The organism is Erythrobacter sp. HL-111 (assembly GCF_900105095.1).
Classification (GTDB): Bacteria; Pseudomonadota; Alphaproteobacteria; order Sphingomonadales; family Sphingomonadaceae; genus Erythrobacter.
The window spans coordinates 1,858,658-2,082,388 of record NZ_LT629743.1 but is presented as its reverse complement, the minus strand read 5'-3'; the positions used below and the strand labels follow the sequence as shown (position 1 = coordinate 2,082,388).

The window sequence follows — 223,731 nt, the reverse complement described above, 5'->3', positions numbered from 1 at the left end:
GGGGTAGATGCGAGGCGTCGCCTCGTAACCATATTTCACGAAGTCTATGCGACTGGTCCCGTATGGAGAGCCAGTTTCTGGACATCGAATTCACAACGGCGGATCGCGCGCGAACTGGCCAACCTGAGCGATGTAGGCTTTGTGACGTCTCAGGCAGGCTATGATCGGCTCAAAGCGCTTTCATCCGATATACCGCTTGAAGTCTTGGCAGTCTTCTCGAACATGGGTGAACCGGACTGGGTTGAGCCGCTGGCCCAGAGGCAGCCGGTCGCCGTCATATTTGGCGGACCATCAAAGCGCAAAAGCGTTTATGCCGCTGAACACGCGGCATTGGCGGCGGGCATGGACCGATTAGAAGTCCAAGAGATTATTGACATCGGACCTGACCAGATCGCCCCAAAGGTTTTTGCGGGTCGTCCCGTTCGGGCGCTCGGGGCGTTACCTGAAAAGGAAGTGTCGAAATGGCTTCTTTCGGCCCGCGTAGGACTGATCGACTATCCAAGGCACGTGGTTACGAAGTCGGGAATAGCCGCCTCCTATTTCGCGCACGGCCTCCTTGTCGTAAACGCTAGTCGGATAGGCAATTTGCCGCGCGACCTTGCGGAAGGGCGGGAGTTCGAAACCCCGGAAGGCCTCGCGAGTGGCGGAAATGATCCCGAGCGTGTCGCAAGAGTAGGATACGCATGGTATCAGCCTCATAACCTCAGCCAAACCTGGCGCAAGATCCACGAGGCGCTGGGGTGAAGATCTTCTTCTTCACCACGGTATTCGCGCCAAGCGTCGGGGGTATCGAGAAACTCGCCGAGGTTCTTTGCGCACAATTCGTTGCCATGGGCCATGAGGTTCGGCTGGCGACCATGACGCCGGGGGAGGGTGTGTTTCCCTTCCCCGTGATCCGCCAACCTAATTTCAGCGAGTTTTGGCAACTTTTGCGATGGTGTGATGTCCACCTGCAGTCCAATGTTGCGCTGAAGTATGCTTGGCCACGGTTCTTTACACCGAGAAAGTTCGTATATCGTTATGCCAATGCCTATCAACGTGATGATGGCACGCGGGGGGCTGCCGATCACCTCAAGGCTGCACTGGCGCGTCGCAGCACGGGGATTGCTAACAGTTACTACACTGCGCGTCGAACCGGTGCGGATCATGTCGTTCTCAATGCCTATGATGACGCTGTATTTCGAGACCAACGTCCATGGCATGAGCGCGAAAGGGATTTGGTTTTTCTTGGGCGCCTTGTTTCACAAAAAGGATGTGACACGCTCCTGAAGGCCATGGGGAGGCTCCGCCAGAAGGGAATTGATCCTGACCTGACCATTGTCGGCGACGGACCCGAGCGTGGAAATCTGGAGGCATTGTCCAACAGCCTGGGCCTCACGCAGCAGGTACGGTTCGCCGGTAAGGCAGTAGGGTTCGAATTGGCCTCGATCCTGAACGATCACAAGTTCATCCTTGTGCCCTCAAGCTATGAGGAACCCTTTGGCATTGTGGCACTTGAAGGCATGGCCTGTGGCTGCGTGCCGATTGTCTCGGAGAGAGGTGGCCTCGTCGACGCTATCGCCGGTCACGGCTTCGTGTTCCCTAACGGCGACGATGCGGCTCTCGCTGAGGTTCTTGCTATCGCGTTAAGTGCGCCAGATGAGGCCCGCGCCCGACTTGAAGGGGTGGATAAACATCTCGCGCGCTGCACGGCTCAGAGTGTGGCCGAGCAATACTTGGAGGTCTTCCGCGAGAAGACGGGTGCCGCGTGAAGCTTGCGATTGACAATTTTGTTCTCAGCACCCGTTATCGGGCCGTCACGTTCGCATCGACGAGGCCGGCGCTCTATTATGGTTTGCGCGACATGACTGGACCGCGTGACGCCTTGTGCATTCAGCCCGACACCGAACTTGTTATTGAAGGCTATCCGCGGTCGGCCAACAGTACCACGGCCTATGGCTTTCTCGACCGCCAGCCCCGAACGGTCAAGCTTGCCCACCATAAGCATCACGCAGCCCAGCTGCTGCGAGCTGTCGAGCTGGGCGTGCCGGCCGTGATGCTGATCCGACGTCCCAAGGAGGCTGCTCTTTCCAACCTGGCGCTTCGCGAGGAGGCAAGACGGAGAGGGGGGCGAGAACAGCGGCAAGCTCAGCTTGGCTACATTAACGTATTGAGCGCCTGGCTAGCCTCTCTTATTCACGGCGATGCGGTTGGGCGCCTCTCGGCGCGAGCTTGACGCCACTGCTGCGTGCGGCGGCGTAGAGCGGGCGTGCGGCACCGCTGGCGTCTGTTTCACCGCGCTGTGATCGATGGGCTTTTCTGGTTGAAGGACTTGGCTCGGGGTTTCTGCGGCACTGCCGCGCCCGCTACGTCGGCGCAGGCTTGAGCGCGAGAACGATGGCACGCATCAGATCGGCATCGGGGCACGCAGAGGCGAACGCTACGCGGATTCGGGTGGCGCTTTCCATGACGCGGGCAGCAACCTTGAGCAGCCGCAGGCGCAGGGTCGTAAACTCGGCTTTTGCCAGAGCGGTGGTCTTTGGGATCGCCTGCTGAACGCGCCACAGCAGCCAGTAGGCAGCGGTGTGCAGGATCAGGCGCATCTGGTTGGCGTTCGCCGACCGGCACGAGGTGCGGTCACTGGCCAGCTGGGTCTTGTGCAGCTTGATCAAGTTCTCGGCCTGCCCGCGCGCACAGTAGAGCGTGTCATAGATGTATTCAGCCGAGCCTTGGGTTAGCGATGTGACGACATAGCGGATATCCATGCCCAGCGTGCTGGCCTCGATCCTGGCGACGACGCGGCGCTGGCGGTTCCAGCTCTTCGCGCCGTAGCGGGTCTCGGCATAGCTGCGCAGGACCGGGAGTTGGCACTCGGCGCGGCGGACCGCGCAGGCATCGGCGGCAGTGACGATAACCGGATCAGCGCGCAGCGCGGCGTTGGTCGGCAGACCGAACACGTAATCGACATGGGCCGCCTCGCAGAAGGCCATGACCTCGGGCCGTCCATAATGCCCGTCACCGCGGATGGTGATGTGGGTATCAGGCCAGTGGCGGCGAAGATGGCGCACCAGACGCCGGATATGCCCTGCCGCCTCCTTGCCAGAAGGCGTCTTGCCCGTGCGCAGCAGCATCGCCACCGGCCGGCCCGTTGCCGTGTCGTAGACATGGATCGGCAGGAAGCAGCGCTCCCCATGATGTCCGTTCCAGAAGGAGAGTTGCTGATAGCCGTGCACGACGTCGCAGGTGTCATCGATATCCAGCGTCACCGCCGCCGGCGGAGTGGGGTAGCTGGCGCAGTAGATGTCGATCATGATCCCCAGCATCTTTGCCAGCTCGCGCGTGCTCGGCGCATTCTCCCAGCGGCTCATCGTCGGTTGGCTGGCCAACCCCGCACCCGATCCCGGCAGCTTGCCCAGCGCAAGGCGGAAGCCCGGATCATCGCGCAGAGCGTCGAGATCATCGGCATCCTCATAGCCGCAGGCGATCGCGAACATCCGCGCGCGCAGGATATCTTCAAGCCGATGAACCACCCGAGCAGGATCGCGCGGATCGGCAATACACGCCGCAAGCCGCTGGCAGAGCCCCATCATGCGCTCGGCCTGAGCCAGCACCAGGACCCCGCCATCCGAGGTCAGCCTGCCGCCGTCAAACGCAGCTGTGACCTTCTTGCCGCGCACTGCTGGAAACGAAAATACGGACGCGCTATCATCGCATCCGGCGGGTGTGGTCTGTGGCATATTTTGCCCCGTTGCAGGTCTGGCTTAAGCAACCACATTCCTACAACAATGCAAATGCTTACGCCACTCCCGCCAACCCGTCAGACCACTGCCGGTGAATAATCCGGGCTAGCATTTTACCGTGCGCTTTTTCCCCATCTGGATAGCGTAGTGATTGCGCCGTTTGATCGCGTGACGCATGACCTTGAGAGCGTGATCCGGCAGGTGAATGACAAGTTCGGCACGAGCTTCGCCGACGGGCCGGTCTTGCACGAACGGAAGAAACCACTGGGATGGCACGCGATGCCGACCGAGCTGCGCGATCAAATCAAGCAGGAGCTTGATGAGGGCTTCTCTGCCACTCATTCCAAGTCTGCCAAGCTACGCTCCTTGCTCAGCAAAGCGAACGACCTGCATGATGAGATAATTGCGGTGCATGACCGTCATTGTTAGCCATCCTACCGGCAACCCCTGTTTGCGGGCAGTTTTGCGCGCCCTCGAGAAAAATGGGCTTTTGGCGCAATATTGGACGACGCTTGCATTGCCGGGAGAGCTAGCTGAGCTGACTTGGCTAAAGAACGGCGTTCAACGGCGTCTTTCGCAGCGGCATTTTGGCGAGGCGCCATGGTCCAAAACCAAATCGCGCCCTTGGCGTGAGGCCATCCGTTTGGCAGCGCTCGGCGCAAGGATCGAGTCGCTCACGGCGCATGAGGCAGGCTGGGCGTCTGTCGATGGCGTCTACCGAGATCTGGACCGTGCGGTGGCGAAGCGCTTGCGCACCGACAGAGAGCCTTGGCGCGCCGTATATGCTTACGAAGACGGTGCTCTCGAAAGCTTCAAGGCCGCACACGAGACGGGACGCCTGGCGATCTACGATTTGCCCATCACCCACTGGCGCACTTTGCGATGCCTGCTCGAGGAGGAGGCCGAGCGGTTGCCCGAATGGGCCTGCACGATGGAAGGCCTGCGTGACAGCGCGGAAAAGCACGCGCGCAAGGATGCTGAAATCGAATTCGCTGATCACATCATTGTCGCTTCAAGTTTTACTCGCGACAGTCTGTCCGGCATCGCCGGGGATCGTCCCGTTCACGTGACGCCCTTCGGCTGTCCGCCGCCCGCGCTCACGCGGCCAGCTGGTCGAGAGGCCAGCGCGCCGCTTCAATTGCTTTACGCTGGCCACTTGGCGCAGCGTAAGGGCATCGCCGATCTCATCAGCGCAGTGGGAATGCTCGAGATCGACTGGCACTTGACACTTGCCGGACCTCGACCAGCAAAGGTGCCTGCGTCCCTCGACCGGTTTCTTTCCGATCCGCGCGTGACTTGGCTGGGGGCGATTCCCCACGCGACCCTGATGGAGGAAATGGCTCGCGCGCATGTCTTCGTGTTTCCCTCGATTGCAGAGGGGTTCGGCATGGTAATCACCGAGGCCATGGCAGCGGGTCTGCCCGTTATCACCACGCCGCACACGGCTGGACCTGATATTCTCGACGAGGGCATCGATGGCTTTATCGTCCCGATCCGCGACCCCGCGGTTCTGGCGGACCGTATCACGCGCCTCGCCGAAGATGAGACGCAGAGGCAGGAAATGGCCCATGCGGCCAAGGCCAAGGCCGCTGAAATGAGCTGGATGCGTTACGAGACCCAGATCGGCGACTTGGTGACCGAATGGCTGGACGCGCGATAACCGCCGCCCGAGCCTATCCCGGCCGGGCGAGAAGTGTGGGTAGCCGCCGCGAGGCGCAGCGGGTCCTTGTGGTGCGCAGCGTCTTCTTCATCTTTGCGCTCTCGTTGCTCGAGGGCGCCTTTCGCAAATGGATCTTTCCCAGCCTCGCCACTCCATTGACGCTGCTGCGCGATCCTTTCGTGCTCGCGCTCTATACCTATTGCGTCGTCAACAGCTTCATCCGCCTTCGGGGCTTGGCCCAGCTTTGGATCGGTTTTGCCATTCTCACGGTCTTGCTGGGCCTCGGGCAATATCTCATTAATGGTTATGGGCTTGTTGGTTGGATGCTGGGCGTCCGAACCTATTGGCTCTACATGCCCCTGGCCTTCGTGGTTGCAGAGACTTTCCGGATGGAGGACGTCCGAAAATTCATCCTGCTCAATCTCCTGATTTCGATCCCCTATGCTCTTCTCGTATCTGTGCAGTATTCGGCACCGCCATCGGCATTCGTCAATCTTGGTGTCGGCGAAGACGAGGGGGGAGCAGTGGGGCTTAAGGATAATATCATCCGCCCCTTTGGTTTGTTCACCTATACAGGACCGAATGTTCAATACACGGCTGCATTGGTGGCGCTGTTCATGGCGTTCTACATCGACAGGACGTCGAGCCGATGGCGCGTGTTGCTGCTCGCCTTGAGCGGCGTTGCTGTTGCCAGCATGGCAGTCCTGACCGGAAGCCGATCCATCTATTTCATGATCGCCGCGATCATGCTGGTCACGATAGCCGGCCTCTCCACCAGTCGCGCAGCGCTCAAGGCGTTTTCCCGAATTCTGGGGGTGCTCGGCTTTGCTGTTCTCGCCGGACTGCTTCTTGTGAACGTGTTCCCCGACATGCTCGATGCGATGGCGAAGCGTCTTGAAGCCGCAGAGCGCAGCGAAGGATCGATCTGGGATCGTGCCATAGGCGGCCTATTTGCCTGGGTCGAGCCGTTGTTCACGGCACCAATTTTTGGCGAGGGAATTGGATTGGGCGCGCCTGGCGTTGCCAGCTTGCTTGGTGTGCCCCCGCTCAGTTTCGGCGAAAGCGACTTGCAGCGGAACGTGAATGAGCTTGGCCTTCTTTTCGGCATCGCTATGCTGGCTTTGCGTTTCGCAACCGCCGCGTCAGTGCTGTTCATTGCGTTTCGGCTGGTCAGGAAGGGGCGGGAGATGGCACTGCCATTGGTCGGTTACTATGTTCTGCCCTTTGCCCTTGGTCAGGTCACACATTCACCGGTCAATGCTTTCCTCCCGTGGCTTTTCCTGGGGCTCGTCTTGGCATTGCACCGCGATACACCTCGAAGGGGATACCATGCGCGCGCTTAGGCCAGAATATATCTATCGTCCCGCGCAGATCGTTCGGCGCATGGCCAAGTCTGTCGGATTGACTGCCAATAAGCGATCAGCAAAGACCCCTTGGGGCTTGCCGATCAACTTTGATCCTTCCGAATTGCACGGCCGGGCAATGCTAACGCTTGGCCTGTCTGACCTGCGTACATGCGAGATGATCAGCCGGATTGTTCGTCCGGGTGATCGGGTCGTCGATATCGGCGCAAACATCGGGATCATGACTTCGCTGATGTCTAGGCGGGCTGGAGAAAATGGTGCCGTTTTCGCTTTTGAGCCCCACCCGCAAACGCGTGAGCGTCTTAAGGAAAACGTTCGCGCATGGAACGCCTGCAGTCTGGCTAGCTCCCATGTCGAGGTTTTGCCCTACGCTGTGTCTAGTAGAGCGGGGACCAGCCAATTGGTTGAGCCCGAAACCTTCGGCAACAATTCCGGAGTGGCGCGGCTTACTGAGGGGGCGACCGACGGGCGGCGAGCCCACCGGGTCGATACGATCATATTCGATGAATGGTGTGCGGAAGGCTCTCCGATAAGGCTCGTGAAAATCGATGTCGAAGGACACGAGGATGACGTTTTTGCAGGCATGAGTAAGTCGCTCGCCAATGCGCGGATCGATTTCCTCATTTTCGAAGAAATGCGGGAATTGCCGAGTGTGGCATGCGAGTCTTTGGCAGGTGTCGGATATATGAGTTTCCTCATTGATCGGAATTTCTATGGCCCACGATTGATTCCCGTGGTCGATCGTCCCAGACAGCTCATTGGGGAGGCCACTAATATCATAGCCGTAGAAAAGGGTAAGTCGATCGAATTTCTGGAGCAAGGCGGATGGAGCTGCCTTCGTGGAGGCCTCAGGCGATGAATAATCCCGTGGGCATACAAACGATGGGCAGCTCATCGTCACCTATTTACAGGGCTGCGCTAGATAGAATCCAAGATTTCCATTTATTTCCAGGCGCGAAGGTTGCAGATGTGGGAGGAGGTCGGGGAAATTTTTCTCGACTATTGGCTGAAAGGGGATATCGAGTAATATTACTTGATTACACTCCAGATTGCTCTGAAGATGCGTTTGATGTTAGGGCGTGCGATCTCAACAAGCATTGGCCAGCAGAGACTGGTGAATTTGATGCAGTAATTTCCTTGGCAGTTATCGAGCATGTGGAGAACCCGCGCCACTTCATGAGAGAAGTCTGCAGGATTGCCAAGCCGAATTCCCAGATCCTTCTATCTACCCCAAACCAACATAGTTTAACTTCACGTGTATGCTTCCTAACCCGGAATCAGCATCAACATTTCCAAGATTCTTGCTATCCTGGTCATATCACCGCATTACTTGAATGCGACCTTCAGCGAATTTCGCGCGAATGTGGTGCAACTGAACAATTCATCACATACACAGACCATGGACGGATTCCCGGAACGAAGAAAAAATGGCGAAGGTTTTTTCCCTTTTTGAGGGGTCAATTATTCTCCGACAACATCCTTTTTTCATGCAGGGCGCCGGGCTGATGCGCGTTGAATGAACTTTCAATGTCTCGCCTTTGTTTCGTTTCGGGCATTCTCTCGCCAGCCGCAGGCGGACTTTCGGCCTCTGTACCCAACTTGGTTGCGGCTTTGGGAAGGTGTGGCCACGGCAGCATCGAAGTGGTCGGGATCGAGGACCCGGCAAATGCTGAGGCGGCATCGGATTGGGGCCCGAGTGTCCACGCTCACCGTGCCAATGGGCCGCGCAAATTCGGCTTTGCGACTGGAATGTCTGCCACACTTGCCCGATTGGATCCCGGCGTCGTGGATGTCCAGGGACTATGGACGTATTCGTCATTGGCGAACCTGACCCATCATCGCAGGCATGGGACTCCCTACCTGGTGACACCTCGCGGCATGCTTGATCCTTGGGCGCGCGTGAACTCCAAATGGAAGAAACAGATCGTGCGCTTCTGGTTCGAGGACAAGCATCTTGCTCGTGCCGCCTGCTTACGGGCAACTGCAGAAATGGAAGCGGATCACTTCCGCGAATTTGGCCTGCGCAATCCCATTGCGATCGTGCCCAATGGTGTCGATGTTCCGCAGCTTAAGCCACGTCCGATACGCGATGATCGTCGGCGTCGGCTCTTGTTCCTGAGCCGCATCCATCCCAAAAAGGGCTTGCATATCCTGTTGCGTGCCTGGGCGTCCCTGTCCGCTTCGCGCCCGGATTGGGAACTGGTTATCGCTGGTCCTGACGAGGCCGGCCATACTGCCGAAATGCAGGCTCTTGCTGAACGCCTCCGGTTGACCGGAATAGTCTGGATGCCTGCGGTAGAGGGTGAAACGAAAGAGGCTCTCTATCGGAGCGCAGACGTTTTTGTCTTGCCCACTCATGCTGAAAATTTCGGGCTTGTAATTGCCGAGGCACTTGCGCAGGAAGTCCCTGTAATCACGACAAAGAATGCGCCATGGTCCGGCCTGCGCGACAATCAATGCGGTTGGTGGATCGATCTTACCGAGGACAGCTTGCGACAGGCATTGATGGAAGCCACCGCTTTGCCGCGAGAAGAGCTTCATGAGATGGGAATGCGCGGAAGGGTCTGGATGGAACGTGACTTCGGATGGGATGCAATCGCGCAGCAGATGCTTCAGGTTTACGAGTGGGTGACGGGACGGCAGGATCGGCCTTCCTGTGTGCATATCGACTGAAGAATTATTTAGGTGTCGCAATCAGGTTTAGACATTCAGCAAAACCGTCGCGCCAGGAAATGGTCTAAGCGTGATCTTGTCTTGCGTGCTCTATGGGATGTTTTTTCCATTCCATTCTTTGCGTGGTCTCCTCGTCCGCTCTGGGGATGGCGCCGAACTTTTCTCCGCTTTTTCGGCGCCAAGATTGGTCGTGACGTCCACATTTATCCTACTACGAAAATCACCATCCCCTGGAACCTGTCGATCGGGGATCAATCCGCGGTCGGCGATGGAGCTGTCCTTTACGCTCTTGGCGCGATTTCAATTGGGCAACGGGTCACGATATCGCAGCACGCGCATCTGTGCGCCGGTAGCCACGACTATACAGACCCCGCTATGCCGCTTCTAAAATTACCGATAACGGTGGGAGACGATGCGTGGATCTGTGCCGAGGCATTCATTGGTCCCGATGTTGTCATCGGGGCCCGCTCAATCGTCGCTGCCCGCGCGGTAGCAGTGAAAAACGTGCCCGATGAGATGGTCGTCGGTGGCAATCCGGCGCGCCCAATCAAGCAGCGCCCTCCGTTCGCTTAATGGGAAGCATCCCCATTTCTGTCGTCATTCCGGTGCGGAATGAGGAAGCGAACCTTGGTCAGTGTCTTCAGCGCCTTGGATGCTTTGATGAAGTGATCGTGGTCGATTCTGGCAGCACCGACGCTACCTGCCAGATCGCTGCCAATCATGGTGCGACAGTCATTCAGTTCGAGTGGAATGGGCGCTATCCCAAGAAGCGTAATTGGGTGTTGCTCAACCAGCGGTTGCAGAATGAATGGGTTCTCTTCCTCGATGCGGACGAACTTGTTACGGAAATGTTCTGCAATGAGGTAGGCGCGGCTCTAGCTGAAGATCGGTTCGATGCGTTCTGGTTGAAGTACACAAACTTTTTCCTTGGCCAGCCTCTCAAACATGGGGATCCGCAGCGCAAACTGGCTCTATTCAAGATTGGAAGAGGTCTTTACGAAAGGATTGACGAGGAGGCTTGGTCTGGCCTCGACATGGAAGTGCATGAACACCCGGTGATCGAAGGCGATGTAGGGGAAATCACTGCCCCAATCGATCATCGTGATGACCGCGGTGTCGCAAAGTTCATACAGCGACACAAGGACTACGCTCTCTGGGAGGCCCAGCGTACTCGCCAACTAAGAAGTTCTGGTCGGGAAGTCTGGGCGCAGCTTACGGATCGCCAGAAAAACAAATACCGCAATATTGATAAATGGTGGTTCGCTTGGGCCTACTTTGCATGGACATACGTGGTAAAGCGGGGCTTCCTCGATGGACTGCCCGGCTTCTCATACGCCTTCTACAAGCTGTGGTATTTCTGGACGATCAGGCTCTTGCTCAAGGAAAGTGAGAACCGCGAGGTGCCAGCGAGTGCCTCGTAGCGCGCTCGGCCTCAATTGTAGATGAGATAAAACTTGATCAAAGGACTTTTCTTGAATGACCGGTAATCTGCGCCGTCAGCGCATCCTCGTGACCGGCGGCGCCGGCTTCCTCGGGTCTCACCTAATCGACCGGCTGTTCGAGCGAGGGGACGAGGTTCTCTGCGTCGACAACCTGTTCACGGGCGACAAGAGCAATATCGATCACCTGCACGACCATCCGCGCTTCGAATTCATGCGCCACGACATCTGCTTCCCGCTCTATGTCGAGGTCGACCAGATCTACAATCTCGCCTGTCCCGCCAGCCCCGTGCATTACCAGTTCGATCCGGTGCAGACGACCAAGACGAGCGTGACGGGCGCGATCAACATGCTTGGTCTCGCCAAGCGGGTGAAGGCGAGGATCTTCCAGGCCTCGACCTCGGAGATCTACGGTGATCCGAGCGTCCACCCACAGCCGGAAAGCTATTGGGGCAACGTCAACACGATCGGACCGCGCGCCTGCTATGACGAAGGAAAACGCTGCGCCGAGACGCTGTTCTTCGACTACCACCGGCAGCACAAGCTCGACATCAAGGTCGTGCGGATCTTCAACACCTACGGCCCCCGGATGCACCCCAATGACGGGCGTGTGGTGTCGAACTTCATCATCCAGGCGCTGCAGGGTGAACCGATCACGATCTACGGCGACGGCCAGCAGAGCCGCTCGTTCTGCTATGTCGATGATCTCGTCGAAGGCTTCCTGCGCATGATGGACACCGGGAGCGATTTCCCAGGCCCGGTCAACCTCGGCAACCCGAACGAGTTCACGATCAAGGAGCTCGCAGAGCAGGTGCTCGACCTGACCGGATCGAAGTCGGAGCTCATCAACAAACCGCTGCCGCAGGACGATCCGCGTCAGCGCCAGCCGGATATCTCGCTCGCGCGCGAGAAGCTGGACTGGGAACCGAAGACGCAGCTGCGCGAGGGTCTCACCAGGACCATTGCATATTTCGACCAGCTCCTCCGCGAGAATGATGCCGAGATGTCAGCGCTCCAGGCCGCCCAGTAAGCGCTGCACGCGAAAGGCTTTCAAAAATGAAGATCGCGATGGTGGGTTCGGGCTATGTGGGCCTGGTGTCGGGCGCATGCTTTGCCGATTTCGGGCATGACGTTGTCTGCATCGACAAGGACCAGGCCAAGATCGACCGGCTGCATCAGGGCGTAATGCCGATCTACGAGCCGGGGCTCGACGCGCTGGTCGAAAGCAACGTCAAGGCCGGACGGCTAAGCTTCACCACCAGCCTGGCAGACGGCATCAAGGGCGCCGACGCGATCTTCATCGCGGTCGGCACGCCCAGCCGCCGGGGCGATGGGCACGCAGACCTCACCTTCGTCCATGCCGTTGCGCGCGAGGTGGGCGAGAAGCTGTCTGGTGATGCGGTGGTCGTGACCAAGTCCACCGTCCCGGTCGGCACCGGTGACGAGGTCGAGCGGATCATCGGCCATACCGGGACCAAGCATAAGGTATCGGTCATCTCCAACCCGGAATTCCTGCGCGAAGGCGCCGCGATCGGCGACTTCAAGCGGCCCGACCGCATCGTGATCGGGGCCGAGGACGAGTTCGGCAAGCAGGTGATGAGCGAGGTCTACCGCCCGCTGTTCCTGAACGAATCGCCGATCCTGTTCACTTCGCGGCGCACCAGCGAGCTGATCAAATACGCCGCCAACGCCTTCCTCGCGACCAAGATCACCTTCATCAACGAGATGGCGGATTTGTGCGAGAAGGTCGGCGCGAACGTGCAGGACGTCAGCCGCGGGATCGGGATGGATGGCCGCATCGGCCCGAAATTCCTCCACGCTGGCCCCGGCTATGGCGGATCGTGCTTCCCCAAGGACACGCTGGCCCTCCTCAAGACCTCCGAGGATTACGACAGCCCCACCCGCATCATCGAGGCGGTGGTCAAGACCAATGAAAGCCGCAAGCGCGCGATGGGCCGCAAGGTCGTCGACGCGCTCGGCGGAGCGGAGGCGGCGCGCGGCAGGAAGGTCGCCCTGCTCGGCCTGACCTTCAAGCCCAACACCGACGACATGAGGGACAGCCCCTCGATCGCGATCGCGCAGACGCTGCACGATGCCGGGGTCGAGGTCGCGGCCTATGATCCCGAAGGCATGGAACTCGCCCGCCCGCTGATGCCCGAGGTCACGATGTGCAAGGACCCCTACGAGGCGATCACCGGCGCCGATGCGACCGTGATCGTGACCGAATGGGACGCCTTCCGTGCGCTTGATTTGGAGCGGGTGAAGGAGCTGGCCGCCGATAATGTGCTCGTTGACCTGCGCAATATCTATGATCCGGAGACCCTGCGCGGCACCGGCTTCAAGTACGTGAGCGTCGGGCGGGTCTGACCATCGGTCTCACCCTTTCACGAAATATCGCATCACGAATGAGGCGCGAAAATGAGAGGCTGATATCGACAAGTCCTTCTCGGCTCGGCCTTGGACCTGCCCTTGGAAAAAGTATCGTACAATGAAAATGCACGAGACGCCCGATTATGGTTATGCGAGTGCCGCGCACGCTCACACGCGCGACTATCTGCGGCCCCATGTCGATGAAATGCTGGCTAGTCTGAAGCCGGAGCGTGTATTTGACCTCGGTTGCGGCAATGGAAGCACGGCCGCTTATCTCTCGGAACGCTACGAAGTGGTCGGCGTCGATGCTTCGAACTCTCAGGTATTGAACAGGCTCGACGCGCCTATCCGGACATTCGGTTCGATGTCGCATCGGCATATGACGATTTGGCGGCTGTATACGGGCAATTCGATGCAGTGGTAAGCTTGGAGGTTGTCGAGCATCTTTACGATCCGCGGCTTTACGCGAAAACGATGTTCGATCTCGTCCGCCCTGGCGGAGGGGTTGTGGTCTCCACCCCGTACCACGGCTATCTGAAGAACCTCGCTCTCGCGGCCTCGGGCAAGATGGACCAGCATTTCACCGCACTTTGGGACGGCGGCCACATCAAGTTCTTTTCGATCGAGACACTTTCGCGGCTCCTAAGCGAGGCCGGTTTCGTTGATTTGCGTTTCGCCAGAGCCGGCAGGATCCCGGCCTTGGCGAAATCAATGATCTGCTGCGCGCGAAAGTGTCAATCGGCATTGAAAACTGACCCCCTATCGGCGCGTAAAATTGACCCCCTTTTGGTGGCTGGAGGCGGTTATCCCGGTAGTCCATAGGAGGGACCCGCCCATGCCGCCGCGCGCGTGCCCTCTGGCGAGAGCTCTAGCTGTTTCTTCTCTTCTTCGTCCTTGTCGGTCTTTTTATTGGCCATCGCGCCTGCCTCATCGGTGCCGTGGGTCTTCCCGGACGCGCCCAATATAGTCCGGGGCGGCGTCTCGGCAAAACTGGGGTTTGTACTGTGTATGGGGTTGAATTGCGAAAGGTCAGTTTTACCCATCCCCTGCCGTGCCAAGCCCGATAACCCCCTTTTGCGCGCGAGGCCGTCCCGGCCCGCGACAATGATCGCCGCATCGCGCGTTCCTGCCAGCGTTTCGGGGCACGCGGCGACGATCTTTCCGAGCAGGTCGAGCGTCAGGCCCTGCGACTGCCTGGGCCGAGCGCGGCTTGTCCGCATTGCCAGGCGCATGGCCAGCCTGACCTCGCTTGAGGCCGCAATGGTCGGGGGCAGGCCACGCAGCCACGAATGGCCGCGTTCTACGCACCACGCCCGGAACACTTCGAACCCGTTCCGGTAGCCCCGCGGGCCGACGCTCCGCTTCACGGCCGCAGCAGGCCTTCCCGCTCCAGCACCGCGTCGATCTTCTTCAACACTTTGGCAAACCGCGGGTCGTCGAGGCTCCCGTACCTGCCGACGAAATCGACATCGGGCCCCTCTTCGAACGAGAGGAGCGCGGGCGGCAGGATCTCCTCCGGTCTCGCCCCCGACAATCGCCGGGCCATCGCCTTCGCGGACGCCGGATCGCTCGCCGCGTCGGCGGTCCGGAAGCCCGATCGGTCGGCCGCGATATCCACCAGCGAGAACCCCGTCGGATCGCCCGGCTGAAATTCGGACCGGCTGGCGAGGCTGTCCGCCAATTCCTTCCATTCCCCCATCGCCTCCGCGACCTGCGTGCCCGAACCCACCGAGAGGGCCGCGGACAGCGCCCAGTGCTTGGCGAGGTCCTCCCGGCCATGGAGCGCGATAGGGGAGGCCGGCATCGGGCACGCTTCGATCGCGGCAGCATCGATCCCGGTCAGGGTTCCGACCTTCGTGTCGACGATCGCCATGGCAAGCGCGACGAAAGCGGCCGCGTTGCTTTCGGGCGTCGCCGATCCGGCCCGGCCGATCGGGAAGGCCCGCCGCACCTGCACTGCCAGGTCATCCTGCGGGTCGGCCCTCTGCCTTTCGGCAAGCTCGCAATGGATCCGGACCGCAAGCGCCGGATCGACGCCGCTGCGCGTCTGCAGCACTTCTCCCAGCAGCCCCGCGTCACCGGGCCAGTCGATCGAGAGGGACACCCGGTCCTCCCCGACCGCGACCTTTCGGACGAGCTCGTCGAGCGGCGGGATGTCCGCGCCCGCGAGGCGCAGTCCGGATCGGAATGTCTCGGCCAGAAGGCGGCTGAAAAAGGGCGACAGTTCGAGCGAGCCGATGGCGATGTGCAGCTCCGGAAAGCCCTCGGCGCTGCCGGATGTCTCGGCCGCAAGGTTGAGCCAGCGGCCGAGGGGCAATTGCCGGCTCGCCTCGACGTGCAGGACCGAACCCGAGATGAACGCCTCGAGCCGGTCGGGGCGAAGACCATGGGTCGCGAGCGCGCTCAACCCGTCGAGATGCTGCGCGTCGAGGTTGACCTGCCTGGTCTCGTCCCGCGCTGTCGCCAGGGGGCGAAGCTGCAGGACGGCGTCGCGCGCTGCCCCGACCTGTTCGGCATCGGGCGCAGGCCGCGGCCCGGCCAGCGGGGCCGGGTCCGTGAGCAGGAGAACGAGGCCGAGGATCGCCGCGAGAACGAGCAGGACGGCTTTGAGCACAAGCTTCATCGGGCGACTTTTCTTCCAATCCGGTTTGCTCTTGCTGCTTGCGGCGATGCCGTCGGCAGGGCGGTGCCTGCGCGCTGGCACCCCTGTTCGCCTGCCACTTTAGACGCGGTTCCGGCAGGGGGACAGGCCCTGAAGGCGGTCCCCGTGTTCACGGTCCTTCCTCGAGCCCGGCAGGGCCCGCTCGGCAAGGCGCGCTGGTCAGATGCAATCGCTGCCGCTGCCCGATCGTCCCGCGTTCCCGAAGCGCGCGCGGGAACGCTCACGAAACTTCCCGAACGCCGCCCGATCTTTACCCGTCCTTAAGCTCGCACGCCTAGCCGGCGGCACCTAACGCTTTGGATGCAGGAGACTTTCGTGAAATCGAAACTGGTGGTCGCAGGCCTCGTCGCCGGCCTTTCGGCAAGCCCCGCCTGGGCGCAGGAGGAAGAGAAGAAACCTCTCTTATTCACGGCGATGCGGTTGGGCGCCTCTCGGTGCGAGCTTGACGCCACTGCTGCGTGCGGCGGCGTAGAGCGGGCGTGCGGCACCGCTGGCGTCTGTTTCACCGCGCTGTGATCGATGGGCTTTTCTGGTTGAAGGACTTGGCTCGGGGTTTCTGCGGCACTGCCGCGCCCGCTACGTCGGCGCAGGCTTGAGCGCGAGAACGATGGCACGCATCAGATCGGCATCGGGGCACGCAGAGGCGAACGCTACGCGGATTCGGGTGGCGCTTTCCATGACGCGGGCAGCAACCTTGAGCAGCCGCAGGCGCAGGGTCGTAAACTCGGCTTTTGCCAGAGCGGTGGTCTTTGGGATCGCCTGCTGAACGCGCCACAGCAGCCAGTAGGCAGCGGTGTGCAGGATCAGGCGCATCTGGTTGGCGTTCGCCGACCGGCACGAGGTGCGGTCACTGGCCAGCTGGGTCTTGTGCAGCTTGATCAGGTTCTCGGCCTGCCCGCGCGCACAGTAGAGCGTGTCATAGATGTATTCAGCCGAGCCTTGGGTTAGCGATGTGACGACATAGCGGATATCCATGCCCAGCGTGCTGGCCTCGATCCTGGCGACGACGCGGCGCTGGCGGTTCCAGCTCTTCGCGCCGTAGCGGGTCTCGGCATAGCTGCGCAGGACCGGGAGTTGGCACTCGGCGCGGCGGACCGCACAGGCATCGGCAGCCGTGACGATGACGGGATCGGCGCGCAGCGCGGCGTTGGTCGGCAGACCGAACACGTAATCGACATGGGCCGCCTCGCAGAAGGCCATGACCTCGGGCCGTCCATAATGCCCGTCACCGCGGATGGTGATGTGGGTATCGGGCCAGTGGCGGCGAAGATGGCGCACCAGACGCCGGATATGCCCTGCCGCCTCCTTGCCCGAAGGCGTCTTGCCCGTGCGCAGCAGCATCGCCACCGGCCGGCCCGTTGCCGTGTCGTAGACATGGATCGGCAGGAAGCAGCGCTCCCCATGATGTCCGTTCCAGAAGGAGAGTTGCTGATAGCCGTGCACGACGTCGCAGGTGTCATCGATATCCAGCGTCACCGCCGCCGGCGGAGTGGGGTAGCTGGCGCAGTAGATGTCGATCATGATCCCCAGCATCTTTGCCAGCTCGCGCGTGCTCGGCGCATTCTCCCAGCGGCTCATCGTCGGTTGGCTGGCCAACCCCGCACCCGATCCCGGCAGCTTGCCCAGCGCGAGGCGGAAGCCCGGATCATCGCGCAGAGCGTCGAGATCATCGGCATCCTCATAGCCGCAGGCGATCGCGAACATCCGCGCGCGCAGGATATCTTCAAGCCGATGAACCACCCGAGCAGGATCGCGCGGATCGGCAATACACGCCGCAAGCCGCTGGCAGAGCCCCATCATGCGCTCGGCCTGAGCCAGCACCAGGACCCCGCCATCCGAGGTCAGCCTGCCGCCGTCAAACGCAGCTGTGACCTTCTTGCCGCGCACTGCTGGAAACGAAAATACGGACGCGCTATCATCGCATCCGGCGGGTGTGGTCTGTGGCATATTTTGCCCCGTTGCAGGTCTGGCTTAAGCAACCACATTCCTACAACAATGCAAATGCTTACGCCACTCCCGCCAACCCGTCAGACCACCGCCGGTGAATAATCCGGGGAAACACTTCGACGGCCCGCGCATCGAGGCCCTGTTCGGATACGACCAGGCGAAGCTCGAAGTCCCTGCCATCGACCCGTTCGAAGAAGTCGAAGGCGATGCCGAGGACATCTTCTACGGCGCCGCCATCGGCTATGACTTCCAGAGCGGGATGTTCACCTTCGGGGCCGAGGCGGAGATCGCCGGCTCGGCCCTGTCCGACGAGCTCGGGAGCTTCAGCGGCATCCTTCCCGACGACACGGTCTTTTCCGGAACGGGCAGCGTCGGCAGCGCGACCGAGTACTATTTCGGCGGGCGGGTCGGTTTCGTGGGCGGTCGCTCGCTGTTCTACGTCAAGGCGGGTTACGCCCTGTCGGGCGTCGACATCGAGCTCGACGGCACGTTCGACGACGTCGCCGGCCGCCGCAACGGGGACGTCGATCTCGACGGCCTGCGGCTCGGCGTCGGCTACGAATACAAGGTGACCGATCTCGTCTATCTCAAGGCCGAATACCGCTACACCGATTTCTCGGGCGGCGAGCTCGATGCGTTCGGGGCAAGCCTCGAATTCGGCGACGTGTTCGAGGTGGTGAACCTCGAACGGCACCAGGCGGTCGTGGGCGCAGGCGTCCGCTTCTGAGCGATCCGGGGCGCCGGGGATGCGCTTGTATTGGCGGGCCGGGATCTCTCCGCGAGCCGGTCCGGCATCCCTTCCGTTTCGCAAGGCGGCATCGATCGGCCTCGTGACGCGCTCCGCGAGGCGGCCGTGACCTCTGCCGCGGGCCATGGCGTGCGGCGGTTGCGGGGGATCTCGGGCGAAATTCCGGCGCCCAGGCGGATGGCGGGCGGCAAGCGTCTGGCAACCGGAAAGATTGCGTCCTTCACCGCCGCATCTACACTGGGCGAAAAGCGGCAGCATCGCCGCGACCATCGGACTTCCTGCGAGTTCGAGAGGGCCTGGGAGAGATGGAATGGATCAACCGACACTGCGCTCGCGCGCGCCGGCCCCCTTGGCCTCGGAAGGGTTCGGCTCGCCGGGCTACAGGGCCTATGTCCTTGGCGCGCTGCTCGTCGTCTACATCTTCAACTTCATCGACCGCACGATCATCAACATCCTGACCGAGCCGATCAAGCTCAGTTTCGCGCTCGAGGACTGGCAGATGGGGCTGCTCGGCGGGCCGGCCTTCGCCGTGCTCTACACCTTACTCGGCATCCCGATCGCCCGGGGCGCGGAAAGGTTCAACCGGGTCCTCATCATCGCGGGCGCCGTTGCCCTGTGGAGCCTGTTCACCGCGCTGTGCGGTCTTGCGACGTCCTTCCTCGTCCTGTTTCTCTTCCGGATCGGCGTGAGCATCGGCGAGGCCGGGTGCACGCCGCCGGCGCAATCGCTCATCGCCGACTATTTCAAGCCTTCGCGCCGCGCCACGGCGGTCTCGATCTATGCCCTCGGCGTGCCGCTCGGCGGGATGCTCGCATCCATCTTCGGCGGACAGCTTGCCGGCATGGACGGCGCGCAGTTCGGGGCGTGGATCGACGGGCTGGGCCTGGGGTTCCTGTTCGGAAGCCCCGACTGGTCGCGGTTCGAAGGATGGCGCGTCGCCTTCATCGCGGTCGGCCTGCCCGGTCTGCTGCTCTCGCTCATCGTGTGGCGCTCGGTCAAGGAGCCGCCGCGCGGCTACACCGATCCGGCCGCGCTGCAGGGGCTCGCCAAGGCCAGTTTCCGCGAGGTCATCGGCGTCCTCGTCGCAAAGCCCGCCTATCGGCACGTGGTCATCGGGGCGACCCTTGCCTCCTTCGTCGGTTACGGGGTCGGCCAGTTCACGACCTCCTTCCTGATCCGCACGCACGGCCTTTCGATCGAGACGGCCTCGCTGCTGTTCGGCATCATCCTCGGGGTGATGGCCGCGATCGGGGTGTTCGGTTCGGGCTGGCTCGCGGACCGGATGTCGGGCCGGTATCCCAAGGCGCTGGCATGGCTGCCGGCCCTCGGCATGGCGGCGAGCGTTCCGCTCTACGCGTTCGGGTTTCTGGTCGACGATCTCTGGCTGGCGATGCCCCCGCTGATGATCGCCGCCACGATCCACTATTTCTATCTGGGTCCGATGTATGCCGTCTCCGGCGGGGTGGTGGACAGCCGGATGCGCGCGACGTCTGTCGCGATCACGCTCTTCGTGGTCAACCTGCTCGGCTACGGGCTCGGTCCGCCGCTGATCGGGATACTCTCGACCTTCCTCAAGACGATGTTCCTGAGCGGCGAGGGCCTGGGGATCACGCTCGACACCTGCCGGGCGCTCCTCGCGCTCGGTCCGGACGCACGAGGCCTGCTCGAAGCGGGCGAGGCGCGCGCTCTCGCCGCCTGCGCCGATGCAGAGGCGCGGGGCCTGCAATGGTCGATCGTCATATTCGTGACCGGCTATGGCTGGGCCGCGCTGCATTACCTTCTCGCGGGCCGGACCCTGCTCAAGGACATGGTCGCCACTTCGACACCATAGGCCCGGCTCCTTCAGCGCAAGCGACTCTCGCCGAAGGCCCACCGGCAATGCCACGGAACTTGGCGCGGCCCCCGCGGCACGCTAGGCGAGCGCGTCACCCCCGCCCAAGCCGCGAGCACCCCTGCGCCCATGCCGACCACCCGTCTCTTCCAGCTGCTCTTCTGGGCGGCGCTCGTGTTCGCCTTCGTCATGGCGACGCTGCCGCAGGCGCCCGCCCTGCCGGGGAATCCGGGCGACAAGGTCCAGCACGTCATCGCCTTCCTCGTGCTCACCAGCCTCGCCGCGCTGGCCTATCCGCGGCTCGGACTGGTCGTCATCTTCGTCGGCCTTGCGCTGTTCGGCGCCGCGATCGAGCTGGTGCAGGCCATTCCGGAGCTCGGGCGCACGCCGAGCTGGCTCGACTGGTTCGCCGATGTCGCGGCGGTGGCCGCCGTCGTGCTGGTCGCGGGCGTGGTCCGGTACTGGCGCGGGAGCCCGGACGCCCGATCCTGACGGCCGGGGCGGGCGGCCCGCCGGTCCGGTGGAATGCCGAGCGGTTCCCGGACGGACCGCGTCCCCGCGATCACCGGGCGAACCGGAATCCGGTGCGCGCGCCGAACGCCCTGCTGCCCGGACCGACCGGAAACCAGCCGCGTCCAGCCACCGGACAAGACAGGCGCCGCGACGCCTTCCCCGCAGCCGTCAATCCCTACCAGTCATAGACCCTGCCAGTCATAGGCCCTACCAGTCATAGGCCTTGGGCAGCGAGCCTTCATTTCCGTCATCATAGCGATCGAGCAGGCGGCTCTGGTGGTTTTCGAGCGGTTGCTCGACCCCGCCGATATAGACGCGGGTCGGGATCGATCCGACTTCGAGCGGGTCGCCGTCCCAGATCACGACATCGCCGAGCGCTCCGGCCTTGAGAACGCCGGCCATCCCGCCCATCCCGCTGATCTCGGCCGGGACCGAGCTGATCGCGGCGAAGGCTTCGCCCCAGCTGAGCCCCGAAGCGCCGGGCACCTTCGTCAGGGCGACGAGGTTGCCGGCCACCTGCGTCAGCCGGCGTGCGTGGTTGAGGCCCGATGCGTTGATCGCCACGGTCACTCCGGCGCGTTTCATGCGTCCGATATTGCTCTGTGTCGCGGCGAGCTGCTCGAAGGTCGAGGGCAGGTCGTCGAGCCCGTCGGCGATCACGGGAACGCCCGCCTGCGCTATTTCGTCGGCCACGAGCCAGCCTTCGCTCGCGCCGACGAGCACGAGGTCGAGATCCGCGAATTCGCTCTTGAGCGCAAGCGCCGCGCGAATGTCAGCGGCGCGTTCGGCGTGGACGTAAAGCGGCTGCGCGCCGGTGACGACATCGCGCAGCGCCTCGACATCGAAAGAGCTCAGGAGAACATCGCCCCCGCGCCCGATATCCTGCGTGCGGGGCGTGTCGCGCCGATCCCTGCTCGCCTCGCGCAGCGCGGCGCGCAAGAGCGTATGGGTCGCCGCCCGGCTGCCGCCCGCAATCGCCCCGCCGCGTTCGCCAAGCTCGACCATCTGGAAGGCGTTGGCCTTCATCACCGGAGACCTGTCGCTGTCGAGATCGATGATCGCGCCCTGCCCCGAAAAGATCGAGGCCGAGGGCAAGGTCGAGGTCGCGGCGCGGGTGATCCCGGCCGCGCGATGGACCAGGACGTGCTGCGCTTCGGGATTGACGATCGGCGCCGTTTCGAGCGCGGCGCTGAACGGGGCCCCGCCCGCGCGCTGGTCGTTGGATTCGCCGACCGCGCCGACATCCCAGATGCCGAGCGTGGTGACGGTGGCGAACAGGCCGGGGGTCACCCAGGCACCGCCCGCGTCCATGCTTTCGATATCGCCGGGCGCGGCCACGTCGGCCCCCGCGGCGACGACCTTGCCCCCGCGCACGACGACCGTGCCGTTCTCGATCGGCTCGCTGCCGTCGCCCAGCACGACCCTGGCATTGGTGATGACGATGTCCTGCGCGCCCGCCGGGCTGGCGGCCAGGGCGAGGACGGAGGCGGCAAGCGCGAGAAGCGGCTTCATTTCACGTCTCCCTCGCCGGGCTGGCCAAGCTCGAAATCGCTCACCGGGCGGCGTTTGCGATCCATCATGTCGAACATCAGGGCACCATCGATCCAGACTTTCTCCGGCCGCGAATAGACGCTGAGCGGATCGCCGTTCCAGAGCACCACATCGGCCATCTTCCCCGGCTCGAGGCTGCCGGTCATCGCGTCGATCCCCATCGCCTTGGCCGCGTTCAGCGTGATCCAGCCGATCGCGGTCGCATCGGGGATGTCGAGGCCCAGCCGGTTGCCCGCGGCCTGCGCCTTGGCGGCTTCCTGGTTGAGGCGCTGGATATCGTTTTCGTCGTCGGAATGGATGACCACGCACGCGCCCGCCTTGTGGAGCAGCGCCGCGTTTTCGAGGATACCGTCATAGGCTTCCATCTTGAAGCCGTACCAGTCCGCCCAGATCGCGCTGCAGACATCGTTTTCGCGCAGCAGATCGCCGATCTTGTAGCTTTCGACCGCGTGGTGGAAGGCGGCGACCCTGTATCCCATCTCCTTCGCCATATCCATGACGAGCGCCATCTCGTCCGCGCGATAGCAATGGTTGTGGACGAGGATTTCGCCCCTGAGCACCCCCGCCAGCGTTTCCATGCCGAGATCGCGCCCGGCGTCCTCGTCGTTGGCGTAGTCGATGGCGTCGAGCCAGGTCTGGCGGGCGACGGCGAGATTGCCCATCCGGGTCGAGGGCTTGCGCCCTCTTGATCCGTACACACGCTTGGGATTCTCGCCGCAGGCCATCTTGAAGCCGTAGGGCGCGCCGGGAAACTTCATTTCCTGCACCGTGCGCGCCGGCACGTTCTTGAGCGTCGCCGATCGTCCGCCCATCAGGTTGGCCGAACCGGGAAGGACCTGAAGGGCGGTGACCCCGCCATTGGCGAGCGCCCGCGAAAAGCCCGGATCCTGCGGCCAGACCGAATGCTCGGCCCAGACATCGGGCGTGGTGGGAGCGGTCGCCTCGTTGCCGTCGCTGTGCGCGTCGACCGAGGGGCTGGGATAATCGCCGAGATGCGAGTGGATGTCGATGATGCCCGGCGTCACGAACTTGTCCGTGCCATCGAGCACCCTGTAGCCTTCGGTGGACAGGGTCGCGTCGCCCACGGCCACGATCTTTCCGTCGCGGAAAAGCACCGTGCCGTCGTCGATCCGGTTCCCCGCGCCGTCATATATGGTCGCCCCGACCAGCGCCGTCGCCACCCCCGGATAGGGCTTGTAGGTGGAAGGATAGGGCCCTTCGGCCTCGCTCATCGCGGCCAGTTCGGGCCGTTCGGCTTCGGCCGCGCCGTCTCCTGCATTAGCCATCCCGGTCGTCGCACAGGCGGTCAGCGCGAGGGCCGATGCCAGCGTGCCTGAAACCAGGCCGAATGCCTTGCGACCAACGCCTGTGCCGGCCTTGCGAGAATTCACGATTATCATTCAGATTGTTCTCCGCGTTTCGAGCGCGGGCAAGGTTTGGCGGCCCCCAAGCCCGATGTCCATCCCGTTTGACGAAAACGGGCGTCCGAAGCAATGGTCGCCCCGGCCTCGCGAGCCGATGCGCGGCGTTCGGGAAGGCTCGGGCGACGCGAGGGTCCGCATCGCCCTGTTCGCATGGCGGCGTGTCACCCGTGATCCGCGCGGAGCTTTCCGGGGATTGTGGAGCGGGTAGCGGGAATCGAACCCGCCTGGCCAGCTTGGAAGGCTGGAGCATTACCACTATGCTATACCCGCAGGCGCTGCTCGGCAGGGGGCCGCAATGCCACCGAAAGCGCGCGCAGGTCAACGCCGATTCTGCGCGCGGATGCCGGGGCGTTCAGCCGGGCCGCGCGTTCACCGCCATGTTGTCGATCAGCCGCGTGCCGCCGATGCGCGCGGCGACGAGCACGCGGGCGGGCGCGTCGCCCAGCGCGTCGAGCGGGGCGAGCGAGGCGGCATCGACGAGCGTGACGTAATCGGGCGCCTCGAACCCGGCCGCGACCAGCCGCCCGCCCAGGGCTGCCAGCGTCTCGCGCACCGGCTCGCCCGCCTCGATCGCGGCCACGCCTTCGCCGAGGGCGGCGGGCAGGGTCGCGGCGGCTGCGCGCTGGCCGGGGGAGAGATAGCGGTTGCGGCTCGACATCGCGAGCCCGTCGGCCTCGCGCACGGTCGGCACGCCGATGATGGCGTCCGCGTGCGGGCGGGCAAGGTCGAGATCGCGCGCCATGGTGCGGATGACGGCGAGCTGCTGGTAGTCCTTCTCGCCGAAGAAGGCCATGTCCGGCCGGACCTGGTGGAAGAGCTTGGCCACCACGGTCGCGACCCCGTCGAAATGGCCGGGCCGGGCGGCGCCGCACAGCCCCTCGCTCACGCCCTTCACCGAAATGACCGTCGCGAAGCCCGCGGGGTACATCACCTCCACCGCGGGCGCCCAGAGCAGGGCGACCCCTTCCGCCTCGAGCATGGCGGTGTCTTCGGCGAGCTGGCGGGGATAGGCGGCAAGGTCCTCGTTGGGGCCGAACTGGGCAGGGTTGACGAAGATCGAGACGACCACGCGGTCGCACGATTCCCGCGCGCGGCGGACCAGCGCGAGATGGCCTTCGTGCAGCGCGCCCATGGTCGGGACGAAGCCGATGGTGGCGCCGCCCTCTTGCAGCGCGGCGAGCGCCTTTCTCAACACATCGAGCGTGCTTGCGATTTGCACCCGTTCCCCTCCGCCGGTAGACTTTGCATGGTTACTGGTTCCTTGATCCCCTAAGCACCCGCCGGCCCGCTTCACAAGCCGGGCCGCGCGGAAAGGGGCGAAGGGCGCACGAAGGGAAGCACCGCCGCCATGTCTGACGAAACCTCCGACCGGAACGCTGCCGCGGCCGACAGGCCCGCGCATCGGATCGTCTTCGCCAACGAAAAGGGCGGCACGGGCAAGTCGACCACGGCGGTCCACGTCGCGGTCGCGCTCGCCTATCTCGGTGCGCGGGTGACGATCCTCGACCTCGATCCGCGTCAGCGCACCTCCTTTCGCTACATGGAGAACCGCGTTCGCACGATGGAGCTGCGCGGTCTCACCCTGCCGACCCCGGCCTGCCGGGTGTTCACCGGGGACAGCGTCGAGAAACTGCTGAGGACCTTCGCCCGGATCGAACGGGACTGCGATTACCTGATCGTCGACAATCCGGGCCGCGACGATCCGTTCGTGCGCGCCGCGGTGGAGAACGCCGACACGCTGGTGACGCCGCTCAACGACAGCTTCGTCGATTTCGACCTCATCGGACAGGTCGACGGGGAAACCTTCAAGGTGAGGAAGCTCTCCTTCTTCGCCGAGCTCGTGTGGGAGGCGCGGATGCGCCGCAGCCGGGCGACGATCGAACAGCAGCGCCCCGAAATGGACTGGATCGTGGTCAGGAACCGCACCGGCCATGTCGAGGCGCGCAACCGCGCCCGGATCGAGAAGGCGCTCGCGGAAATGTCGCGCCGGGTCGGTTTCCGCGTGACGCGGGGCCTGTCGGAACGGGTGATCTACCGCGAGCTGTTTCCCTCGGGGCTCACCCTGCTCGACAAGGGGCAGCTGGGCGAACTCGGCACGAGCCACCTCGTCGCGCGGCAGGAACTGCGCGCGCTGGTGAAGATGCTGAACCTGCCCGAACGCGAATCGCTCGCGCCCCGGCTGGAGCTCGCCTGAGGCGATGATCAAGGCGGCGATCATACTCCTGCTGGCGGTGGTGGTGTGGCGCTGGGCGCTGGGGAGCTGGCCGTGGGAGGCGCTGTTCGCGCGGCCCGGGCGCGAGCGGGAACTGGCGCGGGCGCGGCACCTGCTCGGCGTGAGCAGGCGGGCGCGCAGGGAAGAGATCGTCGCCGCGCACAAGCGGCTGCTCGCCCGGGTCCATCCCGATCGCGGCGGCTCCTCGGCCGAGGTGCACGAGGCGAACGAGGCGCGCGACCTGCTGCTGGCGGATCTTTCGGACGGGCCGGACGAAGGCCGCAGCGGCGCGGTCCGCAAGGGCGGCGACCGCAGCTGATCGCATCGGACCGGCCCGCCCGGACCTGCCCGGCCCGGCCAAGCGAGGCGAGGCGAGGCGAGGGGCTGCCTCGCTCCGGCGGCTTTGCGCGCGCGGCCAATCGCGGTATTGACACAAATCGCGTCCAAGGCCGCACGGAGCGCGCGCGCAGGGGCGCTGCACGGGGGGAAACAAGCGGGCTTTCATCGCTTGAACAAGGGCGATGCGCGCGGATCTCTCCCCCGCGCGAGACGGACGAACGCGGCCCCCCCCGGCGGCCGCCAGCAAGAGGGCGGAAAAGAACCCGATCATGACCCATAGATTCGATGCAAGCGTGCTGCGCGAATACGACATTCGCGGAATCATCGGCGAAACCCTCGGCCCCGACGACGCGCGGGCGATCGGGCGCTCCTTTGCGACCCTGCTGCGCGAGGCGGGAGGCAGGACTGTCGCGGTCGGCTATGACGGGCGGGTGAGTTCGCCCATGTTGGAGCACGCGCTGTGCGAAGGGCTGACCTCGGGCGGGTGCAATGCCGTGCGGATCGGGCTGGGGCCGACGCCGATGCTCTATTACGCCGAAGCCTCAAGCGAGGAGATAGATGGCGGCATTCAGGTAACCGGCAGCCACAATCCCCCCAATTACAACGGCTTCAAGATGGTATTTCAGGGGCGCCCGTTCTTCGGGGCCGACATCCAGAAGCTCGGGAAAATCGCGGAAGAGGGGGTCTGGTCCAGCGGCGCGGGGGAAGTGTCCGAACGCGACGTCATGGGCGAGTATGTCGAGCGCCTTCTCGAAGGCCTCTCCGGGATCGAGATCGACAAACTCGCCGGCCTCAAGGTCGGCTGGGACGCGGGTAATGGCGCGGCCGGCCCAGCTCTCGAAAGGCTGGTCGAGAAACTGCCCGGAGAGCATCATCTTCTCTACACGCAAGTCGATGGACATTTTCCCAACCACCATCCCGATCCGACCGTGGAGGCGAACCTGGCCGATCTGCGCGCGCTCGTCGCGGAGAACACGCTCGATTTCGGAGTGGCATTCGACGGCGACGGCGACCGCATCGGCGCGATCGACGGAACGGGTAGGGTGATCTGGGGCGACCAGCTGCTGATGATCTACGCCGAGGACCTGCTCGCCCGGCGCCCCGACAGCGCGGCGCCCGCGACGATCATCGCCGACGTGAAGGCGAGCCGCGCGCTGTTCGACCATGTCGAACGGCACGGCGGGGTGCCGCTGATGTGGAAGACCGGCCATTCGCTGATCAAGTCCAAAATGAAGGAAACGGGTGCGCCGCTCGCGGGAGAGATGAGCGGGCACGTCTTCTTCGCCGACGACTATTACGGGTTCGACGACGCGCTCTACGCCGGGGTGCGCCTGCTCGCGGCCTCGGCCCGACTCGGCAAATCGGTGACGGAGCTGCGCGCGGCCATGCCCGCCATGCTCAACACGCCGGAAATGCGTTTCCAGGTCGACGAGAGCCGCAAGTTCGCCGCCATTGCCGAGGTATCGGAGCGGCTCAGGACCGATCCCGGGCCGGAGGTCGAGGACGTCAACGCGACCGATGGCGTGCGGGTGACGACGAGGGACGGCTGGTGGTTGCTGCGCGCCTCGAACACGCAGGACGTGCTGGTCGCGCGCGCCGAAAGCGAGACCGAGGAAGGGCTCGCGCGGCTGATGGCGCAGATCGACGAACAGCTCGCGCTCTCGGGCCTCGAACGCGGGGAAGGCGTCGCGCACTGAGCTTGGAGGGAGCGGCCAAGGCGCGGATGATGAAGGCAGCGGTCCGCGCGTCGCAAGCGGACGCCGCCGAAACCCACCGCGCCCAAGCCGGCCGGGCCGCGATACAGGAAGGGCCCCGCCGCGCGGACGGAGCCCTTCCCGGATAGCCGGCCCGCCTTACTTGCGGTCGGTCGCGGTCCTGGTGTTGCGGTTGTCGTTCTGCATGTCCTCGTCGCTCTCGGCGATGCGCAGATTGTTCTGGACGTGCTTCACGCCCGAGATTTCCCCGACGCAGTCCTCCGCCTCGCGCTTTTCCGAACGGCTCCAGACGTGGCCGTCGAGCGTGATCTCGTTGTCCTTGGCGGTGACGCTGATCTGGCGCGCGTCGATCCGCGGGTCGTGGGTGAGACGCTCGCAGGCATCCTCCAGCAGCCGCTCGTTCGAGCGCGAGTAATTGGCCGGGCCTCTCCCGCGATGGTCCTCGCGCTTGTCCCACCGGCGGCGGCGTTCGGCATCGTCATCGCCGAACCAGCTCGACACCTCGTCGCCGGCCTTGTCGACGAAGCCGCGGTCGCGCTCGCGCTCGCGGTAGCGTTCGCCGCCGTAGCCGCGCCCGCCCCCATAGCCGCGCCCGCCGTAGCCGCGATCGTCGTAATCATCATGGTAGGTGCGCCAGGTGTAGCCGCGCGGGTCGTAATCGTCGTGGTAGTCGGAGCCGCCGTAATCGTCGTAGCCGCGCGCGCGCCCGCGGCCCTGCATCGGAGGGACGGGGTCCGGGTTGCGACGGCCCGAGCGGCCGCCGCCGACGCGGTTATGGCGTTCAGCGCCCCATTCGCGGCCCTCCATCGTGCCCCAGCGGGCATCGTCGTCGGTGCGCGCCCGCAGCCGGTCGCGGTCCTGCGGATAGCTGCGAACATCGTCGCGGTCGTAGCGGCTGCGGCCGAGGTCGCCTTCGTAGGGATCCACGAAGCGGCCATAGCCGCGCTCGCGCGAGCCGTAGTGGTCGCTGCCTTCGCCATACTGGCCGTCGTCGCGGGCTTCGAACTGGTCGTGCTGCGTGTCGCGGTGCCGATGGCGCGGCTGGTCGTTGTATTGATCGGCCATGATGAATCTCCTCCAAGGCTGCCCTTGCGGAGCCCCCGGCCGGACGGGCAGCATCCCCGCCGGGTGCGTCTTCGCGGATTCGGAGCCGCGAAGACATTGGAAAAACGCACGGCGGCAGCGGCAAGGTCCACGATCCGGCGCTTTCGCGACGCGGCTGGGCGAAAGTCGAAAGACGGTAACATATGTTGGAAAATGGTGATCGGGACAGGCGGTGCATTGCGTGCGACAGCGGCGGGATTCGCGTGCTTGACGCCGGCGCGCGCGTCGCGGCCCGGCCTTGCGAGGCCTTTCGCGAAGGCGCGCCGCGATGAATGCCGAGCCCGCCGTTCCCGCCGCCGTGCCGGGCGAGATCGCGGACTGGTTCGCGGGCCGCGGCTGGCGCATCCGGCGCCACCAGCTCGAAATGCTGGAAAAGGCCCGCGCGGGGCGCGACGCGCTGCTCGTTGCCGATACGGGGGCGGGCAAGACGCTCGCCGGGTTCCTGCCGACCCTGTGCGATTTCGCCCCCTCCGCGCTCGCGGGCAAGGCGCCACCCGGCGGCCTGCACACGCTCTATGTCTCGCCGCTGAAGGCGCTGGCCCATGACGTGAAGCGCAACCTTCTGATCCCGGTCGAGGAAATGGGCCTGCCCTTGCGGGTCGAGACGCGTTCGGGCGACACCTCCTCCGATGCCAAGAAGCGCCAGCGCCAAGCGCCGCCGCACGTCCTGCTGACGACGCCCGAGAGCCTGTCGCTGCTGCTGTCCTACCCCGAAAGCCTCGACCTGTTCGAAGGCTTGCAGCGGATCGTCATCGACGAGATCCACGCCTTCGCCACCGGCAAGCGCGGCGACCTGCTTGCGCTCGCCCTCGCGCGGCTCCACGGGATCGCCCCCGGGGCGAGGCGCGCCGCGCTGTCGGCGACGCTGGCGAACCCGCTCGCCTTTCGCGAATGGCTCGCGCCCCAGGCCGACGACGGGACGGGCGAGATCCGCGCCGCCGATCTCGTGCTGGGCGAAAAGGGCGCCGAGCCCGATGTCGAGATCCTGCTGCCGATCGAGGAGCGCGTGCCCTGGGGCGGCCATGCCGGGCGCTGGGCGGTGGGCCAGCTCTACGAGGCGATCAAGGCGAACCGCACCACGCTCGTCTTCACCAACACGCGCTTCCTCGCCGAGTTCATCTTTCAATGCCTGTGGGAGGCGAACGAGGATCACCTGCCCATCGGCGTCCACCACGGCAGCCTGTCCAAGGAAGCGCGCCGCCGGGTCGAGGACGCGATGGCGGCGGGGGAATTGCGCGCGCTGGTGTGCACGGCCAGCCTCGATCTCGGCGTCGACTGGGGCGATATCGACCTCGTGGTGCAGATGGGCGCGCCCAAGGGTTCCTCGCGCCTGCTCCAGCGGATCGGGCGGGCGGGCCACCGGCTCGACACGCGGAGCCGGGCGGTGCTGGTGCCGGGCAACCGCTTCGAATTCCTCGAGGCGATGGCGGCGAAGGACGCCGTGGACGAAGGCCAGCGCGACGGCGAGGAGTTCCGCCCGGGCGGGCTCGACGTGCTCGCCCAGCACGTCATGGCCTGCGCCTGCGCGGGGCCGTTCCACGAGGACGCATTGCTCGCCGAAATCCGCACCTCGCTGGCCTATGCCTGGCTCGGCCGGGAGGAATTCGCGCGCGTCCTCTCCTTCGTCGAAAGCGGGGGCTACGCGCTCAAGGCCTATGACAGGTTCAAGCGCATCGTGCGCGGCAGGGACGGCACGTGGCGGCTCGCCCACGCGCAGCAGGCCCAGCGCCACCGGATGAACGCCGGGATCATCGTCGATTCCGAGATGCTCACCGTGCGCTTCCGCAACGGGCGCAGCCTCGGCAAGGTCGAGGAACGCTTTGCCGCGCAACTTGCCGCCGGGGACACCTTCTTCTTCGCCGGGATGAGCCTCGAGGTCGAAAGCGTGAAGGACATGGATGTGATCGTGCGCGCGGCGAAGAAGAGCGCCACCATCCCCTCCTATGGCGGGCTGCGCCTGCCGCTCACCACCCACCTGGCGGAGCGGGTGCAGGCCATGCTGACCGACCGCGCGGGGTGGAGCCGCTTTCCCGACGACGTGCGCGAATGGCTCGAGATGCAGGATTATCGCAGCCGGCTTCCGGCGCCGGGCGAATTGCTGGTCGAAAGCTTCCCCCACGCGGGCAAGCATTACAGCGCCTATTACACCTTCGAAGGCTGGAACGCGAACCAGAGCCTGGGGATGCTGATCACGCGGCGGATGGAGGATCGGGGCCTGTTGCCGGGGGGCTTCGTCGCGAATGATTACTGCCTCGCCGTGTGGGGGCTGAAGCCGGTCAGGGATCCCGCGCCCCTTCTTTCGCCCGATATCCTCACGCACGAATTCACCCAGTGGGTGACCGAAAGCCACCTGCTGCGCCGCGCCTTTCGCGAAGTGGCGGTGATCTCGGGCCTCGTCGAGCGGCAGCATCCCGGGCGTAAGAAGACCGGCAAGCAGGTGACCTTTTCGACCGATCTCATCTACGACGTTCTGCGGAAATACGAGCCGGACCACGTGCTGCTGGAGGCGGCATGGGCCGATGCGCGGGCGCGGATGACCGACGTGGGGCGATTGGCGGACCTGCTGGAGCGGTCGGAGCGTGAACTGGTCCATGTCGAACTCGACCGCGTCAGCCCGCTCGCCGTGCCGGTAATGACGATGATCGGGCGCGAGGCCGTGCCGCAGGGTGCGGTCGACGACGAATTGCTGATCGAGGCCGAGGCGCTGGTCGCCGAAGCGATGCGGATCGCGCCCGGGGAAGGCAGGCGCGAGGGGCCGGAGCGCGAGGAGGTTGAGTGACGCCCCAACGAAAAGGGGCGACACCCTCTCGGATGCCGCCCCCTTGGACTTTCGCTTATGATCGCAACGTTACTGCTGGCCGCCCGCGGCGGGGCCGCCGGTGCCGAAGCTGCGGTACTTCTCGTTGCCGACGAAGCCGAACTTGGTCACGCCCGACTGCTTGATGATCCGCAGCACCTGGGCCGAGATCTCGTAGCTCGCCAGCGCCTCGGGCTCGAACTGGAGTTCGGGCTCGGGGTCTATGCCGGTCGTCTCCTGCAGCGTCGTCACCAGCTCGCCCTGGGTGATCGGCGTGCCGTTCCACAGGATCTGGTCCTGCTGGTTCAGCACCAGCTTGTTCTTCACCGGGTCGATGTCGAGCTCGCTCGGCGGCGGATCGCCCTGCGGCAGGTCGATGTCGACCGAGTGCGTGGCGATCGGGATGGTGATGATGAACATGATCAGCAGAACGAGCAGCACGTCGATCAGCGGCGTCATGTTCATGTCGAGCATCGGTTCGCCGTCGAGCTGGCCTCCGGTCATACCCATGTCAGTTTACTCCTTGATGCGCGTTCGGGCGGCGATCAGCCGGCCGGATCGACCGGGTTCGAGATGAAGCCCACGGTCGGGTAGCCCGCCGCCTGCACGTTGTAGATCGTCCCCGCCACGCAGCGCCACGGGGCGTTGACGTCGCCGCGGATGTGGACCTGCGGGATCGCGTCGGGATCCTGCATGACCGCTTCCGGACCGCCCGCGCGGGTGACGATCCGGTCCAGCCGGTTGAAGGCCCGGTCGTAGAGCTCTTCCGAAGAGACGGGGGTGATGTTGTTGAAATAGACCCGGCAATCGCCCGTGCGCGATGCGCCTGCGAAGCCCGGCTCGCCCGCGCTGCGGCCGGCCTGGTCGGTGGTGCTGACGGTGAGCAGCAGGTTTTCCACCTTGTCCTTCGATTCGGTCGCCTCGAAGATCGGGATCTCCAGCTTCTCGATCGTCTGGATCGCCACCGGGACCGCGATGAGGAAGATGATCAGGAGCACCAGCATCACGTCCACCAGCGGCGTGGTGTTGATGTCGGACATCGGGGTTTCCCCGCCTCCCATCGAAATCGCCATTGTGAATTCCTACCCTTGAGAATGGTCTTGCGACGGGCCGCTTGATGGCTTCCCGGCCCTCTCGCGCCGTTCGGCCTGACCTGTCTGGCCGGGGGTGGGGAAAACCCCCGCTCCGGCCGGTTTACCGGGCGGACGGGGAGCGCCGCTCCCCGCCCGCTTCGGTAAATGGCGCTTACTTCGAGCCGGCCTTCACGCCGCCCGCGGTGGTGGCGGTGGTGCCGGCGTTCTTCGCAGCGGGCTTCGCGCCGCTGGTCTTGGCCGGAGCCGCCGTCACGGCGGGCTTCACCGCGCCGTCCGACGAGATGTAGGCGAGGATGTCGGTCGAGAAGCTGTTGAGCAGCTCGGCGATGCGGCGGTTGCGCGACTGCAGCCAGTTGAACGCGAGCACCGCGGGCACCGCGACCAGCAGGCCGATCGCGGTCATGATCAGCGCTTCGCCGACCGGGCCGGCGACCTTGTCGATCGAGGCGCTCCCGGCGATGCCGATGTTGATGAGCGCGCGGTAGATCCCGATCACGGTGCCGAGCAGGCCGACGAACGGCGCGGTCGCGCCGACCGAGGCGAGGAACGGCAGGCCGCCGGCGAGGCTCGAATTGATCGAGTCTTCCGAACGCTGCAGCGAGCCGTGCATGTAGTCATGCGCCTCGAGGCTGTCGGTCATCTTGGAATGGCGCTCCTGCGCGACGATCGCGTCGTCGGCGATCTGGCGCCAGGCGCTGTTCTTCTCGAGCTTGGCGGCGCCTTCCTTGAGGCTGGAGGCACGCCAGAACTGGCTCTGCACCTGCTTGTACTGCTTCATCACCCGGTTCTGTTCGAACAGCTTGGTGAACAGGATGTAGAACGAGCCGACGCTCATGATGACCATGACCGCGAGGATCGACCAGGCGACGGGGCCGCCCTCTTCCATCGCTTTCATGAAGCCGAATTCGTTTTTCGGCGCTTCGGCGGCTGCGGCCGCGAGAATGTAAAGGTTCATTGCGAAAAGTCCTCTTGAAAAAAGTGTCCCGAATGGTCGCTCGGGCCGGGCGGGCCCTCGCTCCCCTCACGCGTTACTACCTGATCTGATAGGTGATCCGGGTGGCCCAGCTGCCGGTTGTCGGATCGCCCGCATCGTTCAGCGCCGGTTCGAACCGGGCATAGCGCTGGAGCGAACGGCAGGCGGCATCGTCGAGAATGCTCGAGCCGCTCGAGGCGGTCACCGAACAGGCGGAGACCCGCCCGTTGGCGCCGACCGTGACGCGAACGCCGACGGTGCCTTCTTCCTCCTGGCGCAGGGCGCGCGAAGGATAGTCCTCGATGATCCGGCGCACCCAGCGGCTCTGGTTGCGGGGCTGCACGCCGCGAGCCTGCGAAGGCGGCGCCGGCGGCGCCGCGGGTGCGGGCGGCGGCAGAGTCAGTGCCGGCGGCGACGGCGGGGGAATTTCCCGCTGCGTGCGGATCTGCGGCGGCTGCGGCGCGATGTTGATCGGCGGCGGCGGCGCGACCGGCGGAGGCGGCGCGGTTTCCTGCTGCGGCTCCTCGGGCGGCGGTTCGTCCGGCTCCTCCGGCGGGGGCGGCGGCTCTTCCACGTTGAACGTATCGACCCGCTCGATGATCTTCTTGGCCGCCGAAATGGCGAGACCAGAGATCAGCAGGTAACCGACCGCCACATGGATAAGCGCGACGATAACAATGGAAACAGCCTTGTTTCCACTCATCTGTTGGTCAGCGTAAGCCATCCAGTCGCTTTCTCTCCATCACTACTGCCGACAGATTGCCGACACACTCGTTCGCCCCCCCGGTAAAGCAGGCCGAGGCGCGAAATCCCAAATATAGGTCCTCCCATGCCGGGAGCGGCTTGCCCCGCTGACGAAGTCAGACCTGACCCGGCTGGCCATGCAAGAACCGTCAGATACTCCCGCCTGCGGTTTTCGTGCACGACACGTTTGCTGCCCCGGCTTTGGTCCCCAACCCCGGCGCAGGCCTTGCGGGCTTTAACGACTGGTCCCTAGGGGATCAAACGCTTTATCGGTTCAGGGCGGATTCACGGCCACGATCCTGATAAGGATGCCGTGAAGGGGGAGCCCGTTGAGCGGCCCCGTGCGAGCCGCCGAGAGGACACATCATGATGCGCTTTAACCTCGTATTAACAAATGAAAACAGGCTTTTGCGCGGGCTCCGCGGCGGCGCGGCCGCACTGGGCCTGGCGCTGGCGGCGGCGGGCGGGGCGGCGCTGGCCCAGGACCGTGCCGCAGCGGGACAGGCCGCGGCCGCGCCGGCGCAGGAGGGTCCGACCTACGCCGATCTCGTCACCCTGGCCGAGGCGAGCGAGCTTATCATCCGCGCGCGGATTCGGGACCAGGTCACGGTCCCGCCCGAACGCGCGCCCGGCCTCGCGCCCGGATTCGTGCGGCTTTACCTCGAAGGCGAGGCGCAGGCCCTGCTCGGCGGGGGGAGCGGGGTGCGCGAATCGCTCGCCTGGCTGGCGGACGTGGAACCCAATGCGAAGGGCAAGCCGCCGAAACTCGCCAAAACCGAGGTCCTGCTGTTCGCCGAGTCGGTCGCGGGCAGGCCGGGGACGATCGTGCTCGTCGATGAGGCGGGCCAGTTCGCCTGGACCCGGCAGCTGGAGGAGCGCGTGCGCGGCGTGCTGCGCGAACTCGTCGCCGCCGACGCCCCGCCGCGGGTCACGGGGGTGGCCGATGCGCTGTCGGTGCGCGGCAATCTCGCGGGCGAATCCGAAACGCAGATATTCCTCGAGACGACCGGCGATTCGCCCGCCTCGATCAGCGTGCTGCGCCGGCCGGGGCAGCCGCCGGCGTGGGGGGTGTCCTGGGGCGAGATCATCGATTCCGCCGCCCGCCGGCCCGAGCCGGACACGCTGCAATGGTACCGCCTCGCCTGCGCCCTGCCGGCGGAATTGCCGAGCAGCGCCAATCTCGCGCGCGATCCCGCGGCGCGCGCGCTGGCCGAGGAGGACTACGCGCTGGTCCGGGCGGAGCTCGGCGAATGCGGGCGCAGGGTCACCGAGGCGCGCTGACGCCGCCCAGCAACCGCTTGACGGCAGGCGCGGCGCGGCTAGGTGCGCGTCAAGACCCCTCGCAGCCGCAGCAGGAACCTTGCCCGTGCCCGACAGCCAGACCGATCCGCTCCGCATCGCCCCCCTGAGGATCGCGATCGCCGGGCTCGGCACGGTCGGCGCGGGGGTGATCCGGCTGCTCGACACGAACCGCGACCTGATCGCCGCGCGCGCCGGGCGCCCGATCGAAGTGACCGCGGTGAGCGCGCGCGACCGGACGAAGGACCGCGGCGTCGATATCGCCCCCTTCGCGTGGGAAGACGACATGACCGCGCTCGCCGCGCGCGCGGACGTTGACGTGGTGGTCGAACTGGTCGGCGGGGCGGACGGCCCGGCGCTCGCCCTGTCGCGCGCGGCGCTGAAGGGCGGCAAGGGTCTCGTCACCGCGAACAAGGCGATGATCGCGCATCACGGCCTCGCCCTCGCCGAGGCGGCGGAGGCGGCGAAGGTCGCGCTCAAGTTCGAGGCGGCGGTCGCGGGCGGCATCCCGGTGGTGAAGGGCCTGCGCGAAGGGACCAGCGCCAATGCGCTGACCAAGGTCTACGGCATTCTCAACGGGACCTGCAATTACATCCTCTCGGAAATGGAGGAAACCGGCGCCGATTTCGCCGAGACGCTCGCCGAGGCGCAAAGGCTGGGCTATGCCGAGGCCGATCCCAGCTTCGACATCGACGGGGTGGACGCGGCGCACAAGCTCGCGATCCTGTCCGCGATCGGGTTCGGCGCGCGGGTCGATTTCGCTTCGGTCAGGGTCAGCGGCATCCGCCCGATCCGCGCGGCCGACATCGCGCAGGCCGATGCGCTGGGCTTCGTCATCCGGCTGATCGGGGAAGCCGACGTCGAGGAAGGGGAGAACGGCCCCTGCCTGCTCCAGCGCGTGCGGCCCTGCCTCGTCCACAAGGACCACCCGCTCGCTCCCGTCGACGGGCCGACCAACGCGGTGGTGGCCGAGGGCAATTTCTCCGGCCGCCTGCTGTTCCAGGGCGCGGGCGCGGGCGACGGGCCGACCGCTTCGGCCGTGGTCGCCGACCTCATCGACATCGCCCGCAGCGAGGTTTCCGCGCCCTTTTCGATCCCCGTCGCGCGCCTTGCCGCCCTGCCGCCGGCCGAACCCGGCCACCGGACCGAGCGCACCTATATCCGCTTCACCGTCAACGACCGGCCCGGCGTGCTGGCCGAGATCACCGCGGCGATGCGCGATGCCGACGTTTCGATCGAAAGCCTGATCCAGCACGGCCGCTCGCGCGAGGGGGGCGAGGTGCTGGTGGCGATGGTGACGCACGAGGGGCCGGAACGCTGCGTGACGAAGGCCCTCGAACTGCTCGAAGGGTCCGACAGCCTGACCGATGCGCCGCTGGTGCTGCCGATCCTGCGGGATTGAGACCTCCCCGCCCGATTACTTCCTGCGCTCGAACTTCGGCGGCGGCAGGCCCAGCGCCTCGCGGCGCCTGCGGATTTCCTCTTCCGAAAGCTCCTCGTCCCGCCCGACCGGCGGGAGGCCGCGCGCGATGCGGTCGGCATCGGAACCGGCGGGGGCCTGCGGCAGCGCCTCGACGTCGATGAGCAGCGCGGCCGGCGGGACCCCGCCGATCCCGATGCCCCTGCCGTTGTCGGGGATGCCGAACAGGTCGGGCGGCGGCGGCGCGTCGCGGAAGGCGGTTTCCCGCGCGTAGCGCCGCTGCGCCTCCTCCCGGCCGGAAAAGCGCTCCTCGCCCGAGGAACCGCGCGCGCGGCACACCACGATCTCGCCGCTGATCGTGCCCGCCTCGGCCTCGTCCTCGCATTCGCGCAGTTCGGCCTCGTTGACCTCGCCCCCGGGCACGGTGATCATGATGTCGAGCGGGGCCGGGCGGCGGCGCGCTTCCCCGCGCTGCGCGGCGGGTTCGCTCGCTTCCGGCGTCACGGCCCTGTCATCCTGCGCGGCCAGCGGGGCAGCGGCCGCCAGCGCGGCCGCGAAGGCCGGCAGAATCGTCCCGGTCCGCAGGCCTTCGCTCGACAAGGCGACACGGATCGGCCTAAGCCCGCGCAGGCGCCTCATCGAAAGCCCGCGCGGGCGCGCCATGCAATCGACAGGGAAGACATTTCGCATGAACACTCCGACTACCACCGACATGCTGGCGGCAAAAACCGAGAATGTCGATTCCGCGATGGAGCGCGTGCTGGTGCTCGAAATGGTCCGCGTGACCGAAGCCGCCGCGGTCGCCGCCGCGCAGCTGGTCGGGCGCGGGGACGAAAAGGCCGCCGATGCCGCCGCGGTCGAGGCGATGCGCCGCGCCTTCGACGATCTCTACATAGACGGGACCGTGGTGATCGGCGAGGGCGAGCGCGACGAGGCGCCGATGCTCTACATCGGCGAGAAGGTCGGCATGGGGAAGGGGCCCAGGATCGACATTGCCCTCGACCCGCTCGAAGGCACGACCATCACCGCCAAGGCCGGACCCAATGCCCTCGCCGTGCTGGCGGCGGCGGAAGAAGGCTGCCTCCTCAACGCGCCCGACGTCTACATGGACAAGCTCGCGGTCGGCCCGGGCTATCCCGAAGGCATCATCGACCTTGCGAAGACCCCGAGCGAGAACGTGCGCGCGGTCGCCGAAGCCAAGGGCGTCGATCCTTCCGAGATCATCGTCTGCGTGCTTGACCGCCCGCGCCATGCCGATCTGATCGCCGAATTGCGCGGCCTTGGCTGCGGCGTCGTGCTGATCGGGGACGGGGACGTCGCGGGCGTGATCGCGGTAACCGACCAGGACACGACGATCGACCTATACATGGGCCAGGGCGGCGCGCCCGAAGGCGTGCTTGCCGCCGCGGCGCTGCGCTGCGTCGGCGGGCAGTTCAACGGGCGGCTGGTGTTCAGGAACGAGGACGAGAAGGCCCGCGCGCACAAGTGGGGGATCACCGATCTCGACCGGATCTACAAGCTCGGCGATCTCGCCAAGGGCGACTGCATCTTCGCCGCGACGGGCGTCACCGACGGATCGCTGCTGGCCGGGGTCAAGACCCGCAAGAAGGCGACCGGCGCGACCATCATGACCACGCAGAGCGTGGTGATGCGCGCTTCGTCCGGCACGGTGCGCTGGATCCGGGGCGAACACAGGATCAGGGACCACCGCACCGTCCCGCGCGATTGAGGCGGGGCGCCCCGGAAGGCGGGCCGATCTTCGCCGGGACATTCGGCCGGATCGCCCGTTCCGCCTGACGACAACCGGGCGTCCTCTGTTGCGTTTCCGTGACGCGCCGCTAGGCGGGGGGCGTCCAGCGCCACACGGGGATTCGCAGTCATGAAGATCATGTCGGGCAATTCGAACCTGCCCCTTGCCCGGGCGATCGCCGCCTATCTCGAAATGCCGCTGACCGATGCGAGCGTCCGCCGCTTCGCCGACGAGGAGGTCTTCGTCGAAATTCACGAGAACGTGCGCGGCGAGGACGTGTTTCTCGTCCAGCCGACGAGCTTTCCGGCGAACGACAACCTGATGGAACTGCTGATCTGCATCGACGCGCTGCGCCGTGCCTCGGCCAAGCGGATCACCGCGGTCGTGCCCTATTTCGGCTATGCCCGGCAGGACCGCAAGCCCGGGCCGCGCACGCCGATCTCGGCCAAGCTGGTGGCGAACCTCATCACCGAGGCCGGGGCCGACCGGGTGCTCGCGGTCGATCTCCACGCGGGGCAGATCCAGGGCTTCTTCGACATCCCGACAGACAATCTCTATGCCGCCCCGGTCATGGCCGCGGACATCCAGGCGCGCTATGGCGACCAGGATTTGATGGTGGTCTCCCCCGATGTCGGCGGCGTGGTGCGCGCCCGCGCGCTCGCCAAGCGGCTCGACAACGCCCCGCTCGCGATCGTCGACAAGCGCCGCGACCGCCCGGGGGAGAGCGAGGTCATGAACATCATCGGCGACGTGGCGGACCGCCACTGCGTGCTGATCGACGACATCATCGATTCGGGCGGGACCCTGTGCAACGCGGCCGATGCGCTGCTTGCGAACGGGGCGCGTTCGGTCGCGGCCTACATCACCCACGGCGTGCTGTCGGGCGGCGCGGTGGCGCGAATCGACGGGTCGAAGCTGAAGGAGCTGGTGATCACCGATTCGATCCGCCCGACCGAGGCGACCGAGCAATCGGGCAAGATCCGCATCCTCACCATCGCCCCGCTGATCGGCGAGGCGATCCGCCGCATCGCCGACGAAAGCAGCGTGTCGAGCCTGTTCGACTGAAAAAGCGCGATTCCCGGCGAAGGCCGGGACCTCGGGCGTTTCGCGTCAACGCCTGAGGCTGCCGCCTTCGTCAAAGCGCGCTATGGTTGCGGCCGATGGCACTCCAGCGCGACGAGATCCGCGAGCTCCTGATCGGCGCCGCCCGCGCCCGCACGCCGCTCACCTACAGCCAGGCGCTGTTTGCGCTGGGCCATTCCTTCACCCGCCCGCTGATGCGTCAGCTGTGCGCGGCGATGGACCGGATCGACGAGGAGGGGCGCCGCGCGGGCGAGCCGGGGCTTGCCGTGCTGGTCGTGCGGCAGTCGGACGGGCTGCCGGGGCAGGGCTGGTTCGTCTCGCGCTCGCACCTCGCCGGGGAGATGCCGGGCGAATGGCCGCTCGACTGGGAGGGGGCGGAGGCGAAGGCCTATGTCGCGCTGCACCCGCGGCTCGCCTTCGAACACTGGCAGGAGCGCCAGGCGGACTAGGGCGGGCTTGCGGCCGTGCCGCGATCTCTGCGGACCGCGCCGGGGGGCGCTGCGTCAGGACTCGTTCCGCCGCTTCTGCGCCCGGGTCGCCGCCTCTTCCTCCTGCTCCTCCTCTTCCTCCTCCGTGCGCTCGTGCCGGGGGCGCCGCGCGCCGGGGGCGATGCGGACGAGTTCCTCCAGCCGCCGCGCCGCGCGCGCTTCGAGATTGAGGGTCAGCAGGACCCGCGGGCGCGCGCGGAAGGCCTGCGGCGTGACCCCGAAGAAGCACTGGAACTCGCGGATCAGGTGCGACTGGTCGAAGAAGCGCAGCAGGAATTCCTGCTCTTCCTGGCGATCGGCAATGCCGAGCATGTGGCAGGCAAGGTCCATCGCCCGCGCGCGGCGCAGCGCGGTGCGCGGGGTCATCCCGAAATCGCGCCGCACGATCCGTTCGACCTGGCGCAGGCTGATGTCGTGGCGGGCGGCGAATTCGCCGGGGCGGATGGTCGGATCGACGAAGCTCGCCGCCTCGAAGGCGCGGCTGATCGGGTCCGGGTGGCGCGGCCGCTTGCGGCGGATGAAGGCGCGCACGCGGTCCTCGACCATCAGCGCGAGCTCCTCGCTCGAGGCGTCCGCCGGGTAGCCGAGATCGGGCGCGTACCCGTCCGCAAGGCCGAGCGGGTCGTCAAGCTCGACCCGGTCGACCAGCGCGTCCAGCGGGGTGTCGATCAGGCAGGCGAGCGCGCCCGGACGGAAACCGATGTTGACGGTCGCGAAACTGCCGCGGCAGGTCATGTCCATGCGTCGCGACTGCGGGCCCACCAGCACCGGTCCTCGCTCGACGCAGACCTTGCCGTCGGGCGTGGTGGCCCGCCAGTCGCCCTTGAGGACGATCCGGCTGTAGGCGAGGTCGTTGAAGACCGAACAGGAAACCTCGAAATCGGGCGGCACGTCGACGCGCGTGACCACGACCCGGCCCACCCACGGATCGAGATCGGGCGCGGGCGCGCGATTGAGCGACAGCGGCATACCGTCCGCCGTCGCGCCCGAGCGCGGCTCGACACCGTCTATCCTGCGACCACTACCCGGCATCACCCCCCACCAAACCCCAGCACAGTAATATAGTGCCGCGGCAGTGTCTTTCACAAGTGTGAAGGTTCACTATTTGCGCCTCGCCGTAATTGTGCGGGGTGCGGGGAAAGCCGTTGGGCGGGGGATTACCACCCCGCGTGCGATCGCCTAAGGGAACGCGACTTCATCCTGCCCGCGAAAGGAAGGCGGCTTTTCATGACTGCAGACGACCACGCGCTCGCCCTTGCCCTGGCCGATGCGGCGGGGGCCGCGATCCGGCCCTTCTTCCGCGGCGCCTGGTCCGAGGAGCGCAAGGCCGACCGCAGCTTCGTCACCGAGGCCGACCGCGCCGCCGAAGCCGCGATGCGCGCCCTGATCGAGGCGCATCGCCCCGCCGACGGCATCATCGGCGAGGAATACGGGACACGGAACGAGGGCGCCGGGCGCCAATGGGTGCTCGACCCGATCGACGGCACGACCAGCTTCATCGCCGGGCGGGCGATCTTCGGTACGCTGATCGCGCTCGTGCAGGACGGCTGGCCGGTGCTCGGCGTGATCGACCAGCCGATCGCGCAGGAACGCTGGGTCGGGCGGATCGGGGAAGGCACGACCTTCAACGGCAGGCCCGCGGCGACGCGCCCCCTGAAGGACCTGTCCGACGCCGTGCTCGGCACGACCACCCCGCACCAGTTCGCGGGCGACGATGTCGATGCCTTCATGGGCGTCGCCAGGGCCGTGGCGGAGAGCAAGATCATCTATGGCGGGGACTGCTACAATTACGGCCTCGTCGCCTCGGGCCATATCGATTGCGTGATCGAGGCGGGCCTCAAGCTTCACGATTTCGCCGCGCTCGTCCCCGTTGTCGAAGGCGCGGGCGGCATGATGAGCGACTGGATGGGCAACCCGCTCGACGCGGGCTCGGACGGCCGGGTGATCGCGCTCGGCGACCCGGCCCGGCTCGACGACATCCTCGACGCGATGAGCTGATCCGCCGGCCCGAGGGAGGCGGAAACATTTGTTAAGGTTCGCCACCGCGCCTTGGGCTAGCCGCAGGGTTCGCATCGAACCGGAAAGGCCGGCCCGACATGGACCTCGCACTCGAGCCGCAGCGCGCGGAGCTCGAAGCCTTCTTCGACAACTCCCCGGTGGGATTCTCGCTGCTCGATGGCGACCTTCGCTATGTCCGGGTCAACCGCGCGCTGGCCGAGATCAACGGCCATCCGGCCCACGCCCACATCGGACGCCGCCAGGACGAGATCGTGCCCGATGTCGACGGGGTCATCCGCCGCGTCCAGCAGCGCGTGCTCGACCGCGGCGAGCCGAGCCTCGGCCACACGGTCCGCGCCGAAACCCCCGCCCATCCCGGGGTCGTGCGCCAGTTCGAGGTCGATTACTTCCCCCTTGATGACGGCTGCGGCGGGCGCATGGTCGGCTGTGTCGTCCACGAGACCGGGCGGAGCGAGGGCCTCGTCCGCGCGATCGAGAGCGAAAGCAGGCGGACCCGCGATGTCGCCGACAACCTCAACTTCTTCCTCGCGAACCTCGATGGCGAAGGCACGCTGCTCAACGTCAACGCCCCGGCGCTGCGCGTCACCGGGGTGAAGCGCAAGGATGTCGCCGGGCGCAAGTTCTGGGACTGCCCGTGGTGGACCCATGACGAGGGGATGCAGGCGCATGTCAGGCGCATCACCGAGGCCGCGCTCGCAGGGGAATTCCAGCGCAGCGACTGCATCGCGCGAATCCCCGACGACGGACGGATGGAGATCGACGTCCAGCTCGCCCCGCTCAGGGCGCAGGACGGCTCGGTGATCGAGATCGTCGCCTCCGGGGTCGACGTGTCGGCCCAGCGCAAGGCGGAACGCCAGCGCGAGATCCATTTCGCCGAACTGCAGCACCGGGTGAAGAACATCTTCGCCAACGTCCAGTCGCTGAGCCGCCTGATCGCCTCGCAGAGCGCGGACCTTCCGGGGTTTCTCGAAAGCTTCGACCACCGGATGCGCGCGCTTTCGCGGGCGAACGACACCCTGCTGAGAACCGAGTGGTCGGACATCTACCTGCGCGACCTGCTCGTGAACGAGCTCGCCGCCTGCATGGAACTGGGCGCGGAGCGGTTCGAGATCGAGGGGCCGCCGACCCTGGTCAGCGCGCGGCAGGCACCGATGCTGGCGCTGGGGATGCACGAACTCGTCACCAATGCGGCGAAATACGGCGCGCTGGCGCGGGCCGGGGGGCGGATCGCGATCCGGTTCGCCCCGGACGCGGACGGGTTCCTGTCCGAATTCCGCTGGTGCGAGCGTGGCGGCGCGCCGGTGAGCGAGGCGCAGGACCAGCGGACCGGGTTCGGCTCGATGCTGCTCGAACGGATCGTGCCCGGCACGCTCGGCCTCGTCGCAGAGATCGACCTCGAGGCCGAAGGGCTTTGCTACCGGCTGGCGCCGCCCGGCTGATGTCCGGTGTGCGTGGCCGGGCACGCCGCGCCGCCTCGCCCGTTGGGGCCGCATGGACCGCATGATCGCCATCACCGGGGCCGCGCAGGGCATTGGCCGCGCTCTTGCCCTCCATTTCCTCGAACGGGGCTGGCGGGTCGCCGCGCTCGACATCGATGCCGAGGCGCTCGCCGAACTGGCCGGGCGCGCGCCGCCCGAACGGCTGCTGAGCCTTCCCGGCGACGTTTCCTCCGAGCGCGAGGTCGCCATCGCCTTCGAAGCGATCGCCTCGTGGAGCAGCAAGGCCCCGCTCGCGGCGCTGGTCAACAACGCCGCGATCGCCGATCCCTTCTGCGGCCCGCTGGAGGATCTCGCCCTTGCCGACTGGCAGGCGTGGATCGATGCGAGCCTCACCGCCGCCTTCCTCTGTTCGCGCGCGGCCCTGCCGCTGCTGCGCGAGGCGCATCGCGTGACCGGCGAAGCGGCAAACATCGTCAACATCTCCTCCACCCGCAGCGTGATGAGCGAGCCCGAAAGCTTCGCCTATGCCGCGTCCAAGGGCGGGATCGACGCGCTGACCCACGCGATGGCGGTCTCGCTCGGGCCGCAGGTGCGCGTCAACGCGGTCCGCCCGGGCTGGATCGAGACGCGCGACTGGCAGAAGGAAAGCGAGCGGGAGGAGGTCGAACACCGCGAGAAGGACCGCGCGCAGCACCCGGCGGGCCGGGTCGGCAGACCGCAGGACATCGCGGGCGCGGTGGAATACCTGCTTGGCGCGGGCTTCGTGACGGGCCAGCATCTCACCGTCGACGGCGGAATGACCGTAAAAATGATCTACGAGGAGTAGCCTTGCCATGCGTCTGTTCTTCTACGGCGTGCTGCGCGAAGGGGTGGGGGACTGGCCCTTCCTCGCGGGGCTGGGCCTCGGGTCGCAGGCGAGCGTGCAGGGCGCGCTGTTCGCCATTCCCGATCCGGCGGGCTGGTATCCCGCGCTGGTGCTGACGCGCGCAGGCCACGCGACCAACGTGGTCGGCTCGCTGCACGATGCGGGAGAGGTCGACCTCGCCGTGCTCGACGCGTTCGAGGGGCCGCAATACGAACGCATGGCGGTCCGGGTCGATGGCTGGGCAGCGGGCGGGAGCGAGGCGCAGGCCTATGTCTGGACCGGCGACCTGCCCGCGGGCGCGCAGGCCATCGCCCACGGCGATTTCGCGGCCTGGCTGGCCGAGACCCGGCGCTCCGCCTATGCCGGCGCATAGGGGCTTTCCCGAAGGGGCGGGCGCGTCATGTTCCGCCCCGGGCCAAGCCGGCGCGCAGTGCTGCGAAAACGGCGCGCCGGGGCGCGAGACGAATGAACCGGCTCAACCAACCCCGCCGAATCGCTTGCAAAGCGGCGCGAAAACGCTATGTGGCGCTCCTTCCTGACACACGAATTGAAGGTTCGGCCTGGCGACAAGGGCTGCCAGGGCTGATCCGATGTGTCTCTGACATGAGGAGATGAAAATGCCCAAGATGAAGACCAAGAGCGGTGTGAAGAAACGCTTCAAGATCACCGCCACGGGCAAGGTCAAGCACGGGGTCGCGGGCAAGCGCCACCGCCTGATCAGCCACAATGCGAAGTATATCCGCCAGAACCGCGGGACCACCGTCCTTTCCGAGGCCGACACCAAGACGGTCAAGAAATGGGCGCCCTACGGGCTCGATTGATTTTCAGGGGCTGACGGCCACCTGAACGAAGAGAAGGATATACCACCATGCCTCGTATCAAGCGCGGCGTTACCACGCGCGCCAAGCACAAGCGGATTCTCGACCAGGCCAAGGGCTATCGCGGTCGCCGCAAGAACACCATCCGCATCGCCCGCCAGGCGGTCGAGAAGGCCGGCCAGTACGCCTATCGCGACCGCAAGGTGAAGAAGCGCAATTTCCGCGCCCTGTGGATCCAGCGCATCAACGCCGCCGTGCGCGCCGAAGGGCTCACCTATTCGCAGTTCATGCACGGCGTGAAGCTCGCCGGGATCGAGCTCGACCGCAAGGTGATGGCCGACCTCGCCATGAACGAGGAAGCCGCCTTCAAGGCGATCATCGCCCAGGCGAAGGACGCGCTTCCCGCCTGACGCGCCGCCCTGCGGCTGCGCTGCGAAAGGGTCCCGGCCCGCCCCGGCAACCGCCGGGGCGGCGGGGCCCCGCCGTTCTCCTCTTGTCGAGACCCCTCATCTGCGGCAGAGTTCCGCGCATGGGGGATGTCGATCTGTTCCGCGCGAGCGTGCGCGATCCGGCCCGTGTCGGGGGCACCCATATCGGGGGCAGGGCGCCGCTCGTCCGCAGCCGTTTTCTCCCCCCGCCCGCGCGGTTCGAGGGCTGCTTCACCAGCTTCTACCACCTCGATCTCGATGCCGGGGAGGGCGGCACGGTCGAGGACCAGCTCCAGCCCGAATGGGGCAATATCCGCTTCTTCGCGGGCGCCCTGCCCTTCGCCGAAATCGGCGCATCGCGGGTGGAGGCCTGCCGCTTCACCGCCACCGGGCCGAGCTCGCGCCCGTGCCGCTTCCGCCTCGGCACGTCGCGGATGTGGGGCGTCGGGTTCATGCCGCTCGGCTGGGCGCGCTTCATCGAGGCCGAGGCGCAGCACCTCGCCAACGTGGTGTGCGACGGCGAGCGCCATCCCGCCTTCGCCCGCTTCGCCCCGCTCGCCGAGATCCTGTGCGACCCGCAGGCGAGCCTCGAGGACCAGCACGCCGCGATCCTCGAAGCGATGGACCGCCTGATGCGGCCCAATCGCGACGAGCCGCGGATCATGCGCGTCCACGCGGCGCTGGTCGCGGGCGAATGCGCGACGGTCGGCGACCTCGCCGATGCGGGGGGCATGAGCATCCGCACGCTCGAGCGGGTCTGCACCCGCTATTTCGGCTTCTCCCCCAAGCTCCTCATGCGCCGCCAGCGCTTCATGCGGAGCCTTGCCGCCTTCATGCTGCGGGACGGTTCGCGCTGGAGCGAGGCGATCGACGGGCATTACCACGACCAGGCCCAGTTCAGCCGCGAATTCCGCGAGTTCATGGCGATGAGCCCGCGCGAATACGCCGCGCTCGACCACCCGATCCTGTCCGCCTTCGTCCGGGCTCGGGCCAGGGCCTGGGGCAGCGCGGCGCAGACGCTCGACAGACCCGCGCGCTGACCGGGGACCGACCGGAGTGATCGCTTCATCCTCCCCGGCGGGCGCTTAGGCGAGGGAGGCGGCGATGGCTGCAGGGAAGGGGGGACCGAGGTGACGCAATCGAGGATGGGGCCGTCGATCACCCTGCGCTTCGCCATGCCGCGCGCGGAGCTGCGGGCGTTCGTGACCACCTATTACCACGTCGAGGTGCGCTGTTCCGAACGCGAGCCGGTGGTCGAGGACTACCTTCATCCCGAATGGGCGAACCTGCGTTTCATCTCCGCGGGCACCTGCGAAAGCGCCATCGGCGGGGAGGTGCTCACCGCCGTGCCCGCTTTCGCCGTGACCGGGCCGACCAGCCGCCCGGCGCGGTTCCGCTTCGGCACCGGGCGGATGTGGGGGATCGGGCTGATGCCGGCCGGCTGGGCGGCGCTGATCGCCACGCCGGCGGGAGATTACGCCGACCGCTTCGTCGACGGCCTTGCCGACCGGGCCTTCGCCCCCTTCCACCCGCTCGCCCGCGCGCTCGCCGCGAGCGAGGATTACGCCGAGAGCCTCGCGCTCATCGAGGCGCACATGGAGCGCGTATTCGCGGGCAGCGGGGCGTCCCGGGCCCGTTTGGCCGGGCCGATCCGCGCGATCAGCACGGCGCTGGTCGATCCCGATCTCGCCACGGTCGCGGAGCTGGCCGAACGGGTCGGGATGAATGTGCGCTCGCTCGAACGGCTCACCCGGCGTGCCTTCGGCTTTCCGCCCAAGCTGCTGCTGCGCCGCCAGCGGTTCCTGCGGAGCCTCGCGCAGTTCATGCTCGATCCCTCGCTCAAATGGCTCGACGCGCTCGACGGGCAATACCATGACCAGGCCCATTTCGTGCGCGACTTCAAGCGGTTCATGGGGATGAACCCGAGCGAATACGCGAAGCTCGAGAAGCCTTTCCTCGTCGCGGCGGCGCGCGCGCGGATGGAGATCGCGGGCGAAGCGGTGCAGGGTCTCCACGCGCCCGAATCCGGCTCCTGAGCGCGCGCCCGGCGGCGTCCGGGCAAAGCGCTTTGCATGGCGCGCCATTTGCCGCTAGCGGACCGGCTTCCTTACCGACCATCGCCGATCGAAGCCGAATCCATGACCGACCTCACATCCCGCAAAGACGAAGCGCTGCGCCAGATCGATGCCGCGACCGCCCTCGCCGAGCTCGACGCGGCGCGCGTCGCCGCGCTCGGCAAGAAGGGCTGGGTGAGCCTCGCGCTGAAGAGCCTCGGGGCCATGAGCCCGGACGAACGCCAGGCGGCGGCCCCCGCGATCCAGGCGGTGCGGGCCGAAATCGCCGATGCGATCGCGGCCAAGAAGGACGCGCTCGAGGCGGCGGCGCTCGAAGCGCAGCTTGCGGGCGAGACGGTGGATCTCACCCTGCCCGCGCCCGAAACCCCGAGGGGGAGCATCCACCCGGTCAGCCAGGTGATGGACGAACTCGCGGAGATCTTCGCCGACCTCGGCTTCGCGGTCGCGACCGGGCCGGAGATCGAGGACGACTGGCACAATTTCACCGCGCTCAACATGGACGAAAGCCACCCCGCGCGCGCGATGCACGACACGTTCTATTTCCCCGATGCCGCGCCCGCCGGCAAGCATTCGGCCGCAAGCAGCGAAGCGGCAGGCCAGACGGGCCGAATGCTGCTTCGCACCCACACTAGCCCGGTGCAGATCCGCTCGATGCTGGAACAGGGCGCGCCGCTTCGCCTGATCGCGCCGGGGCGGGTCTACCGCTCGGACAGCGACGCGACCCACACGCCGATGTTCCATCAGGTCGAAGGGCTGGTGATCGACCGCGACATTCATCTCGGCCACCTCAAATGGACGCTCGAAACCTTCTTCAAGGCCTTTTTCGAACGCGAGGACATCGTGCTGCGCCTGCGCCCGTCCTATTTCCCCTTCACCGAACCCAGCGTCGAGGTCGATGTCGGCTATTCCAACGAAGGCGGTCGCCGTGTCGTCGGCGGGCATGGCGACGATGAAGGCCATGACTGGATGGAGCTGGGCGGCAGCGGCATGGTGAATCCGCGCGTGCTCGAATTCGCGGGGATCGATCCCGGGCAATGGCAGGGCTTCGCCTTCGGGCTCGGGATCGACCGGATCGCGATGCTCAAGTACGGCATGAACGACCTGCGCGCCTTTTTCGACGGGGACCCGCGCTGGCTGAAGCATTACGGCTTCTCGCCGTTCGATCAGCCGACGCTTTCCGCCGGGGTGGGGGTGCGGCCATGAAGTTCTCGCTCGCCTGGCTCAGGGACCATCTCGAAACCGACGCGACCCTTGCCGAAATCACCGACGCGCTGAACGCGATCGGGCTTGAGGTCGAGGGGGTCGAGGACCCGGCGCACAAGCTCGCCGGGTTTCGCGTCGCGCACGTGCTGACCGCAGAAAAGCACCCCGATGCTGACAAGCTGCAGGTGCTCACCGTCGATGCGGGGCCCGACGTCAATGGCGGCGAGCCGCTGCAGGTGGTGTGCGGCGCGCCCAATGCGCGGGCCGGCATGAAGGGCGTGCTGGGACTGCCGGGCGCGGTGGTACCGTCAAGCGGCATGGAGCTGAAAAAGGCCGCGATCCGCGGGGTCGAATCGACCGGCATGATGTGCTCGGTGCGCGAGCTCGACATGGGCGACTCGCACGAGGGCATCCTCGAACTGCCCGAGGATGCGACCACGGGGCATTCCTTCGCCGATTACCAGGGCTCCTCGCCGGTCATAGAGGTCGCGGTGACCCCGAACCGACCCGATTGCATGGGCGTTTACGGGATCGCGCGCGATCTCGCCGCAGCGGGACTGGGGACGCTGAAGCCGATCGCGGTCCCCGAATTCGAGGCGTCGGGCGCGTGCCCCGTCGAAATCCGCACCGACGATCCCGAAGGCTGCCCGGCCTTTTACGGCCGCGTCGTCACGGGCGTGAGGAACGGCCCCTCGCCCGACTGGCTGCAGCAGCGATTGAAGAGCGCGGGCCAGCGCCCGATCTCGCTGCTGGTCGATCTCACCAATTACCTGATGCTCGCCTATGGCCGGCCCGCCCACGCCTATGACTGCGCGAAGCTGCATGGCGCGGTCCATGCGCGGCGGGCGAAGCCGGGCGAACAGGTGCTCGCGCTGAACGAGAAGACCTACACGCTCGACGACAGCATGGTGGTGATCGCCGACGAACGCGAGGTCCACGACATCGCCGGCATCATGGGCGGCGAGAATTCGGGCGTTGGCGGGGATACGACCGACGTGCTGCTCGAGATCGCCTATTTCGATCCCGCCCGCATCGGCGTGACCGGGCGCAGGCTCGGCCTGGCAAGCGATGCGCGGACCCGTTTCGAGCGCGGCGTGGACCCGGCCTTCCTCGACACCGGGCTCGACCTCTTGACCGGGCTCATCGTCGAACTCGCAGGGGGGACCGCGAGCGAGGTCGTGCGCGCCGGTTCGCCTCCCGCCGAGCCGAAGGTGCTCGCCTTCGATACCGGCCTCACGAAGCGGCTGGGCGGCATCGACGTGTCCGGGGACGAACAGAGGCGCATTCTCGAAAGCCTCGATTTCTCGGTCGACGGCGAGTGGAACGTGACCTGCCCGCTGCGCCGCCACGACATCGAAGGGCCGGCCGACCTCGTCGAGGAGATCGTCCGCATTCACGGCCTCGACAGGGTGGAAAGCGTCGCGCTCCCTCGCGGCGAAGGCGTCGCCCGTCCCACCGCCACGGCGCAGCAGGTGATGGAACGCCGCCTGCGCCGCGCGGCGGCGGCGAGCGGGCTCGACGAGGCGGTGACGTGGTCCTTCCTCCCCGAAGCCGCGGCGACCCGCTTCGCGCCCGAGGGCGAGACGCCCTGGACGCTCGAGAACCCGATCAGCGAAGACCTCAAGGTGATGCGCCCCTCGCTCCTGCCCGGCCTGCTGATGGCGGCGAAGCGCAATGCCGATCGCGGCGCGGCCTCGACGCGGCTGTTCGAACTCGGCCGGCGCTATTTCCGGGCAGGCGACGGGACCAGCGACGAACGGGCGACACTGGGCATCGTGCTGGCGGGCGAAAAGGCGCCGCGCGGCTGGGCGACGGGCAAGCCCGCGCCGTTCGATGCCTTCGACGCCAAGGCCGCCGCGCTGGCGCTGCTCGACGTGGCGGGGGCGCCCACCGGCAACCTCATGGTCATGGGCGAGGCGGGCGCGCAGTTTCATCCCGGGCAATCGGCGACCTACAGGCTCGGGCCGAAGAACGTGCTCGCCCGGTTCGGGATGCTGCATCCCGCGACGCTCAAGGCCTTCGACCTCGATGGTCCGATCGCCGCGGTCGAGCTCTTCCTCGATGCGATCCCGGCGAAGAAGGCCCCGAAAGGCCCCGCCAGTTTCGCGCGCCCAGGCTTCATCCCGCCCGCGCTGCAGGCGGTGACGCGCGATTTCGCCTTCCTCGTTCCCGAGGACGTGCCCGCAGGCGACCTCGTGCGCGCGGTGCAGGGGGCGGACAAGGCGAATATCGTCGCCGCGCGGGTGTTCGACCTCTTCACCGGGGAGGGCGTGCCGGACGGCAGGAAATCGCTCGCGATCGAGGTGACGCTCCAGCCCGCCGACAGGAGCTACAAGGAAGCCGAGCTCAAGGACATTGCCGACAGGGTGGTCGCGGCGGCCGCGAAGCTGGGGGCCGAACTCAGGGGATAGGGCGCGGCGGCTCACCCGCGCGCGTCGCCCCCGTTTCCCGCCGTTTCCCCGGCGGGCGCCGCCATCCCGCTCGGCTGTGGACGCGGCGACCATAGCAGCTTATCGGCGCGCGGATGACCGCCAATTCGCGCCGCACCTTCGCCATCATCTCGCACCCCGACGCGGGCAAGACCACGCTCACCGAAAAACTGCTGCTGCAGGGCGGTGCGATCCACCTTGCGGGCGAGGTCAAGGCGCGCGGGGCGGCGCGGCGGGCGCGGTCGGACTGGATGAAGATCGAACAGCAGCGCGGCATTTCGGTCACCAGTTCGGTCATGACCTTCCAGAAGGCGTATGACGGCGAAACGATCACCTTCAACCTGCTCGACACGCCCGGCCACGAGGATTTCTCGGAAGATACCTATCGCACGCTCACCGCGGTCGATTCCGCCGTCATGGTGATCGATGCGGCCAAGGGGATCGAGCCGCAGACGAGGAAGCTGTTCGAGGTCTGCCGCCTGCGCTCGGTCCCGATCATCACCTTCGTCAACAAGGTCGACCGCGAGGGCCGCGACCCGTTCGAGACGCTCGACGAAGTCGCCGACATGCTCGCGCTCGACGTGAGCCCGCAGAGCTGGCCGATCGGGATGGGCGGGCAGTTCCAGGGCATCCTCGATTTCGCGAGCGGGGCGGTGGCCCGTCCCGAAGGTCCCTCGAAGGAATTCCTCGGCCGGCGCGAGGAGAACCCCGACATTCCCGAAAACTTCTCCGAGGAGGCGGAGCTCGCGCAGGTCGGCTATCCCGAATTCGACGCCGAGGCCTATCGCAGCGGCGATCTCACCCCGGTCTATTTCGGCAGCGCGCTCAAGAATTTCGGGATCGCCGAACTGATCGACGCGATCGCCGCCCATGCGCCGCCGCCGCGCCCGCAGCCCGCGGGCGAGGGCCATGTCGCGCCGGACCGGGACGAGGTGACCGGCTTCATCTTCAAGGTCCAGGCGAACATGGACCCCAACCACCGCGACCGCATCGCCTTCATGCGGCAGGTTTCAGGCACCTTCAGGCGCGGCATGAAGCTCACGCCCTCGGGGCTGGGCAAGCCGATCTCGGTCCATTCGCCGATCCTGTTCTTCGCACAGGACCGCGAACTTGCCGACACCGCCGAGGCGGGCGACATCATCGGCATCCCCAACCACGGCACCCTGCGGGTGGGCGACACCCTGTCGGAAAGGAACGAGGTGCGCTTCACCGGCCTGCCCAATTTCGCGCCCGAAATCCTGCGCCGCGTCCAGTTGAAGGACCCGACCAAGACCAAGCAATTGAGAAAGGCGCTCGACGATCTTTCCGAAGAGGGCGTCATCCAGGTGTTCTATCCCGAGATCGGCGCGAACCACATCATCGGCGTGGTCGGCCAGCTCCAGCTCGAGGTCTTCGTCGATCGGCTCTCGGTCGAATACAAGGTCGAGGCCGCGCTCGAGCCCGCGCCGTTCGCCACCGCGCGCTGGATCAAGGGGGACCGGAAGGCCCTCGACGAATTCGAGAGCTTCAACCGCGCCAACCTCGCGCGGGACCGCGACGGGGACCTCGTCTTCATGGCGAAGAGCCCGTGGGACGTGAACTACCAGGTCGAAAGGAACCCGGAACTGACCTTTTCCGCAACGAAGGAACGGTAACGGCGGCGGTCCCGTGTTGCGGGCCGGGCGCATTCGCGGCATGGCGGGCGCATGAACGGATCGGGACCCACTTCGCAGACCTTCATCTCGCAGCGCCTCCGCCTGAATTACGAGGACTGGGGGTCCGGCGGCAGCGGCGACAGGCCGACGCTGGTGCTCGTCCATGGCGGGCGCGACCATGCGCGCAGCTGGGACTGGACGGCCGAGGCGCTGCGCGAGGAATACCGCGTCGTCGCGATGGACCATCGCGGGCATGGCGACAGCGACTGGGTGTCGGACGGAAACTATTCCGCCGGCGACATGGTCTACGACCTTGCCCAGCTCATCCACCAGCTCGGCACCGGGCCGGTCGCCATCGTCGCGCATTCGATGGGCGGGAACGTCGCGCTGCGCTATGCCGGGACCTTCCCCGACATGGTCACGAAACTGGTCGCGATCGAAGGGCTCGGACCCTCCCCGGAATGGCGCGACAAGCAGCGTTCGACGCCCTATCCCGAACGCCTCGCCGAATGGATCGGCAAGAAGCGCGCCGCCGCCGGCCGCATCCCGCGCCGCTACGAAAGCATCGAGGCAGCCTTTGCCCGGATGATCGAGGAGAATTCCTACCTCACCGAGGAACAGGCGCGGCACCTCACGATCCACGGGGTCAACCGCAACGAGGACGGGACCTACAGCTGGAAGTTCGACCCGCATCTCAATGTCTGGCCGATCGAGGATCTTGCCGACGAATTCCTCGAACAGACCTGGGCGGCGATCCGTTGTCCGACCCTGCTGCTCTATGGCGCCGACAGCTGGGCCTCGAACCCGGAGAAGGACGGCCGGCTGGCCCATTTCAACACGGCGCGGGTGATCGAGTTCGAACGGGCGGGGCACTGGCTCCACCACGACCAGTTCGACCGCTTCATCGCGACCATCCGCGAATTCCTCGCGGAATAGGAGAGACGATCATGGCCGACTTCTTCGACGCGCTCGAGCCGAAACACGTCGCCATGATCGGGAAACAGCCGGTCTTCTTCGTCGCCACGGCGGCGGCGGAGGGGCGGATCAACCTCAGCCCCAAGGGTTATGACGCCTTTCGCGTGCTGTCGCCCGCGCGAGTCGCCTATCTCGATCTCGCCGGGTCGGGGAACGAAACCCACGCGCATCTGGCCGCCGATGGCCGCATCACCGTGATGTTCTGCAATTTCGAACGGCCCGCGCTGATCCTGCGGATCTATGGCCGCGGCGTGCCGGTCCTGCCGCAGGATGACGGCTGGGAGGAACTGGCGGCGCATTTCACGCTCATGCCGGGCACCCGCCAGATCTTCGACATCGCGGTCGAGGGCGTGCAGACGAGCTGCGGCTGGGGGGTGCCCTTCATGACGCTCGAAGGGGAGCGCGACACGCTCAGGAAAGCGCATCGCCAGTCGGACCCGGAGAAATGGACCGCCAAGGCCGCGCGCCGCACGACCAGCATCGACGGGCTCCCGACGCGCCCGACCGATCGTTTCATCGCGGGCGATTGATCGCGCAGGCGCCCATCCGGCCGAGAGCGGCGTGGGCAGGAAATGTGCGCCGCCTGCCCAAAAAGCGAACATCGGGTTAAAATTTGTGCAGCTGCGTTGCTGCACCTGCGAGCAGAACGCGCCGGAATCCCGGGATTCCGGTAACGCGGCGGATCTGGCACGGGTTTTGCTCTATCCTTTGTGACCGGAAAAATCCGGAGAACAACAGGGGTTGGGCATGAAATTCATCATTGCCGTCATCAAACCGTTCAAGCTCGACGAAGTGCGCGAAGCGCTCGGGGCCATCGGTGTCGCAGGGATGACCGTTTCCGAAGTGAAGGGCTTCGGCCGCCAGAAGGGCCAGACCGAAGTCTACCGCGGGGCGGAATATTCCACCAACATGCTGCCCAAGGTGAAGATCGAGATCGCCGCCAGCGACGAAGTCGCCCAGCAGGTCGTCGACACGATTCAGCAGACCGCCAACACCGACGCGATCGGGGACGGGAAGATCTTCGTCCTCGACCTCGCCTCGGCGACCCGGATCCGCACCGGCGAAACCGGAGAGACGGCACTTTGACAAGGGGGCAGACGATGACGCGCATATCCACTCTTTTCGCCGCCGCCGCGCTCGCCTTCGCGGCGGGCCAGCCGGCCTTGGCCGCCGCTCCGGCGGTGCCGAACCCGGGCAACAACGCCTGGATGATGACCGCCACCTTGCTGGTGCTGCTCATGATCATGCCGGGCCTCGCGCTGTTCTATGGCGGGCTGACGCGGCAGAAGAACATGCTTTCGACCATGACCCAGATCGGCGCGACCGCTTCTCTCGCCATGATCATCTGGGTGATGTGGGGTTACAGCCTCGCGTTCGGGGACACGGTCTACGACGCGCCGCTCGGCCTGTTCATCAGCGGGGGGAGCTGGTTCCTCGCCGGGACCGACGCGTCGAGCACGGCGGCGACCTTCACCGACGAGGTCATCAGCAAGTATGTCTTCGTCAGCTTCCAGATGACCTTCGCCGCGATCACCGCCGCCCTGATCCTGGGTGCGACGGCGGAACGGATGAAGTTTTCCGCGGTGATGCTGTTCGTGCCGATCTGGCTGACGATCGTCTATTTCCCGATCGCGCACATGGTCTGGATGACCGGCGGCCTGCTGTTCGAGGACGGCGCGCTCGATTTCGCGGGCGGAACCGTGGTGCACATCAACGCGGGCGTCTCCGGCCTCGTGCTCGCCTATCTCCTCGGCAAGCGCCGCGGCTGGCCGGGCGAGCCGATGCCGCCGCACAGCCTGACGCTGACCATGGTCGGCACGGGCCTCCTGTGGGTGGGCTGGTTCGGCTTCAACGCCGGCTCCGCACTCGAGGCGGACGGGTCGGCTGGACTCGCCATGATCAACACCTTCGTCGCGACCGCCGCGGGCGCGCTCGCCTGGATGGTGATCGAGCGGGCCGCGGGGCACAAGGGATCGGCGCTCGGCTTCTGCTCGGGCGTGATCGCGGGCCTCGTCGCGGTGACGCCGGCGGCGGGCAATTCCGGTCCGTTCGGGGCGATCCTGCTCGGCATCGTGTCCTCGGCCGTGTGCTACGTCTTCGTCGCCAGCGTGAAGGCCAGGCTCGGCTATGACGACGCGCTCGACGCCTTCGGCATCCACGGCGTCGGCGGGATCGTCGGCGCGATCGGCACCGCGATCGTCTACCAGCCCTTCCTCGGCGGGCCGGGCGACGGGTCGACCCCGCTGGCCACGCAGCTCTGGGTGCAGGTCTACAGCGTCATCGTCACCATCGCCTGGGCCGGGATCGGAACCCTCATCGCGGGCTTCGCGGTCAAGGCGACGATCGGCCTCAGGGTTTCCGAAGAAAACGAGGTCGACGGCCTCGACATCACCGAACACGGCGAGCGCGCCTACAACTAGGCGCGCCGCTCCACCAGCTTGGCGGGGGAGGTCTCTCTCCTCTCTCCCTCCCCCGCCTCGCCTCGTTCCTCCTGCGAACGAACGACTGAAAAGGGCCGGAAGCGGAGCACCGCTTCCGGCCCTCTTTTCTTGTGCGTTCCGAGGTATCAGGCGGCTTCGGCGGCCTTGACGAAATCGGCGCAGCGCTCGCCGATCATGATCGAGGGCGCGTTGGTGTTGCCGCTCACGATCCTGGGCATGATGCTGGCATCGGCGATCCACAGCCCCTCGACCCCGCGGACCTTCAGCTGCGGGTCGACGACGGAATCCTCGTCCGAGCCCATGCGGCAGGTGCCGACCGGGTGATAGACCGTGTCCGCCCGCTCGCGGATCAGCGCGTCGAGCGCGTCGTCGTCGTCGAGGTCGATCGGGTGGCGGTCCTTCGGCCCGTAATCGGTGAGCGGCGGGGCTTCGGCGATGCGGTGCGACAGGCGCACTCCGGCGCGCAGGACCGCGATGTCGCGCTCGTCGTCGAGGAAATTGGGGTCGATCACGGGCGCCGCCGCGCAGTCGCGCGAGCCCAGCCGCACCGTCCCGCGGCTTTCCGGGCGCAGCACGCAGGCGTGGAGCGAGAAGCCGTGTTCCTTGACCTTCGCCCGGCCATGATCCTCGAGCACGGCGGGCACGAAATGCCACTGCACGTCCGGCGCGGGGCTGTCGGGCATGACCGTCCAGAACCCGCCCGCCTCGGCATAGCAGGTCGTCATCGCGCCGGTGCGGCTGCGCCGGTGTTCGATCATCGCGCCGATCATCTTGAGCGTGCCCTTGAGGCTGCCGCCGATCGGCACGTCGCTTGTCGTCTCCCAGGCGGAGACATAGTCGATGTGGTCCTGCAGGTTGGAACCGACCGCCGGGCGGTCGACCACCACCCTGATCCCGTGTTCCCTGAGGTGATCGCCCGGGCCGATGCCCGACAGCATCAGGATCTGCGGCGAGTTGAACGCGCCCGCCGACAGGATCACGCCGCGCCGGGCATAGAGCAGCTCGGTCGTGTCGCCGCGCCGCACGCGCACGCCGGTGACGCGCCCGCCCTCGATTTCGAGCCGGTCGACCAGCGTGTTGGTGCGGACGGTGAAATTGCCCTGGTGGCGGATCGGCTCGACATAGCCGCGCGCCGCCGACCAGCGTTCGCCCTTGCGCTGGGTGGTCTGGTAGAGGCCGAAGCCTTCCTGCCGCGCGCCGTTGAAATCGTCGTTGCGGCGCAGTTGCAGGGCGGCGGCGCTTTCGACGAAGGCTTCGGAACAGGGATTGGGCGAACACTGGTCCGACACGAACAGAGGTCCGCCCTCGCCGTGCCAGGCGTCCTCGCCGCGCTGGTTCGCCTCGGAACGCTTGAAATAGGGAAGCACGTCGTCATAGGCCCAGCCGGTGCAGCCCATGTCCTCCCAGTTGTCGTAGTCCCACTTGTTGCCGCGGATATAGACCATGGCATTGATCGCCGAGGATCCGCCCAGCCCCTTCCCGCGGGGCTGGTAGCCGATCCGGCCGTTCAGGCCTTTCTGCGGGACCGTGTCGTACTTGTAGTTCGAGGAATTGCGGATGAAGGGCATGAAGCCCGGCGTCTTGATCAGGATGTTGTCGTTGCGCCCGCCCGCTTCCAGCAGGCAGACCCGGCGGGTGCCGTCGACGGCCAGGCGTCCGGCAACCGCGCTGCCGCCGCTGCCACCGCCGATGACGATGTAATCGAAAGTCTCCATGTTCTCTCCTCTGCGGGGAAAACTAGGCGGCTTCGCGCGGCTCCGCAATCGGGTTTCCGTTCGCCACTGATCCGGCTGCCGGGCCGGCCTGACCGGTCCGCGCGCGCCAGCGTTCGCGGATCATGTCCGAGGTTTCGCGGCTGCCGTCGTGGCTCCAGCCCGGCTCGCGCAGGAGGTAGGACAGCTTGTGCCGCCAGGGCGCGCGGGCGATGTCGCCGATCATGCCGATCCATTCGTGGAACACGGCCCACAGCAGGTTGAAACTGCCCAATTGCCTGACGATGCCATAGCGGATCGGCTCGTCGTCGCGTTCCGGCTCGAACGTGCCGAACAGCTTGTCCCAGACGATGAAGACGCCCGCGTAATTGCGGTCGAGATAGCGCGGATTGGTCGCGTGGTGGACCCGGTGGTGCGAGGGCGTGTTCATCACCGCCTCGAACCAGCGCGGCATCCGGCCTATCGCCTCGGTGTGGATCCAGAACTGGTAGACGAGGTTGAACCCGCCGCATATCGCGATCATCGCGGGGTGGAAGCCGAGCAGGACGAGCGGGATCGCGAAAAGAAATCCGAAGGTGAAGGCCCCGGTCCAGCTTTGCCGCAATGCGGTCGACAGGTTGTAGTGCTGGCTCGAATGGTGGTTGACATGGCTCGCCCACATCCAGCGGATGCGATGCCCGGCGCGGTGGACCCAGTAGTATTTGAGGTCGTCGAGCACGAAGCACACCGGCCACGCCCACCACACGGCCCACCATTCATCGCCGAAGTCGAACACGCGGTATTCGTAGGCCTCGATGAAGACATAGAGCGCGAACCCGCCGAAAAGCGCGCCGGCCACGGTCGAACCCAGTCCGAAGGCGAGGCTGACGAGCGTGTCCTTGGGTTCGTAGGCTTCGGGCCGTTTCAGCCGCGCCCAGATCATTTCGGCGAGGACCGCGATCACGAACAGCGGCACGGCGTACTGGGTGGGGGAGAATTCGGGCATGTCGGGTCAACCCATAGCATCGATCCGCGCCTGCCAGGAAGCGGGATCGTCGAGCACCAGGACCACGGTGCCGTAGAGCCTTTCGCCGCAGTCGATTTCGAGCGCTTCGCCATGCCGGCGTGCGCGCGCCCGGCCGGTGAGGATGCGTCCGGCGAAACGGTTGCCGTGGCGCTTGATCAGCATGATGCGCCCTTCCGCATCGCGCGCGAGCGCCGCCGTGCCGTCGCGCGATGCGGCGCATTCGATCGCCTCGAAGCCGTCCACCGCCTCCGCCGCGGCGCGGCGCACGTCCTCCCCGGACGCGAGGCTCGGCGCGCCTCCCAGCTTCAGCAGCACGGCCAGCCCCGCCAGCACGAGGATGGCGAGGAGCGAACCCAACGTCTGGAGGAGGAGCGGGGGAATATCCATGGCGCAAATCTTGCCAAGGCGATTGGCACGCGCAACGCTTTGCGGCAAGCAGCGCAGCAAGGAGACACGTCATGAAGTTTGCCGCCAAGACCCTCGCCACCACCGCGCTCGCCGCGCTGGTCCTGTCCCACACCCCGCTCGCTGCCGATGCCGCGCCCGGCGCCGACGCGCCCGACCCGGCCCGCCTGGTCGCCGCCGAGCAGGATCGCACCGCCCGCGTGGCGAAGGCCCTGTGGGACTTTGCCGAGGTCGGCTATCTCGAAACCCGCTCCACCGAATTGCTGCAGGGCGAACTCGCCGCCGAAGGTTTCCGGATCGAGGCGGGGGTCGCCGGCATCCCGACCGCCTTCGTCGGCGAATGGGGCGAAGGCGGGCCGGTCATCGCGATCCTTGCCGAAATGGACGCGCTGCCCGGCATCAACCAGTCGGCCAGCCCGGTGCGCGAGCCCGTCGAGGGCAAGCACGCCGGCCACGCCTGCGGGCACAACCTGTTCGGCGCGGGCTCGCTGACGGCGGCGATCGCGGTCAAGAAATGGCTCGAGGAAACCGGCACTCCGGGGCGCATCCGGCTGTACGGCACGCCGGCCGAGGAAGGCGGATCGGGCAAGGTCTACATGACCCGCGCGGGGCTGTTCGACGACGTCGACATCGCGCTCCACTGGCACGGCGACGACGAGAACAGCGCCGCGGCCCGCACCACGCTCGCCAATCGTTCGGCCAAGTTCCGCTTCACCGGGCTTTCGGCCCATGCCGCCGGCGCTCCGGAGCGCGGGCGTTCGGCGCTCGACGGGGTGGAGGCGATGAACATGATGGCGAACATGATGCACGAGCACATCGACCAGGATGCGCGGATGCACTACGTCATCACCAGCGGCGGCAATGCGCCCAATGTCGTGCCCGATTTCGCCGAGGTGTTCTACTATGTCCGCGCGCCCGAGCCGGAAGGGGTCGAGGCGATCTGGGAGCGGCTCGAGGACGCGGCGCGCGGGGGCGCGATGGGCACCGGGACCAGCGTCGAATGGGAAGTGATTCACGGCAACAACCCGCTGCTCGTCAACGAGACGCTGGCGCGGGTGATGGACGCGAAACTGCGGGAGGTCGGCGGCGTCGCCTACACCGCCGAAGAGCGCGAATGGGCCGCGGAGATCCGCAAGTCGCTGGGCGAGGCGGCGCTCCCGCTCGAAAGCGCGGCCGAAGTCCAGCCCTACGACAAGAGCCTGGGCTACGGTTCGACCGATGTCGGGGACGTGTCCTGGGCGACGCCCACGGTCGGCGTCCGCACCGCGACCTGGGTGCCCGGAACGAGCGCGCACAGCTGGCAGGCGGTCGCAGCGAGCGGCCACTCGATCGGGTTCAAGGGGGCCGAGGTCGCGGCCAAGGCGATGGCGCTGATGGCGGTCGAACTCTTCACCGACGAAGAGCTCCGCAAGGCGGCCCGGGCCGAATTCGAAGCGGCGCGGGGAGAGGGCTACCAGTATCGCTCGCTGCTCGGCGACCGCGACCCGCCGCTCGATTATCGCAAGTAGGCCGCGGCTAGCGTGCGGCGAGCATGTCGATCATCGGGCGGATCGGGCTGACGTCGTAGCCCGCCTCGCGCGCGGCGGCGGCGATCTCCTCCGGAGTCGCCGCGCCCGTTCGCGCCTGCGCCAGCGCCCAGAGGAAGGTCGAGCGCGTGCCCGAACGGCAATAGGCGAGCACCTTCCCGCCGGCCCCGTCGAGCGCCTCGACCATCTCGGCGACCTGGGCTTCGGAAAAGCCGGAATGGCCGATCGGGATCGCGCGGTAATCGAGCCCGGCGGAATGCGCGGTCGCGGCGATTTCTCCGCCCTGCGGCGCGCCCGGGTCCTCGCCGTCGGGGCGGTTGTTGACTATGAGCGTGACCCCGGCCCCCTTCGCCGCCGCGATGTCCTCCGGCGCGATCTGCGGGCTTGCGAAGACCCTGTCCGACAGCTTGCGGAAATCGTTCATCAGTCGTGTCCTTGTCGCTTGTGCTTGAGCGCTTGCCCCGTCATGCCCAAACCGGACCGGCGGTGCAAGACGAGCGCCTTGGCGAGTTACTTCGCTAAAAAATGTCATTATTTCGATCGAGGCTTCGCGCAGCCGGTTAATTCGTTCGCAAAGACGGTGTTTGTGCGCTATGAGTGGTGGCAGCAGGTGCAGATTCCCCGGACCATGGGGCCGGCACCAGCGCCGGACGCGGCTCACTGTCCCCGCGGCTTGCGCTTCGGAGGGCGGGCAGTGTGACAGGATACGTGCTGGATTATGGGTTACGATAGAGGACGTCGCCGCGGGCGGGACAAGCGCGACGGAATCGGCGAAGACGGTTTTGATCCCTTCGGCGGAGGCATGGACGGGTTCCCCCCTCCCTCCGATTTCGGAAATGATCGCGGAGGGGATCGTTTCGGCGGAGGTGATCGCTACGGCGGCGGAGACCGTTATGGCGGCGACCGCGGCGGCGATCGCTTTGGCGGCGGCGGCGGTGGTGGCCCCCGCGGTCCGCGCGGCGGCGGCGGCGCTGGCGCTGGCGGTGGCGGCGGGTTTCGCGGCATGCCGGCCCAGGTCGTCGGCACCGGCAAGGGCACGGTCAAGTTCTTCAACGGCCAGAAAGGCTTCGGCTTCATCCAGCAGGAAGGCGGGGGCGAAGACGTCTTCGTCCATATCAGCGCGGTCGAACGTGCCGGGCTGGAAGGTCTTGCCGAAGGACAGGAGCTCGAATTCAACCTCGTCGATCGCGGCGGCAAGATTTCCGCCCAGGACCTCCAGGTCGTGGGCGAAGTCATCGCCCCGCCCAGAGCGGTCCGCCCAAGCGCGAGCTGACCGGCGAAAAGGCGACCGGCACGGTCAAGTTCTTCAACACGATGAAAGGCTTCGGCTTTCTCGTGCGTGATGACGGCCAGCCGGATGCCTTCGTCCACATCAGCGCGGTCGAACGTTCCGGCCTGTCCGCGATCAACGAGGGCGAGCGCTACGAATTCGACCTCGAGGTCGATCGCCGCGGCAAGTATTCCGCGGTGAACCTCGTCCCCGTCCAGGGCTGAGAACCGTCCGCCGGACGGCGGGTCTTGTTTGACCTGGCCCGGCGGCCAAATTATTGAACAGGCGGCGGTCTCCGATGCGGGGCCGCCGTTTGCTTTTGGAGCGACCCGCCGCCAGCGCAAGCGCCCGGCCGCGGTTTTCGCGAAACGAGGTCAAGACAATGCCGATCACCCCACTCATGCCCGTCTATCCGCGCTGCGGCGTGCGTCCCGTGCGCGGGGAGCACTGCCACCTGATCGACGAGGACGGGACGCGCTACCTCGATTTCGCGAGCGGGATCGCGGTCAACCTGCTCGGCCATTCGCATCCCGGCCTGATCGGCGCGATCCAGAAACAGGCCGAGACGCTGATGCACGTGTCGAACCTCTACGGCAGCCCGCAGGGCGAAAAGCTCGCGCAGATGCTGGTCGACAAGACCTTTGCCGACACGGTGTTCTTCACCAATTCGGGCGCGGAAGCGGTCGAGACCTCGATCAAGTGCGCGCGCGCCTATCACCAGAACGCGGGCGACCTAGGCGATGCGAAGCGCTTCGAGCTGATCACCTTCACCAATGCCTTCCACGGCCGGACGATGGCGACGATCAGCGCGTCGAACCAGACCAAGATGCACCACGGCTTCGCGCCGATGCTCGAGGGTTTCAAGTATGCGGAATTCGACGATCTCGAATCGGCAAGGGCGCTGATCGGGCCGAACACGGCGGGTTTCCTGGTCGAACCGATCCAGGGGGAGGGCGGTATCCGGCCGGCTTCGCAGGCATTCATGCAGGGCCTGCGCGCGCTTGCCGACGAGCATGACCTGATGCTGGTGCTCGACGAAGTGCAATGCGGCGTCGCGCGCACCGGGAAGCTCTACGCCTACGAGCACTACGGGATCACCCCGGATATCGTGGCGACCGCCAAGGGGCTGGGCGGCGGCTTTCCGATCGGCGCCTGCCTCGCCACCGAAAGGGCCGCGCGCGGCATGACCTTCGGGACGCACGGTTCGACCTATGGCGGCAACCCGCTCGCCATGGCGGCGGCGACGGCGGTGATGGAGGCGGTCGCGAACGAGGAATTCCTCGAACAGGTCCGCGACAAGGGCGAACGGCTGCGCGCGCGGCTCGAACAGTTCATCGGCAATTATCCCGAACTGTTCGAATGCGTCCGCGGCACGGGGCTGATGCTGGGGCTGAAGATGAAGGTCGAGAGCCGGCCCTTCTTCGTCCACCTGCGCGATCATCACCAGCTGCTCACCGTGGCGGCGGGCGACAACACCATCCGCGTGATCCCGCCGCTGGTGATCGGCGAGGCCGAGATGGAGGAATTCCTCGACAAGCTCTCGGCCGGCGCGGCGAGCTACAAGATGCCCGAGCCTGCCTGATGTCCGGCGCTGTGGGGGTACGGCATTTCCTCGATCTCGAAGATGCCGGGGCGGACACGATCGCGGCGATGATCAACGATGCGATCGACCGGAAGGGGGCGCGCAAGGGCTGGCCGAAAGGGCGGGCCGACAGCGACCGCCCGCTGGAGGGCCGGGTGCTCGCCCTGGTGTTCGAGAAGAGTTCGACCCGCACCCGGGTGAGTTTCGACATCGCCATGCGGCAGCTCGGCGGTTCGGTGCTGCTGCTCGATGCCGGGTCGAGCCAGCTGGGGCGGGGGGAAACGATCGCCGACACCGCGCGGGTCCTCAGCCGCATGGTGGACGCGATCATGCTGCGGACCGACGATCACGCCAAGATCGCCCAGATGGCGGCCCATGCAAGCGTTCCCGTCATCAACGGGCTGACCGACCGATCCCATCCCTGCCAGATCGTCGCGGATCTCCTCACCGTGATCGAACACGGCAAGGCGCTGCCCGGGCTGGAGCTGGCCTGGTTCGGGGACGGGAACAACGTGCTGCACTCGATCCTCGAGGCAGCCGGATTGATGAAGTTCAACGTCCGCATCGCATGTCCGGCGCGCTACCGCCCCGAAGCCGGGTTCGTCGAGCAGGCGCGGGCCGGCGGGGCGACCGTAACCTTCTTCGAGGATGCGTGCGCGGCCGCGCGCGATGCCGACGTGATCGTGACCGACACCTGGATCTCGATGGGACAGGTCGATGCGGCGGAAAAGCGTGCGGCGATGGCGCCGTTCCAGGTCGACGCCGCGCTCATGCGATGCGCCAGGCCCGACGCGATTTTCCTTCACTGCCTGCCCGCCCATGTCGGCGAAGAAGTGAGCGAGGAGGTCTTCGAAAGCGCCCAATCGGTCGTCTTCGACGAAGCGGAAAACCGGATCCACGCCCAGAAGTCCGTCCTGCTGTGGAGCTTCGGCCTGCTCGGCGAGGCGGGCTGACAATCGGGCAGGAGGGGGCTTATCGCGGGCGGCGGGAGGCCCCATATCGCCTGCCATGAAACCCGCCAGATCGACTTCCGAACTCCCCGAAACCTATTCCGACAAGCTGCTCGGTTTCACCCTCCCCGGGCGCAATGCGCGGGGGCGGGTCGTGCGGCTCGACGGGGTGATCAATGAGGTCCTCTCCGCCCACGATTATCCTGCGCCGATCACCCACCTGCTTGGCGAGGCGCTGGTGCTCGGGGCGCTCATGGGCAGCCTGCTCAAGGACGAGGGCGGGCAGCTCACCATGCAGGCCCAGACCCAGGCTGGCGTCGTCTCGCTGCTGGTCTGCGATTATCGCGGCGGATCGATGCGGGGCTATGCCGATTTCGACGCGGAAGCCCTCGCCGGGCTTGGGGCCAACCCGACGCTGGCGGCCCTGTTCGGCGAAGGTTACCTCGCGATCACCTTCGAGACCGGCGCGGGGCAGCGCTACCAGGGGATCGTGCCATTGGAAGGCGATACCCTGGCGCAGGCCTGCGAGACCTATTTCAGCCAGTCCGAACAGGTCCCGACCCTGATCCGGGTCGCGAGCCGTTCAAGCGGGGAGGGCAGGGTCGCGGGCGGCCTGCTCGTCCAGCACCTTCCCGAAGGCGAGGAAGGCCGCGAGCGGCTGCATGTGAGGATGGACCATCCCGACTGGGAGCATGTCCTCGCGCTCGCATCGACCATCAGCCACGAGGAACTGCTCGATCCCGAGCTGTCGATGGAAGCGATCGCGTGGCGGCTGTTCAGCGAGGATGACGAGATCCGCATCCAGCGCGGTGCCGATCTCGCGCGGGGGTGCAGGTGCAGTGCGGAATACTATGCCGCGGTCCTCGCACGCTTTCCGGCCGCGGACCAGCGCGAGATGCAGGACGAAGAGGGTCGGATCATGGTCGATTGCGCGTTCTGCTCGCGTCAGTTCGCGATCGAAGTCTGACATTTCGTCGCTGCTTTTGCACGGTTCACCGGCCTGTGGCATATATGTGCAAGTGGGCGCACCTTCTTTGCGCGAGAGCTGACAGATGATATCGAAATTCCCCCGAAAACTGCGCCGTTACGGGCTCGCGATCGCGGCCTCTGCATTGGCTGGCGCCATCCCGGCCGCCGCGCAGGGCGACGGTCTGGCGATGTTCCGCGACCTGGCGAAGGGAGAATGGACGATCAAGCACCGCGACGGTTCGGGAGAGAGCAAGGTCTGCGTGCGGACGGGGGAGGAGTTGATCCAGCTTCGCCACGGCGATCTCAATTGCAGCCGCTTCGTGGTCGAGGACGAGCCGTCGAAGATCACGGTGCAGTACGCCTGCCCCGGCAACAACTACGGCCGCACCAATATCAGGCGGGAGACCCGTTCGCTGGTGCAGATCGAAAGCCAGGGCATCGCATCGGGGCTGCCCTTCGAGTTCTCCGCCGAAGCCCGCCGGACGGGCACCTGCTGATCGGGCCGAAGAACCGGCTTTCTCAAGCGCCCGCCTGACGCTAGGGCCGCCCGATGACGAAAAGTGGAGGCGACCAGGAACGACCGGCTGCCGTCGTGCTGCTTTCGGGCGGGCTCGATTCCATGGTGACCGCGGCAATCGCGCGCGAGCGGGGCTTTGCGGTCCATGCGCTGACGGTCGACTACGGGCAGCGCCATCGCCTCGAACTGCAATCCGCCCGCCGCATTGCCGCGCGGCTCGAACTGGCCGAGCAGGTCGAGATCGCGCTCGATCTGCGAAAGTTCGGGGGGTCGGCGCTGACCGACGCGATCGAGGTTCCGAAAGACGGGGTCGGCAGCGCGATACCCGTGACCTATGTTCCGGCGCGCAATCTCGTGTTCCTTGCCCTGACGACCGCCTTCGCCGAGGCCCGCGGTTCGCGGGACATCTTCATCGGGGTGAATGCGCTGGATTATTCCGGCTATCCCGATTGTCGCCCCGAATTCATCGCGAGTTTCACCGAAACGGCGCGGCTGGGCACCAAGGCGGGTGTGGAAGGCCGGCCCTTCACGGTTCATGCGCCGCTCCAGCACCTGACGAAAGCGGACATAGCACGCGAATGCGCGAGGCTCGGGCTGGACCCGGCATGGAGCTGGTCGTGCTACGACCCGACGGAGGAGGGGCTCGCCTGCGGAGCATGCGATTCCTGTCGCCTGCGGAAAAAGGGATTTGCCGAGGCTGGACTAGTCGACACCACGCGCTATGCGACGTGACCGGACGGGGGAGAACCCTTGCCGTTCAGAACGATAAAGGCCGAGGGGAGCTTCACTTGAGCGACGACATCAAGGGCCTGCCGAGCGCAGCCGACGACCGCGTGCCCGCGTACAGCTGGTATGCGCTGAGCGTGCTCGTGCTGGTCTATGTCCTCAACTTCATCGACCGGCAGATCCTCTCGATCCTGGCGAACGACATCAAGCGCGATCTCGGTGTCGACGATGCCTATCTCGGGTTCCTCTACGGCACGGCCTTCGCGATTTTCTACGCGCTGTTCGGCATCCCGCTCGGTCGCCTCGCGGACAGCTGGAAGCGCGTGCGGCTGATGACGCTCGGGCTGACCCTGTGGTCTGCGATGACGGCCTTTTCGGGATTCGCCCGGGATGCCTCGACCCTTTCCGTTGCGCGGATCGGCGTGGGTGTGGGGGAAGCCACCGCGAGCCCGTCCGCCTATTCGCTGATCTCCGATTGGTTCCCGGCCCGGCTGCGCGCGACGGCGCTCGCGATCTACAGTTCGGGGCTCTATATCGGCGGGGGCATCTCGCTGGCGATCGGCGGGTTCATCGTCGACGGCTGGAATCGCGCCTATCCGGCGGGCGATCCGTGGCTGGGGCTCGCGGGTTGGCAAGCCGCGTTCGTGGCGGTGGGCCTGCCCGGCCTGCTTCTGGCGGTCTGGGTTGCGACCCTGCGCGAGCCGATCCGCGGCGCGATCGACGGGATGGTCTCTCCGGAGGACCCGCATCCGTTTCGCGGCTTCGTGCGCGAACTCTACACGATCATTCCCGGCTTCACCTTCTTCGGTGCCGCGGCGCGGGGATGGCGGAGCCTTGCTCTCAACATCGCGGTTTTCGCGTTTTCCCTGGCAGCCGCCCATGGGCTGACGGTGGCGCTCGGCTCGGGTGAGGGGGCGATCGTGCTCGGTCTCGGGGGGCTGCTCGGGGCAAACCTGCCGGAGGTCACCGACCAATGGTTGCTGCTGGCGATCGGCTATTACGCGGTCTTCTGCTGGGCGAGCGCGCTGCGCGTGCGGGATTATCCGACCTTCGCGCTGACCTGGGGGTCACCGGCGTTCCTGTGCACGATTCTCGGCTACGGAACGGTCGCCTTCATGGCCTATTCCGCCTCCTACTGGGGCGCGCCCTATGCCGAACGGACCTTCGCCGAAGTCTCGAAATCCGCCCTCGGCTTCTGGCTCGGCGGCGGCGGGGCAGTCGGCGGTTTTCTCGGGGTCATTCTCGGCGGCAGGCTCGCGGACGTGCTGCTGGAGCGCACCCCGACAGGCCGGGTCTGGGTGATCATGTTCGGGTTGTTGAGTCCGATCCCCTTCGCGGTGGCGCAATACACGACCTCGAGTTGGACCTTGTTCATCGTGCTGAACATCGTCACGAGCGCGCTGGCGGCATCGGCGCTCGGCGCGGCGGCGGCGACCAGCCAGTCGCTCGTGCTTCCCAGGATGCGCGGCACCGCGACGGCGACCTTCTTCCTCGCAACGACCCTGGTGGGCCTCGCCCTAGGCCCCTACCTCGCCGGTTACGTATCGGCGCGCAATGACGGCGATCTGTCGGTAGGGGTGCTGACGACCCTGTGGATCACGCCGATCGGCCTTGCCCTGCTCGCCACGGCAGCCCGTCTGGTGCCCAAGGCCGCCGCCACGATCGCCGAGCGCGCGCGGGCCGCCGGTGAGCCGGACATAGCCATTCGGGACGCCTAGCGCAGTCACACAAGTTCGGAGTGCGGCTTCGGCTGCGGGCGGCGTCGGATGCGGCGGCGCGCCGGGGTTCTCATGCACCTGCGGAGGCAATGGTGCGGATGGCCAGCCGTTTTGCGAGATCCGAAGCTTCGCAGTCACCGGCCGAGATCAGCGAAGAGATCATTCGGCAAGTTCACCGCCGTCCCCGGCGCAACAGGCAAAAAAGAAGGGCCGGATCGCTCCGGCCCTTCCTTGTAGTCGCGGTATCGATCGACCTTACATGCCCGAACCGGGACCGTAGGTGATCTCCACGCGGCGGTTCTGCGCCTCGCGAACACCGTCCGCGGTCGGGACGCGCGGTTGGGATTCGCCGAAGGCTTCGCTCGTGATCCGACCATCGGGAACGCCCCGGCCCTCGAGATACTCGCGCACCGAATCGTTGCGACGAGCCGCAAGAGCCATGTTGTAGGTCGCGCTGCCCGCACGGTCGGTGTGGCCGGCAAGCATGACGCTGGCGTTGCCGCAATTGGCATAGGCCGTCACCGCGCTGTCGAGAATGGTCGCCGCTTCAGCCGTGATCCTCGACTCGTCGAAGTCGAAGAAGACGATGTAGGGGCCCGTGTTGCACGGCGGCGGCGCGGGAGGCGGCGGCGGCGGCGGGGGAGGCGGCGGCGGGGGAGGCGGCGGCGGAGGCGGAGGCGGCGGGGGCGGCGGAGGCGGCGGGGCCTCTTCTTCGCCACCGAAGTTGTAGATGATCGAGCCGAGGATCGAGTGCGAGGTCAGATCGGTATTGAAGCCGATGCCGCGGGTGTCGATGACGTTCACGTCTTCGGCGTTGAAGTACCGATACTTCAGGCCGACATCCCAGTTGTCGCTCAGCGGAGCGCGGACGCCCGCAAGAAGCTGCCAGGCAAGGCCGGTGTCGGAATCGTCGAACGCGCCCGGGCCGCTCAACGCGACGGAGCCTTCGAGATCGACGCGTGCAACACCGATACCACCACCGAAGAAGGCCTGGATGCCGTCGTCGGAGCCGAAATCGAACAAGCCGTTCAGCATGAAGCTGAGCGCGTTGAACTCGCCACTGGCAGGAAGCGTTTCACCGAAGACGGCAGTACCGGGACCGCCCGCCGGATTGCCGGCCTGAAGGCCTGCCGCACCGGCGGAAAGATCTTCGAGATCGGCCGCGCGATAGCTGGCCTCGGTTTCGATGCGGAAGGCGCCGAAATCGTAACCCACCGCAGCGCCGAAGTCGTAGCCTTCGCTGAAATCGGCCTGAGCATCGCTCGGGTTGCCGTCCACGTCGAACGAGATGTCCTCGACAATCATGGCACCACCGTCACCCTGGATGTACCATTGACCCTCGCGAGCCATGGCGGGCGCGGAGAGTGCAGTCGAAGCCATCGCCATACCAATGACGATTTTACGCATTCTAACATTCCCCTTTTTATTGCATTGAGGCACCGGGCACCTCTATCTTTTCCCTCTGGGCGAGGCAAGCAGTCAATCGCCGCAAACTGTTGCAAGAATGCCGCGATCGCGCCCCAATTTCCCCGCAGTTCCGCCGTTCCCGGAGGTCTGATGTGCTTTGCCGACCGCGGCGTGGTCAGGCGGAATCGGGCGAGAGCAAACCTATGTTACGGAGCGCCGCGATAAGTTGCATGAGGCCATCGCGCGCTTCCTGATCGATGACCGTCCCGCCCTCGGGGGCGGGCGGCTGCACGGCCCGGGTCCAATCCCCTTCGAAATGATACCAGCACCGCGCGGCCCGATCGAAGACCTGCATTCCGGCCTGGGGGGGCACGAAATGCCATCCGCCGCCGATCCTGACCGCGATCGAGCGATCCCTGCCGCTCCATTCGCCCGTCGCTTCGTCAAGGACCCTGTAGCAGGCGCCTTCCGCCGGATCCGCCGGGGGTGCGTCGAGCGCCGCGGTGACGGCCCGGGTCATCAGGGAATCGAGCAGGCAGAAGGCCTGGTTGAGAAAGATCTCCCTTTGTGCCTGGCCGGCGAATAACAGCGGCAATCCCAGCCCGTCGGTCCGGGAAGGGAAAGTGATCGGATCAACCATGAATTGCCTCCAGAAGTCAGGATAGGTGCCCCAGCAGAAGCGGCGGCGAATGCGAATAGGTGCCGACCTGCTTGACCCAGACGGGGCCCGGTCCGTGCGCGCCGAGCAGGTCGGTGCGGACCGAAAGCGACAGATCGATCGAGCCCACCTGGGTCGGCCAGGTCGCGTGGGGTTCCTCCACCGGTCCGAAGCCGACCAGGTATTCCTCGCGTTCCTCGACGAGCGGGACCTCGACTCGGTCGTCCCACCGCCACTGCCCGCGTGCCCTGCGCGTCCAGCCGAAGGTCCAGGTCCCGGCCGCATCGACAAGAAGAGCGGGATGGACCGGGGCGAGCGGACGCCGCGATGCGCCGACATTGCCCAGCATAGCGAAAACCGGGTTCGCGTCGCCCCGGCCGATCGCCGCCAGGCGGGTGCCAGCAGTCGGCGCGACTCTCGCCGGATCGAGGGGCACGAGGGCCTCGCCCAGCAGGATCACCCGGGTTCCGGCGACATGGCGATGCTGGGCGAGGTGTTCGGTTCCCCCCCTTCCGCGCAGGAGGCCCGACAGCTTCCAGCGCGTCGGCCCGGTTCGTTCGCCCCGCAGATACTGAAGTACCTCTCCGCCGACCAGGAGCCGGTTCGCTCCCGCTGCGAGACCGGAAACATCGGTGTCCGGGAAGAATCCATCCTCGCGGCTCGTCTCCACCTCGAGCGCTGCACCCTGTTCGATCAGGTGGCACCCTGACGGCCGCAGGTCGCTCGCCAGCATCCCCGTCATCGCGCGCGCAGAGCCGGTGCTGCCGATCTCGAGCAGGCTTTCGCCCCGTTCGACGAAAAGCGCCGCACCGCGCCATGCCGCCGTCGATGCGCTGGCCGCAGCGAAGATCGCAATCGAACCGGGCGACTGCGTCCCGTCCGCAGGCAGTTCGAACGCATCGAGCACCGTTGCCGGAAGCGCTAGGTCCTCGGCAAGATTGGACGATCCGGGATCACCGGGCGCCGTCTCATCAAAGGTCGGCGGGAGCCGTTCGAGCCCGAGCTCGATCCCCCGATCGTGCCATTCCCAGTCCCTGACGAGCCACATCCCGGGCACCTCGGGCAGGCGAACGACGCTTCCCGGCCGGATCGAGGGATCGAGCGCAGCGCACAGCCATGACCTGCGCTCGCGCCGCCAGCGGGCGCGGTGTGCTTTCGCGTTGGCGAGCCGCCGCGCATTCTCGGCAAGCATCGTCGCGGGAAGGTCGAGCATCGTCTCGCGCCCGTCGGTCCGTTCGCCGATCGCGCGTTGCACCCCCGGCTGGTAGTCGCGTGCCTCGTCGTAATAGCGCAGAGCAACCGGTTCCCGCTCGCCGTCCTCGCCGCGATGCAGGCGCCGCTCGACCGCACCGCCGCGAGCGGATCCGGCCAGTTCTTCGGGCAATAGCGGGGCATCTTCCGGGATGTCCGCCCGCGCAGAAAGGCAGACTTTCCCCGCGGACAAGGAAACGGATAGCGGATAGACTTGGTCGATCGCTGCCAGCGTGTTCGCGACCGGCCCGCCCTCGTCCGCGAAACCGCGTGCATGGGGCAGCAGGAGGTCGCTCGCATCGGCATCGATCTGCGGAAACAGCCGGTCCATTCGCACATGGGCCTCGTCCTCGCCGATGACCTCGAATGTGAGCGCGGGAATGCGGTTGCCGAAGTCGGACAGTTCGAGATTCTCGAAAACGACGTAGGCGAAGTCGCGGAACGCGGGGGCATTGCTGCCGCGGTCCGCGGCGATGAGCGGATCGACCGGGTCGTCTCCATGGCCGCGATAGGTTCGCATCATCCCTGCGACCTTGAGATCGCCGGCGGCGCCCCGCAGCAGCCGGCCATCGGCCCAGACCCTGCGGACCGCGCTGATCGGCGTGCTCGAAAGCGCGACGGCAAAGGAGGCCGAATAGCTGTAGGTCGTGGTCGATGGTCGACCCTTTCCGCCTCCCTGGCTCGATTTCGCCTCGACGAGATCGGTCGCCCATATGATCGTCCCGGCGATCCGCATCCGCCCGAACTGGCGCGGCACCGCCTGGCCGTAGCTCGAGGTGGTGACGGCGAGTTCCTTGAGCCGCGGGCCTTCGCGCCGACCGCCCCCGAAGATGGCCTGGTCCGCCTGCCGGCCGACGAGCCCTCCGATCGCGCCGCCGACCGGGCCTGCGATCGCTGTCCCGAGCGCCGTGAGCACGAGTGTCGCCATGGGACTAAGCTCCTTCTCGCGGTCCAAGCCGCCAGTGCATGATCCGATCGAGCTCGCCCGCCACCGGTTCGCGGACCACGCGGCGCAGGCCCGCATGGGCGTGGATCACCGCGCGGGGTTGTTCGATCACGAGCAGGTGGTGCTGGCCGGGCGCAGGGCCGACGAGCGCGATGTCGCCGGGCCGGAGCGGCCCCGAAACCGGGACGAACCCGGACCGCACGGCGCAGTCGAGGAGGCCGTCGATCGACCGGTTGCGCAAGCCGTAGCCGACCGGCGCGAAATGTTCGCGGCCGATCGCGGCGAGGCAGGCCGCGACGAGGCCGATGCAATCGAGCCCCGTCGCAGGGTTCCGGCCGAACAGGAGGAAGGGGCAACCGATCATCGAGCGTGCCGCTTCGACGAGGCGCGCCGCCTCGCTTGTCCCGGCGCTCATCCACCGGCACCGTGTCGCGCCAGCAGGTCGTTGCCCGGAAGGAAGGGCTCCCCGCGGAAATTGAGCGCGTTCCCGAACCGCGAGGCGCAGGTCGCGAGCGTGCGGTCGCACCCTTCCCTGATCTCGGCCCTCGCCCCAAGCGGTGTGCCCCCGGCCAGAGGTCGGTCGAGCGTCACCCAGTCGCCGCTTCCGCCCACGATGCCGAGCGCAAGGCCTGTCTGGGGACCCTCGAGGAACCGGACGCGCCCATTGATGCAGGCCGCCGCATCGAGCGATGCGAAGCGGGCGCGATTGCGATCGAAGTCGAGATCCGCCAGGGTGCGAATGCTCGTGAACCGGATCGCGGACAGGCCGCAGCCGGGGCCGCAGAACGCGGCGCGGCAAGTCGGGCTGGTCCGCGGCACGATGTCCTGTTCGAGGTCCTGCTTGGCGGACTTGAGTTCGGCTGCGAAGCTGCGGTCGTCGCTTTCGATCCGGCCGAGCCGGCCCGAATAGAGCACATGCCAGTCGAGCAATTCCCAGTCGACGATCCCGATCTCGATCGCGGCCTGATCGAACAGGCCCGCCGCGAGTTCGTCCGCGCGGATCGAATCGTGGCTCAACACTCCCTCGACCTCGGCGTTGTCGCGCGACAGGTCGGCATTAAGCCGGATGGCCGAAGGAACCATGCCCGGGGCCGCCTTGTGCATGATGCCCCCGCAGAAGAGATCGCGGTCATGGCTGGTGAAGCCGAGCGCCACCCCGTCGCGTCGGTAGACCCGCCAGAATGTCGCGGCGGTATCGAGCTCCCGGTCGAAAAACACGCGCATCAGCGAGCCTCTCGCAGTTCGACGAGCGGGATGCTCGGCGCTTCCCCAGCGGCGAAATTGACGCCGGCGATGTCGATCCGGTCCTCGGCGAAGCGGACCGGCACGTCGAACAGGAAGCCCGCGCGAACTTCCGCCCCTTCCGGCGGCGCTGCGAGGAACCGGATGATGCCGAGCGGCCCTAGCGTCCAGTCGGCGCTCGGCGTGCCCGCGACACTCACGAGGAGCGTGTCGCCGCGTGGGCGCGTGATCGGCCGGACCTGCGGCTCGGGTCCGGTGCCGTAGGTCTTCACGAGCGGGAAATCGGCTCTCAGCCCGTCGCCCGTCCCGATCAATTGGTCCAGCATCGTCGGAACACCCGTCATGCCGTTCGAGCTGTGGTCGTACGGATCGCTGATGCGAAACCCTCGCGCCGGGCCGTAGCGGGCGCGGAAGAAGGCGATGAGTTCGGCCAGTTCGGCTTCGGAGCGGATGCCGGGACCGACATCGAAATGCATCAGCGCGTCCGACCAGAGCGCGTTGCGCCGCTCATGCCCGGACGCGGTCAGCGCGATCGAGGTCGAGAATTCCGGCGCCACGGCGGTGTTGCGGCCCAGTGCGAAGGGGTAGAGCACATCGTCGAAGGATTGCATGTCGCTGGTCCCGGTTGGAGGAAGGCGGGTGTAGCCGTCGCGCGTGACCTGGGGCAGCGCCCAGACGTATTGCCGCGCGATGCCGCGGGCGGCGGCTTCGTCGATGCCGCGGTCGATGCGCGGCCAGAAGCTTTCCGCATCCGCCGGGTCGAGGACGAAGCCCGCGAGGTAATCCTGCTGGCCGGGCGGATAGCCGAGCTTCGCATCGGCGAAGGCATAGCCCTGTCGGCGTAGCCCGTCCGCTCCCGCGGTCAGCCAGTCGTAATCTTCCAGCTGGAGGCGATCGAACGCCGGTGCCGCCCAGCTTTGCGGCAGGTTGGCACGGTGAACTTCGGGCATCGCCGGATCAAGGATCGTCGGCATGAACGCGAGGAGAAGGACCTCGGCAGGCCCCTCGGCGGCATCGCGGACGGCGGCGGTGAGGGCAGCGGTGGAATCGGCGAGGAGGGCGCCGGCTGCATCGAGCAGGGCGATCGCTTCCTGCCCCAGGGGCTGGCGCAGGTCGCCGATCGCAACCGGCTCCCCGCCAAGCGCCGCCCTTGCAGCGTCGTCGCAAAGGCAGATTTCACCCGCTGTGGTGATCCACCACCAGGGCTCGCCGATCTGGAACCGCACCGGCAGGTTCGCCGCGCGCAGCATCGCCACGAAGCCTCGCGCGACCTCGGCAAGCCAGCCCATCGCCGGGGCGCTGGCCGGGGAAAGCAGCGTCGAAGGCGGCGACCACCCCGTGAGCGCCGGCAGACCCGCGGCCGTGCGCTGCTTCCAGTCTTCCGGGCAATAGTCGTCGAACAATTCGTAGGAGAGCGAGACGATCACCTCGAGACCGTTCTCCCGGGCGAGTTCTAAAAAAGCGTCATGCCACGATTTCGCCGGTTCGCAGATCCGGCCCGAAGGCTCCGCGAGCAGCGCGCCGCCAGCGGTCCGGGCGAGCCGCATGAAATGGCTCATCCCGACGTAATGGACGATGTCCGAGCGATAGCCGAGCCCGACGATGTTGCGCAGCAAACGCGCAGGGGTCTGATTGTAGGCATCGTCGTAGGCCGTCGCCATCCGCAGGCCATGGATCGGCAGCAGCACGTCCCCCGTTTCGAGCATGGCCCGTCCGCCATCGGCTTCGATCTCGGACATGATGACCCGGCCGTTGACTCGCCCGGGAAGGGGCGCGGTGCTTTCGGGATTGTAGCCCGGGGCGACGATGGAAATGAACATCCGGTCGATATCCGCAGGATGGACCGGTTCGCCGGGCAGGGTGTAGCCGCTTTCGAGCGCCGAGAAGGGCAAGGTGATGCGGGCGTCGGTGGGCGATCCCTCGGCATAATTCCAGAGCCTCACGTACCAGACCCTGACCGTGCCTGCTGCATCGCGGCCTTCGATCGTGAGGGTCGGGCCGTTCGGCTGGTCGAGCGGGATCAGGCCTTCGGAGCGCCAGCGAAAGCTGAGGCTCGTGTGCGAGTAATCGCGATCGGTCGCATAGCCCAGAAGCGGGTGGTCGAAGCGGTCCACGCTTTCCCAGATCAGACCGACGAGTTCGTCTTCGTGGTGGAGTTCGACATCGACGCGAACCGCGTCCGGACCCTCCGCCACCACCGAAGCCATTGCCGGGCGGGGAAAGTTGATGGTCCAGAAGCGCGGATCGAACCGCTGGATGAAAGTCGTTTCCTGCGCGCGCCGCTCGCGCGCCAGCCAGAATGCCATGTCCTGCCCCCCTTGCTCAGGCCTGCTCGAGCGCGCGCCGCACGGCGCTGGCGAGTTGCCGGGAAGAGCGGCGCATCGCGGCCGGGGCGGCCGTCTCGGCAGGCGTGCTCAGCTGGATCGCCACGCGCACGTCGCGTGCCCCTGCACCCCCTGTTCGCGTGGGTTCGATCCGACCGGCTGTCGTCGGCACGAAGATTTCCGGGCCACGCTCCCCGACCAGAAATCCTCGGCCGGGCGAGACCGGCCCGCCCGTCGCGCGCCCCGGAAGGCCGAGCAGGGCGCCGAAGGACTGGGCGAGAAAGCCGCCGAGCCCTCCGCCGGACGAGCCGAAAACCTCGCCGAAGCCCGATTGCAGCGCGTGCCCGGCGATGTCGTCGAGGGCGCGCAAGGCGAGACGCCTGAGATCTTCGAAACCCAGGCTGCCGCGCCGCAGCGCCGAGAGCAGACCACGCTCGAGCGTCGCGCCGGCCCTGTCGAAGCCATCGATCAGCGACGCGTCGATCGAGCCGCGGACGCTTTCGAGATCAGCCGCGAAACCCTCCGTGCTGGCCCGCAGATCGATCACGAGTTCGTCGAATGTGTCAGCCATGCCGGTCTCGCTCCATCATTCGGTCGATTTCCTCCCGGCTCGGAGCTTCGGCGCCCGCGTGACCGCTCAGGGGTTGCAGGGCCAGCGCCAGCTCGCGCGGGGTCGATGTCCAGAATTGCGCCGGGCTCCAACCGAGCGCTTGCGCCGCGAGCGCGCTGGCCCGCGCCGCCATTTCGCCGAAGGTCCGGTTCATCCGCCGCCCTGGATGACCTGGGCGAGGATCGCGCGGACCGGCCGTGTGGCGGCGACGAGCCCCGTTTCGAGCAGGGCTTCGCCGACCGCTTCGCGGCTGGGCCGGCTCTCCGCCGCCATGCAGTGCCACAGGAGCGCGCGCATTTCCCGGAGCGTCAGCGCGCCCTCCGACGCCCGTTCGACGAGCGCGAAAAGCGAACCGAGTTCCTCCTCCGCCGCCACCAGGCTTTCGAAACTCGGACGCAGGACGTGCTCGGTGCCCGCGACCGCGAGGGTCGTTTCCCCGCGGACGGGGTTGGCGGGCCTCGTCATGCGCTCACCACCGGACCGGAGCTTTCGAGCTGCAGCGTGTAGGTGCGCTCGCCATTGAAATCGCCCGAATAGTCGAGCCGCTGGACGAGGAACCGACCACGCAGGCGCTCGCCGCCCTCGAAGGCGAGCTCGTAGTCGTCGATCGTCCCGGCGAGGGCGTGGCCGCGAACCCGGCTTTCCGCGGCGCTGCCGAGGAAGATGCCGGCTGCGCTCACCGAAACCGAGCGGGTTCCGGCCCCCGACAGGAGATCGCGCCATCCCGCCGATTGCTTGTGGGTGACGACGACCGGGTCGCCGTTGATCGACATCTGGGTGGTCCTGAGGCCCGCGACCGTTTCGTAGGCGGGCGAAGCTGTGCCGTCGCCGATCTTGAGCAGGAAGGCGGCGCCGTTCTGGGCTGGCATGGGCGTTACTCCTCGGTGGGTTCGAAAATGCGAAAACGGAATTCGAGCAGGGCACCGCGCAGGTTGTTCGCGCGCGCCTCGCTGCGCGCGCGCAAGAAGCGGATCGAGGCAAGTTCGAAGGCGGTGGGAGACGGGTCGAAAGCGAGCACCCGGCGTTCGATCGCCGAAAGCAGTTCTGCGTCGGCGGCCGGATCATCGGTGCGGCTTTCGAGTTCGAGCGCGAGCCGCACTTCGCGGCCCGGGCGGTCCTTTGTCCCCCAGTCGGCCGACGCGCTCGCCGCGATCCCGAGCCAGGGCGCGCTCGCGCCGAGCGGCACTTCCTCCTCGATCGTGTTGATCGCGGAAAGGTCGGGGGCAGCACGCAACCATTCGATGAGCTGCGCTCTCAATGCGTTTTCCATGGTCAATCCTGTGCGAAGCCGGGCCAGAGGGCGCTGGCCGAGCGCCAGGCGTGGTCCGGACCGGTGCGGGAGGCGCTTCGATCGCTTTGCATTCGCGCGGCTCGCCGCTCGGCATGGCGCGCAAGAGAGGCGATCACCGCATCGACATTGCTTTGCGCCTCGATCATGCGAGCTTCCGGACGCGCCAGGGAAGCCACAGGGCGGTGACGCTGGCCGGGGCGGCGACACCGGCCTGAGCAGAGCGGGCCTCGGCCGGCCGGTCGCGCTCGCGGAAATGATGCGCGGCCAGCCTGATGATGCCCTGGCGCAGCGGCGGGGGCAGGCTGGCCCAGTCGGCCGCGATGCCGGCCTCGACCCGGACCGCAAGGGTCCGGCCGTCGCCCCGGCTCGAAAAGGAGATCCGTGCCCTGCCGCCCGCGGCGATGGCGAAGTCGTAGTCCTCGCCAGCGAGTGGCAGGCGTGTCGCATCGTCCGCGATCTCCTCGACCGAGACGAGGGCGCGCACCGGTTCCACCGCGAGATCGTGCGCGCCGCCCAAAAAGGGCAGTTCTTCCTCGACCAGCTGGGCCAGCGGCACCCGGCCGGTGAAGGCTTCGCACAAGGCGTGGCTTGCTTCGAGCAGAGCGACGAGCATCGTGTCGTCGGCCGGGCGGGTGATCCCGAGCCAGGATTTGAGTTCGCCCAGCGGCTCGCCGGCCAGGCTGGCCGGCTGCACGATGGTCCGTCGCATTGCGGTCTCCCGAAAGGTTGAGGACGACAAAACACACGAAAGCGCCCGCACCGCCCGGGCAGGGCGAGGCGGCGCGGGCGCCAGTGAACGGGACGCGCGGGCAGGGGGAACCCGTGCGTCCCGGGGAGGGGTAGGCGAGGGGCGTCAGGCCTCGATCTTGAGCAGCTTGATCGCGTTGCTGTCGAGCACCTGGCCGCCGATCCGCCGGGTGGCGTAGAAATGGACGAAGGGCTTGTTCGTGAAGGGATCGCGCAGGAGCTTCGTCGCGCCCTGCTCGGTGACCAGGTAGCCGTGCCGGAAATTGCCGAAGGCGATGGGGAAGGCGCCGCCTTCGATGTCGGGCATGTCCTCGGCTTCGATCACCGGATAGCCGAGCAGCCGGTCGGGCTGGCCTTCGACGAGTCCGGGCTGCCAGAGGAAGGCACCATCGGACGTCTTGAGCTTGCGGACGGCGGCGAGCGTGGTCGAATTCATCACGAAGCAGGCCCCCTGGCGGTGGCCGGCCTTGAGCGAATGGATGAGGTCGATCAGCTTCGCGTCCGGCTCGTCATCGAAGCCGGTCGCGCTGCCCGAGCCGATGTACTGCAACTGCCCGAAGGCCCGGGTGTCGTCAGCGGCGAGGCCGGTCGGAGCCCGGAGGAAGCCTTCGGGCTGGTTGGTGCCGGTGCCATTCACGAAGGCCGCCCCCTCGGCACGGGCGAACTCCGCCGCGATCTCGGCGGCAAGCCAGGCCTCGAGGTCGAAGGCGACGTCATCGAGCATGGCCTGGCTCGCGGCCGGGTTGGCGTAGAGTTCCCCGGTCGGCGGGGCGATCTCGGCGAAATCGGGAGTCGAGGTCGCGGGACGGGCCGCGGTCTCGCTGACCCAGCCGGATGCGGTGCCGCCGGTGGCGATGAGCTTGCGATAGCCCGAGGTGCCCACTCTCACCACCTGCGCGATCGTGCGGATCGGGCTGATCTCCGTAAGTTCGCGGGCGATGATCGCGTCGAGTTCGCGCGGCACGGCATAGCCGCCCTCGCCGGGCGTGGTGCCCTGGATCGACTTGATCTCGGACTCGCGGCCGCGGCGCAGATAGCCCTCGACGAAGCCCTTCACCTCGGCGCTCTGCGTCTCCCGCCCGGCGATCGAGGGGCGCGTCGCGGCCCGGGCGACCTTGTCGAGCCGCGACTTCACCTCGTCGACATCGCCGCGCAACCGGCGGATCTCGGCCTCGGCCTTGTCCTGGCGGGCGACGATGTCGAAGCTTTCCTCGAGGTCGGCCGGAACGTTGCCGACAACGCTGTCGCTATTAAGGGGAGTTTCCATAATCAGACCTTTCTGCTGGCACGAAAAGAACCGCCGGGGAGCGCATGTCCGGGACCCCGGCGAACGCGGGTTCAGGCGACGAGATGGACGCGCGCGCCGAACTGCATCGGGCGGGTGACGAGGCTGATTTCGAACAGGTCGATCTCGAGCAGTTCGCGGCCGGCTTCGGACCGGCGCGCCTGGCGGGCGCGATAGCCGAAGCTGAGGCCGCTCACGCCTGCCCCACGCAGGAGCTGTGCGGCGCGCGAGTGCGGCCGGTCGATGCGCGCGATCACGCGCAGACCGCGGGCATCCTCGCAGGCGTGCTCGACAACCCCGATCCGCTGGTCCGGACGATGCTGCCAGAGCAGGGGGAGCGGGAAGCTGCGGCTCGCGAGCGATGCGGCGAACGCGCCCCGCCGGATGGTGTCGCGGGCCGCATCCGGGAGGTCGAACAGCCCGGCATAACCGGCAAAGCGCAGCGGTTCGCCGGTAGGAGCGGCGGCACAGGCCGGGGCAGGGGCGCTCACAGCAGGTCCCACGCGCCGAGGCGGAAGGCGATGCCGATGAGCAGCAGGGCCAGGGCAGCCCGGATGACCCATTCGATGAAGGCCTGCCACGCGCTCGCCTTGGCATCGCGCCATGCCTGCAGCAGCTCCCGCAATTCGCCGAGATCGCCTTCGGCCTGGGCATCGTCGAGGCCGAGCCGTTCGAGGATGCGATCGGCGGCGAGCTCGCTCGTCTCCTCCACGATCGCGCGCAGCGTCGCCAGTTCCGCTCCGTCCTCCGTCGCCCGTTTCATGAGCGTGGCGAGAATTGCAGGGCGGTTCATGGGGCGTTCTCCTCTGCCGCAAATCCGAGCATCTGGCGTTTCTCCGCGCGGCTGAGGAAATCGGCATCGCTGACCTGTTTCCAGAGCCGCTCGCGGTCTTCCGAAAGGGCCGTGATCCGATCGAGGTCGATCGCGATCGAGGCGGCCGGGAACCACGCTTCGAGCCCTTCCTCGAGAGCGGAAAAGAGCTTTTGGGCGAGCGGGAGCAGGGTCAGGCGCCACAGCGCGCGGTTGGCTTCGCGGTAGTTCGAATAGGTGTTGTCGCCCGGCAGGCCGAGCAGCATCGGCGGCACGCCGAAGGCGAGCGCGATCTCGCGCGCGGCGGCGCTTTTCAAACTGGCGAAATCCATGTCTGCCGGCGACAGCGCCATGCTCTGCCACTTGAGCCCGCCATCGAGCAGGAGCGGCCGACCCGCGTTGTGCGCGCCGGCGAAGGCGCTTTCGAGTTCGTTTCGCAGGCGATCGAACTGGTCCTGCGTCAGCCCGGCCCCGTCGCCGCTTTCGTAGACCAGCGCACCCGAAGGCCGCGCCGCGTTCTCGAGCAGGGCATGGTTCCAGGCCGTCGCTGCATTGTGTACCAGAATGGCCTGGTTGGCAGCCGCCAGTGAACCGGCGCCGAGATGATCGTCGAGCGGATGCAGCGCCTTGATCTGGATGATCGATGGCCAGCCCTGCTCGTCCTCGACCGGGATCGTCACACCCTCGTCGCCGACCTCGTAGCGGAAGGCCTGCGGCCAGCCGTCGGGACCGGCGATGATCGAGACTCGGTCCGGCCTCAGCGCGAAGAGCTCGACCGGACGGCCGGAGGCGTCCTTCAGGATCTGGACGTAACCATTGCCGTGCAGCAGGACATGGGCCGCCAGGCTCTCGACCAGCGGCTGGCCGGCGCTGGTCGCCTTGACCAGCCTGGCGAGGTCCGGGTCGCTGCACGACATCGGCGCCTGGCCCACCCCCTCGGCCACGATCCGCACGGCGCGCTGGGCGATCGGGTTGGCGAGATAGGCCGCCTCGACCGCGCGCCGGTATTCGAAGGATCGCGGCGTTCCGACCGGTCCCGAGCCGGCGAAGCATCCCTGAAGGTATCCCGGGAACAGGGGCACACGGTTGCGCTCCCCGCCCTTGAAGGCGGAGAGCAGCGTGTCGATCAAAGCCATGAAGGTTCCTTCGTGATCGGCCGCCCCACGCGGCCCGGTTCAGATCTGCCTGACGCGAGGATCGCCCGCGCGCGAAAGCAGCAGTTCGGTCATCGCCCAGACCAGCGCGTCGGCCCGGTCCGGGCTGCGGCCGGGGCCGCTGTAGTCGCCGCCCAGCATCATGCCGCAGAGCTGATCCTCGAGCTGCGCGAACACGCCGTGGTGACGGATCTTGCCGGCGCTGTAGAGCGCGGCGACAGGTTCCGCCCGCGCGGTCTTGCCGCGGCTCGCATGGACCAGCTTGACCGGCAGGGCGTGATCGGCGGCGTGAAGGACGCTCCTGACCATCGCCCCGCCCTGGTTCGCTTCCGCCACGACGCGGTCGGCCTCCCAGGCGGCGGCGGCATCGGCAGCGGCCCGTGCCCAGCGGCCCGGGGCGGCGTTCCCGATGGAGCAATCGGCGAGCACCCGGGCGATCCCGTCCTGTCCGAGCGCGGCGACGATGATACCGCATTCGTCGCCTTCCGCCGAGGCGGGCGGATCGATCGCGATCACGACGCGCCTGGCGGGCGGGCATTGGCCGCTTTCCCGGATCGCTTCGATCAGCGCGCGCTGCCACAGGGCGCCCTCGATGTCGCGCAGGAGTTCGCCACTGATTTCCTGCCGGGCGAGCTGGCTGCCCGCGAATTCGGCTTCGATCGCGGCGAGGAAACGCCGAGGCAGGTTGGCCGAATTGTCATGGGTCGATCCGCGCGTCACGACCGTGTCGCCGTAGGCCTCCTGGTTGAGCAGGCGTTCGACCAGCGGGACCGGACGCGGGGTGGTGGTGACCACGATCCTCTGCTCCTTCCCGAGCCTCAGCCCCATCAGCAGGTTGTCCCAGCACCGCGTCGCACGCTGGTGGGAAACCGGCCACTTGCCGATCTCGTCGCACCAGGCGTGGCTGTGCTGCGGCCCGCGCAGGGCTTCGGGCTCGAGCGCACTGAACAACTGGGCCTGCGCGCCGCCGGGGAATCGCAAGCGTCGCAGGGACGGCTCGAACAGCGGCCTGCGCTCGGGCGGAGTGCACGAGAGGATGCCGCTTTCTCCTTCCACCATCACGGCGCGCGCCTCGGCGAGCGAGGCCGAAACGAGCGCGATGCGCGCATCGGGGTGTTCCTCTGCGACCGAGCGCACCCATTCGGCCCCCGCGCGGGTCTTGCCGAAGCCGCGCCCGGCCATCACCAGCCAGACCCGCCAGTCGCCGGGAGGGGCCAGCTGCGCCGGGCGTGCGAAGAGATGCCAGTGGTAGTCGAATTCGCAGCGCTCCGATGCATCGAGGGACTCGGCCAGTTCGACAATCCGGACCGGTTCCGACCGGGCGAAGCATTCGAGCGGCTCGATCATGCCGCGGGCTCTCCGGCCGCTTCCTCGCCCGCGATCCGGTGCCGGATGTCCGCGATCTTGCGATCGATCGAGGCGCGGATTTCGGCAGGGGTGACATCGCGTCGTTCGGGTTCTGCGCGGGCCGTGGCGTCGCGGCGAAGGGCGAGCAGCCGGATCGCGCCGGCGAAATCGTACTTCGTTCCATCCTGCGTCATGAAGTCGCCCTGGCGCAGGCGGCGCAGCACCTCCATTTCGAGATCTTCGTAGCCCATCGCGAGCGCCGCGCCCCACGCGCGATCGAATTCGGCTTCGGTCTTGCGGGCGCGATAGGCCCGGGCGGGCGAGACCCCCGCGCGCTCGGCGGCAAGCCGCACGCAGGATGTCTGTTCGAGCTCGGCAATGAAACGCTCCCGCCAGCGGGGATGGACGCGGCGACGAGTCTTGCATCCGGTGGCGGCCGGATGCGGGGGTGCCATCATCGAGGAAACCTCTTGGAATGCGCTGAACCGGGGCGGGGCCTGGTGTCGGGGGGCGTGTTGTCCGGGGCCCGAATCGCACTATCGCGATGATGGAAGTTGCTAACCCATAAGCGTCACGATGTCAACATAAAATAACCATATGGGTGATAACTCGCCGCTTGCGCGGCCGCGCGGCCTCGCCTAATCCCCCGGCTCCCAAGAACGAAAGGCCCTCAGGTGGCGTGGCTCCGCAGGCTCTACAACTGGACCATGGACAAGGCCGCGCACCGCCAGGCGCAGTGGTGGCTGGCCTTCTTCTGCTTCATCGAGGCGAGTTTCTTCCCGATCCCGCCGCATCCGCTGCTTGGCCTGATGTGCCTTGCCGAACCGGACAGGGCGCTGCGCTTCGGGATCATCGCAACCCTGTCCTCGGTCGCGGGCGGATTGCTCGGCTATGCGATCGGCTGGGGCCTTTACGGCAGCATTGGTGAATGGCTGATCGCGACGCTGGGTTATGCCGAAGTGTTTCCGGCGGCCCAGTGCCGGTTTGCCGAACTGGGGCCGTGGGCGGTGTTCCTCGGCGGGGCGACCCCGGTTCCCTTCAAGCTGATGACGCTGACGGCCGGGTTCATGGAGATGGCGCTCGTGCCCTTCATCCTCGCCAGCCTCGCCGGGCGCGGGCTCGTCTTCGTGGTCGTCGGCGCGCTTTTCAAGCTGTTCGGAACCCCGATCAAGGCCTTCATCGAGCGTTATCTCGGCCTCGTCACGACCGCCTTCGCGGTGCTGGTCGTTGCCGGCTTCGTCGCCGTCACCCAGCTGCGCGGCAGCGAGGACGGGACAACCACCGGGGAGGCCTGCGTCGAGGCCGTCCCCCTCGGGGAAAGCGCGGACTGACCGCCCCGGTCAGGAAATGATCCCGACCGCCTTGCCCGCCCGTTCGAACATGGCGAGGATCGTCTCCACCTCCTCGGTCGTATGCTCCGCGCACAGCGAACAGCGCAGCAAGGTCATGCCCGCCGGTGTCGCGGGCGGCCGGGCAAGGTTGACGTAAAGGCCTTCTTTCAGCAGCGCTTCCCACATCATCGCCCCGCGCTCGAGATCGGGCATGATCACCGCCACGATCGCGCTCTGCGGTTCGCTGGTCCCGAGCTCGAAGCCCAGTCCCGTGAGCCCGGCGTGCAGCCGCTTCGAATTCTCCCACAGGTGCGCGCGCTTGTTGGCGCCGTGCATCAGCTTGCGGATCGAGGTCGCAGCGGTCGCGACCACGCTCGGCGGGAGGCTGGCGGTGAAGACGTAGGGGCGGCAGACCAGCCGCAGGATCTCGAATTTCGGATGGTTCGAAACGCAGAAGCCGCCGACCGTTCCGACGCTCTTGGAAAAGGTGCCGATGATGAAATCGACGTCGTCGATCACGCCCTGTTCCTCGGCCACGCCGCGCCCGTTCGCGCCGATGAAGCCCATCGAGTGCGCCTCGTCGACGAGCACCATTGCGCCGTGTTTCTTGGCCACCGCGACCATTTCCTTTAGCGGAGCGACGTCGCCGAGCATCGAATAGACGCCTTCGAGGATGACGAGCTTGCCCGCGTCTTCGGGAATTCGCCGCAGCCGCTTCTCCATCGCCTCGATGTCGTTGTGGCGGAAGGGGACCACCTCGGCCTTGCCCATGGCGCAGCCGTCATAGATCGAGGCGTGGCTGTCGATGTCGAGGACGATGTAGTCGCCCTTGCCGGCGATGGTCGAGATGATGCCGAGATTGGCCTGGTAGCCGGTCGAGAAGACCATCGCATGGTCCATCCCGTAAAACTCGCGCAGCGCGTCCTCGCACTCCTTGTGGCCCTGGTAGGTGCCGTTGAGAACGCGGCTGCCGGTCGTCCCCGACCCGTATCGATCGAGCGCCTCCTTGCCCGCTTCGAGCACGTCGGGGTCGAAGGTCATGCCCATGTAGTTGTAGGTGCCCAGCAGGATCGTGTCGCGCCCGTTGCAGATCGCGCGCGTCGGGCTCAGCACCTTTTCCATCACGAGGCTGAAGGGATCTTCGACCCCGCGTGCGAGCAGGGCTTCGCGGGTCTGGATCACGGGATCGAATTTGGCGAAGAGATCGCCCTTGCTCGCGGCGGTTTCCGCCGGGGGGGGTGTCATGTCGTTCATGGACGGGCCTTGTATCAGCTATCCTGCAGCTTGTGCACCGCGCTGACGAGTTGGCCATAGGTTTCGATCTCGGCCTGCTGGTTCATGCTGATGATGATGTCGAATTCGTCCTCGATCGCGGCGACGAAATCCATCACCGTCAGGCTGTCGAATTCGAGGTCGCCGGCGAAGGTCGTCCCGGGCGCGATGTCGACTCCCTTCTTGTTGAAAGGCTCGATCAGGGCGCGGATGCGCTCGTCGACTTCGGCTTCGGTCATGGCGGGAGGGGCTCTTTCTGCTGGACGGCGCAGGGGCGCGCAATCCTCGACCCAAAGCGGCTCGATGCCCGCCTTGTCAAGCCCGGAACCGATCGCGAGGTGCCGGGGCAAGGCCGCGGGAGGCGCGCATTTCGAGCCGCGGCGGGGCCGCTTCGGCTAGCTCGGCAGAAGCGCTTTCACCGCGCTCATGAAAGGGCTGATCGAGACCGGCTTGGCCAGGTAACCCGATGCCCCGGCGGAGCGGATGCGGTCCTCGTCCCCCTTGGCCGCGAAGGCGGTGACGGCGAGCACCGGGATTTCGCACAGCGCCGTGTCGCGCCTAGCAGCCTCGATCAGCTCCACCCCGGAAACGCCTGGCAACTGGATGTCCATGATGATGAGGTCGGGCGCGGTGGCCCGGGCCGTTTCCAGCACCTTGCCCCCGTCGGCCACCGGCTCCACCTCGAAACCATTGGCCCTCAACACGTCGCAGAACAATTTCCGGTTGAGGTCGTTGTCCTCGACCACCATTATTCGCTTCGTCACAGCAGCGCCCCGTTCTGTCTCGGGGACAAGCCTAACCCCGCCAGGAGGTCACCACAATCCCGGATCGCCCCGAACCCGCTTTCGGCCGGAGCACCGTGAGCGCAGCCACGCTCGCGCTTGCCGCGCTCGGCTGGGTGCTGGAGGACGACGAACGCGCCGACCGCTATCTCGAACTGACCGGGCTCGATCCCGATTCGCTGCGTGCGGGGCTGGGCGATCCGATGGTCCTCGGCTCCGCGCTCGATTTTCTCGCCAATCACGAACCCGACCTGCTCCGCGCGGCCGAGGCGCTCGCCGTCACGCCCGAGGAACTGATCGCCGCCCGAAAGGAACTCAACCGATGAGCCGCCCCCTGATCATCAGCGACTGCGACGAGGTGCTGCTGCACATGGTCGCCCATTTCAAGCAATGGCTCGAGGAAAGCGAGGGCGTCACGTTCAATCTCGAAGGCCACGACTTTGCCCATGCCCTGCGCTGGCAGGAGAGCGGCGAACTGCTCGAACCGGCCGCAATCTGGCGGATGCTGGGCCGTTTCTTCGATCGCGAGATGGATCGCCAGACCCCGATCGAGGGCGCCATCGAGGGGATCAACGCGCTCGCCAGACAGGCGGACGTGGTGATCCTGACCAATCTCGTCGACGAACGGCGCGAAAAGCGGGCGCAGCAGCTGGCCGCGCTCGGCATCCATGCCCGCGTCTTCACCAACCAGGGGCCGAAGGGGCCTGCGCTCAAGAAGATCGTCGAGGAATTCGCGCCGAGCCGGGCGATCTTCATCGACGACCTCGCGCAGCATCACGCCTCTGTCGCGGAAATCGCGCCTGCTGTCGTGCGCCTGCACATGTGCGGCGAACCGATGATTGCAGGCACGATCGACTGCGCGCACAAGGCGGGCCATGCCGAAGCGAGGATCGACCGTTGGGCCGATGCGTTGCCCTGGTTGATCGACCGGATCGAAGGGGAACTGCAATGACGATCGAGAAACGCCTGGCCGAACTCGGCCTCGTCCTGCCCGAACCCGCCGCGCCGGTCGCGAGTTACGTGCCGCTGGTCCACCAGGGCGGCTTTGTCCATGTCTCGGGACAATTGCCTTTCGTCGACGGCGGACTGGTGACGGGCAGGCTGGGCGAGGATGTCACGATCGAGGACGGGATCATGGCCGCGCGCGCCTGCGGGATGATGATCCTCGCCCAGTTGAAGGCGGCTGGCCTGCTCGATCGCGTCGAGCGGATCGTCAAGCTCGGCGCCTTCGTCAATTCGGCGCCCGATTTCACCGATCAGCCCAAGGTCGCGAACGGGGCGTCCGACCTCATGTCCGAGGTGTTCGGCGAAAAGGGCCTCCATGCCCGTGCGGCGGTCGGCGTGCCTGCCCTGCCGCTCGGCGCGGCGGTCGAGGTCGATGCGGTGATCGCCATTTCGGGATGACCGCCCGCGCCGCTCCCGCCTGGCTTACGGCCCACGAATATGCCCATCGCGGGCTGCATTCGCCGGGCGTGCCGGAGAACTCGCTCGCAGCGGCCGAGGCAGCGATCGCGGCTGGCCTGGGGGTGGAATGCGATGTCCAGCGCAGCCGCGACGATCATCCGATGGTGTTCCACGACTGGGACCTCGAGCGACTGGCAGGCGAGACCGGCGCGACCGAGGATCGGGTCGCAGACGATCTCGAAGCGCTTCGCCTGCTCGGCACCGACCAGCACCCGGTCCGATTGACGACATTCCTCGAGGTCGTGGCTGGCCGCGTGCCGCTGCTGATCGAGATCAAGTCGCGACGGGGCTACGATGTCGAAAGGAGCTGCGTCGCCGTCAGCCGCCTGCTCAACGGCTATGCCGGCCTTTGTGCAGTGATGAGTTTCGATCCGCGGGTCTCGCGCTGGTTCCGCCGCCATTCGCCGGGGACCCCCTGCGGACTGGTCATGCGGGAGGACGAGCGCGGCGACACGCAGAAGGCCTGGCAGCGCAGGCTTGCCGTGTGGATCGCGAGGCCGGATTTCCTCGCCTATCACATCGCCGCGCTACCCAGCGGATGGGTCGCGAAGTTGCGTTCCTCGGGGCTGCCGGTGCTGACCTGGACAGTCGATTCGCCCGAAACCCGCAAGCGAGCGCTGGCCCATGCCGATGCGCTGATCGCCGAGGGAGCGGGTCTGGCATGAGCGAAGGCGACGACGCCCTGACCGTCCGCCTCGCGCCCGCTGTCGGCGAGTTCGACCGCCGCCAATGGAACGCGCTCGGAGGGAACCGCAACCCCTTCGTTTCCCACGAATTCCTGTCCGCGATGGAGGATTCGGGCAGCGTCGGGGAAGGGACCGGCTGGGACCCGGCCCCGATCGTCGTGACCGACGCGGGAGGCACGCTGCGCGCTGCCTTGCCGAGCTATGCCAAGGGCCACAGCCAGGGCGAATATGTCTTCGATCACAGCTGGGCCGATGCCTGGCACCGCGCGGGCGGGCGCTATTATCCCAAGCTCCAGATCGCCGCGCCCTTCACCCCGGCGAGCGGGCCACGACTGCTCCTGTCCGACCCTGCGCTTGCGCTGCACCTCATCAAGGGTGCCGAAACTGTGTGCCGGCAGAACGGCCTCTCCTCCGCCCATGCGACCTTCATCGAAAAGGAGCAGGTCGCCCTGTTCGAGGAAGCCGGCTGGCTGATTCGCAACGACATCCAGTTCCACTGGCTCAACCGCGGCTACGACAACTTCGAGGACTTCCTCGCCGAACTCGCCTCGCGCAAGCGCAAGAATCTCCGCAAGGAGCGTGCCGCGGCGCAGGAAGGGCTGCGTATCGAGCGGCTGAGCGGGGCCGACATCCGGCCGCACCACTGGGACGCCTTCTGGATCTTCTACCAGGACACCGGCGCGCGCAAATGGGGGACGCCCTACCTGACGCGCGCCGCGTTCGATCTGCTGGGAGAACGGATGGGCGAAAAGATCGTGCTGATCCTCGCCTTTGACGGAGACGTGCCGATCGCGGGCGCGCTCAATTTCATCGGCAGCGACGCGCTCTACGGGCGCTATTGGGGCTGCAGCAGGGACGTGAAGTTCCTGCATTTCGAGCTGTGTTACTATCAGGCGATCGACATCGCGATCGAGCTCGGCCTGCCGCGGGTCGAAGCCGGGGCGCAGGGCGGGCACAAGCTGGCGCGCGGCTACGAACCGGTGCAGACATGGTCGGCGCACTGGCTCGCCGATCCCGGGTTTCGCGCGGCGGTCGCCGATTTCCTCGAACGCGAGCGCGAAGGCGTCGCGAGCGACCAGCTCTTCCTGGGCGACCGGACCCCGTTCCGCAAGGCGGGCGGGGACTGACCGTTCAGGCCGCGCGAATCCTCTCGTTGGCCAGCCACTGGCGCGCCCGGCGCTGCGCCTCGGCGATTTCGCGCGCGGTCATTTCCTCGGCGATGTCCGCCCGGCTCCAGGCGGCTTCCTCGTGGCCGCGGGCGGCGGCGAGGTTGAACCACTTGTGCGCTTCGACGAGGTCGGCCGGCGCATCGTGGCTGGCTGTGGAATAGGCAACGCCAAGATCGAACAGCGCCGCGACGTCGCCGGCCGAGGCGGCCGCAATGCGCGCGGCAAGCGCGATGTCCTGATCGGCGCCATCGGCCGGCTGGCAATCGGTCCCCTGCACCCTCGAGAATTGCATGTGTCACTCCCCATCCTTCGCGGAACCGACCCCCTTGCGGTTCCTCCGGTGCAGAGAAGTCATGGATCGTGGTCAAGAATAGGTTAACGCCGCGTCGATTTCCTCCCCGCAAGTCCCCGTATTCCCCCGCTGCGGGCTTCGGGAAGGACGCGGCAGGCTCTTCTTCGCAATTCGGCTTGTGCCCCCCTTGGCGCTTCCCTATAGGCGCGGCGAGGCTTCGGCCGTCCGGAAAGCAGGCGCCCGCATTGCTGTCGGCGTCGGCGCGCAAGGGCGGCGGCGCGGGAACTTGCGGGGCAAGAGCATCTCATGGGATCGGCTACGTCGGACGACATCGACATTCTGGAAAAGGCCAAGCGAATGCTGGAGCCTGATTACGTTCCGAGCGAAGACGAAGAATACATGAACGAACGGCACCAGGCCTATTTCCGGATGCTGCTCATCGAATGGAAGCGCTCGATCCACGACGCCGCGGGCCAGACGCTCCAATCGCTCCAGGACGGACCGATCCGCGAGGCCGATCTCAACGATCGCGCGTCGAGCGAGACCGATTGGGGGATCGAGCTTCGCACCCGGGACCGCCAGCGCAAGCTCATCGCCAAGATCGACGCCGCCCTGCGCCGCCTCGACGAGGGCGAATACGGCTATTGCGAGGTGACCGGCGACCCGATCGGGCTCAAGCGCCTGATCGCGCGGCCGGTCGCGACCATGACGGTCGAGGCGCAGGAAGCCCACGAACGCCGCGAAAAGGTCTCGCGCGACGACTGACCTTCACGGTCCGGAACGCTTGCGTTCCACTATGGCACAGGGCCTCCGGGCACGGGCTGCCGGAGCCGCACGTTAAGCTTGCGTTTACCGCGTCGCCATACTCACGATCCCGCGGGTCGAATTGGGTCGGCCCCGAGGTTCGCAGCCGAAACCCGGCTGGACCGATCCGAATGAATTCGAAAGGAATGCCCGCTTGCGGGCCGAAGGAGGCGGACCGATCATGACCGGTGTCGACACGCGCAGCGTCGCTCGCGACAGCCTGTTCCTGCTTGCCGATCTCAGGATCGAGGAGGGCGAGGAAACGCACCGCGTAAGGGTCCGCAACCTGTCGGACGGCGGCATGATGGGCGAAGGCAGCCTGCGCGTCCGGCGGGGGGACCGCGTCCGGGTCGAACTGCGCAATATCGGCCCGGTGCGCGGAAGCGTCGCCTGGGTGCAGGATGATCGATTCGGGGTCGCCTTCGACGAGGAGATCGATTCGCAGCGCGCGCGCCGTCCGATCGCCAATGGCGTCGACCTAGGCCCGCTCCATGTCTACCGCGCCCCGCCGCCGCCCGATCCGAAGACCTTTCGCAAGGTCTGACCTTCGGCTCAGGCGGTTCCTCGCGGACATCCCAATCAGGCGCTTGAAGCGCGGGCCAATCAGGCGCTGAAAGCGCGGGGACACGGTGCTAACACCCAGGGAGATGCGATTCCTCGCCTGCCTGCTTGTCGCGATCCTCGCTGTGTCCTGCGGCCCGTCCCGCGACGGCAGCCCGATCGACGTCGCCATCATCGGCGATGCCGAGGGGCTCTTCGCCGAGGGCGTGCGCCTGTCCCCGGCCGCCCAGCACCTGCGGGCCGCCACCGCCGAAGGGCTCGTCGCGCTCGATCCGGCCGGGCAGGTGATCCCCGCGATCGCCGAACGCTGGATCGTCACCGACGACGGGATGAGCTACATCTTCCGCCTGCGCGATTCCGCCTGGCCCGATGGCGATACGATCACCGCGGCCGGGGTCCGGCGGCTCCTGCTCGCGCGGCTGGAGCAACTCGAGGGCACCTCGCTCGGTCTCGACCTTGCCAAGATCACCGATGTGCGGGCGATGACGGGGCGCGTGATCGAACTGCGCCTCTCCAGCCCGATGCCGCAATTCCTCCGCCTCCTCGCCCAGCCCGAACTCGGCCTTGTGCGGTCCGGAAGCGGGGCGGGGCCGATGATCATGTCGCGCGACGAGGAAGAACAGGCGCTCGTGCGGCTGAGCGCGCTGCCGCCCGAGGACCGCGGCCTGCCCGCGCGCGAGAACTGGGAGGAATACGCCCGCCCGCTGACCCTGCGCGCGATGCCGGCAGAGGCGGCGGTGGATGCGTTCTCGACCGGCGAGGTCGATCTCGTGCTCAACGGCAAGCTCGCGACGTTCCCCCTCGCCGAGCTCGGCCCGCTTTCGCGCGGGACGATCCGGGTCGATCCGGCGCTCGGCCTGTTCGGCCTGCTGGTGGTTTCCGACGCGGGCCTGCTCGCCGAACCGGAGCGCCGCGAAGCGCTCTCGATGGCGATCGACCGGGCGACGCTGATCGAACCGTTCGGCCTCGGCGGGTGGCAGCCGACCGAATGGATCGCCCCGCCCGGCCTGTTCGACCCCCCGGCCCCCTTTCCGTCCAGCCGCTGGCCCGATCTCCAGTTCGAGCAGAGGCGGCTCATCGCGGCCGCGCGGATCGCCGCCTGGTCCGCCGAAACCGGCGAGGAACCCGTGCTCCGGGTCGAATTGCCGCCCGGCCCCGGCAGCGCGATCCTGCTGCGCGAGATCGCCCGCGACTGGCAGGCGATCGGGGTGAGGACCGAGCCGGTCGACCCCGGGGAAGAAGCGGACCTCGTGCTCAGGGACCGGCTGGCGCGCTATTCCTCGCCGCGCTGGTTCATCAATCAGTTCAACTGCCGGCTCGACCTTGGCCTGTGCGAACCGGAAGCGGATGAACTGGCCCGGCAGGCGCTGGTCCTCGACGACCCGGCCGAGCGGCGCCGACTTCTCGTCGAAGCCCACGCGGCCCTGGTCGACGCGGAAATCTTCATCCCGCTCGGCCCGCCGGTGAGGTGGTCGCTCGTGCGCGGCGCGGTCGGGCCGTACGAGGCGAACCAGTGGGGTCTCCACCCCTTGTTCCCACTCACCCAACCCACCAGATGAGGGGTATGGAAAACAAGCCGCACGCCGCGACGAAGGCCCGCCCCATGGCGATCACCCTGCCGACCGGGACCGATCCCGCCTCGGTCCGGCAGCGCGTGGAAGCGATGGAATTCCTGCTCGAGCGGAGCCTTCGCATTCCCGGCGTCAAGGTCCCGATCGGCCTCGACGGGCTGGTCGGCCTCGTGCCGGTTCTGGGCGACGTGATCACCACGCTGCTCGGCGCCTACATCGTCTGGGAAGCGCGCAATCTGGGCCTTTCGAAGTGGCAATTGACCCGGATGGGCGCCAATGTCGCGTTCGACGCCGTGCTCGGGCTTGTCCCGGTGGTGGGCGACGCGGCCGATTTCTTCTTCCGTTCGAACACCCGCAACCTGAAGATCCTGCGCCGCCATCTCGACCGGCATTTCCCCGAAACCCGCGTGATCGAGGGCTAGTTTCCTCGCCCGCACGCCTGCGCTAGGGCGACGGCATGAGCCGCGACGTCACCTATTCGAGCTATCTCGATCTCGACCGGATCCTGGCCGCCCAGCATCCGGCCTCGGGCGCGCATGACGAGATGCTCTTCATCATCGTCCACCAGGCGAGCGAATTGTGGCTCAAGCTGTGCCTGCACGAACTGGCCGAGGCCCGCGCGCGGATCGAGGCAGACGACCTCAGGCCCGCCTTCAAGATGCTCGCCCGCGTCGCCCGCGCGCAGCAGCAGCTCATCCAGAGCTGGGACGTGCTCAGCACGATGACCCCGCACGATTATTCGCGCATCCGCCCGCACCTCGCCTCGTCGAGCGGGTTCCAGTCGGCGCAGTACCGGATGATGGAGTTCATGCTCGGCGGGCGCGATGCGAAGCACGTCCGGCTTCATCGCGGGAACGAGGGGTGGGCCGGGCGGCTGGAGGCCGAGACCGGCCGGGCGAGCCTCTATGATGCCACGGTCCGCCTGCTCGCCCGGCGCGGCCTTGCGATCGCGCCGGAGGTGCTCGAACGCGACGTGGGGGCGCCGTGGCGCCACGATGCGAGCGTGGAGGCGGCCTGGGCGGCGATCTACCGCGAGCCGGAGGCGCATTGGGACCTCTACGAACTGGCCGAGAAACTGGTCGATCTCGAATATCATTTCCAGCGCTGGCGGTTCGGCCACCTCAAGACGGTCGAGCGCATCATCGGTTTCAAGCGCGGGACCGGCGGGACGCCGGGCGTGCCCTATCTCGAAGGGGTGCTGAAACAGGCCTTCTTTCCCGAATTGCTGAGCGTGAGGACCGCGATATGAGCCGGCGCATCCGCGACATTTCGCAGCGCCTCCATCCCGGCCTGCCGGTCTGGCCCGGTGACACGACTTTCGTCCAGGCGCGGACGTGGCGGATGGAGGATGGATCGCCGGTCAATGTCTCCGCGCTCACCCTGTCGACCCATTCGGGCGCTCATGCCGACGCGCCGCTGCATTACGCGCAAGGCGCGAGCGACATCGCCGGGGTCGATCTCGATCCCTATGTCGGGGAATGCCTCGTGGTGGATGCGCGCGGCGCCGGGCGGCTGATCGAAGTGGGCGACATACCCCCTCTCCAGGGTGCCGAACGCGTGCTGTTTCGCACTTTCGAGCGTTTTCCGCAGGAGCAATGGGCGGGCGAGACGACGGCGCTCGCGCCCGGGACGATCGAATGGCTGGCGGGGCAGGGGGTCCGGCTGGTCGGGATCGACGGACCTTCGATCGACCCGCAGGATTCGAAGGACATGCTCGCCCACAAGACGGTGCTGAAGCACGACCTGCGCGTACTCGAAGGGCTGGTGCTCGATGGCGTCGAGGAGGGGCGCTACGAGCTCATCGCCCTCCCGCTGCCGATCGTGGGCGGCGATGCCTCGCCGGTGCGCGCCGTGCTGCGGGACCTCGCATGAGCCTGGCCGGGCGCGCCCGCGAACGCGATGCGGCCGACCCGCTCGCGCCTTTCCGCGAACGCTTCGTCCTGCCCGAAGGCGTGATCTATCTCGACGGCAATTCGCTCGGCGCCCTGCCGCGCGCGACACCGCCCGCGATGGAGCGCACGCTGCGGGAGGAATGGGGCGAGGGGCTCATCCGCAGCTGGAACAGCACCCGGTCCGGGGCCGGCTGGTTCGAGATGGCGCAGCGGATCGGCGGCAAGATCGCCCCCCTGATCGGGGCAGCCCCCGAAGAGGTCATCGCCTGCGATTCGACCAGCGTGAACCTGTTCAAGCTGATCGCTGCCGCGCTCGACATGCGACCGGGGCGCAAGGTGGTCCTGTCCGAACCGGGCAATTTCCCGACCGATCTCTACATGGTCGCGGGGCTTGAGCGGCAGGGGCTGGCGGAGCGTCGGCTCGCCCCGCGCGAGGAACTGGCCGCGGCTCTGGGCGGGGACGTGGCGCTCCTCATGCTGACCCACGTCCATTACAAGACGGGTGCGATGCACGACATGGCGGCGCTGACGAAAGCGGCGCACGCAGCGGGGACGCTGGTGTTGTGGGACCTGTCCCATTCGACCGGCGCCGTGCCGGTCGACCTCGCGCGCATCGGGGCCGATTTCGCGGTCGGCTGCGGCTACAAATACCTGTGCGGCGGCCCGGGCGCCCCCGCCTTCGCCTATGTCGCGCAGCGGCACCATGGCGATCTCGCCCAGCCGCTGACCGGCTGGTTCGGCCACGCTACGCCCTTCGCCTTTTCCGACGATTACGAGGCCGCCCCGGGCGTGGAGCAATTGCTGTGCGGGACCTCGCCTGTTCTCGGCCTGACCGCGCTCGAAGTGGGGGTGGACCTGATCGCGGAGATCGGCGTCGAACGGCTCCACGCCAAGTCGCGCGCGCTGTCCGGGTTCTTCCTCGAATGCCTTGCCGAACGGGGCCTTGCGCTCGATCTCGCGAGCCCGGCCGACAGCGCGGTGCGCGGGAGCCAGCTCTCCTTCCGGCACGAACGGGCCTATCCGATCTGCCAGGCGCTGATCGCTCGCGGCGTGATCGGGGATTTCCGCGCGCCCGACATCCTGCGGCTCGGCTTCGCGCCCGCCTATCTCTCCTTTACCGAGATCGCCGAGGCCGCCCGCCACCTTGCCGAGGTAATCGCGGGGGAGGAATGGCGGCGTCCCGAGTTCAATCGCCGCGCGGCCGTGACCTGAGCAGGTCGACCCGGTTCATTCGGTCCGGGGCCGGCGGCACGAAGGCTCCGCGTGCTTCCCCGAATCCTGCAGGAATTCCTGCGAGAGGCGGCAGAAGGTCACGCTTCCAGTTCGATGTCCCAGTAGAGCCAGTCGCGCCAGGTTTCGTGGAGGTAGTTGGGCGGGAACAGCTTGCCATGCTGCTGCAATTGCCAGCTGGTCGGCCGGATCGGCTTCATCCGCACCGGCATCGCCGCCTGTTGCGGTGTCCGCCCGCCCTTCTTCATGTTGCACGGCGCGCAGGCGGTGATGATGTTCTCCCACGTCGTGCGCCCGCCCAGCCGTCGCGGGATCACGTGGTCGAAGGTCAGGTGATCCCCGCTGCCGCAATACTGGCACTGGAAGCGGTCGCGCAGGAAGACGTTGAAACGGGTGAAGGCGGGGAACTCGCTCTGCTTCACGTATTGCCTGAGCGCGATCACGCTCGGGATCTTCATGTCGAGGCTGGGCGAATGGACCTCGCGGTCATAGCTCGCGACGATGTCGACCCGGTCGAGGAACACCGCCTTGATCGCGGTCTGCCAGGGCCACAGGCTCAAAGGGTAGTAGGACAGGGGCGTGTAGTCCGCGTTGAGCACGAGCGCGGGACATGCCGACAGGTTGCGCGTCGGGTCTTCTTCGCTGCTCCGGAACCGAGCAGCCCTTTCGATCAGTTCGGCGTGAAACACGCTAGGCGTTCCTCCCTGATTTAACGGACCATGCCGTGGCAAGGAAAAGAGTCAATGCCATGACACCGCGCTTATCCACCGCGGCAAGCTGTCGATAGGCTGTGGATAGCCTGGGGGCAAATCGCCTCCGAGCCGCGGCATGATGGGGTTCCGGCGCAGTTTGTGGCAGAACGCCATCCTGTGGAAATCGTCACCCGCTTCGCCCCGAGCCCCAATGGCCCGCTCCATCTCGGCCATGCCCTTGCCGCGATCGTGGCGCATGACCTCGCGCGCGAAGCGGGCGGCCGATTCCTGCTGCGGATCGAGGATATCGACGGGCCGCGCTCGCGCCCCGACATGGCCGACGAATTCCGCCGCGATCTCGAATGGCTCGGGCTCGAATGGGAGGATGTCCCGGCCCAGTCGACCCGGCTCGACAGCTATGCCGCCGCTGCCGGGCGCCTGCGCGAGCGGGGCCTGCTCTATCCGTGCACCTGCACGCGCCGCGAGATCGAGGTCGCCGCGAGCCGCAAGGGCCCCGAAGGCTGGGTCTACCCCGGGACCTGCAAACGCCGTCCGCCCGATCCCGCGCTGCCCGCGGCGCTGCGGCTCGACATCGAGCGGGCGCTCGAGGCGACCGGCGAACTGCGCTGGATAGATGCACTCGCCGGGGAACAGGTGGCGGACCCGGGCAGGGGCGGCGATGTCGTGATCGTCCGCAAGGACCTGCCGGCGAGCTACCACCTCGCCGCGACGCTCGACGATGCGGCGGACGGCGTGACGCTGGTGACGCGCGGGGCCGACCTGTTCGAGGCGACCCACGTCCACCGCCTGCTCCAGGCGCTGCTGGGCCTGCCCGTCCCGCGCTGGCACCACCATCGCCTCCTGCTCGACGGGGAGGGCCGCAAACTCGCCAAGCGGCGCGGCTCGCCCGCCCTGTCCGACCGGCGGGAGGCGGGCGAGGACGGATTGATGCTTGCCCGGCAACTGCGCTTCCGGAATTTGCAGCTTGGAACCTGAACAACAAGAGGCCATTGTGCACTCATGGAATATGTTCTCATCGCGGCGCTCGTCTTCCTGTGCATCATGGTCCTCGTGTCCCTGATCCGCGGAGTGGTGGCCTTCCTCAGGACCACCAAGATCGATCTCGAATCGGGTGAGGGCGAAACCGCGACCGACATGCAGCTTGCCCAGAACAAGGCGATGTTCGCGCGGATCAAGTACCAGGCGCTCGCGATCGTCGTGGTCGCGATCATCATCGCGGTCGCGCGCTAGACGCGCCGCCGCCCAGCGCATAGGTGCCGGCCCCATGGTCAAGCTCAACCGCATCTACACCCGCACCGGCGACGACGGCACGACGGGGCTCGTCGACGGTTCGCGCGTTCCCAAGCATTCCTTCCGCATCGAGGCGATCGGCCTTGTCGACGAGGCGAACAGCGCGATCGGCCTCGCCCTTTGCGCGATCGCCGACCAGGCGCACCGCGCCCTGCTGACGCGCGTGCAGAACGACCTGTTCGACCTCGGCGCGGACCTCGCGACGCCGGCCGAGGATGGAGATTTCGCGCCGTCCGAAATGGTGCTGCGGATCGCCGCGTCCCAGGCCGAATGGATCGAGAGCGAGATCGATGCGCTGAACGGGAAGCTCGAACCGCTGACCAGCTTCGTCCTGCCCGGCGGGAGCGAGGCTGCGGCGCGCGTCCACATTGCCCGCGCAACCACCCGCGCGGCGGAGCGGGCGATCACCGCGCTTGCTGCGGAAAGCCCGGTGAACCCGGCCGCCGCGGCCTATATCAATCGCCTGTCGGACCTGCTTTTCGTCCTTGCCCGGGTGCTCAACGACAACGGCGCCTCGGACGTCAAATGGGTCCCCGGCGCGAACCGCTAGCTATACTTCTGGCCTTTGCCCGCGGCTCCCGCTAACGCGCGGGCTCGAATGCTGCAGTTGCGAAGGAGTCGAAATGCGGAACGTCGCCGTCATCGGGGCCGGGCAGATGGGCACCGGGATCGCCCAGACCGTCGCCTGGCACGGAATGAAGGTCATGCTCGCCGATGTCGACCTTGACCGGGCCGAGGCGGGCAAGGCCAATATCGAAAAGGCGGTGACCCGCCTGGTCGGGCGCGGCAAGCTCGAGGCGGACGAGGCCGAAGCGCTGCTCGGCCGGATCACGCCGGTTCCCGATTACGCCCCGATGGAAGCCGCCGACCTGATCATCGAGGCCGCGACCGAGAAGGAGGAGATCAAGCAGGCGATCTTCGAGGGCGCGAGCAGGGTGCTCGGCCAGGGCGCGATCATGGCGAGCAACACGAGCTCGATCCCGATCACGCGCATGGCGAACCATTCGCCCGATCCCAAGCGGTTCATCGGGCTGCATTTCTTCAATCCGGTGCCGGTCATGGGCCTGATCGAGGTCATCCCCGGCCTCGCCACCTCGCAGGAGACGACCGACGCCGTCATCGCCTTCGCCCGCGGGCTCGGCAAGGAAGTCGTGCTGAGCCAGGACGAACCGGGCTTCGTCGTCAACCGCATCCTCCTGCCCATGATCAACGAGGCGGTCTTCGTGCTCGGCCAGTCGACCGCGGGGATCGAGGATATCGACAAGGGCTGCCGCCTCGGCCTCAACCACCCGATGGGGCCGCTCCAGCTTGCGGATTTCGTCGGGCTCGACACCTGCCTCGACATCCTCATGGTGCTCTACAAGACCACCCGCGACAGCAAGTATCGCCCGGCGCCGCTGCTGGTGAAATATGTCGAAGCCGGCTGGCTCGGGCGCAAGACGGGGCGCGGCTTCTACGACTACACCGGCGGGGCGCCCGTTCCCACGCGCTGAGAGGGGGCGGCGACGGAACATCGGCCGCCGCCCGACCGTTGGTTTTGCAAAGGAGATTTTGCATGACCGACCGCAACGGCACCGACCGCAAGGACACCGACCGCAAGGACAATGTCAGCCAGGAAGAGCGCCAGTCGGGCCTCGCGCCCGAGACGCACAGCGACGAGCAGGACGACCACCGCCAGCAGGCGCAGGAAGTCGCCCGCGAGGCGCAGGCCGAGGAAAGCGCGGCGCCCGGCGGCACCGAAAGCCGCAAGGCTCCTTCGCCCGGCGTCGATAACGTTGCGGGCCATGAACGCGACCTGATCGACGAGATGCGCGACATGGAGGACAAGGGCCGGATCGACCATTCCGCCTATGCCGGCGAGCCGAACCACGACGACAACACCGGCAAGTACGACGGCAAGGAGCGCTAGGCTCCCGCCCGTCCGCTTCAGTCGTCCTCGGGGTATCCGTTCGTCTCGGCGTAGGGCGAGCCGTCGCCTTCGAGGATGACGTAGTCCTCGCCCACGGGATCGGTCGAAATGACCGGGTTGGGATTGAACCCTTCCGCGTCGTCGATCGGATCGGCGTTGCCGAGGTCCTCGAGCGGGGCGTCGTACCAGCCCTCCGGCGGTTCGGGCTGGGCGTAGGCATCGCCCCCGTTCGTGTCATCGGGATCGGGGCCGGGCTCGGGATCCTCGATCACGTATTCGGGTTCGGCCGGACCCGTTCGGCCCACCCCCTCGAAATTCGCCGCGACGAAGCCGGCGCCCGCGATCACCACCGCGGCGAAGGCGAGTGCGGTCCGCGAATTGTCGAACAGGATGCGCGCCATGACGCCAAGCCTTAGAATGCCATCCTTAAGCTTTGGTGTTCGCCGCTTCGCGTTTCAGGTCATACAGCAGATCGAGCGCCTCGCGCGGAGAGAGCGCATCGACGTCGAGCCCGCAGAGCCGCTCGGCCAGCGCGTCGGCCGGGGGCGGTTGCCTCTGCGCGCTCGCCGCGGCGAAGAGCGGCAATTCGCCGAGCCCCGCGGCAAGGCCGCCCGTCTCCGTCCTCGCCTGCTCGAGCTTCTCGAGCACCTGGCTCGCCCGCTCGACCACGTCCTTCGGCACGCCCGCGAGTTTCGCGACCGCAAGGCCGTAGCTGCGATCGGCCGGCCCTTCGGCGAGTTCGTGGAGCAGGACGAGATCGCCCTTCCATTCGCGCGCGCGCACGTGGTGCAGCGAAAGCGCGGGGCAGCTTTCCGCCAGCCGGGAAAGCTCGTGGTAATGGGTCGCGAAAAGGCAGCGGCAGCCGATCCGCGAATGCACCGCCTCGACCACCGCCCAGGCGAGCGCCAGCCCGTCATAGGTCGAGGTCCCGCGCCCGACCTCGTCGAGGATCACGAAGCTGCGCGGCCCGGCCTGGGCGAGGATCGCGGCGGTTTCGACCATTTCGACCATGAAGGTGGACCGGCCCCGCGCGAGGTTGTCGGACGCGCCGACCCGGCTGAACAGCCGGTCGACCAGCCCGATCCGGGCCGAGGATGCGGGGACGAAGCAGCCCGCCTGCGCCATCACCACGATCAGCGCGTTCTGGCGCAGGAAGGTCGACTTGCCGCCCATGTTCGGCCCGCCGATAAGCCACATCCGGTCCTCCGCCGAAAGCGCGCAGTCATTGGCGACGAAGCGCTCGCCCGCCTTTGCCAGCGCCGTCTCGACCACCGGGTGGCGCCCGCCCCGGATGGCGAGCACCGGCTCCTCCTCGATGTCCGGGCGGCACCAGTCCCCTTCCGCGGCGCGCTCGGCATTGCCGGCCGCGACGTCGAGCCGCGCGAGCGCCGCGGCGGTGCGCGCGATCGCCTCCCGCGCCGCGCAGACTTCGCCCACCAGTTCCTCGAAATGCGCGTCCTCCGCGGCGAGCGCACGCCCGCCTGCCTCGGAGATGCGCGAGGCTTCCTCGTGCAGGGCGAGCGAATTGAATCGCACCGCGTCCTTCATGGTCTGGCGATGGGTGAAGCCGCTGCCCTCGGCCATGAAGCGGTCGGCATGGCGTGCGGGCACTTCGATGAAATAGCCGAGCACCCCGTTGTGCCGGATCTTGAGCGAAGGCGTTCCCGTCTCCTCGCGGTAGCGCGCCTCCATCGCCGCGATCGCCTTGCGCGCGTTCTGCGAGACCTCGCGCAGTTCGTCGAGCGCGGCGTCGTAACCGGGCGCGATGTAGCCGCCGTTGGCCCGCTCGGTCGGCGGAGAGGCGACGAGCGCGCGCGACAGCAGGTCGGTCAGCGCGCCGTGGCCGCCAAGCTCGGGCAGGAGCCGGTCGAGCAGGGCGGGGCGGTCCGGTTCCTGCGAAAGCGTGTCGTTCAGCCGCGCGGCTTGTGCCAGTCCGTCGCGCACCTGGCCGAGATCGCGCGGGCTCCCGCGCCCGGCCGCGATGCGCCCGAGCGCGCGGCCGATGTCGGGCAGCGCGCGCAGCGCCTCGCGCAGGCCCGCCCGCTCGATCGGCCGGTCGAGCCAGAACTGGACGAGAGCAAGGCGCGCCTCGATCGCGCCGCGGTCGAGCAGCGGCGCGGACAGGTCCTCGGCCAGCAGGCGCGAACCCGCCCCGGTCGAACAGCGGTCGAGCGCGGCCACCAGGCTTCCCGCCCGCCCGCCCGTGCTGCTGGCAAGGATTTCGAGACTGGTCCGGGTCGCCTCGTCCATCGCCAGCCCTGCACCCCCGGTGCGCGCGACCGGCGGCAGCAGCAGCGGCAACCGCCCGCGCCCGGCATGGTCGAGATAGGCCACGAGCCCGCCCGCCGCCGCCAGCATGGCGCGGCTGAAATCGCCGAAACCGTCGAGCGTCGAGACGCCGTGGATGCGCCGCAGCGCCGCCGCGCCGCCCTCGCTCGTGAAGGCGCTGCGCGGGTGCGGCGTCGCATCCTCGAGCGGAGTCCCCGCGAGGGTCGGGATCTCGTCATGAGCGACGCTGCCTTCGGGGAAATCCCCGCCTTCGCTGGGACCCGGTTCGGGGATGATGACCTCGGACGGGCCGAGCCGCGCGAGTTCCGCGCCGAGCATCTCCGGCGCGCATTCCTCCAGCACCATGGTCCCGGTAGAGATATCGACGCTGGCGATCCCGACGACCCCGCGCACCTCCGCCAGCGCCACCAGCAGGTTCGCCCGCCGCGGTTCGAGCAGCGCCTCCTCGGTCAGCGTGCCGGCCGTGACGAAGCGAACGATGTCGCGCTTCACCAGCACTTTCGAGGAAGGCGTGCCGTCGCGCTTCGCCCGCGCCTTCGCCTCCTCCGGGGTTTCGACCTGTTCGGCGATCGCGACCTTGCACCCGGCCTTGATCAGCCGCGCGAGATAGCTTTCTGCCGAATGGACCGGCACGCCGCACATCGGCACCGGCTCGCCGGTGTGCTCCCCCCGCGTCGTCAGCGCGATATCGAGCACCTGCGAGGCCGTCCTCGCATCCTCGAAGAACAGTTCGAAGAAATCGCCCATGCGGTAGAACAATAGCGAACCGCCCGCCTCGGCCTTGAGCGCGAGGTATTGCTCCATCATCGGCGTGGGCTTGCCGGCGGCTTTCGAGGCGTTCCTTGCGGCCATGCCAGCCGGACTAGCACCGCGCAGGCGATTCGGAACGAGGCGGCGCGGCGCTTTCCCCTGTTGCCTCGCCCGGTTCCTCCGGATGCGGCCCGGAAGGGCCTATCGTTCGGCTCGCGCTCGGGCTAAGCGGCTGGCTCGTTCACTTTCAGGCGCATTCGGAGAGACTAGGGGCATGGCTGACCAACAAGAGGGCGGGCCGAAGGGCGGCTTCACCACGCGCGAGGCGCTGTTCTACCACGAGACGATCCGGCCGGGTAAGCTGGAGGTGGTCGCGACCAAGCCTATGACCTCGCAGCGCGATCTCAGCCTCGCCTATTCGCCCGGCGTCGCTGCCCCGGTCGAAGCGATCGCGCAGGACCCGAAACTCGCCGCGCGCTACACCGCCAAGGCGAACCTCGTCGCGGTGATATCCAACGGGTCGGCGATCCTCGGGCTCGGCAACCTGGGCGCGCTGGCCTCCAAGCCGGTGATGGAAGGCAAGGCGGTGCTGTTCAAGCGTTTCGCCGATGTCGATTCGATCGACATCGAGCTCGCCACCGAAGACCCCGACAAGTTCATCGAGGCGGTCGCGCTGATGGAACCGACTTTCGGCGGCATCAACCTCGAGGACATCAAGGCGCCCGAATGCTTCATCATCGAGGCGGCCCTGCGCGAGCGCATGAACATACCCGTGATGCACGACGACCAGCACGGCACCGCGATCATCACCGCGGCAGGCCTGCTCAACGCGTGCTACCTGACGAACCGCGACATCAAGGACGTCAAGGTCGTGGTGAACGGCGCGGGCGCGGCAGCGATCGCCTGCACCGCCCTGATCAAGGCGATGGGCGTTTCGCCCCGGAACGTCATCATGTGCGACCGTTCCGGCCCGATCACGCCCGAGCGCGAAGGCATCGACCAGTGGAAGAGCGCGCACGCGACCGCGACCGATGCGAAGGACCTCGAGGAGGCGCTGGTCGGCGCGGACATCTTCCTCGGCCTTTCCGCCGCCGGAGCACTGAAGCCCGAATGGGTGAAGAAGATGGCGGACAAGCCGATCATCTTCGCCATGGCCAATCCCGTGCCCGAGATCATGCCGGACGACGCCAAGGAGGTGCGCCCCGATGCGATCATCGCCACCGGGCGGAGCGATTTTCCCAACCAGGTCAACAACGTGCTCGGTTTCCCCTTCATTTTCCGCGGTGCGCTCGACGTGCAGGCGACGACGATCAACGAGGAAATGAAGGTCGCCGCTGCCGAAGCCATCGCCAAGCTCGCGCGCGAACGCGTGCCCGAGGAGGTCGCCGCCGCCTATGGCCGCAACCACAAGTTCGGCACCGACTACATCATCCCCGCGCCCTTCGACCCGCGGCTGATCGAGGTCGTTTCCTCGGCGGTCGCCAAGGCGGCGATGGATTCGGGGGTGGCGCAGGCGCGGATCGAGGATTTCGAGGCCTATCGCATCAAGCTGCGCTCGCGGCTCAACCCGACGACGGCGGTGCTCAGCGGCGTCTACAACGAGGCCAAGGAAAACCCCAAGCGCATGGTCTTCGCCGAGGCCGAGGAAGAGGTCGTGCTGCGCGCCGCGATCCAGTTCCGCGATTTCGGCTACGGCAAGCCGATCCTCGTCGGGCGGACCAAGGCGGTGCTCGACAAGCTGCACCAGCTTTCGGTCTCCGACCCCGGCAGTTTCGAGATCCAGAACTCGGCCGACAGCGAGCACGTGCCCGCCATGGTCGATTACCTCTACAAGCGGCTCCAGCGGCGCGGCTATACCGAGCGCGACGTGCGCCGGATGGTCAACCAGGAACGCAACGTGTTCGCCGCGCTGCTCGTCGCGCTCGGGCACGGGGACGGGATGATTTCGGGACTGACGCGGACCTTCGCGCAGACCGTGCGCGAAATCAACATGGTGCTCGACCGCAAGCCCGGCGCGCTGCCTTTCGGCATCCACATGATGATCGGCAAGAACCACACGACCTTCCTCGCCGACACGACCATGAACGAGCGGCCCACGGCCGCGGAACTCGCGCATATCGCGCGCGAGACCGCCGCCGTCGCTCGCCGGATGGGGCATGAACCGCGGGTCGCGTTCCTTTCCTATTCGACCTTCGGCAATCCGTCGGGCCAGTGGCTCGGCAATATCCGCGAGGCGGTGGCGATCCTCGACCGCGAGGATCCGGGCTTCGAATACGAAGGCGAGATGGCGCCCGATGCCGCGCTCAATCCGACAGTGATGAAGCTCTATCCCTTCAGCCGCCTGTCGGCGCCTGCCAACGTGCTCATCATGCCGGGCCTGCAATCGGCGAACCTTTCGGCCAAGATGCTGCGCGAACTGGGCGCGAACACGACCGTGGGGCCGATGCTGATCGGGATGGAAAAGCCGGTCCAGATCGCCCCGATGACCGCGCTGACGCCCGATGTGCTGACGCTGTCGGTTCTCGCCAGCGCGGGCGTGGTGGGCTGATCTCCACGCGAAAAGGGCCCGGCTGGCGTGCCGGGCCCCTGCCGTTTCGCGCGGGACGATGGATCAGGCCATCGCTTCCCGGTTGACTTCTCCGGTGGCGATTTCCGTCATCGTGCGGTCGCCGCCATAGGTGTTGTCGAGGCATTCCTGCAGGATCTTCGCATCCTCCTCCAGCCCGAGCCGGCGGGCGAAGCTCGCCGCCGTGCCGTAACCCGCGATGCCGTAATGGGTCATGTACTGGTACTGGGTGATGATCGAGGCATCGCGGACGTCTTCGTCCTTGATGTCCTCGGCGTCGATCGCGCGGGCGTGCGCCTCCTTGACGAGGCCTTCCATGCCCTTGCAGAATTCGCCCGTGGGATTGGCGTCATGCTTCTTGATGATGCCGCCGACCTGCTCGATGCCCCGCTGGATGCCTTCGGTACCCGCCTGCAGCGCGTTCTTGAGCGATTCCGACGTGGCGCGGTCGCGCATCTTCCTGGTGGCTACGAGCGACTGCTGGTCGGCACTGTAGATGTCCTGAAGCTGGTCGATGTAGAGGTCTTTGAGGGTCGCGATGCTCATGGGCTTCGTCTCCTTCCTTCGAGTTTGCGTGTCTGCAACATCGACGGATGCCCACGGCAAATGTTCCGGACGCGGAAGGCGCGGAAGCGGGGTTTGCGCCGAGCCGGGAACGGTCCGCGACGGACGCCCGTCAGCGCCTGCGAAAGCGGAAATACCAGACTTCGTGGCCGAACTTCTCGCGCGCCTTCTGTTCGTAGCGCGTCTCGCACCAGCCCGAGGGGCGGTTCTGCCAGCTCGCGGGACTTTCGACGACCCATTCGAAGCTCTCCCCGTGCCGCTGCATCACCATCAGCGCGTGGCGCAGGTAGACCGCGTGATCGGTCCCGAAGCGCAATTCCCCGCCCGGCCTGAGCTTGTCGGCGAACAGCGCGACCGGGCCGTCGTTCATCATGCGCCGCTTGGCGTGGCGTGCCTTGGGCCACGGGTCTGGGTGAAGGAGATAGATCATCGTCAGCGCCCCGTCGGGCACGCGGGCGAGCACCTCGAGAGCGTCGCCGTGATGCAGGCGGACATTGGCGAGGCGCTGCTCTTCGACGTGGGTGAGCGCCTGCGCCACCCCGTTGAGAAAGGGTTCGGCACCGATGAAACCGTGATCGGGCAGCAGGTCGGCGCGGTAGGCTAGATGTTCGCCCCCGCCGAAGCCGATCTCGAAATGCATCGGGCGGTCCTCGCCGAACAGGCGCTGCGCCGTCACCGGGCCTTCTTCCGGCACGGCGATCTGCGGCAGGAGATGGTCGACCAGCCCCTGCTGGCGCGCGCGCAGCGGCTTGCCCACCGAACGGCCGTAGAGCCGGTTCAATGTCGTCGGGTCGCCTTCTTTGAAAGCGGTCATGGCCGTTCTCTCGTCATCGGGGCAGCGCGCTAGGGCGGGGGAGGGGCGCTTGTCCAGCCTTTCGCGACGGGTTGTCGCGGGGCTTGAGCAGGGCGGGGCTGTGCCGCTATCGCCCCGGCATGAACGATCTCGTGACGGCCTTCGACGAACAGACGCTGTGGGCGCAGTCGCTGATCGGCCTCATGCTGCTCGTGCTGGCCGCGCTGACGGTCAATTTCCTGCTGAAGAAGGTGATCCTGCGCGCCGCCGCGCCGTTCCTCGATCGGCAGACCGACACCGCCGACAAGGCGGCCGCCTTGTTCGCGACGGTCGTCCCGCTGCTGATCGTCTCGCGCGGGATCGAATTCGTGCCGAACCTGCCCGAGGGGGTCGCGATCGTCATCACCAACGTCGCCGAGGGCCTCATCGTGCTCTCGATCGCGATGGCGATGGTCAAGGCGCTGTCCTACGCCAACGAGGTCTACGAACGCCGGCCGATGGCGAAAAACCGGCCGATCAAGGGCTATCTCCAGGTGCTCAAGATCGTCGTCCTGTGCGGGGCTGCGGTGATCGTCATCTCGGTCCTGATCGGCGAATCCCCGCTGATCCTCCTGTCGGGCCTCGGCGCGATGGCGGCCGTGGTGCTGCTGGTGTTCAAGGACACGATCCTCAGCCTCGTCGCGAGCGTCCAGCTTTCGACCAACGACATGCTGCGGGTGGGCGACTGGATCCGGATGCCGAGCATGAACGCCGATGGCGACGTGATCGACATCGCGCTGCACACGGTCAAGGTGCAGAATTTCGACAAGACGATCACCACGATCCCGACCCACCGGCTGATTTCCGACGCCTTCATCAACTGGCGCGGGATGACGGACAGCGGCGGGCGGCGGATCAAGCGCGCGATCCATCTCGATCAGAACACGATCCGGTTCCTTTCGGGCGAGGAGATCGAGCGCCTCTCGCGCTTCCGCCTGATCAAGCCCTATCTCGAGGCCAAGCGCCGCGAGATCGAGGAATGGAATGCGCGGAACCTGGCGGAGGGCGACGACCTCGTGAACGCGCGCCGGATCACCAATATCGGCACCCTGCGCGCATACGCGGTCGCCTACATGAAGGACCATCCCCGGGTGAGCGACAGGGGCTTCACCCTGATGGCCCGCCAGCTGGCCCCCACGCCGCAGGGCGTCCCGCTCGAACTCTACTGCTTTGCCGCGAGCACCGAATGGCCGGTCTACGAGGCGATCCAGTCCGACATCTTCGACCACATCCTCGCCATCATTCCCGAATTCGGCCTGCGCGTCTTCCAGGAACCTTCGGGCCGCGACCTTGTCGAAGCGCTGCGGGAGGGGGGTGAGCCTTAAGGCGATTGCCGCCCCGGGCCCCGGAACGCGGAAAGCCCGGGGCGATGCGCCCCGGGTGTCCGCAATTTTCCAGAAGAATTTTCCAGAAGAAAGGTCGCCGTCAGGCCGCTTCGACCTCTTCGTTCGGGTCGCGCAGCACGTAGCCGCGGCCCCAGACCGTCTCGATGTAGTTTTCCCCGCCGCAGGCGTGGGAGAGCTTCTTGCGCAGCTTGCAGATGAAGACGTCGATGATCTTCAGTTCGGGCTCGTCCATGCCGCCGTAAAGGTGGTTGAGGAACATTTCCTTGGTCAACGTCGTGCCCTTGCGAAGGGAGAGCAGCTCCAGCATCGCATATTCCTTGCCCGTGAGATGCACGCGCGCGCCGTCGACCTCGACCGTCTTGGCATCGAGGTTCACCGCGAGCTTGCCGGTGCGGATGATCGACTGGCTGTGGCCCTTGGAACGGCGCACCACGGCGTGGATGCGGGCGACCAGTTCCTCCCGGTGGAACGGCTTGGTCACGTAATCGTCGGCCCCGAACCCGAAGCTGCGGATCTTGGAATCCATTTCCGCGATGCCCGAAAGGATCAGGACCGGGGTCTGGACCTTGGCGACGCGCAGCTTCTTGAGCACGTCGTAACCGTGCATGTCGGGCAGGTTGAGGTCGAGCAGGATGATATCGTAATCATACAGCTTGCCCAGATCGAGCCCTTCCTCGCCCAGGTCGGTCGAATAGACGTTGAAGCCCTCGGTGGTGAGCATGAGCTCGATCGCCTTCGCCGTGGTCGGCTCGTCCTCGATCAGAAGCACTCGCATTTTCGGTCCCCTGTTGCGCCATGTGGTGGACGACGGTGCGTGGTAACCCCTCGCTAAGAGGTGTTGCCCTCCATTAACCACACAACCTCTGAAGGGAAAAGGTTAATAACACGTAAAGCCGGCCGCCCCGCAAGGCGTAGGGCCTTCGGATTCCGGCTGCGTGCGCAGCCGCATTCCTACCCGATTCCCGCCAGTTTCTTCGCCCGCCGGCGCTCGGCGCTGGACCCGATCCCGATCGCCTCGCGGTACTTGGCGACCGTGCGCCGCGCGAGATCGAAACCTTCCCCTTTCAGCACGTCGGCGAGCTTCTGGTCGGACAGGACCTTGTTCGGATCCTCGCCGTCGACCAGCGCCCGGATGCGCGCCTTGATCGCTTCCGACGAGGCGCCGGCGCTTTCGCCGCCGTCCGATTCGCCGATCCTGGCGACCCCGCTCGAGAAGAAGTACTTGAGCTCGAAGCAGCCCCTGTCGCAGGCGAGGTACTTGTTGCTCGTCACCCGGCTGACCGTGCTTTCGTGCATTTCGATCTTCTCGGCGACCTCGCGCAGGGTGAGCGGGCGCAGTTCGCTCACGCCATGGCGGAAGAATCCCTCCTGCCGACGGACGATTTCGGCGGCGGTTTTGAGGATGGTTTTCTGCCGCTGGTCGAGCGCGCGGATCAGCCAGTGCGCGTCGGCGAGCTTTTCCTTCAGCCAGCCCTGCGCCTCCCGCCCCCTGGAGGCGGCGCTGAGCTCGAGATAATAGGAACGGTTGACGACGAGGCGGGGGAGGGTGTCCTCGTTGATGCGGATGTCCCACCCGCCCGCCGCGTTCGCGCTGACGAGGATGTCGGGCACGATCGCCTCGACCCGCGACGAGGCGAAGGCGAGTCCCGGCCTCGGATCGTAGCCGCGCAATTCGCGCAGCATGTCGGCGAAGTCCTCCTCGTCGACCGCGCACATGCGCCGCAGCCGCGCGATCTCTCCGCGCGCGAGGAGGTCGAGATTGTCGATCAGCTTCGCCATGCACGGGTCGTAGCGGTCGGCCTCGCGCGCCTGGATGGCGAGGCATTCGGCAAGGCTGCGCGCGCCCACTCCTGCCGGGTCGAGCGACTGGACGAGGCGGAGAGCATCCTCGACGACCTTGCGTTCGGCGGCGAGGTCATAGGCAATCGTGTCGAGATCGAAGGAGAGGTAGCCCGTATCCTCGAGCAGGCCGATGATGTGCCGCGCGATGAAGGCCTGCCGTTCGTCCCGCGCCGCGGCGCCGACCTGGGCGAGGAGGTGTTCGCCCAGCGTAACCTCGCCCGCTTCGAGCTGTTCGAGGCCGGGCCAGTCCTCCGCCCCGCCTGCACCCAGGGCGGTCACGGCCCCGCCCCAATCGCCGCGATCGACGCCGCCGCCTTCTCCGTCGCCGGTGTCCCGGTCCCGGTCGAGCGCCGCCGGATCGAGGTCGAGCGGCGCATCGGCTTCGCCTCCGCCCGCCGCGATCAGCACGTCGCTGCCGGCCTCTTCGGGCGCTTTCTCGCCGGTCTCGCCGGGCTCCGGCCCGGGGATGTCCTCGCGTTCCTGCCGGCCGGCCTCGAGCAGGGGGTTCGCTTCGAGCGCCTCGCCGATATGGGTTTCGAGTTCGAGGTTGGAGGCCGCCAGCAGCCGGATCGCCTGCTGGAGCTGCGGCGTCATCACCAGCGATTGGGATTGCCTCAGGTCAAGCCGCGGACCGAGCGCCATGGCCTACCCCCGCTGCCGGCTCACAGCGTGAAGCTTTCGCCGAGATAGAGCCGACGCACGTTCTCGTCGGCGACGAGTTCCTGCGGGCTGCCCGCGAACAGGACCTGGCCGCCATAGATGATGCAGGCGCGATCGACGATATCGAGCGTCTCGCGCACGTTGTGATCGGTGATCAGTACTCCGATTCCGCGGCTTTTCAGGTCCTTGACGAGGTCGCGGATGTCGCTGATCGAAAGCGGGTCGATCCCGGCGAAAGGCTCGTCGAGGAGCATGATCGAAGGCTTGGCCGCGAGCGCGCGGGCGATCTCGCAGCGGCGCCGTTCGCCCCCCGACAGCGCCATCGCGGGCGCATCGCGCAGGCGGGTCAGGCCGAATTCGCCGAGCAGCCGTTCGAGTTCGGCGGTGCGCGTCTCGCGGTCGGGTTCGCCCAGTTCGAGCACGGCGTTGATGTTCTGTTCGACCGTAAGGCCGCGGAAGATGCTGGTTTCCTGCGGGAGATAGCCGAGCCCGAGGATCGCGCGGCGATACATCGGCAGGTTCGTGACATCCTCGCCGTCCATCAGGATGCGGCCCGAATCGGGTTTGACGAGGCCCATGATCGAATAGAAGCAGGTCGTCTTGCCCGCGCCGTTCGGCCCGAGCAGGCCGAGCACCTCGCCCTTCGCCACGGTCAGGGAGATATCGGTCAGAACGGCGCGCTTGTCGTAGCTCTTGGCGATCGAGATCACCTCGAGCCCGCTCCCGGCCGGCGGCGCGGCTGCGCCCCCGGCATCGGCCGGCGCTGCCGACTGCTCGATCGCGGATGACTCGTCCATGGCTCCACGCTTTAGCATTCGTGGCCCGCCATGAAAGGGCGTTGACCGTGAATTGGCAGGATTTTTGCTGGCAAGGGTTTGCGTGCTCCGGGCGGGAGGGCGCCGGATCGGGCACCCGGCAGAACCCGCGCAGGCTTCGCACGGCGATCGGGGAAAGCAAGTCCGGCGAATTCCGGAGGTTGCATCGCGGCAGGTGTCGAAAAGGCAACATTATGTCCGTTTGGTTGCCGTCCTTGCAACAAGGCGACACTTCTGAAATAATTGCTGCTGCCATGAATGCAAATCGGGGATCGAGCATGGACCACAGATCGCACGGGTCATCGCGGGCCGCGGCCAGGGCAGGGCGGCTTGCGGGCCGGACACGCGGCGCGCCGGAGGTGCGGGACTGGCGCCGCGCCATGAGCGATCATGTCGCCTATGCCCTCCTCGTCTACACCGGCCTGCAGATCTTCATGACCGTCAAGGCCCTCAACGAGGGCGGTTCGGGGCTTCTGCCCTATGCCGTGCTCGTCATCCTGGTGGCCGGGATCATCCCCGCCTGCCGCTGGTTCGAGAAGCGCTGGTCGGGCCTGTCCGACGAACAGGCGGGCGATCCCGCCCACGCGGCCGCGTTCCGGCGCGATGCGGCGGCGCTCTGGCTGCTCGCCATCGGCCTGCCGATTGCGCTGACCATCCTGATCAAGGCCGCCTTCGCGCTGATCTGAGCCCCGGTCCGGGCCTCGCACGCAGGGCAGGCCCTTTCGTCCCCTGCCGCTTGCTGTATGCTTCCCGCGCCCGGAGCCCGGGCGGAAAGGAAGTGTCGTGACCGTCCTGCGTCTTTGTGCGGCCCTGCTGGCGGCGGCCCTGGCGCTCCCGGTGTCGGCCGCCTTGCCTTCCCCGCCGGGCGCAGAGAGCCCGGCTGCCGAAACGGTCCCCGAAATTGCGCAGGAGCAGGACGCCGGCGGCGATGCCCGGATCGAGGCGCGCATCCGCGGCATATTCTCCGAGCTTCCGGAATTCGGAACGGTCAGCGTCGCCGTTCGCGAAGGCGTCGTCACGCTCGAAGGGACCCTGCCCGATGCCGGGACCATCGCCCGCGCGGAGGCCATCGCGGGGCGCGTCTCGGGCGTCGCCACGGTCGAGAACCGGATCCGGCGCGACCTTTCGATCGAGCGCAATCTCTCGATCTTCGGGCAGGCGGCCGAGGTCGGCGGGGAGGCGCTTGCCCTGCTGCCGCTGCTCGCGATCGCGGCGGCGGTCGCCGCGATCATCGGCGGTCTTGGCTATCTTATCGCTGGTCTCGGTTTTCTGTGGGACAGGATCGCGCCCAACGCCTTCGTCGCCGAGGTCCTTCGCACCGCGATCCGTTCCGCCTTCGTCATAGCGGGGCTCGTCATCGCGCTCGACATGCTCGGGGCCGGGGCGCTGCTCGGGGCGCTGCTGGGCGGGGCGGGGGTGATCGGGATCGCGCTCGGCTTCGCGATGCGCGACATGGTCGAGAACTACGTCGCCTCGGTGATGCTGAGCCTGCGCCAGCCCTTCCGGCCCAACGACCTCGTGCTGATCGACGACCGCGAGGGCAGGGTGATCCGCCTGACCAGCCGGGCGACGATCCTGATGACGCTCGACGGCAATCACCTTCGCATTCCCAATTCGCAGGTCTTCAAGGCGGTCATCCTCAACTACACCCGCAATCCGCAGCGACGCTTCGATTTCGAGCTCGGGGTCGATGCCGAAGACGATCCGCGTGCGGCGATGGCGCTCGGCATCGAGGTGCTGGACGGCCTCGCCTTCACGCTCGACAATCCCGCGCCGAACGCGCGGATCGTGGAGGTCGGGGATTCGAACATCGTGATCCAGTTCTTCGGCTGGATCGACCAGCGCGAGGCGGACTGGCTGAAGTCGCGCAGCCTTGCCATCGCGGAGGTGAAGGACGCGCTCGAGGAGGCGGGCTTTGCTCTGCCAGAGCCGATCTACCGCCTGCGCTTCGACGGACGGACCGACATGCTGCCGATCGGCCGCCCCCCGAAAGAGGGCGGCGCCCGGCGATCGGAAAGGCACGCGGCCGCGCGGGCGCAGGCCGGCGACACGCGGCCCGAAAGCGAGATCAGCGACCTGGTCGCGGCGGAGCGCCGGGCCGATACCTCCGGCCAGCGCGATCTCCTCGACGAGGATCGCCCGGTCGAGTGATCTACCGTCGGAAGATCAGCCGCCGTTCTTCGCGCGCTCGATCGCTTCCATCACGATCTGCTGGGCTTCGGCGCGGGTCCCCCAATTGCCGATCCGCACCCACTTCTCCTTCTCGAGATCCTTGTAGTGCGTGAAGAAGTGCTCGATCTGCTGGAAGATGATCGGCGGCAGATCCTTGGTTTCGCCGACCTCGGAATAATAGGGGAAAGTCGTATCGACCGGCACGCAGACGAGCTTCTCGTCGCCGCCGTGCTCGTCCTCGAGATTGAGCACGCCGATCGGCCGCGCGCTGACGACGCAGCCGGGAATGAAGGGCGAGCGCGCGATCACCAGCGCGTCGAGCGGGTCGCCGTCGGGCGAAAGCGTGTGCGGCACGAAGCCGTAATTGGCCGGATAGCGCATCGGGGTGTGGAGGATGCGGTCGACGAACAGCGCCCCGCTTTCCTTGTCGAATTCGTACTTCACCGGTTCCCCGCCGGTCGGCACTTCGATGATGACGTTGAGGTCGTTGGGGGGATTCTTTCCGGTCGGGATCTTGTCGATACGCATGAAAGCCTTCCTGTCCTGGTTGGGCCGCCCCCTCTCCCCAAGGACAGCGCTGCGCGCCGATAGCCCGCTCTCGATATTGCGGCAACCGGAAGTCTCGCCTAATCGCGCAGCCAGGCAAGGACATCCCCATGAGCAAGAAGACCCCGCTGGCCGTTCGCGGCACCCAGGACATATTCGGCGCCGAGGCCGAGGCCTTCGCCTTCGTGGTCGAGACCTTCGAACGGGTGCGCAGGCTCTATCGCTTCCGCCGCGCCGAATTCCCGGTGATCGAGCGGACCGAGGTGTTCGCCCGCTCGCTCGGCGAGACGACCGATGTGGTGTCGAAGGAGATGTATTCCTTCGAGGACCGCGGCGGCGAACAACTCACCCTGCGCCCCGAATTCACGGCAGGGATAGCGCGCGCCTTCCTGACGAACGGCTGGCAGCAGCACGCGCCTTTGAAGGTCGCCACGCATGGCCCGCTGTTCCGCTACGAGCGCCCGCAGAAGGGCCGCTATCGCCAGTTCCACCAGATCGACGCCGAGATCATCGGCGCGGCCGAACCGCAGGCGGATGTCGAACTGCTGGCGATGGCGGACCAGCTGCTGCGGGAACTCGGGATCGCGGGGGTGACGCTGCATCTCAACACGCTCGGCGATGCGGCGAGCCGCGAGGCGTGGCGGGCCGGGTTGGTCGACCATTTCGGCGCGGTGAAGGGCGATCTGTCGGAGGAATCGCAGGAGCGCCTGGAGAAGAACCCGCTTCGGATCCTCGACAGCAAGGACCCGCGCGACCGCGCCTTCCTTGCCGACGCACCGCGGATCGACGACTACCTCTCCGACGAGGCGCGCGGCTTCTTCGAGGCGGTGACGAGCGGCCTCGACGCCGCGGGCGTGAAATGGGTGCGCGCGGAAAGTCTCGTGCGCGGCCTAGACTATTATCGCCACACCGCGTTCGAATTCATCCCGGACGAGGGCTCGGCGGCGGCGCAGGCGCTGGGCTCCCAGAGCACGGTGTTGGGCGGCGGGCGCTATGACGGGCTGATGGAGAGCCTCGGCGGGCCGGCGACACCGGCGGTCGGCTGGGCCGCGGGGATCGAGCGGCTGGCGATGCTGGTGGGGGAGCGTGGGGACACGAAAGCCGACGCCGTGATCGTGGTCGAGAACGACGATCGTCTGGCCGATGCGGTCGGGCTTCTCGGCAAGCTTCGCTCGGCAGGTTTTTCGGCCGAACTGGTCGCCAGCGGCTCGCCGCGCAAACGGTTCGACAAAGCCAAGAGGATTGACGCTCACGCGCTCGTCTCCTTCACGGTCACGGAGGAGGGTTCGCCCCTGCGGGTAATGGGCGATGGCAGCGAGCGTCACACGGCAGTCGACAGCTTGGTGCTCACCGGCTCTTAGCACGGAACGTCACCCTGAACTTGTTTCAGGGTCCATCGTGCCGCCCGGACCGCGGCCCGAAATCGCAGAATGGATGCTGAAACAAGTTCAGCATGACGTGTAAGAGAAGCTCAGTATGCAAATCCCCCCCGAACGCCTCGACCAGATCGCGAACCGCTTCGCCGAGCTCGAGGCGCGCATGGCTTCGGGCACGCTCGAGGGCGAGGACTTCGTGCGCGCCTCGCGCGACTACGCCGAACTCGAACCCGTCGCCAAGGCCGCACGCGAGGTGAAGGCGATGCGCGAGGAGATCGCGGGGCTCGAGGCAATGCTCGCCGATCCCGAAATGAGGGCCATGGCCGATGAGGAACTGGCGAGCCTGCGCGAGGGCCTGCCCGAACGCGAACGCGCGCTCGCCATCGCGCTCCTCCCGCGCGATGCTGCGGACGCCAAGCCCGCAATGCTCGAAATCCGCGCCGGGACAGGCGGTGACGAGGCGGCGCTGTTCGCGGGCGACCTTTTCCGGATGTACGAACGCTTCGCCGCCGAACAGGGTTGGCGGGTCGAGCCGGTCAGCATGAACGCGGCCGAGGTCGGCGGCTTCAAGGAGATCGTCGCCAACGTCTCCGGGCAGGGCGTCTTCGCGAAGCTCAAGTTCGAAAGCGGTGTCCACCGCGTCCAGCGCGTGCCCGTGACCGAAAGCGGCGGGCGCATCCACACCTCGGCGGCGACCGTCGCGATCCTGCCCGAGCCCGACGAGGTCGATGTCCAGATCGAGGGCAAGGACCTCAAGATCGACATCTACCGCGCCTCCGGTGCGGGCGGGCAGCACGTCAACACGACCGATTCGGCCGTCCGCATCACCCACCTGCCGAGCGGCATCGTCGTCACCCAGCAGGACGAGCGCAGCCAGCACAAGAACCGCGCCAAGGCGATGCAGGTCCTGCGCGCGCGGCTCTACGAAAAGATGCGCAGCGAGGCGGAAGGGGCCGAGGCCGAGGCGAGGAAGGCGATGGTCGGATCGGGCGACCGGTCGGAACGCATCCGGACCTACAATTTCCCGCAGGGGCGCGTGACCGACCACCGGATCGGGCTGACCCTGCACAAGCTCGACGAGGTGCTCGCCGGGCCGGGCCTGAGCGAACTGGTCGATGCCCTGATCGCCGAGGACGAGGCCAAGCGGCTCGCGGCGCTGGCCGGGTGATGACCGTCGCCGAGGCGATCCGCGCAGCCGCCGCGCGGCTCGCGAGGACCGGCGACACGGCGCGGCTCGATGCCGAACTGCTGATGGCGCACGCGCTCGGGGCGAGCCGGTCCGAGCTCCTGCTGCGGCACATGGCGGACCCGGTGCCCGGGCGCTTCGCCGAACTGGTCGAACGCCGCGCCGCGCGCGAGCCGCTGGCCTACATCACGGGCGAACAGGAATTCTTCGGACGGACCTTCGCAGTCACCCGCGACGTGCTCATCCCGCGCGGCGACAGCGAGACGGTGGTTGCGGCCGCGCTCGACCTCGTCGTTGATCGCCCGGGGCTTACCGTGCTCGACCTCGGCACCGGATCGGGCGCGCTGCTGCTCACCATGCTCGCCGAGCGGCCGCGGGCGCGCGGCACGGGGCTCGATGCGAGCGACAGGGCGCTGGCAGTGGCCCGGGGCAATGCGCGGCGCCTCGGGCTCGAGGGGCGCAGCCGGTTCCTTTCCGGGGACTGGCGCCGTGCGGGGTGGAATGAAGGGCTTGGCCGGTTCGACCTCGTCCTGTGCAATCCGCCCTATGTCGAGGAAGGCGCCGCGCTCGAACCCGACGTGCGCGATTACGAGCCGCACGCGGCGCTGTTCGCCGGACCCGATGGCCTCGACGACTACCGCCGGGTGATCCCCGCCCTGCCCGCGCTGCTGGCGGAAGGGGGCGTGGCGGTGCTCGAAATCGGGGCCGCGCAGGGTGCCGCCGCCACCCGGCTTGCCGAAGCGGCCGGATTCGCTGTCGAAATCCGCCCGGACCTCGCAGGCCGTCCCCGCGCGGCCATCCTGCGGTGAGGAAAATCCCCGGGGGGCTTGGCAAACCCGCCGCGCATCGCTACGTCCTGCCACAGGCAAGCGATCTGCGAAGGGCGCAAATCGCTAAGGCCAAGCTCCAAACCTCGCTTGAAACGGCCGTTAGGGCTCGTCCCCGGCCTCTGGCAGCGCGGAGCGCGCGCCCCTTTGGCATGAGGCCAGGCAGGCGGCGCATAGCAAGGGGTCTGTTGACCGTGAGTGCATCAATGCTTGCGCCAGGTCGCTGATAAGGAACGTTTTCCTTGAATAACAATCGCAACAATCGCCGCCGCGGTCGCGGGAATCGCAACACGGGCGGTGGCAACCAGCTCAACCGGATCGACAGCCGGGCGCGCGGCAATGCGCCGCAGCTGCTGGAAAAATACAAGAAGCTGGCGCAGGACGCACAGCACAACGGCGACCGGGTCCAGGCCGAATATTACCTGCAGTTCGCGGACCATTATTTCCGCGTGATCGCCGACAACAAGGCCCGCCAGGAAGAAGCCCGCTCCAAGCGCGGCGACGATCGCGGCCAATCGGATGACTACGACGATGGCGACGAGGACGATTTCCGCCGGAACGACGGCAAGCGGGCCGCGAATCGGCGCTCGCGCTCGCGCCGGGACGACCGCGACGACCAGTCCGACGGCGATTCCGGCGACAGCCCGGTCGAAGGCGAGGAAGGCGTCGAGGGCGAACCGCTCGAAGGCTCGAATCCCCCCAAGCGCAAGCCGCGCAAGACCCGCAGCGGCGGCGATGACGATGGCGACGGCCGCAAGGAAGCCCGCAAGCCCGCCCGCTCCGCGCCCAAGCGCAAGCCGCGCTCGAGGAAGGACGACGACGGACCGGGCGAGATCGACTCTTCTGTCCTTCCCCCGGCGATCGGGGCGGAGGCGGAATCTTCCGCCGGCGATGGCGACGACAATCTCGAGACCGTCGGCTGAACCCGGTCGCGGGCCTGTTCACCTGAACAGGTCCCCAGCTGAGCGATGAAGGATCGCATCGAGGCAGCCCGGCAATTGGCGCAGCGCAGGCCCGGGCTGATTTCGCTCGCGCTCGGCCTCGTCTCGGCCTGCGCCTTCCCGCCGCTCCATCTCTGGCCGCTCGGCCTCGCCGCGCTTGCCGCGCTGGTGTGGCAGCTTCGCGCGGCGCCCGACTGGCGCGCCGCGGCGTGGCACGGATACCTGTTCGGCTGGGCGCACCTGACGCTCGCGAACAACTGGATCGCGACCTCCTTCACCCACCAGGCGAAGATGCCGGAGTTCCTCGGCTGGCTCGCGGTGCCGCTGCTGTGCGTCTATCTCGCCCTCTACCCTGCGCTGGCGGCGCTGGCGGCGCATTTCGCCGCGAAACGATCGGGTCCGCTCGCCTTCGGCACGGCCTTCGCGGGCGCCTGGATCATTGCCGAATGGATCCGCAGCTGGGCCTTCACCGGCTATCCCTGGCCGCCGCTCGGGCTGATGCTGCTGGGCGGATGGGACACGCCGGGAATCGCCCGCTTGCTGCCGTGGCTCGGGACCTATGCGCTTTCGGGGCTCGCGATCCTGCTGGCGAGCGCCCTGCTCTGGGCGCTCGCGCACCGGCGCCGGGTCGCGGCAGGCGCGATGGCGCTGGGGATCGTGGCGGCGATGCTGCTGCCGGGCCCGCGCGGCGACGCGACCCGGCCGGAAGACGCCGTGCGTTACGCTCTGGTCCAGCCACTGATCCCGCAGGACGAGATCAACGACGGCAGCAAGTTCGAGGAACAGTTCCAGCGCATCGCCCGGCTCACCCGGCCCGGCAGCGAGCAATCGCGCCTCGTCCTGTGGCCCGAAAGCGCGATTCCCGACTATCTCGAGGATGGCTATCCGCTGCGGTACTACGCCCGGATGACCTTCGCCGCCGATCCGCTCGCCGCAAGGGCGCGGATCGCGCAGGTGGTCGGGCCGGATTCGACCCTGCTCACCGGCGTCGTCAACCTCGACATCGGCGAGCGCGAGGACGGCACGCAGGGCGCGGTCAGCGCGCGCAATTCGGTGCTCGCCATCGGCGGCGATGGCGCAATCGAGGCGCAGTACGCCAAGGCGCACCTTGTCCCCTACGGCGAATACCTGCCGATGGAATGGGCGCTCGAACGGCTCGGCCTGTCACGGCTGACGGCGGGCACGATCGCCTATGTCGCGGGGCCGGGTCCGCGCACGCTCGACCTCGGCGAGCACGGGCGGGCGGGGATCCAGATCTGCTACGAGATCATCTTCTCCGGCCATGTCACCGATCCCGAGGACCGGCCGGACTACATCTTCAACCCCTCGAACGACGGCTGGTTCGGCAGCTGGGGCCCGCCCCAGCATCTCGCCCAGGCCCGGATGCGCGCGATCGAGGAGGGACTGCCGGTGCTGCGCTCCACCACCACCGGCATCAGCGCGGTGATCGACGCGAACGGGATCGTGCGCGGCGCGATCGGACGCGGCAAGGCCGGACGGCTCGACGGCTTCGTGCCGCAAGCCAAGCCGCCGACCGTGTTCGCGCGGGCCGGAAACGCCCTGCCGCTGGCCTGGTCCGGCCTGCTGCTGGTCCTCGCCCTGGCGGTGCCGAGATCGCTTGCGCTGCGCCGTGCGCGCGGCTAGACGCCTAGGCGACGAAGCCCGGACATAAAGATTTCCTTATATCTGCATAAGGGGACATGAGCGAAGGGCGCCCGACTGGACCGCGAACCCTGGGGGAAAAATGCGTAGCGACTTCATCTTCACTTCCGAGAGCGTTTCCGAAGGCCATCCCGACAAGGTTTCGGACCAGATCTCCGACGCCATCGTCGACCTGATGCTCGCCAAGGACCCCGAATCGCGCGTCGCCTGCGAAACCATGACGACCACCCAGCGCGTCGTCCTGTCGGGCGAGATCCGCTGCAAGCCGATGTACGACGACCAGAACGAGGACTGGAAGTACAACAACTACTGGGCACCGGGCGCGCGCGACGAGATCGAAAGCGCCGTGCGTCGCACCGTCAAGGAAATCGGCTACGAACAGGAAGGGTTCCACTGGAAGACGCTGACCTTCGAGAACCACCTCCACGGCCAGTCCGCCCATATCGCGCAGGGTGTCGACGCGGGCGCGGAAGGTTCGAACAAGGACGAAGGCGCGGGCGACCAGGGCATCATGTTCGGTTTCGCCTGCGACGAAACGCCCGACCTGATGCCCGCGACGCTCGATTACAGCCACAAGATACTCCAGCAGCTCGCCGATGACCGCAAGTCGGGCAAGGTGCCCTTCCTCGAACCCGATGCGAAGAGCCAGGTGACTCTGCGCTATGTCGACGGCAAGCCGGTCGCCTGCACCGCCATCGTCGTTTCGACCCAGCACGCACCGGGCTATCACGAAGGCGCGAAGGAAGCCGAGCTCAAGGCCTATGTGAAGAAGGTCGTCGGCGACATCCTGCCCGAGGGATTCCTGTCGGACGACACCGCCTGGCACATCAACCCCACCGGCAAGTTCGAGATCGGCGGGCCGGACGGCGACGCGGGCCTCACCGGCCGCAAGATCATCGTCGACACCTATGGCGGCGCATCTCCCCATGGCGGCGGCGCCTTCAGCGGCAAGGACCCGACCAAGGTCGACCGCAGCGCGGCCTACATCACCCGCTACCTCGCCAAGAACGTTGTCGCGGCAGGGCTCGCCAAACGCTGCACGATCCAGATCGCCTATGCGATCGGCGTATCGGAACCGCTGTCGCTCTATGTCGACACGCACGGCACCTGCGCCGAAGGCGTGAGGGACGAGGCGATCGAGGACGCGATCCGTTCCATCGGCAAGCTCGGCGGGCTGACGCCGCGCGCGATCCGCACCCATCTCGGCCTCAACAAGCCGATCTATCGCAAGAGCGCGGCCTATGGGCATTTCGGCCGTCCGGCCGAAGGCGACCATTTCCCGTGGGAGCGCACCGACCTCGTCGACGACCTCAAGGCCGCGCTTTCCTGATCGCGTTTTTCTGATTTGCGGGGCGGCGCCGCCTGCTAGGGCCTCCCGGTCATGGTGGTGGCGCCGCAACCTCGCACGGGCCGGATCGCCCAGCTCGATGCCCTCAGGGGCCTCGCGGTGATCGGCATTGCGTGGATGAACGTCCACGTCTTCGCCCTGCCGGTCCAGGCCTATTACAACCCCCTCGCCTGGGGCGGCGAGAGCGCGTTCGACCGCCTCGTCTGGGCGGCGAGTTTCGTCTTCGTCGAAGACAAGTTCCGCACCCTGTTCGCGATGCTGTTCGGGGCGGGCTGCCTGATCCTGTTCGACCGCGGGCGTGCGGCCTCGGGCGTGGCGCGGGCGTGGCGGGCGCATTTCGCCCGCATGGCGGTGCTGTTCGCGATCGGCCTCGCCCATGCCGTCCTGCTTGCGAACAACGACATCCTGCGCGCCTATGCGCTGGCCGGTCTCGCCCTGCCGTTCCTCGCCCCGCTGGCGCCGCGGGCGCTGGTGGCGGTTTCGATCGGGCTGATGGCGCTGCACGTCGGGGCGGGGATCGTGACGTTCGGCGGCGGGCTGCATGATTGGCACGCGGGACGGATGGCGAGCGATGCGAGCTTCTTCATGGAGCGAAATTTCGGGACCGACCCGGCCGCCGTCTCCTTCATGCTCGAGCGCGGGCGGGAAACGCTGGGCGAACGCGCCCTCCGGCGGACCGAGGGCTTTGTGGCGCAGCTTTCGGCGATCGCCGCGTCGCTGCCGCTCAACCTGTCGGCGATCGCGCTCGGCATGGCGTTGTGGCGCGGGGGGATGCTGGCGGGCAGATGGCCGACCTTCCGGCTCCAGCGGCTCGCGGCGGCCTGCGCGCTGGTCGCCCTCCCGGCCCTGCTGGCGCTTGCGTGGTTCGTCGCCGAAGCGGGCTTTCCGGGCGCGCTGACGGGGGCGGCGGGTCTGGTCCTGTCGGCGCCGTTCGACACGCTGCTGGGCATCGCCTACGCCGCACTCGCCATGGCGCTGTTCACGCCGGAAGGGGCCATCACGCGGCGGCTTGCGGCGGTGGGCCGGCTGTCGCTCAGCAATTACCTGCTCACCTCGATCATCCTCGCCGCGATCTTCGCCCCGTGGGGGCTCGGCCTGTTCGGCCTCGTCAGCCGGGCGGAGGCCTTCGCCTTCAGCTTCGTGCCGATCGCCGTCATGCTCGCCTGGTCGCCGCCCTATGTCGCGCGGCTGGGACAGGGCCCGTTCGAGCGGCTGTGGCGCGGCGCCGCGCGCCTGATCGGCTGAGCCGCCCGCCTACTCTTCGGGATCATGCTCGCCGAGCAGCGGCGAGGGCCGGTCGAGCGCGAGCCGCGCGCCGGAAAAGGTGAAGGGGCTTCGCACGCCCGCCATCCCGCCGAGATCGACCTTCATGGCGCGCGCCGTCACCTGCGGATCGGCGAAGACCTCGTCCAGCCGGTTGATCGGCCCCGCCGGGACGCCCGCCGCGTGGCAGGCGTCGAGCAGCGCCGCCTTCGTCCAGCCCGCCGTCGCCGCGGCGATTTCGGCATCGAGCGCCGCCGCGTTAGCGACCCTTTCGCCATTGTGCTCGAACCGCGGATCCTCCGACAGATCGCCGCGCCCGAGCAGGTCCGCGAGCTTGTGGAACAGCCCGTCATTCGCAGGCGCGAGGATGACGTGCCCGTCCTTCACCGGGAACACGCCGTAAGGCGCGACCTGGGCATGGGCATTGCCCATGCGCGGCGGGTTCTCGCCGGTCGTGAAGTGATAGGTCGCCTGGTTCGACAGCAGCGCGATGGAGCAGTCCATCAGGCTCATGTCGACATGCTGGCCCCGGCCGATGCGCTCGCGCATCAGCAGCGCGGCCTGGATGCCGTTCACCGCCCACACGCCGGTCGCGAGGTCCGAGATCGAGATGCCCATCTTCACCGGCGGACCCCCGGGCTCCCCGGTCAGCGACATGAAACCGCTCATCCCCTGGATGACGAAGTCGTAGCCCGCCTCGTGTGCGCGCGGGCCGGTCTGGCCGAAGCCGGTGATCGAGCAATAGACGAGCCGTTCGTTGCCGGGCGCGAGCGAGGCGTAGTCGAGGCCGAACCTGGCGAGGCTGCCGGTCTTGAAATTCTCGATCAGCACGTCCGCGCCGCGGCACAGTTCGCGCACCCGCGCGAGGTCGTCCGCATCGCGGAAATCCGCGGTGATCGAGCGCTTGCCGCGGTTGCAGGAATGGTAATAGGCGGCCTCGCGCCGGGTCTTCCCGTCCGGCCCGGCGCGCTCGACCCAGGGCGGGCCCCAGGCGCGTGTGCCGTCGCCTTCCGGGCTTTCGACCTTGATCACGTCGGCGCCCAGGTCGGCGAGGACCTGCCCGGCATAGGGGCCGGCCAGCACGCGGGCGAGCTCCACCACCTTGAGCCCGGCGAGCGGACTGTCCGGGTTGCGCGGATGATCGAGCCACATTGCTTGTGCCCTCCTCGGGCGCGGGTCAGGCGTTTTCCAGCGCCACTTCGTAATGCGCCGTGGTCTTTTCCGCGATCTCTTCCACGGTGACGCGGGGCGCAAGTTCGACGAGGCGGAAAGGGCCCGAATGATCCGGCCGCTGGAACACGCCGAGGTTGGTGATGATCATGTCGACCACGCCCGCCCCCGTCAGAGGGAGGGTGCATTCGGGGATGAACTTGGGACTGCCGTCCTTGGCGTTGTGGTCCATCACCACGATGATCTTCTTCACTCCCGCGACGAGGTCCATCGCCCCGCCCATGCCCTTGATCATCTTGCCCGGGATCATCCAGTTCGCGATGTCGCCGTTCTCGGCCACCTCCATCGCGCCCAGCACGGTGAGGTCGATGTGCCCGCCGCGGATCATCGAAAAGCTCGTCGCGCTGTCGAAATAGGCGCTGTGCGGCAGTTCGCTGATGGTCTGCTTGCCCGCATTGATGAGGTCCGGGTCGACCTCGTCCTCATAGGGGAAGGGACCGATGCCGAGCATCCCGTTCTCGCTCTGCAGCGTGACCATCATGCCTTCGGGAATGTGATTCGCCACCAGGGTCGGGATGCCGATCCCGAGATTGACGTAATAGCCGTCCTCCAGCTCCCTCGCGGCGCGTGCCGCCATCTGGTCGCGGGTCCAGCCCTTGGGTTCGTCGGTCATGGTGTCGGCCTTTGGTCGGAGGGAAGGAGCGGCGGGACGAGAAACCATCCGTCGCCGATGAGAAGCTCGAGGCCGAGCGCGGCCTCGGGGTTGACGAGATAGGCGTAGAGTTCGTCGAAATCCTCGCGCTCGTCCCCGGCGATCGCGACGAGGCAGGCGCTTTTGGCGAGATCTTCGCGGCGGGTCTGCTTGCGCTCGCCGGGATGGCGCATGAGCAGGAGGGTGTCGGCCCCCTCGGGATCGAGCCCGGAGGCGGCGAGCGCCTCGCGCACCGCGCCTGCATGGGCGGCGGACTGACCCGAAATCCACGCGATCGCGACTCCGGCCCGGCGCAGCTGCGCGAGCCCGCGGGCAAGCGCGGGGCGAGGGCGTGCGACCGGCTCGCGCGCCAGCACGCCGCCGGCGGGGTCGAGGTCGAGCAGCACGACCGGCGGCCCCGGCGGGCAGGGCTTGCGCTCGCTTTCGAGCGAGGCCGGATCGGCGAGCAGGGCCGATGGCCGCGCGGCGCCCGTGCTGGCGGCGGTGCCCGTGGCGGCGTTCGCGGCGAAGGCGAGGAATTCGGCATAGCCCGGCGCGGCGAGGGCATCTGGGGCTGGCGCGGATGCTCCTTCGGGCGCGGGGGCGGGGCCGGCGAACATCGTGTCGCTGTCGCGGGCGATCTCAGCGAGCGGGACGGGCGCGAGCGCCGGGGGCGTCTCGATCACGTCCTCGACCATGACCCGCGCGTCCTCGCCATCGGTGCCGGTGCGCAGGACCGCGCCGCCCGCGATCACCGGGATCGCCGCCGCGACGCAGCCCGAAAGGGCGCCTCCAAGGGCAAGCGCCCCCGCTGCCGGAAGGATGCGGCTGCGACGCACCGGCCGGCCGTCAGGCGGTTTCCCGCTCGCGCACGGTGCGGAACTCGATCTTCTTGTCGTAGGGCGCACCGAGCACGAGCCGGTTCACGAACACGCCCGGCAGGTGGATCTGGTCGGGATCGAGCGCGCCGGCGGGCACGATCTCCTCGACCTCGGCGACGCAGACCCTGCCGCAGGTCGCGGCCGGCTGGTTGAAATTGCGCGCGGTCTTGCGGAAGACGAGGTTGCCCGTCTCGTCGGCCTTCCACGCCTTGACGATCGAAAGGTCGGCGAAGATCCCGCGCTCGAGGATGTAGGTCGACATGACGCCGTCCGGATCGGGGAATTCCTTGTGCTCCTTGCCCTCGGCGACCTGGGTGCCGACGCCTGTCCTGGTGTAGAAGCCCGGAATGCCCGCGCCGCCTGCGCGCATCCGTTCGGCGAGCGTGCCCTGCGGGCAGAATTCGACCTCCAGCTCGCCCGCGAGGAATTGCCGCTCGAACTCCTTGTTCTCGCCGACATAGGAACTGATCATCTTCTTCACCTGGCGGGTGCGGAGCAGTTTGCCGATGCCTTCGTTGTCGATCCCGGCATTGTTGCTGGCGAAGGTGAGGCCGGTCACCCCGCTGTCGCGGATCGCGTCGAGCAGGCGTTCGGGGATGCCGCACAGGCCGAAGCCCCCGGCGGCGATCAGCATGTCGTTGCGCAGGATGCCCTCAAGGGCGCTGGCGGCATCGGGATAGAGCTTGCTCATGGCGGTCCTCGCTTGCGGCCCTGCTGGGGGGCTCGAATCCGGGCTCCGACCCCGCGATCGGCGGCGCGACGTCGGTGGCGCGCTGATTAGAGCCTTGTCCCGCCGCTGTCACGTCTGGCCTTCAGACGGGGTTTCGAAAGCGCGATTCGTGCTGCATTGCAAAATCGGAAGATGGGCTTGGCTGCCTTGAAAAAAGGCAGTTGCCCGGTTTTTAGGCACAAACTGTGCAAACTTTGGCACAAGCAGCGAGTTTCCCGAGCTTTTGATGCATAAACTTCACGAGACCATGCGCCATTCGCACTTGCACAAAAACGGTTGCCGATGCATACCGACCCTGCCTTTCAGGCATCCTCTCCCAAACTTTTCAAGCCCGGCCCAGTGCCGGGCTTTTTTCTGCCCGGCAGAAATCGGGGTCGCGCCGGGCTTTTTTCTGCCCGGCGGAAACGGGGGCGTCGGCGGTTTTCGCCGGGGGCGGTCGGACGGGCGAGGCGGCGCGTCGTGCCCGCGCCATCCTGCATTTGCAATAGGCCCGACCCTTCCCTAGCTAGCGCGCAAGCCGAGCCCGCCGCAGCCAGAGGATTGCCCATGGCCGATGCCGACACCGCCAACGACACCCGCACCGCGCGACTCCAGGTCGCCCCGGCCCGACAGGAGGAATCGGGGCAGGGGATCGCGCGAATGCCGCGCTCGGCGTTCCAGGCGCTCGGCATCACCGAGGGCGACGTGGTCGAGATCGCGGGCAAGCGCTCGACCGCCGCGATCGCGATGGCGGCCTATCCCGAGGACGAGACACTCGACGTGGTGCGACTGGACGGGCTCCAGCGCGGCAATGCGGAAGCGGCTTCGGGCGAGCATGTCGAGATTTCCGCCGCCCGTTCGCGCCCCGCGACCCGCGTCGTCTTCGCACCCGCCCAGCGCGAGATGCGGCTGCAGGGGCCGACCCAGGCGCTGAAGCGCAATTTCTTCAGGAAGCCGCTGGTCGCGGGGGATCTCGTCGCCACCACCGGCCAGCAGCCGGTGCAGAACATACCCTCGGAGGTGCGCCAGCTGCTGCGCGCGCCAGCCTATGCGCTGACCCAGATCCGCCTGTCGGTCGCCTCGACCAGCCCCAAGGGCATCGTCCACATCGACGAGAACACCGAGGTCGAGCTTCGCACCGAGTTCGAGGAACCGCGCGATGCGCGCGCGGTCGTCAATTACGACGACGTCGGCGGGATGGACGACACGATCCAGCAGCTGCGCGAAATGGTCGAACTGCCGCTGCGCTATCCCGAACTCTTCACCCGCCTCGGCGTCGATCCGCCCAAGGGCGTCCTGCTCCACGGCCCGCCCGGCACCGGCAAGACGCGGCTGGCGCAGGCCGTGGCGAACGAGAGCGACGCGGAATTCTTCACCATCAACGGGCCGGAGATCATGGGCTCGGGCTATGGCGAATCCGAAAAGCGTCTGCGCGAGGTGTTCGAGGAGGCGGGCCGCGCCGCGCCCGCGATCGTCTTCATCGACGAGATCGATTCGATCGCGCCCAAGCGCACGCAGGTCCCGGGGGAGGCTGAAAAGCGCCTCGTCGCCCAGCTCCTCACCCTGATGGACGGGCTCGAGGCGCGGTCCAACCTCGTCGTCATCGCCGCCACCAACCGGCCCGACGCGATCGACGAGGCGCTGCGCCGCCCCGGCCGCTTCGACCGCGAGATCGTGATCGGCGTGCCGGACGAGCGCGGTCGGCGCGAGATCCTCGCGATCCACACCCGCGGGATGCCGCTCGAGGACGCGGTGGATCTCCGGGAACTCGCCCGCGTCACCCACGGCTTCGTCGGTGCCGACATCGCGGCGCTCGCCCGCGAGGCGGCGATCGACGCGGTGCGCCGGATCATGCCGCGGCTCGATCTGGACGAGCGCACGATCCCGCCCGACGTGCTCGAGGACCTGTGCGTCACGCGCGAGGATTTCCTCTCGGCGCTCAAGCGCATCCAGCCTTCGGCCATGCGCGAGGTGATGGTGCAGGTTCCCAACGTCGCGTGGGAGGACATCGGCGGCGCTAACGAGGCGATCGAGCGGCTCAAGGAGGGGATCGAGCTGCCGCTCAGGAACCCCGAGGCGTTCCGCCGGCTCGGCATCCGGCCGGCCAAGGGCTTCCTGCTTTACGGCCCCCCCGGCACCGGCAAGACCCTGTTGGCCAAGGCCGTGGCGAAGGAAGCGGAGGCGAACTTCATCTCGATGAAGAGCTCCGATCTCCTGTCGAAATGGTACGGCGAGAGCGAGCAGCAGATCGCCAGAATGTTCGCCCGCGCGCGCGCCGTCGCGCCGTGCATCGTGTTCATCGACGAGATCGACAGCCTCGTTCCCGCGCGCGGCTCCGCCCAGGGCGAGCCGCAGGTGACGGGGCGCGTCGTCAACACGATCCTTGCCGAGATGGACGGGCTCGAGGAATTGCAGTCGGTCGTGGTCATCGGCGCGACGAACCGGCCCACGCTGGTCGATCCCGCGCTGCTGCGACCCGGCCGGTTCGACGAACTCGTCTTCGTCAGCACGCCGGACAAGGCCGGCCGCGAGCACATCCTGCGGATCCACACGGCCAAAATGCCGCTCGCCGACGATGTCGATCTCGCCGCGGTCGCGGCCGCGACCGAGCGCTTCACCGGCGCCGATCTCGAGGATGTCGTGCGCCGCGCCGGGCTCGGCGCGCTGCGCCGGGTCGGGAGCGGGGTGAACGAGGTCGCGGCCGAGGACTTCAAGGCCGCCCTCGAGGATTCGCGCGCGACCGTCACGGCCAAGATGGAAGACGAATACCGCAAGATGCAGGGCGAGCTGAAGAAGCGCGCCGCCGAGGTCCAGCCGATCGGCTTCGTCGTGCCCGAAACGCTCGCCCCGGTGCGCGAGAAGAAGCACCTCTGAGCCGCGCCCGGCTGCAGGCGATCAGTCGGGCAACACGTCGAGCCCGTCGCCGTCGATCGGTTCGACCCGGCGCCGCGCGACCGCCTCGGGCATTTCGTCGCGGATGAAGGCCATCATCGCCTCGCGGATATCGCAGCGCAGGTCGAACGCCGTGCCCGCGTCCTTCGCGCTCATCAGCAGGCGGACCTCCATGTAATCGGGCGCGGTGTCGGTCACCTGGACCGCCTGTACCCGCCCGTCCCACAGGGGGTGGGCGGTGATCAGCTCCTCGTACCTGGCCCGCACCTGGTCGACCTGCGCCATCGGGTCGAGATGGAGGAAGACCGTTCCGAGCAGCTGCGAATCGCTCCGGGTCCAGTTCTGGAAACTCTCCTCGAGGAACTTGTGCGCGGGCACGATCAGCCGCCGCTCGTCCCAGATGCGGACGACGACATAGGTCGTGCGGATATCCTCGATCCGCCCCCATTCGCCGTCCATGATGACGACGTCGTCGATCCGGATGGGCTCGGTCAGCGCCATCTGCAGCCCGCCGATCAGCGCTTTCAGGGCAGGCTGCGCCGCCGCGCCCACCGCGAGCGCGGCAAGGCCGGCGGAGGCCATGAGGGTGACCCCGATGTCGCGGATGCCCGGGATCGAGAGCAGCATGAGGCCGATCGTCACGAAGACGATCGCGAAGGTCCCGATCCGGCTGAAGATCGCGAGCCGGGTGCGCCGCCGGCGCGCCTCGAGATTGTCCGCCACGGTGATGTCCGCGCGCAGTTCGAGCGCCTTCACCGTCGCCTGCATGATCGAAAGCGCGATCCAGCCGATCAGCGCGGGCACCACGAAGCCCGCGACCGCCTGCCAGGCGGAATCGAGCAGCGGCATGGCCCGCGCCGACAGCACGAGGGCGAGCGCGACCACGGCCCAGCGGGTCGGGCTGACCAGTTCGCGCACGACGATGTCGTCCGCCTCGCTCTCGCTCGAACGGGAAACCCGGCGCAGCGCGCGAAAGACGAGGCGGTGCGCGACGAGCGCGATCGCCACCGCGATGCCCGCGGCGAGCGCTGCCGCGCCAATGGCCTCCCAATCGCTCGTGACGAGGCCGCGCATCCGCTCGAACCAGTTTTCCATGACGCGCGACCCTAAGGCCCGGACGCCTTCGCGTCACGTCTCAGTGTGCCGCGTCCCACGAAGCGCCGGTCCCGATCTCCACGCCTAACGGCACGTCGAGCTTGACCGCGGGCAGCGCGGCTTCCGCCATCACCCGCTCGATCACCGGCGAGGCCACCGCGACATCGGCTGCGGGCAGTTCGAACACGAGTTCGTCATGGACCTGCAGCAGCATCCGCACGTGGCCGAGCCCCGCATCCTCGAGCGCGGGCAGCATTCGCACCATCGCGCGCTTGATGATGTCCGCGCTGGTCCCCTGGATCGGCGCGTTGATCGCCGCGCGTTCCGAACCCTGCCGTTCGGCCTGGTTCTTCGCATTAATCCGCGGGAACCACGTCTTGCGCCCGAACAGCGTCTGCGAATAGCCCCGCTCGCGCACCGTCTCGAGCGTTTCGGCGATGTAGCGCTGGATCCCGGGGAAGCGCTGGAAATAGGTGTCGATCATGTCCTGCGCCTCGTCCGGGTCGACCTCCAGCCGGGCGGCGAGGCCCCAGCGCGAAATGCCGTAGAGGATCGCGAAGTTGATCGTCTTGGCCCGGGCCCGGGTGTCGCGGGTCACCTCGCCGAACATCTCCCTCGCGGTGCGGGCGTGGATGTCCTCGCCATTCGCGAAGGCGTCCTTGAGCGTGTCGACATCGGCCATGTGCGCGGCGAGGCGCAGCTCGATCTGCGAATAGTCCGCGGCGAGCAGGACATTGCCCTCGTCGGCCACGAAGGCCTCGCGGATCTGGCGGCCGATCGCGGTCCTCACGGGGATGTTCTGGAGGTTCGGGTCGGTCGAGGACAGCCGGCCCGTCTGCGCCCCGACGAGGCTGTAGCTGGTATGCACCCGGCCGGTTTCGGGATTGATCGCGGCCTGCAGCGCGTCGGTATAGGTCGACTTGAGCTTGGCAAGCTGGCGCCAGTCGAGCACCCGCCGCGCGATCGGCGCGCCTTCGACGGCGAGCTTTTCGAGGACCGAGACATCGGTCGAATAGTGCCCGCTCTTGCCCTTCTTGCCGCCCTTGTAGCCGAGCTTGTCGAACAGGATCGCGCCCAGCTGCCGGGGGCTGCCGACGGCGAATTCCTGTCCGGCCAGTTCATGAACTTCGCGCTCGAGCCGCAGGATCTCCCCGGCGAATTCCTCCGAAAGTCTCGCAAGGCGGGCGCGGTCCACCTTGATGCCCTCGCGTTCCATGCGGGCCACCACCGGGATCAGCGGGCGATCGACCCGTTCGTAGATGCGCGTGCCGCCCTCGATCGCGAGGCGCGGCTTGAGGAGCGTGTAGAGCCGCCAGGTGATGTCGGCATCCTCGGCGGCATATTCGGTCGCACGGTCCAGCGGCACCTCGCCGAAGGGGATCGCCTTCTTGCCCGTCCCGCACACGTCCTTGTAGGCGAGCGCCGTGTGGGCGAGGTGGCGGCGGCACAATTCGTCCATCCCGTGCCCGCCGCCGATCCCGTCCTGCGACCGCCCCGCGTCGAGCGCGAAGCTGATGATCATCGTGTCCTCGATGGGCCTCACCGAAAGGCCGTGGCGGGCAAGCACGTTGAGATCGTACTTGCCGTTCTGGAACACCTTGATCACCGCCTCGTCGGCAAGCAGCGGGCGCAGCGCGGCGAGCGCCGCCTCGCGGTCGACCTGGTGCGGCGTCTCGGCGAACATGTCGCCGGAGCCGTGGGCGAGCGGGACGTAGCACGCCTCGTTCGGTCCGACCGCCAGGCTGACGCCGACGAGATCGGCCCGCATCGCATCGAGCGAGGAGGTCTCGGTGTCGATCGCGACCAGCCGCGCCGCCCGCGCCCGTGCGATCCAGCCTTCGAGCGCTTCGATCGTCTGGACCGTCTCGTAGGCGCCCCGGTCCACCGCCGGCATTTCGGGCGGAGGCTGACGGTTGCCTTCCGGCGTGCCGTCGTCGCCCGCGCGTTTATCGCCCGGCGGATCGAGCCTGTTCGCCCGTTCGGGGCTGCCATGCCCGTCGCCCAGCCGCCGCAGCAGCGAGGTGAAGCCGTGCCTTTCGAGAAAGGCGGCGAGCGGCCCGGGAGGGATCTTGCCGAGCTTCATCTCCTCGATCGGCTGGGGGAGGACACAGTCCTCGCGCAGCGTCACCAGCTGCCGGCTCATCTCGGCTGCGGCGCGGCCCTCGATCAGGCGCTCCTTGAGCTTGGATGGCTTCATCGCAGGCGCATGGTCGAGCGCGGCAGCAAGCGAGCCGTGCTCGGCGATCAGCTTGCTCGCGGTCTTCGGGCCGATGCCGTAGATGCCCGGAATGTTGTCGACACTGTCCCCCATCAGCGCAAGCACGTCGCCGACAAGTTCGGGGCCGACGCCGAACTTGGCCTCGATCTCGGGAATGTAGAGGCGCTGGCTCTTCATCGTGTCGAGCATGTCGATCCGCGCCGGACCGCTCGGGCCTTCGAGCTCGCCGACGAGTTGCATCAGGTCCTTGTCCGACGAGACGATCGTCACGTCCCAGCCCTTGCGCTGCGCGTCGCGCGCGTAGGAGGCGATGAGGTCGTCCGCCTCCAGCCCTTCTTCCTCGATGCAGGGCAGGCTGAAGGCGCGGGTCGCATCGCGGATCAGCGGGAATTGCGGGCGCAGGTCCTCGGGCGGTTCGGGCCGGTTGGCCTTGTATCCGTCATAGATGTCGTTGCGGAAGCTCTTGGAATCCTTGTCGAGGATGACCGCGAGATGAGTCGGACCTTCGGCTGCGTCGAGGTCCGCGGCGAGCTTCCACAGCATCGTGGTGTAGCCGTAGACCGCGCCGACCGGCGTGCCCTCGGGATCGGTCAGCGGAGGGAGGCGGTGATAGGCCCGGAAAATGTAGGAGGAGCCGTCGACGAGATAGAGATGGTTGCGCTCTGTGCCCATGCAGGCCTGCTAGCACCGCGCGCGGATGGGCGTAAGCCGCTTTGCCGCATCGGCCACAGGCGCGGCCCGCCGCCCGGCGAAACGCGCCGGATCGAGGCAGAACTGCCATATTGTCCTTGCCCTGCCACATTCCTGCCATTATTTGGCGGGCGAAGCCAGGACCGCGATCCGGCTTTCCCGCGGCACCTGCGGAAATGGGGCCGCGCGGCAACTCTCGCTGAAGAAGGAATTTTGTTCATGCGTAGAATCGTTCTTGCCGCCGCCATCGCGACCTCGGCTCTCGGCCTCGCCGCTTGCGGCGAAACCGCCGAAACCGCGGACGAAACCGTCGCCGACATGAATGCCGACGCCGAATCGGTGGCCGACGAAGCCACCGCCGCCGGCGAAGAAGCCATGGCCGAAATGGAAGAAGGCATGGCCGAGATGGAAGAAGGCGCTGCCGATGCCGCCGCCACCGCCGAAGAAGCCGTCGATAACGCTGCCGCCGAAACCGGCGCTGCCGCCTCGGGGATGCTCGACAAGGCGGTCGACAAGGCCATCGAGAAGGGCGAAGCGGCCGCCGACGAGGCTCTTTCGGACATGTGATCCCGTCCCGTCCGCCGCGCGCGGACGGATCGGCGCAAACGAGGGGGCGGTGCCTTGCGGTGCCGCCCCTTCTTCATTCGGGAAGCCGGGGGAGGTCAGCCGCCGGTGCGCGGCGCGCTGGTCCAGTTGATCCCGTCATTGTCGCGCAGCCGCGCCTTGGCGTCGAACCCGTCGTAGAGCGCGCGGGCGATTGCGGCGATCCGGCGTTCGCGTGCGAGGCGCGTCCCCTGGCCGGTGACGTAGATCGCCACCGCGATCGCGCGCCCGTCGGGATATTCGATGATGCCGATATCGCTCGAAGTGTTGTTGAGCGAGCCGGTCTTGTGGCTCACGCTGGCCCCTTCGGGCATGTTGGCGACGATCCGCCGCTGGCCGGTGACCGTGCGGCTCATCGCGCCGAGCAGGACCTTGCGGTGCGTGTCCGAAAGGAAATCGCCGCGATAGAGACCCTGCAGCAGCCGCACCATCGCCCGGGGCGTGGCGGCATCGCGCGGGTCGATCCAGTTCGCCGGATCGTATTCGCCATCGTCCCGCACCAGCGTGGCGATGTCGCGGTCGATGCTGAATTCCTCGATGCCCTGCCGGTGGACCCATTCGGTCACTTTGGCCGGGCCGCCGATCGCCGCGAGCAGGGCGTCGGTCGCCGGGTTGCTCGACCGGGTGATCATGAGCTCGATCAGTTCGATCGCCTGCATGTAGCTGCCCTCCCGCACCGGGGCGGCGACGGTGGAGAACCGGGCCGAACGGATCGGGATCTTCAGCGGCCATTCCGAGGTCAGCGAGAACTGCCCCTTCTCGACCATGTCGAGATAGGTCGCCGCGACCGCGATCTTGCTGGTCGAAGCCATCGGGAAAAGCTGGTCGCCCAGCACGGCGATCTCTTCCCCGGTCGCAAGATCGACCGCCGCGACGCCGATCCGCCCCTGCGAGCCGTCGGCGAGTTCGGCGATGCGCTGTTCGAAGCTGCTTTCGTAGATCGCCTCGTAGGTCTGGGGCGTGCGAAGCTCGGTCCCGAACGTCTCGTCGAATCGCGCGGACAGCTCCGTGCCCCGCGGGAGAAGCTCCGTCCCCTGGGCGTGAAGGGGCTGGGGCAGGGGTGCGCCGAGGAGCGCAAGCGAGGCGAGCAGGAAGGCGAAGAAGGCAAAGCGCTGTTTCGGGGCCATGGGAGAAAGCTACGTCCTTGTGATTGCCGCAGGCTTAACACCTCATCCTAGAGCGCGGCGATTCCGGCCCGCAAGGAAAATCAGGCCCTTGCTGCGGCGAGCGGTGCGTCCGGCGCGCTGCGGCCCATGTTCGCCCTTTTCCTTGCGAAGGATTCGCCATGCGTGGGGCGATTCGGCGCGGGCGCCGGTCGATCGGATCGCGGAACGGGGACATAAGCTCTTGACTGATCGGCCGGGCCGGGCAGTCTGGCCGTCAATCCACAAGCCTACGGGGACACACATGACAAAATCCGGTTTTCGCGGTCGCACGGCCGGTTTTCGCGGTCGCACGGCGCGCGCGGCGTTCGCCGCCATGCTGGTCGGCACCTCCACCATCGCCTTCGCCCAGAGCGCGCCGATCGTGCAGCCCGGCGCCCCGGGCGAGGACAGCCGCGATCTCTCGGCCGAAGAGGCGGTGAAGCTCGCCGGGTCGAGCTACACCCGTGCCGACGTGAAGTTCTTGCAGGACATGATCACCCACCACGCCCAGGCGGTCGCGATGGCACAGCTGGCCCGGGAGCGCACCAACACCAGGGAGATCATCGCGATCGCCGGCCGCATCGAGGCGAGCCAGGACGACGAGATCGCCTTCATGCGCGAATGGCTCGAATCGCGCGGCGAGCCGACCGCGATGGCCATGCCGGCGGGCCACGACCATTCGCACCACCACGTGATGATGGGCATGGCGACGCCCGAGCAGATGCAGGCGCTCGCCGCGGCCGAGGGCGCCGAGTTCGACCGCCAGTTCCTCACCCTGATGATCGCCCACCACGAAGGCGCGCTCGACATGGTGGACGAACTGCTTGCCCAGCCGGGCAGCGCGGCGGACCCGATGCTCTACCGCTTCACCGGCGATGTCGAGAACGACCAGAAGAGCGAGATCGAGCGGATGGACGCGCTGCTCGCCGGGCTTTCGCCCGATCCGCGCGCAGGCCTCGCCGCGGGCTTCGACGACGCGGGAGAGGCGATCTCGAACCTGCGCCACGTCGCCAGCCTGAGAAAGCCCGCGGGCTTCTTCAACCCCGACAACCCGGCCGACCTGCGCCCCGCCATCCCCCCGCGCGAGGAGGAAAGCGAAGAGGCCGCCGAAGACCTCGCCGAAGCCGCCGAGGAGGTCGCCGCCAACGCCGCCGCCGAGGAAGAGGGCGAGGACGAGATTCCGACCCGCATGGAGGGGGACGAGGAAAGCCTCACCGAGTTCGCCGAACGTTCCCCGCTGCTCGATTTCGCCAACACCGACATGGCGTTCTTCGAAGACGTGATGGTGGCGGGCAATTACCACGGCTTCAACATCTATCGCCTGGGCGAGGACGGCGTGCCCGCGCTCATGTCCTCGGTCGTCTGCCCCGGCGGGCAGGGCGACGTCTCGGTGGTCGGCGACATCCTCGTCATGAGCGTCGAACAGACCCGCGGGCGGGTCGACTGCGGCCTCGAGGGGGTCGAGGAGGACGTCAGCGAGGAACGGTTCCGGGGCCTGCGCATCTTCGACATCTCGGACCTTCGCCGCCCACGCCAGGTCGGCGGGGTGCAGACCTGCCGCGGGAGCCACACCCATTCGATCGTGAGCGCCGATGCCGAGAAGATCGTCCTCTACAATTCGGGCACCTCGAGCATCCGCGACGAGGAGGAACTCGCCGGATGCATCGACAACCCGGCTTCCAGCCGCACCGCGCTGTTCAGCATCGACGTGATCGAAATCCCGCTTGCCGATCCGTCGCAGGCGCGGATCGTCAAGAGCCCGCGCGTCTTCGCGGACGACGAGACGGGCGACATCGCCGGGCTCTGGAAGGGCGGCGAAAGCGGCGAGGGCACGCAATACACCCGCCGCACCGACCAGTGCCACGACATCACCGTATTCCCGTCCAGGAACCTCGCCGCGGGGGCCTGTTCGGGCAACGGCATCCTGATGGACATCTCCGATCCCTACAATCCCAAGCGGATCGACGCGGTCTTCGACAAGGGGTTCGCCTACTGGCATTCGGCGACGTTCAACAATGACGGGACCAAGGTCGTCTTCACCGACGAATGGGGCGGCGGCGGGCGGCCGCGCTGCCGCGCCTCGGACCCGCTCGACTGGGGTGCCAACGCGATCTACGACATCGTCGAGGGCAAGCTCGAATTCCGCAGCCACTACAAGATGCCCGCGCCCCAGACCGAATGGGAAAACTGCGTCGCCCACAACGGTTCGATCATTCCCGTGCCCGGGCGCGACATCTTCGTGCAGTCCTGGTACCAGGGCGGGATCAGCGTGATGGACTTCACCGACAGCGCGAACCCCAGGGAAATCGCCTTCTTCGACCGTGGCCCGATCAGCGACGAGCAGATGGTCGTGGGCGGATACTGGTCGTCCTACTGGTACAACGGGCGGATCTACGGGACCGAGATCACCCGCGGGATCGACGTCTTCGCGCTCGAGCCGAGCGAACACCTGACGAAGGCCGAGATCGCCGCGGCGCAGGCCGCCTCCTATGCGAGCGGGCGCTTCAATCCGCAGACCCAGACCGAGGTGACCTGGTCCAAGGCCGCGATCGACGCCGCCGAGGCCAGCCGCGAGGGCGGCTGACCTTCGCCGCCCCCTCCTGAAGGTAACAAGGTTGACACCCCGTCAACCTTGTCACCTCTCCAGTTTGCCTTTCGCAATCAGCGACTTGCCGCTCTCTTGCGGCAAAGGTGACACGGGAGGGGCGGGCAGGTGCGCCGCGCCCTGCACGACGCAGGTCCGGACCCGGCCGCGCCCGTCGTCTCCCCCGATCAGGGGATGTTACGGGCGGTCCGGGGGAGCTAGCCTTCGGGCGCGTCCTGAAGGAGAGACCGCCATGTCACGCCGCTTGCTCGCCCTGTTCGCCGCCCTCCTCCTGTTTCCCGCCGGCGAAGCGCTCGCGCAGTCGAAGGAACTCGGCAACGGCCGGAAGGCCTATGAAAGGCAGCGCTACGCGCAGGCGCGCGCGCTCTACCTCAAGGCGTGCGAGAAACGTTCGGGCGAAGCCTGTTTCGAACTCGCCGACATGGAGGAAAGGGGGCTTGGCGGCCCGCAGGACGTGAAGGCCGCAGCCGAGCATTTCACCAAGGCCTGCGATTTCCATTACTACGCCGGATGCACGCGCGGCGGGTTCCTGCTGATGGGCGAGGGTCCGGCAAGAGGCGTCCTGCCGGTGCAGAACGAGAAGGCCCTGTCGCTCTCCTTCTTCGGCTGCCGCTTCGGATCGCGAAGCTCCTGCAGCAACTTGGCGCATCAATATGCCAACGGGATCGGGACGGCGGTGGACGGGGTCAAGGCCCGCGAAGCGGCCTACAAGTCCTGCTCGCTGGGCTTTGCCGGGGGGTGCAACAGCTACGGCTACTGGCTCGGCACCGGGTTCGGCGGTCCGGTCGACAAGGGGGGCGCCTATCTCTACCTCGACAAGGCCTGCAAGGGCGGGGAGCAGAAGGGCTGCGAGAACATCGCCAACCTCTTCCCCGACGGCGCGCCGGGGGCAGGGCAGGCCGCGGGCTCGGCCGGACAGCTCGCCCGGGGGATCCAGTCCTTCAACAGCAAGCTCTATGCCGATGCCTATTCGATCCTGCGTCCCTTTGCCGAACAGGGCGAGGCAAGGGCCGAATACACCGTCGGCTGGATGCTCGCCTTCGGGCAGGGGACGAACCGCGACTATCTCGACGCGGCGCGCTTCCTCGTCTCCGCCGCGCGCAAGGGGGACAGGGAATCGCTCGCGGTCCTCCAGCGAATCGCGCCCAAGGTGCGCGAGGCCGAATTCGTCTACATGATCGACAGTGTCGGCCCCGACATGTCGACCCTTTCCAGTTTCGCCTACGAGGTCGAGGTCTATTGCCGTTTCGGGGGCCGCAACTGCGCCACCTGGAAACAGCGCTACCGCCAGGCCGAGAACGCCAACAACCGCCGCGCCTTCACCGAACAGATGGCCCGCGCCTGGACGACGCAGGCCCAGCCGCGCGCGGGCTTCGGCAACGACCCGCGTCGGGGCGGAGAGACCTTCGGCGCCTGCATCCGCCGACAGGCCCGCACGCGCGGGGTGACGGCGGGCTCCACGGTGCTCGACTTCGACTGCTATTGAGGGGTGGGGATATGCCAGGCATCGGCTTCGCGCCGATCCATCGCCGCGCGCGGCGCCAGTCAGGCGAAACCCGCATCGCGCCTAGAACGCGCAGGTTCCGAGTGTCCGGAAGAACTGCTGGAACTCCTCGGGCCGCTGCGCCGCCTTGATCCTTTCGAACGCGGCATCGGACCGGGCCTCCAGATCGCGCTGCACGCTTGCGGCGGCCTGTTCGTCGTCGCCGATGTCCTGCCTCAGCGAAATGGCCCAATCCTGCGCCATGGCCTCGGCGGATTCGGGCCCTAGATCATGGGACAGGTTCGACCAGAACGGGCTGTCGCGATTATTGTCGTGCATGGTGAGCAGCGCGATCCAGTGGGCGAAGCACATCGATTTTTCGCCGCGGGCCAGGGGCGTCGTGCCGGAATTCGCGCCGTTGTCGTATTCGGCCAGTGCGTTCTGAATGGTGAAGCCTTGCGCCGGCCCGGCTTCTGCCGCCTGTTTGGCGGCGGTGCGCTGGATGCAATCATCGAGCAGGCCATAGGCCATGCCCCTCGCCTGGAGCGAAACCGGGCCCCAGCTTTCCCGGTCGGCGACGAAGGTGACCGCATCCGACGTCCTGAGCTCCCCGAGCGCGCGGTCGGCCTTCGCCGCATCGTCCCAGCCGCCCACCGCGCGATAGGTGAAGCCCGCGACATATTCGCCCCATTCGAGATCGTGGCGGCGCTGCCCGTCGAAGACCAGCGCGAGGGCGGGCTTGCGGCCCGCATCGAGCCCGGCGTTGACGATGTCGCCGTCGATGTTGTGCATCGAGACGTTGACGTTGGCATCGCTCACCCGGATCGTGAATTCGAGCTTCAGCCCCTGATCGCCCGCCGGGATGCCGACCGAACAGATCCCGTTGGTGTCCCCGATCTCGAAATCGAAGGACTGCTTCTGCTGCGCGGCCGCCGGGCCTGGCGTGGGCGCGATCAGCGCGGAAACGAGCAGAAGGGAAAGACGCGGGTTCATCGGCAGGCTCCTTCGGGAACGGGGGAAGACAGGCGGTTCAGCAATAGCTCGACCGGCAGGCGGTGGTGGCGCCGGTCGCATATCGGACGAAGGCGTCGAAATCGCGCTGCGAGGCACCGGCGACATAGTTCGCCCAGCCCCCGCCCGCGGATGCGGGGCGCGCGGAATAGCTCGGCGACCAGCTCGACGCGGCCAGCCCGGCGATCACCTCGCCCCAGAAGCTGCGCGGGCGGTAATTTTCGGCAAGGCGGCGGTCGAGTTCGGCCTTCTGGCGGTCGCGTTCGATGTTGCCCGCCATCGAGCGGTAGAGCGCCTCGTCGAGCGGATCGCCGCTTCTCATCGCGATCTGCATGATGCGCTTCGCCTTCTCGCGGTCGGTCGTGACGCCGTCCCCTTCCCAATAGGCCATGCCGACCCAGCGCGCGGCGGCGGCGTGCCCCTGCGCGGCGGCGTTTTCGGCGAGGGTGACGGCCTGCGCGCGGTTGGGCGTGTCGATCACGCCGGGCTCGCCATAGGCCAGCCAGCCCGCCAGCACCCAGCTGGCATCGGCGTGGCCTTCCTCCATCAGCCGGGCGATCACCTCGAGGGCGTCCTGCCCGCGCCCGGCCTCGACCAGCGCGAGCGCGGCGGCGATCTGGTCTTCGGCGGAGTGCGCCGGGTGAACCGGGAAGGTGCGGCGCCGCGCGGCTTCGGCGACCGGACCGAGCCGGCGCGCGCGGGCGCAGGCGGGCTCGTCGCCCAGCGCGCAGGCATGGTCGATCAGCGCCACCGCCCGATCCGGCCAGCGGGAAACCTGTCCGTTGCCCTCGAGGTAAAGCGCGCCCAGTTCGCGGCACGAAGGCGCATGGCCCTTGTCGCAGCCGTCGCGGTAGGACAGCGCGACTTCCCAGGCGGCGATCTTCGATCCGGGCGGGTTCCGGCGGCCCAACTCGCCCGCCTCGAAGCAGCCGATCGCCGAACCGGCAAGGCAGGCGCGGGTGAGGAGGCGCGATCCGCGCTCCATGGCCGGACCATCGCCGGCGCGGGTCAGGAAATGGCCGTGGTGCGCGCAGGCATCGGCATCGCTGGTCGAGGCGGCGCCGCAGCCGCGCTCGGCAAAGCGGGCGGCGGCGGCCGGATCGGCGCTCGCGCCCTCGCCGAACCGGTGCGCCGTGGCAAGCTGGCCGCAGCCCCATCCCGCGCCGCTGTCGCACGCCTTGCGGGCAAGCGCGAGGGCGCCCGCCGGATCGCCCGCCTCGCGCCGCGCGCTGGCCTCGAGGCGGCAGGCTTCCATCCCGCCATCCGCACATCCCGCGCGCCACATGGCGATCGCCTGCGCCGCATCGCGCGGCGTGCCTTCGCCCCGATAGAGGCCAAGCCCCATGAGGGCGCAGGCTTCGGGGTCGCCCCCGGTCTTGCATCCGCTCCGCGCGGTGCGGAAGGCAAGGTTGAAATCGACATAGCCCGCCTTGCCGTCGCGGATGATCGCCGCCGCTTCGCCGCAGGCCGCGCCGTCGCCTGCGCGGCACCCGGCGAGCCAGTATCCGACCGCGATGCGGATATCGCGCCGGATGTCGCCCGCACCCCTGGCGAAGGCGAGCGCGAGCCTGCGGCAATCGGCCACCTTTCCGCCCGCACACCCGTCTGCCCATTCGCGCGCGATGCCGGGGAGGATCACGGGCATGTTCTGCCTGCCGTTATGGATCGCCCCGTGCCGCCAGCCGTCGCGGCTCCACGGCAGGCGCTCCTTCGCGGCGGCGGCGGCGGCGGCGGAAGCGACGGGAGGGGCAGCGGCGGGGACAAGGCCGAGGATCAGCATCAGCCCGGCGCCCAGCATTGCCACAGTCCGCATTATGCCCTGCCGCGCGCTGCGCCGCGATCCCGCCTCGCTGCCTGCCTGCCGCACCCCCGACCTCCCCTGCCGCATCCCCGCGTGATGTGCGGGGATCGCCCGTGAACGCGGCGCAGGTTATTGCCTGAAGGCCCGAGAGGCTTGGAAAAACACGTCAATGCCCCTGCGCGCGCGGGCGTTCGGGCGGCGAGGGGCGGCCATCGCCTTCGCGGGAGATCGGACCATCACCCGAACGGGGGATGGCGTGCGGCGGCAATCGCTGCTTCCTGTGCGGACAGGCCTCTCCCGGTCCGTGCCGGTGCGGTTCCGGCCGGGCCGCGGGCAGGCCGACCGATTGATCGAGGCGTTGGGCAATGCCCGCATCGTGACTGCGCCCGACGTGCGCACGGCTCTGGCCAGGCTGGCGGAGGAGGAAGAGGCGTTCGACCTTGCGCTGATCGATCTCGGCCTGCCCGACGGGTCGGGGATCGAGGTGCTGCGCGCGCTCAAGGCGAGGGACCAAAGCGCGCTCGGCGTGGTGGCGACGATCCTCGGGGACGATGCCTCGGTCGTGGCCGCGCTCGCCGCGGGGGCCGACGGCTATCTCCTCAAGGACCAGGACGCCAGCGGAAGGCTGAAGACCGCAGCGCCGAGGCAGAAGGCATAGGTCATGGCGCCGCTCGCGCAGAACAGCAGGGCCGCCCCGTCGCGGGTGCGCAGCGACCAGATCCAGGCGGAGAGGATCGCGGCAATGCCGCCGGTGAAGAGCGCGGGCCAGAGCCCCGCGCGCGGTTCGCCCGCACCCTTGTCGAAACCGATCCCGAGCGCGATCGCCAGCATGGCGAGGAGCGGGACGGCGATGACGACCAGCAGCGCGCCAAAGGTCGTCGCCGGCGGTAACCGGATCGGCTGGGCCGGGCGCGAGGCAGCTTTCCGGGCCGTTTCCCGGGCCGGCGGCGCGGCGGGATTGCCGGACAGTCGCATGGGTGATCGGCGTGAAGCGCGGCGGCCTGCCGGCCCCCTCAATCGCCGTGCGATCGCCGTGCAGGGATCCGGCGGGGGATCGCCCCGAACGCGTCATGGGTATCCTTGCAGCCGATAGGCACACCGGAGCCGAGCCCCATGATCAAGGCGCCTGCATGTCGCATCGTCATTTCCCCCCGAAACCCCCGTTTTCGCCGCGTTGCGCGATCGAAGAGGCAGGGTATGACCACGATCTGACGCGTCATCAAGACGGTAAACCGCCCCGCTCGGCCCCGGACCGCCCCCATCCGAAGGGGAGGCGCGGGGCCTTTCGTGTCGCCGCGCGGCGCCGGATCAGGCGGCGGCGATCGCCTTTTCGATCTCCTCGCTGGAATGGTTGGTCAGGGTCTTGTCGATCTCCCCGACCAGCCGTTTCTTCAGTTCGGTGTGATAATGCTGGCGCATCTCGCCTAGCGTTTTCGGATCGGCGATAACGAGGACATCGTGCAGCGTCCCCTCGATCGCCTTGGCGTTGAGCCATTCCGCCGCCGCCGCGCCATGGGCGAGTTCGTTGAGGTCGGTCCGGCCGAGCCTCTGGCCGTTGTCGTCCTGGTGGCGGATCCCGGCGCTGAAATTGGTCGCGTCGAGTTCTGGGGTGTCCTCGACCGCGAGCTTGGGGTCGAAAATCCGTCCCTCGTTGCGAAACAGCGTGAAGCTTTCGCCATCGACCACGGCGACATGCGAATTGACGGGAAGTTTCATGGGCTTGGTCCTCCTTTCCCGTTCAACGCACGGCCGCCGCGATCGTTGCGAGGCGCCTACCCTGCCTTGACCCCGGCGATCCAGTTGTCGACCCGCTGCTCCAGCAGCGAAAGCGGCACCGCCCCGCCGCCCAGCACGGTATCGTGGAAACCGCGAATGTCGAAATCCTCGCCCAGTTCCTTTTCGGCGCGGGCGCGCAATTGCTGGCCTCTCTTATTCACGGCGATGCGGTTGGGCGCCTCTCGGCGCGAGCTTGACGCCACTGCTGCGTGCGGCGGCGTAGAGCGGGCGTGCGGCACCGCTGGCGTCTGTTTCACCGCGCTGTGATCGATGGGCTTTTCTGGTTGAAGGACTTGGCTCGGGGTTTCTGCGGCACTGCCGCGCCCGCTACGTCGGCGCAGGCTTGAGCGCGAGAACGATGGCACGCATCAGATCGGCATCGGGGCACGCAGAGGCGAACGCTACGCGGATTCGGGTGGCGCTTTCCATGACGCGGGCAGCAACCTTGAGCAGCCGCAGGCGCAGGGTCGTAAACTCGGCTTTTGCCAGAGCGGTGGTCTTTGGGATCGCCTGCTGAACGCGCCACAGCAGCCAGTAGGCAGCGGTGTGCAGGATCAGGCGCATCTGGTTGGCGTTCGCCGACCGGCACGAGGTGCGGTCACTGGCCAGCTGGGTCTTGTGCAGCTTGATCAAGTTCTCGGCCTGCCCGCGCGCACAGTAGAGCGTGTCATAGATGTATTCAGCCGAGCCTTGGGTTAGCGATGTGACGACATAGCGGATATCCATTCCCAGCGTGCTGGCCTCGATCCTGGCGACGACGCGGCGCTGGCGGTTCCAGCTCTTCGCGCCGTAGCGGGTCTCGGCATAGCTGCACAGGACCGGGAGTTGGCACTCGGCGCGGCGGACCGCACAGGCATCGGCAGCCGTGACGATAACCGGATCAGCGCGCAGCGCGGCGTTGGTCGGCAGACCGAACACGTAATCGACATGGGCCGCCTCGCAGAAGGCCATGACCTCAGGGCGCCCATAATGCCCGTCACCGCGGATGGTGATGTGGGTATCAGGCCAGTGGCGGCGAAGATGGCGCACCAGACGCCGGATATGCCCTGCCGCCTCCTTGCCAGAAGGCGTCTTGCCCGTGCGCAGCAGCATCGCCACCGGCCGGCCCGTTGCCGTGTCGTAGACATGGATCGGCAGGAAGCAGCGCTCCCCATGATGTCCGTTCCAGAAGGAGAGTTGCTGATAGCCGTGCACGACGTCGCAGGTGTCATCGATATCCAGCGTCACCGCCGCCGGCGGAGTGGGGTAGCTGGCGCAGTAGATGTCGATCATGATCCCCAGCATCTTTGCCAGTTCGCGCGTGCTCGGCGCATTCTCCCAGCGGCTCATCGTCGGTTGGCTGGCCAACCCCGCACCCGATCCCGGCAGCTTGCCCAGCGCAAGGCGGAAGCCCGGATCATCGCGCAGAGCGTCGAGATCATCGGCATCCTCATAGCCGCAGGCGATCGCGAACATCCGCGCGCGCAGGATATCTTCAAGCCGATGAACCACCCGAGCAGGATCGCGCGGATCGGCAATACACGCCGCAAGCCGCTGGCAGAGCCCCATCATGCGCTCGGCCTGAGCCAGCACCAGCACCCCGCCATCCGAGGTCAGCCTGCCGCCGTCAAACGCAGCTGTGACCTTCTTGCCGCGCACTGCTGGAAACGAAAATACGGACGCGCTATCATCGCATCCGGCGGGTGTGGTCTGTGGCATATTTTGCCCCGTTGCAGGTCTGGCTTAAGCAACCACATTCCTACAACAATGCAAATGCTTACGCCACTCCCGCCAACCCGTCAGACCACCGCCGGTGAATAATCCGGGCTAGCGTTTTCGGATCGGCGATAACGAGGACATCGTGCAGCGTCCCCTCGATCGCCTTGGCGTTGAGCCATTCCGCCGCCGCCGCGCCATGGGCGAGTTCGTTGAGGTCGGTCCGGCCGAGCCTCTGGCCGTTGTCGTCCTGGTGGCGGATCCCGGCGCTGAAATTGGTCGCGTCGAGTTCTGGGGTGTCCTCGACCGCGAGCTTGGGGTCGAGAATCCGTCCCTCGTTGCGAAACAGCGTGAAGCTTTCGCCATCGACCACGGCGACATGCGAATTGACGGGAAGTTTCATGGGCTTGGTCCTCCTTTCCCGTTCAACGCACGGCCGCCGCGATCGTTGCGAGGCGCCTACCCTGCCTTGACCCCGGCGATCCAGTTGTCGACCCGCTGCTCCAGCAGCGAAAGCGGCACCGCCCCGCCGCCCAGCACGGTATCGTGGAAACCGCGAATGTCGAAATCCTCGCCCAGTTCCTTTTCGGCGCGGGCGCGCAATTGCTGGATGCGGATCATGCCGATCTTGTAGGAGGTCGCCTGTCCGGGCAGGACGAAATAGCGCCGCACCTCGCTGCGCGCCGCGGTTTCGGGGGTCGGCGAATTCTCCATCGCGTATCGCACCGCCTGCTCCTCGCTCCAGCCCTTGGCGTGGATGCCGGTGTCGACCACCAGCGCGGTCCGGGCCATCGGGCTGAAGGCGATCTGTTCCTGCCACTTCGTCTCGAACCACTGGTTGAGGCATTGCGTTTCGCTGGCGGTGCATTCGGCGGGCGCGGGGGCGGGCTGGGCCAGCGCCCCCTGGGGTCCGCCAAGCGCGACCGATGCGAGCAGCAGGGCGGCAAGTCGAATTCATGATCGGTGTCCTTCGGTCCGTGAAGCTGCAGGATGCAACATCCCGGCCGCGGTAGGAAGCGGCACCTGCCGCGAGACCGGAGCGCAGCGCCCACGAAAAAGGGCCCCGGCGCGGTGCGCGCCGGAGCCCCCTTTCGTGCAGTCGCCGGGTGGCGGGGCTCAGAAGCCCATGTCGCCCATGCCACCCATGCCGCCCATGTCGGGCATCGCGGGGGCCGCCGACTTGTCTTCCGGAGCCTCGGTGATCGCCGCCTCGGTGGTGATCAGCAGGCCGGCGACCGAAGCCGCGTCCTGCAGCGCCGTGCGGACGACCTTGGTCGGGTCGATGACGCCGGCCTGGACGAGGTTCTCGTAGGTGTCGGTCGCGGCGTTGAAGCCCATCGTCTCGTCGCCTTCGCGCAGCAGGTTGCCCGAGACGACCGCACCGTCATGGCCGGCGTTCTCGGCAATCTGCCGGATCGGGGCGAGGATCGCGCGGCGCACGATGTCGATCCCGCGCGTCTGGTCGTCGTTCTCGCCCTTGAGGCTTTCGAGGACCTTGGAGGCGTAGAGCAGCGCGGTGCCGCCGCCCGGGACGATGCCTTCCTCGACCGCGGCGCGGGTCGCGTGGAGCGCGTCGTCGACGCGGTCCTTGCGCTCCTTCACCTCGACTTCGGAGGCGCCGCCGACCTTGATCACGGCCACGCCGCCGGCGAGCTTGGCGAGACGCTCCTGGAGCTTCTCGCGGTCATAGTCGCTGGTGGTGTTGTCGATCTGGGTGCGGATCTCGTTGACGCGAGCCTTGATGTCGTCCTCGCTGCCGGCACCGTCGACGATGGTCGTGTTGTCCTTGTCGATGGTGACGCGCTTGGCTTCGCCGAGCATCCCGAGGGTGACGTTCTCGAGCTTGATGCCGAGATCCTCGGAGATCATTTCGCCCTTGGTCAGGATCGCGATGTCCTGCAGCATGGCCTTGCGGCGATCGCCGAAGCCCGGGGCCTTGACCGCCGCGACCTTGAGGCCGCCGCGCAGCTTGTTGACGACCAGCGTGGCGAGCGCCTCGCCCTCGATGTCCTCGGCGATGATGAGCAGCGGACGACCCGACTGCACCGCCGATTCGAGGATCGGCAGCATCGACTGGAGGTTCGACAGCTTCTTCTCGTGGATGAGGATGTAGGGGTTATCCAGTTCCACGGTCATCTTGTCGGGGTTGGTGATGAAGTAGGGCGACAGGTAGCCGCGGTCGAACTGCATCCCCTCGACGACGTCGAGCTCGAATTCGAGGCCCTTGGCTTCCTCGACGGTGATGACGCCTTCCTTGCCGACCTTTTCCATGGCCTCGGCGATCTTCTCGCCGACTTCGCGGTCGCCATTGGCCGAGATGATGCCGACCTGGGCGATTTCCTCGGAGCCCGAGACGTCCTTGGAACGGTTCTTCAGGTCTTCGGTCACCTTGGCGACGGCGAGGTCGATGCCGCGCTTGAGGTCCATCGGGTTCATGCCCGCGGCGACCGACTTCATGCCTTCGCGCACGATCGCCTGGCCGAGCACGGTCGCGGTGGTGGTGCCGTCGCCGGCGAGGTCATTGGTCTTGCTGGCGACTTCGCGCAGCATCTGCGCGCCCATGTTCTCGAACTTGTCCTTGAGTTCGATTTCCTTGGCGACGGTGACGCCGTCCTTGGTGATGCGCGGCGCGCCGAAGCTCTTGTCGATCACGACGTTGCGGCCCTTGGGACCGAGCGTCACCTTGACCGCGTTGGCGAGCGTATCGACGCCCTTGAGGATGCGTTCGCGAGCGTCGCGCGAGAATTTCACGTCCTTGGCAGACATTGGTGTTTCTCCTGGATTGCGTGGTTGATGGGCAAAGCGTCAGAAGGGTCGGCGGATCAGCCGATGATCCCCATGATGTCGCTTTCCTTCATGATCAGCAGGTCTTCGCCGTCGATCTTGACTTCGGTGCCGGACCACTTGCCGAACAGCACGCGGTCGCCGGCCTTGACGTCCATCGGGATGCGGTCGCCATCATCGTCGCGCGCGCCCTCGCCGACGGCGATGATCTCGCCCTCGCTCGGCTTTTCCTGCGCGCTGTCTGGGATGATGATGCCGCCTGCGGTCTTCTGGTCGGCTTCGATGCGACGAACCACGACGCGGTCGTGCAGCGGACGAAATGCCATAGGTAATGACCTTTCTGCTTGGTTGCTAAGTCTCTTGGCACTCTCCCCTCGAGAGTGCCAGCAGCGGGCATTTGGTTGCGCCCCGGTGCAGAGTCAAGCGAGGTTCATGAAAAAAAATCACGCGCGCGCCGCGCGGCCTTGCGGGTCAGCCGGAACGCCGCGTGAGGCCCAGTTTCTCGCGCCTTCCCCAGCGCGCGATCAGCAGGATCGCGGCGCAGGAAAGCCCGCTCGCAAGGCCGACCCACACGCCCCTTTCGGCAAGCGGCGTGAAGAAGCCGAAGAAGATCGCCGTTCCGAAACCGGGCACCCAGTAGCTGAAGATCGCGATCCACATCGGCACGCGCGTGTCCTGCAGGCCCCGCAGCGCCCCGGCGGCGACCGCCTGGACCCCGTCAACCAGCTGGAACGCCGCGGCGAGCACGAGGAACTGGAGCGCGAAGCCGACCAGCGTCGCGTTTTCGGGGTCGGCAGGATCGACGAAGATCATCAGCAGCGGCCCGGGCACGAAGATCATCAGGCTCGCGGTCACGCCCATGAATCCCGCGCCGAGCGCCAGCGCGACCCATCCGGCACGCGCGATGCCGAGCGGGTCGCGCGCGCCGTAGAAATAGCCCACCCGGATCGTCGCCGCCTGCCCCACGCCGAAAGGCACCTGGAAGGCGAGCGAGGCGATCTGCAGCGCCACGATATGCCCCGCCAGCGCGGCGGCGCCGAAGCGGCCCATCAGGAATGCGGCGGCGCTGAACACCCCCGCCTCGGCGGTGACGGTGAGCGCGATCGGCGTGCCGATCCGCACGATCTGCCACAGCCGCGGCCAGTCGGGCTTCCAGAAGCGGTAGAAGACGTGGAACCGGGCGAGCGCGGGGTTTAGGAGGATCGCGAGGACATAGGCGGCGAGAGTCACGAATGCGGTGACGATCGTCGCCACCGCCGCCCCGACGAGGCCGAGCTCTGGCGCGCCGAGATTGCCGAAGATGAAGGCATAGTTGGCCAGCGCATTCACCGGGATCCCGCAGGCGGTGATCGCGGTCGCGACGATCGGCCAGCCGAGCGCGGAGACGTAGTTCCGCAACACCGCGGCGAGCAGCATCGGCACGAACGAGAATATGATGACCCGGTTGTATTCATTGGCCAGCGCGATGATTTCCGGCTGCTGTCCCGAAGCCCGCATGACCGGATCGAGCAGCAGGCACAGCCCCATCCCCACGACCCCGCTCAGCACCGCCAGCCACAGCGCCATCCGGGTCGCCCGCCGGACCGGGCGGAAGGAGGGCGACCGCGCGCCCAGCGCTTCGGCGATGAGCGGCGCGACCGCTCCCGTCAGCGCGGTCATCGCCCACAGGATCACACCGAACACGCCGATCGCGAGGCCCGAGGCGGCGAGCTCCTCCTCGCCGAGGCGCGCGATGAACACGACATCGACGATGTAGGTCGCCATCTGCAGCAGGTTGGCGAGCGCGAGCGGCGCGGCGAGCAAGGTCGTCGCGCGCAGTTCGCGTCCCCAGCCGGGCGTTTCGAGATGGGCAGGCTCCCTCATGCAGGCGGTCCCGATAGGCGCGGCGCGCGTCCGAGGAAAGGCGCAAGCCCGCGTTCCATCCGCTTCGCCGCGAGCCTGCGGTGATCGCGTCATGCCGTCGGGGTGGCGCATTTCCGGACAGCGGCCCGCGATGGGCCTTTCGAAACACGGTTAAGCGATGTCGCCGATCGGCCATTCCTTGGCGAGCAGCCTGGCGCGCCGCGGACGGGTTGGCGGCGCTGCGGATCATCGCCACCACTTCGTCGAGATTGGACACCGCCACCACGAGGCCGAGCAAGACTTGGGCGAATCGCCGAATTGCGGCATTCTCCGCGGCCAAGCCGAGCGTTCTGATCACGGAAAATGTCTCCCCCGGGTGACTGAAGCCCAAAACTCTCTTTTCGCGGCGTTTTTACGCCTGCGAACCTCTGCGACTCGTCTGGGGGGAAGTGTTAGAGGAATTTAACTAAGTGTCCCCGCAAGGGGATGTTTCCCGCCGCGGCTCGCCCGCCGCGCCCGTGCGGGCGAAACGAAAAAAAGGGCGGCAACCGGTCGGTCGCCGCCCTTTCCTCTCGGGCCTTGCGGAAGCGGACGCGGCGAGGATCGCCGGCGTTCGCCCTGCCGCGGGCTTACTTCAGTTCGACGGTGCCGCCGGCAGCTTCGATCTTGGCCTTGACCTCTTCGGCCTCGGCCTTGTTCACGCCTTCCTTGAGCGCCTTGGGCGCGCCTTCGACGAGCGCCTTGGCTTCGGTCAGGCCGAGGCCGGTGATGGCACGGACTTCCTTGATGACCTGGATCTTCTTGCCGCCGTCGCCGGTGAGGATGACGTCGAATTCGTCCTTCTCTTCGGCGGGGGCAGCGGCATCGCCGCCACCGGCGGGGCCGGCGACGGCGACTGCGGCGGCGGCGCTCACGCCCCACTCTTCTTCCAGCGCCTTGGCGAGTTCGGCCGCCTCGAGGACGGTCAGCTTCGAAAGTTCTTCAACAAGCTTGGCAATATCGGCCATGATGGTTCACTCCAGATTGTGGCGGGGCGCATCGTCTGCCCCTGATGTTTCGTCGTGTGCGAATTGCGTCTCTCAGGCCGCGTCCTTGGCGCCGTAGGCACCGAACACGCGGGCGAGCTTGGCCGCGGGGGCGTTGACGACCTGGGCGACCTTGGTCGCCGGGGCGTTCACGAGACCCACGAGCTTGCCGCGCAGCTCGTCGAGGCTGGGCATCGAGGCGAGCGCCCTGACCCCGGCTTCGTCGAGCACCTGCGTGCCCATCGAACCGCCGACAATTTCGAGCTTGTCGTTCGACTTGGCGAAATCGACAGCGGCCTTGGCGGCCGCGACCGGGTCTTCCGACCAGGCCAGCGCGGTCGGACCCGAGAGGAATTCCTCGAGGCCGACATAGTCGGTGTCCTTCAGGGCGAGCTTGGCGAGACGGTTCTTCGCGACCTTGTAGGACGCCCCCGCTTCGCGCATCTTCGAGCGCAAGTCGGTGGACTGGGCCACCGTCATGCCGAGATTGCGGGTGACGACCACCACGCCGACCTCGTTGAAGACCGCATTAAGCTCGGCGACCGCTTCGGTTTTCTGCGAACGATCCATGCTTTTGCTCCTTCACTAATGGCCGCGCGGGGAAGGTTCCCCGAACGGCCGGCTCATGTTCGCCCATGCCGGCAGACGGCACGGGCCCCGCGCCGACAGGCGGCACGGGCAAGGGTCCGTTGACAAGGGAAGGAGGGAGCGCATTGCGCCACGCGGGCCGCCAGGAGAGTGGAGGCCGTAAATCTCTTTTCCCCGTCTAGGCTGGAAATTAAGACCGGCCAATCCCGGTCACCAACTGTCTCGGACGGATGCCCGGCGCGAAAAGATCGGCCGGGCTGGGGCGCCTTTAGCGGGAAGGGCGGCATTGTCAAGCGATCCCTCGGCGGGGACGGCCGACCCGTTCGCGCTGGCGCGCGGATATGGGGCCTGGCGCGAATGTTCCTCGCCCGCCTGCGCCCGTGTTGGGCGCACTTGACCGACAACAGGTGCGCGCCTATATGCCGCCCGTGCCCGTTTCGAGCCAGGCCGATTCATGCGCGGGGATCGGTCCGAAGAATGGAAGCGGCGGCCACCCATTATCGCGACGCCAGTGACAGCTGCACGAGCGGCCCCCGACGGGTTGCTCCATCGTGCGGCTTCTTTGCGTCCGCGGTGGGCCTGCACCCGATCCCGCCAGACCCGAACGATCATCCCGCGCGCGGCCCTGATGCCGCGTGCCGACAAAGAAGAGGCGTATCTCCTCCATGGCAACCAAGGCGAAGGCTCCCACCACGGGCAAGAACCTCTCCCGCAAGGCGCAGGGCACCGCGAAGAAGCGGATCCGCAAGATCTTCGGCGATATCCACGAAGTGGTCGAGATGCCCAACCTGATCGAGGTCCAGCGCGAGAGCTACGAGTTCTTCCTGCGGTCCGATCCTTCGGTGGGTTACGTGTCGGGCCTCGAAAAGACCCTGCGTTCGGTGTTTCCGATCCGCGACTTCGCCGGCACGGCCGAGCTCGACTTCGTGCATTACGAGCTCGAGGAGCCCAAGTACGACACCACCGAGTGCCGCCAGCGCGGGATCACCTATGCCGCCCCGATGAAGGTGACCTTGCGCCTCATCGTGTTCGAGGTCGACCAGGAAACCGAAACCCGCTCCGTGCTCGATATCAAGGAGCAGGACGTCTACATGGGCGACATGCCGCTCATGACCGAGAACGGCACCTTCATCATCAACGGCACCGAACGCGTGATCGTCTCGCAGATGCACCGTTCGCCGGGCGTCCTGTTCGACCATGACCGCGGCAAGACCCATTCCTCGGGCAAGCTGCTGTTCGCCGCGCGGGTGATCCCCTATCGCGGTTCCTGGCTCGATTTCGAGTTCGATGCCAAGGACATCGTCAACGTCCGCATCGACCGCAAGCGCAAGCTGCCGGTCACCGCGCTGCTCTATGCGCTCGGCCTCGACAGCGAGGACATCCTGCACCACTTCTACGACACGGTCGTGTGGGAGCGGGCCAGGGAAGGCTGGCGAATTCCCTTCAATCCCGAACTCTGGCGCAACCAGAAGCCGGCCTTCGCGCTGGTCGATGCGAAGACGGGCGAGGAAGTCTTTCCCGCCGGTCAGAAAATCAGCCCCCGCGCCGCGAACAAGGCGGCCAAGGACGGCCTTTCCGAACTGCTCCTGCCGACCGAAGAAGTCGTCAGCCGCTATGCCGCGCGCGACATGATCGACGAGGCGACCGGCCGCATCTACATCGAGGCGGGCGACGAGGTGACGCTCGAACATGTCGAGGCGCTCGACAATGCCGGGATCGACCGGCTCGAACTGCTCGACATCGACGAGATCAACACCGGCCCGTGGATCCGCAACACGCTCAAGGCCGACAAGGCCGAGAACCGCGACGAGGGTCTCGAGGCCATCTACAAGGTCATGCGTCCCGGCGAGCCGCCGACCAAGGAAACCGCCGAAGCCCTGTTCGAAGGCCTGTTCTTCGACGGCGAGCGTTATGACCTCTCGGCGGTTGGTCGCGTCAAGCTCAACATGCGCCTCGGCCTCGATGCCGAGGACACGGTGACGACCCTGCGCAAGGAAGACATCCTCGCCGTGGTCAAGGAACTGGTAGGCCTCAAGGACGGCAAGGGCGAAGTCGACGACATCGACAATCTCGGCAACCGCCGTGTGCGGTCGGTCGGCGAACTGCTGGAAAACCAGTATCGCGTCGGCCTGCTGCGGATGGAACGCGCGGTGAAGGAGCGCATGAGCTCGGTCGATGTCAGCACGGTGATGCCGAACGACCTCATCAACGCCAAGCCCGCCGTGGCCGCGGTGCGCGAGTTCTTCGGTTCCTCGCAGCTTTCGCAGTTCATGGACCAGACCAACCCGCTCTCCGAAGTCACCCACAAGCGCCGCGTCTCCGCGCTCGGCCCGGGCGGCCTCACCCGCGAACGCGCAGGCTTCGAGGTCCGCGACGTCCACCCGACGCACTATGGTCGCATCTGCCCGATCGAGACGCCCGAAGGCCCGAACATCGGCCTGATCAACTCGCTCGCGAGCTTCAGCCGGGTCAACAAGTACGGCTTCATCGAAACCCCTTACCGCAAGGTCGAGGACGGCAAGGTGACGAGCGAGGTGATCTATCTTTCCGCGATGGAGGAACAGAAGCACACCGTCGCGCAGGCTTCGGCCGAACTGAACGAGGACGGCAGCTTCGTCGAGGAACTCGTCTCCGCGCGCCACGCGGGCGACAACCTGATGGCCCCGCGCGAGCAGGTCACGCTGATGGACGTCTCGCCGAAGCAGCTCGTCTCGGTCGCGGCCTCGCTCATCCCCTTCCTGGAAAACGACGACGCCAACCGCGCGCTGATGGGCTCGAACATGCAGCGCCAGGCGGTGCCGCTGGTCAAGGCCGAGGCGCCGTGGGTCGGCACCGGCATGGAAGAGACCGTGGCGCGTGACAGCGGCGCGGCGATCGCGGCGAAGCGCGGCGGGATCGTCGACCAGGTCGACGCCACCCGCATCGTGATCCGCGCGATCGGCGATGTCGAACCCGGCCAGTCGGGCGTCGACATCTACACGCTGCAGAAGTTCCAGCGTTCGAACCAGAACACCTGCATCAACCAGCGCCCGCTGGTGAAGGTGGGCGAGGTGATCGAGGCCGGCGACATCATCGCCGACGGTCCCTCGACCGATCTCGGCGAACTGGCGCTGGGCAAGAACAGCCTCGTCGCGTTCATGCCGTGGAACGGCTACAACTACGAGGACTCGATCCTGATCTCCGAACGCATCGTGAAGGACGACGTGTTCACCTCGATCCACATCGAGGAATTCGAGGTCATGGCCCGCGACACCAAGCTCGGTCCGGAGGACATCACCCGCGACATCCCCAATGTCGGCGAGGAAGCCCTGCGCAACCTCGACGAGGCGGGGATCGTCTATATCGGCGCCGAAGTGCACCCCGGGGACATCCTCGTCGGCAAGATCACGCCCAAGGGCGAAAGCCCGATGACGCCGGAGGAAAAGCTGCTGCGCGCGATCTTCGGCGAAAAGGCGTCGGACGTGCGCGACACCTCGCTGCGCCTGCCCCCGGGCGTTGCCGGGACGGTGGTCGAGGTCCGGGTGTTCAACCGCCACGGGATCGAGATCGACGACCGTACCCGCGCGATCCAGAACGAGGAGATCGAACGCCTGCGCAAGGACGCGGCGGACGAACGCAACATCCTGAACCGCGCGACCTACAACCGCCTGCGCGACATGCTGCTCGGCCAGACCGCTTCGGCCGCGCCCAAGGGCGTCAAGAAGGGGATCGAGATCTCCGAGCAGGTGCTGCAGGACATCGACCGCCACGAATGGTTCAAGTTCGCGGTCGCCGACGACGCGCGCCAGGCCCAGCTCGAGGCGGTGAAGTCGCAATACGACGAAGCCGTCGCGCTGATCGATGCGAAGTTCCACGACCGCAAGGAAAAGCTCGAACGGGGCGACGAACTCGCGCCGGGCGTGCTCAAGATGGTCAAGGTCTTCGTCGCGGTGAAGCGCAAGCTCCAGCCGGGCGACAAGATGGCCGGCCGTCACGGGAACAAGGGCGTCATCAGTCGCATCCTGCCGGTCGAGGACATGCCGTTCCTCGAGGACGGGACGCCGGTCGACCTCGTGCTCAATCCGCTGGGCGTGCCTTCGCGCATGAATGTGGGGCAGATCTTCGAAACGCATCTCGGCTTCGCCGCGCGCGGGCTGGGGCTGGAGATCAAGGAAGAGCTCGAGAAGTGGCGTGCGGAGAACCCCAACGCCGAGGAGGACTACGCCAATGCCAAGCCTCCGCAGGCGGTCATCGACCGGCTGAAGGACGTCTATGGCGACAGCTATGTCGAGGACATCGAGAGCCGCTCGGTCGAGCAGATCGTCGAACTCGCCAGCAACGTGACCGCGGGCGTTCCGATGGGGACTCCGGTGTTCGACGGCGCGCGCGAACCCGACGTGTCGGAAATGCTGGTCAAGGCCGGGATCGACAGCTCGGGCCAGTCGACGCTCTATGACGGGCGCACCGGCGAGGCGTTCGACCGCAAGGTGACCGTGGGCATCATCTACATGCTGAAGCTCCACCACCTCGTCGACGACAAGATCCACGCGCGTTCGATCGGCCCCTACTCGCTCGTCACCCAGCAGCCGCTGGGCGGCAAGGCGCAGTTCGGCGGCCAGCGCTTCGGCGAAATGGAGGTCTGGGCGCTCCAGGCCTACGGCGCGGCCTACACCTTGCAGGAAATGCTGACGGTGAAGTCCGACGACGTGGTCGGCCGCACCAAGGTCTACGAGGCGATCGTCAAGGGCGACGACACCTTCGAGGCCGGCATTCCGGAAAGCTTCAACGTGCTCGTCAAGGAAATGCGAAGCCTCGGCCTCAATGTCGAACTCAAGTCGCTCTCGGACGACGAGGAAGGCGACGACGGCGATATGCTGGAGGCAGCGGAATAGGGGGGCGGGCGTTCCGGCCCCTCCTTTCCCGCCCTCGACGATTCATCCCTCAAGGGAATTGAAAAATGAACGAACTGACCAAATTCACCAACCAGCTCGCGAAGCCGGAAACCTTCGACCAGATCCAGATCGGCATCGCGTCCCCCGAGCGCATCCGTTCGTGGTCCTTCGGCGAGATCAAGAAGCCCGAAACGATCAACTACCGCACGTTCAAGCCCGAGCGAGACGGGCTGTTCTGCGCGCGCATCTTCGGTCCGGTGAAGGACTACGAATGCCTGTGCGGCAAGTACAAGCGCATGAAGTACAAGGGCGTCGTCTGCGAGAAGTGCGGCGTCGAAGTCACCGTGACCAAGGTCCGGCGCGAGCGCATGGGCCACATCGAACTGGCAGCGCCCGTCGCGCATATCTGGTTCCTGAAGTCCCTGCCGAGCCGCATCGGCCTGCTGCTCGACATGCAGCTCAAGCAGCTCGAGCGCATCCTCTATTTCGAAAGCTATGTCGTGATCGAGCCGGGCCTGACCCCGCTCGAGAAGTACCAGCTTCTGACCGAGGACGAACTGCTCGAAGCGCAGGACGAATATGGCGAGGACGCCTTCAGCGCCGATATTGGTGCCGAGGCGGTCAAGGTCATGCTGATGGACCTCGACCTCGAACAGGAGCGCGAGGACCTTCTCGAAGAGCTCGCCACGACCAAGTCGGCGCTGAAGCCCAAGAAGATCATCAAGCGCCTGAAGGTCGTCGAAAGCTTCATCGAATCCGGCAACCGGCCGGAATGGATGATCCTCGAGGTGATCCCGGTGATCCCGCCGGAACTGCGCCCGCTCGTTCCGCTCGACGGCGGCCGGTTCGCGACCTCGGACCTCAACGATCTCTACCGCCGCGTCATCAACCGCAACAACCGCCTGAAGCGCCTGATCGAACTGCGCGCGCCCGACATCATCGTGCGCAACGAAAAGCGAATGCTGCAGGAAGCGGTCGACGCCCTGTTCGACAACGGTCGCCGTGGCCGCGTCATCACCGGCGCGAACAAGCGTCCGCTGAAATCGCTCTCCGACATGCTCAAGGGCAAGCAGGGCCGTTTCCGCCAGAACCTGCTCGGCAAGCGCGTCGACTATTCGGGCCGTTCGGTGATCGTGACCGGTCCCGAACTCAAGCTGCACCAGTGCGGCCTGCCCAAGAAGATGGCGCTCGAACTGTTCAAGCCGTTCATCTACGCCCGCCTCGACGCCAAGGGTCTGTCGATGACCCTCAAGCAGGCGAAGAAGTGGGTCGAGAAGGAGCGCAAGGAAGTCTGGGACATCCTCGACGAGGTGATCCGCGAACATCCGGTGCTGCTCAACCGCGCACCGACGCTGCACCGTCTCGGCATCCAGGCGTTCGAGCCCGTGCTGATCGAGGGCAAGGCGATCCAGCTGCACCCGCTCGTCTGCTCGGCCTTCAATGCGGACTTCGACGGCGACCAGATGGCGGTCCATGTGCCGCTGAGCCTCGAAGCCCAGCTCGAGGCGCGCGTGCTGATGATGAGCACGAACAACATCCTCTCGCCCGCCAACGGCAAGCCGATCATCGTGCCCTCGCAGGACATGGTGCTGGGGCTCTATTACCTGTCGATGGAACGACAGGAAAAGCACCCCGAATTCATCGAAGAAGAGGACGGGACCAGGATCGAGAAGCTGCCGCGCTTCTCCGACATGGCCGAGGTGCACCAGGCGCTCGAGGTCAAGTCGGTGACGCTGCACACCCGCATCCTCGCCCGCGTGCCGCAGGCCGCCGAGGACGGCAACGTGGTGATGAAGCGTTTCGTCACGACACCCGGCCGGATGCTGATCGGCGAATGCCTGCCCAAGAGCCACAAGGTGCCCTTCGACATCGTCAACCGCCTGCTCACCAAGCGCGAGATCGGCGACGTCATCGACCAGGTCTATCGCCACACCGGTCAGAAGGACACGGTGCTGTTCGCCGACGCGATCATGAGCCTCGGCTTCCGTTACGCATTCAAGGCGGGGATCAGCTTCGGCAAGGACGACATGATCATCCCCGAGGCGAAGGAGCGGCTGGTCGAGGAGACCAAGGAACTCGTCGCGGGCTATGAACAGCAGTACCAGGACGGCCTCATAACCCAGCAGGAAAAGTACAACAAGGTGATCGACGCCTGGTCGCGTTGCGGCGACCAGGTGGCCGAGGCCATGATGGAGCGGATCAAGGCGACCCCGATCGACGAGGACGGCAAGGAAGCGCCGATCAACTCGATCTACATGATGAGCCATTCCGGCGCGCGCGGCTCGCCCGCCCAGATGAAGCAGCTTGCCGGGATGCGCGGCCTGATGGCCAAGCCTTCGGGCGAGATCATCGAGAACCCGATCATCTCGAACTTCAAGGAAGGCCTCAACGTCCTTGAATACTTCAACTCGACCCACGGCGCGCGCAAGGGCCTTGCCGACACGGCGCTCAAGACGGCGAACTCGGGCTACCTGACCCGCCGCCTCGTCGACGTGTCGCAGGACTGCACGATCGTCGAGACCGACTGCAAGACCGAGAACGCGCTCGAAATGCGCGCGATCGTGCAGGGCGGTTCGGTCATCGCCTCGCTCGGCGAACGCATCCTCGGTCGCACGGTCGCCGAGGACATCCTCAATGCCGCCACCGGCGAGGTGATCGTCAAGGCCGGCACGCTCATCGACGAGCCGATGGTCAAGGACATCGAGGCCGCCGAAGTGCAGTCGGCCAAGATCCGCTCGCCGCTCGTATGCGAGGCGGAGCAGGGCGTGTGCGCGACCTGTTACGGGCGCGATCTTGCCCGCGGCACGCCGGTCAACATCGGCGAGGCGGTCGGCGTGATCGCGGCGCAGTCGATCGGCGAACCGGGCACGCAGCTCACCATGCGGACCTTCCACATCGGGGGTGCGGCGCAGCTGAACGAGACCTCGCATCTCGAGGCGATCTCGGACGGTCGCATCGAATACCGCGACATGCCCACGATCACCGACAAGAAAGGCCGGATCCTGAGCCTCGCCCGCAATGGCGAAATCGCCGTGATCGACGCCGAAGGGCGCGAGCGCGAAATGCACAAGGTGCCCTACGGGACCGTGCTGCATTTCAAGCATGGCGACAAGGTCAAGATCGGCGATCGTCTGGCCGAATGGGACCCGTTCACCCTGCCGATCATCACCGAATATTCGGGTGTCGTGCACTACAAGGACCTGATCGAGGGCACCACGCTTGAAGAGCAGACCGACGATGCGACCGGCATCGCCCAGCGCGTGGTGACCGAGAACCGGGCGACGGGCCGCAAGAAGAAGGAAGACCTTCGCCCGCGTCTCACCCTGCTCGGGGAAGGCCAGACCGACGACGGCGAGACCGAGGCGCAGCGTTACATGCTGGCCCCGGGCACGACGCTTTCGGTCGAGGACGGCCAGACGGTCGAGGCGGGCGACATCCTCGCCCGTGCGAGCCGCGAGGCGGCCAAGACCCGCGACATCACCGGCGGTCTTCCGCGGGTGGCGGAGCTGTTCGAGGCGCGCCTGCCCAAGGACATGTCGGTAATCGCCAAGATTTCGGGCAAGATCGAGTTCGTTCGCGAATACAAGGCCAAGCGCAAGATCGCGATCATCCCGGAAGAGGGCGATCCGGTGGAATACCTGATCCCCAAGACCAAGGTGATCGACGTCCAGGAAGGCGACTTCGTGAAGAAGGGGGACACCCTGATTTCCGGTGCGCCGAACCCGCATGACGTTCTCGAAGTCCTCGGTGTCGAGGCGCTGGCCGAATATCTCGTCAACGAGATCCAGGAGGTCTACCGGCTCCAGGGCGTGAAGATCAACGACAAGCACATCGAGGTGATCGTTCGCCAGATGCTGCAGAAGGTCGAGATCACCGATGGCGGCGACACCACCCTGCTGCCGGGCGAACAGGTCGATCATGCCGAGATGCTCGAGATCAACGGCAAGCTGCCCAAGGGCAAGCAGCCCGCCGAGGGCAAGCCGGTCCTGCTCGGCATCACCAAGGCGTCGCTCCAGACCCGCAGCTTCATCTCCGCGGCGTCCTTCCAGGAGACGACCCGCGTGCTTACCCAGGCATCCGTCGAGGGCAAGAAGGACACGCTGATCGGCCTCAAGGAGAACGTGATCGTGGGCCGTCTCATCCCCGCCGGGACCGGCGCGGCGATGAACCGGATGCGCGTCACCGCCTCCAGCCGCGATGCCGCGCTCAAGGCGGCGTGGAAGAAGCAGCAGGAAGCGCTCGCCGCGGCGGGTGCCGCCGAGCAGGAGCCCGAGGCCGATGCGGTTCCCTCCGAGGAAGCGATGAAGGCCGCGATGGGCGGCGGCGCCCCGGCCGGCGACACCGCCGAGGCTCCTTCCGAAGAGTAGGCGCCCCCTCGCACGACGGACGACCCGTGCGGTGCGAACGAAAACACCCCGCCGGAGGCAGCGCGCCTCCGGCGGGGTTTTTCTTGCGGGTTTGCGGAAAGTCAATTTCGATATTGCAAATCACTCTCAATAATGCGAGCACCGAGTCGACGCAGACGCAAGAGAGGTTTCCATGACGCAGCACCGCACCCCCACCGCCCGCACCCAATCGCTCATCGCGCAGCTCGCGCAGCCGGTGCGCCTCGATGCGCTCGGTCCGCTGGCGGCGCGCTTCGTCTATGCGCTCCGCCTCATCGCCGCGCATGAGCGGGTGCGGCGCGATCCCGTGCCCGAACTGACGGTACGCCTCGGCGGGGTCGAAATTGCGGCCAAGGCGCTCGCCCTGTCGCAGGCGATCGCGGCGAGCTGGCCGGAGAACGTCCACGTCTCGCGCTTCTGCTGCTGCCACCTGACCCATGACGAGGCGACCATCGGCGCCATGCTCGACGCCGTGGGCGAGGGCGACCGGGACAGCTTCATGCACAGTCTCGTCGGCCTCGTCCGTCCCGAACGGATCGAGCGTCTGTGGGACGCCGGTCTGGCGCTGTTCTCGGCCGAGATCCGTTCGGCCTGACCGACGCTGGTCGCGCGCCGCGCGCAAGCGCTTGCCGCGCGCAGCGGGTCGTTTTACCGCGGGGGCCATGACCACCACCCGCTTCGCGCCCTCGCCGACCGGCCGCCTTCATGTCGGCAATATCCGCACCGCGCTCAACAACTGGATGCTGGCGCGCAAGGGCGACGGCCAATTCATCCTCAGGATCGACGATACCGATGCGGAGCGCAGCCGGGAGGAATTCGTCGCGGCGATCCGCGAGGACCTCGCCTGGCTCGGGCTCGGGTGGGATCGCGAAGAACGCCAGTCCGAACGGCTCGACCGTTACGAGGCGGCCTTTGCCGCGCTCCGCGACGCCGGGCGCATCTACCCCGCCTATGAAACCGCGCAGGAGCTCGAACTCAAGCGCAAGATCCGGCTCGGCCGCGGCCTGCCCCCGATCTACGACCGCGCCGCGCTCGAACTGACCGACGCCGCGCGCACCGCGAAGGAGGCCGAGGGCATCGCGCCGCATTGGCGGTTCAAGCTCGACCACGAAGAGCCGATCGTCTGGGAAGACGGCATCCGCGGCCCCCAGCGCTTCGACCCGGCGCAGCTTTCCGACCCGGTCATCCGCCGCGCCGACGGGTCATGGCTCTACATGCTGCCGAGCACGGTCGACGATGTCGACATGGGGGTGACGCAGGTGCTCCGCGGCGAGGACCATGTCAGCAATACAGCCGTTCAGATTCAGATGTTTACCGCGCTTCATGCTGCAGGCTTCGCTGCGCAGCATGATGGAGCGGAAGAGGTCCCCGATTTCGCCCACGAGGCCCTGCTGGTCGGCAGGGAGGGCAAGCTGTCGAAGCGTCTCGGCTCGCTCGGCTGCGACGCCCTGCGCGAGCGCGGGATCGAGCCGGAGGCGATCGTCGCCCTGCTCGCGCGGCTCGGCACCTCGCACCCCGTCGAACCGATTGCGGACCGCGCGGCGCTGGTCGAGGGCTTCGACCTGTCGACCTTCGGGCGCGCCCCGGCCAGGTTCGACGAGACCGAGCTCGAGCGGATCAACACCGCCATCGTCCACCAGATGCCGTTCGCGGCGGTGAAGGATCGCCTGCCCGAGGGGATGGACGAGGCCGGGTGGCACGCCGTTCGTCCGAACGTCAAGACCGTGGCCGAGGCCGACGAATGGTGGCGCCTCGTCACCGGCCCGATCGAACAACCGGATTTCGCCGAGGAGGACCGCGCCTACCTCGCCGAGGCAGCCGAAGCCCTCGCATGGGGCGAGGATCCGTGGGGCGCGCTCACCGCCGCGCTCAAGGAGCAAACCGGCCGCAAGGGCAGGGCGCTGTTCCTTCCGCTGAGGCAGGCACTCACCGGCATGGATCACGGCCCCGACATGGGCGAACTGCTCCCGCTGATCGGGGAGGACGAGGCGCGGGCGCGGCTGGCACAGGCGGCGGAGGCATAGAGCGATTTCCAGCGCCGTGAAATTGCTGCGCGATCCGGAAAATCGCGGCAAACCGGGAAATTGGAACGGGATCGGGTGGTGCCGGGACCCGCGTCACCCGCGGCGGACGAAACAGGCTACCGCTCGCGCCGTTCCAGCTCGTTCCCCGACAGGGTGACGATATGCAGCAGGTTGGTCGCCCCCGGCGTGCCGAACGGAACCCCGGCCAGCGCGATCAGCTTCGATCCCGCCTTACCGAAACCATGACGCAGGGCCATGCGCTTGCCCTTGCCGATCATCTCCTCGAAACTGCCGATGTCGCGCGTCGCCACGGCGTGCGCGCCCCATAGCAGGCCGAGCCGCCGCGCGGTCCGCATCGACGGGGTGAGCACCAGCATCGGCGTCGCGGGCCGCTCGCGCGCGACGCGCCGCGCGGTGGCGCCGGAGGAGGTGAACACGGTGATCGCGCTGATCGGGACGGTGTCGGCGATGGTCATGCAGGAATGGGCGAGGGCATCGGAGGTCGTCGCATCGGGCAGCGTCTCGAGGAAGCGCACGCGCTCCTTGTAACCCTCGTCGCGTTCGACCTGCCCGGCGATCCGGTGCATCATCGCGACCGATTCCTCCGGCCAGTCGCCAGCAGCGCTTTCGGCCGAGAGCATCACCGCGTCCGCCCCGTCATAGACCGCGTTGGCGACGTCGGAGACCTCGGCGCGGGTCGGGATCGGGCTTTCGATCATCGACTCGAGCATCTGCGTCGCGACAATCACCGGCTTTCCGGCAAGGCGGCTTTCGTTGACGATGCGCTTCTGCAGCGGCGGAACCTCGAAGGGTTCGAGTTCCACGCCGAGATCGCCGCGCGCGACCATGATGCCGTCCGAAAGCTCGATGATCTCGGCAAGGCGCCGCACCGCCTGCGGTTTCTCGATCTTGGCGCAAAGCGCGCCCTCGCTGCCCATCAGCTTGCGCGCCTCGGCGATGTCCTCGGGCCGCTGGACGAAGGAGAGCGCGATCCAGTCCGCGCCGTGATCCATCGCGAAGGCGAGATCCCTGCGGTCCTTCTCGGTCAACGCAGGGATCGGGACCTCGGCATCGGGCACGTTGACGCCCTTGCGGTCCGAGATCACCCCGCCGACCTCGGCCGAGCAGCGGATCCGCGTGTCGTCCGCCTCGCGCACGACGAGGCGGATCTTGCCGTCGTTGATGAGCAGGCGCTGGCCGCGTTCGAGCAGGCCGAAAAGCTCGGGGTGGGGCAGGCACACGCGGCTCGCATCCCCCGGCGTCTCGTCGCGGTCGAGCGTGAAGTGGCTGCCGTGGCGGATCACCGCCTCGCCGCCCTCGAACGCGCCGACGCGCAGTTTCGGCCCCTGCAGGTCGGCGAGGATGGCGATGGGACGGGCGAATTCCTTTTCCAGCGCGCGGATCGTGCGGACCGCCGCGGCGTGATCGTCATGGCTGCCGTGGCTCATGTTGAGGCGGAAGGCGTCCGCCCCGGCGCGGAACAGGCGGCGCAGCATGTCGGGAGAACGGCTTGCCGGGCCGATCGTCGCCAGAATCTTGACCTTGCGACCGCGCGGGTCGATCCTTGCCTGATCGCTTTTCGCCATGGCAAAGGCCTATGGCACAGCAAGTTTGCAACTCAAGGAAAAGCCGGGATGACCGATTCCGCCGACCCGCTAGATGAGCTCGACGACGCGGTGGCCGCGGCCGCTTTCCGGCGGCTGGTGCGCCACCTGCGCCACCGCCACGACGCGCAGAACATCGAGCTGATGGGGCTCGCGGGATTCTGCCGCAATTGCCTGGCCGACTGGATCCGCGATGCCGGATACGAAGGCGACAAGGCGGCGGCGCGCGCGCTGGTCCACGGGATGCCGATGGAGGAGTGGAAGGCGACCCGGCAGAAGGAGGCGACGCCCGAACAGCTCGCCGCGATGGAGCGTTCGATCGCGCGCAACGCGGCCGACCGGGGCTGAGGCGAATTATCCCCGCCGCTTTCCCGCCCCTGTGGAAAGCGGCCTTTTGCGGCACGCGGCCTTTGCCTATCCGGGGCGCCGAACCGATTCCCACCCATCCGGAGTGACCTGACCAATGGCCGAAGCCAGCGACGCCCAACCCACTGATGACCGCCTGCGCCTCCTGATCGAGCGGATCGAGCGCCTCGAGGAAGAGAAGAAGGGCATCGCCGACGACATCCGCGACGTCTATGCCGAGGCGAAGGCGGTCGGGTACGACACCAAGATCATGCGCCAGATCATCCGCCTGCGGAAGATGAAGCCCGACGACCGCTCCGAACAGGAAACGATCCTCGAAACCTACATGGCCGCGCTCGGGATGCGCTGAACGCCCGCCGGGCTCCGCTCGCGCGTCCCGTCGCTCGGCCTGCCCGCCCGGTCGGCAGGGGCGGAACGGGCGCGCGCGCAGCAGGGTTGGTCGCTTGTTCAAGGACGAGAGGACCGCCCATCATGACGGAGCAGAAACACACCGCGAACGCGACCTTCATCGAACCGATCGACGAGGAGCCGGACCTTCCCGGCCATGAAAGCGCGCTCGAGAGGAAGCCCGAATGGCAGCCGCGCTATCCAGGTTCGGGCCGGATGCAGGGCAAGGTCGCGATCGTGACCGGCGGCGACAGCGGCATCGGGCGGGCGACCGCCGTGCTGTTCGCGCGCGAAGGGGCGAACATCGCGATCGCCTATCTCGAGGAGCACGACGACGCCGCCAGGACGAAGGAACTGTGCGAGGCCGAGGGCGCCGAAGTGCTCACGCTCGCGGGCGATCTCGGCGCGGAGGGCGAGGCGCAGCGGCTGGTCGACGCGGTGATCGAACGCTTCGGCCGGATCGACAGCGTGATCCAGATCGCGGGCGAACAGCACCCCGACTACGATGTCACCGACATCACCCCCGAGCAGCTCCAGCGCACCTTCCAGTCGAACATCTTCTCGATGTTCTATCTCGCCAAGGCCGCCCGTCCGCACCTGAAGGCGGGCGCGACCATCGTCAACTGCACCAGCGTGACCATGTACAAGGGCTCGCCGATCCTGCTCGACTATTCGGCGACCAAGGGCGCGATCACCGCCTTCACCCGCTCGCTCAGCGAGAACCTGATCGGGCACGGCATCCGCGTGAACGCCGTCGCGCCGGGGCCGATCTGGACCCCGCTCAATCCGTGCGGCGGGATGCCGGAAGAGGAGATGGACGACTGGGGCGAGGACGTGCCGATGGGCCGGGCGGGCGAACCCAACGAGGTCGCCCCGGCCTTCCTGTTCCTCGCCTGCGAGGATTCGTCCTACATGAGCGGGCAGGTGCTCCACCCCAATGGCGGCAGCGTGGTGAACGGCTGAGCGATCTTGCGACCGGCGGCGTGTTATGCCAACAACACACGCGGGCCGGACATCCAGGAGAGCGAATTCATGCCAGGCGAATGGAAGGACGCGCGCGGCGTCATCGTCACCACCACCCCGACGATCGAGAGCCGCCCGATCCAGGAATATTGCGGCATCGTCGTGGGCGAGGTGATCGTCGGGGCGAACCTGTTCCGCGACCTATTCGCCAATATCCGCGACATCGTCGGCGGGCGCTCGGGCAGCTACGAGCGCATCCTTTCGCAGGCCCGCGACGAGGCGATCGCCGAATTGCAGGCCGAGGCGGCGAGCCGCGGGGCCAACGCGGTGGTCGGCATCGACCTCGATTACGAGGTGATCGGTGACACCGGCTCGATGCTGATGGTGAGCGCGAGCGGGACCGCGGTGAAGGTCTGAGCGCGCCGGATCAGCCGGCCGGTTCGAGCGACAGCGCGACGAGGGCGATGCCCACGGCAAAGCCGTTGTGGGCCGCGTGGAGCAGCATCGACCACACGAGGCCGCAGCGCACCCTGACATGGCCCGCCAGCGTCCCGAGCACGAATTGGGGGACCAAGAGCGGCAGCAGGATGGCGAGCGCGCCTTCTTCGTAATTGGCAAGATGGACCGCCGCGAACAGGATCGCGCTTGCCCAGAAGAACCATGCGAAATGCCGCTCGAACGCCGGCAGGGGCGGGCGGCCGCGCAGCGCCACCAGCATCGCCGCCGCAAGGACCAGCCCGATCAGCGCCGCGATCGGCCCGGCAGGCCCCGCACCCGCCCCGAACAGCGCCAGCCCGGCGAGCCCTGCGCCGGCCCAGAACAGGGCAAGGATCGTGCCCGGCCGGCCCGACAGCCAGCCGCGAAAGACGATTTCCTCCAGCACCGGGGCGACGATCACGAGCAGGACGATGGTCTGAGCGCCGAGGCCGAGGGTGGCATTGTAGTTTTCCGGCAGTTCCAGCCCCACCGCAGTCAGGGCGAGTACGGCGAACCCGGCGATGGCCACGAGGTCGAGCGCGAACAGCCGCGCCACCAGCCGCGCCGACTGGCCCGGCGGCAGCAGGCGTTCGGGCAGGTAGGGGTGCCTCAGGAAGGCCAGCAGGTCGGCCCATTGCCCGCGCATCGTCGGCGCGAGCGCGCCCTCGCTGCGCGCACTTGTGATTTCGCCCGTCATGCGGCTAATGGGCAGGCTGATTTCAACACCGGCTTACGAAGAGTCCCCATGGCAGGCCATTCCAAATTCAAGAACATCATGCATCGCAAAGGTGCCCAGGACAAAAAGCGTTCCAATCTCTTCTCGAAACTTTCGCGCGAGATCACCGTGGCGGCGAAGATGGGCGCGCCCGATCCCGACATGAATCCGCGCCTGCGCCTCGCGGTCAACAACGCCAAGGCCCAGTCCATGCCCAAGGACAACATCCAGCGGGCGATCGACAAGGCGAGCGGTGGTGACGACGAGAGCTACGAGGAAGTGCGCTACGAAGGCTACGGCCCCGGCGGCAGCGCGATCATCGTCGAGGCGCTGACCGACAACCGCAACCGCACCGCGACCAACGTGCGGACCTGCTTTGCCAAGAACGGCGGCAATCTCGGCACGGCGGGTTCGGTCCAGCACGGGTTCGAACGGCTCGGCCTGATCGAATATCCGGCGAGCGCCGGCGACGAGGAAAAGGTGCTCGAAGCCGCGATGGAAGCGGGCGCGCTCGACATCGAGAGCTCGGAGGACGGGCACACGATCTGGACCGCGGCGGACGATCTCCACCAGGTCGCTGGCGATCTCGAAAGGACTCTGGGCGAGGCGGAGAACGTCAAGCTCGCGTGGAAGCCCAACATCACCGTGCAACTCGACGAGGGCACTGCCGGCACGCTGATGAAGCTGATCGACGCGCTCGACGATGACGACGACGTGCAGACCGTGTGGGGCAATTACGAAATCCCGGACGAGGTGATGGAGAAGCTCGGGGCGTGAGCCGCCTCGAATGGCTTTTCGCGCTCGCGCTCGGCGCCGCCTTCCTCACCGCCTTGCTGTGGCGGGTCGGCCTGCGGTTCGGGCTCGGCTGAGGGCAGGGCGGGCGTGGTCATCCTCGGCCTCGATCCCTCGCTGTCCTGCACCGGCTGGGGCGTGATCCGCAGCGAGGGCGCGCGGCTGTCGCATGTCGCGAACGGCGAGGTGCCGACGCCGAGTTCGGCGCCGATGGCGGAGCGGCTTGCCTTGCTGCAGCGGGAGATCGCCGCGGTGATCGCGCAATACGCGCCGCAGCGCGCGGCGTGCGAGGAGGTGTTCCTCAACAAGAACCCGCAATCCACGCTCAAGCTCGCCCAGGCGCGCGGCGCGGTGCTCGCGGCGTGCGGGGCGGCGGGGCTGGCCGTGCGCGAACACGCGGCGCGGCGGGTCAAGCAATCGGTGGTCGGAACCGGCGGGGCGGACAAGGCCCAGGTACAGGCCATGCTGCGCGTCCTGCTCCCCGGAGCGGCGATCGCGGGGGCCGACGCGGCGGACGCGCTGGCCGTGGCGATCGCGGATGCGCATTCGTGATCAGGAGACGAAGGTGGTGACCGCTTTCATGAGAGCCCGCCTGTAAGGGAAATGACCGGAGGGGGTGGGAGGCGGAATGGCGGCTCGTAGGCGTCGGCAGAAAGCTTTTGGACACACTCCGCCCCCTTCCTTGCCGCACCCTAACCCGGATTATTCACCGGCGGTGGTCTGACGGGTTGGCGGGAGTGGCGTAAGCATTTGCATTGTTGTAGGAATGTGGTTGCTTAAGCCAGACCTGCAACGGGGCAAAATATGCCACAGACCACACCCGCCGGATGCGATGATAGCGCGTCCGTATTTTCGTTTCCAGCAGTGCGCGGCAAGAAGGTCACAGCTGCGTTTGACGGCGGCAGGCTGACCTCGGATGGCGGGGTCCTGGTGCTGGCTCAGGCCGAGCGCATGATGGGGCTCTGCCAGCGGCTTGCGGCGTGTATTGCCGATCCGCGCGATCCTGCTCGGGTGGTTCATCGGCTTGAAGATATCCTGCGCGCGCGGATGTTCGCGATCGCCTGCGGCTATGAGGATGCCGATGATCTCGACGCTCTGCGCGATGATCCGGGCTTCCGCCTTGCGCTGGGCAAGCTGCCGGGATCGGGTGCGGGGTTGGCCAGCCAACCGACGATGAGCCGCTGGGAGAATGCGCCGAGCACGCGCGAGCTGGCAAAGATGCTGGGGATCATGATCGACATCTACTGCGCCAGCTACCCCACTCCGCCGGCGGCGGTGACGCTGGATATCGATGACACCTGCGACGTCGTGCACGGCTATCAGCAACTCTCCTTCTGGAACGGACATCATGGGGAGCGCTGCTTCCTGCCGATCCATGTCTACGACACGGCAACGGGCCGGCCGGTGGCGATGCTGCTGCGCACGGGCAAGACGCCTTCTGGCAAGGAGGCGGCGGGCCATATCCGGCGTCTGGTGCGCCATCTTCGCCGCCACTGGCCTGATACCCACATCACCATCCGCGGTGACGGGCATTATGGACGGCCCGAGGTCATGGCGTTCTGCGAGGCGGCCCATGTCGATTACGTGTTCGGTCTGCCGACCAACGCCGCGCTGCGCGCTGATCCGGTTATCGTCACTGCCGCCGATGCCTGCGCGGTCCGCCGCGCCGAGTGCCAACTCCCGGTCCTGCACAGCTATGCCGAGACCCGCTACGGCGCGAAGAGCTGGAACCGCCAGCGCCGCGTCGTCGCCAGGATCGAGGCCAGCACGCTGGGCATGGATATCCGCTATGTCGTCACATCGCTAACCCAAGGCTCGGCTGAATACATCTATGACACGCTCTACTGTGCGCGCGGGCAGGCCGAGAACTTGATCAAGCTGCACAAGACCCAGCTGGCCAGTGACCGCACCTCGTGCCGGTCGGCGAACGCCAACCAGATGCGCCTGATCCTGCACACCGCTGCCTACTGGCTGCTGTGGCGCGTTCAGCAGGCGATCCCAAAGACCACCGCTCTGGCAAAAGCCGAGTTTACGACCCTGCGCCTGCGGCTGCTCAAGGTTGCTGCCCGCGTCATGGAAAGCGCCACCCGAATCCGCGTAGCGTTCGCCTCTGCGTGCCCCGATGCCGATCTGATGCGTGCCATCGTTCTCGCGCTCAAGCCTGCGCCGACGTAGCGGGCGCGGCAGTGCCGCAGAAACCCCGAGCCAAGTCCTTCAACCAGAAAAGCCCATCGATCACAGCGCGGTGAAACAGACGCCAGCGGTGCCGCACGCCCGCTCTACGCCGCCGCACGCAGCAGTGGCGTCAAGCTCGCGCCGAGAGGCGCCCAACCGCATCGCCGTGAATAAGAGAGGCTAAGAGCGGTTCTCACTTGCTTCCGATTGGCCGCGGCCCTGCTCGATCTGCCGAAGCCATCGTCGATCTCGGATCTGAGACGGACACAATGCGATCCGCCGGATCGTCGCGGTCTGTCACGATGATACGATATTGGCCGCCCTTGGGTTCCACCCGGCACACGATATGGCCCACCTTGCTGGCCAATCGATCCGTGAGGCGCTGCATGGACAGTGTGGCGGCAGGATGGAGTGCGGTCGAATATATGTCTCGCGGCCCTGGATAGATCCGTGGATTGAACAGCCGCTCCAAGGTCGAGAGGCTTGGGTGCGAAGCATGCCAGGCCGAGATCACCCAATCACGCGCAGCAAGCGCTGCGATGGTCCCAGACGACGCTGCATCGAACATACCGTGGTGCGGAACGGTCGATACATGCACGGGCCCTGCGGCAGTCGCCGCCGGAGTCAAGGCATTCATCCATGGCCGCGTGCCCGCATCGGCCCAATCGGTCAGATCACCTCCGGTGAAATATCTGAACGGCCCGTAAGACAGCAGGAATGCCGCCGACATGGCATTCTCGCCAGGCCAATCCCCCCGCAGAAGTTTATTGCGCGCAGGGAAAACATCACGCGTGGTGGAGCCTTCGCCAGTCCACACTTGCCCGCGGCTGGCGACGGTGCGCAACGACCATGCGGCGCTGTCGGCAGAGCCGGACGCAACCGCGCGCCCGGCTTCCAGCCTCTTCACCGCGCGGCCCGCGTGTGCACGGTCGCGGGCGAAGGCGATGTAGTTCTCGACCGACTCCCTCCCTTCGAATGCGGGGTAGCCATAGTTCGGCCAATCGGGGTCAAGCAGCCGGTCAATATCGAGATGCGCTGCAACCGCGCTGATGCCCGTTTGCTGGTGCGTTGCAGTCTGGCGCAACACCGCGCCGGACGGCACTTGCCCGATATGATCCTGGTGCAGGTGGGTCACAATGGCATGATTGAGCCCGTCAAGACCGGTCGCCGCGATGTGACGCCGAACATATCTGGCGATCCACGCCCCTGCATCTTGATCTGCCCCGCTGGCAGGACGAACAAGCGCCGGATCATTGCCCAGCACAGCACCCGCATCGATCAGCAGCGATTGCCCGTCAGGACAGATAACAAGGGTCGCATCGCCCCGCCCGTAGGCAAGGTGATGGATGTCCAGCGTGCCAGGAGTCCAGGCGGGAAGCGCGCGGCCGACCTCGAGTTTGGCTGGCGATGCAATGGCCGCCGATCTGGCCGATGCCGCGATCACCGCCGCGCCGACCATCCCGGCAAGAAGCTCTCGCCGGGATGGCCCGGTCATCAGAATGCGAACCCGAGACGGACGCCATAGGTGGCGGGCGGGCCATAGGCTTCGCCGACCCCGCCCGCGCCGAAATCGGAGCGGATCAACACGAATTCCTTATCGAAGATATTGTCCGCGAAAGCCACGATGCGCCACTTCCCGTCTGCAGCTTCCAGTCCCAGCGAAACATTGGCCAGATCGTAGGACTCGATCAGAAAGGTCGGGCGGTTCTCCGAACCGGTGAAGTAATCGTCCTGCCAGGAATATTCCGCATTGGCGATCAGGTAGATGTCGTCGGTGATCGGGAAATCGCCGTCGAGGCTGATCGAAAAGTCATGTTCCGGAGCGGTCGACAAGCGGTTGCCGGAACGGTCTTCGTTGTTCAGCTGCAGCAAGAACTCGTCATAGGTCGCATCGAGATATGCATAGGATGCCGAAAGGCTGACACTGCGGGTGATGGCGAAGCGGGTTTCGACTTCCACCCCCTGCACGGTCGCTTCGGCAGCATTGCGGATCACGAAGTTGAAGCTGGGGGTGAGAAACCCCTCCTGCTTGTCTCTGAATTTCTGGGTGAAGGCAGCGATGTTGAACGTGAGACGGTCGTTGAACAGCGATGATTTAAGGCCGAGCTCAAACGAGTCGACTGTCTCTGGTCTGAAAGGGTCTGCCACGACGGCGATCGAAGGTTCCTCGGTATTGAACCCGCCTGCCGTGAACCCTTGTGTATAGGACGCATAGATGAGCACGTCATCGCTCGGAGTCAGTTCGAGGGCGAACCGGGGCGTGAACTGCTCATAGTCATCCTCGAATGCCGCATTGCTGAAATTGCCGGCCGGGTTGAGAGCATCGACATAATCGACATTCACCCGCTTTTCTTCGAACGTGTAGCGCCCGCCCGCATGGGCGGTGAGCCAGTCGGTGACCTGATAGCTCAGGTTCAGATAGGCGGCGTAGCTTTCAGTGGTCACGTCTTGAAAGAAGGTGCGATCGCGGTTCAGCGCGCCGGTCTGACCGGTGAATTGCAAGGTGCGGGCATCGCGCTCGATATTCTCGCGAAAATAGTAAAGCCCCGCGACATAGCCGATCCGCGACCCCGCATCGCTGACCAGCCGCACTTCCTGCGAGAAGGTGCGCGGGTTATCGCGGTTGTCGGTCGTCCGCTGAAACGGGAAAGCGGCGTTGATGCGCGGCAGCAGTGTGAAACTCACGGGGCTGAACGACAGTTCCTCGTTCGCCTCGCTGGTCCGATAGGCAGTGATCGAGGTCAGGTTGCCGGCGCCGGTTTCGAGATTGACCGTGGCCGAAAGGCCAAAGCCTTCGCGGTCATAAGCCTGCGGAAACCCGGTTTCGGTGGTGCGGATATCGCCGTCATCGGCCGCGACCGGTGTGATGGCCGAAATCGCGCGGCCATTCGAGTTTTCCTTATCGAAATCGGCCGCGAGCAGAACCGAAAGCGTGTCGCTCGGCTCAAACAGCACCGCCCCGCGCACCGAGAATGCTTCAAAGTCGTCCACATCGCGGTCAATCAGGCGATCAACCGAATAGCCGTCACGGGTCACATAATTGGCCGAGAGTTTCGCCCCGATATTGTCGGCAAGCGGCCCGCTGACCAGCCCGCGCAAGGTGACGGCGTTGAAGTTGCCGTAGCTTGCCTCGCCCTTCACCAGTGTGTTCGACAGGCGCGGCTTGGCGGTGTTGACCACGATCGCGCCGCCGGTGACGTTGCGCCCGAACAGGGTTCCTTGCGGTCCGCGCAGAACTTCGATCGATTCAAGGTCAAACAGCTGAAAAGTCGAAGCGCTGTTGCGCGAGATGAACACGTCATCGATGAACACGCCCACCGGCTTGCTGGCGCCCGCCTGAGAAAAGGTGTTGGTGGCACCGCGCACTGCGATGATCGGTTCAGCCTCGCTGAACTGCGAGACTGTGAGGCCGGGGACCGAGCGGGCGAGCTCGAAGAGATCGCTTGTTCCGCGGCGATCGATGTCTTCTCCGCGGACGGCACTGACCGCGATCGGAACATCCTGCACATCTTGCTGTCGGCGCTGCGCTGTGACGATGATCGGCGTGCCGTAGGTTTCTTCGGCAAGTGCCGCCTCGTCGGTGCCCGGCAGCGCGGCAGTCTGGCTTGGGCCTTTAACAACCACAAAGGTGCGATCCCCGGTCTTGCGGGCTTCAAGCCCGGTGCCAGCCAGCAGTTTCGCCAGTGCCTGTTCGACCCCCATTGCGCCCGACACCGCATTGCCTGTCCGCCCGCGTGCAACATCGCCCGATACAATGATCTGCACACCGCCTTGGCGCCCGATCCGGCGCACCGCATCGGCAACTGGTTCGCGCGGCACATTAAACTGGGTCGATTGGGCCGCGGCGATTTCTGGTGCGCAACAAACAATAAGAGCGGCACTGGCGAAGAGCGTGCGGATAAGGCTGGTCATGGTTCCCCCTGGTGGTCGAGAATGAAGGTCTCCCCCACCTGACGGACCACTGCGGCCTTTCCGTTAGCGGCTGCGAAAAAATCTAGCGGCCGAGGGTGATTGTGCCGTTCTGCTCGGCGAACGTGGTATTGAGGCTTACAGCCACCGCCTGAGCAAACCCGCGCGGATCGCTCATGCGGAATTCACCATGGAGCTCCTGCCCGGCAAGGCCCGGATCAGCGATGACGATCTGCACCTGATTGGCGCGGTTGAGCTGCGCGACCGCCTCGGCCAGGGTATCGCCATCAAGCTCCAGACGCCCCTCACGCCATGCGGTGGTGCGCAGGATGTCGCGGGTGGAAAGGGACTGGCTTCCCGATCCGATCGGCCGCCCGCCAGTTGGAGCTACCCGGATGGTCTGGCCAGCGACCAGGTTCAGGCGCAGCCCCGGCCCGTCGATCTGCACCTCGCCTTCGGTCACCAGCACCTCAATCAGCTTGCTGGCAGGATCGTTATAGACCTGAAATTCGGTGCCTATGTCTGTGATCGTTATGGCGCCCACAACCACCTGAAACGGGCGATCATCGCCCTTGGCGGCGCGAAAGATGGCGCGCCCGTTGCTCATCGTGATGCGCCGGGCATCGCCATCGAAATCGACCGCCAAGCGCGATCTTGCATCGATCGCCATGGCCGACCCGTCGGCAAGCGCGATTTGCTGGACTTCGCCAGCACCGGTCTCATAGATTGCGGGAGGGCGCGGCATGGCAAGGAACAGTGTCACGGCGGCTGCCATCGCGGCAATTGCGCCGCCGCCGGCCAGGAGCCAACGCCTGATCGAACGGGCTGGCGGGGCTGGCTCATCGGCCTCGCGCAAAACGTCAGAGTCCTCGCTCAAGAGCGCGAGGATCGACTGCGCGCGGAGCAGCGCGCCCGTGTGCCGGGGGTCTTCGGCAAGCCATGCGTCGAGCTCGGGCAGGGGCTCTCCGGCACGCGCATCGATCCGCGCCGCCCAAGTTGCAGCCTCGCTTTCCATATCCCTACATGGCTCTCGTTCGTTCGGCGGCAATGCTGGTTTCGTCCTCTTTTGCACCTTGGTCGCTGCGCAGCGCTGCCTGGAGCGCTCGCACAGCCTTGCGCACATCGTTCTCTACAATCGTCTCGCTGACCCCCAATTGCTGGGCGATCTGCTTCTGGCTCAGCCCCTCGATCCGCTTCAACGTGAATATTGTCCGACATCGTTCAGGCAAGCCTTCAAGCACCTCGCCCACCATCCGTAGCTCAGACCGGGCACCGATCTCGGCTTCTAGCGATGAGCCATAGTGATCGACGAACGGCTCGATGATTTCCGTAAATTCCTCGAACTGAATAATCTTGTCGCGCCGCAGGCGATCGCGCCGCAGATTTTTCACCATTTGCATGAAATAGGCAGCCGGCCGGTCAATTTGTTCGACCGAGGCCATCGCAGCAATCCGGCAATAGGCATCCTGGACGAGATCGTCGATCTCGTCCATCGCCGCGCCAGTGGCTCTGAGGCTGGCGCGAACCTGAGGCTCGGCGGGTAAGATGTATCGAGCGACCCAGCGGATCCGCCCTTGCGAATGTCCCGGCAACGCAGTCACCTCCCGGGAAACAGGTTAGGCGATCTAACGCGAACATATTGTGACAAGCCCGCAATGACGGATTGCTTGCGAACGACCGCTATGGGGTCGCAAGCCGAACGGCAGCTTTTTTCCGAAAATGTGGCAAAGCAGCGGTGGTTCTGTGGCATCCCGGATGGGACTCGAATCTTCCGCAAAACAGGGGCACGATCAATCAATGGCCAAGCTGGAACTCTACGGCATTCCCAATTGCGACACGGTCAGGAAGGCGCGGGCGTGGCTCGATGCGAACGGGCGCGATTACACCTTTCACGACTTCAGGAAGGAGGGCGCGGACCCGGCCAGGGTCGAGGCGTGGATCGCGGCCTGCGGCGTCGAGACAATGGTCAACCGGCGCGGGACCACGTATCGCAAGCTGTCGGACGAGGAGAAGGCGGCCTCGCAGGACAGTCACACGGCCGTAGCCTTGCTCGTCCAGCACCCCAGCCTGATCAAGCGCCCCGTGGTCGAACATCCGGGCGGCATCCTCATCGGTTTCAAGGAAGACGAATGGTCGCAAAGCCTGTCCTGACGCTCGCCCTCGCGGCGCTCGCATTCGCCGCGCCCGCGGCCCATGCGGCTCCGGCCGAGGACATCCTGATCATCGCCCATCGCGGCGCTTCGGGCGAACGGCCCGAGCACACGCTCGCCGCCTATGAACGGGCGATCGACCAGGGCGCGGATTACATCGAGCCCGATCTCGTCGTGACCAAGGACCTCGTCCTCGTTGCCCGCCACGAGACGGAACTGTCCGACACCACCGATGTCGCCAGCCGCAGCGAGTTCGAGGATCGGCGGCGGACCAAGGACATCGAGGGCCGGATGGTCTCGGGCTGGTTCGCCGAGGACTTCACCCTCGCCGAGTTGCGGAGCCTGCGGGTCAGGGAGCGGATGCCGGCGATCCGCCCCGCCAATGCCCGCTTCGACGGGCTGTATCAGGTGCCGACTTTCGAGGAGATCGTCACACTGGTGCGCGCCAAGGAGGCCGAGACCGGGCGCCGCATCGGTCTTTATCCCGAACTCAAGCACCCCACCCTGCTGCTCGAACAGGAGGGCATCGACAGCGTCGATCTGCTCGTGCGCGAACTCAGGCGCCACGGGCTCGACGGGGCCGATGCGCGGGTCTTCGTGCAGATCTTTGAGGTGCGCCCGCTGCAGCGGCTGAACAAGCTGGTCGACACGCCGCTCGTCCTGCTGATCTCCTCCGAAGGCGGCCCTTACGACGAACCCTCGCTGCGCTGGGCGGACATGATGAGCCCGTCGGGGCTGGCCGAGGTGGCGCAATATGCCGACGGGATCGGCCCCTTCCTCGGCCATGTCTTGCGGCCCGACGGCTCGCCGACCGGCCTCGTCGCCGATGCCCATGCGGCGGGGCTCAAGGTCCATCCGTGGACCCTGCGCAAGGAGAACGGCTTCCTGCCCGCCGAACTGCGCGCCGCGGGCGGACCGGAGGCCGAGGGGCGCTGGCGGCAGCTGTTCCGCGCCGCCATCGCCAGCGGGGCGGACGGTTTCTTCACCGACAACGTCACCGAACTGGTGGAACTGCTCGGTGAGCGATGATGCGCCCGCGCGCCGCGGCTTGCGGCTCGCGCTCTGGCTGCACGCGCTGGTGTGGGTGGTGTTCGCGGGCGGCATGATCGCCCTCGCCCTCGCCTCGCGGGAATCGCGGGAGAACCCGATCTTCGTGCAGGTGCTCGCAGGCGCAAGCGTGGCGGCGGTCGGCAGCCTTGGCGCAGCCCGTTTCCGGATCTGGGGGGTGGCGCTCGCGCTGATCGGCGGGGGTGGCGTTCTCCTTGCCTGGATCGCCGGTGGCAGCGGCCGGGAATTGCGCCTGCCGGTCGCGATCATCCTCGGCCTCTTCGCGCTCGCCGTCGCGGCCGAGCGGCGCGCCTTCGTCAGCTCCGACGCGCGCTGAGGATGTAGGTGAGCGCCCTGTCGTCCGACAGGTGCAGCCCCTTGCCCGGCCGCCAGGCGATGCCGCGCAGCGCCGTGACCGTCAGCCCGACCTCGGCCAGCAGGGCTTCGAGCTCCTCGGGCGTGACGAAATCGCTCCAGCGGTGCGTGCCGCGCGGGACATAGCCGACCGCTTCGGCAGCGCCGACCAGCAGCAGGCGCGATGCGGCGGTGCGGTTGGGCGTGGAAAGCACCAGCAGGCCCCCCGGGGCGAGCCGTTCGGCGACGTCGAACAGGAAGGCGCGCTTGTCCGCGACGTGTTCGATCACCTCGAGACAGGTGACGAGATCGAAGGTCCCGATGTCGAGGCTCGCCACCTCGCCCGCCATGTAGCGGATGTCGAGCCCCGTGCCGTCGGCGTGCCGGGCCGCCGCCGCGACGTTTTCCGTCGCCGCATCGACCCCGGTCACGTCCGCGCCGAGCCGGGCGAGCGGTTCGCACACCAGCCCCGCGCCGCAGCCGATGTCGAGCGCGGCCTTCCCCGCGAGCGGCTTCGCGCTGCCGGCCGCCGCGGGCCAGTGCGAATCCACCGCCTGCCGGATGAAGCGCAGCCGCACCGGGTTCACTTCGTGCAGCGAGGCCATCGGTCCTTTCGCATTCCACCAGTCGCGCGCCAGCCTGGCGAAATGTTCTGTCTCTTCAGGGCGGATCGTCGCCGCTCCGGTTTTCCCTGCCATGACGTTTGCCTTTCCCATGGCCCTTGCTTAACAGCCCCCCGACGAACCCGCCAGCAGGAGCATTCACAATTGGCTGACGCGCCCCCGCAGACCAAGCGCCCGCGCATCGTGATGAAATTCGGCGGCACGTCGATGGCCGGGACCGAACGCATCCGCCGCGTGGCGAACCTGGTGCGGGCGCAGGCTGCGGGCCACGGCAAGGGCGAAAACGAGGTCGCGGTGGTGGTCAGCGCGATGGCGGGCGAAACCGACCGGCTGGTCAATTTCTGCCGCGAGGCGAACCCGCTGTTCGACCCGGCCGAATACGACGTGGTGGTGGCGAGCGGGGAACAGGTGACGAGCGGGCTGCTCGCGCTGACCCTGCAATCGCTCGGCTGCCGGGCGCGCAGCTGGCTCGGCTGGCAACTGCCGGTGCAGACCGCGGGCGCCCATGCCAGGGCGCGGGTCGAGGCGATCGAGGCGCCCGCCATGCTCGAAGCGCTGGAACGCGGCGAAATCGCGGTCATCCCCGGCTTCCAGGGAGTGAGCGCGGACGGGCGGATCACGACCCTGGGGCGCGGCGGGTCCGACACCTCGGCGGTCGCGGTCGCGGCGGCGGTCGGCGCGGATCGCTGCGACATCTACACCGATGTCGACGGCGTCTACACCACCGACCCACGCATCGTCGCCAAGGCGAGGAAGCTGAAGGCGGTGACCTACGAGGAAATGCTCGAACTCGCGAGCGTCGGCGCCAAGGTGCTGCAGACCCGGTCGGTCGGGCTCGCGATGAAGGCGGGCGTGCGGATCCAGGTGCTCTCGAGCTTCATCGGCGCGGACGCGCCGCCGGCGGACGAGCTTCCGGGGACGCTGATCGTCTCGGACGAGGAAATGGACGAATTGGTGGAGAAGGGCCTGATGGAACGCCAGCTTGTGACCGGCATCGCGCATGACAAGAACGAGGCCAAGGTGATCCTCACCCGCGTGCCGGACGAGCCGGGGGCGGTCGCCAACATCTTCGAACCGCTGGCCGGAGCAAGCATCAATGTAGACATGATCATCCAGAACGTCGGCCGCGACAAGGGCGAGACCGACGTGACCTTCACCGTGCCGCAGGCCGACCTCGCCCGCGCGCAGGCGCTGCTGGAGGACCGGCGCGGCGAGATCGGCTTCAATCGGATCATCACCGACAGCAAGATCGCCAAGATCAGCGTCGTGGGCGTCGGCATGAAGAGCCACGCGGGCGTCGCCAGCACCATGTTCCGCGCCCTGTCGGACCGGGGCATCAACATCCAGGCGATCTCCACCAGCGAGATCAAGGTCAGCGTGATGATCGACGAGGACGAAACCGAGCTTGCGGTGCGGGTGCTGCACACCGCCTACGGGCTCGACGCGGACTGACCTGGCCGACCGTCGCCACGGCCGGTCGGGCGATTGCCACGCCCGGTCTTGTTAGCGACGCGCGCTAATTCGATCTTAACCCCGGGGCCGGGATTCCTGTGCTAAACTCGCGCAGGAGATACGTAATATGCCGCTCAAGGCCCATATCGAACAGGCTTCCGGCGATGGACCGTCCACGGGACGGGACGGCCAGCGCAGCCAGCCGCGGCGGGCGATGCGACTCGAAACCAGCGGGGCGCTGCCCGGCGGGCTCGAAGCGAACGTCACGATCCACAACCTCTCGGCCGCCGGCCTGCTGCTCGAAACCGACCTTTCCCTCGCCGAAGGCGACACGCTCGCGATCGACCTGCCCGAGCGCGGCAGCGTCGATGCGGTGATCGTGTGGCAGAGCGGCCGCCTGTTCGGCTGCGCCTTCGAGGAAACCCTGCCGCGCGCCGCCCTGGCCGCGGCGCAGCTGCGCGGGGCCGGTCCCGAAAGCGGGGGATCGCAAGGCGAGGCACGCCCCGCCGCCCCGCTCCCGCTCGCCCACGGGGAGCCGTTCGGGATGCGGCTCAACCGGCTGCGCCGTGAACGCGGCCTGACGCTCGCCGAGGTTGCGGCGGTGCTCGGCGTCAGCAAGCCGACCGTGTGGGCGTGGGAAAAGGGCAAGGCCAAACCGCTTCCCGAACGGCTCGAATCGATCGCCGCGGCGCTCGGCGTGTCGAGCGAGGAACTGGCCGACCGGGCCGGACGCGATGCCGGGGCCGAGGTCGTTCAGGAATGCCGCCTGCGTATTGCGTCCGCATTCGGGACCCTGCCGCGCAATGTTCGCATCATGATCGAGCTGGAGCCTGGCCCCTAGCGTTTCCTACTTATTGGAATCGAGTGCCTTTCGAGAAATTATGGTAAACGAATTCAACGGCTGATTCGTTTTTTAGTTCAGTCAGTTAATCCTTTCGCCCATGCGGGCGGCCGGGTTTGAAATCGGTTCGGACGCGGGGCCTTCCTGCAATCCGGACGTTAGTCTTGAAAACGCAACCACGATGTTGCGGGTCGCACAAGCCGGGGGCATTCGGCATGATAGAGAAGTGGAGCGACACGGAAGGTCGCAGCCTGCACGGCCTGCTCGAAGAGGCTGCGGGCGATATCGTCCTGAAACTCGATTCCAAGGGATTCATCGTTCACGCCTCGGCCAGCGCGGCCGATCTCGGCTTCGATCCGGCGGAGCTCCTGCTCATGCCGCATATCTGCGAACTGGCCGCGCGCGATCACGTGGGCGCGGTCGACGAGTTCGCGGCGCGCATCCTTGCGGGCCGCGCCGTCGGCAGCTCGCTCGAATTTCCCGCCACCTTGTGCGGGGATGCCGATGCCTGCCGTTCGTCCGGGCGATGCGCCCAGGGCGATCACCAGCGCTGGTATCGCCTGACCCTGCGCCCGCTCCACGGGGAGCAAGGCTCGATCCGCGGCGCGATCGGGCTGATGCGTTCGGTCCAGCACCTCAGGACGCTCGAAAGCGAGCTCCACGCGCGCGCCACCACCGATCCCCTGACCGGCCTTGCCAATCGCCACGCCTTCGCCTCCAGGCTCGAGCTTTTCCTGCGGCGGCAGGCGGAGCATTCCCGTGACAAGCCCGCCTCGCGCGGGGGGCAGGCAATGCTGGCGGTCTTCGCGATCGACCGGATGCGCGCGATCTTCATGCAGTACGGGCAGGACACGCTCGACGAATTCCTGTGGGGCTTCGCCAAGTTCCTCGAAACCATGGTCCGCCCGGGCGACGTGCTCGGCCAGCTCGATGCCGAAAGGTTCGGGGTGATCATGCCGGGCACGGACCCGCGCGAAGCCCGGCACTGGGCCGAGGACGTGCTCAACACCTTCGGCGCGCTCGCCCTTCCGTCCTCCGCGCGGATGCCGCACGTCGCCGCCAGCGCCGGCCTCGCCGCGGTCGAGCATTCGGTCGATCGCACCCTGCGCCAGGCCGAGCTCGGTCTCGTCATCGCGCGGGCCGCGGGCGGGATGCAGGTCGGCCGCGCGCTCGATCACCGGCGCGCGACGATCCGCGCGCGCGAACCGGTCGATCTCGCCATGTCTGGCGCCTTGGGAATGGCCGCGAACGGGCGCTAGGGCGGTTTCCGCTCCGATTTCCCCCCCCCGCCGCGATCTTTCCGGGCCACGCGGTGTTTCCACTGCGTCGCAAATCGCTCTAAGCCTTGCCGCCATGGCACATATCGCGACGATTCTGCTGCTCGGCTCGGGCGAACTGGGCCGCGAATTCACCATCTCCGCCAAGCGGCTCGGCGCCCGGGTGATCGCCTGCGACGCCTATGCCGGCGCGCCCGCGATGCAGGTCGCCGATGCCTGCGAGGTTTTCTCCATGCTCGACGGCGACAGCCTGCGCGCGGCGGCCCTCAGGCACCGGCCGGACCTGATCGTGCCGGAGATCGAGGCGATCCGGACCGAGGTTCTTGCCGAACTCGAAGCGGAGGGCTTCACCGTCGTCCCCTCCGCCCGCGCGGCGCAGCTGACCATGAACCGCGATGCGATCCGCGAGCTTGCCGCGAACGAGCTCGGCCTCGTGACCTCGCGCTATCGCTACGCCTCGACGATCGACGAGGTCGAGGCCGCCGCCGCCCACACCGGCTTTCCCTGCGTGATCAAGCCGGTCATGTCCTCCTCCGGCAAGGGCCAGAGCAGGGTCGAGGACGCATCGGGCCTGCAGGAGGCCTGGGACTATGCCTGCGCCAACATGCGCGGTGACCGGGCGCGGGTGATCGTCGAGGAATTCGTCGCCTTCGATTACGAGATCACCCTGCTCACCGTGCGCCATCGCGGCGGGATCGCCTTCTGCCCCCCTATCGGCCACCGGCAGGAGCGCGGGGACTACCGCGAAAGCTGGCAACCTGCCGCGATGGGCGCGGACGCGCTCGCCGCGGCGCGATCGATGGCGGAGCGGATCGTCATGGCGCTCGAAGGGCAGGGGCGCGGCTGGGGTCTTTACGGGGTCGAGTTCTTCGTGCGGGGCGAGGAGGTGATCTTCTCCGAGCTATCACCGCGCCCGCATGACACCGGAATGGTGACCCTCGTCTCGCAGCGGCTTTCGCAATTCGACCTGCACGCACGGGCGATCCTCGGCCTGCCGGTTCATGGGGAGGAGGCGGCCTCGCCTTCGGCTTCGGCCGTGATCCTCGCCGACCGGCACAGCAGCGCATTCAGCTATGACGGGCTCGCACAGGCGCTGGCGATCGATCCGGCGATCGACGTGCGGATCTTCGGCAAGCCGGCGACCCGTCCCTTCCGCCGCATGGGGGTGGCGCTTGCGCGGGGCGCGGACACGGACAAGGCGCGCGACCTCGCGATGAAGGCCGCGGCCATGGTGCGGATCCGCTATTCCTGAAAACGCGAAGGGCCGGCCTTTCGCGATGGAAAGGCCGACCCCTGTTTCACGGTCGCGTGCGATCAGAAGATCGAGACGACGCCCAGCTTGTCGGCGATCATCGCGACGCGGCGGGCATTGGCCGCGTCCAGCGCGACGCGAACCTGCTCTTCGGTGCCGGCGCGGGCGGTGTCGACGCATTTGCGGAAGGCGCCGAAGGCCCCGAGGTTGCGCAGGTCGGGCTGGCCGCCGCAGACCTTGCGGGCGGCCCGGTCGATCCGACGGTCGAGCGCGTCGCGCCCGGCCTTGGTGGTGAGGTCGAGATCGGCGAGCGCGACCTTGGCGGTCGCCGGTTCGGCCGCCTGCGCGGCGGCGGGGAGGGTCGCGGCACCGGCAATCGCGGCGGCGAGGGCGAGGGTGATGATGCGATTGAACATGGGACGGGGACCTTTTCGTTCGTGCGAGTTCGGTTGCAGCCGGTCCGTTGCGGGGAAGAGAAGGGGGACCGACGCTGCCGCCCTACTCGATTCATGTTTCAGCTTGTTTTCAGATTGCTTGCAAACGCAATATTATTCTGTTGCAACGCAATGACCGGAAGGCAGGCGCGTGACGCCGGATCCCGCAAAGGAGGACGCGCCAGCCCGCCCTCAATGCTTGCCCCGATCCGCCCTTGGGCCTAATCGCGGGGCGCAAAAGGACCGATCATGACAAGCCATTCCAAGACCCGCGCGCTGATGCGGCGCGGCACCGCCTTTCTCGGCTGCGAGACCGCGATCATGTGCGGCGCGATGAGCTGGGTGTCCGAGCGCAATCTCGTTTCGGCCATTTCCAATGCAGGCGGCTTCGGCGTGATCGCCTGCGGGGCGATGACGCCCGACCTGCTCGATGCGGAGATCGCCGCGACGAAGGCGCTGACGGACCGGCCCTTCGGCGTGAACCTCATCACCATGCACCCGGACCTGTTTGACCTCATCGCGGTGTGCGGGAAGCACGGCGTCGGCCATGTCGTCCTTGCCGGGGGCATCCCGCCCAAGGGCAGCGTCGAGGCGATCAAGGGCGGCGCGAACCCGGCGAAGGTGATCTGCTTCGCGCCGACCCTGGCGCTGGCGAAGAAGCTGCTGCGTTCCGGCGCGGACGCGCTGGTGATCGAGGGGATGGAAGCGGGCGGGCATATCGGCCCGGTTTCCACCAGCGTGCTGGCGCAGGAAATGCTTCCCGAACTTTCCGAAGATCACGTCGTCTTCGTCGCCGGGGGCATCGGGCGCGGCCAGGCGATCGCGGGATATCTGGAAATGGGCGCGGCGGGCGTGCAGCTGGGCACGCGGTTCGCCTGCGCGACCGAGAGCATTGCCCATCCAGACTTCAAGAAGGCGTTCTTTCGCGCCTCGGCCCGCGATGCGGTGGCGAGCGTGCAGGTCGATGCCCGCCTTCCCGTCATCCCGGTGCGCGCGCTCAAGAACCGGGGCACCGAGGAATTCACCGCGAAGCAGCGCGAGATCGCGGGCACGCTCGACCGGGGCGAGATCGCCATGGCCGAGGCGCAATTGCAGGTCGAGCATTACTGGGCGGGCGCGCTGCGCCGCGCGGTGGTGGACGGCGATGTCGAAAACGGCTCGCTGATGGCCGGCCAGTCGGTCGGCATGGTCAAGAGCGAGGAGCCGGTCGCCGACATCATCGCCCAGCTGATGGACGAATGCGAAGAGGCGCTCACTCGGCGCAGGGCATGAAGGGATGGGCGAGCCGCTGATCCTGACCCTGTCCTGTGCCGACCAGCCCGGGATTACCGCGCTGGTGACGGGCTTTCTCTACGAGCGGGGATGCAACATCCTCGACGCGCAGCAGTTCAATGACCGGCCGCCCAGCGGGGCAGGGGACCGCTTCTTCATGCGGATCGCTTTCGACCCGGACGGGGTCGCGGCCGACCGGCTGAAGACCGAATTCTCAGACTTTGCCGACGCGCACGCGATGGAGTGGAAACTGGCCCGTCGGGATCGCCCGCGCAGGGTCATCATCATGGTCAGCAAGTTCGACCATTGCCTCGTGGACCTCCTCTATCGCTGGCGCACGGGGGAACTTCCGATCGACCCGGTCGCGATCATCTCCAATCACCCGCGCGAGGTCGCGATCCGCAGCGATATCGGGGAAATCCCGTTTCATTACCTGCCCGTCACGCCGGAAACCAAGGAGGAGCAGGAGGAGGCCCTGCGGGCCCTCGCCGAGGAATTGCAGGCCGATCTGGTGGTGCTCGCGCGCTACATGCAGATCTTTTCCGATGCGCAAGCGCGCCATTTCGCCGGACGCTGCATCAACATTCACCACAGTTTCCTGCCCGGCTTCAAGGGCGCGCGCCCCTACACCCAGGCTTACGAGCGTGGCGTCAAGATCATCGGCGCGACCGCGCATTTCGTGACCGGCGACCTCGATGAGGGACCGATCATCCACCAGGATGTCGAGCGCATAACCCATGCCGACAGCGCATCCGACCTCGTGCGCAAGGGCCGCGACATAGAGCGCCGCGTGCTGGCCGAGGCGGTGCGGCTGTTCGTCGAGGAGCGCGTGCTCCTTAACGGGAACCGCACCGTGGTCTTTCGCGGTTAGCCCTTGGCGCTTCTTCCCTAGCGCTTCGCCACCCGCTTGCCGCGTTCGCGCTCCATCGCCTTGTCCTCGTTCGCGCGGTGGATGACATAGGCGCGGATCGCCTCGATCTCCTCCTTGCTCATCGAAGAGCCGAAGCCCGCCATGCCGTTGTCCTTGAGCAGGCCGTCATGCACCACCGCCTGCCACGCGCGCTGGTCGCCGAGCGAACCCGCGCGCCTGAGGTCGGGGAGCACGGTCGAACCCACCGCCGCCGGGGCATGGCACACGGCGCAGTAGCGGCCGTACTTCGCCTCGCCCAGCGCGACCGTCTCGGCCGAGGCGCGGCTCGGCGGGGGGTCGAGCGGGAGGTCGGCGAGTTCGGGTTCGGGCGGCAGTTCGCCGTCGGCGCCGAGCTTGAACACCAGCAGGCGCGAGACGTTTCGCACCGGCGCCTTCTGTTCGATCAGCGCCCCGTCGACCGACAGGGCATAGGCCCCGCCCCAGCCCGCGAGCACGGCGACATATTGCTCGCCGCCGACGGTGTAGGTGATGGGCGGGGCGACCACCCCGGTCTGCGCGGGAAAGCTCCACAGCTTTTCCCCGCTTGCCGCGTCATAGGCGTTGAATTCGCTGCCTGCGGTCCCCTGGAAGACGAGCCCGCCCCCGGTCGCGAGCAGGCCGCCGTTCCACGGACCCGGATGTTCCACTGTCCAGCGCGGTTCCTGCTTGACCGGGTCCCACGCGACCAGCATCCCGCGCAAGGACCCCGCGACCTCGCGCCGGATCCCCATGCCCGGCGGCAGGTCGCCCGCCCCCAGTTCGAAGCCGACATTGAAACCGCGCGCCCGGTCGGGTTTCCAGTTGGCTTCGGGCGCATACATCATCCCTGCCTCGAAGGCCGGAATGTAGACGAGGTTCTCGTCCGGGTGATAGGCCATCGGGTGCCAGTTGTGCCCGCCCAGCGCGCCCGGCAGGACGAGCGCGGGCTTGCCGGTCTTGTCGATGCGCGTCTCCGGGTTCTCGATCGGGCGACCCGTGGCGGGATCGATCCCCTTCGCCCAGTTGAGCGAGACATAGGGCTCTGCGCTGATGAATTCGCCCGTCCTGCGGTCGATCACGTAGAAGAAGCCGTTCTTGGGCGCCTGCATCAGCACCTGCCGCATCTCGCCGTCGATTTCCATGTCGGCGAGCACGATGTGCTGGGTCGCGGTGAAGTCCCAGGTTTCGCCCGGCGTCGTCTGGTAGTGCCAGACATATTCGCCGGTATCGGGCCGGATCGCGACGATCGAGGAAAGGTAGAGGTTGTCGCCCTCGCCGGTCCCGTCCTCGCCGGGCGACCGATAGGCGCGGTTCCAGGGCGAACCATTGCCGACCCCGATATAGAGCAGGTCGAGCTCGGGATCATGGGCCATCGAATCCCACACCGTGCCCCCGCCGCCGATCGCGTCGGAGGAGCCGAGCACGTCCATGTTCCAGGTCTCGGCCGCCTTTTTCAGGTGCGCCGGGGCGTCTTCGCCGTCGTCGCCGCCCGGCACGGTGTAGAAGCGCCACAATTCCTCGCCGTCGGCCGCGTCATAGGCCGCGACATAGCCGCGCACGCCGAATTCGGCGCCGCCATTGCCGATGATGACCTTGCCGTCGATCACGCGCGGCGCGCCGGTGACGGTGTAGCTTTTCGACTGGTCGACGGTGACCTTTTCCCACTTCACTGCGCCGCTTTCCCGGTCGAGCGCGACCAGCCGCCCGTCGAGCGTGCCGAGGAAGAGCGTGTCGCCCCACGCGGCAAGGCCGCGGTTGACGACATCGCAGCAGGCCTTGACCGCGGTTTCGCCCGGCACTTCGGGGTCGTACTGCCACAGCGGCTCCCCCGTCGCGGCGTCGAAGGCGAAGACCTTGCTCCAGGCGCTGGTCACGTAGAGCTTGCCGTCGATCACCAGCGGCGTCGCCTCCTGTCCGCGCGCGGTGTCCATGTCGGCGAACCAGGCGAGGCCGAGGTCGGCGACATTGCCCGTGTTGACGCTGTCGAGCGGCGAGAAGCGCTGTTCCGAATAGGTCCGCCCGTGGGTGATCCAGTTCGCCGTGTCCCCGTCCGCGTTCGCCAGCATGGCGGCGGTGATGCCGCTTTCCCCGGCAACCGCCTCGCTGAAGACCCCGTCGCAACTGCCGAGCGCCAGCGCGCCCAGCAGCGCCGCCGGCGCTGCCACCCATCGCATCATCATCATCGGTTTTCCTCTCCCATTGAACACCCATCCTGCCGCGCAATCCGGCGGTTGTCCATTGCCCGATTGCGTGTCACTTGTTGCGCCGGGCGGGCCAAGGAGAAACGATCATGTGCGACGAGGCGAAGCTGGCGGACTGGGCAAGGCAGGCGATCAGCCGGCGGGATTTCGGAGCCCTGGCGGGCGCGGCGACGGTCGCGGCCTGCGCCGCGGGCGAGGCGCGCCGCGAAGTCGAGGACCGACCGGTCCTTACGGAAACCGGCGTCACCTTCGCAACCGCCGACGGGACGATGGATGCCTTCTTCGTCCATCCCGACGACGGCAGGCATCCCGGCGTCGTGTTCTGGCCCGACATCGCCGCCCTGCGCGAGGCGAAGCGGAACATGGCGCGCCGGCTGGCGGGGGAGGGCTATGCCGTGCTCGTCCTCAACCCCTATTACCGCGACGCCCCGGGCGAACAGTTCGCCGATTTCGCCGCCTTCGTCGATCAGGGCGGCTTCGACAAGGTCGGACCCTGGCGCGACAGGCTCGACGCTGCGGCGATCGGGCGCGACGCGGCGGCGGCGGCGGACTGGCTCGACCGGCAGGCGGCGGTCGATGCGGGCAGGGGCATCGGCACGCAGGGCTATTGCATGGGCGGACCCTTCGCGATCTGGAGCGCGGCCGCGGTGCCTTCCCGGATCAGGGCGGCGGCAAGCTTCCACGGCGGGGGCCTCGTGCGTGGGGACAATCCGGACAGCCCGCACAACATGCTGGACGAGGTCGAGGCGCGGCTCCTGATCGCCATCGCCGAGGATGACCACGCGAAGGAACCGAGCGCCAAGCTGCTCTTCGCCAAGGCCGCCGGGGTCGCCGCGGTTCCGGCGAGGATCGAGGTCTACGAAGGCGATCACGGCTGGACCGTGCCCGACAGCCCAGCCTATGCCGAAGCCGCGGCGGAAAAGGCCTACGAAGACCTGCTCGCGCTCTACGAGGCCGCGCTCTGAGCCGCCGACCCGATCGCGGCGCGGCGCGCGGTCAGGTGGCGCGCGTGTCGCTCCGCACGTTATCCAGCCCGAAGCGGCCCTGCTTGCGGTAGCGCACCATCCACTTGTCGAGGAACAGGCCGAGCGGCTTGGGCTCGATCCCGAGGTCGGCGAAGGTGCGATGCTCCCCGCTGACCGTGCTGCCCGGCTGAAGCAGGGTCCACTGGTCCTTGCTCATCGGGGTCCCCGGCAGGCTGGCGAACAGGCCGGACATCGAATCCGACATGGCGATGAACCGCCGCTTGCGCCCCTGCGCCGCGGCGATGCGCTCGTTTATCTCCATCATGGTGAGCTGTTCCGGCCCGCCCAGTTCGTAGATGTGCCCGCCATGGGTTTCGGGATGTTCGAGCGCGACCGCGATCGCCTCGGCGACGTCGTCGACATGGACGAGCTGCAGCTTCGCCTTCGGCCCGAAGACCGGCAGGATCGGCATCGTCGCGATGAGCTGCCCGAACATGTTGAGGAAATTGTCGTCCTTGCCGAAGACGATCGAGGGCCGCAGGATCGTCGCCTCGGGGAAGGCTTCGCGCACGCGCGTCTCGCCGAGCGCCTTGGCGCGGGCATAGGCAGCGGTCGAATTGGCATCCGGCCCGATCGCGCTCATGTGGACGAAGGCGCGCGCCCCGTTCGCCCTGGCGATGCGGGCCATGGCGCCGGGGGCCTCGCCCATCAGCTTTTCGAGGTCGCCCTCGAACGCCCCGACGAGGTTGACCACGTGCGTCGCCCCGTGAAGCGCGGCGGCGAGCGAAGCCTCCTTGGTGATGTCGCAGCGCGCGAACTGCAGCTGGCCGAGATTGGCGAGCGGTTTGAGCGAATGGCTGTGTTCGGGATGGCGGCTGGCGATCCGCAGGCGCGCGCCGCGTTCGAGCAGGCTTTGCGCGACGTAATTCCCGATGAAGCCGCTTCCGCCGAAAACGGTGACGAGCGAATCGAAGAGGGGAGGGGTTCTGGTCATGCGCGGTTCGATGGTCGGCTGGCGTGGGAGGGGCGCGAAGCGATGGTTCGGCCTTCCAACGCGCCATGCGCCAATCCGCTCCGGGGAGCAAGGCTGAAGAACTCCTTTGCCCGAAGCTTGCGCCGGGCGTTGACAGGAGGACCCACCGCTCGCTATTGGCGCGCTCCTACCCGGCACGGACGCGCTTTGGCCCCGTGGCCGACAAGTGCCCAGATGGCGGAATTGGTAGACGCACCGTCTTCAGGTGGCGGCGGGGGCAACCCCGTGGAGGTTCGAGTCCTCTTCTGGGCACCATTTCCGTTCAAGGATGGGAACCGCGCCGTCGAGGCGCGGAGCGATGCGCTTTCGGGTTGCGGACCATTCCGTTGCAGGGGGCGCTTCCTTAGAAGCGCCCCGTCAATCGCGCCCAGACGCCGCGTCCCGGCCCGGGCAACCGTTCGAACAGGGGCACGTCGGAAGCCCCGAACCGGTTGCGGCCCGCCAGGTGCGGGGCATAGAACTCGTCGAACAGGTTCTCCACGCCCGCTTCGATGGCGAGGCCCCGGGCAAGGTCATAGCGCGCGAACAGGCCCACGACCGCGAAGGATTCGCTGGGCTCCTCCTCGTTGAATGCCGAAACCTCGTCCTGGCCGGCGGCGGCGAACACTTCGGCCCCGAAAGAAAAGCCGTCGCCCCGGTATGCGCCCGACAGGCGCAGGTTTGCAGGCGGTATGCGATACAGGTTGTCGTCCGCATCGCGGCGTTTGCCCCTCACGAAGCCGGCCGTTCCGCTCACTTCGATCCGATCCACCGTCCTCACGGCGAAATCCATGTCGATCCCGAACAGCTCCGCGTCCACGTTGCCGAATTGGAGCGGCGTGGGATCTCCGCTCATGGCGGCGATCATTTCGACCGGGCTGTCGATCACGCCGATCGTTTCGTCGAAGGGAACGCCCTGGATGAAATCGTCGACACGCCGGTAGAAGGCAGTCGGGCGGAGCGAGAATGCGCCCGCGTCGAGATCGAAACCGATTTCGGCGATCCACGCGGTTTCCGGCGCCAGGTCCGGATTGCCGACATAGATGTTGCCGTCGGCGAGGCCGAAGCTCGCCTCGGTCGGCAGCCAGCCGAACCGTTCGAGCAGGCTTGCCACGCGTTCCTTTCGGGCGAGCGTCAGCCGCGGCGTGATATCGCCAAGCGGGAGCCAGCTGCGCAGAATCGCGTCCACGGTGGTTTGCCGCGTCTCGCGATCGGCGGCCGCGAAGGCCGCGGCCAGTCCGCGCGGCCCCATCGGCACGGCCGCGCCGAGTTGCGGCTCGCCGGCCGACTGGTCGGTGCTGTCCACCCGCGCACCGAGCTCGAATTCGACCTGGCCCGCCGCGCCGCGCCACTGGGCGAAGGCGCCGATGCGCTCCGCCTGCACATCGGGCTGCGATTCCACGAAGAACCCGTCGTTGAAGGGGTTGGTGATGGTGACGGACTTGTCGGTAAGTTCGGCATCAGCACCGACCTGGAGATAGGAATTCGCCTTGCCGATCCGCACGGCGAGTTCCGCGGTGCTCGTATCGGCATCGGCGAACGTAGCCCGCGCCCGGTCGGGCGGTGCCGCCGGGTCGCGCGTGGTCTGGTTGTCCATGAGGTGACGCACGGCGACATGGCCCAGTCGCAGCGTCAATTCCACATCGTCCGCGATCTCGCCGCGAAAGCCGCCCTGGAGGAAGTCCGTGTCGAAGAAAACGATGTCGAGGAAAAAGGGCGGGTTGCCGGTCGGATCGGTTTCGCTGCGCCTGTATTCGAGGAAAAGCTCGCCCGCACCGGTCCGGAAACCGGCATGGGCGCCATAGAGGTTGCGCTCGAAGGAGGTGCCGGCTGCGGTCCCTCCGGGAAATTCGTAGTCCTCGCCTTCCTCGCGGCTGGCAAGGACGCCGAAGCGCCACCTGTCGTTCGACACGCCGGCCATGCCGCCCACGGCGTAGCTGTCGTCGACGCTGCGATACTGACTGGTGAAACGAAGGTCGGCCGACAGGTCGGGGCCATCGGCGAAATCGGTTTCGAACAATTGCACGTTGACCGCCCCGGCGAGCGAGGGGCCCTGCGCGACCGGAGCGATGCCCCGGGCAACGTCGATCCTTTCGACGAGAACGGAAGGCGCGTAGTGGAAGGGCGGGTCCATCGCGTTCGGCCCGCCGGTGGCGAAGCGTTGGCCGTTGATGCGTCCCAGCACGCGTTCTCCGGCGAGGCCGCGATAGGACAACTGGCCCGATAGCGTGCCGTTTCCGAAGAAGGCACCGCCGGGCACACGGGCAGCGATGGCGGTGGCATCGGCCGGAAGGGCGATCTGTTCCGGCATGGCCATTTCGTCCTCGGAGATCGGAGCCGCGCGATCGGGCCGCACGGCGCTCACCACGATCCTGTCGATCAGGATCGGATCGTCCGGCGTTCTGCGGGGCCTGTCCTGCCCGGGCCTGTCCTGCTCGGTGATGTTCCGCTCGGGCGTGTCCTGCGCCAGAACCGGGTGGAGGGGGGCGAATGAAAGGGAGGCGAGCAGCATCGCTCGGCCACGGGTGTTGAATGCCATTGGATCTGTCCGAAAATCGCGTGAGCCATCGAACGCCGGCCGAAGGCCTGCGTCCGGGTCTGAAAATGATGGATGTCAGACGCTCGGCGGGGGCGCGCGCAGGGGCGGCCGCAATCGCAGCAGCCGCAGTTCGGCGGGCTCTGTCCGCAACGGGACCGGCGGCGACGCATCGATGCGAAGCGGCTCGTTCCATAATTCGACATGGTGGGCGAGACCCTGGGCGCCCAATCCCGCGAACGCGCAGTCACCGCCTGACGAGCTCGTGAAGGGTTCGTCGTCGGCGGGGTCCACCGCGTGGCCCATGGCTGCATGAGCCTGCCGGTGTCCCTCGCCCTGGCCTTGCGCGACCATGCGCGCCAGCGGGTTGGTTTCGGGGCAGGCCGATACCTCGAACAGATGCGTCGAGGACGGGGCGATCATGTATCCGCGCGGAACGAGCACGCTGGCGACGAGCGCGGCCAGCATGACCGCCAGGATCGCGGGGGTCCTCATGGAAACGGATCTCAACGCGGAAAGCATGTCGCTCGGCGCCTAGATCACGGGCGGGGGTTTGTCACCCGGCGCGCAAATCAAGGCTGCCTCGGCGTCGATCGCGTCTCGGAAACGAAACGGTAGGAGGCGTGGCAGGTGTTGCAGGTTCGAAGTGCTTCCAGTCGCTCGGCCCTGTAACCTTCGAGATCGCCGTCGGACAGGTGCCGCTCCATCGCCGCGAAGGATTTTCTCGTCCCGCCGCTCATCGCCTGGAACGTGTCTGGCAGCCGGTCTCTAAAGCCTTGCGGCGGCTGCTCCTTTCCCGGCCCGTGGGCTCCGGCGAGGCGGGCCATCGCGCCGGTGTTCCCCTCCAGCTCGGCAGCCTCCAGATCCTCGATCGCCTCCAGAAAGCCGCGCATCTGTGCGAGCGCGAATTGCATCTGTTCGTCATTGAGGGGGATCGCTTCGCGCGGATCATTCGAGGCTTGCTGCGGCTCGGGATCGGGCGATGCCCCGTCCGCACGCTCGCCGGACCCCCAGGCAATATAGGCGAGGAGGACGATCGCGACCGCCAGCAGCAGGACGAGGATGTCGGAATGTGTCTTGCTCATCGGCTTCTTCTGGTTCCGGTCCGCGATACCTCACCATCGGACCTGCCCGCGCGGAAGGGGCGATGCCACCTTATGACGTGCGCTCCGCTTGAGAAAGCCCGATATTCGCAAGACCGATCGAGCGGCGCGCATCCGTCCTCCGTCAGGACGCCGGGGCGTCGTGGTCGGGAGTTCGCCGGGAATCTCGGGGGAGCGATGCGAAGCGTCTTGCCAGGAACCGCCTCAGGCCCTAGGGATGAAATGTTATCTTGTTACATTCGGAGAGGTCGCCATGAGACGCCCCGGCCCTGTCCTGATCGCTGCCACGATGCTCTGGTCCGTTCCGGCAAACGCCCAGCAGGGCACCGGAAGCCTCCCGGAACCGCCGCAAGCGGGACAGGGCCGCGAGGATGGCGGGGAAACCGGCAGCGACCCCGCCATCTTCGCGGAACCCATCATCGTGACCGGCACGGCGCGCAGGGCAGTCCCGCTGACCACGCCGAGCGATGTCGACGTCATCGACGGGGCCGACAAGGACCGTATCGCATCGGCCGGGCTCGGAGCCTTCGCCAGGAGATTTGCCGGGGTCGATTCGCTTTCCACCGGGGATCAGGTCGGCAATGTCGTCATCCGCGGCCTGTCGGGAAATCGCGTTCGCGTGCTTTCGGACGAACTGAGCCTCGATTTCCAGCAATATGGCATTCGCCATCCGGCAAACATCGATCCCTTCATCGCCGAACGGATCGAAGTGGTCCGCGGCTCTTCGAGCATTCTCTACGGGTCCGACGCGATCGGCGGTGCGGTAAACGTGATCCCGAAGCGCCCGCCTGCGGTCGGTCGAGGCGAAAGCCATCTGGGCGGGCGCGCAACCTTCGGTTACCAGAGCGGCTTTCGCCAGACGACCGCCGCACTGACGATGGAAGCCGCGGATGGCCCGCTTGGCGCGGTCGGCACGCTCGTCCTGCGCGATTCGGGAGGCCTCGTGGTGCCCGAGGTGCCGAACGCTCTCGAAACCGACAATCCGCGCGATCCGCTGGTCACGGGGGAAGTGCCCTTTACCGATTATGTCCAGCAGAACTGGGATGTCAGTGTCGGCTACGACACCGCCGGCGGACCGATCATCCTGCGCTGGGAAGCGTATCGCAGCGATCAGAACTATGTCCTGCCCGATCCGCCCGCGCCCGGTTCCGGCGATCCGCTGCGGCCGGGTGGGCTTGGCCAGGATCTCGAAAACGATATCGTGCGCCTGTTCGGGGAATTCGATCTCGATCCCGATCTCGTTCTCGTTCCCAGCCTGTCCTATGTCCGCAACCTGCGTATCGCGGGCGCCGGCGGCGCCGACCCGGTGCCCCGCAGCCAGCTTCCCGAAGGCGCGGATATCGATATCCTGCGCGAAAACATCACCGCGCGCATCGACCTGAAGCACGGGTCCGGGTTCGCCGGGCTCGACGGTCGCATCGGCGCCGAGGCCGTCTTCATCGATCAGGAAAGCTTCGGGCCGACCGCGCTGACGCCGGGCGGGACCATCAACCGGCTCGCCCTGTTCGCGCTCGAGGAAGCGCGTTTCGGCCGGTTCATCGTCAATTTCGGTGGCCGCATCGATTACATCCGGACCGAAGCCGATCCGGAAAGGACCGCGCAGCCCGACTTCTTCGCCAATGTCTCGCCCGAGCTGCTCGAACAGGAATACACCATCGTCACCGGTTCGCTCGGGGCGGTCTACCGGGTGAGCGACACCTTCTCGCTGACCGGCAACCTGTCGCGCGGGTTTCGCGCGCCGACCATTTTCGAGCTGTTCGTGAACGGGGTGCATGGCGGCGTCGCCGCGGTGCAGCGCGGCGATCCCACGCTCGAGGCCGAAACCTCTCTCAGCTCGGACGTTTCGCTGCGCTACGACGATGGACGGACCCGGTTCAAGATTACAGGATACATCAACGACATCGATAACTTCATCTTCCTCGCCGATACCGGAGAGACCAATCCGGGCGGGCTTTCCATCTTCCAGGTCGATCAGCAGAACGCCGCGCTGCAAGGCTTCGACGTGGAAGCAAGTCACCGGATGACCGACTGGGCCGAACTGCGCGGCGTGGTGGAATATGTCGATGGAGAGCTAGACGACGGCAAGCGGGTTCCTCTTCTGCCGCCGCTCAAGTTCCGGGCCGAACTGGAGTTGACGCAGGACAGGCTCGGCCCTGCGCGCGATGCCTTCTTCACGGTCGGGGTGGATTATGCCGCCGCGCAGGACGCCACGAGCATCATCGAGCCGTTCATCCAGTTCGACACGCCTCCGCCGCCGTTCGGGACCGCTTCGACCGACAGCTATGCCCTCGTCGATCTTCAGGCGGGCGCACGGTTCGGGAACATCGACGTCACCCTCGGGGTCGAGAACCTGCTGGATGAAGTCTACCGCGACTTTCTCGATACCTACAAGATCATCACGCTGGGCGTGGGGCGCAATGTGACCGTCTCGCTCAGCACCCGCTTTTGAGCCCGGCCGAAATCGGGCGGTCGGCGAGACGTCCGAAGCGTATGGCCCCGCAAGGATTGCGTTTGAACCCGGCGCGTTCCCCGCTAGGGGCTCGCGCCATGACCCGCGACGAACTCCAGCGCCTGCTCGACAACCGGACCAAGCCGGTCGGATCGCTCGGACGGCTCGAAACGCTCGCGGTCGCGGCGCGCTCGGCATTGGGGGAGCGGATCGCGGGCGAGGTGCCGGGCGCCAGCCTCACGATCTTCGCCGCCGACCACGGGATCGCTGCCGAGGGCGTCTCGTCCTTCCCGCAGGAGGTGACCGGGCAGATGGTCCGCAACTTCCTTGCAGGCGGCGCGGCCGCGAACGTGATCGCGGGGGCTCTCGGCATCCCGGTTTTCGTGGCCGATTGCGGCATCGCCGAACCGCTTTCCGATGCGCCGGGCCTGATCGACATGCGGCTCGGGCCGGGCACGGCCAACAGTCTTCACGGCCCCGCGATGAGCGGCGCGGCCGCGCAGGAGGCCGTCGCGCAAGGGCGCGACCACGGCCGGCGGCTCCGGGGCGAGATCGCCTGTTTCGGGGAAATGGGGATCGCCAACACCTCCGCCGCCACGCTGGTGGCGCACAAGCTTTCGGGCCTTCCCGTCGCGCGGCTCGTGGGGCGGGGCACGGGGCTTGGCGATGCGGCGCTGGCGCACAAGCGGGCCGTGCTCGAACGCGCGGCGGCGCGCACCGGGGTGCTCGCCCCGATGGAGGCGCTGGCCGAAGTCGGCGGGTTCGAGATCGGGACCATGGCCGGCGCGATGATCGGGGCGGCCGAGGCGGGCAGGCTCGTGATCGTCGACGGGTTCATCGCGGCCAGTGCGGCGGCGCTGGCCCGCGCACTGGTTCCGGAATGCGAGGGGCGCATGGTCTTCGCCCATCGCTCCGCCGAGGCCGGGCACGACGCGCTGCTCGACTGGCTCGGGGCCGAACCCCTGCTCGATCTCGGCCTGCGGCTGGGCGAGGGCACGGGCGCGCTGCTTGCGGTGCCGCTGGTGCGGGCGGCGCTGGCGCTGTTCGACATGGCGAGCTTCGGCGAGGCGGGCGTGGCGCACCGCACGGACGAATGCTGAGCCGCCCGCTTCGCAGTCTTGCCGCGGCCTGGATCTTCCTCACCCGCATCCCGCTCCCCGCGATGGCGCTCGAGGAGGAGGATTTTGCCGCCGCCCCCGCCTTCTATCCGCTGGTGGGCCTCCTCGTCGGCGCGATCGGGGCGGCCGCCCTTGCGGCGGGCCATGCCTTGGCCTCGCCCGTCATCGCCGCGCTGCTGGCGCTTGCGGCAACCCTGCTGGCGACCGGGGCATTCCACGAGGACGGGCTCGCCGACCTGTTCGACGGGCTGGGCGCGGCGACGCGCGAGCGGATGATGGAGGTGATGCGGGACAGCCGGCTGGGCACCTTCGGGGCCGCGGCGCTCGGCGTGGCATTGGCGCTGAAGGTTGCCGCGCTCGCCGAACTGCCGCCGGCGCTGGCGCTCGCGGCCCTGCCGCTCGCGCATGGCGTTTCGCGGCTCTCGGCGGTGCTGGTGATCGCGACCTCCTCCTATGTCCGGGCCGCGGGCCTGGCCAAGCCGGTCGCGCAGGGGATCGGCCGGGGCGCGCTTGCCGCCGCGATCGCGACCGGGCTCGGCGCGCTCGGGCTGTTCGGCCTCGTCGCGGGCGGCGGAGCGGTGCTGGCGGCGGTGGCGGGCTGCGTCGTCGGCCACGTCGCGATACGGCTGCTGTTCGAACGCCGGCTGGGCGGCTACACCGGCGACTGCCTCGGCGCGGTGCAGCAGGCGAGCGAACTCGGCGTCTATCTCGCGCTCGTCGCATGGCTCTGATCCTGCTGCGCCATTTCGAGCCGCAGGTGGACCCGGGCGTCTGCTACGGCCGTTCGGATGTCGCGGCGCGCGCGGCGACTGCCGCGGACCTGTCCCGCCTCCTCGCGGCCTTGCCCCGCGGCATCGCCCGGGTCGAGAGCAGCCCGCTGATCCGGTGCCGCGCGCTGGCCGAGGCTCTCGCCGACCGGCTCGGCCTGCCGCTCGCCTTCGACGAACGCCTCGCCGAGATCGATTTCGGGCGTTGGGAAATGAGATGCTGGGACGACATTCCCAGGGCGGAGATCGACGCCTGGGCCGCCGATGTCACCGGCGCGCGCCCCCATGGCGGCGAAAGCGTCGCCGACATGATCGAGCGGGTGCGCGGCTTCCTCGCCGAGCGGTCGGGCGGCACGGAATCCGTGCTCGCGGTCACCCATCTCGGCGTCGTGCGCTGCGTGCGCGCGATCCTCGGACAGGAGGGCGCGTTCGTGCACCGGCTCGGTCACGGCGCGTTCGAGCAGGTGGATCTCGCGGGCCTCGCCTGACCTGCGCCTGCCCGGAAAAGGCGGCGGCAGAAGGGCCGGCGCGAGCTGCTTGACAGGCGCGCGCGTCCAAAGCAAAGAACAGCCCAGACGGTGCTGCGGGTGCGAAAGCGCCCGGAGCTAAGAGGGAAGCCGGTGCGCCCCCAAGGGCAAGGCCGGCGCTGTGCCCGCAACTGTAAGCCGGGAGTCCCGAAGCACCAATGTCACTGGCAAGGCCTTCGGGCGGCGCCGGGAAGACGCTTCGAGGGCGGTGATCGGCGAGCCAGGAGACCTGCCGTCGCGTCGTTCGTCCGGGGCCGGGACCAGCCCAGCGGGACAGGAAAAGCTTTTTTCCGAAGTAACGACAGCGAGGCCGGTTTCGGCGTCGGCGCTTCCATGTGCCATGGGGTGTCGGCGGGCCAGTTGTCCGTTCCGCGCGGGGCTCCGGACCCCTCTCGCGGTGTGGCTTTGGAAACGCTCATGAACATCACTGTCCGGCTCTGTGCAGCCGTCTCCGCGCTCGCCCTGCTGCCTGCCCCGGGCCTTGCCCAGCAAGCGCTCGATCGGCAGGGCGGGGAGGATCCCGGGGACGAGGAGATCATCGTCACCGCCAACCGCAGCGCCCGCGCGAAATCGCAGGTCGGCGAATCCGTGACCGTCATCGGCGAGGAGGAGATCGTCACCCGCCAGCCGAGCGAGGTGCTCGACATCCTTCGCACCGTGCCCGGCGTGACCTTCAACCGCAATGGCGGGATCGGCACGGTCGCCGGCGTTTCGATCCGCGGCGCGCAGGCCGACCAGACCGTGGTGCTGGTCGACGGGATCAAGCTGAACGACCCGGCCTCGACCGGCGGGGGGTTCGATTTCGGCGCGCTGCTGGTGGGCAATATCAGCCGGGTCGAAGTCGTGCGCGGGTCGCAATCGGTGCTTTACGGCAGCCAGGCGATCGGCGGCGTCGTCAACCTCCTCACCCGCGAACCGAGCGAGGAGATCGAAACCTTCGCGCGGGCCGAATACGGCGCGCGCGACACGGCGGAACTGGTCGGCAATGTCTCGGGCCGCTTCGGCCCGGTCGCGGCGAGCGTCGGGGCGACCTGGTTCAGGACGGACGGCATTTCCGCCTTCAGCGAGGCGCGCGGCGGGACCGAGCGAGACGGGTTCGAAAGCCTCGGCGTGAACGGCAAGCTCGACATCGCGATCACCGACACGGTTTCGCTCGACCTGCGTGCCTTCTACGCCGATGCCGAGACCGGAGTGGACGGTTTTCCCGCGCCCGCCTTCGCCCTCGCCGACACGGACGAGCTTTCGCTGCGGCAGGATTTCGTCGGCTATGCCGGGATCAACGCGGCGTTCCTCGACGGGCGCTTCCGCAACCGGCTCGGCTTCGCCTACACCGATATCGACCGGCGCAATCTCGACCTTTCCGGCGGGAACGAGACCGAGACCTTCGACGCCAATGGCCGGAACCGCCGCTTCGAATACCAGGGCGTGTTCGATGCGACCGGTTTCGCGAACCTCGTCTTCGGGGCGGAGCGGGAGGAGTCGGAGCTGCGCAGCTCGAGCCGCGGCGCGCCCGCGACGCGCGCGGATGTCTGGATCAATTCGGTCTACGGACAGGTCAACCTGACCCCGCTCGATGGGCTCTCGCTGACCGGCGGCGTGCGCTACGACGACCACGAGACCTTCGGCGAGGCGACGACGTTCCAGGCGAGCGGCGCCTACTCGCCGAACGCAGGCAGCACCGTGGTGCGCGCGAGTTACGGCGAGGGTTTCAAGGCGCCCTCGCTGTTCCAGCTGTTCAGCGATTTCGGCAATCCGGGCCTCGATGCCGAGGAATCGGAAGCCTGGGACGCCGGGATCACGCAGGCCTTCCTCGACGGGCGGGCCGAGATCGGCGTCACCTATTTCGAGCGCGAGGCGACCAACGAGATCGTCTTCGTCGGCTGTTTCGAAAATCCGCTGCCGCCGTGCCAGGTGCCCACGCCGCCGTTCGGCACCTACGACAACATCGCGCGCGCGCGCGCCGACGGCTGGGAATTCGGCCTCGCCCTGCGCCCGGTCGACGGGTTCGATGTCGCGGTGAACTATTCGATCATCGATGCCTTCGACGAGACCACGGGCAATCGCCTGCCGCGCCGGGCGGAGGAGACTGTCAGCCTCGTGGCCGATTACCGCATGGAGAACGGCCTCGGCATCGGCACGACGATCTTCGTCGCGGGGGACAGTTTCGACAATGCCGCGAACACGACGCGGCTCGATGGCTATGTCGTCGCCGACCTCAGGGTAAGCTATGGCATCACCGAAAGCCTCGAATTGTTCGGACGGATCGAGAACGTGACCGACGAGCAGTACGAGACGATCTTCCTCTACGGCCAGCCGGGCCGCGGCGTGTTCGGCGGCGTGCGGTACCGGATGTGATCGAACGACGATGCGGATGATCCTCGCGGCGCTGGCTTTTCTCGCGCTCGCCGCCTGCGCGCGGGCGCCCGAACGCGTCGGCGAAGCGCCGCGGCGGATCGTCAGCCTCGATTACTGTGCCGACCAGTATGTCCTGCGCTTCGCCAGGCGGGAGGAGATCCTCGCCCTGTCGCCCCATGCGCGCGATCGCTATTCCTACTTGCGCGATCAGGCGAGGGGCCTGCCGCGGATCCGCCCGCGCACCGCAGACGTGCTCGCGCTGCGCCCGACCCACGTGGTGCGGTCCTATGGCGGCGGCCCGAACGTGTCGGGTTTCATGGAGCGTGCCGGGATCGAGGTGGTGCAGCTCGGCTTTCCCGGCACCATTGCCGACGTGCGCGCGGAAGTGCTGCGCGTCGGGGGCGCGCTCGGCGGGCGCGAGGCTGCGCGCGGCGTCGCCGGGCAGATGGACCGGCGGCTGGCCGCGCTCGCGCGGGAAAGCAGGGAAAGGCCCGCGACGCTCTACATGACTCCAGCGGGCGTGACGGCGGGCGAAGGGACGCTGGTTCATGAACTGCTGCGCGCCGCCGGGCTCGCCAATTTCCAGGAGCGCGGCGGCTGGAATCCGATCCCGCTCGAACGGCTCGCCTACGAACGGCCCGATCTCGTCGCCGCCGCGGCCTTTTTCGGAAGCGGGAGCGAACAGGTCGATCGCTGGAGCGCAGCGCGCCATCCCGTCGCGCAGGCGCAGCTCACCGAACTGCCGGTGGTGCCGCTCGAGGGAGCGTGGACTTCGTGCGGCGGCTGGTTCCTGCTCGACGCGATCGAGGCTCTGGCGCGGGCCGGACGGGCGAAGGGGCCGGCGGGCGAGGCGGGCGAGGCGGCGAGGGGCGAATGACGCGCGTCCTCTTCCTCCTTGGCGCGGCCCTGGCGCTGGCCCTGCTCGCCTCGCTCCTGCTCGGTTCGGTGGCGCTGCCGCTGCCACGGGTGCTGGCGGCGCTCGCCGGGAGCGGGAGCGAAGGGGACGGCCTTGTCGTGTGGCAGATCCGCCTGCCGCGCGCGCTCGCCGCGGCGCTGGTCGGAGCGGCGCTCGGCATGAGCGGGGCGGCGCTGCAGGGGCTGCTGCGCAATCCGCTGGCCGAGCCGGGCATTCTCGGCGTTTCGGCGAGCGCGGCGCTGTTTGCGACCTTCGTGCTCTATTTCGGCCTCGCCGCCACGGGCCCGCTGGTCCTGCCGCTTGCCGCGGTGGCGGGGGCGCTGGTCGCGACCGGGCTGGTGGCCTTCGCCGCGCTGCGGACCCGGTCGGTGGTGACGCTGATCCTGATCGGGGTCGGCCTGTCCAGTTTCGCGGCGGCGCTGATGGCGCTGATGATGAACCTTGCGCCCAATCCGTTCAGCCTTGCCGACATGGTCAACTGGACGCTCGGCACGGTCGCCAATCGCAGCCTCGAAGACCTCGCCTTCGCCGCGCCGTTCCTGTTCGCCGGCATGGCGATCCTGCTGGCCGGCCGCAGCGGGCTTGCCGTGCTTGCGCTGGGCGAGGAGACAGCCGAGGGGCTCGGGCTCGACCTCGGGCGCCAGCGCCTGGGCGTGATCATCGGCGCGGGGCTGGCGACCGGGGCGGCGGTGGCGCTGGCGGGCGCGATCGGCTTCGTCGGGATCGTCGCGCCGCATCTGGTGCGGCCCTTCCTGCGCTACGATCCGGCGCGGCTGCTGTTGCCTTCCGCCCTGCTCGGCGCGCTGCTGCTGGTGCTGGCGGATGTCGGTGTAAGGCTGGTGCCGACCGACAGCGAATTGAAGCTCGGCGTGCTCGCCTCGCTGATTGGCGCGCCGGTCTTCGTCTGGATCGCCGCGCGCAGGAGGCTCGCATGATCGCGCTCGAAGCCCGCGCGCTGACCTATCGCGCCGCGGGCCGGTCGCTGGTGGAGGAGGCGAGTTTCGCGCTCGAACCGGGCACGCTCACCGTGCTGATCGGCCCGAACGGGGCGGGCAAGACGACGCTCCTGCGCCTCGCGCTCGGCCTGCTGGCGGCGGACAGCGGCGAGGCGCTGATCGGCGACGGGGCGGCCCGCGCCCTTTCCCCGCGCGAGCGGGCGCGCCGCGCGGCCTATCTCCCCCAGGCGCGTCCGCTCGTCTGGCCGCAGCCGGTGCGCGACATCGTCGCCCTTGGCCGCTACGCCCATGGCGGCACGCCGGAGCGTCTTTCCCCGGCCGATGCCGCGGCGGTGGACCGTGCGATCGCCGCCTGCGGGCTTCAGGGCTTCGAGGAGCGCGCCGCCGACACGCTTTCGGGCGGGGAGATGTCGCGCGTCCATCTCGCCCGTGCGCTCGCCGCCGAAGCGCCGGTGCTGGTCGCCGACGAGCCCGTGGCCGCGCTCGATCCGCGCTTCCAGCACGAGGTGCTGGGCATCTTCGTCGCCGCCGCGCGGCGCGGGACGGCGGTGCTGACCGTGATCCACGACCTCGCGCTCGCCGCGCGCTATGCCGACCGGCTGTTGTGGATGAAGGTGGGGCGCCTGGTCGCCGACGGCGCGCCCGCCGCGACGCTTGCGCCCAAGCGCCTCGCCGAGGTGTTCGGGATCGAGGCGGCAGTGTCGGACGGCGCCGGGGGCCGCCCCGAGGTGCGGATCATCGGGCCGTCGCGAAGCTAGCGCGCTCGCCGCGGCGCCGGCGGGGCGACTGTGCCCTGTTACTCGAGCCGGGCGAGCCGTGTCCGCGCGGCGGCGCTCGCCGCGTCCCGTTCCGCGTCCGTCATCGCCTGCCAGCCCGCGATCTCGTCGAGGGTCCGCCCGCAGCCGACGCACAGGCCGCCGTCCTGCGACAGGCGGCAGATCTTTCGACAGGGCGAGGGAACGGGATCGACCATGCAGGGCAGGCTTTCGAAGGAGCGGACGCAGAAGGTCTAGCCTGCCCGCCCCGGTCCGATCAATGCGATCTTTGGGCCGCGCACCGCGGCCCCTCCGCCGAGCGAGAACCGCCGCACGCAAAGGGCGCTGACCCGTCGTTCACGGCGCGGGTACCTTTTGCGGGTGCGAGAAATCTCCGTCTGCCAACTTGATTTAATTACTGTGGGCAATACAGCACGTCGGCTCTGAAGAAGGGCAGCAGGGGAACGAATGTCCGGACCGGCACAGCAGGTTGCGGCCAGCAGGGTCGCGGCGAATCCGCCGAAAGCGGATTATTCCCTGTCGGGCGGCCTGCTTTCCCGTCTCGCCTCGCTCGGGGTTTCCCTCGCCTTCACCTCCTATCAGAGCGGCTTTCTCTACATGCTCGGCCGCGGCCCCGCCGGCGGGGCGCAACTGCACCAGTCCGAGATGCCCAAGCCAATGGGGCTCGCGCTCGACGGGCCGGACCGGCTCGTGCTTTCCTCGCGGATCAACCAGCTCTACGACGCCTGTTTCATGCCGCGCACGCAGCACGTCACGGGCCAGCTCGACGCGCATGACGTCGGCGTGACGGGCGAAGGCGAGATCATCTTCGTCAACACGCGCTTCAACTGCCTTGCGACGCTTTCGACTCGCCATTCGTTCAAGCCGGTCTGGAAACCCGATTTCATCAGCGAGATCGTGGACGAGGATCGCTGCCACCTCAACGGGCTCGCGATGCGCGATGGCAGGCCCGCATTCGTCACCGCGGTGTCCCGCTCCAACACGATCGACGGCTGGCGCGACCGCCGCGCGGACGGCGGGGTCGTGATCGAGGTCGAAAGCGGGAAGGTGGTGTGCGAAGGGCTCTCGATGCCGCATTCGCCGCGCTGGCACGAAGGCAGGCTCTACGTGCTCAATGCCGGCACCGGCGAATTCGGCGAAGTGGTTCTGCCCGGGAAGGGTGCGAAGGGCGCGAAGGGCGCAAAGGACACGAAGGGCGCTGCCGCGACGGGGACGTTCAGGCCGATCGCCTTCTGCCCCGGTTTCCTGCGCGGGCTCGCCTTCAAGGGGAATTACGCCTTCGTCGGGCTGTCGCGGCCGCGCTACCAGCGGTTCGAGGGGCTCGAACTCGACCAACGGCTCAAGTCCGCGGACAGCGAGGCCTGGTGCGGGGTGCAGGTGATCGACCTTGCCAAGGGCAGTTGCGTCGACTGGTTCAGGATCGATGGCGATATCGGCGAGCTCTACGATGTCGAGCTGGTCGAGGGTTTCGCCTGTCCGATGACGGTTTCTCCCAATTCCCCCGATGCGGCGACGCTGATCACGGTGGAACCGGAAGCGTAATGCGCCGGCTGCGCCCGATGGGGCGAGCGGCGATTTGGGGAATGAACGAGCCGGCTCGAAGCGCTGTCGAACAGCGGTGCGAGCGGTGAGAAAGAGGGCGAGAACATGAAGAACATCCTGGACGCGGCGATCGATCGGGCGGGTATCGGCGGCGAGGTTCGCGGGCCGGTCGGCCCGGCCATGCTGCGCGGCGGCCGCATGACGAAGCACAAGGGTGTGGCGGCGAGCTATTCGCCCGATCTCGGCCTTGCCGTGACGATCGAACCGCGGACGGGCGAGGGGCGGAGCGCCCTTTTGCGGGCAGCGACGAGCGCCCTTCGCTGGGGCTCCGCGCCGATCGCGCTTCTCGCTTCGGGCCTTGCGATCGCCACCCCTGCCGCCGCGCAGGACGCCTGCGCCGTGACCGGCCCTGACTAAGTCACCTGCGAGGACAACGGCCCGCCCGCCACGACCACCCAGGTGATCGCCGGCACGAATCTCGATATCCTGATCGACGACGGCTTCGCCATCGACACGACCGGTGTCGGCGGAGACGGCCTGCAGGTCACCACCAATGGCGGCCTGACATTGAACCAGGTTTCGGGCAGCAGCTCGATCGTCGGCGACAACGGCTTCACCTTCACGAACAACGCCGGCCTGGTCCGCGTGCGGACCGGCGGCCCGATCACGGGAACGACCGGGGTCGGGATTTCAGGCACACATTCCGGCGATCGCTTCGACCTCATCACCGTGGACGGCGATGTCGTGGGGCAGACCCGCGGCATCAGCGTCTTCACCAGTTCCACGAGCCAGACCGAAGTGGTGACCGGCAATGTGACGGGCCTGACGAGATATGGCCTGATCGCGTTCGAGAACAGCGCCGGGAGCCTGCGGATCGATACGAGCGCGGGGACCGTCTTCGGCGGGACGATAGGGGTCTATGGCCGCAATGGCGGCGCCGGCAATCTCGTGATCGAGACACCGCCGACGTGACGGGCGCCGACGGCGACGGCGTGCTTGCGGTCAATGTCGCCGGGGACGACATCCTCGTCAACACCACGCAGGGGAGCGTGACCGCTTCGGACATCGGCATCAACGTCCTGAACCAGGGTTCGGGAGACACGAGCATCGTTGCCGGGGACATCGTCGCGGCCGCCGGCGCGGCGATCAGGTCGACGAGCTACGGTACGACGGCCACGATTTCGGCCTTCCGCGCGATCAGCGGGGCGCGCGGCATCGAGGCGGTGCATTACGGGACGGGCGAACTCGCGATCCGCGCGGATGCTGTCACCGGAACCACCGCGGAAGGCATCCTGGCCTACAACGCGGGCTCCGGCCTGACGATCGATACGGTCGGCGGGGTTACCGGGGCGACCGCCGGCATTACCGCGTTCAACGGGGGCACGGGCGCGCTTTCGGTGACGACCGGCGACGTGACCGGAACGGCGGGCTACGGCATCTACGCCTACGGCATCGGCACGGACCTGACGATCGACAGCAGCGCGGGAAGCGTAAGCGGCGAGATCGGCATCGTCGCCAGCAATTTCGGCACCGGGGCGACCACGATCACCACCGGTAACGTGACCGGCACGAGCGCCTACGGCATCTACGCCTATGGCGCAGCCACGGACCTGACGATCGACACGGCCGCCGGAGCGGTGAGCGGTGCGACCGTCGGCATCTACGCTTCGAGCGGGGGGAGCGGTGCGCTCTCGATCACGACGGCGGACGTGGCGGGCGCAGGCGAACTCGGGATCGGCGCGGTGAACTCGGCTGCGGGGACCGATCTCTCGATCGACAGCAGCGCGGGGACCGTCACCAGCGCCCTGGTCGGGATCGGCGCGCGCAGCTACGGCACGGGCGCGCTTTCGATCACCACCGCGGACGTGACCGCGATCGGCGGCACGGGCGTCTACGGCTACCAGAGCGCGAACGGCACCAGCTTCGCGATCGACGCCAGCGCGGGCACGGTGAGCGGGGGCTCGCACGGCATCTATGCCGAGCATTTCGGGTCCGGCCCGCTCACGATCACCACCGGCGACGTGACCGGCGGTTCGGCCTTCGGCATCTTCGCGCGTTCGGCACAGGCGACGGCGGACATCACGATCCAGGGCTCGTCCGGCGACATCGTCGGGGCGACCGACGGCATCCAGGCGATCACGGCCGGTGCGGACATCCTCGTCACCGACTTCGACAGCGTGACCGGGCAGGCGGGCGACGGTCTCGACCTCGAATCCGCGGGCGGCGCGATCGCGGTCAGCGACATCGGGACGATCCTCGGCACGGGCGGCACCGGCATTATCGCGGTGAGCGACGGCGGCGCGATCTCGATCCAGGGCGTCGGCCTCGTCGGGGGGGTGACCGGCACGGGCGGGGACGGTATCGTCGCCTACGCGCTGGGCGGCGGCGACATCGCCATCGGCACGAGTGCCGCGATCGGCGACGTGACGGGCGATGGCACTGCGTTCGCCAGCGGCATCCTCGCGATCACGGATGGTGCGGGCACCATTGCCGTCGACACGACCGGCGGAAGCGTCAGCGGCACGCAGTTCGGCGTGCTCGCCGAGAGTTCCGGAGCGGGCAGCGTCACGATCACGACAGCAGACGTCTCCTCGGCAACCTATGACGGCGTCTTTGCCCGAAGCCTTGGCGGCGGCACTGTCACGGTCGACACGAGCGCGGGGACGGTGACCGCGGATCGCATCGGTGTTCGCGCACGGGTCGATGCAGCGGGCGGCGATGTCTTCATCACCACGGCGGACGTTAACTCTGCGACGGGCGACGGCGTGCTCGGCGAAAGCATTGGCGGCGGCAGCATCACGATCGACACGGTCGCGGGCAGCGTCAGTGGCGGCCGCTATGGCATGATCGCCGGGCATTACGGGACGGGCGGCGTAACGATCACCACGGCCGATGTGACCGGGGTGACCGACGGGATCGACGTGCGGACCGACACCGGCACCACCGGGGTTGCCATCGATAGCACGGCCGGCACGGTTACGGGCGGGGGTGACGGCATTTCCGTTCGGAGCAATGCAGGCACGGGTGCGGTGTCGATCACGGCCGCCGATGTTTCGGCGGGCAGTATCGGCATCCTGGCGGAGAACACCGCCACCGCGACCGACATCATCATCGATTCCGCGGCAGGTGCGATCTCGTCGGGCTCGACCGGCATTTCGGCCGAGAACGGGGGCACCGGCAACACTTCGATCACCACGGCCGACGTGACCTCGACTGGCGACAACGCGATTTCGGCGAGCAATGCGGCGACTGCGGATTCGCTGGCGATCGACACCACCGCGGGCAGCGTGACCGGCGCGACCGACGGGATCGCCGCGCTCAACGACGGCACCGGATCGACCACGATCACCACGGCCGACATCGACGCGGAGGGCCGCTACGGCGTCTACGCGATCAACGCGGCGAGCACGACCGACCTCACGATCGACACCAGCGCCGGTGACGTGACAGCCGCCCTGGTCGGCATCGCGGTCCGGAACGAAGGGACCGGCGCGCTCTCGATCACCGGCGGCGACGTGACCAGCGCCGGGGGGACCGGCGTTTACGGCAACCTCACGGCGGCCGGCACCGACCTCGCCATCGACACTTCCGCCGGTGCGATCGGCGGCGCGACCAACGGCATCTATGCCGAGAACTACGGTTCGGGCGCGACCGCGATCACCACGGCGGACGTGACCGCGGGCAGCGGCTTCGGCGTCTTCGTGCGCAACGCGGCCACCGGCACGAGCCTCGACGTGACGACCACCGCGGGCGCGGTCTCGGGCGGCGTGTCGGGCATCACGGTCCGCTCCGACGGGGCGGGCGCCACCACGATCACGACCGCCGACGTCACCGGCACCGCAGGCCCGGGCATCGACGCGAGCGGGGTCGGGACCTCGCTGGCGATCGACACCACCGCGGGCGCGGTGAGCGGCGCGACGACCGGGATACTCGCCAGCGTCTCGGCCGGCACGCTGACGATCGCCACAGCGGACGTGACCGGGACGAGCGGCAACGCGATCAGCGTGATCACCACCGGGGCGGATGCCGCGATCGACACTTCGGCAGGCGCCATCGTCGGCGGGGCCAACGGCATCTACGCCGCCGCCGATGGCACCGGTTCGCTGACCGTCACGGCGGCCGATGCCACGGGCCTTGCCGGAAGCGGGATCAGCGTGCGCGGCGGTGCCGATTCCACCGGCATCTCGATCGCGACTTCCGGCGATGTCACCGGCACGGAACCGGGCATCTATGCCGTGAACAACGGCACTGCGCCGACGGTGATCGTCAACGACGGCTTCGTCAGCGCCGACACGCGCGAGGCCATCCGTGCCCGCGGCCCGGCCGGATCGCAGATCACGAATAACGGCGAACTGGTCGGCTTCGTGACGCTCGACGATGCGGCCGACACGCTGACCAACAACGGCGAATTCCTCGCCATCGGCCACAGCGCCTTCGGCGGCGGCACCGACTCCCTGGTGAACACCGGCACCTTCCGGGTGGCCAGCGCCGGCCCCGTGAACATCACGGGCCTCGAAACCTTCGCCAACGAGGGCCTGATCGACATGGCCGACGGGACTTCCGGCAACAACCTTGCAACCTCCGGCAACTTCGTCGGGACCGGCGGTTCGACCCTCAACGTGGATGTCGACCTCGCCGCCGCGACCGCCGACACGCTGACGATCGAAGGCGCCGCGACGGGTTCGACCGTGGTCACGGTGAACCCGGCCGGCACCCAGCCCAGTGGCCTCGTCTCGGACATCCTGGTCGTCGATGCCGGCGCGGGCACCACGGCAAACGCCTTCGATCTCGTCGGCGGGCGCCAGACCATCGGCCTGATCGAATTCGATCTCGCCTTCGACCCGGCGGGCAATGATTTCTTCCTCGCCACCGCCCCGTCGACCGCGGCGCTCGAATTCAGCACCTTCGCCGAGACCGCGCGCAACCTGTGGACCCAATCGGCCAATGCCTTCGCGGACCAGATGGCGACGATGCGCGACACCGGCGGTTCGGATGAAAGCAGCGTCGGCGGCGGCGACAAGACGACGCGCGCCTGGCTCACCGGGTTCGGCAGCAGCCTCGAACGCGAGCAGGTCAGGAACACCGTGTTCAACAACATCGCCGGGACCCACGAACTCGGCTATGACCAGGACTTCTGGGGAATGCTCGCCGGGATCGATTTCGGGACCAGCGCGGTGCGTTACGGCGTGACCGCGGGCTACCAGAGCAGCGACGTCGAATTCACCGCGTCCTCGAACGGGATCGACTACGACGTCTTCAGCCTCGGTGCCTACATGACCGCGGATATCGGCGCATTCTGGGCGAACGCGCTGGCCAAGTACGACAGCGTTAACGGCACGCTCCAGAGCAACACAGCCGGGCTGACGGCCGATGTCGAAGGCTCGGTGATGGGGGTCCAGGCCGAAGCCGGGGCGCTGCTCGGCGACCGCAGGGCGTTCTTCCTCGAGCCGAGCGTCAGCTTCGCCTATGCCAGCTCCGACCTTGATGACATCGTCACCGCCCAGGGCACCTTCGCCTTCGATGCGGGCGATGGCGCGCTGGCACGGGGCGGGGCGCGGGCCGGGATCGGCTTCGATCTCGGGGGAACCTCGGGCGTCGTCTTCGTGGGCGCCCACTACGCCCACGAACTCGGCGGCGACGACACCGCGGTCAGCTTCGCGACCGGCCCCAACCGCGTGTTGTTCGGCAACCAGCCTTTCGACGACTACGTGGATCTTTCGGCCGGCATCACGATCGGCAACGAGGATGACGCGATCACCGGCAGCCTGCAGGGCAATTACCTCACCGGGGACGACCTCGATGGCTATGGCGGCTCGCTGAACGTCCGCTTCCGGTTCTGAGCCGAGGATAGCGCCTTCGGGCGTGCGGCAGGTGTCCTCCGCTGGGGGCACCTGCCCGCGCGGGCGTATGGTTGGAGCGCGCCTTCGGTCCCTTTCGAGGACGGGGCGGCGCAAGCCGTCTGGCGATCGTCCTGCGGATGGACCGCGCGCAGCCGCGCTGTCAGGCGCCCTGCCGCTCGCAGGCGGGCGGACGGTTTCCGGCGAGCCGAGCGCCGGCCTGCGCGTCCCTTGCGGCGATCGTCTCCACCGCCCGCTCGAACGCGGCGCAGTCATAATCGGCGCCCCGTTCCATGCTGGCGATGACCACCGCGCCGAAGCTCTCCGGCGGCATCACGGCCGGCCCCCGCCGCAGGAACAGGCCGTGCCAGCGTTCGGAACCGGCGATGATCGCGGCCATTGTTTCCCGCGCCGCCGGGTCGGGACCGTCGAAGATCGCGGGGCCGAGCTGTTCGAGCGTCGCATCGGCCGTCTCGCCCCGCGCCAGCAGCGCCGTGTAGCGCCGCGCCGCCTCCGCCCGGTCCCCCGCGCCCAGCGCGAACCGGGCCATCGCCTCCTGCGCCGCGATGTCGCGCCAGCCCCGGCGGGCCGCATACTGGATCGAGCGCGACCCCCGATCGATCTCGCCCGCCTGGAACTGGGCGAGCGCAAGCAGGCGCAGCGATTGCGCCGGAACCGGACGCCTGACGACGAGCCGCTCCGCTTGCGCGAGGGCTGCCCGCGCGTCGTCGCCCAACAGCGCGGCCGAGACGATGCGCGGCTGCCCGGCCGAGCGGAAGATTTCCGGCACCAGCGCCGCGAGCGCGGGCGATGCTGCCGATTGCTTGTCCAGTTGCAGCCCGGCCGTGACCAGCGCCACGGCTGAAAGCAGGCCGTACCATGCGATGCGCCGCATCGTCATGCGCGCTCCCCCGGCGCCTGCGCGGTCCGCGCCAGCGCCAGCAGCGCAAGACCCGCCGCGGCGAGGATGGTCTGGTTCCGCAACGGGTAATCGGTGATCGACTGCAGCGCGATGCAGACGAGGAAGGAGGCCCCTGCCCATCCCGTCCAGCGCCAGCGAGAGCGCCGCGCCTGCCAGCTCAGCCATCCGACCAGCAGCAGCCACGCCGCGACCAGCACGAGGCCGGGAAGCCCGGCTTCGATGGCGATTTCGAGATAGTCGTTATGCGCCCGCCCCGCCCGGCGGACGGTCATGTTCTCGAGCGATTCGTCGATCTGGAAGACCTCGTCGAAAGTGCCCATCCCCGCGCCGAGTGGCCAGTAGCGCGAGGACGAATAGGCCGCATCCTCCCAGATGTAGCTCCGCGCGTCGCGGTCGAGCGCGCCGAAGCGTTCGACGGTGTCGGCCACCCTTCCGGGGGCAAGCACCAGCAGCCCCGCGAAAAGCGCCGCCGCCACCGCCGCCGCTCCGGCAGTTAACGCCAGCGAACGTGGGCGGGCGCGCCCGGATCCCCTGGCGGGGCCGCGCGAGGCGGACCAGGACAGCGCCCGCAGCGCCGCGAGGCCGAGCGGAACGAGCGCGAGGACGAGCCCGGTGCGCGAGCGCGTGAGGATGATCGCCAGCAAGAGGAGCGCGCAGAGCCCGACCCGCAGGGCAAGCTCGGCTCGCCGCGCCCACGGCGCGGGGACAAGCGCCGCAAAGCCGAGCGCCCCGACGAGGAACAGCGCGGTCGAATTGCGGTTGGCGAAGGTGCCGAGCAGCACTTCCTCGGGCAGCACCTCGTCGAAAAGGCTTGCTCTCCCGCCCGGCGAGGAGACCTGCACGGCCCCGATCAGCAGGTTGAGGATACCGAGAGCCACGACGAGCCAGCCCAGCATGGCGATCTGCTCCCGCCTCAGGGTCCAGCCCGCAGCGAGCACGGCGAGGGGCGTCACCAGCGCGGTCAGCGCGAGCAGCGTTCGGTGCGGATCGAGGCTGAAGGGCATCCAGCCGGCCATGCCGGCCGCTTCGAGCGACTGGACGACCAGATCGCGTCCGGGCAGCGCGGTCCAGATCGCCGGCGGAAGAGGAACGAGCTGGAGCAGGGGCAGGAGGAGCGAAAGGCCCGCCAGCGCGCGCAGAGCAAGGGGGGCCGATGTCCGGAACGCCGCGAACGCCGCAGGGTGGAGGGCGAGCGCCGCGAGCGCGGTCAGTTGCACGGCGAGGTTGGCGAGCCCGTAGCGTTGGCCTCCGCCGCCCAGCGCCGCCGCGACGATCAGGACCGTACCGAGCGCGAAGAGACCCGAGCGTCCGCTCACGGCGAGATCGGGCGATTGCCGGCCCATGCTGCTGCCCGAAAGCGAGGAGGGGCCCGGCATAGCCACCTGCAGACGTCAGCCCCTCAAGAAAAAACGCACGGTAGGGCGTACCGTGCGTTCAATTCCATTCCGGCCGGACCATGGTGGCCCGCAGGTTCACCTCAGGCGCCCGGCGACTGATCGTCGTCGTCGTCGAGGAGGAGGATGATGCCGACCGCGGCGGCAGCGGCGAGGATCGCGGCGATGAACCCGGGGCCGACCAGCTTTTCCCCTTCGGCGCTGCGGCCCATGCCGGGCTGCGAGACGGGCGCGCTGTAGGTCGCGGTGCTGTCACCCGCGCGGGTGTTGGCCTGGGCGGCGATCGGCGAAAGCGCCAGACCGGCGGCTGCGACGGTCAGCATGACACGGGAAGTCGTTTTCATCATCATCGGCCTCGCATCGCGATATTCCGTCAGTTTCCCTAGTGCAACGCGGCGAGTTTGGCAACAGGCAGTTCACCGAAATGAAGAGGCGCGACGCGAGTCCCTGCGCCCCTTCTGTGCGCTGCCCGAATGGATGGTGCGATGGAGGGATCGCAGGGACGCTTCGCCTTCATCCTTCGCCGGCGGGCGCGGCAGCCGGCCCAAGCAGGGGGCTGAACCGGTCGACATTCCCTCCGAGAAGGACCGTCGATCCGCGCGACAGCCAGGCGTGGGCTTCGAAGGTTCCTTCCCGCCCCCTCGCCGTGCCGACCACGATCTCGCTCGCGACAGCCTGCCGGGCCAGCCAGTTCTGCCCCGCGAGCGCCTGGACGAGGCAATCGGACCGCCACGGCACGTGCAGCGCCATGCGGGTGATCGCAAAGGCCATTTCCCCGCAGAGCCGATTTGTCGCCGCCTCGTCCGGGGTTCGTGCCAGTGCGGCTTCCCTCGCCGCGACGCGGGCATTGCGCTGCATGATGTCGCCCGGCCGGATCCGGGAAAGCAGGAGGCGCGCCCGCGCGAGTTCGAATCCCGCGCGCGCGGCGAGGAACAGGAGCTTCGCGATCGGGATCGTCTCTCGCATCAGCGCCGCGATGACCCGGAAAGGCCGCCGCGGTCAAGCGCGCCCGCGCCGCCGCCCCTGGCAAGCGGGCTTCAGGCGCGCACGACCAGTTCGTTTTCGGCCAGTTCGGACAGGAACCGGCGCAGGTCGTTCTCCAGCGTCTCGCGCTCCACTTCGTATTGCTCGAGGATCCGGTCGCATATGTCGGCCGGCCGCTGTCCTTCCTTGAGCCCTTCCCACAGGATGCTGCCGATCGTGTCGAGCCCGTAATAGGTCCCGTTCCCGAGGTGCAGGATCACCGTCTCGCCGCCGACGGGATTGGCGATCGCGTCGTCGCTCGGCCGCCAATGCTCCCGCAGCATGTCACTCATCGGGCATCCCCCTCTTGCACGGAGTCTCCGCTCTCGCACGGACGCCGCGCCATGTGAAGCCTCTCGCATGGTCTGTCCGCGCGCAGGACAGGGGCTGCGGGAAGGGTGGGGCAGGGATGCGGCAGGAGTGATGCGGCGGGCACGATCCGGCGGCGCGCTTGCAAGCGGAGGGCGGTTTCTGCAACCTCTCCGACGGATCGAGCCATGGGGACGGCGAGCAATGTCGAAAGAGGATCCGGCCGAGCGATTGTGGCGCGACGGCGTCTGCATCGTCCCCGGGGCGGCCGATCCCGCGATCCTCGCCGAATGGCTCGAAATCCTGCAGGACCGGCACCGCCACCTGTTCGAGGAGGACGAGGCGGGCAGCAAGGTGTTCGTCTCGCCGGGCCGGTTCTACGGCGCCATCGAAATCGGCGGACCCTTCGCCCGCAGCGAGATACTCTTGCCGCGGTCGGTCGAAGCGGTCGTGCGCGCCAGTCTCGGACCCCGGTTCGTGTTCGACGCCTGGGGCCTGATCAATGCGCTGCCGGGGGCTCCGGCGCAGCACTGGCACCGCGACGGCGGGATCCTGTTTCCCGCGCATCCGCTCGAATTCATGCTCCCGGCGAGCGCCCTCACGCTGGCCATCCCGCTGGTCGAAGTGACCGGGGAAACCGGCCCGACCGGGTTTGCCCTGCGATCCCACCGTTCCAATGAGCATGTCGAGGTGCCGGATTACGAACCCCACGTGCCGCTCGGCGCAGCCATCCTGTGGGACTATCGCATCCATCACAAGGGGATGGCGAACCGCAGCGCGCGCCCCCGTCCGCTGATCTATGCGACGCTCTGCCGCGACTGGTGGTGCGACACGCTCAATCACGACGACCAGGACCGCTTGATCGTCGCGCGGGACGCGCTCGACCGGTTCAAACCGGGCTTCGCCGCGCGCTTGCGGCGGGCGAAGATATCGCGCTGAACGGGCCGGGCCCCGTCTTGGCGATCAGGCGTTGCGATAGCCTTCGAGCAGCTTGGTCAGGTGCCCGAGCGCGTCCTTGCCAGAGGCGAAATGGTCCGGATGCCGTTTCATCAGCGCGTCCGCGATGTCCTGCAGCGAACGTCCGTCACCCACCAGCGCGAGGCAATCGCGATCGATCGCCATGCGAGCGGTCGGCTGCGGCACCTGGTCATGGGCGTGCGGCCTCAGCCTTTCGGGCGAGAAGACCGCGCTCCTGAAGGTCGACTGGCGGAAACCGTGCCGCGATCCGCCCCCGGGACCGTCGGCGATATCCGTGTCCCATGACCAGACGTAGGACCCGTCCACCTGGCGGACGCGCAGGCGTGCGGCGATCCGGTCGCCCGGGGCGAGCTTGACCGGGCGTTCGAGCGGCAGGAACTGCTGCTGGTAGACCAGTTCGTCGCCGTCGGGACCGTTCGAGAAGCCGAGCCCCTCGTCGATCTCCGCGTCGAACCAGACGAGCAGTCCGTGACAGACGCCGCCGCGCTCGGCGACGAAACCGACGGTGCTGTCGACGTCGTGATCGGTCACCGTCCGGTAATCCAGCATCGCGAAGGCCTGCGAAGGCGCGAGCAGGGCCTCGGGCTTGAGCAGCGCCGGGGCGAGGGTGTTGGCGGCGTATCTCTGGCCCGCCGACAGATCGAGCCCGTAATTGTTCGCCAGCCACGGCCGCTCGCACGGGCGATAGTGCCGCACCGATTCGACCGGCGCGACGCGCAGGGTATCGCGCATCGGGAGGAGCCTGCCGCCGGGCGCCAGCAGCCGTTCGCGCGCATCGACGATGGTCGCGATGTGATGCTCGAACAGCGGGGTGATCCCGCGGATGTCCGACACGATGACGTCGGCCTTGCGTTCGGGGGCGTAGCGGGTGGAGATGTCCTTGACGACCTCGATCCGGTCGGCGCAGCCATTCGCCTTCGCCATGGGCAGGATCAGTTCGGCCGCCGGATCGGGCTCGATCGCGATGACCTTGCCCGCCCCGTACCTGGCCGCGAGCATCGAGAAGATCCCGAACCCCGCCCCGATATCGATCACGGTGCAGCCCGGCGTGACCGCGCGCCGCAGGGCTTCGGCGTAGATTCCCATGCGCGGTTCGCATTCGATCATGAGACCGAAGGAGACGAGATCATATCCGGTCGGACCGCCCATCAGTCCGTCATTGCCCGTTTTCGCGCGGGATTGCCGGTGTCCGATTGCGCCATCGCGGCGAAGATCACCCCGTGCAATTCCGCGATGCGGCCATAGTCGTGCGGGTAGGTCAGGCGATATCCCGGTATCGCGCCGGCGAGGCGCGCGATTTCGCGCAGCCTTGCGGCGGCCTTGCCCGGATCGCCCGGATCGAGCGCGAAGCTCTGTTCGACCAGCGCCATGCAGGCGGCGCTGGGGCTCGTTTCGTCCGCCCGCGGGTCCGATGCGCCCCCTTCGCCGGTAAGGAAGAACAGCGCGCCCAGCGGGAAGGACCGGGCGGCGTCCCGGGCGATGGCGGGCACGCTCACCCGCAGCTTGTCCGAATAATGCGCCATCGGGCTCGTCTCGACCGCGCCGCCGAACACCTGCGAGATCGTGTCCGGGAAAAGCCGCAGCGTCGGATAGACCGCGCGGCCGTGGAAGCGGCCCTCCCCGGGCGCGACGACGACCGCGTCGTCCCCCAGCAGGGGATGCCCGGCCTCGTGCAGGCTTGCCGCCAGCGTGGACTTGCCCGCGCCGGTGTTGCCGAGGAAGATCGCCAGTCTGCCGCCGATCGCGACGGCGCTGCCGTGCAGGACCACCGAACCCTGTTCGGCAAGGATGCGCGGCACCACGTGGTCGTGGAGGAAGTGTTCGAGGTCGCTCGGCGTGGCTTCGGCCGCGACGTCGAACACGGTTATCTCCTGCTTCGCCAGGTCGATCAGGAACCGGGCGAGACCCGCGAAGGACAGGCAGAACGATTCGCCGAGGCGCTGCACGCTCGAAGGGAGGGTGCGGGCGGGGCTTTCTTCGGGAGGTGTGGGCGCCAACCCCGGCGGCGAACCGGCGCCGAGGTGGCGAAGGGACCAGGCGGGCAGGAGGCCGGCGCGAAGCGCATCGGGATTCATGCGCTGCTGCCCCGGTTACAAAGGAATGGTGGAAACCTCGCGCCGAAGAGGCAGAACCGCCGCGTCAGATCTTGCGCGTGGCCTTGGCCATGGGGCCCTGGTTGGGGCCTTCGCTGAAGAACCCGCTGCCAGCCGCGGTCAGTTTGGCAAAGCCGCCGTAGACGGAAAGCGTGGGACGCTGATAGGTCGCCTTGGTCGAGCTGGCCATATTCACTCCATCAGCCGGGCTGGCTGTCTAGTTCACCTAACCAGTTCGACGCATAGCGGAAGGCAAGCCACTCGGCAACAGCCAAATCCCACGCGGGCCGGCCGGTCGCGGCGGCGCGCGTCGCGTCGATGGTCTGCGCCGAAATGTAAGGCAACAGGTTATCCATGGAGGAGCCGTCGTGCCGGTCGGCTGCGCTCCAGAGGCTTTCGACGAAGAGCCCGCCGAGGTGCTCCTTGCCCGCGCGCCAGCGCACCGCATCGGGCAGGAGGCCCGCGGTTGCCCGCCGCAGGATGACCTTGGGCCAGCCCCGGTCCTGGAACTGTTCGCCCGGCAGGCTCATGCAGAATTCGAGCAGGTCCTGGTCGCAGAACGGATCGCGCGGTTCGATCGCGAGCGCCGCCGCCACGCGGTCGTAGCGTTCCCGCCCGACGACGAGATAGGGGTGGAGCATCCGGCGTGCGCGATCGCTGTCCTCCTGCCAGCCGAATCCCGCGACCTGCGCGGCATTGGCCCGGCGGCGGGCGGGAAGATCGATGCGGGCCGCGAATTCCGGCGACAGGAGGGTGGGGGTTTCCCCCGCCGCGCGCCGCGGAACCGACAGCGCCCGGCGCACGGCACGCAGCGGCGCGGGCACGCAGACCCGCCCCAAACTGCGGATGAAAAGCGTCTTCGCCCCCGGCTGCGGCCCCCAGAACCGCTCGATGCCCCGCGCCTCGCGCCATGCGCGCGCGATCCGGCCCCGGCGCAAATGCCAGATCACCATGTCGTTCGCGCCCAGCACCATGTCGCCCCCGCCTCCGTCGAGCACGACCTTGTGGCCTTTCCGCTGCGCGGCGAGATACATGAGGCGCAGGAGCGCCATGCTCGCATCGAACGGTTCTTCGGCAGAGCGGGTGAGGGCGAGCAGTTCCTCGCGCATGGCCGGAACGTCACCGGGTGTCACGCGGACAGGATCGATGTGTCCGATGGAAAGGGCGGCGCGAACCGCGTTCGATTCGGCGCAGTCCGTATCGTCCTGCAGCGCCGAGAAGGTGGCGAGGGAAGGCCTGCCTTCCTGTTCGAGCAGGTGCGCCGCGACCGCCGAGACCGAGCCCGAATCGAGGCCGCCCGACAGCATCGCGCCGACCGGATCCGGCGCCCTGAGGCGCGCGGAAACCGAGCGGCGGAACACCTCGAGAAAGGCTTCGGCATATTCCCGGTCGTCCGCCAGCCTGAGCGGGGCGGGAGCCTCCAGCTTCCAGTAGCGCTGCAGTTCGAGGCCCTTCGCATCAACCGTCAGCGCATGGGCCGGTGGAAGCCGCCTGAGCCCTTCGAAGAAGGTCGATTCGAGGTCGGCCGCCTCGAGGTTCTCGAAGAAGTCGGCCAGCCGCACCTCGTTGAGACGCATCGGAACGTCGTCATGGCGCAGCAGGGCGCGCGGTTCGGTTGCGAAGGCGAACAGCCTGCCGGGCCGATGATGGTAGGCGAACTGGCGCATGCCCACCCGGTCGCGCGCGCAGAACAACCGGCGCGCGCGCGGGTCCCAGATCGCGAAGGCGAAGTCGCCGCGCAGCCGCGCGAGGCATTCGCTGCCCCAGCGCAGATAGGCCCGCAGGACCAGTTCGCCGTCGCCCGCCGCAGCATCCGCACCGACCGCCTCGATCAGTTCCGCGCGATTGTCGAGCCGGATGTCGGCGGTGATCGTGCAGCCCGTGCCGCGGTGGACGAAGGGCATTTCCTCAACCAGCGATTCCGGCGTGCTGGCGAGAAGCGCGCAGCCCATCGCCATCGCCCCGTCGGCGACCAGCCGCGAGCCGTCGGGACCGCGCCGCTCCAGCGCCGCAAGGACCGCGGCGAGCTCGCCCGCTTGCGCCGCCCTCCCGTCCAGCCGCAGCGCCCCGCAGATCCCGCTCACCTCAGGGCCCCGCGTCCTGCCTGGCCGGGAGGTGTGCCCGCCGCGGCGCGATGCATGGCATAGCCGAGATCGCCCGCCGCGATCACGCGGTCCGCGAGCGCGAGGCTCGCCGGGCGGTGCGTGATGATGATGACCGTCCGGCCCTCGAGCGACCGGATGCAGGATTCGACGAAGGCCGCCTCGCCCTCGAGGTCGTACATGCTGGTCGCCTCGTCGAAGATCAGGATCGGCGGATCGCGCAGCAGCGCCCGGGCGAGCGCGATCCGCTGGCGCTGGCCGCCGGAAAGCCGCACGCCGTCGTCGCCGATCGGGGTTTCGAAGCCTTGCGGCAGGCGCTGGATGAATTCCCAGGCCTGCGCGTGCCGGGCAGCGCGTTCGAGCGCGGCGGGATCGCAATCGGGCAGGCCGAAGGCGATGTTTTCGAACACGGTCCCGTCGAACAGCAGGGCGCGCTGCGGCACGTAGCCGAATTGCCGCCGCACGTCCTGCACCTGGAGGCCGGCGATGTCCTCTCCGTCGAGAGTGATGCGCCCTTCGTCGGGTTCGTAGAAGCGCAGGATGAGCTTGACGAGCGTCGACTTGCCGATCCCGTTCTCGCCCGTGAGCGCGACGATCTCGCCGGGCCTGATCTCGAGGTCCACCCTGTCGAGCAGGGGCGGGCGGCCGGGATAGCCGAAACTGACCTGCTCCAGCGCGATTGCGCCCTTGCCCCGGGCGAGCCTGCGGGGCGCGCGATAGCCGGGTTCCGGCTCCATCGCCATCACCTCCTCGAGCCGGCGGAGCGTGCCGAGGGCGATCTGGAACCGGCCGTAGGTGCTCGCGAGGCTCCCGACCGGCCGCGTCAGCAGGGCCGCGTAGAGCAGGAAGGCAAACAGTTCCCCGGACTCGCGCCCGTCGCTGCCGTGAAACAGGATCACGATCGCCGCGAATGCGGCGGCCAGCGCCGAGAACGGCCCGACGAAGGCGCCCAACCGGGTCTGCGCGAGGGCGAGCCGGCGGGCGCGTTCGACCGCCGCGCGGTAGCCGCGTTCGTGGTGCTCCTCGACGGCGAAGGCCTTGATCGCCTCGATCATGTCGAGGTCGCTGGCGGCTCGGGTGACGACCTCGACCTCGGCTTCGCGCTTGCGTTCGGCCAGTTTGCGCTGGGCTCGCCCGACCAGCTTGAGCGTCACGAAGAAGGCCGGGACCAGCACCGGGATGGAAAGGGCGAGGATCGGGTCGAGCAGCAGCAGCAGGACGCTCGCGCCCAGCGCGGTGACGATCATCGCGGGAACCTGGGCGAGGGTGGCGGTGAGGAAGGTGCTCAGGTTGGTGACTTCGTAGGTCATCAGCGCGAGCAGGTCCCCGCCGCGCGCCTGGTCGTGGAAGGCGGGCGGCAGTCTCTGGATATGGGCGTAGATGTCCTGCCGCAGGTCGGCGAGGATCCGGCCCGAGGCGTCCTCCGAGACGATCGTCACCGCGATGGTGATCGCGGCCAGCGCGGCGAGGGTGAGCGCGAGCAGTGCGAGCACGCGGCCGGTATCGATGTCGGCTTCGCCCACGACGCCGCCGACGAACTGCCCGGCCAGCCACGGCACCGCCAGCATCGCCGCGGAGCTCAGCACCGCGAGCAGGCCGATCACCGCAAGACGGCTCCTGAACCGGTATGCCCAGCGCCGCAGCATGGCCGTTCAGCCGCGCCCCGTCGCAAGCCTGAACAGGCCCTCGACCAGTCTTCGCCCGCGCAGCGCGGCGATCGGCCAACCCGCGGCGTCCGGATACCGCTCGCGCAGCTTTTCCGGCCCGGGGGCGATGGTCGATCCGACGAGGCTTGCCCGGGCGAGCACCCCCTCGCAGGCCTCGAGGTCGAGCCGCAGGCGCTCCATCGCCGATCCGGTCGAGATGTAGCTGTTCAGGTCCCGCGCGCCGCCATCCCGCGCGAGCGCTTCGCGGACATGGCCGGGCACCGCGGTGCCCAGCGCCCTTCGCGCGAATTCGAGCCCGGCGCGGACCTGCACCGCCGTGCCGCTGCGCTCCGCCAGCTCCACCAGCCGCGCCCAGTCGCGCGGCTGCAGGAGAGCGCAGATCAGGTGCAGGTCGACCGCCCAGATCAGGCGATCCCCGCTGTGCAGCTTCTCGTCCCCGGCGACGTAGCCGAACACTTCGTGCAGGCCGCGGTTCATGCAGACGAGGACGAGGTTGCCGATCGGGTCGATGCCGATGGCCCGGCGGGAGAGGGCGGGGATGGGAATGACGGTGTCGGCCACGCCGCCGCG

General features: G+C 67.4%; 213 protein-coding genes, 2 tRNA genes, 1 pseudogene and 1 riboswitch (2 of these 217 only partly in view). Of the genes and pseudogenes, 120 read left to right on the top strand and 96 right to left on the bottom strand.

Annotated elements, in window-relative coordinates; all coding sequences use genetic code 11:
* The 3 genes in view from BLU08_RS15210 to BLU08_RS15205 are tightly spaced (each overlapping or abutting the next) and all read left to right on the top strand, a layout consistent with a single transcriptional unit that may run on beyond the window.
* A protein-coding gene (locus tag BLU08_RS15210) for a glycosyltransferase family 1 protein (RefSeq protein WP_157674509.1) crosses the window boundary here: on the top strand, positions 1-744 show its 3' portion. It extends 285 nt beyond the left edge of the window; 744 of the gene's 1,029 nt are visible here — the last part of the coding sequence; its start codon lies off the left edge, out of view; the stop codon is at positions 742-744.
* On the top strand, positions 741-1,751 hold the full coding sequence (locus BLU08_RS09850) for a glycosyltransferase family 4 protein (RefSeq protein ID WP_090198947.1): 1,011 nt from the start codon (positions 741-743) through the stop codon (positions 1,749-1,751). Before BLU08_RS15210 ends, BLU08_RS09850 begins: the two co-directional genes overlap by 4 nt.
* Positions 1,748-2,215 (top strand): hypothetical protein, encoded by a 468-nt coding sequence (locus BLU08_RS15205; RefSeq protein WP_157674508.1) that lies wholly within the window; start codon positions 1,748-1,750, stop codon positions 2,213-2,215. Before BLU08_RS09850 ends, BLU08_RS15205 begins: the two co-directional genes overlap by 4 nt.
* 130 nt (positions 2,216-2,345) lie before the next feature.
* Here the strand turns inward: BLU08_RS15205 and BLU08_RS09845 are convergent, their stop codons facing one another.
* Entirely contained in the window at positions 2,346-3,716 is a 1,371-nt protein-coding gene (locus BLU08_RS09845; RefSeq protein ID WP_090193770.1) for an IS1380 family transposase, read from the bottom strand.
* Positions 3,717-3,887: 171 nt separating this feature from the next.
* Here BLU08_RS09845 and BLU08_RS09840 point away from each other — a divergent pair, with 171 nt between their 5' ends.
* From BLU08_RS09840 to BLU08_RS15400, 12 genes are all read left to right on the top strand, one after another.
* Positions 3,888-4,148 carry a hypothetical protein gene (locus BLU08_RS09840; protein ID WP_172801019.1) on the top strand — a complete coding sequence of 87 codons (261 nt, stop codon included), beginning with the start codon at positions 3,888-3,890 and terminating at the stop codon, positions 4,146-4,148.
* Positions 4,132-5,379: a glycosyltransferase family 4 protein gene (locus BLU08_RS09835; protein ID WP_090198940.1), complete on the top strand. Its 1,248-nt coding sequence runs from the start codon at positions 4,132-4,134 to the stop codon at positions 5,377-5,379. Before BLU08_RS09840 ends, BLU08_RS09835 begins: the two co-directional genes overlap by 17 nt.
* Positions 5,361-6,722, top strand: a complete 1,362-nt coding sequence (locus BLU08_RS15200; protein ID WP_157674507.1) for a hypothetical protein — start codon at positions 5,361-5,363, stop codon at positions 6,720-6,722. The genes BLU08_RS09835 and BLU08_RS15200 overlap by 19 nt, the downstream gene beginning before the upstream one ends.
* Complete coding sequence (locus BLU08_RS09830; RefSeq protein ID WP_157674506.1) at positions 6,709-7,602, top strand: FkbM family methyltransferase; 894 nt, start codon at positions 6,709-6,711, stop codon at positions 7,600-7,602. The genes BLU08_RS15200 and BLU08_RS09830 overlap by 14 nt, the downstream gene beginning before the upstream one ends.
* A complete protein-coding gene (locus BLU08_RS15630) occupies positions 7,569-8,249 on the top strand; it encodes a bifunctional 2-polyprenyl-6-hydroxyphenol methylase/3-demethylubiquinol 3-O-methyltransferase UbiG (RefSeq protein WP_090198934.1) in 681 nt (226 codons plus the stop codon). The genes BLU08_RS09830 and BLU08_RS15630 overlap by 34 nt, the downstream gene beginning before the upstream one ends.
* A 21-nt stretch (positions 8,250-8,270) precedes the next feature.
* On the top strand, positions 8,271-9,416 hold the full coding sequence (locus BLU08_RS09820; protein ID WP_090198930.1) for a glycosyltransferase: 1,146 nt from the start codon (positions 8,271-8,273) through the stop codon (positions 9,414-9,416).
* A 12-nt stretch (positions 9,417-9,428) separates the two neighbouring features.
* Complete coding sequence (locus BLU08_RS09815; RefSeq protein ID WP_090198927.1) at positions 9,429-9,989, top strand: acetyltransferase; 561 nt, start codon at positions 9,429-9,431, stop codon at positions 9,987-9,989.
* Positions 9,989-10,837: a glycosyltransferase family 2 protein gene (locus tag BLU08_RS09810; protein WP_090198924.1), complete on the top strand. Its 849-nt coding sequence runs from the start codon at positions 9,989-9,991 to the stop codon at positions 10,835-10,837. Before BLU08_RS09815 ends, BLU08_RS09810 begins: the two co-directional genes overlap by 1 nt.
* Positions 10,838-10,892: 55 nt before the next feature.
* The gene (locus tag BLU08_RS09805) at positions 10,893-11,885 is read left to right on the top strand and encodes a UDP-glucuronic acid decarboxylase family protein (RefSeq protein WP_090198919.1); all 993 of its coding nucleotides are present in this window, start codon (positions 10,893-10,895) and stop codon (positions 11,883-11,885) included.
* A gap of 26 nt (positions 11,886-11,911) precedes the next feature.
* Positions 11,912-13,222, top strand: coding sequence for a UDP-glucose/GDP-mannose dehydrogenase family protein (locus BLU08_RS09800; RefSeq protein ID WP_090198916.1), 1,311 nt, complete (start codon positions 11,912-11,914; stop codon positions 13,220-13,222).
* A gap of 121 nt (positions 13,223-13,343) precedes the next feature.
* Positions 13,344-13,649 (top strand): hypothetical protein, encoded by a 306-nt coding sequence (locus BLU08_RS15405; RefSeq protein ID WP_197676859.1) that lies wholly within the window; start codon positions 13,344-13,346, stop codon positions 13,647-13,649.
* Positions 13,613-14,047 (top strand): class I SAM-dependent methyltransferase, encoded by a 435-nt coding sequence (locus BLU08_RS15400; RefSeq protein ID WP_233995930.1) that lies wholly within the window; start codon positions 13,613-13,615, stop codon positions 14,045-14,047. Before BLU08_RS15405 ends, BLU08_RS15400 begins: the two co-directional genes overlap by 37 nt.
* On the opposite strand, the gene BLU08_RS09790 is transcribed toward BLU08_RS15400, so the two are convergent.
* Positions 14,029-14,592 (bottom strand): hypothetical protein, encoded by a 564-nt coding sequence (locus BLU08_RS09790; RefSeq protein WP_090198911.1) that lies wholly within the window; start codon positions 14,590-14,592, stop codon positions 14,029-14,031. The two genes, BLU08_RS15400 and BLU08_RS09790, sit on opposite strands and share 19 nt — an antisense overlap.
* On the bottom strand, positions 14,589-15,848 hold the full coding sequence (locus BLU08_RS09785; RefSeq protein WP_090198907.1) for a hypothetical protein: 1,260 nt from the start codon (positions 15,846-15,848) through the stop codon (positions 14,589-14,591). The genes BLU08_RS09790 and BLU08_RS09785 overlap by 4 nt, the downstream gene beginning before the upstream one ends.
* Positions 15,849-16,202: 354 nt before the next feature.
* Between BLU08_RS09785 and BLU08_RS09780 the strand changes: the two genes are divergently transcribed.
* Positions 16,203-16,403: a hypothetical protein gene (locus BLU08_RS09780; protein ID WP_157674504.1), complete on the top strand. Its 201-nt coding sequence runs from the start codon at positions 16,203-16,205 to the stop codon at positions 16,401-16,403.
* A gap of 60 nt (positions 16,404-16,463) precedes the next feature.
* Here the strand turns inward: BLU08_RS09780 and BLU08_RS09775 are convergent, their stop codons facing one another.
* Positions 16,464-17,834, bottom strand: coding sequence for an IS1380 family transposase (locus BLU08_RS09775; RefSeq protein ID WP_090193770.1), 1,371 nt, complete (start codon positions 17,832-17,834; stop codon positions 16,464-16,466).
* Between the two features lie 94 nt (positions 17,835-17,928).
* On the opposite strand from BLU08_RS09775, the gene BLU08_RS09770 reads away from it, so the two are divergent.
* From BLU08_RS09770 to BLU08_RS09760, 3 genes are all read left to right on the top strand, one after another.
* The gene (locus tag BLU08_RS09770; protein ID WP_090198901.1) at positions 17,929-18,561 is read left to right on the top strand and encodes an outer membrane protein; all 633 of its coding nucleotides are present in this window, start codon (positions 17,929-17,931) and stop codon (positions 18,559-18,561) included.
* Between the two features lie 331 nt (positions 18,562-18,892).
* A complete protein-coding gene (locus BLU08_RS09765) occupies positions 18,893-20,413 on the top strand; it encodes an MFS transporter (RefSeq protein ID WP_090198898.1) in 1,521 nt (506 codons plus the stop codon).
* Positions 20,414-20,542: 129 nt separating this feature from the next.
* The gene (locus BLU08_RS09760) at positions 20,543-20,905 is read left to right on the top strand and encodes a hypothetical protein (protein WP_090198895.1); all 363 of its coding nucleotides are present in this window, start codon (positions 20,543-20,545) and stop codon (positions 20,903-20,905) included.
* 228 nt (positions 20,906-21,133) lie between these two features.
* Here the strand turns inward: BLU08_RS09760 and BLU08_RS09755 are convergent, their stop codons facing one another.
* The 4 genes from BLU08_RS09755 to panC all read right to left on the bottom strand — a co-directional run bounded on the left by BLU08_RS09755 (position 21,134) and on the right by panC (position 25,120).
* Positions 21,134-22,438, bottom strand: coding sequence for an amidohydrolase (locus BLU08_RS09755; RefSeq protein WP_090198890.1), 1,305 nt, complete (start codon positions 22,436-22,438; stop codon positions 21,134-21,136).
* Positions 22,435-23,709: an amidohydrolase gene (locus tag BLU08_RS09750; RefSeq protein WP_369816844.1), complete on the bottom strand. Its 1,275-nt coding sequence runs from the start codon at positions 23,707-23,709 to the stop codon at positions 22,435-22,437. Before BLU08_RS09750 ends, BLU08_RS09755 begins: the two co-directional genes overlap by 4 nt.
* 388 nt (positions 23,710-24,097) lie before the next feature.
* A tRNA-Gly gene (locus BLU08_RS09745) sits at positions 24,098-24,171 on the bottom strand.
* Positions 24,172-24,253: 82 nt separating this feature from the next.
* Positions 24,254-25,120 (bottom strand): pantoate--beta-alanine ligase, encoded by an 867-nt coding sequence (panC, locus tag BLU08_RS09740; protein WP_233995929.1) that lies wholly within the window; start codon positions 25,118-25,120, stop codon positions 24,254-24,256.
* Between the two features lie 129 nt (positions 25,121-25,249).
* Here panC and BLU08_RS09735 point away from each other — a divergent pair, with 129 nt between their 5' ends.
* The 3 genes from BLU08_RS09735 to pgmG all read left to right on the top strand — a co-directional run bounded on the left by BLU08_RS09735 (position 25,250) and on the right by pgmG (position 28,149).
* Complete coding sequence (locus BLU08_RS09735) at positions 25,250-26,095, top strand: division plane positioning ATPase MipZ (RefSeq protein ID WP_090198887.1); 846 nt, start codon at positions 25,250-25,252, stop codon at positions 26,093-26,095.
* 4 nt (positions 26,096-26,099) lie between these two features.
* Complete coding sequence (locus tag BLU08_RS09730) at positions 26,100-26,432, top strand: molecular chaperone DnaJ (RefSeq protein WP_090198885.1); 333 nt, start codon at positions 26,100-26,102, stop codon at positions 26,430-26,432.
* A gap of 289 nt (positions 26,433-26,721) precedes the next feature.
* Positions 26,722-28,149, top strand: a complete 1,428-nt coding sequence (pgmG, locus tag BLU08_RS09725; RefSeq protein ID WP_090198883.1) for a phosphoglucomutase/phosphomannomutase PgmG — start codon at positions 26,722-26,724, stop codon at positions 28,147-28,149.
* A 156-nt stretch (positions 28,150-28,305) separates the two neighbouring features.
* Here pgmG and BLU08_RS09720 read toward each other — a convergent pair whose 3' ends face one another.
* Positions 28,306-29,232: a BON domain-containing protein gene (locus BLU08_RS09720; RefSeq protein WP_197676857.1), complete on the bottom strand. Its 927-nt coding sequence runs from the start codon at positions 29,230-29,232 to the stop codon at positions 28,306-28,308.
* Positions 29,233-29,539: 307 nt separating this feature from the next.
* Between BLU08_RS09720 and BLU08_RS09715 the strand changes: the two genes are divergently transcribed.
* On the top strand, positions 29,540-32,050 hold the full coding sequence (locus BLU08_RS09715; RefSeq protein ID WP_090198877.1) for a ligase-associated DNA damage response DEXH box helicase: 2,511 nt from the start codon (positions 29,540-29,542) through the stop codon (positions 32,048-32,050).
* Between the two features lie 69 nt (positions 32,051-32,119).
* On the opposite strand, the gene BLU08_RS09710 is transcribed toward BLU08_RS09715, so the two are convergent.
* The 4 genes from BLU08_RS09710 to BLU08_RS09695 all read right to left on the bottom strand — a co-directional run bounded on the left by BLU08_RS09710 (position 32,120) and on the right by BLU08_RS09695 (position 34,859).
* A complete protein-coding gene (locus BLU08_RS09710; protein WP_090198874.1) occupies positions 32,120-32,578 on the bottom strand; it encodes a biopolymer transporter ExbD in 459 nt (152 codons plus the stop codon).
* 35 nt (positions 32,579-32,613) lie between these two features.
* Positions 32,614-33,141 (bottom strand): biopolymer transporter ExbD, encoded by a 528-nt coding sequence (locus tag BLU08_RS09705; protein ID WP_172801016.1) that lies wholly within the window; start codon positions 33,139-33,141, stop codon positions 32,614-32,616.
* A 172-nt stretch (positions 33,142-33,313) separates the two neighbouring features.
* Positions 33,314-34,117, bottom strand: a complete 804-nt coding sequence (locus BLU08_RS09700) for a MotA/TolQ/ExbB proton channel family protein (protein WP_090198871.1) — start codon at positions 34,115-34,117, stop codon at positions 33,314-33,316.
* Between the two features lie 76 nt (positions 34,118-34,193).
* A complete protein-coding gene (locus BLU08_RS09695) occupies positions 34,194-34,859 on the bottom strand; it encodes an energy transducer TonB (RefSeq protein ID WP_172801015.1) in 666 nt (221 codons plus the stop codon).
* A gap of 428 nt (positions 34,860-35,287) precedes the next feature.
* Here BLU08_RS09695 and BLU08_RS09690 point away from each other — a divergent pair, with 428 nt between their 5' ends.
* Entirely contained in the window at positions 35,288-36,160 is an 873-nt protein-coding gene (locus BLU08_RS09690) for a hypothetical protein (protein ID WP_090198866.1), read from the top strand.
* Between the two features lie 85 nt (positions 36,161-36,245).
* Positions 36,246-37,580 (top strand): homoserine dehydrogenase, encoded by a 1,335-nt coding sequence (locus tag BLU08_RS09685; protein ID WP_233995928.1) that lies wholly within the window; start codon positions 36,246-36,248, stop codon positions 37,578-37,580.
* A gap of 15 nt (positions 37,581-37,595) precedes the next feature.
* Here the strand turns inward: BLU08_RS09685 and BLU08_RS09680 are convergent, their stop codons facing one another.
* Positions 37,596-38,288, bottom strand: a complete 693-nt coding sequence (locus tag BLU08_RS09680) for a hypothetical protein (RefSeq protein WP_172800944.1) — start codon at positions 38,286-38,288, stop codon at positions 37,596-37,598.
* On the opposite strand from BLU08_RS09680, the gene glpX reads away from it, so the two are divergent.
* From glpX to BLU08_RS09665, 3 genes are all read left to right on the top strand, one after another.
* The gene (gene glpX, locus BLU08_RS09675) at positions 38,287-39,327 is read left to right on the top strand and encodes a class II fructose-bisphosphatase (protein ID WP_090198857.1); all 1,041 of its coding nucleotides are present in this window, start codon (positions 38,287-38,289) and stop codon (positions 39,325-39,327) included. The genes BLU08_RS09680 and glpX overlap by 2 nt on opposite strands.
* A 150-nt stretch (positions 39,328-39,477) precedes the next feature.
* The gene (locus BLU08_RS09670; RefSeq protein WP_090198854.1) at positions 39,478-40,413 is read left to right on the top strand and encodes a ribose-phosphate pyrophosphokinase; all 936 of its coding nucleotides are present in this window, start codon (positions 39,478-39,480) and stop codon (positions 40,411-40,413) included.
* A 95-nt stretch (positions 40,414-40,508) separates the two neighbouring features.
* Positions 40,509-40,880: a ribose-phosphate pyrophosphokinase gene (locus BLU08_RS09665; RefSeq protein ID WP_090198851.1), complete on the top strand. Its 372-nt coding sequence runs from the start codon at positions 40,509-40,511 to the stop codon at positions 40,878-40,880.
* A 54-nt stretch (positions 40,881-40,934) separates the two neighbouring features.
* On the opposite strand, the gene BLU08_RS09660 is transcribed toward BLU08_RS09665, so the two are convergent.
* Positions 40,935-41,888 carry a helix-turn-helix domain-containing protein gene (locus tag BLU08_RS09660; protein WP_157674503.1) on the bottom strand — a complete coding sequence of 318 codons (954 nt, stop codon included), beginning with the start codon at positions 41,886-41,888 and terminating at the stop codon, positions 40,935-40,937.
* A gap of 258 nt (positions 41,889-42,146) precedes the next feature.
* Here BLU08_RS09660 and BLU08_RS09655 point away from each other — a divergent pair, with 258 nt between their 5' ends.
* The 15 genes from BLU08_RS09655 to BLU08_RS09585 all read left to right on the top strand — a co-directional run bounded on the left by BLU08_RS09655 (position 42,147) and on the right by BLU08_RS09585 (position 57,224).
* Positions 42,147-42,917, top strand: a complete 771-nt coding sequence (locus tag BLU08_RS09655) for an inositol monophosphatase family protein (RefSeq protein WP_090198843.1) — start codon at positions 42,147-42,149, stop codon at positions 42,915-42,917.
* 98 nt (positions 42,918-43,015) lie between these two features.
* Positions 43,016-44,377, top strand: coding sequence for a sensor histidine kinase (locus tag BLU08_RS09650; protein ID WP_090198840.1), 1,362 nt, complete (start codon positions 43,016-43,018; stop codon positions 44,375-44,377).
* 61 nt (positions 44,378-44,438) lie between these two features.
* Positions 44,439-45,203, top strand: a complete 765-nt coding sequence (locus BLU08_RS09645; RefSeq protein ID WP_233995927.1) for an SDR family NAD(P)-dependent oxidoreductase — start codon at positions 44,439-44,441, stop codon at positions 45,201-45,203.
* Positions 45,204-45,210: 7 nt separating this feature from the next.
* Entirely contained in the window at positions 45,211-45,615 is a 405-nt protein-coding gene (locus BLU08_RS09640) for a gamma-glutamylcyclotransferase (protein WP_090198833.1), read from the top strand.
* 244 nt (positions 45,616-45,859) lie between these two features.
* Positions 45,860-46,063: a 50S ribosomal protein L35 gene (gene rpmI / locus BLU08_RS09635; protein ID WP_090198830.1), complete on the top strand. Its 204-nt coding sequence runs from the start codon at positions 45,860-45,862 to the stop codon at positions 46,061-46,063.
* 47 nt (positions 46,064-46,110) lie between these two features.
* Positions 46,111-46,470, top strand: a complete 360-nt coding sequence (rplT, locus tag BLU08_RS09630) for a 50S ribosomal protein L20 (protein ID WP_090198827.1) — start codon at positions 46,111-46,113, stop codon at positions 46,468-46,470.
* A 119-nt stretch (positions 46,471-46,589) separates the two neighbouring features.
* Entirely contained in the window at positions 46,590-47,528 is a 939-nt protein-coding gene (locus BLU08_RS09625) for an AraC family transcriptional regulator (RefSeq protein ID WP_090198823.1), read from the top strand.
* A 90-nt stretch (positions 47,529-47,618) separates the two neighbouring features.
* Positions 47,619-48,524: an AraC family transcriptional regulator gene (locus BLU08_RS09620; protein ID WP_233995926.1), complete on the top strand. Its 906-nt coding sequence runs from the start codon at positions 47,619-47,621 to the stop codon at positions 48,522-48,524.
* 102 nt (positions 48,525-48,626) lie between these two features.
* Positions 48,627-49,766 (top strand): phenylalanine--tRNA ligase subunit alpha, encoded by a 1,140-nt coding sequence (gene pheS / locus BLU08_RS09615; protein WP_090198817.1) that lies wholly within the window; start codon positions 48,627-48,629, stop codon positions 49,764-49,766.
* Positions 49,763-52,177 carry a phenylalanine--tRNA ligase subunit beta gene (gene pheT / locus BLU08_RS09610; protein WP_090198815.1) on the top strand — a complete coding sequence of 805 codons (2,415 nt, stop codon included), beginning with the start codon at positions 49,763-49,765 and terminating at the stop codon, positions 52,175-52,177. Before pheS ends, pheT begins: the two co-directional genes overlap by 4 nt.
* Before the next feature lie 113 nt (positions 52,178-52,290).
* Complete coding sequence (locus tag BLU08_RS09605) at positions 52,291-53,829, top strand: peptide chain release factor 3 (RefSeq protein ID WP_090198812.1); 1,539 nt, start codon at positions 52,291-52,293, stop codon at positions 53,827-53,829.
* Positions 53,830-53,880: 51 nt separating this feature from the next.
* A complete protein-coding gene (locus BLU08_RS09600) occupies positions 53,881-54,765 on the top strand; it encodes an alpha/beta fold hydrolase (RefSeq protein WP_090198810.1) in 885 nt (294 codons plus the stop codon).
* Between the two features lie 11 nt (positions 54,766-54,776).
* Positions 54,777-55,334 carry a pyridoxamine 5'-phosphate oxidase family protein gene (locus BLU08_RS09595; RefSeq protein WP_090198807.1) on the top strand — a complete coding sequence of 186 codons (558 nt, stop codon included), beginning with the start codon at positions 54,777-54,779 and terminating at the stop codon, positions 55,332-55,334.
* Positions 55,335-55,551: 217 nt separating this feature from the next.
* The gene (locus tag BLU08_RS09590; protein WP_090198803.1) at positions 55,552-55,890 is read left to right on the top strand and encodes a P-II family nitrogen regulator; all 339 of its coding nucleotides are present in this window, start codon (positions 55,552-55,554) and stop codon (positions 55,888-55,890) included.
* Between the two features lie 14 nt (positions 55,891-55,904).
* A complete protein-coding gene (locus tag BLU08_RS09585; RefSeq protein ID WP_090198800.1) occupies positions 55,905-57,224 on the top strand; it encodes an ammonium transporter in 1,320 nt (439 codons plus the stop codon).
* Positions 57,225-57,370: 146 nt separating this feature from the next.
* On the opposite strand, the gene BLU08_RS09580 is transcribed toward BLU08_RS09585, so the two are convergent.
* Genes BLU08_RS09580 through BLU08_RS09570 form a run of 3 tightly spaced genes read right to left on the bottom strand, consistent with a single transcriptional unit; the run spans position 57,371 to position 60,350 of the window.
* The gene (locus BLU08_RS09580; protein WP_090198797.1) at positions 57,371-58,960 is read right to left on the bottom strand and encodes a GMC family oxidoreductase; all 1,590 of its coding nucleotides are present in this window, start codon (positions 58,958-58,960) and stop codon (positions 57,371-57,373) included.
* A gap of 22 nt (positions 58,961-58,982) precedes the next feature.
* Positions 58,983-59,942: a sterol desaturase family protein gene (locus BLU08_RS09575; protein WP_090198794.1), complete on the bottom strand. Its 960-nt coding sequence runs from the start codon at positions 59,940-59,942 to the stop codon at positions 58,983-58,985.
* Positions 59,943-59,948: 6 nt separating this feature from the next.
* Positions 59,949-60,350 (bottom strand): hypothetical protein, encoded by a 402-nt coding sequence (locus BLU08_RS09570; protein WP_090198790.1) that lies wholly within the window; start codon positions 60,348-60,350, stop codon positions 59,949-59,951.
* A 71-nt stretch (positions 60,351-60,421) separates the two neighbouring features.
* Here BLU08_RS09570 and BLU08_RS09565 point away from each other — a divergent pair, with 71 nt between their 5' ends.
* A complete protein-coding gene (locus BLU08_RS09565) occupies positions 60,422-61,876 on the top strand; it encodes an amidohydrolase (protein WP_090198787.1) in 1,455 nt (484 codons plus the stop codon).
* Between the two features lie 7 nt (positions 61,877-61,883).
* Here BLU08_RS09565 and BLU08_RS09560 read toward each other — a convergent pair whose 3' ends face one another.
* Positions 61,884-62,318, bottom strand: coding sequence for a TIGR01244 family sulfur transferase (locus BLU08_RS09560; RefSeq protein ID WP_090198784.1), 435 nt, complete (start codon positions 62,316-62,318; stop codon positions 61,884-61,886).
* Between the two features lie 294 nt (positions 62,319-62,612).
* Here BLU08_RS09560 and BLU08_RS15600 point away from each other — a divergent pair.
* From BLU08_RS15600 to BLU08_RS09525, 7 genes and pseudogenes are all read left to right on the top strand, one after another.
* A pseudogene (locus BLU08_RS15600) lies at positions 62,613-63,388 on the top strand (cold-shock protein).
* Positions 63,389-63,546: 158 nt separating this feature from the next.
* On the top strand, positions 63,547-64,746 hold the full coding sequence (locus BLU08_RS09550; protein WP_090198780.1) for an aspartate aminotransferase family protein: 1,200 nt from the start codon (positions 63,547-63,549) through the stop codon (positions 64,744-64,746).
* On the top strand, positions 64,746-65,699 hold the full coding sequence (argF, locus tag BLU08_RS09545; RefSeq protein ID WP_090198777.1) for an ornithine carbamoyltransferase: 954 nt from the start codon (positions 64,746-64,748) through the stop codon (positions 65,697-65,699). Before BLU08_RS09550 ends, argF begins: the two co-directional genes overlap by 1 nt.
* Positions 65,700-65,754: 55 nt before the next feature.
* Complete coding sequence (locus BLU08_RS09540) at positions 65,755-66,663, top strand: Hsp33 family molecular chaperone HslO (protein ID WP_090198773.1); 909 nt, start codon at positions 65,755-65,757, stop codon at positions 66,661-66,663.
* An 85-nt stretch (positions 66,664-66,748) separates the two neighbouring features.
* Positions 66,749-67,162 (top strand): hypothetical protein, encoded by a 414-nt coding sequence (locus BLU08_RS09535; RefSeq protein WP_090198771.1) that lies wholly within the window; start codon positions 66,749-66,751, stop codon positions 67,160-67,162.
* 53 nt (positions 67,163-67,215) lie between these two features.
* Positions 67,216-67,914 (top strand): 7-cyano-7-deazaguanine synthase QueC, encoded by a 699-nt coding sequence (queC, locus tag BLU08_RS09530; RefSeq protein WP_090198766.1) that lies wholly within the window; start codon positions 67,216-67,218, stop codon positions 67,912-67,914.
* A 56-nt stretch (positions 67,915-67,970) separates the two neighbouring features.
* Complete coding sequence (locus tag BLU08_RS09525) at positions 67,971-69,626, top strand: MFS transporter (protein WP_233995925.1); 1,656 nt, start codon at positions 67,971-67,973, stop codon at positions 69,624-69,626.
* A gap of 255 nt (positions 69,627-69,881) precedes the next feature.
* Here the strand turns inward: BLU08_RS09525 and BLU08_RS09520 are convergent, their stop codons facing one another.
* The 19 genes from BLU08_RS09520 to BLU08_RS09435 form a co-directional block, all read right to left on the bottom strand.
* Positions 69,882-71,033, bottom strand: a complete 1,152-nt coding sequence (locus tag BLU08_RS09520) for an OmpA family protein (RefSeq protein WP_090198760.1) — start codon at positions 71,031-71,033, stop codon at positions 69,882-69,884.
* Positions 71,034-71,208: 175 nt separating this feature from the next.
* Positions 71,209-71,673, bottom strand: coding sequence for a DUF2793 domain-containing protein (locus BLU08_RS15190; protein ID WP_157674502.1), 465 nt, complete (start codon positions 71,671-71,673; stop codon positions 71,209-71,211).
* Positions 71,674-71,689: 16 nt separating this feature from the next.
* The gene (locus tag BLU08_RS09510; protein WP_157674501.1) at positions 71,690-73,870 is read right to left on the bottom strand and encodes a phage tail protein; all 2,181 of its coding nucleotides are present in this window, start codon (positions 73,868-73,870) and stop codon (positions 71,690-71,692) included.
* A 4-nt stretch (positions 73,871-73,874) separates the two neighbouring features.
* Positions 73,875-74,303 (bottom strand): hypothetical protein, encoded by a 429-nt coding sequence (locus tag BLU08_RS09505; RefSeq protein WP_197676856.1) that lies wholly within the window; start codon positions 74,301-74,303, stop codon positions 73,875-73,877.
* Positions 74,300-75,112, bottom strand: a complete 813-nt coding sequence (locus BLU08_RS09500) for a DUF2163 domain-containing protein (protein WP_090198753.1) — start codon at positions 75,110-75,112, stop codon at positions 74,300-74,302. Before BLU08_RS09500 ends, BLU08_RS09505 begins: the two co-directional genes overlap by 4 nt.
* Positions 75,112-77,436: a DUF2460 domain-containing protein gene (locus BLU08_RS09495; protein ID WP_090198750.1), complete on the bottom strand. Its 2,325-nt coding sequence runs from the start codon at positions 77,434-77,436 to the stop codon at positions 75,112-75,114. The genes BLU08_RS09500 and BLU08_RS09495 overlap by 1 nt, the downstream gene beginning before the upstream one ends.
* A 16-nt stretch (positions 77,437-77,452) precedes the next feature.
* On the bottom strand, positions 77,453-78,025 hold the full coding sequence (locus tag BLU08_RS09490; protein ID WP_090198747.1) for a tail tape measure protein: 573 nt from the start codon (positions 78,023-78,025) through the stop codon (positions 77,453-77,455).
* Entirely contained in the window at positions 78,018-78,218 is a 201-nt protein-coding gene (locus BLU08_RS09485; RefSeq protein ID WP_090198744.1) for a phage tail assembly chaperone, read from the bottom strand. Before BLU08_RS09485 ends, BLU08_RS09490 begins: the two co-directional genes overlap by 8 nt.
* Positions 78,215-78,529 carry a gene transfer agent family protein gene (locus BLU08_RS09480; RefSeq protein ID WP_090198741.1) on the bottom strand — a complete coding sequence of 105 codons (315 nt, stop codon included), beginning with the start codon at positions 78,527-78,529 and terminating at the stop codon, positions 78,215-78,217. The genes BLU08_RS09485 and BLU08_RS09480 overlap by 4 nt, the downstream gene beginning before the upstream one ends.
* Positions 78,526-78,933: a phage major tail protein, TP901-1 family gene (locus tag BLU08_RS09475; protein WP_090198738.1), complete on the bottom strand. Its 408-nt coding sequence runs from the start codon at positions 78,931-78,933 to the stop codon at positions 78,526-78,528. The genes BLU08_RS09480 and BLU08_RS09475 overlap by 4 nt, the downstream gene beginning before the upstream one ends.
* Positions 78,934-78,938: 5 nt before the next feature.
* Positions 78,939-79,334 carry a DUF3168 domain-containing protein gene (locus tag BLU08_RS09470; RefSeq protein ID WP_090198736.1) on the bottom strand — a complete coding sequence of 132 codons (396 nt, stop codon included), beginning with the start codon at positions 79,332-79,334 and terminating at the stop codon, positions 78,939-78,941.
* A 2-nt stretch (positions 79,335-79,336) separates the two neighbouring features.
* A complete protein-coding gene (locus tag BLU08_RS15185; RefSeq protein ID WP_157674500.1) occupies positions 79,337-79,501 on the bottom strand; it encodes a hypothetical protein in 165 nt (54 codons plus the stop codon).
* Positions 79,498-80,064, bottom strand: coding sequence for a hypothetical protein (locus tag BLU08_RS09465; protein WP_090198733.1), 567 nt, complete (start codon positions 80,062-80,064; stop codon positions 79,498-79,500). Before BLU08_RS09465 ends, BLU08_RS15185 begins: the two co-directional genes overlap by 4 nt.
* 144 nt (positions 80,065-80,208) lie before the next feature.
* Positions 80,209-81,369, bottom strand: a complete 1,161-nt coding sequence (locus BLU08_RS09460; protein WP_090198730.1) for a phage major capsid protein — start codon at positions 81,367-81,369, stop codon at positions 80,209-80,211.
* A 71-nt stretch (positions 81,370-81,440) separates the two neighbouring features.
* Positions 81,441-81,878, bottom strand: a complete 438-nt coding sequence (locus BLU08_RS09455) for an HK97 family phage prohead protease (protein WP_233995924.1) — start codon at positions 81,876-81,878, stop codon at positions 81,441-81,443.
* A complete protein-coding gene (locus BLU08_RS09450) occupies positions 81,875-82,180 on the bottom strand; it encodes a DUF6127 family protein (protein WP_090198725.1) in 306 nt (101 codons plus the stop codon). The genes BLU08_RS09455 and BLU08_RS09450 overlap by 4 nt, the downstream gene beginning before the upstream one ends.
* Positions 82,177-83,334 (bottom strand): phage portal protein, encoded by a 1,158-nt coding sequence (locus tag BLU08_RS09445; protein WP_090198722.1) that lies wholly within the window; start codon positions 83,332-83,334, stop codon positions 82,177-82,179. Before BLU08_RS09445 ends, BLU08_RS09450 begins: the two co-directional genes overlap by 4 nt.
* Positions 83,335-83,373: 39 nt before the next feature.
* Positions 83,374-84,699, bottom strand: a complete 1,326-nt coding sequence (locus tag BLU08_RS09440; protein ID WP_090198719.1) for a DNA-packaging protein — start codon at positions 84,697-84,699, stop codon at positions 83,374-83,376.
* Positions 84,696-85,157 (bottom strand): hypothetical protein, encoded by a 462-nt coding sequence (locus BLU08_RS09435; protein ID WP_233995923.1) that lies wholly within the window; start codon positions 85,155-85,157, stop codon positions 84,696-84,698. Before BLU08_RS09435 ends, BLU08_RS09440 begins: the two co-directional genes overlap by 4 nt.
* A gap of 249 nt (positions 85,158-85,406) precedes the next feature.
* Between BLU08_RS09435 and BLU08_RS09430 the strand changes: the two genes are divergently transcribed.
* Positions 85,407-86,030: a YqaA family protein gene (locus tag BLU08_RS09430; RefSeq protein WP_090201222.1), complete on the top strand. Its 624-nt coding sequence runs from the start codon at positions 85,407-85,409 to the stop codon at positions 86,028-86,030.
* 9 nt (positions 86,031-86,039) lie between these two features.
* Here the strand turns inward: BLU08_RS09430 and BLU08_RS09425 are convergent, their stop codons facing one another.
* The 3 genes from BLU08_RS09425 to BLU08_RS09415 all read right to left on the bottom strand — a co-directional run bounded on the left by BLU08_RS09425 (position 86,040) and on the right by BLU08_RS09415 (position 88,066).
* Positions 86,040-87,284, bottom strand: coding sequence for an aminotransferase class I/II-fold pyridoxal phosphate-dependent enzyme (locus BLU08_RS09425; RefSeq protein WP_369816777.1), 1,245 nt, complete (start codon positions 87,282-87,284; stop codon positions 86,040-86,042).
* 14 nt (positions 87,285-87,298) lie between these two features.
* Positions 87,299-87,541, bottom strand: coding sequence for an acyl carrier protein (locus BLU08_RS09420; RefSeq protein WP_090201218.1), 243 nt, complete (start codon positions 87,539-87,541; stop codon positions 87,299-87,301).
* 156 nt (positions 87,542-87,697) lie between these two features.
* Positions 87,698-88,066: a response regulator gene (locus BLU08_RS09415; RefSeq protein ID WP_090198716.1), complete on the bottom strand. Its 369-nt coding sequence runs from the start codon at positions 88,064-88,066 to the stop codon at positions 87,698-87,700.
* A 95-nt stretch (positions 88,067-88,161) separates the two neighbouring features.
* Between BLU08_RS09415 and BLU08_RS09410 the strand changes: the two genes are divergently transcribed.
* Genes BLU08_RS09410 through BLU08_RS09390 form a run of 5 tightly spaced genes read left to right on the top strand, consistent with a single transcriptional unit; the run spans position 88,162 to position 91,361 of the window.
* The gene (locus tag BLU08_RS09410; protein WP_233995922.1) at positions 88,162-88,410 is read left to right on the top strand and encodes a DUF3572 family protein; all 249 of its coding nucleotides are present in this window, start codon (positions 88,162-88,164) and stop codon (positions 88,408-88,410) included.
* Positions 88,407-89,036, top strand: coding sequence for a hypothetical protein (locus BLU08_RS09405; protein ID WP_090198710.1), 630 nt, complete (start codon positions 88,407-88,409; stop codon positions 89,034-89,036). Before BLU08_RS09410 ends, BLU08_RS09405 begins: the two co-directional genes overlap by 4 nt.
* Entirely contained in the window at positions 89,033-89,488 is a 456-nt protein-coding gene (locus BLU08_RS09400) for a RidA family protein (RefSeq protein ID WP_090198707.1), read from the top strand. Before BLU08_RS09405 ends, BLU08_RS09400 begins: the two co-directional genes overlap by 4 nt.
* The gene (locus tag BLU08_RS09395) at positions 89,485-90,213 is read left to right on the top strand and encodes a glycerophosphodiester phosphodiesterase family protein (protein WP_090198703.1); all 729 of its coding nucleotides are present in this window, start codon (positions 89,485-89,487) and stop codon (positions 90,211-90,213) included. Before BLU08_RS09400 ends, BLU08_RS09395 begins: the two co-directional genes overlap by 4 nt.
* Complete coding sequence (locus BLU08_RS09390) at positions 90,210-91,361, top strand: GNAT family N-acetyltransferase (RefSeq protein ID WP_090198700.1); 1,152 nt, start codon at positions 90,210-90,212, stop codon at positions 91,359-91,361. Before BLU08_RS09395 ends, BLU08_RS09390 begins: the two co-directional genes overlap by 4 nt.
* A gap of 4 nt (positions 91,362-91,365) precedes the next feature.
* Here the strand turns inward: BLU08_RS09390 and BLU08_RS09385 are convergent, their stop codons facing one another.
* Positions 91,366-91,695: a hypothetical protein gene (locus BLU08_RS09385; protein ID WP_090198697.1), complete on the bottom strand. Its 330-nt coding sequence runs from the start codon at positions 91,693-91,695 to the stop codon at positions 91,366-91,368.
* A 306-nt stretch (positions 91,696-92,001) separates the two neighbouring features.
* Here BLU08_RS09385 and dksA point away from each other — a divergent pair, with 306 nt between their 5' ends.
* From dksA to kynU, 7 genes are all read left to right on the top strand, one after another.
* Positions 92,002-92,460: an RNA polymerase-binding protein DksA gene (dksA, locus tag BLU08_RS09380; RefSeq protein ID WP_090198694.1), complete on the top strand. Its 459-nt coding sequence runs from the start codon at positions 92,002-92,004 to the stop codon at positions 92,458-92,460.
* A gap of 220 nt (positions 92,461-92,680) precedes the next feature.
* Positions 92,681-93,043 (top strand): PilZ domain-containing protein, encoded by a 363-nt coding sequence (locus BLU08_RS09375; protein ID WP_090201216.1) that lies wholly within the window; start codon positions 92,681-92,683, stop codon positions 93,041-93,043.
* Positions 93,044-93,128: 85 nt separating this feature from the next.
* Positions 93,129-94,619 (top strand): ABC transporter substrate-binding protein, encoded by a 1,491-nt coding sequence (locus tag BLU08_RS09370; RefSeq protein ID WP_233995921.1) that lies wholly within the window; start codon positions 93,129-93,131, stop codon positions 94,617-94,619.
* Between the two features lie 5 nt (positions 94,620-94,624).
* The gene (locus tag BLU08_RS09365) at positions 94,625-95,053 is read left to right on the top strand and encodes a DUF4112 domain-containing protein (RefSeq protein ID WP_233995920.1); all 429 of its coding nucleotides are present in this window, start codon (positions 94,625-94,627) and stop codon (positions 95,051-95,053) included.
* Positions 95,054-95,088: 35 nt separating this feature from the next.
* The gene (locus BLU08_RS09360; RefSeq protein WP_090198691.1) at positions 95,089-95,880 is read left to right on the top strand and encodes a tryptophan 2,3-dioxygenase; all 792 of its coding nucleotides are present in this window, start codon (positions 95,089-95,091) and stop codon (positions 95,878-95,880) included.
* A complete protein-coding gene (gene kynB / locus BLU08_RS09355) occupies positions 95,877-96,503 on the top strand; it encodes an arylformamidase (RefSeq protein WP_090198688.1) in 627 nt (208 codons plus the stop codon). Before BLU08_RS09360 ends, kynB begins: the two co-directional genes overlap by 4 nt.
* A gap of 2 nt (positions 96,504-96,505) precedes the next feature.
* Positions 96,506-97,735: a kynureninase gene (kynU, locus tag BLU08_RS09350; RefSeq protein WP_090201209.1), complete on the top strand. Its 1,230-nt coding sequence runs from the start codon at positions 96,506-96,508 to the stop codon at positions 97,733-97,735.
* A 98-nt stretch (positions 97,736-97,833) separates the two neighbouring features.
* Here kynU and BLU08_RS09345 read toward each other — a convergent pair whose 3' ends face one another.
* Positions 97,834-98,442: an HNH endonuclease gene (locus BLU08_RS09345; RefSeq protein ID WP_090198685.1), complete on the bottom strand. Its 609-nt coding sequence runs from the start codon at positions 98,440-98,442 to the stop codon at positions 97,834-97,836.
* A 180-nt stretch (positions 98,443-98,622) separates the two neighbouring features.
* On the opposite strand from BLU08_RS09345, the gene gluQRS reads away from it, so the two are divergent.
* The 5 genes from gluQRS (at position 98,623) to BLU08_RS09320 (ending at position 101,665) form a co-directional block, all read left to right on the top strand.
* Positions 98,623-99,441: a tRNA glutamyl-Q(34) synthetase GluQRS gene (gluQRS, locus tag BLU08_RS09340; RefSeq protein ID WP_233995919.1), complete on the top strand. Its 819-nt coding sequence runs from the start codon at positions 98,623-98,625 to the stop codon at positions 99,439-99,441.
* Positions 99,442-99,465: 24 nt separating this feature from the next.
* A complete protein-coding gene (locus BLU08_RS09335; RefSeq protein WP_090198682.1) occupies positions 99,466-99,696 on the top strand; it encodes a hypothetical protein in 231 nt (76 codons plus the stop codon).
* Between the two features lie 34 nt (positions 99,697-99,730).
* Positions 99,731-100,306, top strand: coding sequence for a cob(I)yrinic acid a,c-diamide adenosyltransferase (locus BLU08_RS09330; RefSeq protein WP_090198679.1), 576 nt, complete (start codon positions 99,731-99,733; stop codon positions 100,304-100,306).
* A 73-nt stretch (positions 100,307-100,379) separates the two neighbouring features.
* On the top strand, positions 100,380-101,249 hold the full coding sequence (locus tag BLU08_RS09325) for a 3-hydroxyacyl-CoA dehydrogenase NAD-binding domain-containing protein (protein WP_090198676.1): 870 nt from the start codon (positions 100,380-100,382) through the stop codon (positions 101,247-101,249).
* Between the two features lie 62 nt (positions 101,250-101,311).
* Positions 101,312-101,665 (top strand): hypothetical protein, encoded by a 354-nt coding sequence (locus BLU08_RS09320; RefSeq protein ID WP_090198672.1) that lies wholly within the window; start codon positions 101,312-101,314, stop codon positions 101,663-101,665.
* A 17-nt stretch (positions 101,666-101,682) separates the two neighbouring features.
* On the opposite strand, the gene BLU08_RS09315 is transcribed toward BLU08_RS09320, so the two are convergent.
* Both BLU08_RS09315 and mutS read right to left on the bottom strand, forming a co-directional pair.
* The gene (locus tag BLU08_RS09315) at positions 101,683-102,066 is read right to left on the bottom strand and encodes a hypothetical protein (RefSeq protein WP_090198669.1); all 384 of its coding nucleotides are present in this window, start codon (positions 102,064-102,066) and stop codon (positions 101,683-101,685) included.
* A gap of 25 nt (positions 102,067-102,091) precedes the next feature.
* Positions 102,092-104,806 carry a DNA mismatch repair protein MutS gene (gene mutS / locus BLU08_RS09310; RefSeq protein WP_233995918.1) on the bottom strand — a complete coding sequence of 905 codons (2,715 nt, stop codon included), beginning with the start codon at positions 104,804-104,806 and terminating at the stop codon, positions 102,092-102,094.
* Between the two features lie 172 nt (positions 104,807-104,978).
* On the opposite strand from mutS, the gene BLU08_RS09305 reads away from it, so the two are divergent.
* Entirely contained in the window at positions 104,979-107,252 is a 2,274-nt protein-coding gene (locus BLU08_RS09305) for an NADP-dependent malic enzyme (RefSeq protein ID WP_090198663.1), read from the top strand.
* Positions 107,253-107,315: 63 nt separating this feature from the next.
* Here the strand turns inward: BLU08_RS09305 and BLU08_RS09300 are convergent, their stop codons facing one another.
* The gene (locus BLU08_RS09300; protein ID WP_090198660.1) at positions 107,316-107,816 is read right to left on the bottom strand and encodes a ferritin-like domain-containing protein; all 501 of its coding nucleotides are present in this window, start codon (positions 107,814-107,816) and stop codon (positions 107,316-107,318) included.
* A 130-nt stretch (positions 107,817-107,946) separates the two neighbouring features.
* A complete protein-coding gene (locus BLU08_RS09295) occupies positions 107,947-108,648 on the bottom strand; it encodes a tRNA (guanosine(46)-N(7))-methyltransferase TrmB (RefSeq protein WP_090198655.1) in 702 nt (233 codons plus the stop codon).
* A gap of 119 nt (positions 108,649-108,767) precedes the next feature.
* On the opposite strand from BLU08_RS09295, the gene BLU08_RS09290 reads away from it, so the two are divergent.
* The gene (locus BLU08_RS09290; protein ID WP_090198653.1) at positions 108,768-109,991 is read left to right on the top strand and encodes a mechanosensitive ion channel family protein; all 1,224 of its coding nucleotides are present in this window, start codon (positions 108,768-108,770) and stop codon (positions 109,989-109,991) included.
* A gap of 100 nt (positions 109,992-110,091) precedes the next feature.
* On the opposite strand, the gene ctrA is transcribed toward BLU08_RS09290, so the two are convergent.
* The 3 genes from ctrA to lptB all read right to left on the bottom strand — a co-directional run bounded on the left by ctrA (position 110,092) and on the right by lptB (position 113,311).
* On the bottom strand, positions 110,092-110,787 hold the full coding sequence (ctrA, locus tag BLU08_RS09285) for a response regulator transcription factor CtrA (RefSeq protein WP_090198648.1): 696 nt from the start codon (positions 110,785-110,787) through the stop codon (positions 110,092-110,094).
* A 176-nt stretch (positions 110,788-110,963) separates the two neighbouring features.
* Positions 110,964-112,496 carry an RNA polymerase factor sigma-54 gene (gene rpoN / locus BLU08_RS09280; protein WP_090198645.1) on the bottom strand — a complete coding sequence of 511 codons (1,533 nt, stop codon included), beginning with the start codon at positions 112,494-112,496 and terminating at the stop codon, positions 110,964-110,966.
* 20 nt (positions 112,497-112,516) lie between these two features.
* Entirely contained in the window at positions 112,517-113,311 is a 795-nt protein-coding gene (lptB, locus tag BLU08_RS09275) for an LPS export ABC transporter ATP-binding protein (protein WP_090198642.1), read from the bottom strand.
* Between the two features lie 296 nt (positions 113,312-113,607).
* On the opposite strand from lptB, the gene BLU08_RS09270 reads away from it, so the two are divergent.
* On the top strand, positions 113,608-114,015 hold the full coding sequence (locus BLU08_RS09270; RefSeq protein WP_090198640.1) for a hypothetical protein: 408 nt from the start codon (positions 113,608-113,610) through the stop codon (positions 114,013-114,015).
* A gap of 97 nt (positions 114,016-114,112) precedes the next feature.
* Positions 114,113-115,480, top strand: coding sequence for a mechanosensitive ion channel domain-containing protein (locus BLU08_RS09265; protein WP_172801011.1), 1,368 nt, complete (start codon positions 114,113-114,115; stop codon positions 115,478-115,480).
* Positions 115,481-115,495: 15 nt separating this feature from the next.
* Here the strand turns inward: BLU08_RS09265 and ppa are convergent, their stop codons facing one another.
* A complete protein-coding gene (ppa, locus tag BLU08_RS09260) occupies positions 115,496-116,029 on the bottom strand; it encodes an inorganic diphosphatase (protein ID WP_090198637.1) in 534 nt (177 codons plus the stop codon).
* 128 nt (positions 116,030-116,157) lie between these two features.
* Here ppa and hisS point away from each other — a divergent pair, with 128 nt between their 5' ends.
* The 7 genes from hisS (at position 116,158) to BLU08_RS09225 (ending at position 124,632) form a co-directional block, all read left to right on the top strand.
* On the top strand, positions 116,158-117,408 hold the full coding sequence (gene hisS, locus BLU08_RS09255; RefSeq protein WP_090198633.1) for a histidine--tRNA ligase: 1,251 nt from the start codon (positions 116,158-116,160) through the stop codon (positions 117,406-117,408).
* Positions 117,409-117,523: 115 nt separating this feature from the next.
* Positions 117,524-118,591 (top strand): peptide chain release factor 1, encoded by a 1,068-nt coding sequence (gene prfA, locus BLU08_RS09250; RefSeq protein WP_090198630.1) that lies wholly within the window; start codon positions 117,524-117,526, stop codon positions 118,589-118,591.
* Positions 118,591-119,418: a peptide chain release factor N(5)-glutamine methyltransferase gene (prmC, locus tag BLU08_RS09245; protein WP_090198627.1), complete on the top strand. Its 828-nt coding sequence runs from the start codon at positions 118,591-118,593 to the stop codon at positions 119,416-119,418. Before prfA ends, prmC begins: the two co-directional genes overlap by 1 nt.
* Positions 119,419-119,678: 260 nt before the next feature.
* Positions 119,679-120,359, top strand: coding sequence for a DUF4167 domain-containing protein (locus tag BLU08_RS09240; protein ID WP_090198623.1), 681 nt, complete (start codon positions 119,679-119,681; stop codon positions 120,357-120,359).
* A gap of 45 nt (positions 120,360-120,404) precedes the next feature.
* On the top strand, positions 120,405-122,021 hold the full coding sequence (gene lnt, locus BLU08_RS09235) for an apolipoprotein N-acyltransferase (RefSeq protein ID WP_172801010.1): 1,617 nt from the start codon (positions 120,405-120,407) through the stop codon (positions 122,019-122,021).
* Between the two features lie 100 nt (positions 122,022-122,121).
* Positions 122,122-123,369, top strand: coding sequence for a methionine adenosyltransferase (metK, locus tag BLU08_RS09230; RefSeq protein ID WP_090198620.1), 1,248 nt, complete (start codon positions 122,122-122,124; stop codon positions 123,367-123,369).
* A gap of 51 nt (positions 123,370-123,420) precedes the next feature.
* The gene (locus BLU08_RS09225) at positions 123,421-124,632 is read left to right on the top strand and encodes a DUF418 domain-containing protein (protein WP_090198617.1); all 1,212 of its coding nucleotides are present in this window, start codon (positions 123,421-123,423) and stop codon (positions 124,630-124,632) included.
* A gap of 9 nt (positions 124,633-124,641) precedes the next feature.
* Here BLU08_RS09225 and BLU08_RS09220 read toward each other — a convergent pair whose 3' ends face one another.
* Genes BLU08_RS09220 through BLU08_RS09205 form a run of 4 tightly spaced genes read right to left on the bottom strand, consistent with a single transcriptional unit; the run spans position 124,642 to position 128,083 of the window.
* Positions 124,642-125,802 (bottom strand): CaiB/BaiF CoA-transferase family protein, encoded by a 1,161-nt coding sequence (locus tag BLU08_RS09220; RefSeq protein WP_090198614.1) that lies wholly within the window; start codon positions 125,800-125,802, stop codon positions 124,642-124,644.
* Between the two features lie 25 nt (positions 125,803-125,827).
* On the bottom strand, positions 125,828-126,493 hold the full coding sequence (locus tag BLU08_RS09215) for a CoA transferase subunit B (RefSeq protein WP_090198611.1): 666 nt from the start codon (positions 126,491-126,493) through the stop codon (positions 125,828-125,830).
* Positions 126,490-127,350, bottom strand: coding sequence for a hypothetical protein (locus BLU08_RS09210; RefSeq protein ID WP_090198609.1), 861 nt, complete (start codon positions 127,348-127,350; stop codon positions 126,490-126,492). The genes BLU08_RS09215 and BLU08_RS09210 overlap by 4 nt, the downstream gene beginning before the upstream one ends.
* Positions 127,351-127,360: 10 nt before the next feature.
* On the bottom strand, positions 127,361-128,083 hold the full coding sequence (locus BLU08_RS09205; RefSeq protein WP_090198606.1) for a CoA transferase subunit A: 723 nt from the start codon (positions 128,081-128,083) through the stop codon (positions 127,361-127,363).
* Positions 128,084-128,668: 585 nt separating this feature from the next.
* On the opposite strand from BLU08_RS09205, the gene BLU08_RS09200 reads away from it, so the two are divergent.
* Positions 128,669-130,975, top strand: a complete 2,307-nt coding sequence (locus tag BLU08_RS09200; RefSeq protein WP_090198599.1) for a CDC48 family AAA ATPase — start codon at positions 128,669-128,671, stop codon at positions 130,973-130,975.
* Positions 130,976-130,996: 21 nt separating this feature from the next.
* On the opposite strand, the gene BLU08_RS09195 is transcribed toward BLU08_RS09200, so the two are convergent.
* Positions 130,997-132,088 carry a mechanosensitive ion channel family protein gene (locus BLU08_RS09195; protein ID WP_090198596.1) on the bottom strand — a complete coding sequence of 364 codons (1,092 nt, stop codon included), beginning with the start codon at positions 132,086-132,088 and terminating at the stop codon, positions 130,997-130,999.
* Between the two features lie 40 nt (positions 132,089-132,128).
* On the bottom strand, positions 132,129-134,978 hold the full coding sequence (gene polA / locus BLU08_RS09190) for a DNA polymerase I (protein WP_090198593.1): 2,850 nt from the start codon (positions 134,976-134,978) through the stop codon (positions 132,129-132,131).
* On the opposite strand from polA, the gene BLU08_RS15395 reads away from it, so the two are divergent.
* Positions 134,958-135,563, top strand: coding sequence for a hypothetical protein (locus BLU08_RS15395; RefSeq protein ID WP_197676855.1), 606 nt, complete (start codon positions 134,958-134,960; stop codon positions 135,561-135,563). The two genes, polA and BLU08_RS15395, sit on opposite strands and share 21 nt — an antisense overlap.
* A 95-nt stretch (positions 135,564-135,658) precedes the next feature.
* On the opposite strand, the gene BLU08_RS09180 is transcribed toward BLU08_RS15395, so the two are convergent.
* Positions 135,659-136,726 carry a serine hydrolase gene (locus tag BLU08_RS09180; protein WP_090198586.1) on the bottom strand — a complete coding sequence of 356 codons (1,068 nt, stop codon included), beginning with the start codon at positions 136,724-136,726 and terminating at the stop codon, positions 135,659-135,661.
* Between the two features lie 280 nt (positions 136,727-137,006).
* Here BLU08_RS09180 and BLU08_RS09175 point away from each other — a divergent pair, with 280 nt between their 5' ends.
* Positions 137,007-139,328: a DUF305 domain-containing protein gene (locus BLU08_RS09175; protein ID WP_090198583.1), complete on the top strand. Its 2,322-nt coding sequence runs from the start codon at positions 137,007-137,009 to the stop codon at positions 139,326-139,328.
* Positions 139,329-139,581: 253 nt separating this feature from the next.
* Positions 139,582-140,835, top strand: coding sequence for a tetratricopeptide repeat protein (locus tag BLU08_RS09170; RefSeq protein ID WP_157674499.1), 1,254 nt, complete (start codon positions 139,582-139,584; stop codon positions 140,833-140,835).
* A gap of 81 nt (positions 140,836-140,916) precedes the next feature.
* On the opposite strand, the gene BLU08_RS09165 is transcribed toward BLU08_RS09170, so the two are convergent.
* Both BLU08_RS09165 and BLU08_RS09160 read right to left on the bottom strand, forming a co-directional pair.
* Positions 140,917-141,825 (bottom strand): hypothetical protein, encoded by a 909-nt coding sequence (locus tag BLU08_RS09165; RefSeq protein WP_090198578.1) that lies wholly within the window; start codon positions 141,823-141,825, stop codon positions 140,917-140,919.
* Positions 141,826-141,862: 37 nt separating this feature from the next.
* Positions 141,863-143,656, bottom strand: coding sequence for an SEL1-like repeat protein (locus BLU08_RS09160; RefSeq protein ID WP_172801009.1), 1,794 nt, complete (start codon positions 143,654-143,656; stop codon positions 141,863-141,865).
* Positions 143,657-143,948: 292 nt separating this feature from the next.
* Here BLU08_RS09160 and BLU08_RS09155 point away from each other — a divergent pair, with 292 nt between their 5' ends.
* Positions 143,949-144,302 carry a response regulator transcription factor gene (locus BLU08_RS09155; protein WP_197676854.1) on the top strand — a complete coding sequence of 118 codons (354 nt, stop codon included), beginning with the start codon at positions 143,949-143,951 and terminating at the stop codon, positions 144,300-144,302.
* On the opposite strand, the gene BLU08_RS09150 is transcribed toward BLU08_RS09155, so the two are convergent.
* The 11 genes from BLU08_RS09150 to rplJ form a co-directional block, all read right to left on the bottom strand.
* Positions 144,236-144,619 (bottom strand): hypothetical protein, encoded by a 384-nt coding sequence (locus BLU08_RS09150; protein ID WP_090198570.1) that lies wholly within the window; start codon positions 144,617-144,619, stop codon positions 144,236-144,238. The two genes, BLU08_RS09155 and BLU08_RS09150, sit on opposite strands and share 67 nt — an antisense overlap.
* 333 nt (positions 144,620-144,952) lie before the next feature.
* On the bottom strand, positions 144,953-145,360 hold the full coding sequence (locus tag BLU08_RS09140; RefSeq protein WP_090198560.1) for a host attachment protein: 408 nt from the start codon (positions 145,358-145,360) through the stop codon (positions 144,953-144,955).
* A gap of 56 nt (positions 145,361-145,416) precedes the next feature.
* Positions 145,417-145,581 carry a DUF885 family protein gene (locus tag BLU08_RS15500; protein WP_369816773.1) on the bottom strand — a complete coding sequence of 55 codons (165 nt, stop codon included), beginning with the start codon at positions 145,579-145,581 and terminating at the stop codon, positions 145,417-145,419.
* A gap of 166 nt (positions 145,582-145,747) precedes the next feature.
* The gene (locus BLU08_RS09130) at positions 145,748-147,118 is read right to left on the bottom strand and encodes an IS1380 family transposase (RefSeq protein WP_090198552.1); all 1,371 of its coding nucleotides are present in this window, start codon (positions 147,116-147,118) and stop codon (positions 145,748-145,750) included.
* 58 nt (positions 147,119-147,176) lie between these two features.
* Positions 147,177-147,518, bottom strand: coding sequence for an attachment protein (locus BLU08_RS09125; protein WP_090198548.1), 342 nt, complete (start codon positions 147,516-147,518; stop codon positions 147,177-147,179).
* Between the two features lie 56 nt (positions 147,519-147,574).
* The gene (locus BLU08_RS09120; protein WP_090198545.1) at positions 147,575-147,907 is read right to left on the bottom strand and encodes a DUF885 family protein; all 333 of its coding nucleotides are present in this window, start codon (positions 147,905-147,907) and stop codon (positions 147,575-147,577) included.
* 324 nt (positions 147,908-148,231) lie between these two features.
* Positions 148,232-149,881 (bottom strand): chaperonin GroEL, encoded by a 1,650-nt coding sequence (gene groL, locus BLU08_RS09115; protein WP_090198542.1) that lies wholly within the window; start codon positions 149,879-149,881, stop codon positions 148,232-148,234.
* Positions 149,882-149,937: 56 nt separating this feature from the next.
* Positions 149,938-150,225, bottom strand: a complete 288-nt coding sequence (groES, locus tag BLU08_RS09110; RefSeq protein ID WP_090198539.1) for a co-chaperone GroES — start codon at positions 150,223-150,225, stop codon at positions 149,938-149,940.
* 145 nt (positions 150,226-150,370) lie between these two features.
* Positions 150,371-151,762 (bottom strand): MATE family efflux transporter, encoded by a 1,392-nt coding sequence (locus tag BLU08_RS09105; protein WP_090198536.1) that lies wholly within the window; start codon positions 151,760-151,762, stop codon positions 150,371-150,373.
* A 608-nt stretch (positions 151,763-152,370) separates the two neighbouring features.
* Positions 152,371-152,748, bottom strand: a complete 378-nt coding sequence (gene rplL / locus BLU08_RS09100; RefSeq protein ID WP_090198533.1) for a 50S ribosomal protein L7/L12 — start codon at positions 152,746-152,748, stop codon at positions 152,371-152,373.
* A gap of 72 nt (positions 152,749-152,820) precedes the next feature.
* Positions 152,821-153,336 (bottom strand): 50S ribosomal protein L10, encoded by a 516-nt coding sequence (gene rplJ / locus BLU08_RS09095; protein ID WP_090198530.1) that lies wholly within the window; start codon positions 153,334-153,336, stop codon positions 152,821-152,823.
* 683 nt (positions 153,337-154,019) lie between these two features.
* Between rplJ and rpoB the strand changes: the two genes are divergently transcribed.
* From rpoB to BLU08_RS09075, 4 genes are all read left to right on the top strand, one after another.
* Positions 154,020-158,225, top strand: a complete 4,206-nt coding sequence (gene rpoB / locus BLU08_RS09090; RefSeq protein ID WP_090198528.1) for a DNA-directed RNA polymerase subunit beta — start codon at positions 154,020-154,022, stop codon at positions 158,223-158,225.
* A 65-nt stretch (positions 158,226-158,290) separates the two neighbouring features.
* Complete coding sequence (rpoC, locus tag BLU08_RS09085; protein WP_090198525.1) at positions 158,291-162,592, top strand: DNA-directed RNA polymerase subunit beta'; 4,302 nt, start codon at positions 158,291-158,293, stop codon at positions 162,590-162,592.
* Between the two features lie 172 nt (positions 162,593-162,764).
* Positions 162,765-163,205 carry a DNA-directed RNA polymerase subunit beta' gene (locus BLU08_RS09080; RefSeq protein WP_090198522.1) on the top strand — a complete coding sequence of 147 codons (441 nt, stop codon included), beginning with the start codon at positions 162,765-162,767 and terminating at the stop codon, positions 163,203-163,205.
* Between the two features lie 67 nt (positions 163,206-163,272).
* Entirely contained in the window at positions 163,273-164,634 is a 1,362-nt protein-coding gene (locus BLU08_RS09075; RefSeq protein WP_090198519.1) for a glutamate--tRNA ligase, read from the top strand.
* A gap of 116 nt (positions 164,635-164,750) precedes the next feature.
* Here BLU08_RS09075 and pyk read toward each other — a convergent pair whose 3' ends face one another.
* On the bottom strand, positions 164,751-166,220 hold the full coding sequence (pyk, locus tag BLU08_RS09070) for a pyruvate kinase (RefSeq protein WP_090198516.1): 1,470 nt from the start codon (positions 166,218-166,220) through the stop codon (positions 164,751-164,753).
* A 48-nt stretch (positions 166,221-166,268) separates the two neighbouring features.
* Between pyk and BLU08_RS09065 the strand changes: the two genes are divergently transcribed.
* The 4 genes from BLU08_RS09065 (at position 166,269) to BLU08_RS09050 (ending at position 168,371) form a co-directional block, all read left to right on the top strand.
* Positions 166,269-166,586, top strand: coding sequence for a DUF1244 domain-containing protein (locus BLU08_RS09065; protein ID WP_090198513.1), 318 nt, complete (start codon positions 166,269-166,271; stop codon positions 166,584-166,586).
* Positions 166,587-166,701: 115 nt separating this feature from the next.
* On the top strand, positions 166,702-166,953 hold the full coding sequence (locus BLU08_RS09060) for a DUF2312 domain-containing protein (RefSeq protein WP_090198510.1): 252 nt from the start codon (positions 166,702-166,704) through the stop codon (positions 166,951-166,953).
* Between the two features lie 122 nt (positions 166,954-167,075).
* Complete coding sequence (locus BLU08_RS09055; RefSeq protein ID WP_090198506.1) at positions 167,076-167,954, top strand: SDR family oxidoreductase; 879 nt, start codon at positions 167,076-167,078, stop codon at positions 167,952-167,954.
* A gap of 69 nt (positions 167,955-168,023) precedes the next feature.
* Positions 168,024-168,371, top strand: coding sequence for a heavy metal-binding domain-containing protein (locus BLU08_RS09050; protein ID WP_090198503.1), 348 nt, complete (start codon positions 168,024-168,026; stop codon positions 168,369-168,371).
* Between the two features lie 10 nt (positions 168,372-168,381).
* Here the strand turns inward: BLU08_RS09050 and BLU08_RS09045 are convergent, their stop codons facing one another.
* Complete coding sequence (locus tag BLU08_RS09045; protein WP_090198500.1) at positions 168,382-169,128, bottom strand: type II CAAX prenyl endopeptidase Rce1 family protein; 747 nt, start codon at positions 169,126-169,128, stop codon at positions 168,382-168,384.
* A gap of 48 nt (positions 169,129-169,176) precedes the next feature.
* On the opposite strand from BLU08_RS09045, the gene BLU08_RS09040 reads away from it, so the two are divergent.
* The 3 genes from BLU08_RS09040 (at position 169,177) to BLU08_RS09030 (ending at position 172,113) form a co-directional block, all read left to right on the top strand.
* The gene (locus BLU08_RS09040; RefSeq protein ID WP_090198498.1) at positions 169,177-169,923 is read left to right on the top strand and encodes a YebC/PmpR family DNA-binding transcriptional regulator; all 747 of its coding nucleotides are present in this window, start codon (positions 169,177-169,179) and stop codon (positions 169,921-169,923) included.
* Positions 169,924-170,028: 105 nt separating this feature from the next.
* Positions 170,029-170,490, top strand: coding sequence for a crossover junction endodeoxyribonuclease RuvC (ruvC, locus tag BLU08_RS09035; protein WP_090198495.1), 462 nt, complete (start codon positions 170,029-170,031; stop codon positions 170,488-170,490).
* Between the two features lie 252 nt (positions 170,491-170,742).
* On the top strand, positions 170,743-172,113 hold the full coding sequence (locus tag BLU08_RS09030; protein WP_090193798.1) for an IS1380 family transposase: 1,371 nt from the start codon (positions 170,743-170,745) through the stop codon (positions 172,111-172,113).
* Positions 172,114-172,306: 193 nt separating this feature from the next.
* Here BLU08_RS09030 and BLU08_RS15180 read toward each other — a convergent pair whose 3' ends face one another.
* The 4 genes from BLU08_RS15180 to BLU08_RS09015 all read right to left on the bottom strand — a co-directional run bounded on the left by BLU08_RS15180 (position 172,307) and on the right by BLU08_RS09015 (position 177,623).
* A complete protein-coding gene (locus tag BLU08_RS15180) occupies positions 172,307-173,608 on the bottom strand; it encodes a ComEC/Rec2 family competence protein (protein WP_157674497.1) in 1,302 nt (433 codons plus the stop codon).
* Positions 173,608-176,025, bottom strand: coding sequence for a TonB-dependent receptor (locus BLU08_RS09025; protein WP_090198491.1), 2,418 nt, complete (start codon positions 176,023-176,025; stop codon positions 173,608-173,610). Before BLU08_RS09025 ends, BLU08_RS15180 begins: the two co-directional genes overlap by 1 nt.
* Before the next feature lie 82 nt (positions 176,026-176,107).
* Positions 176,108-177,037, bottom strand: coding sequence for a FecR family protein (locus tag BLU08_RS09020; protein ID WP_157674496.1), 930 nt, complete (start codon positions 177,035-177,037; stop codon positions 176,108-176,110).
* Positions 177,038-177,041: 4 nt separating this feature from the next.
* Positions 177,042-177,623 carry an RNA polymerase sigma factor gene (locus BLU08_RS09015; RefSeq protein ID WP_255361260.1) on the bottom strand — a complete coding sequence of 194 codons (582 nt, stop codon included), beginning with the start codon at positions 177,621-177,623 and terminating at the stop codon, positions 177,042-177,044.
* A gap of 196 nt (positions 177,624-177,819) precedes the next feature.
* Between BLU08_RS09015 and BLU08_RS09010 the strand changes: the two genes are divergently transcribed.
* From BLU08_RS09010 to BLU08_RS09000, 3 genes are read left to right on the top strand one after another with little or no spacing between them, the layout of a single operon-like run.
* Positions 177,820-178,173 carry an arsenate reductase gene (locus tag BLU08_RS09010; protein WP_090198481.1) on the top strand — a complete coding sequence of 118 codons (354 nt, stop codon included), beginning with the start codon at positions 177,820-177,822 and terminating at the stop codon, positions 178,171-178,173.
* On the top strand, positions 178,152-179,201 hold the full coding sequence (locus tag BLU08_RS09005) for a glycerophosphodiester phosphodiesterase (RefSeq protein WP_090198478.1): 1,050 nt from the start codon (positions 178,152-178,154) through the stop codon (positions 179,199-179,201). Before BLU08_RS09010 ends, BLU08_RS09005 begins: the two co-directional genes overlap by 22 nt.
* Entirely contained in the window at positions 179,191-179,556 is a 366-nt protein-coding gene (locus BLU08_RS09000; RefSeq protein ID WP_090198475.1) for a hypothetical protein, read from the top strand. Before BLU08_RS09005 ends, BLU08_RS09000 begins: the two co-directional genes overlap by 11 nt.
* On the opposite strand, the gene ubiG is transcribed toward BLU08_RS09000, so the two are convergent.
* Positions 179,537-180,271: a bifunctional 2-polyprenyl-6-hydroxyphenol methylase/3-demethylubiquinol 3-O-methyltransferase UbiG gene (gene ubiG, locus BLU08_RS08995; RefSeq protein ID WP_090198472.1), complete on the bottom strand. Its 735-nt coding sequence runs from the start codon at positions 180,269-180,271 to the stop codon at positions 179,537-179,539. The genes BLU08_RS09000 and ubiG overlap by 20 nt on opposite strands.
* 111 nt (positions 180,272-180,382) lie before the next feature.
* Between ubiG and BLU08_RS08990 the strand changes: the two genes are divergently transcribed.
* The 4 genes from BLU08_RS08990 to purT all read left to right on the top strand — a co-directional run bounded on the left by BLU08_RS08990 (position 180,383) and on the right by purT (position 185,018).
* Positions 180,383-181,648 carry an aspartate kinase gene (locus tag BLU08_RS08990; RefSeq protein WP_090201199.1) on the top strand — a complete coding sequence of 422 codons (1,266 nt, stop codon included), beginning with the start codon at positions 180,383-180,385 and terminating at the stop codon, positions 181,646-181,648.
* 127 nt (positions 181,649-181,775) lie between these two features.
* Entirely contained in the window at positions 181,776-182,489 is a 714-nt protein-coding gene (locus BLU08_RS08985) for a helix-turn-helix domain-containing protein (protein ID WP_090198469.1), read from the top strand.
* A 215-nt stretch (positions 182,490-182,704) separates the two neighbouring features.
* A complete protein-coding gene (locus BLU08_RS08980; RefSeq protein WP_090198464.1) occupies positions 182,705-183,748 on the top strand; it encodes a sensor domain-containing diguanylate cyclase in 1,044 nt (347 codons plus the stop codon).
* A 94-nt stretch (positions 183,749-183,842) separates the two neighbouring features.
* A complete protein-coding gene (gene purT, locus BLU08_RS08975) occupies positions 183,843-185,018 on the top strand; it encodes a formate-dependent phosphoribosylglycinamide formyltransferase (protein ID WP_090198462.1) in 1,176 nt (391 codons plus the stop codon).
* Positions 185,019-185,080: 62 nt separating this feature from the next.
* On the opposite strand, the gene BLU08_RS08970 is transcribed toward purT, so the two are convergent.
* Positions 185,081-185,434, bottom strand: coding sequence for a UrcA family protein (locus tag BLU08_RS08970; protein ID WP_090198460.1), 354 nt, complete (start codon positions 185,432-185,434; stop codon positions 185,081-185,083).
* Between the two features lie 267 nt (positions 185,435-185,701).
* Between BLU08_RS08970 and BLU08_RS08965 the strand changes: the two genes are divergently transcribed.
* A complete protein-coding gene (locus BLU08_RS08965; protein ID WP_090198457.1) occupies positions 185,702-186,724 on the top strand; it encodes a nitronate monooxygenase family protein in 1,023 nt (340 codons plus the stop codon).
* A gap of 4 nt (positions 186,725-186,728) precedes the next feature.
* A complete protein-coding gene (gene purU, locus BLU08_RS08960; protein WP_090198454.1) occupies positions 186,729-187,595 on the top strand; it encodes a formyltetrahydrofolate deformylase in 867 nt (288 codons plus the stop codon).
* Between the two features lie 17 nt (positions 187,596-187,612).
* On the opposite strand, the gene BLU08_RS08955 is transcribed toward purU, so the two are convergent.
* A complete protein-coding gene (locus tag BLU08_RS08955; RefSeq protein ID WP_369816843.1) occupies positions 187,613-189,790 on the bottom strand; it encodes a PQQ-dependent dehydrogenase, methanol/ethanol family in 2,178 nt (725 codons plus the stop codon).
* Between the two features lie 113 nt (positions 189,791-189,903).
* Between BLU08_RS08955 and BLU08_RS08950 the strand changes: the two genes are divergently transcribed.
* The gene (locus BLU08_RS08950; protein ID WP_090198452.1) at positions 189,904-190,779 is read left to right on the top strand and encodes a dienelactone hydrolase family protein; all 876 of its coding nucleotides are present in this window, start codon (positions 189,904-189,906) and stop codon (positions 190,777-190,779) included.
* A gap of 31 nt (positions 190,780-190,810) precedes the next feature.
* Here BLU08_RS08950 and BLU08_RS08945 read toward each other — a convergent pair whose 3' ends face one another.
* Positions 190,811-191,773, bottom strand: a complete 963-nt coding sequence (locus tag BLU08_RS08945) for a complex I NDUFA9 subunit family protein (protein WP_090198450.1) — start codon at positions 191,771-191,773, stop codon at positions 190,811-190,813.
* 207 nt (positions 191,774-191,980) lie between these two features.
* Here BLU08_RS08945 and BLU08_RS08940 point away from each other — a divergent pair.
* Positions 191,981-192,067, top strand: a tRNA-Leu gene (locus BLU08_RS08940).
* Between the two features lie 88 nt (positions 192,068-192,155).
* Here BLU08_RS08940 and BLU08_RS08935 read toward each other — a convergent pair.
* The 3 genes from BLU08_RS08935 to BLU08_RS08920 all read right to left on the bottom strand — a co-directional run bounded on the left by BLU08_RS08935 (position 192,156) and on the right by BLU08_RS08920 (position 195,412).
* On the bottom strand, positions 192,156-194,330 hold the full coding sequence (locus BLU08_RS08935) for a TonB-dependent receptor (protein ID WP_090198447.1): 2,175 nt from the start codon (positions 194,328-194,330) through the stop codon (positions 192,156-192,158).
* 75 nt (positions 194,331-194,405) lie between these two features.
* Positions 194,406-194,822, bottom strand: a complete 417-nt coding sequence (locus tag BLU08_RS08930; protein WP_157674495.1) for a hypothetical protein — start codon at positions 194,820-194,822, stop codon at positions 194,406-194,408.
* 77 nt (positions 194,823-194,899) lie between these two features.
* Complete coding sequence (locus tag BLU08_RS08920) at positions 194,900-195,412, bottom strand: hypothetical protein (protein ID WP_090198438.1); 513 nt, start codon at positions 195,410-195,412, stop codon at positions 194,900-194,902.
* A 271-nt stretch (positions 195,413-195,683) separates the two neighbouring features.
* Here BLU08_RS08920 and BLU08_RS08915 point away from each other — a divergent pair, with 271 nt between their 5' ends.
* The 8 genes from BLU08_RS08915 to BLU08_RS08880 all read left to right on the top strand — a co-directional run bounded on the left by BLU08_RS08915 (position 195,684) and on the right by BLU08_RS08880 (position 205,276).
* Positions 195,684-197,879 (top strand): TonB-dependent receptor, encoded by a 2,196-nt coding sequence (locus BLU08_RS08915; RefSeq protein ID WP_172801008.1) that lies wholly within the window; start codon positions 195,684-195,686, stop codon positions 197,877-197,879.
* Positions 197,880-197,977: 98 nt separating this feature from the next.
* Complete coding sequence (cobT, locus tag BLU08_RS08910) at positions 197,978-198,979, top strand: nicotinate-nucleotide--dimethylbenzimidazole phosphoribosyltransferase (protein WP_090198432.1); 1,002 nt, start codon at positions 197,978-197,980, stop codon at positions 198,977-198,979.
* On the top strand, positions 198,973-199,728 hold the full coding sequence (cobS, locus tag BLU08_RS08905; RefSeq protein ID WP_090198430.1) for an adenosylcobinamide-GDP ribazoletransferase: 756 nt from the start codon (positions 198,973-198,975) through the stop codon (positions 199,726-199,728). The genes cobT and cobS overlap by 7 nt, the downstream gene beginning before the upstream one ends.
* The gene (locus BLU08_RS08900; protein WP_090198427.1) at positions 199,719-200,252 is read left to right on the top strand and encodes a histidine phosphatase family protein; all 534 of its coding nucleotides are present in this window, start codon (positions 199,719-199,721) and stop codon (positions 200,250-200,252) included. The genes cobS and BLU08_RS08900 overlap by 10 nt, the downstream gene beginning before the upstream one ends.
* Positions 200,253-200,323: 71 nt before the next feature.
* Positions 200,324-200,543, top strand: a riboswitch (cobalamin riboswitch).
* A gap of 165 nt (positions 200,544-200,708) precedes the next feature.
* Complete coding sequence (locus tag BLU08_RS08895) at positions 200,709-202,646, top strand: TonB-dependent siderophore receptor (protein ID WP_090198425.1); 1,938 nt, start codon at positions 200,709-200,711, stop codon at positions 202,644-202,646.
* 10 nt (positions 202,647-202,656) lie between these two features.
* The gene (locus BLU08_RS08890) at positions 202,657-203,523 is read left to right on the top strand and encodes an ABC transporter substrate-binding protein (protein ID WP_090198422.1); all 867 of its coding nucleotides are present in this window, start codon (positions 202,657-202,659) and stop codon (positions 203,521-203,523) included.
* Positions 203,520-204,497 carry an iron ABC transporter permease gene (locus BLU08_RS08885; protein ID WP_090198419.1) on the top strand — a complete coding sequence of 326 codons (978 nt, stop codon included), beginning with the start codon at positions 203,520-203,522 and terminating at the stop codon, positions 204,495-204,497. The genes BLU08_RS08890 and BLU08_RS08885 overlap by 4 nt, the downstream gene beginning before the upstream one ends.
* Entirely contained in the window at positions 204,494-205,276 is a 783-nt protein-coding gene (locus BLU08_RS08880) for an ABC transporter ATP-binding protein (protein ID WP_090198415.1), read from the top strand. The genes BLU08_RS08885 and BLU08_RS08880 overlap by 4 nt, the downstream gene beginning before the upstream one ends.
* Positions 205,277-205,314: 38 nt before the next feature.
* Here the strand turns inward: BLU08_RS08880 and BLU08_RS08875 are convergent, their stop codons facing one another.
* The gene (locus BLU08_RS08875; RefSeq protein ID WP_090198411.1) at positions 205,315-205,491 is read right to left on the bottom strand and encodes a DUF1289 domain-containing protein; all 177 of its coding nucleotides are present in this window, start codon (positions 205,489-205,491) and stop codon (positions 205,315-205,317) included.
* A 250-nt stretch (positions 205,492-205,741) separates the two neighbouring features.
* Here BLU08_RS08875 and BLU08_RS08870 point away from each other — a divergent pair, with 250 nt between their 5' ends.
* The 4 genes from BLU08_RS08870 (at position 205,742) to BLU08_RS08855 (ending at position 212,676) form a co-directional block, all read left to right on the top strand.
* Positions 205,742-206,836, top strand: coding sequence for a TIGR03032 family protein (locus tag BLU08_RS08870; protein WP_090198408.1), 1,095 nt, complete (start codon positions 205,742-205,744; stop codon positions 206,834-206,836).
* A 105-nt stretch (positions 206,837-206,941) separates the two neighbouring features.
* A complete protein-coding gene (locus BLU08_RS08865) occupies positions 206,942-207,253 on the top strand; it encodes a hypothetical protein (RefSeq protein ID WP_090198405.1) in 312 nt (103 codons plus the stop codon).
* Positions 207,254-207,295: 42 nt separating this feature from the next.
* Positions 207,296-207,808, top strand: a complete 513-nt coding sequence (locus BLU08_RS08860; RefSeq protein WP_090198401.1) for a hypothetical protein — start codon at positions 207,296-207,298, stop codon at positions 207,806-207,808.
* Positions 207,805-212,676, top strand: coding sequence for an autotransporter outer membrane beta-barrel domain-containing protein (locus tag BLU08_RS08855; protein ID WP_090198397.1), 4,872 nt, complete (start codon positions 207,805-207,807; stop codon positions 212,674-212,676). Before BLU08_RS08860 ends, BLU08_RS08855 begins: the two co-directional genes overlap by 4 nt.
* A 160-nt stretch (positions 212,677-212,836) precedes the next feature.
* Here BLU08_RS08855 and BLU08_RS08850 read toward each other — a convergent pair whose 3' ends face one another.
* From BLU08_RS08850 to BLU08_RS15175, 5 genes are all read right to left on the bottom strand, one after another.
* Entirely contained in the window at positions 212,837-213,574 is a 738-nt protein-coding gene (locus tag BLU08_RS08850) for a hypothetical protein (protein WP_090198394.1), read from the bottom strand.
* Positions 213,571-214,971: an O-antigen ligase gene (locus tag BLU08_RS08845; protein WP_090198391.1), complete on the bottom strand. Its 1,401-nt coding sequence runs from the start codon at positions 214,969-214,971 to the stop codon at positions 213,571-213,573. The genes BLU08_RS08850 and BLU08_RS08845 overlap by 4 nt, the downstream gene beginning before the upstream one ends.
* Positions 214,972-215,072: 101 nt before the next feature.
* Positions 215,073-215,312, bottom strand: coding sequence for a hypothetical protein (locus BLU08_RS08840; protein WP_090198388.1), 240 nt, complete (start codon positions 215,310-215,312; stop codon positions 215,073-215,075).
* 190 nt (positions 215,313-215,502) lie between these two features.
* Positions 215,503-215,955 carry a lasso peptide biosynthesis B2 protein gene (locus BLU08_RS08835; protein WP_090198385.1) on the bottom strand — a complete coding sequence of 151 codons (453 nt, stop codon included), beginning with the start codon at positions 215,953-215,955 and terminating at the stop codon, positions 215,503-215,505.
* Positions 215,956-216,026: 71 nt separating this feature from the next.
* Entirely contained in the window at positions 216,027-216,305 is a 279-nt protein-coding gene (locus tag BLU08_RS15175; RefSeq protein WP_157674492.1) for a PqqD family protein, read from the bottom strand.
* A 220-nt stretch (positions 216,306-216,525) separates the two neighbouring features.
* On the opposite strand from BLU08_RS15175, the gene BLU08_RS08825 reads away from it, so the two are divergent.
* Positions 216,526-217,260, top strand: coding sequence for a phytanoyl-CoA dioxygenase family protein (locus tag BLU08_RS08825; protein WP_157674491.1), 735 nt, complete (start codon positions 216,526-216,528; stop codon positions 217,258-217,260).
* A gap of 24 nt (positions 217,261-217,284) precedes the next feature.
* Here BLU08_RS08825 and BLU08_RS08820 read toward each other — a convergent pair whose 3' ends face one another.
* From BLU08_RS08820 to BLU08_RS08800, 6 genes are all read right to left on the bottom strand, one after another.
* Positions 217,285-218,448, bottom strand: a complete 1,164-nt coding sequence (locus BLU08_RS08820) for a 50S ribosomal protein L11 methyltransferase (protein WP_090198378.1) — start codon at positions 218,446-218,448, stop codon at positions 217,285-217,287.
* Complete coding sequence (locus BLU08_RS08815) at positions 218,448-219,245, bottom strand: hypothetical protein (RefSeq protein WP_157674490.1); 798 nt, start codon at positions 219,243-219,245, stop codon at positions 218,448-218,450. Before BLU08_RS08815 ends, BLU08_RS08820 begins: the two co-directional genes overlap by 1 nt.
* A gap of 193 nt (positions 219,246-219,438) precedes the next feature.
* Entirely contained in the window at positions 219,439-219,582 is a 144-nt protein-coding gene (locus tag BLU08_RS15170; RefSeq protein WP_157674489.1) for a lasso RiPP family leader peptide-containing protein, read from the bottom strand.
* 10 nt (positions 219,583-219,592) lie between these two features.
* Positions 219,593-221,476, bottom strand: coding sequence for an asparagine synthase-related protein (locus BLU08_RS08810; RefSeq protein ID WP_090198372.1), 1,884 nt, complete (start codon positions 221,474-221,476; stop codon positions 219,593-219,595).
* Complete coding sequence (locus tag BLU08_RS08805) at positions 221,473-223,140, bottom strand: ABC transporter ATP-binding protein (protein ID WP_090198363.1); 1,668 nt, start codon at positions 223,138-223,140, stop codon at positions 221,473-221,475. Before BLU08_RS08805 ends, BLU08_RS08810 begins: the two co-directional genes overlap by 4 nt.
* Positions 223,141-223,146: 6 nt before the next feature.
* Positions 223,147-223,731: the 3' portion of a nucleotidyltransferase family protein gene (locus BLU08_RS08800; RefSeq protein ID WP_090198360.1), read on the bottom strand. It continues 561 nt past the right edge of the window; only the last 585 of its 1,146 coding nucleotides appear in the window; its start codon lies off the right edge, out of view — the gene reads right to left on this strand; it ends in the stop codon at positions 223,147-223,149.

Excerpts from the sequence above, each read along its gene's own strand:
- BLU08_RS09845 (WP_090193770.1), bottom strand. The coding sequence starts at position 3,716 with ATGCCACAGACCACACCCGCCGGATGCGATGATAGCGCGTCCGTATTT.
- BLU08_RS09835 (WP_090198940.1), top strand. The coding sequence starts at position 4,132 with ATGACCGTCATTGTTAGCCATCCTACCGGCAACCCCTGTTTGCGGGCA.
- BLU08_RS15200 (WP_157674507.1), top strand. The coding sequence starts at position 5,361 with ATGGCTGGACGCGCGATAACCGCCGCCCGAGCCTATCCCGGCCGGGCG.
- BLU08_RS09830 (WP_157674506.1), top strand. The coding sequence starts at position 6,709 with ATGCGCGCGCTTAGGCCAGAATATATCTATCGTCCCGCGCAGATCGTT.
- BLU08_RS15630 (WP_090198934.1), top strand. The coding sequence starts at position 7,569 with ATGGAGCTGCCTTCGTGGAGGCCTCAGGCGATGAATAATCCCGTGGGC.
- BLU08_RS09820 (WP_090198930.1), top strand. The coding sequence starts at position 8,271 with ATGTCTCGCCTTTGTTTCGTTTCGGGCATTCTCTCGCCAGCCGCAGGC.
- BLU08_RS09810 (WP_090198924.1), top strand. The coding sequence starts at position 9,989 with ATGGGAAGCATCCCCATTTCTGTCGTCATTCCGGTGCGGAATGAGGAA.
- BLU08_RS09805 (WP_090198919.1), top strand. The coding sequence starts at position 10,893 with ATGACCGGTAATCTGCGCCGTCAGCGCATCCTCGTGACCGGCGGCGCC.
- BLU08_RS09800 (WP_090198916.1), top strand. The coding sequence starts at position 11,912 with ATGAAGATCGCGATGGTGGGTTCGGGCTATGTGGGCCTGGTGTCGGGC.
- BLU08_RS15405 (WP_197676859.1), top strand. The coding sequence starts at position 13,344 with ATGAAAATGCACGAGACGCCCGATTATGGTTATGCGAGTGCCGCGCAC.
- BLU08_RS09785 (WP_090198907.1), bottom strand. The coding sequence starts at position 15,848 with ATGAAGCTTGTGCTCAAAGCCGTCCTGCTCGTTCTCGCGGCGATCCTC.
- BLU08_RS09775 (WP_090193770.1), bottom strand. The coding sequence starts at position 17,834 with ATGCCACAGACCACACCCGCCGGATGCGATGATAGCGCGTCCGTATTT.
- BLU08_RS09765 (WP_090198898.1), top strand. The coding sequence starts at position 18,893 with ATGGATCAACCGACACTGCGCTCGCGCGCGCCGGCCCCCTTGGCCTCG.
- BLU08_RS09760 (WP_090198895.1), top strand. The coding sequence starts at position 20,543 with ATGCCGACCACCCGTCTCTTCCAGCTGCTCTTCTGGGCGGCGCTCGTG.
- BLU08_RS09755 (WP_090198890.1), bottom strand. The coding sequence starts at position 22,438 with ATGAAGCCGCTTCTCGCGCTTGCCGCCTCCGTCCTCGCCCTGGCCGCC.
- BLU08_RS09750 (WP_369816844.1), bottom strand. The coding sequence starts at position 23,709 with ATGAGCGAGGCCGAAGGGCCCTATCCTTCCACCTACAAGCCCTATCCG.
- BLU08_RS09735 (WP_090198887.1), top strand. The coding sequence starts at position 25,250 with ATGTCTGACGAAACCTCCGACCGGAACGCTGCCGCGGCCGACAGGCCC.
- BLU08_RS09730 (WP_090198885.1), top strand. The coding sequence starts at position 26,100 with ATGATCAAGGCGGCGATCATACTCCTGCTGGCGGTGGTGGTGTGGCGC.
- pgmG (WP_090198883.1), top strand. The coding sequence starts at position 26,722 with ATGACCCATAGATTCGATGCAAGCGTGCTGCGCGAATACGACATTCGC.
- BLU08_RS09720 (WP_197676857.1), bottom strand. The coding sequence starts at position 29,232 with ATGGCCGATCAATACAACGACCAGCCGCGCCATCGGCACCGCGACACG.
- BLU08_RS09715 (WP_090198877.1), top strand. The coding sequence starts at position 29,540 with ATGAATGCCGAGCCCGCCGTTCCCGCCGCCGTGCCGGGCGAGATCGCG.
- BLU08_RS09710 (WP_090198874.1), bottom strand. The coding sequence starts at position 32,578 with ATGGGTATGACCGGAGGCCAGCTCGACGGCGAACCGATGCTCGACATG.
- BLU08_RS09705 (WP_172801016.1), bottom strand. The coding sequence starts at position 33,141 with ATGGCGATTTCGATGGGAGGCGGGGAAACCCCGATGTCCGACATCAAC.
- BLU08_RS09700 (WP_090198871.1), bottom strand. The coding sequence starts at position 34,117 with ATGAACCTTTACATTCTCGCGGCCGCAGCCGCCGAAGCGCCGAAAAAC.
- BLU08_RS09695 (WP_172801015.1), bottom strand. The coding sequence starts at position 34,859 with ATGGCTTACGCTGACCAACAGATGAGTGGAAACAAGGCTGTTTCCATT.
- glpX (WP_090198857.1), top strand. The coding sequence starts at position 38,287 with ATGAACACTCCGACTACCACCGACATGCTGGCGGCAAAAACCGAGAAT.
- BLU08_RS09680 (WP_172800944.1), bottom strand. The coding sequence starts at position 38,288 with ATGCGAAATGTCTTCCCTGTCGATTGCATGGCGCGCCCGCGCGGGCTT.
- BLU08_RS09670 (WP_090198854.1), top strand. The coding sequence starts at position 39,478 with ATGAAGATCATGTCGGGCAATTCGAACCTGCCCCTTGCCCGGGCGATC.
- BLU08_RS09665 (WP_090198851.1), top strand. The coding sequence starts at position 40,509 with ATGGCACTCCAGCGCGACGAGATCCGCGAGCTCCTGATCGGCGCCGCC.
- BLU08_RS09660 (WP_157674503.1), bottom strand. The coding sequence starts at position 41,888 with ATGCCGCTGTCGCTCAATCGCGCGCCCGCGCCCGATCTCGATCCGTGG.
- BLU08_RS09655 (WP_090198843.1), top strand. The coding sequence starts at position 42,147 with ATGACTGCAGACGACCACGCGCTCGCCCTTGCCCTGGCCGATGCGGCG.
- BLU08_RS09650 (WP_090198840.1), top strand. The coding sequence starts at position 43,016 with ATGGACCTCGCACTCGAGCCGCAGCGCGCGGAGCTCGAAGCCTTCTTC.
- BLU08_RS09645 (WP_233995927.1), top strand. The coding sequence starts at position 44,439 with ATGATCGCCATCACCGGGGCCGCGCAGGGCATTGGCCGCGCTCTTGCC.
- BLU08_RS09640 (WP_090198833.1), top strand. The coding sequence starts at position 45,211 with ATGCGTCTGTTCTTCTACGGCGTGCTGCGCGAAGGGGTGGGGGACTGG.
- rpmI (WP_090198830.1), top strand. The coding sequence starts at position 45,860 with ATGCCCAAGATGAAGACCAAGAGCGGTGTGAAGAAACGCTTCAAGATC.
- rplT (WP_090198827.1), top strand. The coding sequence starts at position 46,111 with ATGCCTCGTATCAAGCGCGGCGTTACCACGCGCGCCAAGCACAAGCGG.
- BLU08_RS09625 (WP_090198823.1), top strand. The coding sequence starts at position 46,590 with ATGGGGGATGTCGATCTGTTCCGCGCGAGCGTGCGCGATCCGGCCCGT.
- pheS (WP_090198817.1), top strand. The coding sequence starts at position 48,627 with ATGACCGACCTCACATCCCGCAAAGACGAAGCGCTGCGCCAGATCGAT.
- pheT (WP_090198815.1), top strand. The coding sequence starts at position 49,763 with ATGAAGTTCTCGCTCGCCTGGCTCAGGGACCATCTCGAAACCGACGCG.
- BLU08_RS09605 (WP_090198812.1), top strand. The coding sequence starts at position 52,291 with ATGACCGCCAATTCGCGCCGCACCTTCGCCATCATCTCGCACCCCGAC.
- BLU08_RS09600 (WP_090198810.1), top strand. The coding sequence starts at position 53,881 with ATGAACGGATCGGGACCCACTTCGCAGACCTTCATCTCGCAGCGCCTC.
- BLU08_RS09595 (WP_090198807.1), top strand. The coding sequence starts at position 54,777 with ATGGCCGACTTCTTCGACGCGCTCGAGCCGAAACACGTCGCCATGATC.
- BLU08_RS09590 (WP_090198803.1), top strand. The coding sequence starts at position 55,552 with ATGAAATTCATCATTGCCGTCATCAAACCGTTCAAGCTCGACGAAGTG.
- BLU08_RS09585 (WP_090198800.1), top strand. The coding sequence starts at position 55,905 with ATGACGCGCATATCCACTCTTTTCGCCGCCGCCGCGCTCGCCTTCGCG.
- BLU08_RS09580 (WP_090198797.1), bottom strand. The coding sequence starts at position 58,960 with ATGGAGACTTTCGATTACATCGTCATCGGCGGTGGCAGCGGCGGCAGC.
- BLU08_RS09575 (WP_090198794.1), bottom strand. The coding sequence starts at position 59,942 with ATGCCCGAATTCTCCCCCACCCAGTACGCCGTGCCGCTGTTCGTGATC.
- BLU08_RS09570 (WP_090198790.1), bottom strand. The coding sequence starts at position 60,350 with ATGGATATTCCCCCGCTCCTCCTCCAGACGTTGGGTTCGCTCCTCGCC.
- BLU08_RS09565 (WP_090198787.1), top strand. The coding sequence starts at position 60,422 with ATGAAGTTTGCCGCCAAGACCCTCGCCACCACCGCGCTCGCCGCGCTG.
- BLU08_RS09560 (WP_090198784.1), bottom strand. The coding sequence starts at position 62,318 with ATGAACGATTTCCGCAAGCTGTCGGACAGGGTCTTCGCAAGCCCGCAG.
- BLU08_RS09550 (WP_090198780.1), top strand. The coding sequence starts at position 63,547 with ATGCCGATCACCCCACTCATGCCCGTCTATCCGCGCTGCGGCGTGCGT.
- argF (WP_090198777.1), top strand. The coding sequence starts at position 64,746 with ATGTCCGGCGCTGTGGGGGTACGGCATTTCCTCGATCTCGAAGATGCC.
- BLU08_RS09540 (WP_090198773.1), top strand. The coding sequence starts at position 65,755 with ATGAAACCCGCCAGATCGACTTCCGAACTCCCCGAAACCTATTCCGAC.
- BLU08_RS09535 (WP_090198771.1), top strand. The coding sequence starts at position 66,749 with ATGATATCGAAATTCCCCCGAAAACTGCGCCGTTACGGGCTCGCGATC.
- queC (WP_090198766.1), top strand. The coding sequence starts at position 67,216 with ATGACGAAAAGTGGAGGCGACCAGGAACGACCGGCTGCCGTCGTGCTG.
- BLU08_RS09520 (WP_090198760.1), bottom strand. The coding sequence starts at position 71,033 with ATGCGTAAAATCGTCATTGGTATGGCGATGGCTTCGACTGCACTCTCC.
- BLU08_RS15190 (WP_157674502.1), bottom strand. The coding sequence starts at position 71,673 with ATGGTTGATCCGATCACTTTCCCTTCCCGGACCGACGGGCTGGGATTG.
- BLU08_RS09510 (WP_157674501.1), bottom strand. The coding sequence starts at position 73,870 with ATGGCGACACTCGTGCTCACGGCGCTCGGGACAGCGATCGCAGGCCCG.
- BLU08_RS09505 (WP_197676856.1), bottom strand. The coding sequence starts at position 74,303 with ATGAGCGCCGGGACAAGCGAGGCGGCGCGCCTCGTCGAAGCGGCACGC.
- BLU08_RS09500 (WP_090198753.1), bottom strand. The coding sequence starts at position 75,112 with ATGCGCGTGTTTTTCGACCGGGAGCTCGATACCGCCGCGACATTCTGG.
- BLU08_RS09495 (WP_090198750.1), bottom strand. The coding sequence starts at position 77,436 with ATGGCATTCTGGCTGGCGCGCGAGCGGCGCGCGCAGGAAACGACTTTC.
- BLU08_RS09490 (WP_090198747.1), bottom strand. The coding sequence starts at position 78,025 with ATGGCTGACACATTCGACGAACTCGTGATCGATCTGCGGGCCAGCACG.
- BLU08_RS09485 (WP_090198744.1), bottom strand. The coding sequence starts at position 78,218 with ATGAACCGGACCTTCGGCGAAATGGCGGCGCGGGCCAGCGCGCTCGCG.
- BLU08_RS09480 (WP_090198741.1), bottom strand. The coding sequence starts at position 78,529 with ATGACGAGGCCCGCCAACCCCGTCCGCGGGGAAACGACCCTCGCGGTC.
- BLU08_RS09475 (WP_090198738.1), bottom strand. The coding sequence starts at position 78,933 with ATGCCAGCCCAGAACGGCGCCGCCTTCCTGCTCAAGATCGGCGACGGC.
- BLU08_RS09470 (WP_090198736.1), bottom strand. The coding sequence starts at position 79,334 with ATGGAAAACGCATTGAGAGCGCAGCTCATCGAATGGTTGCGTGCTGCC.
- BLU08_RS15185 (WP_157674500.1), bottom strand. The coding sequence starts at position 79,501 with ATGATCGAGGCGCAAAGCAATGTCGATGCGGTGATCGCCTCTCTTGCG.
- BLU08_RS09465 (WP_090198733.1), bottom strand. The coding sequence starts at position 80,064 with ATGCGACGGACCATCGTGCAGCCGGCCAGCCTGGCCGGCGAGCCGCTG.
- BLU08_RS09460 (WP_090198730.1), bottom strand. The coding sequence starts at position 81,369 with ATGGAAACTCCCCTTAATAGCGACAGCGTTGTCGGCAACGTTCCGGCC.
- BLU08_RS09450 (WP_090198725.1), bottom strand. The coding sequence starts at position 82,180 with ATGAACCGCCCTGCAATTCTCGCCACGCTCATGAAACGGGCGACGGAG.
- BLU08_RS09445 (WP_090198722.1), bottom strand. The coding sequence starts at position 83,334 with ATGGCTTTGATCGACACGCTGCTCTCCGCCTTCAAGGGCGGGGAGCGC.
- BLU08_RS09440 (WP_090198719.1), bottom strand. The coding sequence starts at position 84,699 with ATGATCGAGCCGCTCGAATGCTTCGCCCGGTCGGAACCGGTCCGGATT.
- BLU08_RS09435 (WP_233995923.1), bottom strand. The coding sequence starts at position 85,157 with ATGATGGCACCCCCGCATCCGGCCGCCACCGGATGCAAGACTCGTCGC.
- BLU08_RS09430 (WP_090201222.1), top strand. The coding sequence starts at position 85,407 with ATGGACAAGGCCGCGCACCGCCAGGCGCAGTGGTGGCTGGCCTTCTTC.
- BLU08_RS09425 (WP_369816777.1), bottom strand. The coding sequence starts at position 87,284 with ATGAACGACATGACACCCCCCCCGGCGGAAACCGCCGCGAGCAAGGGC.
- BLU08_RS09420 (WP_090201218.1), bottom strand. The coding sequence starts at position 87,541 with ATGACCGAAGCCGAAGTCGACGAGCGCATCCGCGCCCTGATCGAGCCT.
- BLU08_RS09405 (WP_090198710.1), top strand. The coding sequence starts at position 88,407 with ATGAGCCGCCCCCTGATCATCAGCGACTGCGACGAGGTGCTGCTGCAC.
- BLU08_RS09400 (WP_090198707.1), top strand. The coding sequence starts at position 89,033 with ATGACGATCGAGAAACGCCTGGCCGAACTCGGCCTCGTCCTGCCCGAA.
- BLU08_RS09395 (WP_090198703.1), top strand. The coding sequence starts at position 89,485 with ATGACCGCCCGCGCCGCTCCCGCCTGGCTTACGGCCCACGAATATGCC.
- BLU08_RS09390 (WP_090198700.1), top strand. The coding sequence starts at position 90,210 with ATGAGCGAAGGCGACGACGCCCTGACCGTCCGCCTCGCGCCCGCTGTC.
- BLU08_RS09385 (WP_090198697.1), bottom strand. The coding sequence starts at position 91,695 with ATGCAATTCTCGAGGGTGCAGGGGACCGATTGCCAGCCGGCCGATGGC.
- dksA (WP_090198694.1), top strand. The coding sequence starts at position 92,002 with ATGGGATCGGCTACGTCGGACGACATCGACATTCTGGAAAAGGCCAAG.
- BLU08_RS09375 (WP_090201216.1), top strand. The coding sequence starts at position 92,681 with ATGACCGGTGTCGACACGCGCAGCGTCGCTCGCGACAGCCTGTTCCTG.
- BLU08_RS09365 (WP_233995920.1), top strand. The coding sequence starts at position 94,625 with ATGGAAAACAAGCCGCACGCCGCGACGAAGGCCCGCCCCATGGCGATC.
- BLU08_RS09360 (WP_090198691.1), top strand. The coding sequence starts at position 95,089 with ATGAGCCGCGACGTCACCTATTCGAGCTATCTCGATCTCGACCGGATC.
- kynB (WP_090198688.1), top strand. The coding sequence starts at position 95,877 with ATGAGCCGGCGCATCCGCGACATTTCGCAGCGCCTCCATCCCGGCCTG.
- BLU08_RS09335 (WP_090198682.1), top strand. The coding sequence starts at position 99,466 with ATGGAATATGTTCTCATCGCGGCGCTCGTCTTCCTGTGCATCATGGTC.
- BLU08_RS09330 (WP_090198679.1), top strand. The coding sequence starts at position 99,731 with ATGGTCAAGCTCAACCGCATCTACACCCGCACCGGCGACGACGGCACG.
- BLU08_RS09325 (WP_090198676.1), top strand. The coding sequence starts at position 100,380 with ATGCGGAACGTCGCCGTCATCGGGGCCGGGCAGATGGGCACCGGGATC.
- BLU08_RS09320 (WP_090198672.1), top strand. The coding sequence starts at position 101,312 with ATGACCGACCGCAACGGCACCGACCGCAAGGACACCGACCGCAAGGAC.
- BLU08_RS09315 (WP_090198669.1), bottom strand. The coding sequence starts at position 102,066 with ATGGCGCGCATCCTGTTCGACAATTCGCGGACCGCACTCGCCTTCGCC.
- mutS (WP_233995918.1), bottom strand. The coding sequence starts at position 104,806 with ATGGCCGCAAGGAACGCCTCGAAAGCCGCCGGCAAGCCCACGCCGATG.
- BLU08_RS09305 (WP_090198663.1), top strand. The coding sequence starts at position 104,979 with ATGGCTGACCAACAAGAGGGCGGGCCGAAGGGCGGCTTCACCACGCGC.
- BLU08_RS09300 (WP_090198660.1), bottom strand. The coding sequence starts at position 107,816 with ATGAGCATCGCGACCCTCAAAGACCTCTACATCGACCAGCTTCAGGAC.
- BLU08_RS09295 (WP_090198655.1), bottom strand. The coding sequence starts at position 108,648 with ATGACCGCTTTCAAAGAAGGCGACCCGACGACATTGAACCGGCTCTAC.
- BLU08_RS09290 (WP_090198653.1), top strand. The coding sequence starts at position 108,768 with ATGAACGATCTCGTGACGGCCTTCGACGAACAGACGCTGTGGGCGCAG.
- ctrA (WP_090198648.1), bottom strand. The coding sequence starts at position 110,787 with ATGCGAGTGCTTCTGATCGAGGACGAGCCGACCACGGCGAAGGCGATC.
- rpoN (WP_090198645.1), bottom strand. The coding sequence starts at position 112,496 with ATGGCGCTCGGTCCGCGGCTTGACCTGAGGCAATCCCAATCGCTGGTG.
- lptB (WP_090198642.1), bottom strand. The coding sequence starts at position 113,311 with ATGGACGAGTCATCCGCGATCGAGCAGTCGGCAGCGCCGGCCGATGCC.
- BLU08_RS09270 (WP_090198640.1), top strand. The coding sequence starts at position 113,608 with ATGGACCACAGATCGCACGGGTCATCGCGGGCCGCGGCCAGGGCAGGG.
- ppa (WP_090198637.1), bottom strand. The coding sequence starts at position 116,029 with ATGCGTATCGACAAGATCCCGACCGGAAAGAATCCCCCCAACGACCTC.
- hisS (WP_090198633.1), top strand. The coding sequence starts at position 116,158 with ATGAGCAAGAAGACCCCGCTGGCCGTTCGCGGCACCCAGGACATATTC.
- prfA (WP_090198630.1), top strand. The coding sequence starts at position 117,524 with ATGCAAATCCCCCCCGAACGCCTCGACCAGATCGCGAACCGCTTCGCC.
- prmC (WP_090198627.1), top strand. The coding sequence starts at position 118,591 with ATGACCGTCGCCGAGGCGATCCGCGCAGCCGCCGCGCGGCTCGCGAGG.
- lnt (WP_172801010.1), top strand. The coding sequence starts at position 120,405 with ATGAAGGATCGCATCGAGGCAGCCCGGCAATTGGCGCAGCGCAGGCCC.
- metK (WP_090198620.1), top strand. The coding sequence starts at position 122,122 with ATGCGTAGCGACTTCATCTTCACTTCCGAGAGCGTTTCCGAAGGCCAT.
- BLU08_RS09225 (WP_090198617.1), top strand. The coding sequence starts at position 123,421 with ATGGTGGTGGCGCCGCAACCTCGCACGGGCCGGATCGCCCAGCTCGAT.
- BLU08_RS09220 (WP_090198614.1), bottom strand. The coding sequence starts at position 125,802 with ATGTGGCTCGATCATCCGCGCAACCCGGACAGTCCGCTCGCCGGGCTC.
- BLU08_RS09215 (WP_090198611.1), bottom strand. The coding sequence starts at position 126,493 with ATGACCGACGAACCCAAGGGCTGGACCCGCGACCAGATGGCGGCACGC.
- BLU08_RS09205 (WP_090198606.1), bottom strand. The coding sequence starts at position 128,083 with ATGAGCAAGCTCTATCCCGATGCCGCCAGCGCCCTTGAGGGCATCCTG.
- BLU08_RS09200 (WP_090198599.1), top strand. The coding sequence starts at position 128,669 with ATGGCCGATGCCGACACCGCCAACGACACCCGCACCGCGCGACTCCAG.
- BLU08_RS09195 (WP_090198596.1), bottom strand. The coding sequence starts at position 132,088 with ATGGAAAACTGGTTCGAGCGGATGCGCGGCCTCGTCACGAGCGATTGG.
- BLU08_RS15395 (WP_197676855.1), top strand. The coding sequence starts at position 134,958 with ATGGTTGCGCTCTGTGCCCATGCAGGCCTGCTAGCACCGCGCGCGGAT.
- polA (WP_090198593.1), bottom strand. The coding sequence starts at position 134,978 with ATGGGCACAGAGCGCAACCATCTCTATCTCGTCGACGGCTCCTCCTAC.
- BLU08_RS09180 (WP_090198586.1), bottom strand. The coding sequence starts at position 136,726 with ATGGCCCCGAAACAGCGCTTTGCCTTCTTCGCCTTCCTGCTCGCCTCG.
- BLU08_RS09175 (WP_090198583.1), top strand. The coding sequence starts at position 137,007 with ATGACAAAATCCGGTTTTCGCGGTCGCACGGCCGGTTTTCGCGGTCGC.
- BLU08_RS09170 (WP_157674499.1), top strand. The coding sequence starts at position 139,582 with ATGTCACGCCGCTTGCTCGCCCTGTTCGCCGCCCTCCTCCTGTTTCCC.
- BLU08_RS09165 (WP_090198578.1), bottom strand. The coding sequence starts at position 141,825 with ATGAACCCGCGTCTTTCCCTTCTGCTCGTTTCCGCGCTGATCGCGCCC.
- BLU08_RS09160 (WP_172801009.1), bottom strand. The coding sequence starts at position 143,656 with ATGCGGACTGTGGCAATGCTGGGCGCCGGGCTGATGCTGATCCTCGGC.
- BLU08_RS09150 (WP_090198570.1), bottom strand. The coding sequence starts at position 144,619 with ATGCGACTGTCCGGCAATCCCGCCGCGCCGCCGGCCCGGGAAACGGCC.
- BLU08_RS09140 (WP_090198560.1), bottom strand. The coding sequence starts at position 145,360 with ATGAAACTTCCCGTCAATTCGCATGTCGCCGTGGTCGATGGCGAAAGC.
- BLU08_RS09130 (WP_090198552.1), bottom strand. The coding sequence starts at position 147,118 with ATGCCACAGACCACACCCGCCGGATGCGATGATAGCGCGTCCGTATTT.
- BLU08_RS09125 (WP_090198548.1), bottom strand. The coding sequence starts at position 147,518 with ATGAAACTTCCCGTCAATTCGCATGTCGCCGTGGTCGATGGCGAAAGC.
- BLU08_RS09120 (WP_090198545.1), bottom strand. The coding sequence starts at position 147,907 with ATGGCCCGGACCGCGCTGGTGGTCGACACCGGCATCCACGCCAAGGGC.
- groL (WP_090198542.1), bottom strand. The coding sequence starts at position 149,881 with ATGTCTGCCAAGGACGTGAAATTCTCGCGCGACGCTCGCGAACGCATC.
- groES (WP_090198539.1), bottom strand. The coding sequence starts at position 150,225 with ATGGCATTTCGTCCGCTGCACGACCGCGTCGTGGTTCGTCGCATCGAA.
- BLU08_RS09105 (WP_090198536.1), bottom strand. The coding sequence starts at position 151,762 with ATGAGGGAGCCTGCCCATCTCGAAACGCCCGGCTGGGGACGCGAACTG.
- rplL (WP_090198533.1), bottom strand. The coding sequence starts at position 152,748 with ATGGCCGATATTGCCAAGCTTGTTGAAGAACTTTCGAAGCTGACCGTC.
- rplJ (WP_090198530.1), bottom strand. The coding sequence starts at position 153,336 with ATGGATCGTTCGCAGAAAACCGAAGCGGTCGCCGAGCTTAATGCGGTC.
- rpoB (WP_090198528.1), top strand. The coding sequence starts at position 154,020 with ATGGCAACCAAGGCGAAGGCTCCCACCACGGGCAAGAACCTCTCCCGC.
- rpoC (WP_090198525.1), top strand. The coding sequence starts at position 158,291 with ATGAACGAACTGACCAAATTCACCAACCAGCTCGCGAAGCCGGAAACC.
- BLU08_RS09080 (WP_090198522.1), top strand. The coding sequence starts at position 162,765 with ATGACGCAGCACCGCACCCCCACCGCCCGCACCCAATCGCTCATCGCG.
- BLU08_RS09075 (WP_090198519.1), top strand. The coding sequence starts at position 163,273 with ATGACCACCACCCGCTTCGCGCCCTCGCCGACCGGCCGCCTTCATGTC.
- pyk (WP_090198516.1), bottom strand. The coding sequence starts at position 166,220 with ATGGCGAAAAGCGATCAGGCAAGGATCGACCCGCGCGGTCGCAAGGTC.
- BLU08_RS09065 (WP_090198513.1), top strand. The coding sequence starts at position 166,269 with ATGACCGATTCCGCCGACCCGCTAGATGAGCTCGACGACGCGGTGGCC.
- BLU08_RS09060 (WP_090198510.1), top strand. The coding sequence starts at position 166,702 with ATGGCCGAAGCCAGCGACGCCCAACCCACTGATGACCGCCTGCGCCTC.
- BLU08_RS09055 (WP_090198506.1), top strand. The coding sequence starts at position 167,076 with ATGACGGAGCAGAAACACACCGCGAACGCGACCTTCATCGAACCGATC.
- BLU08_RS09050 (WP_090198503.1), top strand. The coding sequence starts at position 168,024 with ATGCCAGGCGAATGGAAGGACGCGCGCGGCGTCATCGTCACCACCACC.
- BLU08_RS09045 (WP_090198500.1), bottom strand. The coding sequence starts at position 169,128 with ATGACGGGCGAAATCACAAGTGCGCGCAGCGAGGGCGCGCTCGCGCCG.
- BLU08_RS09040 (WP_090198498.1), top strand. The coding sequence starts at position 169,177 with ATGGCAGGCCATTCCAAATTCAAGAACATCATGCATCGCAAAGGTGCC.
- BLU08_RS09030 (WP_090193798.1), top strand. The coding sequence starts at position 170,743 with ATGCCACAGACCACACCCGCCGGATGCGATGATAGCGCGTCCGTATTT.
- BLU08_RS15180 (WP_157674497.1), bottom strand. The coding sequence starts at position 173,608 with ATGACCGGGCCATCCCGGCGAGAGCTTCTTGCCGGGATGGTCGGCGCG.
- BLU08_RS09025 (WP_090198491.1), bottom strand. The coding sequence starts at position 176,025 with ATGACCAGCCTTATCCGCACGCTCTTCGCCAGTGCCGCTCTTATTGTT.
- BLU08_RS09020 (WP_157674496.1), bottom strand. The coding sequence starts at position 177,037 with ATGGAAAGCGAGGCTGCAACTTGGGCGGCGCGGATCGATGCGCGTGCC.
- BLU08_RS09010 (WP_090198481.1), top strand. The coding sequence starts at position 177,820 with ATGGCCAAGCTGGAACTCTACGGCATTCCCAATTGCGACACGGTCAGG.
- BLU08_RS09005 (WP_090198478.1), top strand. The coding sequence starts at position 178,152 with ATGGTCGCAAAGCCTGTCCTGACGCTCGCCCTCGCGGCGCTCGCATTC.
- ubiG (WP_090198472.1), bottom strand. The coding sequence starts at position 180,271 with ATGGCAGGGAAAACCGGAGCGGCGACGATCCGCCCTGAAGAGACAGAA.
- BLU08_RS08990 (WP_090201199.1), top strand. The coding sequence starts at position 180,383 with ATGAAATTCGGCGGCACGTCGATGGCCGGGACCGAACGCATCCGCCGC.
- BLU08_RS08985 (WP_090198469.1), top strand. The coding sequence starts at position 181,776 with ATGCCGCTCAAGGCCCATATCGAACAGGCTTCCGGCGATGGACCGTCC.
- BLU08_RS08980 (WP_090198464.1), top strand. The coding sequence starts at position 182,705 with ATGATAGAGAAGTGGAGCGACACGGAAGGTCGCAGCCTGCACGGCCTG.
- purT (WP_090198462.1), top strand. The coding sequence starts at position 183,843 with ATGGCACATATCGCGACGATTCTGCTGCTCGGCTCGGGCGAACTGGGC.
- BLU08_RS08970 (WP_090198460.1), bottom strand. The coding sequence starts at position 185,434 with ATGTTCAATCGCATCATCACCCTCGCCCTCGCCGCCGCGATTGCCGGT.
- BLU08_RS08965 (WP_090198457.1), top strand. The coding sequence starts at position 185,702 with ATGACAAGCCATTCCAAGACCCGCGCGCTGATGCGGCGCGGCACCGCC.
- purU (WP_090198454.1), top strand. The coding sequence starts at position 186,729 with ATGGGCGAGCCGCTGATCCTGACCCTGTCCTGTGCCGACCAGCCCGGG.
- BLU08_RS08955 (WP_369816843.1), bottom strand. The coding sequence starts at position 189,790 with ATGATGCGATGGGTGGCAGCGCCGGCGGCGCTGCTGGGCGCGCTGGCG.
- BLU08_RS08950 (WP_090198452.1), top strand. The coding sequence starts at position 189,904 with ATGTGCGACGAGGCGAAGCTGGCGGACTGGGCAAGGCAGGCGATCAGC.
- BLU08_RS08945 (WP_090198450.1), bottom strand. The coding sequence starts at position 191,773 with ATGACCAGAACCCCTCCCCTCTTCGATTCGCTCGTCACCGTTTTCGGC.
- BLU08_RS08935 (WP_090198447.1), bottom strand. The coding sequence starts at position 194,330 with ATGGCATTCAACACCCGTGGCCGAGCGATGCTGCTCGCCTCCCTTTCA.
- BLU08_RS08930 (WP_157674495.1), bottom strand. The coding sequence starts at position 194,822 with ATGAGGACCCCCGCGATCCTGGCGGTCATGCTGGCCGCGCTCGTCGCC.
- BLU08_RS08920 (WP_090198438.1), bottom strand. The coding sequence starts at position 195,412 with ATGAGCAAGACACATTCCGACATCCTCGTCCTGCTGCTGGCGGTCGCG.
- BLU08_RS08915 (WP_172801008.1), top strand. The coding sequence starts at position 195,684 with ATGAGACGCCCCGGCCCTGTCCTGATCGCTGCCACGATGCTCTGGTCC.
- cobT (WP_090198432.1), top strand. The coding sequence starts at position 197,978 with ATGACCCGCGACGAACTCCAGCGCCTGCTCGACAACCGGACCAAGCCG.
- cobS (WP_090198430.1), top strand. The coding sequence starts at position 198,973 with ATGCTGAGCCGCCCGCTTCGCAGTCTTGCCGCGGCCTGGATCTTCCTC.
- BLU08_RS08900 (WP_090198427.1), top strand. The coding sequence starts at position 199,719 with ATGGCTCTGATCCTGCTGCGCCATTTCGAGCCGCAGGTGGACCCGGGC.
- BLU08_RS08895 (WP_090198425.1), top strand. The coding sequence starts at position 200,709 with ATGAACATCACTGTCCGGCTCTGTGCAGCCGTCTCCGCGCTCGCCCTG.
- BLU08_RS08890 (WP_090198422.1), top strand. The coding sequence starts at position 202,657 with ATGCGGATGATCCTCGCGGCGCTGGCTTTTCTCGCGCTCGCCGCCTGC.
- BLU08_RS08885 (WP_090198419.1), top strand. The coding sequence starts at position 203,520 with ATGACGCGCGTCCTCTTCCTCCTTGGCGCGGCCCTGGCGCTGGCCCTG.
- BLU08_RS08880 (WP_090198415.1), top strand. The coding sequence starts at position 204,494 with ATGATCGCGCTCGAAGCCCGCGCGCTGACCTATCGCGCCGCGGGCCGG.
- BLU08_RS08875 (WP_090198411.1), bottom strand. The coding sequence starts at position 205,491 with ATGGTCGATCCCGTTCCCTCGCCCTGTCGAAAGATCTGCCGCCTGTCG.
- BLU08_RS08870 (WP_090198408.1), top strand. The coding sequence starts at position 205,742 with ATGTCCGGACCGGCACAGCAGGTTGCGGCCAGCAGGGTCGCGGCGAAT.
- BLU08_RS08865 (WP_090198405.1), top strand. The coding sequence starts at position 206,942 with ATGAAGAACATCCTGGACGCGGCGATCGATCGGGCGGGTATCGGCGGC.
- BLU08_RS08850 (WP_090198394.1), bottom strand. The coding sequence starts at position 213,574 with ATGACGATGCGGCGCATCGCATGGTACGGCCTGCTTTCAGCCGTGGCG.
- BLU08_RS08845 (WP_090198391.1), bottom strand. The coding sequence starts at position 214,971 with ATGCCGGGCCCCTCCTCGCTTTCGGGCAGCAGCATGGGCCGGCAATCG.
- BLU08_RS08840 (WP_090198388.1), bottom strand. The coding sequence starts at position 215,312 with ATGCTGACCGTCGCAGCCGCCGGTCTGGCGCTTTCGCCGATCGCCGCC.
- BLU08_RS08835 (WP_090198385.1), bottom strand. The coding sequence starts at position 215,955 with ATGCGAGAGACGATCCCGATCGCGAAGCTCCTGTTCCTCGCCGCGCGC.
- BLU08_RS15175 (WP_157674492.1), bottom strand. The coding sequence starts at position 216,305 with ATGAGTGACATGCTGCGGGAGCATTGGCGGCCGAGCGACGACGCGATC.
- BLU08_RS08825 (WP_157674491.1), top strand. The coding sequence starts at position 216,526 with ATGTCGAAAGAGGATCCGGCCGAGCGATTGTGGCGCGACGGCGTCTGC.
- BLU08_RS08820 (WP_090198378.1), bottom strand. The coding sequence starts at position 218,448 with ATGGGCGGTCCGACCGGATATGATCTCGTCTCCTTCGGTCTCATGATC.
- BLU08_RS15170 (WP_157674489.1), bottom strand. The coding sequence starts at position 219,582 with ATGGCCAGCTCGACCAAGGCGACCTATCAGCGTCCCACGCTTTCCGTC.
- BLU08_RS08805 (WP_090198363.1), bottom strand. The coding sequence starts at position 223,140 with ATGCTGCGGCGCTGGGCATACCGGTTCAGGAGCCGTCTTGCGGTGATC.